Raw genomic sequence first — 223416 nt, forward strand, 5'->3', positions numbered from 1 at the left:
GCTACGGCGGCCACCACCCGGCGCTGGAAGGCGTTGGACCGCTCGACGTCTTCCGCCGGCAGGCCCGCCGCCGTGGCGATGCGCCGCTGTTGTGCCTGGATGATCTCGCCGCCCGAGACGACCGGCCCGGCCAGAGTCACCAGCCAGGCCGGGTGCGCGCCGTCCTGCATGGCTCGGAACGCAAATGTGGCACCTTCGCTGTGCCCAATCAGGCCGATGCGTGCGCGGTCTATGTTCGGCCGGGTCGACAACCAGTCGAAAGCCGCCGTCACGTCCGACGCGAAATCCGCTTGGGTCGCAGTTCCAAAGGTTCCGGTCGAAGAGGCGACGCCGCGGTCGTCATAGCGCAGCACCGCGACCCCGCGACGGGTCAGGGCGTCCGCCCAGATGGCGAAGGACTTGTGCCCCTCGATGGTTTCGTCGCGATCCTGCGGGCCTGTGCCCGTGATCAGGATGGCTGCCGGGAAGGGGCCCGCCCCCTCTGGAAGGGTCAGGGTTCCCGAGAGCTGAACGCCTGGAGCGGCGGGATTGTCGTAGGCGACCTGTTCGCTGCGATAGGGGAAGGGCGGAACCGGCGTCTGGGGTCGGCTCGGCGGCGCGGACGCGGCGACTTCGGCCGTCGCGGCGGCTCGGGTCAGGATCAGGGGCAGGGTGGCCGGCCCCTGCGACCAGCTCCCGGTCCAGGTCGAACCGTCCGCCGAGCGCGCGCCCTCGAACCGGCCGCCCGCGATGGGAACGGCAAAACGCACGACGCCCGAAGCCTCGGTCAGGCCCGATACGGGTATGTCACGCGCGCCCTGGGCCGGGCTGTCCATCATGGCGACGAGGCCGTCGGGGCCTTCGGCGACGCGGATCACGAGGGGCAGGGACGTCCCCCCGACGTTCAGCGCGCCCTCCCACCGACCCACCAGATCAGGGGCCTCCGCCTGGGCCGGAGCCGCTGGCGTCGCAATCGCCTCGATCATCACGTCACCCCGTGGTCGTCAGGGGACTAAATCCCTCGGGGTTGTGAGAAGCAAGCCCTCGTCAGGCCGCGCGTGCGCTGCGGGTATCGCTTGCCGCAGCATGGATCAGGTCGGTGATCTGGCCCGGCTCCATCGGCCGCCCGATCAGATAGCCCTGGGCCTGGTTGCAGCCCTCGGCCCGCAGGATGTCCAGCTGCGACCGGGTTTCGACACCTTCGGCCAGAACCTTGACGCCGATGGCCTCCGACAGGTCGCTGATGGCGCGAATGATCGACGCGGCGTCGCTGCGCAGACCCAGCGGTGTCACGAAGGCCCGGTCGATCTTGATCTTGTCGATCGGAAAACGACCCAGATAGCTGAGGCTGGAATAGCCCGTGCCGAAGTCGTCGAGCGCGATCTGGAAACCCATCCTCCGCAGTTGTTCGAGGTTCCCCAGGACGGTGGCGTCGGCCTCCAGCAGTACGCCCTCGGTGATCTCGAACTCGAAACCGTTCGCCTTGACCCCGTGCCGGGCGAGCAGGGTCTTCACCGTGGCGATGAAGGTCGCGGAGCGCAGCTGGACCGGCGAGACGTTGATGGCGATCCTCAGCCCCGGCCACAGGGCGGAGTCGGCGAAGGACCGGTCGATGGCAAAGCGGCCCAGAGCCTCGCCCAGGCCCGCCGCCTCGGCCATCGGCACGAAGACGGCCGGAGAAATCTGGCCGCGCGTCGGGTGGGGCCAGCGCATCAGCGCCTCGACCCCGATCGTCACCCCGGTCTCGTTGATCTGGGGCTGATAGACCATCTGCAGCTCGCCGGCCTGGAGCGCCTGTCTCAGCTCGATCTCCAGTTCCAGCTGGAGGCGCTGGGCGTGGTCCAGCGAGGCCTCGAAAAAGGCCAGACCGTTGCCGCTTGTGCGCGCGGCTGAGTTGGCCAGGCGTGCCTGACGGATGGCGTCGCGCGGTGCCGTGACGGGCATGTCGACGAAATTCACGCCGATGGTGGACGGCAGGATCACATCGCCACCGGGCGTCGCGACCGGCAGGTCCATCAGCCGGTTGATCTGGCCCCCGACCAGGGCGAGCTTGATGCCGCTGGAGGCGGGATGGAAGACGGCGAGCATGTCCTCGCCGACACGTCCGACCGGAGCCTCGTCCCCGAAAGCCGAGACCAGTCGCGCGCCCAGTTCGCGCAGGACCTCGTCGCCGCAGGATTCTCCGAGCCGGTCATAGATGTCCTTCAGCCGGCCCAGGCTGACGCAGAGGATGGCCAGGGAGTCTTCAGGGTCGCTATCCTGCCGCGCGTGGCGGGCGAGGGCGTCGGCGAACCCTTCGGCGTTCAACAGCTGGGTGACGGGGTCGCGCAAGGCCCTGTGGGCGGCACCGGCCTGGCCCGCGCGCCGGGCGTTCCAGGCCTGTTTCCACTGGCGGACCAGGACAAGGCTGGAACCGATCAGTCCCGCGTAGATCGCCGGCATCGCCGAAGCGAAGGTCGGGCTCGAGGCCGCGTGTGTGACCAGGAAGCCGACAATGAAGACCAGGGTCAGCAGGGCGACGGCCGTCAGCGCGCTTGTGGTGTGCTCCGCCAGCGAACGGGCCGTGGTGCGATCGGACTGGGGGAGCGCGCCGGACGATGCGGGGCGTTTCATGAGGCGTGGCCTTTGGCGGCGACTTGCAAATCACGGTAGCCGACCTAGTGCTAATGAACGGCTAAGCGGCCTGGCGGCTGTTCTCTAGAGACTTTTCAGGAACCCGATCAGCGCCGCATTCACCTCGTCCGGCCGCTCCTGCTGCAGCCAGTGGCCGGCGCCGGGCAGGACAGTCCGGGACCGCAGGTCGGTGAGCCAGTCCTTCAAGCCCGCCTCGTGCTGACCGGCGTAGTGGCGAACGGGATCGCGTTCGCCGACCATGAACATCGAGGGCTGGCGGATCTGCTTGCCGTGCAGGAAGGCGGTCAGGGCCCAGTTGCGGTCGATGTTCTGGTACCAGGCCAGAGGCCCCCGGAACCCGCCTGCCGAGAAGGCGGCGACATATTCCGCGTGGTGCGCCTCGCTCATCCACGGCGGCAGGGTCGCATCGTCGGGGACCTGGGACAGGAAATTCAGGCCCGGCGGAATGAAGCCGGTCGACTGGCGATCCGATGGTGTCGCCCCGTCGTAGGCGTAGAAACCCTTGCGCAGCCCGCCGGCCACATCGGCCTCGAAGATCCGGTGACACTCCAGATCCTGGAACTGGACGATGTAGAGTTCACTCAGGCCCGCGCGTCTGGCGATCGCCGACATGGCGGCGACTGGCGGGCCCTTGGCGCGGCGCGGTTGGAACGGCACGGACAGGCCCGCAACGGCCGTGAACATGTCCGGCCGTGTCAGGGCGCAATGCCAGGCGACCGGCGCACCCCAGTCGTGACCGACGACGGTGCAGGTCTCCTGTCCCAGGGCCCGGACCAGATCGACCATGTCGCCGACCAGACTGAGGACCGAATAGTCTTCAACCCGTTCCGGCTTGTCGGTGCCGCCGTAGCCTCGCATGTCCGGCGCGACGGCGTGATAGCCGGCTTCGGCCAGGGCCTGAACCTGGGCGCGCCAGCTGATGCCCAATTCGGGGAAGCCGTGGATCAGGAGGACGAGAGGGCCCTCACCGGCTTCCACAATCTGCTGTTTCAGGCCGTCGGTCTGGACACTGCGGGTTTGCATGGGGCGGGTTCTCCGAGGAGGCCTTTGAAGCCGAACGCGACGTCGTGCATTGATGTCACCATGACGCGCATGACCAGCTTTTCCGACGGTACGATCGTTCCGGTCCTGGGCCAAGGGACGTGGATGATTGGCGACGATCCAAAGACTCGCGACGCCGAACAGGCGGCCCTGTCGCGTGGAATCGACCTGGGCCTGACCCTGATTGACACAGCAGAACTGTACGGCGACGGCCGTGCCGAAAGACTGGTCGGAGAGGTCATCAAGGATCGTCGCGACGAGGTCTTTCTGGTGTCCAAGATCCGGCCCGAGAACGCCGGCGAGATGACCATGATGCTCCACTGCGAAAAGTCTCTGGAGCGGCTCGGCGTCGACCGGCTCGACCTCTATCTGCTGCACTGGGAGAGTCGGCATCCGCTGGAGGAGATCGTGGCCGGGTTCGAGGAGCTGATCGACGAGGGAATGATCGCCCGCTGGGGCGTGTCAAACCTCGACATCCGCACCATGAACCGGCTGGACGAGGTCGACGGGGGGGAACGCTGCGCCACCAACCAGCTGCTCTACAATCCCGGTTCGCGCGGGATCGAGTTCGACCTCCTGCCCTGGCAGCAGGAGCGGCTCATGCCGGTGATGGCCTATTCGCCGCTGGGACGCGGCGACCTGCTGAACCATCCGGTGTTGCAGGCCGTGGCCGATCGCCACGATGCGACTCCGGCCCAGATCGCCCTCGCGGCGGTCCTGCGTCAGGACGGTGTCATCGCTATTCCGAAGGCCTCGACCGTCGCCCATGTCGAGGCCAATGCAGCAGCGCTCGAGATCGAACTGGACCAGGAGGATGTCGAGGCGCTCGACCGGGCCTTCCCGCCACCGACGACCAGCCAGCCTCTCGACATCATCTAGAGACCCTCTCCCGACGGGAGAGGGCTTGAGCCCCCGATCAAGTCGGGGGGTAGCGATGCGCCAGCCGAAAGGGTGAGGGTCGGTGCGCGACAGGTGGCAGGGTGCCCCTCACCCTTGAGCACAAGGACGACGGCTTCGCCGCCGTGTGCTCAAGCCCTCTCCCGCCGGGAGTGGGGAGGGGCCTTAAGCCGCCGCCTTCTGATGGCTCGTGAACCTGCCGTAGAAGGTCTCGTCCTTCGCAGCCATGTCGCGCAGCAGTTGCGGGACCTTGAAGCGGTCGCCGTAGCGGGCGGCGTAGTCGTCCGCCTGGGCCACGAAGGCCTTCAGGCCGATCTGGTCGATGTAGGTGATCGGGCCGCCGGTCCAGGGCGCGAAGCCCCAGGCCAGGATGGCGCCGACATCGGCCTCGCGCGGGTCGTCGATGACGCCCTCTTCCCAGCATTTCGCGACCTCGACCGCCTGGCGATAGAGCAGGCGCCGCTTCTGGTCCTCGATCATCTCCGGATCGCTGTCGTTGATCCGGACCGGGGCCAGCTCCGACAGGCCGGACCAGAGCCTCTTGGGCTTGACGTCATAGTCGTAGAAGCCCTTGCCGTTCTTGCGCCCGTAACGACCCAGATCCTCGACCATCTTCCTGACGATCTCGTGGCCCTCGATCGGCACATAGGCGTCGCCGAGGTCCTCTGCCGTCTGTTTGGCGATCTTGACCGACAGATCCAGCGCGACGTCGTCGTGCATTTCCAGCGGACCGCGCGGCATGCCGGTCATCCGGCCCAGGTTGTCGATCAGGGCGGGGGCGTAACCCTCTTCCAGCATCGCCAGCCCCTCGGCCACATAGGTGCCGAAGCAGCGCGAGGTGTAGAAGCCGCGCCCGTCGTTGACGACGATCGGCGTCTTCTTGATCTTGATGATGTAGTCCAGCGCCTTGGCGATCGCCGCCGGGCCGGTCTTTTCGCCCAGGATGATCTCGACCAGCATCATCTTGTCGACGGGCGAGAAGAAGTGGATGCCAATGAAGTCTTCGGGACGCACCGAGGCCTCGGCCAGGCCGGTGATCGGCAGGGTAGAGGTGTTCGATCCGAACACGGCGCCGGGGGCCAGCTGGGCTTCAGCCCGTCTGGTCACGTCGGCCTTGATCTCGCGGTTTTCGAACACGGCCTCGATGACGAGGTCCGAACCCTTGATCTGCTCGTAGTCGGTGGTGGCGACGACCGAGGCCAGCAGGGCGTCATACTTGTCCTGGGTCAGCTGACCACGCGACAGACGCTTCTTCAGCAGTTCCTCGACGTGGGCCTTGCCCTTGTCGGCGTCTTCCTGGGTGCGGTCGATCAGGATGGTCTGGATACCGGCGAGGGCCTGAACATAGGCGATGCCCGCGCCCATCATGCCGGCACCAATAACTGTAACCTTGCGCGCGTCCGAAGCCGGGATACCGGCCGGACGCACGGCACCTTTGTCCAGTTCCTGTTTCGACAGGAACAGCGACCGGATCATGCCCTGGGCCTGGGGCGTCATCAGGGTCTTGATGAAATAGCGGGTCTCGATCCGCAGGGCCGCGTCCATCGGCACCTGGATGCCTTCATAGACCGCCTTCATCAGGTTCACGACGGCCGGATAGTTGCCATAGGACTGTTTGCGCAGCATGGCGTTGCCGACGAGGAAGTTCTGGATGCCGGCCGGATGGTAGGGGCCACCGCCGGGCTGTTTGAAGGACTTGTCGTCCCACGGCTGGACGGCCTTGCCGCCGCCCGCAATCCACGCCTTGGCAGCCTCGACCTCGGTGCCCTTGGTCACGACCTCGTGGACCACGCCGGCGCCTTTTGCGTCGTTCGGACGCCACGACGAGCCGGTGCTCATCGCCGTCAGAGCGGCCTGCACGCCGATCAGCCGCGTGAGCCGCTGGGTGGCGCCGCCGCCGGGGAAGAGGCCGACCTTGATCTCGGGCAGGCCCAGCTGGATCTTCGAATCGTCGCCGACCACGCGGTAGTGGCAAGCCAGCGTCACCTCGAGCCCGCCGCCCAGCGCCAGACCGTTGATGGCCGCCGCGATCGGCTTGCCGCAGGTCTCCAGCGCACGCAGCGAGCCGTTCATCTTCCAGCCCGCGTCAAACGCGGCCTGAAGGTCGCCGCCGCCGGCCAGCGATCCGCCGGCCATGTCGCCGAGGTCCGCCCCAGCGCAGAAGCCTGAAGCCTTGCCCGAGGTGAGGACCGCGCCCTTGATGGCGTCGTCGGTCTTGATGCGTTCGACCAGGGCGGGGAGCTCGGCCATCACGCTGGACGTCAGAGTGTTCATCGAACGGCCCGGCACGTCGAAGGTGACCAGGGCGATGCCGTCGGCGTCGACGTCGATCTTGAAGTTTTCCATACCTAGACCTTGTCTGTGAGTGGACTCATCCACTCCTGATTGATGATCATGATGCTGTTTCCAGTATCGATGATCTGTGCCTTCTTGGGGTTTTCACCCGCATCGACGATGCGAGAAGAAATGTCCCGCCAAACTTCTTCGCGAATTCGCTTGGCGTTGTAGGCGGCGTAGAGAAACCACTTGTCGATCGTGACGCTCCCTGTCCGGGCGTACTGTTCGATCGCGATCTTCAGATGAGCGTCCATTTCAGGTGCCATGTCCTTCTCCCGCCCCAGAAGCGGGGCAAGAAGGGTTGTGACACAGGAAATAGCATATAGCAAATAGCATTTGCTATTTCTTAGACTCGCTCGATCACAGTGGCGGTGCCCATGCCGCCGCCGATGCACAGGGTGATCAGGGCGGTTTCCTTGCCGGAGCGTTCCAGCTCGTCCAGGGCGATGCCGGTGATCATGGCGCCGGTGGCTCCGAGCGGGTGGCCCATGGAGATGCCGCCGCCGTTCACGTTCATCTTGTCGTGCGGGATATCCAGCGCCTGCATGTAGCGCAGCACGACGGCGGCGAAGGCCTCGTTCAGCTCCCATACGTCGATGTCGGCGACCGTCATGCCCAGTTTGCCGAGCAGCTTCTTCGTCACGAACTCGGGACCCGTCAGCATGATCGAGGGCTCCGACCCGATCGAGGCAGCGCCCTTGATGCGGGCGCGGGGCGTCAGGCCCAGGGCCTTGCCGGCCTCCAGCGTGCCGATCAGGACGCCGGCCGACCCGTCGACGATTCCGGACGAGTTGCCCGGCGTGTGGACGTGGTTGACTCGCTCGACCTCGGGGTAGCGCTGGTTGATCACGGCGTCGAAGGCCATCTCGCCCATCATGGCGAAGGACGGGTTCAACCCGCCCAGCGACTGCATGTCGGTGTTGGGACGGATGGTCTCGTCGCGATCGAGCTGGACCAGGCCGAGCTGGTTCTTCACCGGCACCACCGACTTCGAGAACCGGCCGTCGGCCCAGGCGGCGGCGGCGCGCTTGTGGCTCTCCATCGAATAGGCGTCCACGTCGTCGCGGCTGAAGCCGTATTTCGACGCGATCATGTCGGCCGAGACGCCCTGGGGCACGAAATAGGTCGGGAAGGCCGATGATGGGTCCACGGGCCAGGCGCCGCCGTCCGAGCCCATCGGCACGCGGCTCATCGCCTCGACGCCGCCGCCGACGGCGAAATCAGCCTCGCCGGACTTCACCTTGGCCGCCGCCATGTTCACGGCTTCCAGGCCCGAGGCGCAGAAGCGGTTGATCTGGACGCCGGCCACCGTCTGGGCCCAGCCCGCCGACAGCACGGCGGTGCGGGCGATGTCCGCGCCCTGTTCGCCCACCGGCGACACGCAGCCCAGGATGACGTCGTCCACCTTCGAGGTGTCCAGCCCGTTGCGGTCGCGCAGCGCTTCCAGCACCTGGGTCGCCAGGCTCAGCCCGGTGATCTCGTGCAGGGATCCGTCCTTCTTGCCCTTGCCGCGCGGCGTGCGCACGGCGTCGTAGATATAGGCCTCGGTCATGGGGTCAGTCTCCATTGAGGACGGATTGGAAGGTGAAGCGTCTAAAGCCGACGCTTACGTCAACGTCAAGATAAGAGTTGTCACGCCTTGGAACAGCCCCCATCGCGGGGGATTTATGCGCGATGAACACCGGATGCCTGCTCGCTGCAATCGTCGCCGTTCTGGCCCCGGCCGTGAGTGCCTGCGCTCAGGCCGGCCCGGCGGGGGAACCGGTCTGGATCGAACCGGCCTCGGAACAGGCGAGGGCCCTGCGGTCCATCGCCCTCGCTGACGACGCCCGGCCTTCCGACGAGGTCGAGGCGCGCCTGCTGGCGGCCCATAACCGCGAGCGTGCGCAGGCCAACGCCCGCCCCCTGATCTGGAGCGAGTCTCTGGAGATCGAGGCGCGCGACTGGGCCGTCGAGCTGGTCGAAAGCGGTCGTTTCGCCCACGACCCGCGCCCGCACGGCCATGGCGAGAACCTCTGGATGGGCTGGGGCGACCGGGTCTTCACGCCTGAGGATATGGTCGGCGACTGGATCGCGGAACGACGGGACTACCGGCCCGGCGTGTTTCCGAACGTCAGCCGCACCGGCGACTGGGTCGTGGTCGGCCACTACACCCAGCTGATCTGGCGCGACACGACCCACGTCGGCTGCGCGGTCGCGAGCCGGGGCGATCGGGCGGTGCTGGCCTGCCGCTACTCCCCGCCGGGCAATGTCGACGGCCAGAGGCCCTGAAGCGGTTCATCCCCAAGGGTGGAAAGACCGCCTTCGCTCCCGTGTCAGCGAGCCGACCCTAGCCGGCTTTCAGCCGCTTCAGATCCGGAGGCGTGGCTTCGTCGGTCAGCAGGCGGATCGCTTCCTCGACGGTCACGACCGTCTGGTCCTGCGAACCCAGACGGCGAATGGCGACCTCGCCCTTCTCGGCCTCGTTGCGACCGACGACGGCGATGACCGGCACCTTGCCGACCGAGTGTTCGCGCACCTTGTAGCCGACCTTCTCGTTGCGCAGATCGGTCTCGACGCGCAGGCCCGCCGCCTTGAACTTCGCGGCGACCTCTTCGGCATAGCCGTCAGCGTCGGAGGTGATGGTCGCCACCACCGCCTGCACGGGCGCAAGCCACAGCGGGAAGGCCCCGGCGTAGTTCTCGATCATGATGCCGATGAAGCGCTCGAACGAGCCCAGGATCGCCCGGTGCAGCATGACCGGGCGATGCTTCTGGCCGTCCTCGGCGATGTAGGTCGCATCGAGCCGTTCCGGCAGGACATAGTCCAGCTGGATCGTGCCGCAGGTCCATTCGCGGCCGATGGCGTCCTTGACGATGAAGTCCAGCTTGGGCGCATAGAAGGCCCCGTCGCCCTCGGTGACGACCGGCTCGGTCCCCGCCGCGCGGGCGGCCTCGGCCATCAGGGCCTCGGCCTTGTCCCAGAATTCGTCCGAACCGGCGCGGTTCTCGGGCCGCGTGCCCAGGCTTATGTAAGCTGTTTGCATGCCCAGGTCGGCGTGAACGCTGCGGGCCAGATTGATGAACTCCTTGGTCTCCTCGACGATCTGGTCCTCTCGGCAGAAGATGTGGGCATCGTCCTGGGTGAAGCCGCGCACCCGCATCAGGCCGTGCAGCGACCCGGACGGCTCATAGCGGTGGCAGGCCCCGAACTCGGCCATGCGCAGGGGTAGTTCGCGGTAGGACCGCTGGCCCTGGTCGAAGATCTGCACGTGGCCCGGGCAGTTCATCGGCTTCAGGCTCAGCTCCTCGCCCTCGACTGTCTCGCAGACGAACATGTTGGGGCGGTACTTGTCCCAGTGTCCGCTCTGTTCCCAGAATTTGCGGTCCAGGACCTGGGGCGTCTTGACCTCGACATAGCCGGCGGCGTCCAGGCGGCGGCGCATATAGGCCTCCAGCACGCGCCACAGGACCCAGCCCTTGGGATGCCAGAAGACCATGCCCCGGCCCTCTTCCTGCATGTGGAAGAGTTCCATCGCCTTGCCGATCTTGCGGTGGTCGCGCTTCTCGGCTTCCTCCAGACGCAGCAGATAGGCGTCGAGATCTTCCTTCGTCGCCCAGGCCGTGCCGTAGATGCGCTGCAGTTGTTCGCGGTTCGAGTCCCCGCGCCAGTAGGCTCCGGCCAGCTTGGTCAGTTTGAAGGCCTTGCCCACCGATTTCGTGGACGGGAAGTGCGGGCCCCTGCACAGGTCGATCCAGTCGCCCTGTTTGTACAGGGTGATGGTGTCGGTGCCCGGCAGGTCGCGGATCAGCTCGGCCTTGAACTTCTCGCCGCGCGCTTCGAAGAAGGTGATCGCCTCGTCGCGATCCCAGACCTCACGCTCGAACTTCGCGTCACGATCGACGATGCGCGACATCTCCTTTTCGATGGCGGCGAAGTCGTCGGTCGAGAAGGGCTGCTCGCGGAAGAAGTCGTAGTAGAATCCGTCCTCGATCGCCGGACCGATCGTGACCTGGGTGCCGGGGAACAGCTTCTGCACGGCCTCGGCCAGCACGTGGGCCGTGTCGTGGCGGATTGTGTAAAGTGCGTCCGGATCGTCGCGCATGATCAGGCGGAAATCGCCGCTGGCCTCCAGCACGCGGTTCAGGTCGCGCTGCTCGCCGTTCAGCTCGGCCAGCACGGCCTTCTTGGCCAGGGACGGCGAGATGGCGTGGGCCACGTCGCGGGCTGTGGAGCCGGCCGGATACTCGCGCGTGGCACCGTCGGGGAATTTCAGTTCGATCATGAGGTCTTGGTCTCGACTGGCGGAACCGGGTCATATCCCGAACCGCCGAAGGGGTGGCATTTACAGAGCCGACGCAGGGTGAGCCATCCCCCCTTGCGCAGACCGTGCCGGATCAGGGCGTCGCGGCCATAGTCCGAACAGGTGGGCAGGAACCGGCACGACTGGCCGAAGAAGGGGCTGAGCGTCACCTTGTAGCCCCGATGGGCCGCGCGGACGCCGCGTTCGTAGAGAGTGCCTGGTGCCATCAGATTTTGCCGCTCATCCCGCGAGGGCGAGACGAGTTCGTGCATCCAATGCCTGTGAAACCGCGTCCAGCGTCGCCTCAACGGCGACCATCGTCGAGGCGTGGCGGGCCGGATAGGCGGCGACCTGTTTCAGGGCGCGCAGACCCTCGAACCGGCCGTCAGGGCCTTCGCCGCCGGATTTCAGCATGGCCAGCATAGCGTCGCGGGCCGACTGCAGTTCCTCGGTGGTGGAGCCGATGACGACCTCGCCGACCACGCCCGCCGCCGCCTGGCCCAGGGCGCAGGCCTTCACATCCTGGGCGAAGTCGGCGATGCGGCCATCCGCATCCAGTACGACATCGACCGTCGCCCTCGACCCGCACAGTTTGGCGACCCGCTCGCCCGTGCCTTCCGGCGCAGACAGCCGTCCGGCGTGCGGCAGGTTGGCCGCCAGCGTCAGGATGCGTGCGCTGTAGAGGTCGTCGATCATGTCCGTCGATATAGGCGCTGCGGCCAGTGCGGAGAAGACAGGGCGATGACTCGCGCGTCAGGTTCGGTGAATTGTCACCGGTCCGATTGCCGGTTAGCGTTCTCCCGTTCCCGACACGAATGTCTTCATACCGCCAAGGATTTTCCATGCGCCTGACCCTGATCGCCGCCGTTTCCGCCATCGCCCTGCTGGGCGGAGCTGTCCAGGCCTCCGCTGCCTCGCCGCTGACGACCGCAACCCAGGCGACCGATTATTCCGACACCCAGCTTCAGGCCTTCGGGACGGCCATGGCCGCCGTCCGCGCCGCGTCGCCGACCGACGGTTCGGCCCCGACCGCCGAGCAGCAGGCCACCATGGCCGCCGCCATCCAGGCCGCTGGCATGGACATCGCCGCCTTCAACGCCCTGGCCACCGCGGTCTCGACCGACGCGGTGCTCCAGGCGCGCCTCACCGTCGTCTCGACGCCGGAATCTCCGGCCGGTTCGGTCGCCGCCTCGGTGACAGACGCCGAGGTCGCCCAGTTCGGGGCCGCTATGACCGCCGTTCGTGCGGCCATGCCCGCCGACGGCGCCGCTCCGACCACGGAACAGCAGGCTGCCATGGCCGCCGGCGTCTCGTCCTCGGGTCTGGCTCTGGATCGTTTCAATGCGATCGCCGGCGCGGTGGGCTCCGACGAACGCCTGCGCGCCCGGCTCGAGCTCGCAGCCGTTCGGGGCGGCTGAGGCCTATTGTAGCGAGGACCAGGTCCGGACGAGAGCCGGAGAGGCGGCGTCGGTTTCGACCCCCGCCGTCGCCGGCCGGACCTGGTTCCTCAGCCATTCCAGATTGCGTTCGGCCGCATCCGGCGGCAGGTCGCGGCGGATGATCTGTTCGGCCTCGGGCATCTTGCCCTGAAGCCCGAGCGCCATGGCCAGGTTCAGCCGCATCTGCATCGAGGCGTTCGGCTGGGCCACGGCGCGGCGCAACAGGGTCTCGGCGCCCGTCGGATCGCCACCGGTCATCTGTGCCATGGCGGCGTTGTTCATCACCTCGGCATTGTCCGGCGACAGGCGCAGGGCCTCGTTCCAGGCGATCCGCGCGTCCTCGGCCCGGCGCACCTGCTGATAGGCCACGCCCAGCAGCGACAGCGGCCGCCAGTCGGTCGGGGCGAGGGCCTTGGCCTGTTCCAGGGCGCTGATGCCGTAGAAGGCCTGGCCGCGCGCGATATGGGCCCGCCCGATCTCCAGCATGGCGTCCACGTTTTGCGGCTGGGTCACCAGAACCTGCTGGGCGGCGATCACGGCCTGGTCGTTCTGGCCCAGCTGACGCAGGGCCTCGGCCAGCTTCACCCCGGCGACCGGATCGGCCGGATTGACCTCGACCTCGCGCGACCAGAACACCGACCGCGCCAGCGGATCGAGACGGCTGTAGGCGGCGCGCTGCTCCGCCGTCGCGGGGACGCGAGGCGCGGCCTGTTCGGTCTGCGCGGACGCAGGGCCGGTCAGGGCCAGGCCGCCGACGAGGGTCAGGGCGATCAGTGCGATTGAGCTTGAGGCCCGGGTGCGCGACATGGGACGGTCCGATCGGATTTCTGCCCCTCAAGAATCGGCGCTTCGCGTCAAGCATTGGTTAATACCCGCCCCATGTCCGTGATCTCGCCCGCCGCCCTCGTTCCCGCCGACGCCGCTGAGGCGGCGACCGCCACGCCCGTCCGTTTCGTCGGCCCGAAAGCCGCGCTCTCCCCGTCGGCGCAGGCCTGGGCCGGGCGGCTGGGCTTCAAGGGCAAGCCGGGCGAGGTGATAGTGGTGCCTGACACCTCGGGCGGCATCGATCATGTGCTGGTCGGGACCGGGAAGACCTTCAATCCGATGAGCGCCCGCGCCCTGTCGGCGAAACTGCCCGCCGGCCTCTATCGACTGGAAGCAGAGCCGGAGGAGGCCTGCGTCGCGGCCCTGGCCTTCCTGCTCGGTCGCTATGTCTTCGATCGCTACAGGTCGAAGGATCGGCCTGACGTCCGGCTGGTCGCGCCCGACGGTCTCGATGTCGCCGAGGCCCTGCGCATCGCCGCCGCCTGCACCCTGGCCCGGGAGATGGTCGACACGCCGCCCGCCGACATGGGCCCTCTGCAGATGGAGACCGTCGCCCGCGAGATCGCCGAGGCCCACGGTGCCTCGATCTCGATCATCACGGGCGATGACCTGCTGGAGGAGAACTACCCCGCCATCCACGCCGTTGGTCGCGCCGCCGCCCCGCATCGTGCGCCCCGGATCATCGAGATCGGCTGGAATCTGGACCGGACCGACCGACCCCTGATCGCCCTGGTCGGCAAGGGCGTGGCCTTCGACACCGGCGGGCTGGACATCAAGTCCGCCAGCGGCATGCGCAATATGAAAAAGGACATGGGCGGCGCCGCCCATGCCCTCGCCCTCGCCCGGCTGGTCATGCAGGCCGACCTTCCCATCCGGCTGGTGGTTCTGGTCGCGGCGGTCGAGAACGCCATTTCCGGCGACGCTTTCCGGCCGGGCGACGTCCTGCAAAGCCGCAAGGGCCTGACCATCGAGATCGGCAATACGGATGCCGAGGGCCGGCTGATCCTCGCCGACGCCCTTGCGCGGGCGGGCGAGCACGAACCCGACCTGACGCTGGATTTCGCCACCCTGACCGGGGCGGCGCGGGTCGCCCTGGGGCCGGAGCTGCCGCCCCTCTACACCGACGACGAGGCGCTGGCGGCCGACTTCCTGGCGGCGGCGGACGCCGTGCGCGATCCCCTGTGGCGGATGCCGCTGTGGCCCGGCTATCGCGCCGCGATCGACTCGGACATCGCCGATGTCCGCAACGACTCGGCCGCCTGGGCCCAGGGCGGGTCGATCACGGCCGCCCTGTTCCTGCAGAAATTCGCCCCGACCACCGGTGCCTGGGCCCATCTGGACGTCTTCGCCTGGAACAGCCGGGGTCGCCCCGGCCACCCCGAAGGCGGCGAGGCGCAGAGCCTGCGCGCCGCCTACGCCATGCTGAAGGCGCGCTACGCGGGCTGAACCGCCCATCCCGGGCCATCGTCGTCGGTGGTCTTTCCGGTCGGTCGTGATGGCGGCCTGATCGCCCGGCGGGCTCGGGCCGCGCTCTTGCGCAGGAGCGCCAAAACCTGTCGGGGCCCGGCGGTCACCTGCGCCCGGATCGCCCTGAGCCCGTTCGTGGCCAGAATCGCGCTCGTGATCAGCAGGGCGTCGATGAAGACCCCCACGTCGAACATCGCGAACCAGACCAAGGTCTCCGGCAGCATAAAGCCGAACAGCCGCAGGCCCTCCGCCTCGAACAGGAGAACCATCACGAGTCCCAAGGCCGCCAACAGGGCGTAGAAGGCCGTCTTGCCGGGTCGGACGCGGTTAAGGGCGAGAGCAGGTGCCTCGACCAGCCAGCGGTTCAGGCCCCGCCCGACACTGGTGTCCGGGAACGCCAACAGCACGGCGACGACCGCCGACATCAATCCCAGAACCAACAGCATCCGCCCCTCCGCAATCACGCCCGACTGAACTGGCGTTCCCCGACGGTGATTCAAGGTGTCCACGAATCGGGCTCAAGCAGCGAGCCGGAGCCTGTCGTCCGGCCGATCGGAGATCGGACCGGGGCGCGGCGAGCGGTCGCGCAAAAAAAAGCTCGCCATTAACGGGACTTTCGCCTTCGTCTGGCAGACGTATGGGCCAACCGTCAGGGCCTTCGCTTGAACGACATCCCGACCGACCTCGACGCCCGCACCACCCTCGCCCGGCCCGATCTGGCTGCGCAGGCGTTGGAAGGCCGCGTCCGGGCCGAGATCTTCCGCGCGACCGAGCCGATGCGCGGCGCCGTTCCGGTCGCGGATATCCACGCCGAGCCTGACCCCGCCTCTGAACGGATTGACCAGCTTCTGCACGGTGAAATCTTCGACGTCCTTGACCGGCGCGGCGGACGCGTCTGGGGCCAGGCGCGTCGCGACGGGACGGTGGGCTGGATGGACGCCTCGGCGCTGGTTCCGCATGTCGGCCTTCCGACGCGCCGGATCGCTTCGGCCAGGGCCGGCCTGCCGCTCAATGCCCTCGTCGACGAGGCCTCGGCCGACAGCGCGCCCATCGGCGAGTTCGAGAGCGATCCCGTCGCCGTCGCCGAACGGCTGCTCGGCGTTCCCCACAGCCTGGGCGCCCGCTCGTCCCTGGCCACCGACTGCTCCGGTATGGTGCAGCAGGCGCTACATGCCTGTGGCCTCGCCGGTCCGCGCCATTCCGACGGTCAGGCCGGTCTGGGCGTCGCCGTCTCCCGCGATCGGGCCCGGCGGGGCGACATGGTCGTCTGGCTGAACCACTCCGGCGACCACAGCTGGACCGGCCATTCGGCCTTCATGCTGGATGAGACCCGTGTCATCCACGCCACCGGCTTTCACGGCGCGGTGAATGTCGAGGATTTCGCCGTGGCCGACGCACGCTATCTGGCGGCCGGCTTCGAGCCCGCCGTCTTCCGCCGCCTCTGACGCCTGAAACGAAACAGGCGGCCCGAAGGCCGCCTGCTCGAACTCAAAACACTCGAACCGATCAGCCCGCCGGGGCCGGCGGAGCGACCGGAGCGGTCTGGGGCGTGGCGGCACCTGTGGCCGCCTCGGCCGGGGCGGCGCCCGGTTCGGTCGCGGCCGTTTCGGCGACGACGCCCTCTGCGGGCACCCCGCCCTCGGCCGGCGCTGCGCCCGGCTGACGCGCGGGATCCGGTGCCGGGATCGCATAGGCGGCCGAACCCTGGCTGCGCAGATAGGCGATCAGGTTGATCCGGGTCGGGGTGTCGCGCAGGCCTGCGAACGACATCTTGGTGCCCGGAACGTAACGGTTCGGCGCGGTGATGAACTTGTCCAGCTCGTCATAGCCCCAGATCGGTGCCTCGGCCTTGTGCGCGGCCATGGCGTCCGAATAGGCGAAGCCCGCGCGGTGCATGACCGGACCGCCCACGACGCCGAACATATTCGGACCGATTCCGTCGGCACCGCCTGCGGCGATGTTGTGGCAGGCCTGGCAGCGCGCGAAGGCGGCCTCACCGGCGGCCAGATCGGCGACCGGCAGAACCGTGCCCCAATCCGGGGCCAGCTCGACCTCGGCGGCGCCCGCGTCGGCCTCGTCAGGGACATTGACCAGATAGCCCATCTTTTCCGGGGCATGTGGCGCGTAGATCGCGCCCGAGACCTGCTGGACCACAAGGATGGCGAACACCGTCCCCAGGCCCGCGCCGAAAATCTTGTTCCACTTCAGATCGCCGCTCATCGCGTCGTCGCATCCCGCTTCTAGAGGCCCGGCCGGCACGGCAAACCGGGCGAAATCTTGATTGGCGGTCTCTTACACGCTAGCGCCGCCTTCGCAACCGGCCCCGGACCTCAGTTTGAGCGTCGGGGCGTCGCATGACCGAGGGGCCCGCCGTGACGCCTTTGATACTGATACCCACTCGCATGTCGGCGACCCGCCTTCCGGGCAAGCCACTGGCCGATATCGGCGGAAAACCCATGGTGATCCGGGCCTGGGAACAGGCCGTCCTGTCGGGCCTGCCGGTCGCCGTGGCGGCGGGGGATCAGGAGATCGTCGATGTGATCGAGGCCGCGGGCGGTCGCGCCGTCCTGACCGATCCCGACCTGCCGAGCGGTTCCGATCGGGTGCTGGCGGCGCTGGAGACGCTCGACCCCGACGGCGAATATGATTCGGTCATCAACCTCCAGGGCGACATGCCCCTGGCCGATCCGGGCATCGCGACCGCCTGCGCCGCTCTGCTGCACGGCGAGCCGACCTGCGACATCGCCACCCTCGTCGCGCTCGAGGCCCATGTCTCGGACCGGTCCAACGTCGATGTGGTCAAGGCGGTCCTGGCCATCGCGGACGGGCACAGGCACGGCCGCGCCCTCTATTTCACCCGCTCGACCCTGTATGGCGACGCGCCCGTCTGGCGTCACATCGGCGTCTACGGCTACCGCCGCGAGGCCCTGAAACGCTTCTGCGCCGCCCCTCCCTCGCCCCTCGAGAAACGCGAGAAGCTGGAACAGCTGCGGGCTCTGGAACTCGGCCTGTCGATCTGGGCCGCCGTCATCGATGAGGCACCGATCTCTGTGGACAACCCGGCGGATCTCGAGGCGGCCAGAAAGTTGGTCTGAGACGCAGCTTTCTCCCTCCCCCTCGGGGGAGGGTGGTCGAAGCGCAGCGGAGACCGGGTGGGGGCGGCAAGGCAAGACCACACAGGTCTTCACCCGTATCACCGGCCCTTCCCACCCCGTCGCTTCGCGACGATCCTCCCCTAGGGGGAGGGAGAACACGGCGCGCTATTCCACCGCGAACCCGTCCACCCAGGCCTGGATCAGCGTCCGGGCGATGGCGAATCTCGGCGGTGCCTTGATCTCGTGAGCGCCGGCGAGCACCGCGCGCGCCTCGTCCTTCGTCAGCCAGCGGACCTCTTCCAATTCGGTCTGGTCCGGCGTCGCATTGTCGTCCGACACCTCGGCGATCAAGCCGATCATCAGCTGCGACGGGAAGGGCCAGGGCTGGCTGGAGTGGTACCGCACGGCGGTCACCGTCAGCCCCGCCTCCTCCTTGATCTCGCGGGCGCAGGCCTCCTCGATCGTCTCGCCGGGCTCCAGGAAGCCCGCCAGAGCCGACATCCGGCCTGAGGGCCAGGCCGCCTGTCGTCCCAGCAAACAGCGCCCCTCGAACACCGGCAGCATGATGGTCACCGGATCGACGCGCGGGAAATGTTCGGCCGTGCAGGCCGGACAGACCCGCCGCCAGCCGCCGGCCGTCGATTTCGTTTCATGCCCGCAGTTGGCGCAGAACCCGTGCTTCCGCCGCCAGTCGAACAGGGACTTGGCTCCCCCGGCCATGGCCGCGTCGGCGCCCGACAGCACCGCCGCCGCCTCGCGCAGCCCGGTGAAGGCACCCAGCCCCTTGACCGGACCCTCGGCCGGATCCGACGGCCCCTCGAACTCCACGGCGAACACCGGTGCCGATTTCCACAGCCCTAGGAACACCTCCCGATCGGCGTCGCGGATCAGGTCGCGAGCATGGGTCAGGGACAGCCAGGCCAGACGCGGACCGTCGGCGTGATCCTCCAGCAGGGGCTGGCCGTCCCACAGGACCATGGCCATGGCGTCCGGGCTCTCGCCCTGTTCGACCAGCCACTCGGGCGTGTTGCGGAAGTCTCCGGCGCGATCCAGCGGATTGCCGGCGAAGGTATTGAGGACGGGGAGGGCCATGGCGGCTTCCTACCCGGGTTCTTTGCCGTCGGGGAGAGGTGCCTTGATCTCGCCGTCGCGATTCGCGATATGGACCTCGGAGATCGCGGGCGAAGGCTTCGCCAACCTGGTCAGGGCCGGAAGGCAGCAGCCACAACGAATTCCCCTTCGGGTCGCGGTCTCCACCTCCTCCCCTTTAGTGCGCTGACGCTCGCGACGCGGTCGCTCGCGGCTTGAGCGCGATTGGTGTGGGCGATGCGCGTTGGGAGTCGCCTCTGCCGCCCCTCCCGCGCTAACCTCCAGCCATGACCGACGTCGACCTTGATTCCGGCGATCCGCCCTGGGCGGAAGACGACGACGCGCCCGAGCGCGACGAGAACACCGACGATATGTTCGGCGCGCCCGCCCCTGCACCCGAATCGAAGCCCGCCGTCGAAGCGAAACCGGTCGAACCCATCCCTGTCTCCACCCCCGCCCCGGTCGAGGGAGACGGCGAAGCCTATACCGTCCTGGCCCGCAAATACCGGCCCCGGACCTTCGAGGACCTGATCGGTCAGGAGGCCATGGTCCGGACCCTGACCAACGCCTTCGCCACCGGCCGCATCGCCCACGCCTTCATGCTCACGGGCGTCCGGGGCGTCGGCAAGACCACGACCGCCCGCCTGCTGGCCCGCGCCCTGAACAACGAGACCGACGTCATCGACAAGCCGTCGCTGACCCTGACCGCCTTCGGCCGCCACGACGCGGCGATCATGGCCGGCCAGCATATGGACGTCATGGAGATGGACGCGGCGTCCCACACCGGCGTCAACGACATCCGCGACATCCTCGAGAGCGTCCGCTACGCCCCCGTCGAGGCCCGCTACAAGGTCTACGTCCTCGACGAAGTCCACATGCTGTCGAACCAGGCCTTCAACGCCCTGCTCAAGACGCTGGAAGAGCCGCCGCCCCACGCCAAATTCATCTTCGCGACCACCGAGATCCGCAAGGTCCCGGTGACCATCCTCTCTCGCTGCCAGCGCTTCGACCTGCGCCGGGTCGAGCCGGAGATCCTCGTCGAACACCTGTCGCGCATCGCCGGCAAGGAGGGGATGAAGGTCGAGGACGACGCCCTCGCACTGATCGCCCGCGCCGCCGAGGGCTCGGTCCGCGACGGTCTGTCCCTGCTCGATCAGGCCCTGGTTCAGGGCGAGAAGGGCGAGCCGGTCGCCACCGACACGGTCCGAGACATGCTGGGCCTGGCCGACCGCAGCCAGACCATCGCCCTGTTCGAACAGATCATGGCCGGCCGCACGCCCGAGGCCATCGAGACCTTCCGCACCCTCTACGGCTACGGTGCCGATCCGGTTCAGGTGACCAACGACCTGCTGGAACACTGCCACGCCGCCTCGGTGGCCAAGATGCTGGGCCCCAACGCCACCCGACTGCCCAACGATCAGGCCCAGCGTCTGGCCGCCATGGGTGCGGCGGTCTCGGCCGGGACCCTGTCGCGCACCTGGTCTATGCTGCTGAAGGCCCTGGACGAGGTGCGCCGCGCCCCGTCGCCCGCCGACGCGGTCGAGATGGCCATCGTCCGCCTCGCCTACGCCGCCGACCTGCCCGGTCCGGAAGAGGCGCTGAAGAAGCTGCAGAACGGCGAGGCCCCGGGCGGCTCGGGCGCGCCCCGGGGCGGCGGCGGGGGAGGCGGCGGCGGCGCTTCAGCTCTTGGGGCCCAGCTCGCCATGCGCCCGGCGGTGCAACCGAGCCTGCCCGACCCCCAGACCTTCGAGGCCGTCGTCGCCCTGATCGGCGAAAAGCGCGAGATCGCCCTGCAGATGGACGTGCAGCGCTACGTCCGTCCCGTGTCGTTCAAACCCGGGACCCTGACCTACGAGCCGGTCGACGGCGCCCCGGCCAACCTCGCCACCCGCCTGTCCTCGCGGCTCAAGGACTGGACCGGCCGCCAGTGGTTCGTGGTCGCCAACGGCCAGGGCGGCGGCGAGACCCTGATCGAGGTCGAGAAACGCGGCCGCGCCGAGGAGCGCGCCGAGGTCGAGGCCGACCCCTTCGTGAAGGCCGTGCTGGCCGCCTTCCCCGGCGCCGTCGTCGGCGAGATCAGGACCCTGGCACCCTCGGTCGAGATGCCCGCCATCCCGGATGAGGCGGACGAGGATCCGGACTGACCCCTGTCTCTTTCCGTCATCCTCGGGCTTGACCCGAGGACCCAGCATTCTGAGCGCTGACGCGAGCCCTTCATGAACATCCCGCTGCTGGGTCCTCGGGTTCGCTTCGCGCCCCAAGGATGACGGAGGTGATAAAGGTCGGGGTGAAATAGCGAGCGAAAGGTCCTATCTAGAGCCCATGAAAGATCTCAACGCCCTGATGCAACAGGCCCAGGCAATGCAGCAGAAACTGCAGGACGCCCAGGCGAAAATGGCCGAAACCACCGCCGAGGGCAGCTCCGGCGGCGGCCTCGTCTCGATCGGCCTGAAAGGCCCCGGCGAGGTGACCTCGGTGAAGATCGACGACAGCCTGATGGTCCCCGGCGACACCGAGATCCTGTCGGACCTGATCGTCGCCGCCCACGCCGACGCCAAGCGCAGGCTGGACGCCGTCAACGCCGAACTGATGCGTGAGGCCGCCGGCCCGATGGCGGGGATGAACATCCCGGGCATGCCGAAACTGTTCTAGGTGGCCGCCTCCGCCGGACCCGAGATCGAACGGCTGATCAGCCTGCTGGCCAAGCTGCCGGGGCTCGGTCCCCGCTCGGCCAGGCGGGCGGCTCTGGCCCTGCTGAAGAAGCGTGAACAGCTGCTGGAGCCGTTGGCGGCCTCGCTGGCCGAAACGGCCGCCAAGGTCGTGTCCTGCTCGGTCTGCGGGGCGCCCGACACCCGCGATCCCTGTTCCATCTGCTCTGATCCTGCCCGCGACAACGCCCTGATCTGCGTCGTCGAGGAGGCGGGCTCGCTGTGGGCCATGGAGCGATCCGGCGCCTTCCGCGGCAAATACCATGTGCTGGGCGGGCTTCTGTCGGCCCTCGACGGCGTCGGCCCCGATGCGCTGCGGGTCTCCGAACTGGTCGGGCGTGTGAAGGGCGGAGAGGTGCGCGAGGTCGTGCTGGCCCTGCCCGCCACCGTCGACGGCCAGACCACCGCCCATTATCTCGCCGACCGCATTTCAGCGACAGGGGCCGGGAACGACGTCGAGATCACCTCTCTGGCCCGGGGCGTTCCGGTCGGAGGCGACCTCGACTGGCTCGACGACGGCACCATCGTCCAGGCGCTGCGGGCGCGGCGACCGGCGTGACGAAACGCCGGGGTTGAACCGCCCCGCCAAACACGCTCTGATCCCGTCGATGGAGGGCGATGCGATGGGACGTGAGATCAGGGTGGCGCTCGGTGCCTCCGCCGGCATCGCTGCCCTCGTGATCGGCTTCATCTTCCTGGTGCGCTACGCCGTGCCGGCGATCCTGGAGGCGCATTTCGCCGGCAGTCTGATCACTGCGTCTGTCGTCGGCATCGCCGGTGTTCTGGCCCTCGTCTGGGCCGCGTGGAAATTATTCGCCTGGGCGTCGCGTGCGCTCGGCGCTGGAGGAAGCGACCAATGACATTCGGCGCCGACGTGACCCGTTTGAAGCCCTCTCTCCCCGGCGGATCTGCGGGGCGGACCATCGCCCTGATCGTCCTGATCCTCGTACTGATCACCGGTGGCTCCATCGGCGTCTCGTCTTGCAGCGTCACGGTCGAGAGCGGCTATATGGGCATCAAGACCACCAAGTTCGGCCCCAATCCCGGCGTCCAGCCCGACGAACTCGGCCCCGGCTTCCACTGGGAAGGCATCGGCGAAAAGATCCGGACCTACCAGACGCTCCAGCGTACCTATTCCTACACGCGAGAGGCCAATGCCGACGGCCACGAGAACGAGGAGATCATGTTCTCCGATGTGCTCGGCCTGCCGATGACGGCCGACGTCGCCCTGACCTTCAGGGTGCGCGAGGACAAGGCCGCTGACCTGTATGCGACCTGGCGTCAGGAGTTCGACGCCTTCATCGACGGACCCCTGCGCACGTCGGTGCGCGCCGCCATCGCCCGCGAGACCGAGAAACTGCCCGTCGCCTGCAACGCCGAGATGGGGGCACCGGGCCGTGCGCCCATCGTCGCCGTCGCCCCGGTCGAGGGCGCGCCCCTGCCTGTCGGCACCCAGGACGCCGAGGACTGCCCCGGCCAGCTGATCGGCCCCGGCCGCCAGATCGTGTTGCAGCGGGCGATGGATGCGCTGCAACGTGAATGGCAGCCCCAGGGCCTCGATATCATCCGCATGGAATGGGTCGGCTCGATCCGCTACCCGGAGAGCGTCGTCGCCGCGATCCAGTCGCGCACCACGGCCGAACAGAATACGCGCGCTGCCCTGGAACGGGTGAACCTCGAACGCGCCAACGCCGAGGCCCGGATCGCCCAGGCGCGCGGGCAGGCCGAGGCCAACCGTCTGCTGGCCGAATCCATCCGCTCCAATCCGGAGGTGGTCCGTCTGCGGGAGGTGGAGCGCACGCTCGGCATCTGCCCGCTCAGCGCCGACACCTGCGTGGTCGGCTCGGACGTCAACATCTCGGCCCTGATCGCCTCGCGGGATGGAGCGGCGGCGGCGCAATAGGAACTATTGTTCCTGAGAAAACCGGCGTCCGATTTTGACGCAGGCACATGTTAGCGGCTGACCATGGTCGACCGCGCCCCGCCTTGGATCCGGACTCCCCGGACTCTCCGGACTGTTTTTTCCGTGCCCGCCATCCGGACTCGCCGGACCCGGCGGACTCTGTTTTCAGAGTTCGGATCGCCCGTGGCCTGCCTCTGCGACTCTCGCTAAGGAACGGAGCATGAACACGCTCTCGATCGCTCTCGCCGTCGTCTCACTGGTCCTCGCGGCCGGTTTCCTGTGGGCCTTTCTGGGCTGGCAGAAGGCGATGGGCGCCCTGGTTTCGGCTCAAGAGAAGGTCGCCCTGATCGAGGAGAGCCGCGCCACCATGGGCGATCTGCTGCGCGCCCAGGCGGCCCAGTCGGCCCAGGTCATCGCCGACCAGATGGTCACCCGCGCCACCGAAACCTTCCAGGCCCAGGACCGCGTCGCCCGCGAGCGGATGGAGGCCCAGCTGAAGCCCGTCGCCGAGACCCTGGCCAAGTTCGAGACCCAGGTCGCCGCGCTCGAGAAGGCGCGGGCGGAGGAGACCGGCACGCTGAAGGAACAGCTCTCGGCCCTGATGCTCGCCTCGACCGCCACCCGCGACGAGGCCAAACGTCTGACCGAGGTCCTGCGCGGCAACACCGGCCGACGCGGCCGCTGGGGCGAACAGACCTGCCGAAACGTGCTGGAGGCCGCCGGCATGGCGGGCCGGTTCGACTTCACCGAACAGTCGTCCAGCGCCAATGACGAAGGTCGCCAGATGCGGCCGGACTTCCTGGTCAAACTGCCCGGCGGCGGCCTGTTCGTCATCGACGCCAAGGTCCCGCTGGCCTTCCCGGATGCCGCAGAGCCCGACGACGAGGTGCGTGACTCCGCCATGGCCGCCCGCAACGCCGCCAGCATCAAGACCCACGTCCGCGATCTCGCGGCCAAGGCCTATCAGGACCAGTTCAAGCCCAGCCCCGACTTCGTTGCCCTGTTCGTGCCCAGCGACGCCTTCCTGTCGGCGGCCCTGGATCGCGAGCCGGACCTGATGACCGATGCAATGGCGCGGCGTGTCATCATCGTGACGCCGTCGACCCTGTTCGCCCTGTGCAAGGCCGTAGCCTACGGCTGGCGCGCCGAGGAACAGTCGAGGAACGCCGAAGAGGTCGCGAAACTGGGCAAGGAGCTCTACAAACGCCTGTCGGTCATGGGCGGCCATCTGACCGGCGTCGGCCGGGCGCTGGAACAGGCGGTCGGCAAATACAACCAGTTCGTGGGCTCCATGGAGAGCCAGGTCATGGTCTCCGCCCGCCGCTTCGAGGACCTGCAGGTCGATCACGAGGGCAAGGACCTGCCCGGTCTGACCGCGATCGATCAGTCGCCGCGCGGCCTGACCCGCCCGGAACTGGTCGTGGCCGAAGGCGCGACCGCCGCCTTGACCAAGGCGTGACCCGTCAATGGACAAGGGTGCTTGACACGTCGGTTGCGTAATGTAAAAGATCCTTGTCTTCGCGACAAGGAAAGTTGTCATGTCCAAACGCCTCTGGCCGGTCATCGGCAAGTCCATTCTTGGCCTGCTCGCCATCCTTGCCCTGTTATTCGTCGTCGTCGTCGCGATAGGCTTCCTCAGCGCCCACGGAACCGTGTCGGCTGACCGGGCCATAGTGACGGCGATGATCATTTTCGCCGTCGTCATCATGATCGGCTCGCTGGCAGCAGGCGTCGCCTGGATGCGCTCGATCGATGAAGCCGCACGCGAGGCCCATAAGGCCGCTTGGTACTGGGGCGGTTGCGCGGGCATGGCCGTGGGCGGGGTCGGTATCATTCTGGCCGGTCTGCCGCAGGCGGCGAGCGTCAAGATCATTGCCTACGACGGCCGCACGGATCCCGCAGCCTACATGGCGGCCGGAGCCTTCGGCATGATGTTGCTCATGCTGCTGGGCTACGCTGTGGTCTGGGCTTGGTGGTGGTTCGCCCGGACACGGAGCTGAGCATGAACAACCATCTCAGAACGCTGCGCGCTGACCGGGGGTGGAGCCAGGCCGACCTGGCCGCTGCCCTGAGTGTCTCGCGCCAGACCGTCAATGCGCTGGAGACCGGTCGTTATGACCCGTCCCTTCCGCTCGCCTTCAAGATCGCGCGGGTTTTCGAACAGCCCATTGAATCCATCTTCTCCGATGAAGGAGCCTGACATGATGTCCCGGTCCGAACTCACGACCCAGCCGCTCATCGTCAAGATCATTGGCGGCCTCGCCCTGGCCGCAGTCGGGGCCCTGACCGGCTACGGTCTGGCAAACGCCCTTGAAGGCAACCGGGACGCGCCCTGGGCCGACAGCCTGGCCCTCGCCATGGCGGTGGCCCTGCTGACCATCGCCGGGCTCAGCGCCATCACCATGGCCCTGCGCCCCTCGACCGTCCCCAGGGGCTGCGGGGTCCTGCAGATCATCGTCTTCCTGCTCGCCGGCCTCATGTTGCTGGCCCCCATGTATGCTCCGGCCCTTGCCTCGCCGGACACGGTCTTCGGCGGCATAGTCGTGCTGCTGATCATCCAGACAGTCGCCAACGTCATGCTCTGGCGCGCCGCCGACGAAATGCTGCGCCAGGTCATGGCGGAAACCAGCGCCATGGCCTTCTGGGCCCTGCAGGGGTCGCTGTTCCTCTATGCCGCCGCCGAGCGCCTAGGCCTCGTCGACACCGTCAGCGGCTGGGGCCTGACCGGCATCCTGATGGCCGTCTATCTGGTCGCCTCCATCGTCGCCGCCGCCCGTCGCGGTATCGCCTGAGCGTTCGTCGCTCCCTCTTCCCCGAAAGCCTGATCGAAAGGATCTGAGCCATGACCTTCGCCGCCTGCCTGAAGTCCACCACAGCCGCCGCCGGCCGCGCCGCGCTCGGCGTCGCCCTTGGCCTTGGCCTGACCGGCGCCCTGCTGGGAGCCGCGCCAGCGGTCGCCTTCGCCCAGGACGCTGCCGCAGCCCCGGCCGCCGCCCGCGCGGTCATGCCCGCCCAGGGCCAGGGCCCGGCCTTGTGGGTCCTCCGCGACTCGGATTCCACCCTCTATCTGTTCGGCACGGTCCACGTCCTGCGCCCCGAGACGGCCTGGGGCACGCCCCGGGTCGACGCCGCCTTCGACAGCGCCGACCGGGTCATCCTCGAGATCTCCAACCCCGATGACCAGGCGGCGATCATGCCTCTGGTCCAGCAGTTCGGCATTTCACCGGACAGACCCCTCTCGAGCCTGCTGACGCCTGCCGAGCTGGCCCAGCTCGACACCGCCGCGCAGACCATCGGCGCCACGGCGGCCCAGCTGGATCCCCTGCGCCCCTGGCTCGTCGCCCTGTCGCTGTCTGTCGCCCCGCTGGTCAAGGCCGGCTACGATCCCCAGTCCGGGGTGGAGCTGATCTTCAAGGCGCGGGCCGAGGCGGCCGGGAAGCCGGTCGCCGGCTTCGAGACCATCGACAAACAGGTCTCCATGCTGGCGGGCCTGTCCGAGGACACCCAGCTGGCCTTCCTGCGCGCGACGCTCGAGGAGGTCGAGAATGCAACGGCCGAACTCGACGCCCTTGTCGGTGCCTGGGCGACAGGCGACGTCGCCTCGATCGAACGGCTGGGCGTGGCCGAGATGCGCGCTCAGTCCGAAGAGATCTACCAGGCCCTGCTGGTGAGCCGGAACACCGACTGGGCCGACCAGATCCAGACCTTGCTGGCCGGTTCGGGGACCGTCTTCATCGCCGTGGGTGCCGCCCACCTTGCCGGCGACGACAGCGTTCAGGAAATCCTCGAGGATCGGGGCGTGGACGTCGAGGTCGCCCGGTGACGGACGGCCCTTAACGCGCTCCGGTGCCGACCAACCCGCGCTGGGTCAGGATCACAGTGATCGGCCTGATCGCCCTGGTCTGGATCAACGCCATTATTGCGATCGTCGGCGGCCAGCCCTGGATCGAGGCCGGGGTCGGGGCGCTGCTCGCCACCTTCCTGCTGTCGGCGGTCGACCTTGGTCTGGATTTCAGCCGAAAGCAGGGAGAACGCGCATGAAACGGTCGGCCGCCGTGGTCTTCGTTATCGTTGTCCTCGGCTGGGTCTGGCTGGAGGTCTTCTCTGACCAGCCCGTCGAGGGGCTCAAGGACGTTCTGTTCTGGATCGGTATGGGGGCCGTGCTGGTCAGCGGCTGGGGGACCGGAGCCGCGCCTCGCGCTGACGGGTGCGGCTTGGAGCGGGCGGCGGGAATCGAACCCGCACGAAAAGCTTGGGAAGCTTTCAGGCTACCACTACATCACGCCCGCGGAAGCTGGCAGCACCCTAGCGAAAAGCGCCCGGCGCTCAAGTGCGGACGGCGCGGTCGCTGAATTATCCAGTCTCGTGAAAATCCGTCCGGACAAGGAATCATTGTCTCGTCGTTGTTGTAAAGTATTCGTCGCGATAAATTGACGAATATCGATCCGACTTCGGATGAACTGTAATAATCGGGAGAATTTCTGTCATTTCAGCTTTGCAATGAACTCTTAAAGGCGGCCCTCGGGAGCGCTGGGATCGTGTCGGAATGACGCGCGGCGCTCCGCACATTTCCAACCCGAGGGGAACTCGATGCTTCGTCTGACCAAGGTTCTGATGGCCGGTGCGGCCGTGATGGCGCTGGCCGCCTGCGGCTCCGCCGAAGTGGCGTCCCCCGGCGAGGGTGATTTCGGCGGCGGCACCGGCACCGGCGGCGGTACGGGCCCGACCCCGCTTCCGCCCGGCACCCCGGCGGCGGATTGCCCGACCGGTCTTAGCAACATCGGTCTGGTCGCCGGTGGCACCCTGCGCGCCTGCCAGCTGCCCCAGGACATCATCGGCAACCTGACCCTGTCGGTCCGCGCCGGCACCATCTATGCCATCGCCGGACGCACGCAGGTCGGTATCGACCGCGGCATTGATCCCGCTGCCCCCACCGGCTCGCAGGGCATCCTGACGATCGATCCGGGCGTGCGCATCTTCGCCTCGGGTGGTTCGGACTATCTGATCGTCAACCGCGGTTCGCAGATCTTCGCCGAGGGCACGGCGTCCAACCCGATCATCTTCACCAGCCGCCAGAACGTCGAAGGCACCACCACCCTGACCTCGCAGGGTCAGTGGGGCGGTCTCGTCCTTGCCGGCCGCGCGCCGCAGGCCAACTGCCAGCTGACCGCCCCGGTGACCTGCACCGGCCAGGTTGAGGGCACCTCGGCCTTCTACGGCGGCAACACCCCGACCGATAACTCGGGCCGCATCCGCTACGTCCAGATCAAGTTCTCGGGCTTCGAGATCTCGACGGGCAATGAACTGCAGGGCCTGACCATGGGCGGCGTCGGCTCGGGCACCACGGTCGAGTTCGTCCATGTCCACAACTCGTCGGATGACGGCATCGAAATCTTCGGCGGCAACGTCAATCTGAGCCGGATCGTCATCACTGGAGCAGACGATGACGGCCTCGACACGGACACCGGCTGGCGCGGTGGTGCCCAGTTCGGCATCGTGACCCAGCGCGCCCCGACCTCGACCAGCCGCTCGGCCGGCTTTGAGTTCTCGGCGGCCCCGGCCGCCACCCCGCTGGCCAGCCGCTACAACTCGCAGCCGCGCATCTCCAACTGGACCCTCGTCGGCCGCAACGCGCCGACCGACGCCCACACTGTGGCCCACTTCGACACCGGGACTGCTGCGACCGTGATCAACTCGGTGTTCACCGCCGCTACCGGTTCGGTCGCCGGCTGCCTGGCCATCGCCGACGCTGACACCCAGACGGCGGGAGCCAACTTCCGCTCGGTGTTCATGTCTTGCCCGATCTCCTACCGTCCGGCGAACGTCACGATCTCGACCGCCGTCTTCACCACGGCCCCGAGCGTCGGCAACACGGCAGCCGGCACCAACACCATGACGGCCCCGGCCTCCGGCACGACCCTGACCAACCAGGTCCTGACGTTCATCAATGGTGCCAACGAGGCCGCAGTGGTCCCGGTGAACGCTCCGGCCGTATACAGCGCCTTCACGGCGACGACCTATATCGGTGCCGTCCAGAATGCTGCCGACACCTGGTACGCCGGCTGGACCTGCGGCCTGTCGGGCAACACGACCTGCTGATGACGGAAGCACGGCGGCGATCCCTTGGGGGACCGCCGCCGCCTTTCCCGCTTTCCGTTTGAACCCCTTCAAGGCGCAGATCATGAAGACGCTCTCTCTGACCCTAACAGGGGTCCTCCTGGCCACCAGCGCACTGATCGCGCCAGGAATGGCCTACGCACAAACCACACCGCCCCCGGTCGAGGCTGACCAGTCCGCCGAACCGCAGGACGAAACCACCGAGGTCGAGGAAATCGTCGTCCTGGGCCGCTATATTCCCGAGCCGAACCGCGAAAGCCCCGAGGTCGCCGCCTTCCTGACGTCCGAGGACCTGGCCCGCACCGGCGATTCAAACGCCGCCGCTGCCCTGACCCGGGTGACCGGTCTGTCGATCGTCGAGGGCCGGTTCATCTATGTCCGTGGCCTCGGTGAGCGTTATTCCTCGGCCCTGCTGAACAACTCGCCGCTTCCGAGCCCCGAGCCGCTGCAGCGGGTCGTGCCGCTCGACCTGTTTCCTTCCAGCATCCTGGACGGTGTGACGGTCCAGAAGACCTATTCGGTCAACTATCCCGGCGAGTTCGGTGGCGGTGTCATCGACCTGCAGACCATCGACGCGCCCGCTGATCCCTTCTTCACCCTGTCGACCGGCATCGGTGCCAACACCGAGACGACCGCCCAGGAAGGCCTCATCTACTTCGGCGGCCGCACCGATTTCCTCGGCTTCGACGACGACACGCGTGACGTCCCGGGCCCGCTGGCGCTGGCGTTCGCGTCGGGCCGGCGCATCCAGGCCGGACCGAACTACACCCCGGTCCAGTTGCGCCAGATCGGCCAATCGCTCAGCAACGCGCCGCTGCGCCTGCTTCAGCGCGAGGAAATTCCGGTTGATTTCAGCCTTTCGGCAGCAGGCGGCTTCTCGAACGAGACCCCGATCGGCGCGCTCGGTGTCATTCTGTCGGCTGGCTATGACAACAGCTCGAAAACGCGCGAGGGTTTGCAGGAAGAGGGCCAGTTCTCGGGCTCCAATCTGATCGTCTCAACCAGCAAGGCCTTCCGGTCGACGCAGAACGATGTCCAGCTGAACCTGCTCGGTGGCCTGTCGTTGTCGAACCTTGATCACGAGGTCCGCTGGACCAACTTCTATGTCCGCAACACCTCAAAGGAAGCGCGGATTCAGGAAGGCCCCGACTTCGATGCCGGCGGCTCGGTCATCCGCGACGACTTCACAGAATGGTACGTGCGCCAGCTGTTCTCGACCCAACTGGCAGGCGAGCACGAGTTCGCCGATGGTGCCCTGGAGATCGACTGGCGGGCGGCCTATTCCACCACTTCGCGGGACGCTCCGTATGAGACGCGTTTCGGCTACGGGCTCAGCGCGACCGGGGCCTACGTCCACGATATCAACCGCAATCTGATCTCGTTCAGCGAACTTAGCGACGACGTGGTGTCGGGCGGAGCGGACTTCCGCTACACCCTGCCGCTATCAGACTATCGCGAAGCGGTGTTCAGCCTGGGTGTCGCCTATTACGACAACACCCGGGACTCCGAGCGTCGCGACCTGCGCTTCATCTCGCCGGGCGGCCTGTCCCAGGACCAGCGGGAGTCGCGCGTCGACTTCCTGTTCTCGGACTTCAATATCAACGGCACGACGCTTCAGCTGGAGGAGATCACCGGCTCCAACGGGGCGGCGGCCTATGACGGGGCGCTGACGGTCAATGCCGTCTATGGCCAGGTTGAGGCGGAGATTATTCCGCTGGTCAATCTCACCGTGGGCGTTCGCTACGAGGACGGCGAACAGTCGATCACGCCGCGGGACCTGTTCGGCGGGGCGGCACCCTTCCGTTCGACCCGGATTGAAGAACAGTATTGGTTGCCCGCTGCGACGGTGACCTGGAACTTCGCCGAGGACATGCAGCTGCGCCTCGCCGCCTCGCAGACCATCGGGCGTCCGCAGTTCCGCGAACTGGCTCCGCAATCCTATACGGATCCGGACAGCGACCGGACCTTTATCGGCAACCCGTTCCTGATCGACACCGAGTTGCTGAACCTGGATGCCCGCTGGGAATGGTATTTCGCCCGCCAGCAGTTCATCACGGCCGGTGTCTTCTACAAGGACCTTGAGAATCCGGTCGAATCGATCATCGTCGACGTCGGAAACCAGCGCCAGCAGTCCTATCTGAACGCGCCCCAGGCCACGATTTTCGGTGCCGAGGTCGAGGCCAAGAAGTTCTTCGAGTTCCCGGACAGCGCCATGTCGTTCATCGCCAACAAGCGCTGGTTGGTGCAAGCCAACTACACTTTCTCGGACTCCGAGGTGAAGGTGGAAGCCGCCGACCGTGTGCTGACACTCGGCGGTGCAGGACGGCCCGAGAGCGCGGCCTTCTTCATTGCCGATGGCAGCCGGATGCAGGGCCAGTCCGAGCACGTCGCCAACCTGCAACTGGGCTGGGAAGACGATACGGCCCGGTCGCAGGCGACCATCATCGTCAACTACGTCTCCGAGCGGATCACGGCCCGCGGTGCCGGCGTAGGCGGTAGCCGCGAGCCTGACTACATCCAGGAGCCGGGCGTGTTCCTCGACTTCGTGTATCGCAAGGACTTCACTGCGATGGACCGGGACCTCGGCTTCGCCCTGGAACTCCGTAATCTGCTCTCGACCGCCTTTGATGAATATCAGGAGAAGGGCAACAAGATCCGGATCAACAACTACGATCTCGGCTCCAGTGCCTCGGTCAGCCTGACCGCCCGCTTCTAAAAGAGCTTACGAGTTCAGAGACCAGGGCCGTCGACCGTGAGGTGGGCGGCCCCTTTTTTTTGTCCTCCCCCGTCGGGGGAGGGGGACCGCGAAGCGGTGGAGGGGGCCCGAACCAAACACCGAGTTCGTGGTCGGCCCCCTTCGTCACGTCGCGAAGGGCTCCGGGCCACCTCCCCCGATGGGGGAGGATGTTAGTCCACCGCCCGATAGACGACCTCGCCATCGACGATGGTCAGAACTGCGTGACCCTTGGGAATGTCCGCCTCCGGAACAGTCATCAGGTCGATGTCGAAGGCGGTGAAATCGGCGCGTTTGCCGACCTCAATGGTGCCCAGTTCGTCTTCGCGGAACGAGGCGAAGGCGGGCCACAGGGTGAACATCTTCAGGGCCGTGGCGCGGTCGACGGCCTCGTTCGGGCGCCAGTCGGGTCCCTGGAAGCCTTCCAGATCGCGGCGGGCGACGGCGGCGTAGAACTCGATCAGGGGATCACCGCGCTCGACGGGTGCGTCGGAGCCTCCGACCACGACGACGCCGAGATCCACCAGACTGTGCCAGGCATAGGCACCGTCCAGCCGGGCATCGCCGAGACGGGCCGGGGCGAAGTGGAAGTCGCCGATGGCGTGGCTGGGCTGCATGGACGCGATGACCTGCAGGTCCCGGAACATCGGCTCATCCGAGGGGAGCAGGATCTGGGCGTGCTCTATCCGCCAGCGGGGATCTGCGATGGCGCGTTCACCCGGCGGCACAGCCGCCATGGCGTCGCGATACCAGTTCAGCACCTCGGTATTGCCCCGGTCGCCGATGGCGTGGGTGGCGGCCTGGATGCCCGCGCGCAGCGCGTTTTCGTACAGCGGGACCATCTCCTCGCGCGTCGTCTGCATCAGGCCCGAGGTATGGGGAGCGTCAGAGTAGGGGGCGTGCAGGGCGGCACCGCGTGAGCCGAGGGCGCCGTCGACGTAGTATTTGATGGCCCGGGTGATGATCCGGCCGTCGGCGACGCTCCGCGGGCCGGAGGCGATCAGGGCCGCGCCGCCCTCTGGCGTGACGCTGTTGTAGATGCGCAGCGGTGCCTCACCGGCCTCGGCCATCTGTTCCAGCAGGGGGATGTCGGACCAGGGCGCGCTCATGAAATGGACGCCGGTCCAGCCGTAGCGGGCCTCAACCCGGAAGCCGGCGCGGTAGGCGTTCCGCTTCGCCTCGGGATCGGCCTGGGGCATCAGGGGGGCGAGAAGGGACATGGCGGCGTCGACAAGGAAGCCGGTCGGTCGCCCGTCAGGGCCTTTGGCGATCTCCCCGCCCGACGGGGCGATGGTCGAGGCGTCGATATCGGCGGCGGCGAGGGCGGCCGAGGAGGCCGTGATGGCGTGGCCGTCGGCGCGTTCCAGCAGGACGATACGGCCGGGTGCGGCGGCATCGAGGTCGGCGGCGGTCAGGAATCGGGCCCCGTTCGCGCTCTCCGGCCAGCGCGTCTCGATCCAGCCGCGGCCGATGATCGGGCCGTCGGGATGGGCCTCGGCCCAGGCCGTCAATCTGGCCATGGCGTCGACCACGGAGATCGAGCCCTCGAGGTTCAGCGTCAGCTCGCGCCAGCCGATCCCGTCGAGATGGGCGTGGCCGTCGGTGAAGCCGGGGAAGAGGGTCGCGCCATCGAGGTCGATGACGGTCAGGCCCTCGGTCGAGGGAGTGTCGGCGGCGGAGCCAACGTATGCGATGCGGCCGGCGCGGGCGATGACGACCTCGGCGGTGGGGGAGGCTTCATTGCCGGTGTGGATGGTCCCTCCCCGGATCAAGAGGTCCTGCGCCTGTGCCGGAAGAGCGAGGGCCGCGAAGGCGGCGGCGGTCAGGAAGGTTCGAAGCATGGGGTCACCGGACTGGCGGAAATCGGACCTGGAGTTGCGGGGATTGGCGCGCGAAGGTCAAGGCCGGGTGGAGCGGCGGTCGGCCCGGACTCCAGAACACCGTCCGAAGCGTTCGAAGCGTTCGAAGCGTCCGGGAAGGCGTCGAGACTCCGGAAATTGGAGTCCAGATAGTCCGTAGAGTCTACTCGGCGGGGGCGCGTGATGGCGATGTCAAAGACCGGGACCAGTGTCTCACGGTTTTCGGGAGCGGTTGGGATAAGGCCTCTGAATCATTCCGACCGTTGATTTCAATGGCGGATTCGGGGGATGTGTTGATGGGTATGGCTTCCCTCTCCCGGCGGGAGAGGGCTTGAGGCTTGCAGAGCGAAGCGATGCGCCAGCCGAAAGGGTGAGGGTCGTGCCTCACCGGTTAGCATCCGACCCTCACCCTTTCGCGCAAGTCCGATCGCCTGACGGCTCCCGGGCGCTCAAGCCCTCTCCCACCGGGAGAGGGAAGATTAACCCGCGACCGGAGACGGAACCCCGACCACGTCGTCGACCGAGCCCGTTGTGACCGGGTGATACCCCGGCCGCGCCGTCGCATAGACGCGCGTCGCGATGGGACGGCCCCAGTCGCCCTGGCCCCACAGGGAGGTGTAGAGCGGCAGGACGAATTTGCGGCGGCCCTGCGAGGTCAGGAAGCGTTCCAGCGTCGGCACGGCCGGCTGGTAGCGATGGGCGACGACGACCTGGAGCCACTGGAACAGAACCTCGGCATTGCCTTCGGCGCGCAGATTCAGGGTGGTTTCCAGATCGGCCAGCTGGGCGTTGGTGAGCCATGGCCGGGTCGCGGCGGCACCCGCAGGACGCCAGGCGAGGAAATGCTGGCGCTCCTGCGTCGACCAGCCGGACCAGGGGATTGCCGAGGCTGGGCCCTTGTCGGCGAAAAAGGCGTCGGCGGCGGTGTCGACGGCCGTCAGGGCGGTCGAGACCGGGGCCTGGGCGTTCGACGGCAGGCCGGGCTGATAGACCCAGTTGTCGAGCTGCAGCTCACGCTCCAGCCCTGAGTCGTCGCGCACCAGATTGGCGCGGATGTCGACCAGGAAGCCGGCCGCGGTCATCGGGCGGAAGGCGTTGCGTTCGAAATAGCCCTTGAGCCAGGCGTCGAACCGTTCGCGGCCGACGATGCGCTCGATGGTGCGCAGGAAGGCGGCCCCCTTCTCGTAGGGGATGTCGTTCAGACCGGCGTCGGGATCGCGGCCTTCGAGATCGACATGCAGGCGGGTGTCGAGCGGCTCCATATCGGCCAGCGACGACTGCAGGTCATTCCAGCCGAGGACCTGGAGCATCATCGCGCGGTCGCGGCCGTAGACCGCCTCCATGATCCGGTTCTCGAAATAGGTGGTCGTGCCCTCGTTGAGCCAGATGTCGGCCCAGGTGGCGTTGGTGACGAGGTTGCCGGACCAGCTATGCGCCAGCTCGTGAGCGACCAGCGAAACCAGCGACTTGTCGCCGGCGACCACGGTCGGGGTGGCGAAGGTCAGGCGCGGGTTCTCCATCCCGCCGAACGGGAAGGAGGGCGGCAGGATCAGCAGGTCATAGCGGCCCCAGCGGTAGGGGCCGTAAAGGGCCTCGGCTGCGTCGACCAGCTGGCGCATCTCGGAGAACTCGTTGCGCGCGGCCTCCAGACGGCTCGGCTCGGTCCAGACGCCGACGCCTTCGCCGACGGAGGCGAACGACAGGTCGCCGACCGCGAGCGCGATCAGATAGGGCGGGACCGGATTGGTCATGCGGAAGCGATAGGCGTGCATGCCGTCAGCGGCGCGTTCGCCGTCGGGCGTCAGCATCTCGGCCGACATGACGGCCTTGAGCGCCTCGGGCACGGTGATCTTGGCGGACCAGGTCTGGCGGATACCGGGGCTGTCCTGGGTCGGGACCCAGGTCCGGGTCAGGATGGCCTGACCCTGGGAGAACAGGAAGGGTTGCTGGCCGCCCGCCGTTTGCGCCGGGGTCAGCCATTGCAGGGCGGCGGCGTCCGGGCGGGTCGAATAGGTCACCACGACCTTCCGGGCCTTGCCGGCCTGGAAGGCGGGAACGGTGACGGTCAGGGCCTGGCCCTTGATGGGGTCCTCGGCACCGAGCGCGAACTGCAGGGCATTGCCCCTGTCGTCGGCGACTGAACGGATCTCCAGGTTCCTGATGTCGAGGATGACCTGGGTCGCGCCGGGCTCACCCGTGACGTCGAGGGTGGCCGTGCCGCTGAGCGTTTTCGTCGCGAAGTCGGCGGTGAGGTCGAGATCGACGTGTTTGACCCGGGCAACGGCGGGTCGGGCATACGAGTGGATATCCGCCTCATAGGTCACGGGCGCGGTCGCCGAGGCCGGCAGGGGCGGCATGTCGGACCTGCTGTCGGACTGGCCGCAGGCGGCGACGGCGGCGAGCAGGGCGGCGGTAGAAACCATGGCGATCAGGCGGGCGCGGGACATCGAGGCGAACTCCGAAACGTTTCGGCGCGGAGGGAGCCCTGAAAGTGCGGCGAGATCAAGGGGCGGTTTACTTCGCCGCGACCGGGACCGGATTGCGGGCGACGAACAGCTTGCCGCGTTCAGCGATCAGCACGAACAGCAGGGCCGTGATCCCGCACAGGGTGATGCCGAGCGTCATGGGCACGACCGTGCCGTTGAACGACTGGCCGATGCCGAAGCCGATCAGCGAGCCGATGATGGTCGAGATGAACCCCTGGGCCGAGGAGGCGGTGCCGGCGATATGGCCCATCGGCTCCATCGCCATGGCGCCGAAATTCCCGGCCAGCAGCCCGAAGCAGAACATGGTGCAGGCCTGCAGGATGCCGAAGGTCCAGATCGTCTCGTGGCCGCTGAGCGTGACCATCAGGTGGATGGCGGCGAAGGTGATGAAGCCCAGCAGCGCCGTGTGGCCGATCATCCGCGAGCCCAGCTTCTCGACCAGCCGGGCGTTGACGACGGAGGCTATGGCGATGCCGCCGGCGATCAGGGCGAAGACGGTAGTGAACAGGGCCGGGGCCTCGAACACGTCGAAGAAGATCTGCTGCGACGAGTTGATGAAGGCGAACAGGGCGCCCGTGATCGCCGTCATGGCCAGGGTGTAGCCGATGGAGATGCGGTGGGTGACGGCCTCCCTGAAGGCCAGGGCGATGCGGCGCGCCTCGATCGGCAGGCGATCCTCGGGGTGCAGGGTCTCGGGCAGGCGGAGACCGGCCCAGATCATCAGGGCGACGCCGGCGAAGGCGAGGACGCCGAAGATCGCTTCCCACGGCGCGACGAGCAGGATGGCCTGGCCCAGCGAGGGGGCGATGACGGGCACGCCGAGGAAGACGAGGAAGCTGAGGCTCATGACCCGCGCCATGGTCCGCCCCGAGAAGCGGTCGCGAACGATGGAGACGGCCAGCACCCGTGTGGCGGCCGAGCCCATGCCCTGGCCGATGCGGGCGAGGATCAGGGTCTCGAAGGTCGGGGCCAGCATGGCGACGATGCTGAAGGCGACATAGATGCCGACGCCGATCATCAGGATCGGCTTGCGCCCGAACCGGTCAGCGAGCGGGCCATAGACGATCTGCATGGCGCCGAAGCCGAGCAGATAGGCGGTGATAACCCACTGGCGGCTGTTCTCGTTGGTGACCCCGAGCGCGTTGCCGATGTCGGGCAGGGCCGGCAACATGGAGTCGATGGCCAGTGCATTGAGCGCCATCATCAGGGCGATCATGCAGACGAACTCGGGGAAGCCGGGGCCTTTGGGCCTGGCGATTTCGTCTGCTGCTGAGGTCATTGCGCCCAGATGAGCCTTGCGGCGCGACGCCGCAACCGCGAGGCCTGTAACTTTTCGCAACTGCGAGATGACGCCGGAGGGGTCGTCGTTACGGCATGAACTGGATGGTGCGGGCGAACTGGTGATCGGCGGACGACCGGTCGGTGGTCGCGTCGCACATCAGGGCGATCGCGGCCTCGCCGAAGCCCATGCCGGGGTGGGTCTCTTCCAGGATCCTGCAATCGCCGACGTGGCCATCGGCGAAGGCGGTGCATTCCAGGGTCACGGCGACGCTCTGGAGCATGGGGGTGGGTGCCGGATCGACGGCCAGGACCGGCGCCGGCTCGACGAGCGACGCGCGGGTGAGCACGGGCTGGCCCAGCGAGGGGTCGACGAACAGGGCGAGGGCGAGGGTCAGGGCGATCATGGGACGGGCCTTTGGACTGCTGCATCAATGATCGACGAACGGGAGCGTTCCAGCTGTGCAGCAGGCGACAACGGACCTATCGCTGTTGTGACCCGTTCGGCACACTGGCGAGACGGACAACAGGGCGACCCATGGCGAAACGACCGGCGACGGCGAAGAAGACCCTGTCGGCGGCGAACCTGAAGGCACTGGGGGACGCGCGGCTGGCCGACCTGCTGATGGAGATGGCCGGCGAGGACGCGGGCTGGAAGCGGCGGCTCCGCATGGAGCTGGCGGCCGAGGTCGGGGCGGCCGATCTGGCGCTGGAGATCGACAAGCGGCTGAACACCCTGGCGGGAAGCCGGACGCGGGTGTCGTGGCGCAAGCGGCCGGAATTGCTGGCCGATCTGGCGACGGTGCGGCGGATCATCGTGGACAGACTGGCGGCCATGGATGCGCGGCTGGGGCTGGACCGGCTGGTGGCCTGGTTCGACCTCTATCCGGGGCTGGCGTCACGGGTGAAGGATCCGAAGGGCGAACTGGCCCTGTTGTTCGACGGGTCATCGACCGAGCTGGCGGCGACGGCGTCGCTGGCCGGACCGGAGGTCGCGGCGCCGATCCTGATCGAGGCGCTGAACACCCGGCTGTCGGAATGGGGATCGTGGATAGGGCGAGGGGCGGCGGGCCTGAGCAAGCCACTGGCGCGGGCGCTGCTGACCGGGATCACCGAGGGCCGGCCGAAGCCCGCCGGGCGGCTGGCCCTGGTGGTGCGGAAACTGGCGGACCGGGCGGGGGATCTGGACGCCTGGATCGCGTCCCTGCCGGAACAGGACCGGATCAAGCCGGAGATCGGGGCCGAGGTCGCGCGGCGGCTGGCCGAGGCGGGGCGGGCGGTCGAGGCGCGGGCGGCGCTGGAGGCCTCGCGGCCGAGGTTGGTAGAAGCGTCGCGCCCGGGGCGGCGCGAGCCCGAGGTTCCGCCGCCGCCGCCCGAGGCCTGGCTGACCGCCGAGATCGCCGTCCTTGAGGCGGAGGGGGATGCGAAGGGGGCCAGCGACGCGCGCTGGATGCTGTTCGAACGAACCCTGGCCGAGGCGCCGTTGCGGGCCGAGATCGCGAAGCTGGCGGACTTTGAGGATGTCGTCGCCCTGGACCGCGCCTTTGCCCATGCGGCGGCCTGGCCGGATGCGACGGCCGGGTTGAGGTTCCTGATGACCTGGCCGGCGCTGCGTGAGGCGGGCGAGATGGTGGTGGCCCGTGCGGGCGAGCTGCGCGGCTCGGCCGACGAGGTGCCGCTGTGGGCGTCACGGCTGGAAGGGCGGCATCCGGCGGCGGCCCTGGCCCTGACCCGGTCGCGGGCGGTGGCCCTGACCCGGCTGGCGCTGGGCAACGGCGGGGAGGAGGTCGAGCACCTGATCCAGCAGGCCGTCGCGCTGGCCGCCCGGATCGGGGATGACGGGCACGACGGGTTCCTGCTGGCGCTGGAAGAGGCGGCCCGGCCGGTAAGGCGCGGCTGGCGGACGTAGTGACAATAGTTATCGCCAAAAAGTTTGGCCGGCGCGTCGTGTTGGCGTCGGACACGATGATATCGGATGCATCTACTGGTCGCGGCGACCCAATCCCAGGGCGCCTGAAAGCGATCTGCCTGAGCCCGACAGTGTCGGTCGCATACGCGGGACATTCGGATCCTGCAGTCCACGCGATCCGCGCCGCAAGACGGACATTGCTCGCTACGGGCTCAGTGCACGCGGCTGCGGACGTTCTTGTCGATGCGAGTGGCGATACCGCTTTTGATGCGGATTTCATCTTCGCGTTCCACGAGGCTGGAGTTCCTTACCTTCACAAGATCAGAGCGGGCGCGATGACGGATGATCTAACCGACTGCTTTGTCGGCGATCCGATGATGGTGGCCGCACTTCATCAAGCCCGTGCGACCTTAGGCACCGAGATGCCGGAGCTTGGCGTCCTGGCCGGCGAGGGGACATTCTGGAACGCTTTCACTCAGCTTTTCATGACGCGCGGCATTGCTCTTGCGGACGGAGTTGGAGGAGTGGCGATCGGTCTGATCGCGTCGCCCTTTGGTCATCATTACATTCGGCAGGTTGTGAGCATGGCTTGGGACACCATCGACCTCGGGCGGGGCATCACTGACGCTCAGCATAGAGCGCAGAGAAGCGGCGAAACTGCTTGGATTGTGGAAACCATACCCGCGAGTTTGCGCGGGGTCGCCGTGGTCGGCTTGGGGTTTCCGCAAGCAGGCGTCGCGTTCCTTCACTCGCCGCTGACAACGGACGTGGTGGAAAGAATAGACTTGGGGCCGCCGACTGGAGCTGGCTTCATTAATTCTAGTTCGCTGCAAATCGCGATTCAAAATCGAGCCAACGAACTGGCGAATCTGCTTGGTTGCGGTGTCGTAGAACTAGAAGGCGACGATGCGTGGCTTGGGCCCTTATGACGGGCAACTTGCACTGCAGTGTACTGCGCTGTTGTGCAGACGTTGGTGCCCCCGGTCGGACTCGAACCGACACTCCTCGCGGAACCGGATTTTGAGTCCGGCGCGTCTACCAATTCCACCACAGGGGCCTGCGGACGGACTTCTTAGTGGGCTATCGCGCGTCGCGCTACTTGAGCCGGGAATTTTCCTCCGCCCCTTGCGTTCCATCGTGGTGTAACGCATTTGCGCCTTCATGACCGAGCCTTTCCCCGACCTCGCCGTCGTCTATGAGCACCCCGAATGGTTCGAGCCGCTGTTCGCGGCGCTGGACCGGCACGGGGTCAGCTATGTGAAGGTCCCGCTGGCGGGGAGCACCTTCGATCCGGCCGGTTCGCCGGCGCCGGGGACGGTGGTGTTCTCGCGGGTGGCGATGTCGTCCTTCCTCCGGGAGCCCGAGCATCCGATCTTCTACGCCCAGAGCCTGTTCGAGCACTGGCAGGGGCAGGGAACGCGGGTGGTCAACGCCTCGGCCCTGAACATCGACACGTCCAAGGCGCGGCAGATGTCGTTGATCGCCCGGCTCGGGCTCAAGGGGCCGGCGACGCGGGTGGCGCATCGTCAGGCGGACATTCCGGCGGCGGCGGAGGGGCTGCGCTATCCGGTGCTGGTCAAGGCCGATATCGGCGGGGCCGGGGCGGGCATCACCCGTTATGACGACGCCGAAAAACTGGCCGAGGCGGCGGGCGAGAAATGGTGCCCGGTCGGGGTCAACGGTCTCTCGTTGATCCAGGAATATGCGCCGCGCCGGGACGGCAGGATCACGCGCGTCGAGACGCTGAACGGCAAATATCTTTACGCCATCGACATCGAGAGCCCGGGCGACGCTTTCGACCTGTGCCCGGCCGACGCCTGTCTGGTGCGGCCGGGAGCGCCGACATTGACGATGACGAAGACGACCCCGCCGCCCGAGATCATCGAGGCGGTCGAACGGCTGGCCGTCGCTGGCGCGCTGGAAGTCGGGGGATCGAATATCTGATCGACGACCGGGATGGATCGGTCCTGTTCTACGACATCAACGGCCTGTCGAACTTCGTGGCGAAGCCGGTCGAGGTGCTGGGCTTCGACCCGCATGACACTCTGGTCGGATGGCTCAAGGGCATTGTGGCGGAAGAGAAGGCGAAACGCGCCAGGGGAGCCGAGGCATGAGGTACGGATACTGGGCGCCGGTGTTCGGCGGGTGGTTGCGGAACATCGCCGACGAGCGCGAGGCGTCGTGGGAGAATGCGTCGCGGCTGGTCAAGCGGTCGGAGGCCCTGGGCTATGACCTGACCCTGATCGCCGAGCTCAACCTGAACGACATCAAGGGGATCGAGGCCCCGGCCCTGGACGCCTGGTCGACGGCGGCGGCCCTGGCGGCCGTGACCTCGACGATCGAACTGATGGTGGCGGTGCGGCCGAACTTCCACCAGCCGGCCCTGTTCGCCAAACAGGCGGCCAATATCGACAGGATCTCGAACGGACGGCTGGCCCTGAACGTCGTCTCGTCGTGGTGGGCGAAGGAGGCAGAGAGCTACGGCCTGCAGTTCGACCAGCACGACGATCGTTATGGCCGGACTGCGGAGTGGCTGACCGTGCTGTCGCGCCTGTGGACCGAGAGGCGCGTCGATTTCGAGGGCCGGTACTACACGCTTCAGGACGCCATCGTGGAGCCGAAGCCGACCTCGACGCCCGAACGGCCGCGCCCTGTCATCTATGCGGGCGGCGAGTCCGAGGCGGCCAAGACCCTGATCGCCAGACACTGCGACGCCTATGTCATGCACGGCGACGAACCGGAGCATATCGCGGCCAAGATCGCCGACATGCGGGCGCGGCGGGAGAGTTTCGGCCTGCCGCCGATGTCCTACGGCATGGCCGGCTATGCGATTGTGCGCGACACCGAGGCCGAGGCCGAACGCGAGCTGGAGCGGATCACGACCATCCCGGGGCTGGCGCAGGGCACGCCGCCGGCGGGGTTCGCCAATTTCGATCAGTGGCTGTCGGGCACCGAGCTGGAGCGCGAGCTGAAGATCCGCGAATACAGCGTCTCAAACCGGGGTCTGCGCCCCGGCTTCGTCGGTACACCGGAGACCGTCCGTGAACGGAGTGAGGAATTCGAAGCCGCCGGGCTGGACCTGGTCCTGCTGCAGATGTCGCCGCAGGAAGAAGAGATGGAGCGGTTTTCGGCCCAGGTGATCCGGGCGAACTGACCACCTGCGGCTCACCCACCCAGTGGTGGGACGGCGGTGGCAGGCGTGTCTCTCTGGATACGGCTGGGGGTCGCCGGCAGGGCCGGATCTGCACTCAGGTTGTAGCGGACGGTAAAGGACAGTCGGCGCCCCTCCATGCCGCGTGTCGATCCATCGGCCATCCGGACCCGACCGGTACGATGGGCCCCGAAGGTCGCCGCGCGTCCGAATCCGCCGCCTTCAGGGAACTCGCTCTCGACAAGGCAATTTCTCAGATGACCGTCGTCGGTCGCCTGGCAGGACAGGGCGGCGATGCCCGCCTCGCTGACCGTTCCCGATGGAAACTGCGGCTGGGGTACTTCGCTCCAGACGAGGCCCGAGAGTTCCACACCTCCCGGGAGGTCGGACGTCGGCCCTGAGGACAGTTCACGGCCGCAGGCGGCAAAGACACGGCCGATAGCCTGTTCTGACTTCGGCAGATTGACCACGATGCGCCGTGTGACCCCGTCAGTCGGGACTCCAAGACTGACCTGTCCTCCCTGGCTCATCTCGGTCGCCATCCGCGCGGGCCAGACGGCGAAGGCGGTCTCTCCCGACTGGCGCGAAACCCAGGTGCTCGGACCCTCGGGCGCATCGCCGATGCGAAGGGTGAAGGTCCGAAGGTTCGGGCCGGGCGGCAGTCCGGACGCGACGACGCCCAGCGTCCCGTCAAGACAGCGGACGGCGAGGCCGAAATTCTCGAATGTGACCGCCGCGATCGTCAGCCTGCGCGCGGGGTCGGTCCCGAAGTCCCAGTCATCGCTGTCCTGGGCCGAGGCCGGGGCGGCGGTCAGGAGGGCGAGGGCGGCCGCGATCAGGGTCCTGGGCATCAAGGTTCCGGTCATTGACTCATCGCATCTGGAAGTTGGTTTGATAGATGATGCGCCGGATCGGCAGAGGCTGGTCCGGCGCGCCGGCGACCTGCAAACGGGCCCGGCTCGCGCCGCGCAGCGCCGCTTCGCCGAAATAGCCACCCATGGGGTGTTCGGCCTCGACCACGCATTGCTCGAGCTCTCCCTCGCGCGTGGTCAGGCAACTGAGGACGACAAAGGCGCGCGTGTACGGACTGCCGATTGGATAGGAGAGGCGCGGAGCCTCCGCCCAGACCAGTCCGGCGGGAAGGCTGCCGGGACCCACATCCTCGATCAGCGCATCGCGTGGATCCTGGAGCGGCCGGTCGCAGGCCGTGAGGGTCTCGTCGATCGCGGTCGTCGAGGGCGGCAGATCCAGCACGTGGCGCATCGCCCGTCCGTCGGGCGTCGCGTTCGGCACGCGGATCTGCATGCGCCCGCCCTGCCGGAGTTGGCGGGCGAACGGCGCGGGAAGACCGCTCACCGCGATGGTGGGATCGACCGAGACATTCCAGGTCTCGGGATGGAGCTCGTTGTCGCCGAAGGCGATGTCGAGCCGGCGCGTGTCGCCCTCCTGCGGCGGGAGGCCCAGGATGAGGGCCTCGTAACTGCCCCGGCTGCACCGAACGACAAGGCCCAGACCCGTGGTCACGGGAATGGCGGCGGTGACCAGTCGACGTCCGGGGTCGCGGGCAATATCCCAGTCGGTCGGCGTCTCCTGGGCCCGGGCGACATTGCCGCCGACGAGGAAGGCGAGAAGCGCAAGAAGTTGAAGACGCATACGCCTGCTCTCGACTGCCAGGGATCAGGCGGAGGCCTCGACATGGCTGTCGGCTCCGCCGGCGAGGCGGCGGACAGCGTGGATGAGGATCTCAGACGTCAGATAAGCACGTTCAGCGTGTGCCTGGAAGTCTCCAAAGCTCGCGTCAGGCGGGTTCTACCACCTGTTCGATGGCCCCGAAGATCGAGCGGCGTTTGTCGTCGAGCATCTCGATGCGGACGGTGTCGCCGTGCTTCAGGAACGGAGTCACGGCCGCACCGCCGATGATGGTCTCGACCGTGCGGATCTCGGCGATGCAGGAATAGCCGAGGCCGCCCTCGGAGACCGGCTTGCCCGGGCCGCCGTCGGTGCCCTTGTTGGAGACCGTGCCCGAACCGATCACCGTGCCGGCGACCAGGCTGCGGGTCTTTGCGAGATGGGCGATCAGGACGCCGAAGTCGAAGGTCATGTCGACGCCAGCGTCGGCCGAGCCGAAGTCCTTGCCGTTGAGCTGGACCTGAAGCGCGCCGGAGAGCTTGCCGTCCTTCCAGCGATCACCGAGCGCGTCGGGCGTGACGAAGACGGGCGACAGGGTCGAGGCCGGCTTGGACTGGACGAAGCCGAAGCCCTTGCCCAGTTCGCCGGGGATCAGGTTCCTGAGGGAGACGTCGTTGACGAGGCCGACCAGGCGGATATGGCCGCGCGCCTCCTCGGGAGTCACGCCCTGGGGCACGTCGCCGGTGACGACGACGATCTCGGCCTCGAGGTCGCAGCCCCAGGATTCGTCGGCGAGAAGGATCGGGTCGCGAGCCCCCATGAATTGGTCGGAGCCGCCCTGGTACATCAGGGGATCGGTCCAGAAGCTGGAGGGCATTTCGGCACCGCGCGCCTTACGCACCAGTTCGACGTGGTTCACATAGGCCGAGCCGTCCGCCCACTGATAGGCGCGGGGCAGGGGAGCGGCGGCGTCGCGCTCGTGGAAGCGGCCGCGGGGCACCGCTTCGTGGTCGAGGCTTTCGGCCAGGGCGCGGAGTTTGGGTTCGCAAATCTCCCAGTCGTCGAGCGCAGCCTGCAGACTGGGGGCGATCAGGAAGGCGTCGGTGAACCAGGCGAGATCCGAGGAGACGACCACGAGGCGACCGTCACGACCGTGTTTGAGCGAGGCGAGTTTCATGCCTCAGGTTTAGTCCGGAACGACGCGGAGGTGAACCGTCTCTGTGGCCTGATCGACGATCACCTGGACCCGGACTGATCTCAGATGCGCCCATGTGGCGCACGCAAGGCGGCGGATGGGCGGCGCGACAGGGCGCGACGGGCCTCGCGCAGTTCGCGGATGCGTTCCGGGCCGCGCGACCAGTGATCGTGGAAGGCGCGGACGGCCTTCGACAGGGCCTCGATCTGCTCGGGGCCGGTCATGGGCCGGGTTTCGGGCCTGGGCTCGGGCTTCGGCTTGTCGGGTTTGTGGCCTTCATCGTGCCCGCCATGGGGCGGATGCGGCGGAGGCGTCGGACCGCCGACGAAGATCTGGTTCACCGTCACCGGCGGGATACCTGCGGGCAGGGCCGGGTGATGGTCGTGGCCGTGGCCATGTCCCTTGTCGTCGGCCCTGGGAGCCTCCTTGATCTCGCCCTTCAAGGCCGCGTCGAGTTCCTTGACGGGCCCGTTGACCCCCTTGCCGACCTCCAGCACCGGGCCGAGGTGGTCGTCGATGGCGGTGCGCAGGGCCTTGGCGCGGGACTTCAACTCGTCCGAGGAGGCGGCCATGGCGGCCATGGAGGCGTTCAGGATCGCCTTGTGAATGTCGTCCGGCGCGCGGTCGGCGTCATTGCCGCCCGCCTGGTTGGCGTGCCAGCGGCCGAGGAAATACATGCCCGCAGCGAGGGCCAGCAACAGCAGGAACAGGATCAGGGCCAGCAGGGGCGGCAGGCCGAGCAACAGGCTGTCGTCCTGGGGCGTGAAGACCGCGTCGGCCGCTTCGAAATCCGATGGATACATGCCACTCCCCGCAATCGCCGACCGTCGTGCGATCATGCCGCACACCCCAACGCCTGACCACGGAAAAGGTTAACGGCCCAATGTGAAGGTTGTGGGTGTCCCCGCCCTGCGTCTCAAGGCGCGTGCAGGATGGCGCGGGTCTCCACGCCTTCGCGGGCGGCGGCGTCGCGGACCTCGACCTCGACGATGATCGCGCCCTCGGGCTCCAGGGCCCAGAGGTAGCGGCGCTCTATTTCGATCGTGCGGCCGGATGGGGCGAAGCCTTCGAAACTGTCGCCCCAGGGGGTGATCCGCCTGAGTTCGGGCCAGGTCAGGGCGCAGGCGGCGTTGAGCTCCTCCTGCGCCATCACGGTCAGTTCGTCGGGCGGGGTCACAGCCATCGGCGCACCCGGCTGCGGTAGGCGGCGTAGTCGGCGCCGAACCTGGCCTGGAGATATCGCTCCTCGCGCTGGATCACGAAGCGATCCACGACGATCAGGCATGGGACCAGCAGGATCATCGCCAGCGGACTGTCCAGCCCGGCGGCCAGCGCCAGGTAGGTTATGGCGAACCCCAGATAGATCGGGTTCCGGCTGATGCCATAGACGCCGGTGGTGACGAGCGCGGTGGACGGCTTCCACGGCTGGACCGCCGTTCGGGCCCGTTGGAACAGGCCGGCCGCCCAGGCCTCCAGTCCCAGACCGACGATGAGGCCGGCGATCGCGATGCCCCGTCGGACGCCCGGATCCAGCCCCAGCGTGGGCTCGCCGATCAGCGTGCCCAGCCCCCAGCCCGCAGCGAGGAAGCCGAGGAAGATCAGCGGGGGCGGGGCGATGACGCCGGGGATTTCGCGATCCGTCACGGTCAGTCGGCCGGGTCAGTGGGCTGCGCGATCGGCCGGATCGCCTCGTCGGCGTAGATGGCCACCGCTGCCGGCGCATGCGCGCTGATGGCTCCGCGATACATGCCTGGCGTCGTCATGGCGAAGGCGGGGAGGCCGTTCGCGTCCATCACGATCACGCCGCCGTCGCCGCCCAGCGACAGGGCATCCTCGACCTCGGACTCGGCTGCCGTCTGGGCTGTTACGCCGCCCGCGATCCGCCCGCAGATGTCCCGGGCAACCGAGGCGCGGATGTAGAATTCGCCGTCGCCGGTGGCGGACACCGCGCAGCCGTCGCGGTTTGAAGCATAGGTGCCTGCCCCGATCACCGGCACGTCGCCGACCCGTCCCCAGCGTTTGGCGGTCATCCCGCCGGTCGAGGTGCCGGCGACCAGAATGCCCTGACGATCCATGGCGACCGCGCCGACCGTACCGAACTTGCGCTCGTTCAGGGGCGGGGCGGGTTCGATCGCGGCCATCCCCCCGGCCGGCGCGGCGGGCGCTCCGGCCGGACGTTCGGGGATAGGCAGGTTCTGCGCCTCGAGCGCCTGAACCAGGCCCTGCCAGCGGCGCTCGGTGAAGAACCAGGACGGCTCGACCTGTTCCAGTCCGACCGAGGCCGCGAAGGTGTCGGCGCCCGAGCCGATCAGCATGACGTGGGAGCTCTGTTCCATCACGGCGCGGGCGGCGGCGATGGGATGGCGCGTGGTGGTCAGGCCTGCGACGGCACCGGCGGTCAGATACTCGCCGCTCATGACGGCGGCGTCGAGTTCGTTGCGCCCCGCGGCGGTGAAGACCGCGCCGCGCCCCGCGTTGAACAGGGGATCGTCCTCCATCAGTTCGATCGCCGCCTGGACCGCGTCGAGCGCCTCGCCGCCGTTCTCGAGCACTGCCGCGCCGGCCTCCAGCGCGCGGGTGAGCGAGGCACGATAGGCGGCGTCCTGTTCAGGCGACAGGCTGTCGCGCTCGATGACGCCCGCCCCGCCATGGATGGCGAAGGACCAGGCGGGGCGGTCCTGCGCGGCGGCAGGGGAGGTTAGGGCCAGGGCGGCGATGAGGGCGGGCAGGAGTTTCATGGGACACACCATATCAATCGGTCTCCTCCCTGTCGCCTTAGGCGATGGGGAGGTGGCTCGAAGCGAAGCGGAGAGACGGAGGGGTTCTGGACGGTGGCGAGAACCCCTCCGTCAGCTCGCATAGAGGCTCGCTGCCACCTCCCCATCGCTTCGCGACAGGGAGGAGACACCAGTCACGGTTCCCGCTTGTGGTGTGACCATTTCCAGACGCGATAGGCCACGATCGGGGCGAAGCCGCCGATCAGGGCGCCGGCCAGCACGGGCCAGAAGCCCATCTGAAGCCACTGTCCGATCAGGCCGCCGACCACGGCCGCGACGAGCGGGCCGAGGAACGGCAGCCAGGAGGGAGGCGCGATCTTAATTGGCGTCGACCTTGATGACCCCGCGCCGGATCTGGTCCAGCTCGATGGAATCGAACAGGGCCTGGAAGTTGCCGTTGCCGAAACCCTCGTTACCCTTGCGCTGGATGACCTCGAAGAAGATCGGACCGAAGGTGTCCTGGGTGAAGATCTGCAGCAGCAGGCCTTCCTCGTCCGAACCGTCGATCAGGATGCGGTTCTTGCGCATGCGTTCGACATCGTGGCCGTGGTTGGGCAGGCGTTTGTCGATCAGTTCGAAATAGGTCTCGATGGTGTCCTGGAACACCACGCCGCGCTCGCGCATGGTCTCGACGGTGGCGAAGATGTCGTCGGTCGCCAGGGCGATATGCTGGATGCCCTCGCCGTTGTAGCGACGCAGGTATTCCTCGATCTGGGAGTTGTCGTCCTGGCTCTCGTTCAGAGGGATGCGGATGGCGCGGTCGGGCGCGATCATGGCCTGGGAGAAGAGGCCGGTCGCCTTGCCCTTGATGTCGAAATATTTCTGCTCTTCGAAGGCGAAGATGTCGCCGTAGAAGCCGGACCAGGTCCGCATCTGGCCGCGCTTGACGTTGTGGGTCAGGTGGTCGAGCAGGTGCAGGCCGACGTTGTTCTTGCGCTCGGCCTCTTCCCAGCCCTCGATCTCGTCCCAGCTGTCATAGAGCGAGCCGGTCTCGCCGTAGGCGTCGATGATGTAGAGCAGGCTCCCGCCGATGCCGCGCAGCACATAGGCCCCGTCGCCGAGCGCGCCGCCGTCACGCGTGTCGGCCGGATGGGCACCGCGGGCGACGGCCTCGTCATAGGCCTTCTTCGCATCGGTGACCCGGAAGGCCATGCCGTTGGCGGAGGGTCCGTGATCCCGGGCGAACTCGCCGGCGTGACCTTCGGGCCTGGCATGCACCAGGAAGGTGATGTCGCCCTGTTTCATCCGGACGACGCCGTTTTCCGGATTCACATGGGTCTGGACGAAGCCCATGACCTCGATCTGCTTGATCATCGACTGCGGGTCGGGGCCGGTGAATTCGACGAACTCGAAGCCGTCGACGCCGAGCGGATTCTCGCAGGCGGGCATCGTGGCGTCAGCCGTGCGGGCGGTCAGGTCGTCCATGGGGCGTCTCCTTGAATGGCGGGATCGGGTGACACGGCCCGACCGGATTGGCGCGGAACCTAGTCGTGGATCGCGCCCGAGCCAAGGCTGAGCCGAACGGAGCCTTGCCACCGGCTGCCATCTGTTCAGCGCAGGCGTTCGAGACGATGCGGTTGGGGGGATGCGATGGTGACGGCGAGGACGAACGAGACGCTGTGGAGCCTGCTGCCTTCGCCCCTCAATACGCTGGGTGCCGGGCCAAAGGGGTGTGGACTTCCGCAGCGGCTTCCGGCGTCAATCCATCGACGGTGAAGGGCTTCGGGCTGCTGGACGGCGTGGACGAGGCGACCTTCGACGCCCTGTCGGCCTTGGCCAGTCTGATCCGCATCGAGCGTGGCCAGTCGCCGTTCACCGCACAGGAACTGCGCGAGGACCAGGGGTCAGCCCAGCGCCAGCCTCCCGGTCCATTCCGCGCCCAGCATCAGGCCGACGGCCAGGACCCCCAGCAGGCTCAACCAGACCGTCGCCACCGCCGCGCCGCCGATGACGAACAGGCCGTCGCGCTGGATCAAACCCACGGACAGCAGGGCCAGGGCGATGGAGGGGATGGTGTTGGTGAGCGGCAGGACGATGGTCAGGGTGGCCAGGATCATGAACACTGCGGCCATCCGCTCCCCTGCGCCGGTCGCGAACATCAAAAGGCGCGGTCGCGACAGGCGGTCAATCCAGCCCAGGCGTGTCTCGGCGAAATCGGCCATGGCCGTCAGCCATCCGCCTTTGGCGCGGAGGTTCAGCACCCAGCGCGGCAGCCACGGCTCCTCGCGCCCGATCAGCAACTGGGCCGCCACCAGGATGATGATGACCCCGACCGCCTGGGGCACGCCGTACAGGCCCGGGACCAGGCAGGGGAGCGACAGGATCAGGATCAGCAGGCCGTAGGCGCGTTCATCCAGTCGGTCGCGGATCTCTTCGAGCGAGAGGCCCGCCTCGCCGCCGTCATCGGCCAGCCGCCGCAGCAGTCGCCCAAGATCGTTGCTGACGTCGTCCTGATGGCGGGAGGGGACCTGGGTCATCGGGGCTCCTTAGCCGGGTGGGTCCGCGCGCCGAGGTGACGCAATGCCGCAGGGATGCTAACGGCGCCCCATGCTGCGCAAACTCTACGACTGGGTCTTCGAACAGGCGCGCAAGCCCTATGCCGAGAAGACGCTGGCGGTGGTGTCCTTCGCCGAGGCGTCGTTCTTCCCGATCCCGCCGGACGTCATGCTGGCACCGATGATCCTGTCGCGACCGGATCGGGCCTATCGCTATGCAGCGGTGTGTTCCCTTGCGTCCCTGCTGGGCGGGCTGCTCGGCTATGCGATCGGCGTCTTTCTGGAGCCCGTAGCCTTGCGGCTGCTGGAGTTCTTCGGTCACGGCATGGACATGAGCGTCTATCAGTCGTGGTTCGCATCGAACGGCTTCCTGGTGATCCTCGGCAAGGGGCTGACCCCGATCCCGTTCAAGCTGGTGACCATCGCGGCCGGTCTGGCGCATTTCCACCTGGGTCTGTTCATCCTGGCCGTGGCTATCACCCGGTCGGGGCGGTTCTTCCTCGAGGCCTGGATCCTCAAGACCTGGGGACCGTCCATGCTGGAGATCGTGGAGAAGCGCCTGGCTCTGTCGTTCGTGGTCGCCCTGGTCCTGCTGGTCGGCGGGTTCCTTGCGCTGAAGCTTCTCTAGGGCGCATCGACGGACGCCTCCGGCACAGCTAAGAACGTCGTCATGAGCGTCTATGGTTTTATAACCCGCTGGTGGACCGCCTTCGCCCTTGCGATCTCGCTGGCGATGCTGGGCGCGGCCCATGCGTTCGAGCGGTTCGCGGGCCTGGACCCCTGCAACCTCTGCCTCAAGCAGCGCGAAGTCTTCTGGGGCGCCGTGGCGATCTCGCTGGTCGCCACGCTCTGGGCGGTCATCAGCCAGGCGCGTCGGGGCACCCCGCGAATCGCCGCCTTCCTGCTGTTCGCCGTCTTCGCCACGGGCGCGGTCACGGCCGGCTTCCATGCCGGAGGCGAGCTCAAGTGGTGGGAGCTGCCGGCGCTTTGCGCCGGTGGCGGCGCGGGCGCGGACCTGGAAGGTCTGACCTCGCTGGCGCTGGGCACCGGTCCGGCCGTCCGGATCGCCATGTGCGACGCGGTGACGTGGAGCTTCCTCGGCCTGTCCATGGCAGGATGGAACGCCCTGATCTCCGCTGCACTTGCAGGGTTCAGCCTGCTCGCCGCCAAGAGGCCCAAGGATGCCAGAGCCCCTAGAAACTGAGCCCCGTCGCGTTCCTCTGCCTCGTCCGGGGCTGGGGGCGATGCGCGCGCGGATGGCCGAGATCCTGCGCGTCGATCACGCGGGGGAGTTCGCGGCGGTCAAGATCTACGAGGCCCAGGCCAGGGTCTTCGAAGGCGTCCGCGGCAAGCAAGCTATCGTCAATGACATGGTCGGGATGAAGGCCGGGGAAGAGGTGCACAAGGCGCGCTTCGACGCCCTGCTGACCGAACACGGCGTGCGACCGACGGTCCTGCTGCCGCTGTGGTCCCTGGCGGCGACGGGGCTGGGCACGGCGACGGCCCTGATGGGCGAGAAGGCTGCACACGCCTGCACGGAAGCCGTCGAGAGCGTGATTGAGGAACACTACGCCGACCAGATCGCCGAACTGGCGGATCGTGAACCGGCGCTGGCGGCGGAGTTGACGAAGTTCCGCGACGAGGAACTGGAACACCACGACCACGCGGTGGCGAACGGCAGCCGCGAGGCACCGGGCTACCGGTTGCTGAGCGCCGTGATCAAGGCGGGGTGCCGGGTGGCGATCAAGGTGTCAGAGCGGGTTTGAAATCCTCCCCCGTCGGGGGAGGGGGACCGCGAAGCGGTGGAGGGGGTCAAACCCACACGCCGAAGTCTGGGGTGAGCCCCCTCCGTCACGGCGCGAAGGAGCGCCGCGCCACCTCCCCCGAGGGGGGAGGAATATCAAACGCCAGCAGCAGCGTCTTTTGCAGTGGGTTGTCGTTGTCGTCGCTGAGCAGATAGAGGCGCGTCCCGGTCGGAGTGACCACAGCGGCGACGCCCTCGAAATTGTCGGTCGAGGCGGGCGGGCGCAGCTGGATCAGGGGTTCTGACAGTATGCCGTCCACTGACAACCGCCGCACCCGGACTCGCATGTCCAGGGGCGGGCTGTAGTAGCGTTCGACCACGAACCAGCCCCCGGCCGGGTCCACGTCGGCGCCGGTGAAGCGGAACCCGTCGGCGGGCATGACCGGCGCGGACGCCAGGGCCGAGCAGGTCGCATGGCAGACCCAGGCCCCGCCGGCTTCGCCCAGCACCAGCCAGCCGCCGTCCGGTGCGTTGGCCAGCCCCTCCATGCCCTCGTTCTCGGCGAAGGCGGCATCGGGCCGCGCCACGGCGACAGGGGTCGCGTCCGCTCGGGTGCCGTAGGACCAGATGCGGTGGTCCCGCTCAAAGCTGATCAGGACGCGGCCGTCGGGCAGCAGGGCCAGCCCTTCCGCGTCCGCATTGGCCTTGGGCGTCAGGACGGCACCGTCCGGGCCGGTCAGGGGGCGGCTGATGGCGCTGTCGGCAGAAGTCAGGCGGCCGGTGCGGTCGAGCCGGATCGTGAAGCGGACGAGGTCGCCGAAGTCACTGACGGCCCAGGCGCGATCACCCTCGATCCTGAGATCGGAAAGCCCATGCAGGTCAGGGCCGCGCAGGATCAGGCCGCCCGCCCAGGTGACGCCGGGCGCCAGGGTGGCGCCACCGATGCCGAGAGGGACGTGCCGGGCCTCCATGCGGACGGAATGGTCGGGGCCGGTGACGGGGCCGGGCGTCGCGGTCGCCATGGCCGCGCAGGCCGCCATGCCCATGAGGGCCAGCGAGATCGCCGCGCGGAAAAGCAGCCGCATCACGCCGCGCGTCTCAGGCGCCGACCGCCCGTTTTCGCCGCCTGTTTCGGGGCCGCGTCAAACAGTTCCGCCAGCTTCTCGATCATGACCCCGCCCAGCTGTTCGACGTCGACGATGGTGACGGCGCGGCGGTACCAGCGGGTCACGTCGTGGCCGATGCCGATGGCGATCAGTTCGACCGGGCTCTGGGTCTCGATCCGCTCGATCACGGCGCGCAGGTGCTTGTCCAGATACAGGGCGGCGTTGGCTGACTGGGTGGAATCATCCACCGGCGAACCGTCGGAAATGACCATCAGGATCTGGCGTGACTCGGGGCGCGCCTTCAGCCGGTCGTGGGCCCAGGACAGGGCCTCGCCGTCGATGTTTTCCTTCAGCAGGCCCTCGCGCATCATCAGGCCGAGGTTCTTCTTCGCCCGGCGCCACGGCGCGTCGGCGGCCTTGTAGATGATGTGTCTGAGGTCGTTCAGGCGGCCGGGCATCGACGGCTTGCCGGCCGTGATCCAGGCCTCGCGTGCCTGTCCGCCCTTCCAGGCCCGGGTGGTGAAGCCGAGGATCTCGACCTTGACGCCGCAGCGCTCCAGCGTGCGCGCCAGGATGTCGGCGCAGACCGCCGCCACCATGATCGGCCGCCCGCGCATCGAGCCGGAGTTGTCGAGCAACAGGGTCACGACGGTGTCCCGGAACGGGCTTTCACTTTCCATCTTGAACGACAGCGGGCTGGTCGGATCGGTGATGACGCGGGTCAGGCGGGCGGTGTCGAGGACGCCCTCTTCGAGATCGAAGGCCCAACTGCGGTTCTGCTGCGCCATCAGGCGGCGCTGCAGCTTGTTGGCCAGACGGGCGACGACGGACGAGAGGATGGTCAGCTGCTGGTCCAGCAGGCTGCGCAGCCGGTCCAGTTCCATGGGATCGCACAGGTCAGACGCGTCCACGACCTCGTCGAAGGCGGTGGTGAAGACGCGATAGGCGTCGATGGCGCGGCCGTCGTCCGGGTTCTCCTGCCGGTTCGGAAGCGCACCCTCGGCCACGTCGGGGCCGTCGTCGGCGGCGTCGCCGTCGCGCTCTGCAGGAGAGCCGTCCGGACGGGCGTCGCGGTCCTGATCGGAGGTGGGGTCCTCGGAGGCGCCGTCCATCGACTGGCCGCCCTCGCCGCCGCTCTCGTCCTCCTCGTCGTCCTGGTCCTCGCTGGCCTCGGGTTCCTGGGGATCGGGTTCCTCGTCGCCCTGATCCTCGGAGGTGTCGTCGCCGCGGCCGTCGCCGGGGTCGAGGTCGAGGGCGCGCAGAACGTCCTTCAACGCCTTGCCGAAGGCGGCCTGGTCGCCGGCGGTCTCGGCCAGTCTGTCGAGCTGGTCGTGGGCCCTGGCCTCGATGTCAGGGCGGACCAGATCGAGCATGGCGCCGGCGCCGTCGGGCGCGCGCTGGCCGGTGACGCGTTCGCGCAGCAGCAGGGCGACGGCCTCGCCGACGGGGACCCGGTCGGCCTGGGTGACGCGCAGCGCGCCCATCTTTTCCAGCCGGGTCAGGAGGGCGGCGTTCATGTTGTTGCGGACGCCGGCGAGGGCCGTGGAGCCGTGGGCCTCGACGCGGGCCTGTTCGACGGCCTCGAACACTTCGGCAGCGCGGCTGTCGGTCGGGCGCAGGATCGAGTGGATCGCCGGGTCGTGGTTGGCGAGACGCAGGGCCAGCCGGTCGGCCTGACCCCGGATGGTGGCGCTGTCGCTGTCCGACGGCGTGCGCGGCGGATGGGGTAGGGTCAGCACGCCGCCGATCAGCTTGGGGCCGTCCGAGCCGAACACGACCTCGAGCTCGGACTGTTCCGCGAGGGCGCGGGCCGCATGGGCGAGCGCGCGCTTGAAGACCTCGGCAGGGGTGTCGGCGGGGGGCATGGGGGCTAGTTAAGCGGTCAGGGCTGGCGAGGCCAGAGCAGACGGGCTCCCTCTCCCGTTGGGAGAGGGATTGTGCGCCGGAGAGCGTAGCGAGCCGCCTTGCGCGAAAGGGTGAGGGTCGTGCGTCACCGGTGAGGCCGAACCCTCATCCGTCTCGCTTCGCGAGCCACCTTCTCCCACCGGGAGAAGGAAGGGAATCAGATCTCCGCGCCCGTCGTCCGCATGATCTCGGCGCGGAGCTCCGGCAGGCCCGCGCCCTTTTCGGCCGAGGTGACGGCGACCGCCGGGAAGGCGGCGGGGCGTTTGGAGATGGCTTTCAGCGTCGCCGCCGCCACCGTGTCGCGCTCGTGAGCCTTGATCTTGTCGGCCTTGGTGAGGACGATCTGATAGCTGACGGCGGCGAGGTCGAGGGCGTCGAGCGCCTCGGTGTCGACCGACTTCAGGCCGTGGCGGGCATCGATCAGCAGATAGACGCGCTTCAGCGTCACCCGGCCGCGCAGATAGTCGCGACCCAGGTTCTGGAACTGGCGTACAGTCGTCTTCGACGCCTTGGCCCAGCCGTATCCGGGCAGATCGACCAGACGCATCTTGCCGTCCAGATCGAAGAAGTTGACCTCGCGTGTCCGGCCGGGCTCGTTGGAGGCCCGCGCCAGTTTGTGCATGCCGACGAGGCCGTTGATCAGGCTGGACTTGCCGACGTTGGACCGTCCGGCGAAGGCGATCTCCGGCAGGTTCGGCTCGGGCAGTTGCTCGATCTTGGCCGCGCCCATGACGAAGGTCGCGGGGCGCTGGAACAGGACCCGCGCAGCCTCGATCTCTTCGTCTGCGTAATCGATCAAGCGGGTTTCTTCTTCAGCCTGGTGATCAGGTCATCGATCGGGTTCTCGGCCCCGAAGCGGTTCATGATGAAATACTGCTGGGCGATCGAGAGCACGTTGTTCCACGCCCAGTAGACCAGCAGGCCCGCCGGGAAGCCCGCCATGATGAAGGTGAAGATGATCGGCATCCAGGCGAAGATCTGGCGCTGGACCGGATCAGGCGCGGGCGGGTTCATCGCCTGCTGCAGCCACATGGTGAAGCCGTAGATGATCGCCAGGACGCTGAGCGCCAGGGTGAAGCCGCCGGCGTGCGAGCCGATCAGGTTTCCGACCAGCGGTACCGAAGACGGATCCCACGGGATCAGGCCGAACAGGTTCCAGATGTTGGTCGGGTCCGGTGCCGACAGGTCGCGGATCCAGCCGAAGAAGGGCGCATGCCGCATCTCGATGGTGACGAACAGCACCTTGTAGAGGGCGTAGAAGACCGGGATCTGGACGAGGATGGGCAGGCAGCCCGCCAGCGGATTGATCTTCTCCTTCTGGTACAGCTCCATCGTGGCCTTCTGCTGGGCCTGGGGATCGTCCTTGTTCTGTTCCTTGATCTTTTCCATCTGCGGCTGGAGTTTCCGCATCTTGGACAGGCTCTCGTAGCTCTTGTTGGCCAGCGGGAACATGATCAGCTTGATCGTCAGGGTCAGCAGCAGGATGGCTACGCCGAAGTTGCCGACCAGGCCGTAGAAGAACTCGACCAGCAGGAAGATCGGCCGCGTCAGGAAGAACAGGAAGCCCCAGTCGATCGCATAGATGAAGCGCGGCAGGTCGTACTGCTTCTCGTAGGCGGACAGGATCTCGTTGCGCTTGGCCCCGGCGAACAGGTGCTGGACCTCGGTGATCTGGCGACCCGGATTGATGGTGCGCGCCTCGCCCAGCATCCGGGCTTCATGGATGTTGTAGCCGCCGGCGTCCGTGACGACGAACTCGGCCTCGACCTTCTCCGTCTGGGGCGGGATCAGGGCCGCCATCCAGTATTTGTCGGTGATGCCCAGCCAGCCGCCGGTCGATTCGAACTGTTCCCGCGGCTTTTTGGCCCAGTCGCCGTATTTCAGCTGGGTGGTGACATAGCCGTCGCCCTTGGAGAAGGTGCCGATGCCGCCCTCATGCAGGATCTGGTTCTTGCCCAGATCAGCCGGCACGCCCTGACGTTCGATGCGGCCATAGGGGGCGATGACGATCGGCGATGTCCCCAGATTGGCCACCGTGTCGGTGACCGTGAACATAAACTGGCTGTCGATCGCGATCACCCGGGTGAAGCGCAGGCCCTGGCCGTTGTCCCAGGTCAGGGTGACCGGGGATGTCTCGGTCAGGGTCGACCCCGCAGTCAGGCGCCAGACCGTGTTGGGGCCCGGCACGCCACCCGCCACATTGGGGCCGGCCCAGCCGAACTGTGCGAAATAGGCGTGCTCCATGCCCTGGGGCCGGAACAGCTCGACCGGGGGCGCGCCCGCGTCGAGGGTCTCGCGATAGCCGGTCAGGAACAGGTCGTCGATGCGGCCGCCCTGGAGCGACAGCGAACCCTGCAGCGTCGGCGTCGTGACCGGAATCCGCGGGACCCGGCCCATGGCCTGGAGGCGGTCGGTCACGAAGGTCAGCGCGCCCGTGGCGGTGGTGCCGGGAACGGCACCCGCCGTGGCTCCGGCCGGGGCCGCAGTCTGTTCGGCGGCGGCGGCGGCTTCCTGGGCGGCCTGCCGAGCCTCCATCTGCGGGCCCATCACGAAGACCTGGTAGAGGATCAGGATCGCCGCCGTCAGCACGGCGAAGATCACCATGTTGCGCGTGTTCTCGTTCTTCATTCGGATCAGCGGTCCAGGTCGTCGGAAAGGGGGGCGGGCGTGTCGGGAGAAGGTGTGGCCGGCCGGGCCGGTCCGGGGCCGGCGGCAGGGGTCGCGAGCCTTGTAAGCGCCGATTTCACATCGTCAAGCAAACGCTCCCAGGGGCGGTCCGCCGTGCCCTGCCGGGCGATGAAGACATAGTCGCTTCCGGGCACGCCATGCTGTCCAACCATGGCCCGCGCGGCCTCGCGCAGGCGTCGTTTGCAGCGATTGCGGGCGACGGATCCGCCGACCTTGCGCGTGGCGGTGAAGCCGATGCGCATCGTCGCGTCTCCGTCGGCGCGATCCAGCCGCTGCACGACCACCGCGCCACGGGCCTGAGAAACGCCTTTCGCGGCCGCCAGAAACTGGGGCCGCGAGGTCAGGCGATGGATTGTGATGGCAATCGTCATCGGTCCCCTCGGTCCGAGGGGGCAGGCCGCTTAAGCCGTAAGCTTCTTGCGGCCCTTGGCGCGACGCCGCGCAACGATCTTCTGTCCGTTCTTGGTGGCCATCCGCGAACGGAAGCCGTGACGGCGCTTGCGCACGAGTCGCGACGGCTGATAGGTCCGCTTCACGGTCGGCTCCAGGGGTTATGAGTGGCGCGGGGGACGAACGTGTCCTCTGCGGGAAGGGCGGGCGTATAAGCGGAGGGGCTGCGGCTGTCAACGCCGACGACGACGTCCTATAGCCGGGAAACGCCCCGATCCGTTGAAGGTGCCACCGTTGGAAATGCCATGGATCGCCTGAAACGGTTTCTTCCTCTCGTCGTGCTGGCCTGCGTCATAGCCCTGATCTTCGGCATGGGCTGGAACCGCTATCTGTCTCTGGACACCCTGCGGGACCACGGTGTTCAGCTGCGGGCCTTCGCGAGCGAGAACTATATTCTGGCTCTGCTGGTGCTGATGGCGGTGTTCGCGATCGCGACCGCCAGCGTGGTGCCCGGCGTCTTCTTCGTCACCATCACGGCGGGGTACCTGTTCGGGCCGTGGGTCGGCGGGGTCTCGACCTCGATCGCCGCCACCGTCGGCGCCCTGATCGTCTATGCTGTCGCGCGTTCGGCCCTCGGCCAGGACCTGCGCAACAAGGCCGAACGCGATCAGGGAATGCTCAAGAAGGTCTGCGCCGCCATCGACAAGGATACATTCTGGTATGTGCTGGCGTCGCGGCTGGCCGTCGTGGTGCCCTTCCACATGATCAATATCGCCGCCGGCATCATGTCGGTGCGCCTCATGCCCTATACCGTCGCGACGGTGATCGGCCTGTTGCCTGCCCACATCATCTATTGCTGGATCGGCGCGCGTTTGAACCAGCTTCTGGCCGAGAACCCCAACCCGGACATCCAGGCCCTGTTCGGTCAGTTCTGGGCGCCGATGGCGGGCGTGTTCGTTCTGGCCGTCGTCCTGCCTCTGATCCTCAAATCCATTCAGGCACGTCTGCCGGGAGGGGCGGCGACGTGAGCGGAGCTGGCGACCCGCTGGATCGGTTGCGTCTGCCCGCCGACTGGCGCGAGTGGCTGACGCCCCATGCGCCCGACGGCCTGTCGTCGCGCCTGCTGCTGCTGACCGTGCTGTTCACCCTGGCGGTGCAGGCCCTGATCCTCGGGCCCAATGCCGCAAGCTTCCATGAACGCTGGCTGATGGACCGGCTGCAGGCGGCCGAGCTGGCCTCGGTCGGCGTCGAGGCCCTGCCCTACAGTGCCGTGGACGACCAGACGGCCGAACAGCTTCTGCGCATCGGCGGGGTGTCGGCGGTGGCGATCAGCGACCAGGGCGTGATGCGCCAGCTGCTGCAGGCTCCCAATCTGGTTCGGGCACCCGACTTCATCGACCTGCGCCACCGCAGCCTGGGCGCGCGACTGCTCGATCCGGTGCGGACCCTGTTCGGCGATCCCGAGCGGTCGATCCGGGCCCGCGCAGCGCCCCGCTACCGCTCTGGCGACTTCATCGACGTGGTTGCGCCGGCCGAGCCGCTGAAGGTCGAGCTGCGAGCTTTCCTGCTGAACAGTCTGCTGGTCTCGATCCTGATTTCGGTGGTGGCGGGCGGGCTTCTGTACGCCGGCCTGTCCTTCCTGGTGCTGCAGCCGCTGCGCCGGGTGACCCGCTCCATCGAAGGCTTCGCCGCCGACCCCCAGACCGTCGCCCCGACGCCGTCGGACCGTCATGACGAGATCGGCCGCGTCGAGCGGGAACTGGCCAGCATGCAGGAAGAAGTGCGCCAGGCCCTGCGTTCCCGTTCGCGCCTGGTGGCGCTGGGCGAGGCGGTGGCCAAGATCAACCACGATCTGAGGAACATGCTGACGTCGGCCCAGATCGCGTCGGAGCGGCTGGCCGATTCCGCCGACCCCCAGGTCGCCAAGGCCCTGCCGCGGCTGGAGCGGGCCCTGGGGCGCGCCGCGGCCCTGACCCGCAATGTCCTCGACTATGGCAAGTCCGAGGAGCCTGCGCCGGTTCTGGACCGCATCGTGCTGGCCGCCGCCGCGAGCTCCGCTGCCGAGGACGCGGGGCTGGAAGGCCACGGCGTGCGACTGGTGAAATCCATCCCGTCGCGCTTCGTCGTCGCGGCCGACGCCGACCAGCTGCATCGCATCCTCGTCAATCTGATGCGCAACGCCCGCCAGGCCATCGAAGGCGACGCCACACGCGCGACACCCAAGAAGGGCCCTCTCGGCTCTGTCCTGATCGAGGGCTCGGGCGAGCCCGGCTGGTGCATCATCCGTATCATCGACGACGGACCCGGCATTCCGCCGCGCCTGTCGGAACGGCTGTTCGAACCCTTTGTCAGCGGCGGCTCCGCGGACCGCACGGGTCTGGGTCTGACCATTTCGCGCGAACTGGCGGCCAATCACGGCGGGGAGCTCAGGCTGGTCGAGACGGGCCCGACCGGGACGACGTTCGAGGTCCGCCTGCCGGGCTGAACCCTATTCGGTGCGGGCCACGCCCTCGCGGCGGTCGTCGGCTCCGCCGTCCCAGTGATCCCCGCGCCAGATTGCGCCATGCAGGCCCGAGGTCTCGGACGAATTGGGCTGGAGCACGATGCCGTTCCGCGCCAGGCCCTCGGTCAGGGTCGGCCCGAAGCGCGCTGTGTCCGCCCCGATACCCGGTCCCCTGGCGACCAGGTTGGGCAGGTCGAATGCGGCCTGGACCGGCAGGCCCCAGATCAGGGTCCCGATCAGGCCCTTGGCGTTGTAGGCCAGGATCGCCGAGCCCCCCGGCGATCCCATGGCTCCCACAAGGCGACCCTGCCGATCCAGGATGATGATCGGCGACATCGACGATCGGGGCCGCTTTCCCGCCGCCACGGCATTGGCGACCGGCGCGCCCTCCGCCGTCACCGGCGACAAGGAGAAGTCGGTCAGCTGGTTGTTGAGGAAGAAGCCCGCCGCCATCCGGCCCGAACCGAAGATGCTTTCGACCGTCGTGGTCATCGAGACCGCGTTTCCTTCAGCATCCACGACGACCAGATGCGACGTGCCCGCGGGCTCGGCCGTGGCGTCCGGGGCGCGGAACACGCCTCCGGGCGGTGCCCCGGCCGTGGCGGCACCGGTCAGGCCGGGTGCCAGGGCCGCGCGCCCGGCGACATAGTCGGCGTCCAGCAGCCCCGCGACGGGCACGCCGACGAAGGCCGGGTCGGCGACATAGCGGTCGCGGTCGGCGTACATCAGCCGCTGCAGCTGGGCGAACAGGGTCCAGGCGCCGGCGCTGGTCTCGCCCTCTGCCAGCACAGGGGCGGCGGTCGGGGTCTCGGCCATGGCAAGGAGCTGCAGCAGGGCCACGCCGCTGGACGGCGGCGGCGGAACGCAGATCACATAGACCCGGAACGGACGACACAGGGCGTCGCGCGCGAGCGGGCGATAGGCTGCGAGGTCGGCAAGGCTGAGCGAGCCCGGGCGCGGCTCGGCATGGACGGTGTCGACGATGGCCTGGGCAATCGGTCCGCTGCGCAGGGCCTGGATCCCGTCGCGGGCGATGGTCGCCACTGTCCGGGCATAGGCCGGGTTCTGCAGGGTGTCGCCCGCCACGTATCGGGTCCCGTCGGGCTTGGTGAAATACTCGGTTGCCCAGCGCGTGCGGGCCTGACCCTGACCGCCGATGAAGCCTGCCAGGCGCGGACTCACCGTGAAGCCGTCGCGGGCCAGCCGCTCGGCATCGCCGAACAGGGTGGACCAGTCCAGGTTCCCGTGGGTCTCCTGCGCCATGGCCAGGGCCGCCACGGCACCGGGCGCCCCGGTCGACCGGCCGCTCAGCACCGCGTCAAAGAAAGAGAGGGGCCGGCCGTTCTCGTAGAACAGTTCGGGCGTCGCATCGGCCGGTGCGGTCTCGCGCCCGTCGTAGGTGGTGACCTCCCCGGTGTCGGCGTCATAGACCATGATGAAGGCCCCGCCGCCCAGGCCCGACGACTGGGGCTCGACGAGGCCGAGCACGGCCTGGACCGCGACCGCCGCGTCGACCGCCGACCCGCCGCGCCGCAGCACTGCCATCCCGGCCTCGACCGCCAGCGGGTTGGCCGCCGCTACGAACGGTCCCCGCGCCGGCGACGCAACCGGTGTCTCGACGACCTGGGCCGTCCGGGCCGGGGCGGGGGCGTGGCCGACCGTCACGGTCTGGCACCCGGTCAGCGACAAGGCCATGGCCGCGACGAGCAGGGAACGGAGCGGCGACTTCGACATGATCATCTGCGGGGCGGCCCGAAAAACACTGACGCGGAGAGGCGTTCCCCCCGACCTAGGCCCCGCTGTCCGCCTCGCCAAGCACCGGTTTTACAAAGCCCTCGAAAACCGGGTTGCGCCCGCGAAGACGACCCGCTAGATACCCGCCCTCGCCGTAAAGGCCTGTGCGCGCCCGTAGCTCAGCTGGATAGAGCATCAGACTACGAATCTGAGGGTCGGACGTTCGAATCGTTCCGGGCGCGCCATTTCTTCCCCCACACCTGTAAACACTGCGGTTTTACCGTCTGGGGGACCGTCTTCGGACGATTGCTACACTACCCTGCTACACAATTCCCACGACGATCTGGGATCAAGCTCCGGTAAATCCTCGGGAAAACAGCCGGGCGACTGCTACACAAATTATCTACACAAACGGCCTCGGATCATGTGGCGGAGCGGTAGGCTCTACTTCCGGCAGCGAGTGCCAACCTCTTTGCTTTCGATTGTCGGCAAGAGGGAAATCTGGCGGTCGTTAGGGACGGACAGCCTAACGGTCGCCCTGCGCCGGTCCCATGAAATCGCTGCCTCGATTGAGCGATATTTTGAGGCTGCTCGTTCGAAAGCCGGGCTACCGGTCGATCACAAAATTCTGTCGGCCGCCGATGCGAAACTGGCGATCCGCGCCGAAGCTTCTTCTACCGAGGTGGTCGCCAGCCTGACGCTCCGAGAGGTCTACGATATCTACATGACTGACCCCACTCGGGACTGGTCGCCACGAACGAGGATGGCTTACGAGACCACCCGGAGACAGGCTCTATCCCTCTTGGGCGGCGATACTCCGATCCGGTCGATCACCCGCGCGCACTGCCGGGAAATGATCGAACTTTTGCGCTGGCTTCCGCGCAACTCGTCCAAGATTTACCCGAAACTGTCGCCCGTCGAGATCGCCGCGAAATCTCGCGAGACGGGTCGCAAGGACCTGATCAGTCCAGCGAACATCAACACCTATCTCAACAAGCTGTGCGGCGTGTTCAACTGGGCGATGAAGGAGCAGTTCATCGACCGTAACCCCGCCGTGGGTCTGAAGGTGCCTGATCCGGTCCTTCGCCGTGAGAAGCGGTTTCCGTTCTCCATGACACAGCTTCAAGCGATCTTCGCGGCGCCGCTCTATGTCGGTTGCCAAGACGATGGCCACGGCTACGCAAGGCCCGGCGACCAGAGACCCAAGACCGCCCGCTTCTGGATTCCGCTGATCGGCCTATTCTGCGGCCTCCGACTGAACGAGATTTGCCAACTCGATGTGGCGGACATCAAAGTCATTGAGAACGCCCCCTGCTTCTGGGTCACCGCATCGAGCGAGGCCGATGAAACGGACAAGCGGCTCAAGACCTCATCGAGCGAGAGACTCGTTCCGGTCCACCCATATCTTCTTGATCTCGGCTTCATGAAGTTTGTTGATGGGCGGCGAACGTCGCGAGACGCCAAGCTCTTCGGCGAGATCGAAGTGGGGTGCTTGGGCTATCGGTCCTCGACGTTTTCGCAGTGGTTCAGGCGGTTTGTTAGAAAGGCCGGAGCGGATGCGCCAAAGACCTGCTTCCACAGCCTTCGACATAACTTTCGAGACGCCATGCGTGAGGCGCGCGTGGATCGAGATATAGCCCTCTCGTTGGGTGGCTGGTCTCGATCAGGCGGCTCCGGTGGATCGGCCTCTGTGTCTGACGCCTATGGCAGCGGGTATCGGGTTGGAACGCTGGTCGAAGCGTTGAACCTCGTGCGCTATCCTGATCTCGATCTCTCACATTTGATGAATAGCTGAGCTTTCTAAAGCGGCGATTGTTCCTACTATGTTCCGCATAAATCCGTGATACCGTCACGCTGATTCGAATTGCATTGGCGGGATGGGGGCACAATACAACGCGATGGCTGCGCCCCCTGATCCGCTTCGCGTATTTCACATCACAGCGATTCCGAATCTTAGTCGGATTGCCGCCAGCGGGGCTTTATTGTCCAAAAATCGGCTGATCGCCGGAGGCTTGGCGCACGAGAACATCGCTTACGAAAACATCCAAGATCGTCGGTCGAGGACGCCTGTTCCGGTTGGAGTTCGGGGCGTGCTGCATGACTACGTTCCGTTTCACTTTGCGCCACGCCAGCCAATGTTGATGGCCATTCATTACGGCAAAGTGCCGGGATGCACAGTCAAGCAGGACGACATCGTGCACCTCGTTTTCCGTGCAGATAAAATCGTGGAGGCGGGCCTGCCTTTCGCATTCGCAACGCACCATCCCGTCACGGCCCTTGCGGATTTTTATGACACTCTCGACGAGATTGGGCAGATCGACTGGGACATGTTTTTTGATGAACCGCTGATCGGCGGATTCGCAAAATATTTCCATAATCCGGTCGATAAGCCGCAATACGCTACCCGAAGAGAGACGAGACAAGCTGAATTTCTCGTCCATGATCAGCTTCCTGTTGCTCACATCCGGGGCGTTGGAGTGTTCAGCGACCGTAAGAAAGCAGAGGTTGAAGCTTTGCTAAGTCAGATCGGGCTGGACGTCCAAGTTAAGACCAAGCGCGAATGGTATATATAGGTTCAAAATGACAAATATCATTCCTACGAACGGCGACCTTCTAGAGCAAAATGTTGACGCTATCGTCAATACCGTGAACACGGTCGGAATTATGGGCAAGGGCATCGCCCTTCAGTTCAAGCGACGGTGGCCGGATAACTTCCGGGCTTATGAGCGTGCATGCAAAGCCGGTGAAGTTGAAGTTGGGAAGATGTTCATCTTCGACTGCGGCGGTCTCGTTATGCCGAAATACATCATCAATTTCCCTACCAAAAAGCATTGGAAGGGAAACTCAAAGATCGAGTTCATCAAAGAAGGTCTCACGGATTTGGTGACGCAGATTCGAAATCTTAGAATCAAATCTATAGCCATGCCGCCGCTCGGATGCGGGAACGGAGGTTTGGAATGGGCCGACGTAAAGCCGCTGATCGCGGAGGCATTTTCTGCAATTCCTGACGTGGAACTACGCTTGTTTGCTCCTAGCAATGAGCGTCGCCAACTTGCTGCTGAGGCAACACCGCCTCGAATGACGGCAGGGAGAGCAGCGGTCGTTTCCGTTCTTTCGATGTATCAACGCCTCCAATACTCGCTCACTCAGATCGAGGTTCAGAAGCTAATGTATTTTCTGACGATCTCAGGCGAACCTCTCAGCTTGAAATTTGCTCAGCACAAATTCGGTCCATATGCGCCCGAACTGAACCATGTCCTGCTAAAGATGGAGGGCGCATACATCACTGGTTTAGGTGATTTGGACAGTCCTTCAGAAATCCAAGTTCAGCCTGATGCGGTTAAGTCGGCGCACGAATTTCTTGGGGAGTTGGGCAGTGAAACCGCGCAGCGCGTTGAGCGGATATCTTCGCTGATCGAAGGATACGAAACCCCATTTGGTATGGAGCTTCTCGCGACCGTGCATTGGGCAGCGGCCAAAATCGGCCCGTCAGCAAATGAGCACACGGTTCTCGCCTACGTCCAATCTTGGAACGAGAGGAAGCGCAAGCTCATGACTGAGCATCTGGTAGGCAGGGCCTACGCTCGCCTCACTGCCGAAGGCTGGATGGCTCACTAGTCGCCCGGCTGTTTTCCCGAGGATTTACCGGAGCTTGATCCCAGATCGTCGTGGGAATTGTGTAGCAGGGTAGTGTAGCAATCGTCCGAAGACGGTCCCCCAGACGGTAAAACCGCAGTGTTTACAGGTGTGGGGGAAGAAGTGGCGCGCCCGGAACGAATCCGGCTGGGTGCCTCAAGACGGTCCTCGGACGATCCCTTCTGATCGTTGGGTTCTACCGTTTCCTCGTGGTTCATTTCGCCCTCTCTCGATTGGTCAGTCTCGTGCAGTTGGGTCGAACTCCGAGGAGTTCAACGGCGGAAGATATGGACGGGGAGAAGCCGATTCCGGGATGATCCGGATATGCCCCACTCCTCCGATATCGCCCTAGGCGACTGCCGTGCTTTTCGATCCGTCGCCTTCGGCTCGATTGCCTTCCAACACTTCTACAGCATCCCCGGATACCAGACCGCTGAGGACTGCCGCGCCTTTCATGCGGGCGAACGCACGCTATTCGACGAACTCGCCGACTGGCTCGACGATGATGGCTTTGACGGTCACATCGTCGGCCGTCGCGACGATCATCGGGGCCTCTTCTGGCTCGCGATCGAATCCTCCATCGACGCCGTGACGTTCAAGCTCAAGTGGAGCGATCGTCTTCCCCCCAGCGTCTGGGATGGGGGCGTCACCCACTAGGCGGCCTCAGAGGCGATCCTGTAGACGCTGGATCGACTGACGCCTGTCTGGCGCACGATGTCGGCCACAGTGGCTCCCTGCTCGCTCAGGCGGCGGATATCGGCGGCCTTGGCTTGGGCGGTCGGCGCCCTTCCCCGGTATTTGCCCTCTGCCTTCGCCTTGGCGATTCCCGCCCGCTGTCTTTCCAGCATGACGGTCCGTTCGAACTCCGCCACGGCGCCGAGGATTTGAAGGATGAGGGTGCCGGTCGCTGTGCTGGTATCGACCCCCATGGAGAGGATGCGGATCGCCATGCCTCGGGCCTTCAGCGTCTCCACGATGGCGAGCAGATCGGTGACGGATCGCGCCAGTCGATCGGGTCGAGTGCAGACGAAGGTGTCTCCCTCCCTGCACCAGTTCAACGCCGCTTCGAGTTCGGGTCTCTTCGCATCCACACTTGAGACATGCTCGGCGAAGACGCGGGTGCAGCCCAAGGCGTGCAGTTCAGCCTTCTGTGCTTCGAGACCGGCCAACTGCTCGGCCGATGAAGTCCTTGCGTATCCGACGAGGGCGCCTGCGATCATGGATTCTCCCCACTGAGTTCCAAGACGATGTGGGACGCCCGTCCCAAAAAGCGAACTTCATGTCTGTGGGGCAGTAGGTCGAACTACCGGCATCGTCCCGCTAGGGCGTGGCGGTGTGGGACAGGATTCAGTGTGCTTCTACGACGTCGCATTCCGCGTTCAAACTCCCAACGCCATCGACAAACATTGCTGTAGCCATCGCTTGCGTGGGGGACAGGCCAGCCACATCAACGGGGCTCTGGCTCATTTGGGTGTCGCCATTAATATCCAGAACCCCACAGACCAGCAGGTAGGTTCCGGTGATTGTGCGAGGGCCAACGTTTCGTATCCTGACAATGATCTGGGCCTCACCAGCGGGCGTCATGTCGATGTATTGGCTTTCCAGTTGTAAGGGTGCGCCCCTACGGGGACTGGTCGCCCGATAGTTTATGACTTGGTCTGGAAACGCGGCTGCGAGGCGACCCGATAGGGCCAGATCAAGCACTCGGTTGTCCCAGTTAGCCGCCGCATCCGAGCCCCCTTGTGCCATTTGTTGAGCGACCGACGGCGCACCTTCGGCGGGGGCCGGGTCGTCGGCCTCACGCTCTTCGTTTGGCAGATCGATAGTAGGTGTTGACGCAATAGAAACAGCCACCGCCGGTTGCGGGGCTGTTTCTCCGACATCATCCAATGGAGCACCACACGCCGCCAGCAGCATCACGAAGATTAGAAAACGCATGAACCACCCCGTTGCTCCTACCGTGGGAGCATAAACGAAGCGCGGCAATGACGCCAACATCCTCCGGATGTTCGCGCCATGCCCGCTTGGGTCTCCTCTCCCGTTCATCGAGCTTTGATTTCCGCGCTCGTGCAGGCTCGCCACGCGGCCAAGCTTACTCAGCGCGACCTCGCCGTCCGGCTGACGAAGCCTCCGTCCTTTGTCGGCAAGGTGGAGGCCATTGAACGGAACCTGAGCGCACTGGAACTGATCGATTGGTGTCAAGCCTTGGGCGTTGAGCCCGGCAAGGTGCTGGCGGGTCTGCATCTCGACGAAGCCGCTCCGCCCAGAGACTAGCTCGTTGTCATTCGAAGTCTTCGTCAAAGTCGTGCCATCTCATCAAAGAGAACCCGTTAAGCTGCGGTGCGGGCGGAACAGGCGTGAAGGCATGCACACCGACTGAACGAAGTTTGTCTTCGACCCGCGCTTTCGCCTCCCACTCGACCGGCAGATTTCCTCGTCCGTGGACCCCGGTGAGAAGCCAGCCATCCCGCACCTTGGTCAGAGTGGCGATCACGTCGAACGGCTTGATCACCCACGCCGACCAAACGCCGGAGGCCAGACGAGCGCATTTGGTATGGATGCAGTTGCTGAACTCCCGGCCGATGGACGCCGCGTTCTCGGGGGTGATCCTCACCAACTCCGGGTCGTCGTCGATAGGGCCGCCGATGGTGGGCAACCGGTCGGCTTTCTCCAACCAGTTCTCCGCCCACCTCGTCAGGCGCAGCCCTCCGGTCTGGCCGGTCAGGCTTTGGGCGATCGCGTCATCGGAAGCTGTGCTGCAAAGGCTCCGGATCAAACCGAGGAGTTCGTTGAACCGCGCCACGGTTTCCGGCGTCCGAAGTCGAAGAAGAACCTCTGGCATCAGGCCAACTGAGTCCACAGTCCGAACACCGTGCAGGATGTCGGTGTCGAGCACGTTCATTTGGCGGAGGGCTTTCGCTCGCGCACGGTCTTGCCGATTATCGCTGCCCAAGAGTTCAACGAGATCGCGATAATCCGGCGGCGCCATCAAGCGATAGCCGAGCTTGGCCATCGCGCCCTTGAGGCCTTCTGGCAGATAGGGAACCGCCGTCTCGATGATGGCGTCGGCGTCCATCGATCGGACTGACATCGCAACCTCGGCCAAAGCGGTTTCCCACGAGGCCTCGGCGCCTCCATCGCCGTTTGCGTTGGTCAGGAACGACGTCGGGTTTTCGAGAAGGCCATGGGCTGCGGCGAGAGCGACAGCCTGTCGCCAACGAGGACCAGCTTTCGTCGCATGAAGAAGGGTGCCGGGTGACACCACGTCGAGATCGGCCACTACCTCCAACAGCCACCCATGCAGAGGGGAGACTCGGCCGTGATGCGCGGTTTCGTAGACCTGCAAATGGGATGGAACGTCTGATGAAATCATGGAGCCTCCAAGGGAGGCTGGGCACCTGCTCAGCCTCGTAAGAGGCGGTCGATTTTTGAAGTGGTGATCATCGGGCGGAGTGTCTCACGGGTCGCGAATCCGTCAACGAAATATCTTGGAAGCCAACGGCTGGTAGCCATCAACAGCAGAATCACGGGCCGCTCAAAGTGGCTTGTTCAGACGCGCCACCAAATCTGGGGCTCCGGTCGCGAGAAGCTCATCAAAATGTGCAGACTGAGCCCAACAACGAATGAGGAGGATACCGATCTGGTCGCCGAACCAATTATCGGGGAGTTCTCCGTTTCTCCATCGTTCGAGGTTGGTGTCGCTAAAGAGCAGATCATCATCATCGATCATCGACGGGCCTCCGGCTTTAGCCAAAGGACCGTCCACGCGACCCTAAGTGCCAACCCGAGGCGACCTGCTCGCCAGAGGCTCTGGAATAGCTCGATGAGGGCATCAGCCGATGGTCCCCGGTTGCCACGCAGGCAGAGGTAGTTCTCGGCCCGGCCCAGCCATGTGCTGCTGAAGTGCCGGTGAGAGTCGGTGAGGCCGCGCCGTTCGAAGTGGTAGTAGATGTCCATATCGGAGCCTTTCGTTTCCGATATTTATCTCGATCGCCGCGCTTGGTGCCCGGTCGCCTATCGCGTCTACCTTGCTGATGTGGACACGCCTCAGATCGCGGCTGATCCATCGGCGGACGGCTTTGGAGCAGGCCAAAGCGCGATCGCTGCGGCGGCCATAGCGTCACCACGACGCTTGATCGCTGGTTCATCCCATGCGGCTTCGGCCGCTATTGCTAGATTGATCTTCAGGAGAGACTCATGAAGGCGAACGCGTTTGGCCTCGAAGTCAAAGTTGCTGGCTGACGAGTTTGCAGGCGGCGTCAGGAGCGTCAGATTTGGCAGGGTCTGCACTACGCCTTCACGGGCTTCGATCTCTGCACGCATCGCATCATCGACACCGCTGATAAAGTCGGCGGGTGCCACGGCACCACTCGGCAATGGCCAATGCGTGGTCCATTTTTGGGGCAAGACGTGTTCGATCGTCAGTCCTTCCTGAAGCGTCCCTTGGATGTTGAACTTGTCCCGCATGGCAAACTCTAGCTCCTCTAGAATCAGCTTCAGGCGATGCTGGGGAATCCAACCGTATTGGGGGCGATTTCGGATGGCTGCGCTGAACTCGGCGTCGGTCGGGAATCGAGAGGTGTCGGCATTCTTTTTCGACTCCATGACCGAGAAGAAGGCATCCTCAGTCACGCCATTTTTCTTCAGGTAGGCGGCCACTTCCACAAACTGATTGTTGTAGTTTTTCGGGGTGAGGTAGCAAATCGCACGCCGAATTACGTAGCTGCCGATCAGGTCGTAGAGCCTCGCCTTGATCTCTTCGTCGGCGTCCGATTGGGCGATCACGAGCACCAGCGGATAGGCCGTCGAGAGGTCGAACGTGTTCAGGCGTCGCGAAATCTTCGATAGCTCGCCGCTAGCGGAGGGTTCGGCGAGTTGACGATAGGCGGGGGCGTATTTGGTCAGCGCGCGTAGTTCGGCGGAGGTGCTTTCGAACTCACTGGCGGTCACGAACGCTTTGTATTCAGAGAACAGTTCTCCGAGCGAAATCACTGCGCCCCGTTCGGCTGCGAGGACGTGACCCAAGAAAAAGTCGATCCTCGGCTTTTTGATGCGGCCCTGCGTCTGCTCCTGCTTCCAGAACGGCTGCTCGAATTCCGACCAGTGCTCTTCGAGCAATGCCTCTTGGTCTTCGTTGCGACGATTGGCACGGTGGAAGACATCGTTGCGGACAAGGTCCATGGCCGCCAGCGGTTTGCCGCCGCTGTTCAGCGTTTCGAAAATGACCTGAGCGTCGTCGTCGGCCGCGAGGGTGATGACGATCAGACGGAAATGCTCGAACAAGACCGTCGAAAGCGCGAGAAGCCGCTTCTGAAGGCTGGCTTGATCATAGTTGGCCCGGTCCGACAACCACTGACCCTCGCGGATGTAGTCGTCAGCTTCCTCCCAGAAATACCAGTATGCCCAGAGGGGACCCGGAGCGGTGTTTTTGATCTTGCCGTTCTTGAAGAAGTGATCTGGGTATTTTTTCCTGAGCGCGGGCCGGTCAAGATCAATGATCTGCCGGAAGAGGACTCTGTCGTAGGTGGTCGGCTCTAGTTTGTAGCGTTCGGTCGATCGGTCCTGCATGGGCGTGTCATCGCTATGGACGATCAGGTCGGAAATCTGGCGAGCCACGGACTCGAAGCCGTAGGTTCTCGCGACATCCCTTAGAGCCGCAAAACAGAGGTGGAACGTGGTGAGCCGCTGCTGCCCGTCCACGACGTTAAAGGCTTGGATTCGCCCGAACACGGGGTCGCTGTCCGGTATCAGCAGGAGTGCGCCCATGTAGTGCGAAAAGGCGACCTTGCCCGTTTTCAGCAGTTCGTCTGCCTTGCCCTCGATCTGTTCGACCAAGGGTTCCAGTTCACGCTGGTTCCAAGCGTAGGTGCGTTGATAAATCGGGACGATGAAGCGTTGCCGCTCGCTGAGAATCTTTCCGATAGAAAGCGGTTTCGCGTCCAAGTTAGCCCCCTCGTTGCGGCACCACTTAGGGGAAATCTTCGTGGGCTGTCACTAGCCGTGCTGCCGAAGGCCGAGATCATTCTGACTTGGATGCTTGACCGCGAACTCATCGCCAGATTCAACGATCCGGTGCGCTCCACGCACTGGGGGCTTCAGTGGCTACGCTTACGCAATCCGAACTCGAAACCCACCTCTGGAAGGCGGCGGATATCCTGCGCGGCCACGTCGATGCGGGGAAGTTCAAGGACTACATCTTCGCCCTGCTGTTCTACCGCCGCCTCTGCGACGTCTGGGACGAGGAGTTCGAGGTTCTGCTGGCCGAGACCGGCGACCGCGAGGAAGCGGCTGATCCTGAGGAGCACCGCTTCCACGTCCCGCCCCAGCACAACTGGAATGCGGTCAGGAAGAACGCCACCCAGATCGGCCAGCATCTGAACAATGCCTTCGCCGCGATCGAAGACGCCAATCTGCGTCTGCGGGGCGTGTTCGGCGACGTGGACTTCGCCAATCAAGAACGCTTCCCGGACGCGCGGTTGGAGCGGCTACTCGCCCACTTCGAAAAGCACAGGCTGCGGAACAGCGACGTGCCGCCCGACATGCTGGGCGACGCCTACATGTATCTGATCGAGCAGTTCGCCGAGGGGGCGGGCAAGAAGGGTGGTGAGTTCTACACGCCCCGGCAGGTCGTGAAGCTGATCGTCGAATGTCTCGATCCCCAGCCGGGCATGTCCGTTTACGACCCAACATGTGGATCGGGTGGCATGTTGCTGGAAGCGGTCGAGCACCTGAAGGCCAAGGGCCAAGACCCGCGCAGCCTCTCTCTCTACGGGCAGGAGAAGGAACTGGACACTTGGGCCATCGCCCAGATCAACCTGTTCCTCCACGACATCAACGACGCCTTCATCGCCAAGGGCGACACGGTCCTCGATCCGAAGCGATACGACCCACGTGCGGGTGAATTCCTGCCCGGCATTGGGGCCTACGACCGGGTGCTGGCCAACCCGCCCTTCTCGGTGAAGGAGTGGGGTCACGAAGTGTGGACCAACGGAGATCAATACGGGCGCGATGTCTACGGCGTGCCGCCCAAGGGCTACGGTGATCTGGCTTTCGTTCAGCACATGGTCGCCTCACTGAAGGACGATGGCATGCTGGGCGTGGTCGTGCCTCACGGTGTGTTGTTCCGGGGTGGTGCCGAGGGTCGCATCCGCGAGGCCATGCTGAAGGCCGACGTGATCGAAGCGGTGATCGGACTGGCACCCAACCTGTTCTACGGCGCGGGCATCCCGGCGGCGATCCTGATCATCCGCAAGACGAAGCCAGCCGACCGGAAGGGCAAGGTGTTGGTCGTCAACGGAGACGCGACGTTCACACCCGGCAAGGCCCAGAACCATCTCACCGACGCCAATGTGCGGACGATGGCCGACGCCTTCCACGGCTTCGCAGACATCGGGAAGCTGGCGCGCGTCGTGCCTGTCGAGGAGATCGCAGCCAACGAGTCGAATCTGAACATCAGCCGCTACGTCCAGACCGGAGCGGACGCAGATGCTATGGATGTCGCCGAAGAGGTGGCCAAGCTCCAAGACCTCATCGAGAAACGAAACGAGGCCGAAGCTGTGATGTTCGGGCACCTGAAGAGGCTCGGATATGTCCCGTGATCCAGTAGCCGGGTGGGCGTCCGGCCGAATCTCCGATTTGGTCATGGAGATTTCGGAGCGGGTCGATCCGCAAGCTATCGCCGACCTCGATTTTCCCTATCTGGGATTGGAAGATATCGGACAAGGCACAGGCACAATCGTTTCAATTGGCCGGGCCAGTGCGGCAACCAGTCAAAAATCTGGATTTGTCGCGGGCGACACCCTGTTTGGAAAACTGCGTCCCAACCTGAAAAAGGTGGCTCGCCCTGACTTCGATGGCATCTGCTCGACCGATATCGTCGTGTTTCGCGCGAAGCCGCAGGTTGATCCCGATTTCGCATTCAGGGTCCTGTCATCTGACCCCGTGATCGAGCATGCTGTTTCCCAAGCCGCTGGAACCAAGATGCCGAGAGCGCATGCTCGTTCGCTGCTCGCTTTCCACACACTGCTCCCCCCTATCGAAGAGCAACGGCGAATAGCTGAGGTGCTCCGGTCGGTTGATGATGTTCATCGACTGAATGACCTGTCGGTCACCCATCTGCGGCTCCTACGCAAACTTGCGCTTCGAGACTTGTTTACTGCGGCTGACGGTGAGGAGTTCGAGGACACCATTCTCGGCCCGCTTCCCAATGGGTGGGCAGCAGTCCCGGCGGAAGCCATCTGTGGAGCCGTGATTGATTGTAAAAATCGAACGCCCCCTATCACTGAGACCGGATTCGCCGTGGTCCGAACGCCTAATGTCCGACGCGGGCGGTTTGTGCGCCACAACCTCGTGCGAACCGATCCTGCGTCCTTTGACGAGTGGACTCGTCGGGGCCGTCCCAGAGTAGGAGACGTATTGATCACGCGCGAGGCCCCGATTGGTGAGGTCTGCGCTGTGCCGCAGGACGAGCCTATCTGCTTGGGTCAGAGGATGATGCTCTATCGTCCAGAGCCTACAAAACTTGATAGCTCATTCCTGCTCTACGCACTTCAAAGTGAGCCAGTTCAGGACCACCTTCGAAATCTTGGAGGCGGTTCGACAGTTGGCCATGTCCGTGTGGGCGATATCCGTCAACTTCCGATCCCGTGCCCCCCGCTAACCACGCAGATCACAGTGGCAAGGGTGCTCGAAGAGATTGATGTCGCACTCGACCGCGCGGTTGAGTCGCTCATCCAATCGGGCGGCTTAAAGAGAAGTCTCGCCTCCGACCTCCTCTCCGGCAGTGTCAGGGTGCCCGCATGAGCGAATACCGCCTCGCCGAGAAGCCCGCGCTCGATGCTCTGACAGCCATGGGCTACGTCGCGCTTCATCCCGAGGCGGCGATGTTGATGCGGCAGGAGGCGAACCGCGTCCTGCTGAAGCCGGTGCTGATCGAGGGCCTTCAGGCTTTGAACGAGGGGCTGGGCGCCGAGGACGCCGAGGCGATCTACAGCGACCTGTCCACCCTGTCGGACAACGAGGAATGGCAGCGGCGTTTGCGAGGCGCATATTCCCGGCGACTGAAGGGCGAGGCCAAGGACAGGCCAGTCGCTCTGATCGACTTCAAACGACCCGATAGGAACCGCTACCACGTCGTGCGTCAGTTCAAGGTCGAGGCGCAGCGGTCGCGGATCGCCGACCTTGTGGTGTTCGTCAACGGCATCCCGCTGGTCGTCGTCGAGGCCAAATGCCCGCTGAAGGCAGCGGACCGATCCGGTCAGGCGTTCGAGCAGATCAAGCAGTATGAGCGCGATATCCCGCGCCTCTTCTATCCCAACGCCTTCAGCATCGTCACGGACGGCATGGCGACCTTGTATGGCGCAACTCGCGCTCCGGCGAAGTTCTACGCGCCGTGGCCAGACCCGTGGCCGCGCACGCGCGATGAGTTCGCCGACGACCTGTCGAAAGACTTGTGGTGCCTGTTGGAGCCGTCGCGGCTGCTGGACCTGCTGGCCCACTTTATCGTCTTCGAGACGGACCCCGACGACGGCCAGCGGATAAAGAAGGTCTGCCGCTATCAGCAGTTCCGGGCCGTCAACAAGGCGGTGAACCGCGTCGCCGAGGGGACGAAGAAGAAGGGCTTGATCTGGCACACGCAGGGGTCGGGCAAGAGCCTGACGATGGTGTTCCTCGCCCTGAAGCTGAAGACGCATCTGACGCTGGACGCGCCGACGCTTCAGAATCCCAACATTCTCGTCCTGACAGACCGGATTGATCTGGACGACCAGATCGCCAAGACGTTCGTCGCCTGTGGCCTTCCCAACCCGAAGCAGGCAGCTTCGGTCGGGGAGTTGCGCGAGGCGGTAGCGCGCGGCGGCTCGGGCCAAATCCTGATGTCCACGATCTTCAAGTTCCAAGGCTCCAAGGAGCCGATTCCGAACTCTGAGGACTGGATCGTGCTGGTGGACGAGTGCCACCGCACGCAAGAAAAAGACCTCGGGGCCTTCCTGTCCGCGACCCTGCCAAACGCGCGCTTCTTCGGCTTCACCGGCACGCCGATCAAGAAGGCCGACAAGGACACCTACGCCCGCTTCAGCGAGCCGGGCGAGACCTACCTCGACAAATACGGGATCGACGATGCCGTGCGTGACGGCGCCACCGTGCCGATCCTCTACGAAGGCAGGAAGACCGACTGGTCGATCAACGAGAGCGAGATCGACATCCTGTTCGACCGCTGGTTCGTCGATCTTCCCGATGAGAAGCGTGAGAAGTTGAAGCAGAAGGGCGTCAGCCTCGCCCTGATCGCCAAGCACCCGGAGCGCATCCGGCTCATCGCCCGCGACATCTGGGAGCACTTCAAACAGACCTGCCGCCCGGACGGCTTCAAGGCTCAGATCGTCGCCATCGACCGCGAGTCGGTCGTGCTCTACCGCGCGGCCTTGGCCGAGGTGATCACCACCGACCTGATCAAGGATGGGATCGCTGAGACCGACGCGGCGGCGAAGGCCCATCGGATGATTAGCTGCGTCTTCTCCAAGGCCCAGACGGACGGCTACCCGTCCGACGACCCGGTCATTGAAAGCGTGCGCCAGCAGTTGAATGCCTACTTCCTCGACGACGACGGGGAGAAGGTGGCCAAAAAGGCGTTCAAGGCCAATACCGACGAACCCAGCTTCCTGATCGTCTGTGACAAGCTGCTGACCGGCTTCGACGCGCCGAACGAGCACGTCATGTATCTCGACAAGCCCCTTCGCGAGCACGGTCTGCTTCAGGCCATCGCCCGGACCAACCGCACTTGCTCGGTCAAGCGACCGGATGGCACTTCGGTCGATAAGCCCCACGGCCGGATCGTGGACTACATCGGGGTGACCCAGAACCTCGAAGACGCACTGTCGTCCTATCGCGCTGACGATGTTCAGAATGCGCTGATCGACCTCGACCTGCTGCGACGCGATCTGCGGAAGACCCACGCCGAGTTCATGCGCCTGAAGCGTCTGATGGGTCTCAACGGCATGGATGAAAAGGCCGCCGCCTACGCTGTTGAGAAGCTCGTCTCGGATGGCCGCGAGGACGACTGGTTCGAGCTTCAGCGGCTCGGCCGCCACTTCGTGCGGACCTATGGCGACCTGTCGCCCGACCCGGCCATCCTCGACTTCACCGAGGACATGAAGTGGACCGCCGCGTTCCTGAGGTTGGCCCAACAGGCGATCACCAAGGACGAAAGCCTCGACCACCTGACCTACTCCGGCAAGATCAGGGACATGCTGGAAGAGCACGTTCGCGCCACCGGCCTGAGCACGACCGTCCGCCTCCGCAACATCACCGATCCCGACTTCAAGGACGACTTCCAGACCGATGGACGGACGGAGGAGGAGCAGAAGGAATCCTTCATCCGCAAGGCCGCCGAACTGAAGCGAGTGACCCGCGAACTCGTTGATAAGAACCCGGCCCAATACGGCCGCTTCTCCGAGCGGGTGATTGAGATCATCCGCAGGTTCGAGGAAGGGCAAATCGCTGCTGGCGAGGGTCTCAAGGCGTTCGAAGACCTGACCGGCAGGATCGAGGCCGAGGCTGGCGCCCACACCGAACTGGGCATGGACGAGCGCGCTTTCGCCATCCTGCGGATCATGGAGCCGCATGCTCCGGATGCCGAGCACAGTGCCCTTCAGGCCGTCGCAGTCGAGGTCGGCGATCTCTACGCCGCCGCACAGGCCAGCCAGCCGTCTTGGTTCTTTATGGACAGCTACAAGAAAGAGCTTCGCCGGGACGTTCGGAAGGTGCTGCGTCCGCTCGAACTAGGCGACGCCAACGCCGTCAGGGACGAGATCGAGAACTACGCCATCCACGCCTACGCCGGATCGCACTGATGGGCATGGTTCGCATCGGCCAGACCGAGGTGGCCTACGAGCTTCGGCGCACAGCGACGATCTCTGAGCGTCGGATCACGGTCACGCCCGGCCATGTCGAGGTGCTGGCCCTCACCACGGATGACGATGCGGAGATCGACGCCTTCCTGAACCGCAAGCGGCAATGGCTCTTCAACACCCTGCGCGAGCTTGAAACCGCGACGGCCAAGCGCGCCGTGGTCCCGCGCTTCATGACCGGTTCGAAGATTCCCTTCCGGGGCCGGAATGCGCGTCTCACCGTCCGCCGTCATGACGGCCCGCGCGTCGAGATAGACTACCGCAACGGCTTCCTTGTGGACCTGCCATCATGGGTCCGCGACGAGGATCAGGACGACATCGTCGCCACCGAGATCAAGCTCTGGCTAAAGCGGCGAGTTCGACGCGACGTGATGGAGATTGCGGCCGCCTATCGCAGACGGTTCGGTCTGAAGCCACGCACGATCCGGGTCGCGGACATGAAGACCGGCTGGGGCGCCTGCGGTCTGACTGGCTCTATCCTGATCAACTGGACGCTAGTGTTCGCGCCGAAAGCGGTGCTGGAATACGTCGTGGTCCACGAGTTGGCACACCTGAGGGTGCGGTCGCACGGGCCGGAATTCTGGGCCTATCTGGCGACGCTGTTGCCGGGCTACGAACGGCCGAAGGGGTGGCTCGATATGCATCAGGGAGCGTTGGACGCTGGATTCCTAAGTCGGCTTTCCGCGACCCCATAGAAGGTCGGATCGCGTTCGATCCCGACAAATCTCCGCCCCTCCTGAATCGCGGCCAAGCCGGTCGTCCCTGATCCCATGCAGCAGTCGAGCACGGTGTCGCCTTCGTTGGTGTAGGTTCGGACGAGATAGCGCATGAGTTCAAGCGGCTTCTGAGAGGGATGGACCGGCTGCGCTTCGGAGGGGAACCGTAAGATGGACGTTGGGTAGTCGGTCAGGGTTTGGTGGCTTCCACGCCCGGTGATCGGCTTGTTCCGATACATCGATCGCTCACCCCGGAGCACAGTCGCCGGAGCGTCCACCGGCGCCGATGGCGACCGATCTCGAACTCCCTGCGGATTATAGGTCATCGGTCGCTTTGATTTGCCCGCCTGCACAGCCGTCGCAGGAGAGAAAACGAGAATGTCCTCATGCTTCTTCATCGGTTTGCGCTTGGCGTGGAGGAAGCCAGTCGCGCGGCTCTTCTCCCAGACAAGGGAGTATTTCAGCCAAGCCAAGTTCGACGCTGCGAGGTGGGTCGTGAAGGGCTGACTGGCTGTCAGCACCACCACACCGTTCGGCTTGAGAAGCCTTCTGAACTCATCCCACATCGCGTCTAGCGGTAAGGCTTGGTCCCATTCGTGGACGGTCAGATTGTAGGGAAGATCGGCGATGATGGCATGGATCGAGGCGTCGGCCAGCCCAGCCATCTCGATCATGCAGTCACCAAGAATTAGAGTGCAGTCCCGGACCGATTGCTCGTGATCGACGAGCATGGTTTGGAGATTGAGACCCGCCATCACTCGCAGCAGACTGCGGATGTTTCCACGTCCCCTCTCCACCTGAATCACGGTCGGCTTGGCGATTCCAACAAGGGCGGCGAGTTGCGATTGAGGGAGACCAGCCGATCGACGAACTCGTGCAATCGCCGATCCGAGGGATTCGGCCGGTGCCTGAAAGGCGAAGCGAAGTTTCAACGCCGCAAGCACAGCGAGAAGAGATCGCACTGATCCGTCGCCTCGCTCGATGTTTCGAGCGGTAGCGAGATCGATCAAGGCCGCTAGGCGTAGTTCGTCCTGCGTCATCCGCTTCGCCCTGCGGACTTCGCGGATGGCTAAACCGATACGAACCGCCGTCTCGGATATGGTAGAATCGTGGACCAAAAGGCCGATCTCGCTAGCCGCTAGTGGGCTCAATTCAGTGAGAAACGTTTACCGATCGATTCGCCAGTTCGTTCGAGTTGGTTGGCGTTCCTGCACTGCGAATTTGAAATCGGGCTATGACTACCCGTAGTTCTACCTCCATCTCTCAGGGCCATCCGCGCAAGCGCGTCCGGCCACTCCTCTCGGTCATCGACCTCTGGCTACGCCATCGATCGACTGACCTGTTTCCGCCCGCCCTGCGACAGAGGGACGGCAGCGCCCCGGTCTATTTCGAAGCGGCGGCGGTCATCACGGTGCTGGTGCTGCTGGGGCAGATTCTGGAACTGCGGGCGCGCGAGCAGACCTCGGGCGCGATCCGCACGCTGCTGAACCTGACGCCAAAGTCGGCCCGACGTGTTCGCGACGATGGGGCCGACGAAGATGTTGACCTGGTCCTTGTTGCCATCGGTGACCGGCTTCGCGTCCGGCCTGGAGAGCAGGTTCCGGTCGATGGCGAAATCCTCGAAGGCCGGGTCGCCATCGACGAGTCCCTCATCACTGGAGAGTCCATGCCGGCGACGAAGGATGTCGGGGCCTCCGTAGTGGCGGGATCGTTGAACATGACCGGTTCCTTCATCATGCGCGCGGACCATGTCGGCGCGGATACGCTACTGTCCCGGATCGTCCAGATGGTCGCCCAGGCCCAGCGAAGCCGGGCGCCGATCCAGAGGCTGGCGGACACAGTCTCTGGCTGGTTCGTGCCTGCGGTCATTCTGATCGCAGGCGTCGCGGCTCTCGTCTGGGCCTGGATCGGGCCGGATCCGCGCCTGTCCTACGCCCTGCTGGCGGCGGTCTCGGTGCTGATTATCGCCTGCCCCTGCGCGCTTGGGCTCGCCACGCCCATTTCGATCATGGTGGGGGTCGGACGCGGCGCGCGGGCAGGCATCCTGATCCGCGACGCCGAGGCCCTCGAACGGTTCGAGAAGGTCGATACCTTGATCCTCGACAAGACCGGCACCCTCACCGAGGGGCGACCTTCGGTGACGACGATCCTGCCTGCGAAGGGATTCGACGAGACAGAGCTGCTGCGGCTCTGCGCCAGCCTCGAACGGGGCAGCGAACATCCGCTGGCCGAAGCGATCATCCGCGCGGCGTTGGACCGGAAGCTCGACCTTGCCGAGGCGAAAGATTTCGATAGTCCGGTCGGTCGGGGCGTCTCGGGCGTCGTCGAGGGGAAGGCGGTCGCGCTGGGCAATGCGAGCTTCCTCAATGACCTCCCGGTCGATATCTCCGGTATGGCGAAGCAGGCGGATGACCTGAGGGCGAAGGGCGCAACGGCGATCTTCGTCGCGGTTGACGGACAGGTGGCTGGCGTTCTCGGCATCTCCGACCCCGTGAAGGTGACCACTCCGGATGCGATCAAGGCTCTGAAGGCGGCAGGCCTGAAGCTTGTCATGATCACCGGCGACAACCGGACGACCGCCGAAGTCGTCGCCCGGGGGCTGGGCATCGATGAGGTTCAGGCCGAGGTGCTGCCGCAAGACAAGGCCGCCGTCGTCGCCCGCCTGCGCGGCCAGGGTCGTATCGTCGCCATGGTAGGGGATGGGGTCAATGACGCCCCGGCGCTCGCGGCGGCCGACGTGGGCGTCGCCATGGGCACGGGATCGGATGTCGCTATCGAGAGCGCAGGAGTCACCCTTCTGGGCGGCGATCTGGACGGACTGGTGCGGGCCAGACGCCTGTCGAAGGCCGTTATGAGCAACATCCGGCAAAATCTTCTGTTCGCCTTCGGCTACAACGCGATCGGCATACCGGTCGCCGCGGGCGTCCTCTATCCGGCGTTCGGATGGATGCTGTCCCCGGCCCTGGCGGCGCTCGCCATGGCGCTGTCGTCGGTCAGCGTGATCGCCAATGCGCTCAGGCTCAGGTCCGTCAGACTTTAGCGATGCTCCGTTATGATCGCCGCATACGGGGCCTCGCGGCCTGTTTCTCGGGGGTCGCAGGTTACGTCGATGCGATCGGCTTTCTGATGACGGGCGGGTTCTTCGTGTCCTTCATGAGCGGGAACTCGACCCGTCTCGGGATCGGGTTGGCGGAGGGGGCACCCAACACGGCGTTCGCCGCCGCCTTGCTGGTGACCTTCGTCGTCGGCGTGATGGCTGGAGCCGTCGTGGGCCGGATCTCGAAGACGCATCGACGTCCGGCGGTACTGGGCCTGGTCACCGGGTCGCTGGCGTCGGCCGTGGTCCTGCATTGGATCGGCGCCGGCGTTTTCGTGGCGATCCCGATGGTTCTCGCGATGGGCGCGGAGAACACGGTCTTTGCGGAAGACGGCGAGGTCAGGATCGGCCTGACCTACATGACCGGCACCCTGGTCAAGCTGGGCAAGCGGCTGACGGCTGCCCTGCTCGGGGGGGACCGCTTCGGATGGGTGCCGTTCCTGCTGCTCTGGTCCGGATTGCTGGCCGGCGCTGTTGCGGGTGCTCTGGCCTACAATGCGTTCGGTGTGAACGCCCTGGTGGGGGCCGTCATTGTCATGGCGACGCTGACGATCGTCACGATCATTATCGGACCCGACCCCAGGCCTCAGCCCTGAGGCGGGCGGCGCTGTCCCGGCCCACGGCCGTCGGACAAAGGCGCTGACTCGAGGGTCCCCAGATAGGCGATCAGGTCGTCGATCTCGCTGGCCCTGAAGACGTAGGGCGGCATGGCCGGGTGGGTCGTCACGAGGCCTGTCGCAAAGGCCGTCTCCAGGTCGTCGAGAGACCGACGACGAACGACGTCACGAAACGGAGGCGCGGCCGGGAAGGGGCTGGCACCGGTCGGGTCGATCGCATGGCAACTCGCGCAACCGATGACCATGATCGCCCGACCCCGCGATGCGGCCTCGAGCTCCAGCGCGACCGAAAGAGAGGGCGGTGCCGTTGTCGCCTGCGCGGCGACGGGCACCGGGTCGGCCGTGCTGCAAGACACAAGCAGCAGGAGCGCTCCGGATATGACGGCTCTGGTGGTCGGGCGTTGCGTGGCCATGGCGACGATATGGCCTGCGATCCGGCGGAGCGTCCTTGATACAGGTCAAAGGCGAATCAGCGATCCGGCACGGCTCCCGCGATGGCGGCGAAGGCCGTCATCAATACCCTGCCCGAAGCCGCCAGGGCGACTGCTTCGTCCGGATCGAGGTCGGGAGCGAGAACCCGCTCGACCCCGCCCGCGCCCAGGACGCAGGGCAGGCTGAGGCAAAGGTCGGACAGGCCGTATTGTCCGGTCAGCAGGGTCGACACCGGAACGACCGCCCGCTCGTCACGGATAACGGCCTCGCAGATGCGCACGATGGCGGTCGCCACCCCGTATGAGGTGTATCCCTTGCCCTTGACGATGTCATAGCCGGCGTCGCGGACCTGACGCGCGATCGCGGCCTGGTCCAGCTCTACGGAGCCAGCGCAGAACTGTTCCAGAGCCTGTCCGCCGATCCGGACGGTGGAGAAGGCCGCGACCTCGCTGTCGCCGTGCTCGCCCAGCACGAAGGCTTCGACGGAGGCCGGCGACACCTTCAGCGTCTCCGACAGGGTTTGTTTCAGGCGGCTGGTGTCCAGAAGCGTACCGGTTCCGATCACCCGCGCGGGCGAAAGACCGGATCGGCGCAGGGCGACGAGGGTCATCAGGTCGACGGGGTTGGCTGCAACGACGAGGACGCCCTGAAAGCCTGCGTCCATCAGCGAGCCCACACAGTCTGTCACGATCGCAGCGCTTTCGGCGGCCACCGACAGGCGGGTCTGCGCGCCATGGGTGACGCTGCCGGCGGTGATGACGGCGATGCCCGCACAGGCGGCGTCGGCGTAGTCGCCCGCCCGGACGCGGGCGGGCCGTGCCAGGGCGTTGGCGTCAGCGATGTCGGCGGCCTCCGTCTCGGCCAGGGCCTGATTGCTGTCGATCAGGACGATTTCGCGGACCAGCGCGCGGAGCATCAAGGCATAGGCAGCCGTCGCCCCGACGTGGCCGGCCCCGATGATCGCGATCCTGCCGGGATCAGCCGTGGGCTGTGCCTCCGTCATGTCGCGGCGGGTCATACGACGGCTCCGAACAACCTGCCGATACCCGCCGTGATCGCCATGGCCAGAACGCCCCACAGCGTCACCCGAACCACCGGCTTCAGCATCGACGCGCCCCCGGCCTTCGCACCGATGCCGCCAAGCAGCGCGAGGCTGACCACAGCCGCCGCCGTGACCGTCGCGATCATGGTCGAGACGGGGGCGACAGCGGCAGCGATCAGGGGAACGGCCGCGCCGATCGAGAAGGCCATCGCGGAGGCGAAGGCGGCCTGGATCGGGCGCGCTGTCGTGATCTCGGAGATGCCCAGTTCATCGCGCACGTGAGCCGCAAGCGCGTCGGTCGCCGTCAGCTGCCTGGCGACCTCGTCCGCCAGCTCCGTCGTCAATCCCCGCGCAGCGTAGAAGCCCGACAACTCGCGCAGTTCAGCCTCGGGCGACGCGGCAAGCTCCCCGCGCTCCCGGTCGATGTCCGCCTTCTCCGTGTCGGACTGGGAGCTGACGGAGACATATTCCCCGGCCGCCATCGACATGGCGCCGGCGACAAGGCCGGCGACCCCGGCGACGAGGATGCCGCTTCGGCCGGCCTCGGCTGCCGCGACCCCGACGATCAGACTGGCCGTCGAGACGATCCCGTCATTGGCCCCGAGCACCGAAGCCCGGAGCCAGCCGACCCGCCCGAAGAGATGGCGTTCCCGGTGCATGCGTTCAGACCCCTTGTCTGGGTGGACGCGCGCAGACGATCGACACGCGGACACCCGGCCTGGCGTCGGCGATGTCGATCACCGCGCCGAGTTGATTGGCGAGGGCCTGGATGATGCCCGTGCCCAGGCCCTTCCTGGCATTCCCGCGATCGCGCGGCATGCCGACGCCATCGTCGCGCACGGTCAGGCTCCAGCCCTCGCCCCGGGCACGGTAGTCGACTTCGATCCGCCCGTCCCGGTCGTCAGGAAAGGCGTGCTTGAGTGCATTGATCACCAGTTCAGTGACGATCAGGCCCAGGCTGACGGCCTCGCCCGACGAGCCGATGCTTTCGTCGACGGTGACATTCAGACTGATCTGGTTGTGATCGCGGATCATCGAGTCGCCGATGCCGCGGCACAGGTCGGTGAAATAGCCGCGGAGTTCGACATCGCCGAGCGTGGACCCGGCGAGGTGGCGCTGGACGGTAGCGACCGACAGAATCCGCTGGTGGGCGTCGCGGAGATGAGCACGGCTCTCGTCGGAGCAGGTCTTTCGGATCCCCTGCATCAGGACGCTGGCGATGATCTGCAAGCTGTTGGCGGTGCGGTGCTGGACCTCCTGGAAAAGGACCGTCTTTTCCCGGATCAGGTCGTCCTTCCTTCGCTCCCTCGCGCGCGCTTCGGTGACGTCCTCGATGGACAGAAGCAGCCGGATGCCGTCTGCATTTCCGTACGCGAGACGCTGGACATGCAGGATCAGACGTCGCACGCCGTCCCTGGCCTTCAGGTCCATCTCACAGGCGCGAACCGAGGCCTGGCCATGGGCCGTCGCCGTCAGCAGCGACCAGAGTTGCGGCACATTCCATTCGCCCCCGCCGAGGTCGGCGAGGCGCGCTCCCGGAATGTCCTCCGGCCCCACATCGAAGGCCTCGAGAAAACTCTGGCTGGCGGCCACGATCGACAGGTCGTCGTCCAGCAGAAGCGCCGGCGCGACCGAGGCGGAAATGAGCGACAGCGCCAGGTTCAAGGCGATCTCGGAGGGAGGCTCGAGCGATGTCATCAGCATGGATGGTCCACCCCGGGGGACTGCATCACCGGACCCTAGGGTGTTCATCTCGCTCCAGCCTTGATCCAGATCACCGATTTTGGTCTGCCGATCCGCCGGGATGGCGCGTCATCCAAAGTCGCCTCCTCATGACCCTCGCCACCCCGAAAACCCTGAGCCGCCACCTTCGCCCAGGTTCGCCTCTCACAGTCCTGATCAGAACAGGCGGGCCTCGGGGCTGACCGCGCCGGGGCCTGGGCTGACATCGGATCCGGCATCGCCCAATGAGAAGCATTCGGTCTTGCTGCGTCCGGCCGAGGCGCTGATCGCGCAGATCAGTTCGGGCTTGAGCCGAATGATCGCGATCGAGCTGGTCGCCGGGCAATAGACGCTGACCATGGGCCAACGTGCGAACATCAGGCGGTTCAGGCGCTCGACCTCGGCCGGGTCGATGACCTCCAGTCCCCGCGCCGCCATGGAGACGCCGACCGCGCCACCGACCTCGATGCTGGAGTGGATGGCGATCGAGACACGGGGGTCGGCCTCGAGGTTGGCCAGTTTCTGGCTTTCGCGCCCGGTGACGAAATACAGGTTCAGGCCTTCGTTGATGTAGCCGACCGTGGTGACCTGGGGCCAGCCGTCCGCCCGGAGGGTGGCGACGCTCATCAGCCGCTCATGCTCCAGCAGCTGTACGATGGTTTCCACAGCGGCACCGTGAATGGGCGGATATGGGGCCGGGGTGGTCATGGGCTGGTGCTCCGTCGATGACGGCAATTACCCCGCCCGAGCCACGCAAACCTTGATCTGGCGCAAGGCCCGCCGCTCAGATCTCGCCTGAGGCGTGCTGGCGAAGTCGTTCCGACCGCTCGACGATGAGTTCATTCTGCGACGGGATCGAGATCAGGCCCATGACCTTCATCCGGGTCAGAACGCGGCTGACCGTCTCGATCGTTAAACCCAGATAGTCTGCGATCTCGCCGCGCCTCATGGGCAGGCGCACGTGACCGGGCGCGCTCGGGCGCGCGGGGTCGTGACCGGGCAGGTCGAGCAGGAAGGACGCCATACGCTCGATCGCGGTCTTGCGGCCCAGCAGCAGCATCTGGTTCTCCGCAGCCGCCAGTTCGTGGGAGGTGCGGTGAAGCAGCATGTGCTCCAGAGGCGGCGAGTTCGCGACCAGGGCGCGGAACGGACCCTTTCGAAAGCGGCAGACGGAGGAGGCTTCCATCGCCTCGGCAGAGAACGGAGAGGTCTCGCCGATCGCCAGACCGAGAAAGTCGCCCGCGAACAGGAAGCCGGTGATCTGTCGACGCCCGTCGGGCAGGAGCTTGTAGACCCTCAGCGATCCCGCCGTGATGTTGAAGACGTGGGGCGCAGGCTCGCCCTCGCGGATGAGGGCGGCGCCGGATTTGAGACTGATGACCTCGGCCAGGTCGCTGAGGCGCTGCAGGTCCGCGTCGTCAGCGGCCCCGCAGAGGCTCAGCACGCGGGCACCGCAGCTGGTGCAGTCGCTGTCTTCCGGCCGATCGGCGCAACCCGGCGGGGACGGTGGTCGCGGCGCAAGCGAAGGCTTCAGGACAACGACCATGTCCCAGTGTGCGCCTGAAACGGGTGATTACCGAGTCGGTTTATTGATCTGGATCAACTCAATGCCTCCAATGGTGAAGCTGGAAACTTGATGGTGGACGGGATCAGTGAGTTGATTGACCCTGAATGCTCTTCAGATAGGCGATCAGATCTGAGTTTTCCTCCGTCGACATCACGAACTCGGGCATGGACGGGTGGGCGGTGTCGATGCCCTCGGCGAACGCTTCGGCCAGGTCGTCGACAGGGTAGCGCAGGCCGAGCTCCCTGAAACGGGGCGCGGCGGGCAGCGGACTTTCGCCCGCCACGCCCACGGCATGGCAGCCGGCGCAGTTCGCCTCGGCATAGGCCGCTCCGCGCTGCTGCGCGACGACGTTCTGAGTGGAGAGGTCAACCCGTGGGACTCGTCTCACCGGCACGAGGGAATGAACCGCACAGCCCGTGAGCCCGAGCAGCACGGCGACGGCAACAAGATGTCTCACAGGCGTCCTCCTGACCGGTAGCGAATCTCCCATGCCGGTCCGTCGAGATCATTGATCCTGATCAAGGCGTATGACGCGGCAAACGGCTCTGATTTCAGCGAACGGGATACGATGACATGCCTCTCGCCAGCCTCCTGGTCTATGTCGACGAAGGTCCGGAGGCGACAGCGCGCGTCGCCCTGGCCTGCGCGATTGCGGGCCTGTCCAAAGCCCATGTGATCGGTCTGGCCGCCAGCATGCCGGACGTTCCCCAGGTCGATCCCTTTGCCGGCGGTGCCATGCTGGGCGAGATGCTGGGTCTGTTCCGTGATGTCGCAGAGGCGGACGTCAGTCGGGCCCGGACCCTGTTCTGGGACGCGGTAGGCGACTATTCCGACCACGCGGAGTGGCGGGGCGAGGTGGGCTATCCTTCCGACCTGGTCGTGCAGGCGCTCCGGGCCTCCGACATCGCTGTCCTCGGACGCTGTGATCCCGTGCGCTCGCCGGCGCGCTCGCCTGACCCCGCCGACGTGCTGTTGGCCGCGGGCCGCGCCGTGCTCATTGTTCCGCCGGAGGTTGCGAAGGGGCCGATCGGCACCCCGGCCGTCGTCGCCTGGAAAGACTGTCGCGAGGCCCAGCGGGCGGTCGCCTCGGCCCTGCCGATCCTCGCCGCCTCGTCGATCGTCCATGTCATCGAGGTCTGCGCCGCCGAGCAGGTCGATGAGGCAAGGCTTCGCGCGGAGGACGTGGCGGTGTTCCTGGGTCGGCACGGCATCGTCGCCAGCGCCCAGATCGTGAAGGGCGACGGCCGGGCGAGGTCCGATCAGATCATCGCGTTCGCCGGGGACTACGGCGCGGGCCTGATCGTGGCGGGTGGATATGGCCATGCGCGGTTGCGTGAATGGGTGATGGGTGGCGTGACCCGCGGACTGTTGAACCACTCGCCGGTCTGCCTGCTGCTCAGCCATTGACCCGCCCCGCGGGTTTGGTGGGGCGTCGCGCTCTCCTGGCCGGATCGGTATGGCTGTGCGGGCCGACGATCGGCAGGGTGTTGATCCCGGCTTGGAGCCGACCCGCCACCGCCCGGGTCCCGGGTCCCGGGATCCGCCAGGAAGAGGCGATCGACGTGGAGACGGCGCGGATGGGTCGCGCGAACCGCAAGCGCTGAAACCGGTGTCAGACGCGGTGATCGCGGGCGGTCTTCGGCCTGGTCCGGTTCGGTTTCGGAATCACAGCTTCGTTCGAAGCGCCCACAGCTCGGGGAAGCAACGTCGCTCCAGCGTCGAGGACAGATAGCCGACCCCATCGGTGCCGCCGGTGCCGCGGCGCCGACCGATGATCCGCTCCACCGTCACCACATGTTTGTGGCGCCAGGTCAGAAGGGCGTCGTCCAGATCGACCAGTTTCTCGGCCAGCTGATAGAAGGGCCACCAGCGTTCGGTGTCGCGATAGACCTCCAGCCAGGCGGCCTCGACGGCCTCGGACGGCTGATAGGGCTGGCTCACATCGCGGTTCAGGACGACGTCCGGGACAGGCAGACCGGCCTTCGCCATCTGGGCGAGGGCGTCGTCATAGAGGCTGGGCGCAGCCAGGGCTTCGGCCAGGGCGGCATGGGCCTCGGGCCGGTCCTGCTGGAACGACAGAAACTTCGCGTCCTTCAGGCCCAGCATGGTCTCGAACCGACGGAATTGATCGCTCTGGAAGCCGGAGCTGGAGCCCAGTACGCCCCTGAAGCGCAGGTAGTCGGCCGGCGTCATGGTGGCCAGGATGTCCCAGCTCTGGGTCATCACGGCCTGGATGCGGCTGACCCGCGCCAGGCTCTTGTAGGCCGGGACCAGATCTCCGGCGCGGACCAGCGACTGGGCCAGCGCCACCTCGTGCAGGATCTGTTTGAGCCAAAGCTCCTTGGTCTGATGGATGACCACGAACAGCATCTCGTCATGTTCGTCGCTGACCGGGTTCTGGGCGGCCAGCAGCCTGTCCAGGTCCAGATAGCGGGCATAGGTCATGTCGGCGGCGGGCGTGTCGGTCATGCCGTTGTATCGAATGGTTTTCGACCGGCCTCAAGGTCAGCCGAACAAAAAGGGGCACGTATCTTGCGCGCCGGTCCAGGACCGGCCGTGGACCCCGACGTCCATCCACAATCGAGCGGAAGACGTCTTCAACGCTTCGAATGTCTTGGGTGAGAGAATGGTGGACGCGACAGGGATTGAACCTGTGACCCCCTCGATGTCAACGAGGTGCTCTCCCGCTGAGCTACGCATCCGCCAAGACGGTTCCGAACGGGTCCGGAACGGGAAGGAGCGGTCTATAGCCAGCCCATGCGACGGCCGCAAGGGCGAAACGGGGGTGATGTTGGGGCATGCCCTTAAGGGCGCTACCGCTCGGCTCGCGGAGCCTCGCTGCTTGAGCGCCATGTCGAGGCAGAACGAAGCCGACGCTGGGGTTGTCGACGCCCAGCGCTTCCACGGAACTCTGGCGCTGGATGAAAGCGACGTTGGCCGCTGGTCGCGCCGTCGAGCGAAGCAGCCGCTCTACCCTCATGAACAGCTGATTGTCTTTGAAGGGCTTCGCCAAGACGTCTTTCGCGCCCAGCTTGATCGCTTCCTGACCGTCGCGGGCCTGATAGCGAGTTGTCAGCACCATCACGGGCAAGGTCAGGATACGTCCTTTGGACTTGAGGTGCTGGAGGACGCCGAACCCATCAAGGCGAGGCTATTCACATCAAGGATCATGGCGTGGGGGCGAATGTCGGGGATGCGCCTGGCCGCATCGTCAAATCTGCGCGCCCGCAGGTTTGTTGTGATCCGGTCCGACGTCTCTCCGTTTCCGCGCGATGCGCCACGCAAAGAAGATGATGCCGCAGACAAGGAACAGGGTGCAGAAGATACTTCCCTCCGGGCCCTGCGCGCCACCGGTCAGCAAGTCCGGTCCGGCCGGGGCCAGCGAGACGGTGAGCGCAGGAACGCCCGCGTCGAGGCCGGTGACCGGCACGTCAAAGCCGGTGGCCAATATCCAGTTCCATCCTGCGTGCCATCCCATCGCGCCCCAGATGTTGTTGGATGAGATTGACCACGCGCTCGCGAAGAGAGCAAAAAGCAGAGTATTGCCCATGATGAGCCAGGACGTATCCGGGGAGAAATGAACCAGCGTAAAGGTAAGCGATGATATCAGGACGCCATAGATGAGGTTCGTGCGGCGTGTGATGACTGAAGTGAGCCATCCACGGAAGATGATCTCTTCGATGCCGGCTTGAACGAAGAAGCATACAAGGAGTCCAGCGATCGCGACGAGCGCCCCAGTTGACTGAACGGCCGGAAACAGTGCGCCAGGTTCGTAGGCACCAGCCCACCAGATACAAGCGACCACTGCCGACGGCATGACGACACCAGCCACCAGGCCGCCATAGAGTCCGGCCGCCGCACCTGCTTTCGTAAGACCGATTGTGCCGGCATTCCGCCGCTCGACGAATGCTATCCACGCTGCAACGGCGAGCACCCAGGTGATGAAGGACACAAGCAGCAGCGCCATAAGGCCCTGGGTGCCGACATATTCGCCCTGTGCATCCTGAAAGCCGAACCGCTCAAGAAAAAGTGCGGACGGAATCTCGGTGACGATCGCGAAGACGATGCAGAGGACGGGAGCGAGAAGTGCCCATGGAAGCCAGCCGCGCGCCGGTGAGGTGCTGTAAATGGTTTTGAGGTTCATACCCGGAGACTGAAGCGGGTCGCGGGCCAGTTATAGAACGATCGTGTGCGTTCACACGAACTGACGCGGGGCGGCGGTTTCGGGGTCGCCGCTGTTGGGCGTGCCCGAAGGCTCGATGAGCAAAAGCTCCACTTCGCGTCTCGCGTGCGGGCGGTGTTCCTCGCCCCTCGGCACGACGAAGAGGTCTCCGGGGCCAAGCGTGACGCTGCGGTCGCGCAGCTCTATTTCAAGTTCACCATGCAGAACAAAGAAAAATTCGTCCGTGTCGGCGTGTCTGTGCCAGGTGTACTGGCCCAGGAGTTTGACGATCATGATGTCGTAGTCGTTGAGTGTCGCGACCGTTCGCGGCGCCCAATGGTCCGAGAACATGGCGAATTTCTGCGTGAGGCTGATCTTGTTCTTCATCTTGTGGAGACTGACGGCGCGCCTGATCCAGGTCTTGAACGATTGAGCCGTTGCCATTGCGCCGGCGTCAGGCCGTAGGCGCTCCGAAAGTGTCGCGTCAGGTGGCTCTGGTCCGAGAATCCGCTGGCAGCGGCGATTTCTGCAAGTGGGGTTCTGCCGTTCATCATGGCTCGCGCTGTGTCCAGGCGGCGGAAGATCAGGTAGCGATATGGACTGACGCCCAGCAGCGCCCGAAATCCGCGCGAGAGCTGCCAACGATCCTGCCCGCTGACGCGTTCGAGATCATCAAGTCGGACATTGTTGTCCGCGTGGGCGTCAATGAACGCGCGCGCCAGCGCCACCGCCTGGAGGTCGACGCGCCGGTGATGCTTCTGTTCACCCCCAAGCTCTGACAGTGCCTCCGCAAGGTCGAGCATGGCCTGATCATACTCAAGGCCACAGAGGGCCTGGTTGAGATCACCGATAAGGGACGTGGCGGCCGCGTGCAGCCGCGCGTCGTCAGATACGCCCTCGGCAAGGAAAGGAAGAGCGCGTCCGCCGAGAGCCTCCTGAAGCGCGGAGGGTGCGACACTGGCGCTCCGGTACCGGAAGTGTCGCCCGTCCCCGGCGTGACCGTCATGAAGCTCATCCGGATGGAGAACGACGATCTGACCGGGCAGCGAATGACGCCGCGATCCGCGGTAGGAGAAGCTCTGCACCCCCGCGACGGTTATGGCGATGGCGTATGTGTCGTGCCGGTGCGGTCCGTAGGCTGCCCCGTCGAGGCACGCTTCAAACCGTTCGAAATCGCCCGGCGCCCGGACAATCCAGCCAGTCTCGTCACACGACATGCCGCTCTCCCGACCTTCCTGACGATAGGCGGAGTTCGGAAGGTCGCCAATGGGTAGAGGCTGTGTAAAAACTCCTGGGCGTCGGCCAGTTTTGCGAAGCTAGACGAGTTATGCCTCGTATTTTGGGCTCTGTGGTGCTCCGAGAAGTCTCTGCCGGAGGATAATCCAGCCAACTGAAAGTCCGGCCAGAGTTTTTACACAGCCTCGGTAGAGAACTGACAATCGCACCGAGGCAGATAGCGCATGTGCCGGATGGCAGTCAGGGGTGGAGACCCTTGCGCTCAAGCAGTGAGCGACCGCAAAGCCTGTCCTCCGGCTGATCGAAGATCGGACCGGGGGGCGAGCGATAGCGCCCCTTTCGCGCTCAAGCAGCGAGCCGCCGCGCGGCGAGCGATAGCGCGCTTTAATGTCTCAAGCCGCCGCGCACATCTTTTCGACTTCGCTGACGAGGTCGCGCAGGTGGACTGGCTTGGACAGGACCTTCGCCTGCGGGCTGGCCTGGGCGGCGCTGAGGGCGACGGCGGCGAAACCGGTGATGAACATGATGCGCAGCCCCGGCTGGCGGGCCGCGGCGACACGCGCAACCTCGATCCCGTCGGCGCCGGGCATCACGATATCAGTCAGAAGCAGGTCGTAGGGGCCGTGCTCGAGGGCGTCGATCGCGTCGTCGCCGTTCTCGCAGTCGATGACCTGGTGGCCCGCCCGTTCGAGCGCGCGGGTCAGAAAGCCCCGCAGCGATGAGTCGTCTTCGGCCAGCAGAATGCGCGCCATGCGTGGAAGTCCCCTGTTCAGAGCCCCTACGCTAGTCCGGCAACGGTAAACCGGCGATGAAATTCCCGCTACGGGATTGTTCGGTCCATCGCCAGGTCGGTGGAAAACCTCGCCGATCGCATCGAAAATCCGCGTCGCACTTTTCCGGATCAGGCCCTATTCGGGAAGCATGACGCCGCCGTTCGACGCCAGCACGCCTGTTTCCGATCCCCGGACCGCCTTTGTCGTGACGCCGGCGTTGGGGGAGGCGAGAGCGATGGTCTTCGCTTCTCCGCACTCCGGCAGGGAGCGGCCCGCCGACATGGGGGAGGCGGCCGGCCTGACCCTGTCGACCCTGCGCAGCGCCGAGGACGTCGGCGTCGATGGCCTGATCGCCGATGGGCCGCTGCGAGGCGTCCCGGTAATCGCCGGACGGGTCTCGCGCGCCTATGTCGATCTGAACCGGTCGCCGACGGAGCTGGACCCCGCCCTCGTGGACGGCGGGATCGAAGTGCCGCCGACGGCCAGGGTCTCGGCCGGGTTCGGCGTCATTCCCCGCCGGGCCGGGGACGGAACGCCGCTCTACGACCGGCGGCTGACCCGGGCGGAGGCGGCGGAGCGGCTGGAGCGCGTGCATGTGCCGTATCACGATGCGCTCGGTGCCCTCATGCGGGCTGCACAGGATCGGCACGGCGTCGCCCTGCTGATCGACTGGCATTCCATGCCGTCCCGGGCGGCGGGTGTGACCGGTCGGAACCGGCGTGGCGTCGATGTGGTGTTGGGGGACCGGCATGGGTCCTCCTGTCGCGGGGTGACGATGCGGCGGATCCGCGCCCTGTTCGAGACCCAGGGATGGCGGGTCGGACTGAACGCACCCTATGCGGGCGGCTATTCGACGGAACGTTGGGGGCGGCCCGACCAAGGGTTTCAGGCCGTGCAGGTCGAGCTGAACCGGGCCCTTTACCTGGACGAATCCACGCTGGAACCGTCCGAAGACTACGGGCGGTTCACCCAGGCCCTGGACCGCGTCATCACCGCTCTGGCCGTCGAGACCTGGCCGCGCTGAACCGGGGGTCAGGGCGAAAAAAAGCCGCGCCCGAGGGCGCGGCATAAAGTCTATAGGGAGGAAACGCCCAGGAAGGGCAAGACGCCCGGAGGCGTCGAAGGTCAATCTAGGTTGCGGTGCACAACGCGTCAAGCTGGCTTTTTGTGATCAATGATCACGCCATGTTACCAGTGACAGCAGCGGTCTGCCTTGATCCAGGCCCGTTCGGGACACGTTTCGTGAACGATCAGTCTTTCGCTTAAATGCTGCACTGCGAAGCCGTCAGGTGCCGCGCTCGCGACTAACCTCCAGAAGCTGTCTGGCGGTCCGGATGGCGCGGGCGGCGGGGGATCGGGACTGACGCCAGACCATCAAGGAGAAGGCTGACATCACGCCCGCGCACAGCCAGATCGGCCCGAAAAGCCAGGCGGCTGCGGCGAGGGCAAAATAATAGCCGCGCACACCCTGGCTGAAGCAGGACAGGGCCGGGTTCAGGACCTCGGCCGTCGCCTCGCCGAACGCGACCTTGTCGGCCTCGGAGTGGACCTCCGGCGCAGCCCCGATCAGGGCGAGGGCGTAGTTCATCTGGCGGATCGACCAGATGAAATCGAGCAGGCCGCGGGCGAGGCACAAAAGGACCAGACCGAGCTTGGCCTCCAGCAGTTTGACCGGCACAGGCTCGGCCCCGACGGCGGAGAAACCCTGAAGGGCCTGGTCGCCGCCGAACAGGATGCCGGCGACGCCTGCGATGAGCAGCAGGTTCGACGAGGCGAAGAAGGATCCCGAATTGATGGAATGGCCCAGCAGCTGGCTGTCCAGCAGCCGCATCTCCCGGTGCGTCATCGCCGTCATCCAGGCGTGACGAACGGTCAGCATGTCGGTGTTGAGTGTGCCGCTGCGGTGCGCCAGCAGCCTCAGGAGCGGGTCGTAGCCCAGCCAGCACAGGAAGAAGAGGGCCAGACCCAGCCAGTCGATCGTGGTCATTCCCGTCGGACTCCCTTGCCTGCCGTCATCGTTCGGCCCAGCCGCGCTTGCCGTTCGCCGCCGGGAGGCTTATCACGCCCGCCTCCCTTCGCAGACGCACAAACCGAGCCCGCCATGAACATCGACGCCATTCCCGTCGGTCCAAACCCGCCCTGGGACCTGAACGTGATCATCGAGATCCCGCAAGGGGGCCTGCCGGTGAAATACGAGATGGACAAGGCGTCCGGTGCCCTGTTTGTCGACCGGTTCCTGCATACGGCGATGTATTATCCGGGCAATTACGGCTTCGTGCCCCACACCCTGGCGGACGACGGCGATCCCTGTGACGTGATCGTCCTGAACCCGACGCCGGTGGTGCCGGGTTGTGTCATCCGGTCGCGCCCGATCGGCGTGCTGATGATGGAAGACGAGGCCGGCGGCGACGACAAGATCCTGGCCGTGCCGGTCGACGCCCTGCACCCCTACTACACCGACATCGCCAGCTATCGGCAGCTGCCGACGATCATGGTCGAGCAGATCGAGCACTTCTTCACCCGCTACAAGGACCTGGAGAAGAACAAGTCGGTCCGCGTGAAGCGCTGGGGCGACGCCGGCGAAGCCGCCGAGCTGATCGTCGAAGGCATGCGCGCCTATGAGGCTGCCGAGAAGGCGAAGACCGGCAAGGCGGCCAACGCCGCCTGATCCCGGATTGCGGGGCGAGGCGACGTCCCCATATGGCGGTGATGGCAACACTCTCGGTTCTCGATCTCGCGCCGGTGCCCGAGGGTTCCGACGTGTCCCGGGCGCTGGCGAATACGCTGGACCTGGCCCGGCACGCCGAGCGGCTCGGCTATAATCGCTACTGGCTGGCCGAGCACCACAACATGGCCGGGATCGCCTCGGCGGCGACCTCGGTCGTCATCGGTGCCGTGGCCGCGGCGACCAGGACGATCCGCGTCGGCGCGGGCGGGGTCATGCTGCCCAACCATGCGCCGCTGGTGATCGCCGAACAGTTCGGCACCTTGAACGCCCTCTATCCCGGCCGCATCGACCTGGGCCTGGGCCGCGCGCCGGGTTCGGATCAGGCGACGGCCCGTGCCCTGAGGCGGACCCTGCAGAGCGATGCCGACGGCTTCCCGCAGGACGTGACGGAGCTGATGCACTGGTTCGAGCCGGCGGGGGATGACCAACGCATCCGGGCGAATCCCGGCGAGGGCCAGGACATTCCGGTCTGGATCCTCGGCTCATCGACCTATGGTGCCCGGCTGGCCGCCCATCTGGGTCTGCCCTACGCCTTCGCCAGCCATTTCGCGCCGTCCGATCTTGCTTCCGCCGCACGCATCTATCGTGAGAGCTTCCGGCCTTCGGCGCGGCTGGAGAAGCCGTATCTGATGCTGGGCTACAACGTCTTTGCAGCCGGGACGGACGAGGCGGCGCGGCTGTTGTTCAGCTCGGTGCAGCAGGCGTTCGTCAACCTGAGGAGCGGCCGTCCCGGCAAGCTGCCGCCGCCGAAGGCCGGGTACGCAGAGACCCTGAACGAAGGCGAGCGCGCCATGATCGCCCAGGCCCTGTCCTGTTCGGCCGTGGGCTCGCCCGCGACGGTCCGGGCCGCGATCGACGCCTTCGTGGCGGCCACCGGTGCGGACGAGTTGATGATCACCAGCCAGATCTGGGACCATGACGCGCGGGTCCGATCGCTGGAACTGCTGGCCGGGGCGATGGCGGATAGCTGGGCTGCGGCCTGATCAGTCGGTTTTCGGTTTTCGGGGCTTCCGCGGTTTGCGCGGGGCCTTGGCAGGCGTCGGCGCGATTCCGGGATCCAGTTCCTGTTGACCCTCAGGCTTCGGCTTCGGCTTAGGCCTAGGCCTAGGCCTAGGCCTAGGCCTAGGCTTGGGCTTGGGCTGAGGGGGCGCTGCCGGCGTGACCTCGGGCTCCGGTTCGGGGCCGGGCAGGGCGTCGGACGGCGTCGTCAGCTTCAGCCGCGCCTTCTCCTTCCACGCCATGGCGTCTTTGAGAACGTGCCATTCGAAGCCAAGGCGGATGGCGGCCTGGATGTCGTCGCCGGGTTCGCCTGGCTCGCGCCCGGCCAACCGGTCCTTCAGATGGCGGCATTCGCCTAGCAGGTTCGCCGCCGCCAGAAGCTCGTCCGGGGCACCGGGGAAGCGGCCGATGTCTTCAAGCGTGGCGTATCGCCAGCCGTGCTCCGGCGGTCGTTCCAGCACCATGGCCCAGCGCAGTTCGGCCGGCAGCTCCTCCGCCAGCCAGGTCCATTCGGCGCTGCCCGGTGCGCGCTGGTAGTGGCCGTGCTGCGTCGGAAGGCCGTGGACGGCGTAAACCTCGAGGGCGCTCGACTCGATCTCGGCAATGGCCGGCAGGGTGGGCGGTGCGCGTCGTCCAGCCCGCTCCCACATGTCGCCGGTCGCAACGGCCAGCGCTGTGTTGCGCTTGCCGCGCTGGCGATTGCCCAGAAGCCACTCTCTCCAGGCGGGCATCGCGATCAGTTCGTGTTCAGGGCGCTCGTGACCGAGATGTCGTAGACGACGCGCGACACCGACTGGATCAGCTCGAAGAATTTGCGGATCTCGGCCGACAGGGCGCGCGGAGCGTAAACGATGTCTTCGGGCTGAATTGCGAAGCTGCTGGCGATGAAGAAGCCGGACGCCTCCTCCAGATTCAGGCGATAGATCACCGGCACGCCCTTGGGGGTCGGCGGCTGGGACAGGCCCAGGGCCCGGGCCACTTCGGGGCGCTCGAAGCGGAAGACCAGGACCGAGCGGGCGTTGGCCGCACCGTCGTTGAGGCCGCCGGCCATGCTGAGAGCGCCGGCAAGGGTCAGCTCGCCCGCAGGCATGTCCTGACGCGTCACCGCGCCCAGGGCCCCAAAGGTCGAGAAACGACGCGGCGTATAGACGAGGTTGATCTGGTCGGCACGTTGCAGCCGGACGTTCTCGGCGAACTCGGTGGTCACGGCGGTCATCGGCGCGGACCAGGTCTGGCCGTCCCTCCGGATCTGGACCTGGATGTCCTGAACCGCGCGGCTGGCACCGCCCGCGGCGGCGATCACGTCCAGAAGGGTGTCGGCATTGACCGACAGGGGCGCGCGGCCGGGCTGTTTGACCTCGCCCAGGACGGTCACGGTGTTGGAGGCGTTCTCGGCCAGGGTGACCGAGACCTGCGGATTGCCGACGCGGCCGATCAGGGCGCGGCGGATGGCACCGCCGGCTTCGGTCGTGGTCAGGCCCGCGACACGCACGAGGCCGGCGAAGGGCACCGCGACATTGCCGCCGCGATCGACAATCACGGCCGGCAGGGCCTGATTGCCGGAGCGGATGCGGTCGGCGCTGCCGCTGCCGAACAGGGCGCCGCTGGGCTCGAAGATGGCGATCGACAGCTGGTCACCTTCGCCGATGACATCGACAGGAGCGGTGCTTGAGGCGGCCGCGAGCGAGCCCAGATACTGGGCCGGCAGGGACTTGATCCGCTCCGCCGCAGCATAGTCCAGGTCCACGATCGAGTAGTCCGCCCCGTCGGCATCGGCCTCGGCGCCCCGCTCCACGGCGCGGCCCGAGGGCCCGTCGCGCGGCAAGGTCGAGCAGCCACCAAGGATGGCGACGATCAGAAGGGCGAGGATGGATCTCGTCATGGTGTCCGAACTCAGCAGTACAGCGCCGTGATTACCGGCCTTTGACCTGCCGCGCCAGCGCAAGTCGTCGTCGTACAACGCGCCACGGAGTCAATCCGTCAAACCGACCCGCCGGCCCACCTCGGCGAAATGGCCGTCCCATCTCGGAGCCTTGAACGGCGAGGCTTTCGGAGGATGGCGGGTGGCCTTTTCCAGCGCGTCGAGCCATCCGAGCCCGTCCAGCGGATCAATCAGCTGGGCGTCAGGAACCAGTTCACGGTGCACGGGGATGTCGGAGGCGATCAGGGGCACGCCGAGGGCGGAGGCCTCCACGGCCGGTAGATCGAAACCCTCGACCGACGACGGGGCGACCAGCGCCCGCGCGCTGGCCATCAGGGTCGCAAGCGCCGAGTCGGGCAGGTCGGCGGCCTGATGCACCAGACCCCGCAAGGCGGGAGAGCGTTCCAGATGATCCAGAACCGCCTCGTTCTCCCAGCCGTAGCGGCCGACCAGAACCAACTGGGGTGCCGCATCACCCATCCGTTCGTGCAGCCGCCGCCAGATGGTCAGCAGGAAGGCCAGGTTCTTGCGCGCCTCGATCGTGCCGATGTGGACGAAATAGGGTCGGGGGGTCGCCGCGGTCAGAGGAGTCAGGAAGGTCGGCTCCAGCCCCAGATGAACGGCGTGAATGGGCGGCGGCGTCACGCCTTCGCGCGCGGCAAAGGCGGCCAGCTCATCGGCCGTGTATCGGGAGTTAACGATGATCCGTGAGGCGGCGGTCAGGGTGTTGAGGACCCGCTCGCGGTGTTTGTCCCGGTCGCCCGGACGGCAGAACTCGGGGTGGGTGATCGGGATCAGATCGTGCAGGAACACGATCCGCTCGATGCCCCGGTCACGCAGTTCCGTCAGGATGCGACCGTCGCCCAGCCCTGTGTGACCTACGTTGAAATAGAGGGTGCTGTCCGGGAGGTTCTGGATCCACTGCGAGCGGAAGAACTGTTTCCACACGCGCCGACGCCGTCCCGGCGTCCGTCCCGGATCGGTCGGCGGGGTTCCGATCACTGAGTCTGACGACTTCGTGTCGCTGCTGAGCGCGGTCATCAACCGCATCTCGTCCTCGGTCAGCGAGCGTTCGAAGAAGGCGCCGGTCCAGCGGGATCGCATGGCGGAGACGCACTTCCGGAACCATACCTCGTCGACGACGACAAGCTGGTCGTTGCGGCTCCGGACCGGGGTAACCTGGACGTCGGGGAGGGACAGCAGCCACTCGGCATAGGCCAGGCAGACGCGGTCCACACCCGTCGGCGCGGTCCGTTCGACGCGGCTCAACAGCCGGCTTGCGTCAAAGAGAACCGATCGCGTCACGACAGGCCGAGGCGACCGTACATATCGGACAGCCGTCCCTGGTAGGCCTCGACCGAGAATTTTGCGGACTGGGTCAAGCCCCGCCGAACAAGATCGTCCCGCATCGCGTCGTCGGCATCCAGGGCGCGGAGACCGCGCGTCATGGCCTGGACATCATAGGGATCGACCATGACGGCCGCGTCGCCGGCGACTTCCGGCAGGGAGCCGCCGGTGGAGGTCAGGACGGCGGTGGACAGGGCCATCGACTCCAGCACCGGCAGGCCGAAGCCTTCGTAAAGCGACGGGAACAGGGTCGCCTTGGCACCGCGGATCAGGCTGATCAGCAGCGAGAACGGCATGTATTCATAGCGTCGGATGCGCTGGGCGCTGGGCCCACCGTCACGCATGACCTGATTCAGAAGGGCGGTCTCGCCCTCGTCCAGCCATGCACGGCCGCCGACGATGACCAGCGGCGTTTCCACACCCGAGGCCAGATAGGCCTCGACGATACGCCCGAGATTCTTCTTGGGCTCGATGGCACCGAAATGGAGGAAATACTCCTTCCAGCCGAGGTTGAAGACGCCTTCCAGTTCGATGGTCACATCGGCCTGGGTGCGGCTGGTCAGCGCCTTGGGCAGGTTGACCGCCTGATAGGTGTTGGTGACCCGGTCCTCGGAGACGTCCAGCAGGCGGATCACGTCCTGGCGTGTCGTTTCCGAAACCACCGCGATGTGGTCGGCGCGCCGGACGATCATCTTGCAAAGCGCCAGATAGGTGGCCTTGTCGTCCATCGTCGTGTGCGGCAGGCGCAGGGGGATCAGGTCGTGGATCGTGTAGATGTTCGGCACGCCCCGCGCATACAGCGGCAGGGTGGCGGTCCATTGCATGGCGTCTGGTCGCTTGATCTCGCCCGAGGCTTCGAAATCGACCGGCGTCTCCTTGCCGTAGGCGTTGAAGCAGCGGTTGGAGACATGAAACAGGTCACGGGCCGCCCAGTAGGCGTTCGCTTCCGGTCGGCCGCCGCCACGCGACGGCCAGACGACTTCGCCGCTGGGCTTGATCGGCCAGGCCGACCGGCCGAGCCGGCTCGTGTAGGTTCGCAGAAATCGCTCGAACTTCTTTACCTTCGGATCCGGGCGGTCCGGATCGACCAGGGCGGCTTCGTTGACGACATTGCTGGAAGAACGATTCGTAACGGGACCGTACAGCACTTGCCCGTCCATCCCGAGCCGGCCAAGGGTCGACAGCAGGTTGCGGCCATAGGTGGCGATGCCGGACCCCTTGGCCATGGCGATGTTGAACCCGTCGACGCAGATCGTGGACCGCGACTTCGCAGGCGAGGCGACACCTGACGTGCCTGCCGTCCTCGCGGGCATATCGCTCACGAAAACGCTGGAAAGATCAGAGCGAAGGGATCGCTCCGCGACATCAGGCGACGTATCCAAATCCAGCCTTCGGCGTGGTTTTTCCGGACCGGCGGAAACGTCGCGCGGCTGCCGTGCGGGGTAGACCCTTGCCCGGCAGGGGTCAACCGCAACCGGAGTGCTGTCAGGAGACGTAACCCGCCTGCATCAGTTCGGCGAGATGGACGATGGCGACCGGCCTGTCGTCCACGACCACGAACAGGTTCGTGATCTTGTTGGCGGTCAGTAGGTCGACGACGTCGCTCATCCGCTGGTCGGGCGTGACGGTTATCGGCGACTTGCTCATGATGTCGGCGGCGGTGATACGGCCGATATCCTGGGCGAAGGCGCGGCGGATGTCGCCGTCGGTGATCATCCCGGCGAGGGCGCCGTCACCGTCCAGTACGGCGACCGCGCCCTTTCGTCCCTCGGTGATGCGGGCGACCAGGTCGGCGAAGACGGCGTCCAGCGGCACGGTCGGCGGCGGCGCGTGATTGTCGCCCATCCATTCGCGCACGCTCTGCAGGCTCATGCCCAGGGACCCGCCCGGATGGTGCAGGCCGAAATCGGTGGCTGAAAAGCCGCGCCGGTCCATCAACACCATGGCCAGGGCGTCGCCGAGCGCGAGGGTCATCAGGGTCGAGGTGGTGGGTGCCAGGCCGTTGGCGCAGGCCTCGGCCACGCTGGGCATGACCAGCGGTACCGCGGACATGCGGGCGAGGAACGACGACCCGCGCTGGGTCATGCCGATAACGGGAATGTCGTTGCGCTGGCAGAACAGCAGGGGATCGCGCAGTTCGCGGCTCTCGCCCGAGCTTGAGATAGCCAGCAGGGTGGTGTCGCCGCGCAGCATGCCCAGGTCGCCATGACTCATCTCGGCGGGGTGGACGAAGAAGGCGTTGGTGCCGGTGGAGGCGAGGGTGGCCGCGATCTTTCCGCCGATGTGACCCGACTTGCCCATGCCGGTCACTACGACATAGCCGGATCGCGACAGGATCACGTCGCAGGCGCGCGCGATGCTGGCGTCCACCGTCCGTTCGAGCGCCTGCAGGGCCTCGATGTTCAGCCGGATCACCTCGCGCGCACGGAGAGTCATGGTGCCGACGGCTTCGGGCAGGGAGGCGGGGGCGTCGAGGGGCATGAGCCGTCTTTCTGATGCGGCGCCCTTCCAGCCAGCGCGGGCGCGCGGCGGGCGTCTGTCGTTGTCGTGGCGTGAAATTGCCCCATCCAGCCGCGTTTCACAATGGATCGGCCGAGGCGGGCATGAACCGCCGCAACGCAAGTTCGACCGAAACCGGTCAACCTTTGCCGGACGGGCGCGTTGAGCATGCGGGGACCGTCAACTCATCTGGACTTTCATGCTGTCAGACACCGGAACGCTCGCCGAAACCCTGTCCGCGCCCCCGGTCGCGCTGGCCCACTCCCTGGCGCTGTTTCTCGATCTCGACGGGGTTCTGGCCCCGATGGCGCCGACGCCGGACGCTGTGCTGGCCGACCCCAGGCGAACCGCAGTCCTGACCCGGCTGGATGAGGCGCTCGACGGTCGTCTGGCGATTGTCAGTGGGCGGACGCTGGTTGACATCGACCGGATCGCCGGCGGGGCCGCTCCCTCCGCCGCCGGTGTGCACGGGCTGGAACGGCGACGACGGGACGGCACCGTGGATCGCCCCCCGGCCTCGCCCGGCGTCGCACAGGCCCTGGTGGCCTTCCGGCGCTTCGCCGCTGACCGGCCCGGCGTCCTCATCGAGGACAAGGGTGTCTCAACCGGCCTCCACTATCGCCAGTCGCCGGCCAGTGCGGACGAAGCCCTGCTCCTGGCGCGCGATCTCGCCAGGACCACCGGCCTGACGCTCCAGCCCGGTCACATGGTGCTGGAACTCCGAACCCCCGGCGCCGACAAGGGCGGAGCGGTCACGGCCTTCATGGCTGAACCGCCTTTCGTGGGGGCGGTGCCCGTCATGGTCGGCGACGACCTGACCGACGAAGCGGGCTTCCGCGCCGCCGAGACGCTTGGCGGGTTCGGGGTTCTGGTCGGTCCGTATCGGGCGACCGCCGCGCGCTATGGCCTGCGCGACGTGGCGGCCGTGATGGACTGGCTTGAGGCCGTCGCAGCGGAGGCGGGACAATGACCATGGCCTCGCCCCTGCCTCCCTCGCTCGACCTCGCCCCCATCGGCAACTGCGCCCTTTCGGCCCTGATCGACCGCAACGGTCGGTTCGTCTGGGCCTGTGCCCCACGCGTGGACGGCGATCCCGTTTTTTCGGCCCTGATGAACGGTGAGGCCCCCGAGCACGGCTTCTGGGACATCGAGCTGGAGGGACTGAAGCATGTCAGCCAGGCCTATCTCGACAACACCCCGGTCCTGCGCACCGTCCTGACGGCTGAGGACGGCGCGGCGGTCGAGATCATCGACTTCGCGCCCCGGCATCTGAAGCATTCGCGGACCTATCGGCCGCTGGCCTTCGCGCGGATCGTCCGGCCGCTCGGCGGGGCTCCGCGCATCCGCGTCCGGCTGAGGCCTTCCGCCGACTGGGGTGCCCGCCGGGCAGATCTGAGCTCTGGCTCCAACCACATCCGCTATCTGTGCAGCGACGTCACGCTGCGCCTGACCACGGACTGCCCGGTCTCGCACGTGCTGGAGGAGCGGGTGTTCCGGCTGGAACGGTCCCTGGCCTTCTTCCTTGGCCCCGACGAGGGCTACGATCAGGAGGTCGGGTCGGGCGTCTCGGCCACCCTGGATCGTACCGTCGCCTACTGGAAGGACTGGGTCCGCACCCTCTACATCCCGCTGGACTATCAGGAGGCGGTGATCCGGGCGGCGATCACGCTGAAGCTCTGCGTCTATGAGGAGACGGGGGCCATCGTCGCGGCCATGACCACCTCGGTGCCGGAGTTCCCCGAGAGCGGGCGCAACTGGGACTATCGCTACTGCTGGATCCGCGACGCCTACTACACGGTGCGGGCGCTGAACCGGCTCGGCGCGGTCGACATGCTGGAGAACTACCTCGTCTATCTGAGGAACCTGGTCGATTCCTCGGCCGGAGGCCATGTCCAGCCCGTCTATGGCGTCGGACTTGAGGAAGACATCGACGAGCGGATCGTCACCTCGGTAGCGGGCTATCGCGGGATGAAGCCCGTGCGCGTCGGCAACCAGGCGCGCGAGCACCTGCAACATGACGTCTACGGACAGATCGTCCTGCCTCTGGTCCAATCCTTCTACGACCGGCGCCTGCTGCGGCCGGGCACGGTGGGTGACTTTCACGCCCTGGAGAAGGTCGGGGAGCGGGCCTTCGCCATGCACGATCAGACCGATGCCGGCCTGTGGGAGTTCCGGACCATCGCCCGGGTGCACACCTATTCGTCGGTCATGTGCTGGGCCGCCTGCGACCGCCTGTCGAAGGCGGCGCACCAGCTGGGCCTCGAACTGCGCGCCGGGGTCTGGCGGGACCGCGCCCGGATCATCCGTGAGCGGATAGAGAAGGAGGCCTTCGTCCCGGAGGAGGGCCGCTTCGGCGCCAGCTTCGGCGGGAAGGAGCTGGACGCCTCACTGCTACAACTCGTCGACCTCGGTTTCCTTGATCCCGGCGACCCCCGTCAGGTCGCCACGTTTGACGCGATCGAGCGAGACCTGAAGAAGGGCCCCTACCTGTTCCGCTATGTCGAGCCGGACGATTTCGGCAAGCCGGAGACTGCGTTCAACTTCTGCACCTTCTGGTTCATCGAAGCCCTGCACCTGAATGGTCGGAGCGAAGAGGCGCGGGAAATCTTCGACCAGATGCTGAGCCGCCGGACCCATGCGGGTCTGCTCTCGGAGGACATCTCGCTCGGCGACAACGAACTGTGGGGCAATTATCCGCAGACCTATTCGCTGGTCGGGATCATCAACTGCGCTGTCCTGCTCAGCCGATCGTGGACGGACGTCCGATGAGCGGGGCAACCGACCGCCCGGTCACGACTTTGCCTTTGATCCTCTTGCTGCGCTCCGAGGTTATCGATCGCCATGAGTAGATTGATTGTCGTCTCGAACCGGGTTTCCGCCCCTGTCGATCCCGCTGCCGGGTCCACAGGCGGATTGGCCATGGCCCTGTCGGCGGCGCTGCGGAAGTACGATGGGCTGTGGTTCGGCTGGTCGGGTAAGACGACTGAACAATTCACCGGCGACCTCAAATACGAGGACCGCGCCGGCGTCACGGTCGCCCTGGTCGATCTGGAGGCCCAGGATGTCGAGGAGTATTACAACGGCTATGCCAACAAGACCCTGTGGCCCCTGTTCCACCACCGGGTCGACCTGACCGCCTACGAACGATCCTACGGCGAGGGCTACGAGCGGGTGAACCGGCGGTTCGCCGAGGTGCTCGCGCCCCTGATCGAGCCGGACGACGTGATCTGGATCCACGACTATCACCTGATCCCGATCGCATGGGATCTGAGGCGGTTGGGGATCAGGAACCGGATCGGCTTTTTCCTGCACACACCCTGGCCGGCGCGACAGCTTCTGGTGACCCTGCCTCACCATCGGCGGTTGGTGGAGAGCCTGTTCGCCTACGATCTGCTCGGCTTCCAGACCCGGGAATGGCTCGACCTGTTTCGTGACTATGTGATCTCCGAGGCGCGGGGAGAACTGTCCGGCTACGGAGGGCTCGAAGCGTTCGGGCGCAAGGTCGAGATCGGCGTCTTCCCTATCGGCATCGACGTTCAGGGTTTCATCGATGCCCGAAACTCACGCGAAGGCACCAGCACCTACGACCGGATGGCGGCCTCGGCGGCCTTCCGGTCGATGATGGTGGGTGTCGATCGGCTCGACTATTCCAAAGGGCTGGAGGAGCGGATGCTCGGCTACGAGCAGTTCCTGCACGACACCCCCGACATGCACGGCGACGTCTTCCTGGTGCAGGTCACGCCGATCAGTCGAGACGACGTCGACGCCTATCAGGATATCCGCGCCCGGCTGGATTCGCTGGCTGGACGGATCAATGGCGAATACGCCGACATGGACTGGCAGCCGATCCGATATCTGAACCGCAGCTATCGTCGCGACCAGCTGGCCGGCATCTACCGGGCGGCGCGGGTCTGTCTGGTCACCCCGCTCCGTGACGGCATGAACCTTGTGGCCAAGGAATTCGTGGCCGCCCAGAACCCGGATGATCCAGGTGTGCTGATCCTCTCCCGCTTTGCCGGCGCGGCCGAACAGATGGGCGAGGCCCTGCTGGTCAATCCGTTCAGCCGCGAGGAGGTGGCCGATGCCATCCACCGCGCCCTGACCATGCCGCTGGCCGAGCGGGTCCGCAAATGGCAGGCCCTGATGCAGGTGGTGCGCGACACGGACGTGGGCATCTGGCGCGACAGTTTCGTGGGGGCCCTGAAGGCGGTGGAGATCGCCGACGACGGCGACCCGCCCTTCCATCAGGGACATGCCGATGCCGCCTGAGGGGCTATGCAGCCTCGGCCCCAACGGGTGCCGCGTCACGGAGCGTGGCGCGATGGTGGGCCGGCCGGGCCGCGAGTCGCGCGATGTAGTCGTCCAGAAGCGGGCTTTCCGGCAGATACTGGCGACACCAGCCCAGCGAACCGCCGATCAGGATGTCGGCGAGGGTGAACTGATCCCCCATCAGCCACGGGCCCTCCCACAGGGCCTCGAGGATCCGGGTCACAGCCGCCTCGTATCGGGCGAGGGCCGTGGGATCGGTGTCGACCGCCCCGGTGAACCTGTCCATGAAGGCCGGCTCCATCTCGCCGGTCGTCCAGCAGATCCAGGTCAACAGGGGACCGCGTTGGGGCGAACCCTGTTCGAAGCCGAGGCCAGCGTCGGGATGGAGACCATTCAGATACAGGGCGACAGCCGCCGACTCTGTGATCAGGGCTCCGCCGTGGACCAGGGCCGGGACCTTGCCGTCGGGATGCGGGTTCTTCGGATCCGGTGCCCCTGTTCCATCCTTGCGGCGGATGTCGCAGTATTCCACCCGGCAGTCGGCCCCCAGTTCCTCAATCAGCCACAGCAGGCGCGAGGACCGGGATTGCGGGGCGTGGAACAGTGTCAGCATCATCTTCTCTCCGATCCAATGAGCCTCGGCGGACCGCCTTGGCCGGTAAGGATTGACTACCGCCATCCTGCTGCCAGCATGCTGTCAGCAGTCGTACGGTAGGTGACGCTCAAGCGGCGACGCTGCGCTCAAGCAGCGAGCGACCGCGTCGTTCACGATAGCGCACCAAGGAAGCTGATGAGACGCGCAGACCGCCTGTTCCAGATCGTCCAGCTGCTGCGCCGCAGCTCTCAGCCGGTGACGGCGGAGGCGATCGCGGTCGAGCTGGAGACTTCGAAACGGAGCGTCTATCGCGACATCGCCGCCCTGATGGGCCAGCGCGTGCCGATCCGGGGCGAGGCAGGTATCGGCTATGTGCTCGACAGCGGCTTCGACATGCCGCCCCTGATGCTGACCTCGGACGAGGTCGAGGCGGCGGTGCTCGGTGCCCAGTGGGTGGCGGGCAGGGGAGACCCCGCGCTCGCCCGCGCCGCCCGCGACCTGATGGCAAAGATTGCGGCCACCGTGCCCGAGCGACTGCGCCCGATGATCATGGAGCCTGCGGTGACATCGGCCGTGTGGACGACGCACGAGGCCGAGGTTCTCGATATGGGACAGTTGCGGGCCTGGATCCATGCCGGGCGCAAGGTCACGCTAGACTATCGCGATCAGGAGGATCGCGCCTCACGGAGGACTGTCTGGCCACTGCTGATCGGCTATCGCGAGACGACGCGCCTGCTGGTCGCCTGGTGCGAAAGTCGCGACGATTTCCGGACCTTCCGGACGGACCGTGTCGTGGAGGCGACCTTCCTTGACGACCGGTTCCCCGGCCGGCCCGCGCAGATGCGAGCGCGCTGGCAGGCGAAGATGGACGCGGACAAGGCAGCATGGATCGCGTCAGGCAAGCCGGACCTGCATTGAGGCTGGAGCCTGACCTCAGGCCCGGAGGATCGATCGCCCTGCAACGCCTGCCGACAGCAGGGCGAACACCAGTCCTCCAACGATCACCTGTGGTTCCTTGAGGACCAGCCAGGCGAGTCCGAAGAAGCCTGTCAGGACGAGATTGGCGACAAGCCAGACGGCGCTCTGAACGCGGTCGATCTGTCTTGCGCGGATCATGATGACATTGATCAGGGCAGCGACAAGGATGGCCAACCCGGACCCCGCAAACCAGAGTGTATCCAGACTGAAGGCCCGCCAGCTCATCAGGCCGGACAATCCCAGATGGACAAGGCCCAGCGCCATCGCGAGCCCTGTCAGGATCGGAAGCAGGTATCGCATCAGCCGGCCCACCCGTTGCGTTGGGCAAAACGGGCCAGCCGCCTGGAGCGGCCGCATCCGTGAAGCATCAGGCCGGCCAGCAACAGAAGCGACCAGAGCAGATATCCCTCAAGAGCGAGGGCTCGAAGCACGACCGCATGAACCGTGGCCGAGACGCCGTTGGCCACCAGGCCGATCGTGTTCAGGACCAGCATGATCGCCGCGACGGCGGCGAGGGCGAAGGGGCCCCGGCTGAGCAACGCGAGCCCGGCGACCGCGAAGGCCAGACCGATCCCGGCCGCAACCGGAGGCAGGATATCGGGGGTTGTCAGCCCCATGAAGGCACGAGCTGTCGCCAGTACCTGGACCGCGAACATCAGGATGGTGGCCGCCGCGGCTATCCGGACGGCGATCAACGCGCCTTCGAGGGTGCGCAGCCAGCGCAGACAGGCAGCGCCCAGACAGCCCCATGCGAATGCCAGCGCGGCGCCGGGATTCTCGATGGCCTCGATCTCCGCTTGCATTGCGGCGGCCCATTCGGATCGGGACGGGGGAAGAATCCGGCCGAGATGGTCGGCCAGGCCGAGGGCGATCTGGCCCCTGATGTCCCGCGTCATGTGGCTGCTCCGGGTGCGATCTCGACGGCCGGGACCGCCCCGGCGGGAAACTCGGTCGCCTGTGCGGCGGCGAGTGCCACCCCGCTGTCAGTCAGACGGTAGGCGTGGCGGGGCGGCCGTCCGGGTTCCAGCGGCTGTCGCCACTCCGAGTCCAGCAGTCCCTGATCGGTCAGCCTCATCAGAAGCGGGTACAGGGTGCCGGCCTTGACGCCGGTCTCCCGGGACAGATCGTAGCCGTGCCGCCACGCCTGTGGCTGCTGCGCGAGTGCAGCAAGGACCCTTCGGGTCTGCGGAGAGATGTTCGATCGACGAGCCATAGCACATATCGACATATATAGAGTTTGTTGGCAAGCCCGACTCGGAGACGGAACCGCCGCCCCACAGAGTCCCTGCGTGGCGGCGGCTTGATCGTCGACGCTGCCGGGTCTCAGTAGATTTCGAACAGACCCGCGGCCCCTTGGCCGCCGCCGATGCACATGGTCACGACGCCGTATTTGGCGCCACGACGCTTGCCTTCGATCAGCACGTGACCCGTCATCCGGGCACCCGACATGCCGTAGGGGTGGCCGATCGAGATGGCACCGCCCGAGACGTTGAGGCGATCCATCGGGATGCCCAGGGTGTCGGCGCAGTACAGAACCTGCACGGCGAAGGCCTCGTTCAGCTCCCAGATGCCGATGTCGTCGACTGTCAGGCCGTGCCGCTTCAGCAGCTTGGGCACGGCGTAGATCGGACCGATGCCCATTTCGTCCGGCTCGCAGCCGGCCACGACCATGCCGCGATAGGCGCCCAGCGGCTGGAGGCCATGACGAACGGCCTCACCGGCTTCCATGATCACGGAGGCCGAGGCGCCGTCGGACAGCTGGGACGCATTGCCGGCGGTGATGAACTCGCCCTGCTGGATCTCCTCGCCGCCGCCGAAGACCGGCTTGAGCGACTTCAGGCCTTCCAGTGTCGTGTCGGCTCTGTTCCCCTCGTCCTTCGACAGGGTCACTTCCCTGGCCGAGGTCTGACCGGTCGCCTTGTCGACGACCTGCATGGTCGTGGTCATCGGCACGATCTCTGCATCGAAGCGGCCGGCCTCCTGGGCGGCGGCCGTGCGCTGCTGTGACTGCAGGGCGTATTCATCCTGGCGATCACGGGAGATGCCGTAACGGCGCGAAACGACCTCGGCCGTCTCCAGCATCGACATATAGACATGGGGCGACAGCTTCAGCAGCGCCTCGTCCTTCATTCGATAGAGGTTCATGTGCTGGTTCTGGACCAGGGAAATGGATTCCAGACCACCGCCGACGGCGACCTTTTGCTGGTCGAACACCACCTGTTTGGCGGCCGTGGCGATCCCCATCAGGCCCGAGGCGCACTGGCGGTCGATGGTCATTCCGGCGACGGTCGAGGGCAGGCCCGCGGCCAGCGCGATCTGGCGCGCGACATTGGTGCCGGTCGAACCCTGTTGCAGGGCCGCGCCGAGGACCACGTCCTCGACCTCGGCCGGGTCGATCCCGGCACGGGCGACGGCGTGCCTGACCGCGTGAGCGCCGAGCGCCTGGGCCTGGGTGTCGTTGAAGGCGCCCCGATAGGCGCGTCCGATGGGGGTCCGTGCCGTCGACACGATTACCGCTTCACGCATTCTTCTCTCCCTGTCGGTCGACTTTGGCGACCTTGACGATTTTGTTGGTCGGATTGACCAGATTCTTGGTCAGTTTGACCGACCGTTTATTGACCAGATTATTGACCGGTTTGGCGTGTCAGGAATGAGCCTTCTGGGCCTTGGACAGTTCGATCATGCCCTGGGCGGCACCCATCTCCGGCACGATCTCGCCGGTGCGGTCCGAAATGGCGTCGAACCGGGCCGCGACCTGTTCCGGGGCGTCGTCGCCGACGATCCGGACGCCTTGCGTCAGGGTGACGTAGGCGCGCTCGAACCCGCCGGCGCCGGCACCGAGGATGCAGCGCGTCGGTGCATCCTGGCTGACCAGATACAGCAGGCCCGGGGACACCAGTTCCGGCCCCAGCGCCTCCAGCGGCAGGCGGCCGGCGAGATCCTCTGTCATGCGCGTATGGGCCGTCGGGGCCAGACAGTTGACCCGGATGTCGTTCTTGGCTCCCTCGATGGCCAGGGTCTGCATGAAGCCGACGAGCGCCATCTTGGCCGCACCGTAGTTGGCCTGGCCGAAATTGCCGTACAGGCCCGACGACGAGGTGGTCATGACGATGCGGCCATAGTTCCGCTCGCGCATCCCGTCCCACACCGCCTTCGTGCAGTTCACGGCTCCCATCAGGTGAACATCGACGACGAAGCGAAAATCCTCGATCTCCATCTTGGCGAACGACCTGTCCCGCAGCACGCCCGCATTGTTTACAAGAATGTCGACCGAGCCCCAACGCGCGGTCGCCTCGGCCACCATCGCCTTCACGGCCTCATAGTCGGTCACCGACGCGCCGTTGGCCATGGCCTCGCCCCCGGCCGCCTCGATCTCGGCGACGACGGCCTGGGCCGGGCTGGTCGAGGATCCGGCGCCGTCCCGCGCTACGCCCAGGTCGTTGACCACGACCTTCGCCCCCCGCGCCGCCAGAGCCAGGGCATGCTCGCGCCCAAGACCCCCGCCCGCACCGGTCACGATCGCCACCTTGCCGTCGAATCGCATTGCCATCTGTGGCCTCCCTTATCTCTGATCACCCCCATAACAGGCCGGGACTGCTCGCCAAGGGGGGGATATGTGTTGAAACGGCGCCACAGTCGCCGTGCTACGAACCGAAATAAGGAACCTCGAGCCAACTATGCCGTTCGGCCCGGTGAGCGTCACGTGTAAGCGTGACCTTCGGGCATTCAACGATATGAGGACTGACATGAAGCTGAAACTTCTCGCCAGCGTCGCAGCCGCGGGGCTTTTCGCCGCTGGTGCTGCTTCGGCTGAGCCGGACGGCTGGTACGGCGCGATCGACGCCGGTTACCACAAGATCGACGACATCAACGTGCAGGCGTCCGGCAACGGCGTGAACTGGAACGCCGAAGTGAACGACGGCTGGGCCGCGTTCGCTCGTCTGGGCTACCGGTTCAACCCGAACTGGCGCGTCGAGCTCGAAGGCGGTTACCGCTCGGGCGATATCGGCCGCATCCGCCACTCGACGGGTTCGGTTCCGTCGGGCGTGTGTAACTTCACCCCTGCCACGGGCCCCTGCTTCTCGCCCGAAGGCGACATCGAATCCACCACGCTCATGGCCAATGTCATCTATGACATCGGCGGCGAGTATTGGGGCGTTCGTCCGTTCGTCGGCGTGGGCATCGGCCTCAACCGCGTCAACACCGAGTTCGTGGGCACCATCCGCGGCCAGCGCACGGTCTCGATCGCGGCTGACGACAGCTCGACCAAGTTCGCGGCTCAAGCCCTGGCTGGCCTGAGCTACGCTGTCGGCGACCGCGCCAACATCGACCTGACGTACCGTTATCTGACGGGCGACATGGAGTTCAGCAGCTTCACGAACTCCACGGCGGCCGTGAACAACTACGGCACGTTCGAAGGCGACTACGACGAGAGCCACACGGTGTCCCTGGGCCTGCGTTACGCCTTCGGCGCCGCTGACGCCCCGCCGCCCCCGCCGCCTCCTCCGCCTCCTCCGCCCCCGCCGCCTCCCCCGCCCCCGCCGCCTCCTCCGCCGCCGCCGCCTCCGCCGGCTCCGGTCGCGCGTGAGTTCGTGGTCTACTTCGACTGGGATCGCTCGGACCTGACGGCCGAAGCCCGTTCGGTGGTGACGCAGGCCGCCAACTACGCCAAGTCGGGTCGTCCGACGCGCGTGCTGGTCGTCGGCTACGCCGACACCTCCGGCTCGGCCGCCTACAACGTGGGCCTGTCGAACCGTCGCTCGCGCACCGTAGCTGACGCCCTGGTCGCCCAAGGCGTCGCCGGCGGCGTGATCGCTCTCGACGGCAAGGGTGAAACCAGCCTGGCCCGTCCGACCGCCGACGGCGTTCGCGAGCCTCTGAACCGTCGCGCCACCATCGGCATCAACTTCTAGGACGCCTGACAAGGGTTCCGGTCCCGAAAGGGATCGGAACCCCGTCAGACTGACATGGAAGACGCCGGGGGGCGTCGGTGCGACGGAAAGGGCGACCTTTCGGAAGACGACCTCCCTCGCTGATGATCCTATGATGGGCCGCCGGTTCTCCCGTTCAGGAGACCGGCGGTTTCGCGTTTCCGGGCGGCGTTGCTCGAAAGTCTCGCTTCAAGCGTTATGGCCCGCACCACGGCCTTTCGAGCCCCTTCGTCGGGATCGGAATGCGTGGAATTCGTCCGATGTCGCTGGAAGGTTTCGTGAAATTTCGAATACACCACTCGCTTTTTTGGACAAGTCGGTTGATCCGCGTGACGAGGCCAGCGACAAAGGTGTCCATGTCAGAGTTCCGACCCTCTCGTCCGGTCTTCGACGGAGCCGCGCCGCCCTTGGGCCACGGCGGGTTTTTTTCGGGGTGCCGGATGGTTGGCAGAGTTTCCCGCGTTTCATGCCGTCCCCAAGACTTCGCGTGAGCTGGTCCTGACCATGGTGGACGTTCGTATCACTCCCAGACACGCCTCGGGCGACAGCCGCCGTGCCGCGCCGGAGCGGGTCGTCGCGGCCACTCCTGTCGCGGCCGTCGCAGCCGTCGTGCAAACGCCGTCCGTGCCCGGTGCACGCCAGCGCCCCGGCCAGTCACTTGCCGGACGCCGCTTCCTCATCGTCACAGCGCCGTTCGGCCCGTTTGGCCGGGCCCTGGCCGAGCAGTTGACGTCCGAGGGTGCCTCGGTGGCCCGGATGCTGTTCAACGCCGGGGACGCGGCCTACTGGCGGCGTTCCGGGGCCCAGCCCTATACCGGCGACGCTCGTCGTTGGCCCGCCCGGCTGGCCAGGCTGGTGCAGGAACAGGGCCTGACCGATCTGATCGTGTTCGGCGAGGGTGGCCCCTACAATCAGGGTGTGCTGTCTCAGGCCAGGAAGCTCAAGGCCGCAACCGCGCTGGAGCCGGACCGGATCCATCCGCTGCGCGTCTGGGTGCTGGAGAACGGCTATTTCCGCCCCGACTGGATCACGGTCGAGGAGAATGGCGTCAACGCCTCGTCGGGCCTGCCACGGGACCGCAAGGCCTACGACCCGCCGATCCCTGAGATGCTGCCGACGCGCCCGGTTGGCAAGATCCTGCCGCACCACGTCATCAACATCAGCCTGTATCACGCCGCCCAGCCGCTGGGCCGGCTTGTGTTCCGTCGCTACGTCTATCCCTATACCCAGTCGCCCTGGCTGCAGTTCGTGGGCCATGTGCGGCGCTATCTATCGCTGACCTTCCGCTCCAAGGCCGAGTCGGACGCGAAGGTGATCCACGCGCGGGGCCCCTTCTTCCTGGCCTGCCTGCAGCGCGAGGGCGACGCCCAGTTGCTGCGCTACTCCCACTACGCGGACAACACGGCCTTCCTGGCGGAGGTGCTGTCTTCGTTCGCCAGGCACGCGGACGCCGAGACGCGGCTGGTGATCAAGAACCACCCGCTGGATCCCGGCCTCGTGGACCTGGCGCGCATGACCCACGTGCTTGCGGTCGAGCGCGGTATCGCCGACCGGGTCGATTTCATCGACGGCGGCAACCTGGCGGCCCTGTGCCGGGCCTCGTCGGGGATGGTGGTCAACAATTCCTCGGCGGCCCTGTCGGCCCTGGGCTTCTCCACCCCGGTCAAGGTGCTGGGCGAGGCCTTCTTCGACATCGGGGGTCTGACTGACCAGCAGCCCATTGACGGCTTCTGGACCAACCCCTTGCCTCCCGAGGACGATCTGTACAAGCGGTTCAAGGCCCACGTGATCAACCGGACCCAGGTCAACGGCAACTATCACGAGCCCAAGGCGCTGAAGCCCACGGCCAAGGCCCTCGCACGCCGGTTCGCGGCGGCGCGCTGATCCGGCAGTTCGGAGCTGCAAAAATCCTGCAGTCCCGAACCGCCGGCACCGCAGACCTCGCAGTCAAAGCCTCAGACCCTGCAATCGCGGGGTGATCGACGGGCGCCTTGTATCCGGATCCGCTTTTCCAACGTAGCTGGGGGTGGTCGCCTGATCGGTAGGCGATGTCCGGAGGTTTCCATGTCCCTTCTGTCCCGGTTGGCCGTCATCGCCGCGCTCAGCATCGCCGCCTGTTCCCCGGGGCAGCCCGCCGTGAGCGCCCCGACTGTGCAGAGCGGTCCCGACAGCGGCCGGCGCGAGGTCGCGCTTTTCGCCGGGGGCTGTTTCTGGTCGGTGGAGGCCAATTTCGAGGCCATGCCCGGCGTGGTCTCGGCGGTCTCGGGGTTCGCCGGCGGGACGGTAGCCAGTCCATCCTATGATCAGGTCGTGCGCGGCGGGACCGGGCATCTGGAGGCTGTCCAGGTCACCTATGACCCGGCGCGGATCAGCTATCGCCAGCTGGTCGATCGATTCTGGCGCACCATCGACCCAACAGATCCCGACGGCCAGTTCTGCGACCAGGGGGCTCCCTACGCCACCGCCGTGTTCGCGACAGTGGCGCAGCGGCCCGTCGCCGAGGCCTCGCGGGCGGCGGCCGTGGCGGTCATCGGCGAACGCCGATTCGTGACGCCGGTCCGAACTGCAGCCCGTTTCTGGCCGGCGGAAAGCTATCATCAGGACTTTGCCCGCCTGAATCCCGTGCGGTATGGAGGTTACAGCCGCTTCTGCGGCCGTGAAGCGCGGCTGCGGGCCGTCTGGGGCCGTTGAGCCTTCCGTGAGTCGGGGTGTGGCGCCGCAGTCACCCCCGGACGGTGTCATACCAACGTCACACAAATGTCGTCGATGGTTCCGAGACCCACCGTAGAGGGGTCAGGATTTCGATATTTGCGGCTCTCTCCGGCCGCCTTCTGACGCGCGCCGGGCGCTGACCCGCACCATCTGGGAATACAAAATGAACTCTCGCACTCGCGTGCTCTGGGCGACCACCGCCCTCGTCAGCGGCATGCTGCTCGCCGGCACCGCCTCGGCCCAATCCACCGGCACTGACGCCGCCGAGGCCACCACTGTCGACGAGGTCGTCGTGACCGGCCAGCGCGGTCCGCGCTCGATCTCGGGCGCCGTCGTTGCCCAGACGGTCGACAAGACCCGGTCGACGATCACGCAGGAGTATATCTCCCGCCAGCAGCCGGGTCAGTCGATTGTCCAAACGCTGAACAATGTCCCGGGCCTGAACTTCACCAACAGCGACCCCTACGGCAACTCGGGCGGCAACATCCGCCTGCGCGGCTTCGACGGTAACCGCGTCTCCCTGACCTTTGACGGTATCCCGCTGAACGACACCGGCAACTATGCGGTGTTCACCAACCAGCAGCTGGACTCCGAGCTGATCGAGCGCGCCTCGGTCAACCAGGGCACGACCGACGTCGACAGCCCGACCGCCTCGGCCACCGGCGGCACCATCTCCTACACCACGGCCCGCCCGCTTGAAGAGCGCGGCGCCCAGATCGTCTCCTCGATCGGCAGCTTCAACTATGGCCGGGTGTTCGGCCGCATCGACACCGGCGCGTTCGGCCCCTGGGGCACGACGGCCTATCTGGCCGGCTCCTACACCGACTATGACAAGTTCAAGGGACCTGGCTCGCTCGAGAAGCAGCAATATAACGGCCGCGTCTTCCAGGACCTCGGCGACGGCGACTTCGCCAGCCTGTCGTTCAACTGGAACGTCAACCGCAATAACTTCTACAACAACTTCAACACCCTGCCGACGTTCAACGCCGGCCTGTCGCCCGAGAACGACATCGCCTGCTTCCGTCCTGCGGGCGTCAGCGGCACGGTGCAGAACGAAGCGACCGGCTCCAGCATCATCAACTATTTCGGCGGCATCGCCTCGGGCAGCTGCACAAATGATCACCGTACCCGGATCAACCCTTCCAACACGGGCAACATCCGCGGCCAGTTCAGCTACGGCCTGACCGACAACCTGCGCCTGACCGTCGACCCCTCGTTCCAGTACGTCATCGCCAACGGCGGCGGATACACCCTGACCAGCGAGCGCGACGACCGCCTCGACCAGAATGGCCTGAACAACGCCGCCGTCACTACGGCAGCCCAGTGCACGGTCGCCACCATCCTCAACACCGGCGTGGACCTGAACCGCGACGGCGACAGCTGCGACAACGTGGGCCTCTACACGCCGTCGAACACCAACACCCGCCGTTACGGCGTGCTCAGCTCGCTGATCTGGGACGCCAACGACGATCACCGCGTCCGGGTCACCTACACCAATGATTACGGCCGTCACCGCCAGACCGGCGAGGCGACCCGCTACAATGCAGACGGCTCGGTGCCGGAAGTGTTCGGCGGCGAAAACACCTGGGGCGACGAAAACCTGCGCGTCCTTGGTCGCGACGGATCCCACCTGCGCAGCCGCGACCGCTACTCGGTCGCCCTGTTGAACCAGGTCTCGGCCGAATACCGTGGCCAGTTCTTCGACGACGCCCTGACCCTGACCCTCGGCGTCCGCGCTCCCTTCTTCACCCGCGACCTGAACCAGTTCTGCTTCTCGCAGAACGGCTCCACGAACGTTCGCTGCACCACCGAAGCCGTGGCCTCGACCCTGGCCAACGGCAATGTGACCTTCGCCTCGACCGGCACGACCCAGTTCATCCGGCCCTACAGCACCGAGATCAAATACGACGCCGTCCTGCCGAACCTCAGCCTCAGCTACGGCTTCCTTGACAACCACAAGATCTACGGCAGCTATGCCGAGGGCTTCTCGGCACCGCGGACGGACAACCTGTACCAGCCGGTCCGGAACCTGGCCGGTGGCCTGGACTTCAACACTGTCGAGCCGGAAACCACCAAGTCCTACGACCTGGGCTATCGCTACACCTCCTCGCGCCTGATCGCGACGGCGGCGGCCTGGTACACCACCTACGACAACCGGATCGTCTCCTCGTTCGACAACGATCCGGCCTCGCCGACCTTCAACCTGTCGGTCGACCGGAACCTGGGCGAAGTGAAGCAGCAGGGCTTCGACGCCTCGGCCGAATGGCTGGTGATGGACACCCTCTCGATCTCGGGTTCGGCCTCGTACAACGACAGCGAAGTTCAGACCAACGTGCCGCTCTCGACCACCACCTTCCTGCCGACCGCCGGCAAGAAACTGGTTGAGACCCCGGAATGGACCTACAGCCTGCGCGCCGCCTGGGACATCACGCCCAACTGGTCTGTCGGCCTGCAGGGCAAATATGTCGACGAGCGCTTCACCACCGACGTCAATGACGAAGTGGTTCCGTCCTACACGGTCGTCGATTTCGACAGCCGCTACGACCTGACCGACACCTTCGGCATTCGCAACGCCTTCGTGCAGTTCAACGTGACCAACCTGTTCGACGAGGAATATCCGGCCTCGATCTCCTCGGGTAACAACGCCACCACCATCGACGTGGATCCGACCGCCGCGGTTGTGCTCCGCACCGGCCAGCTGCGCACCTTCTCGCTCGGCTCGCCGCGCGCCATGGTGCTGACGCTCGGCACGACCTTCTAGGCCACGCCGGACACCAACCGACAGATCAGGGCGGCCCTTCGCGGGGCCGCCCTTTTTCTTTGTCCTGAACCGGCTTTCAGGCCCCGGCATTGAAGTGGGGGGAGGGGGTCGCTATCTGGCGCGGTCCTGCTTCTGTTCCGTCCGCTTGTTCCAAAGGAAGTCTTCCGCCCATGGCCGTCTCGCCGATCCCCGCCGAATGGTCGCCGCACCGGGCCCTGTGGGTCGGCTGGCCCAGCCATGAAGCGCTGTGGGTCGACAATCTCGATCAGGCCCGGGCCGAGGTGGAGGCCCTGGTCCTCGCCCTGGCGGGTCCGGGGCGCGAGCAGGTCAAGCTGATGATCGGCAGCGATGAGGCGCTGGCGGACGCCCGGGCGCGGTTCGACGGCGTGGCGGGCGTCACCGTCGTGCCGGGCCGGTTCGGCGACATCTGGCTGAGAGACACGGGCCCGATCTTCGGTGCGGGCTCCAAGACGGCCGCGGCATTCCGCTTCAACGGCTGGGGCGGCCAGTTCGAGATGGAGTTCGACGACACGGTCGCGGACCAGATCGGCGAACAGTCGGGCACGCCGCTGAGGCGGAACGATTTTATTCTGGAGGGCGGTGCCCTGGATCATGATGGACAGGGGACGATCCTGACCACGCGCCAGTGCCTGTTGAACCCGAACCGCAACACCGGCTGGACCGAGGCCAGGGCCGAGGCCCTTCTGGGCGAGGCCCTGGGTGCCACCCGTGTCATCTGGCTGGGCGACGGCCTGATGAACGACCACACCGACGGCCATGTCGACAACCTGGCCCGCTTCGTCGCGCCGGGGGTCGTGGCCTGTCCGATCGCATTCGGAACTGATGATCCGAATGCGGACGTTTACGACGCCTGCGCCCGTGACCTGTCAGACGCCGGCTTCAGGGTCGTCCGCATCCCGTCGCCGGGTCGGCTGGAAAACGAGGACGGCGAGCCGATCCCGGCCAGCCATATGAATTTCCTGATCGCCAACGGCGCGGTCGTCATACCGACCTATGGCGATGAGACCGCTGCCCGGCTCGCTGGAGAGGCCCTCGCCCCGGTCTTCCCCGATCGCGAGATCATCCTGTCGCCGTCAATCAACGTCCTGACCGGTGGCGGATCCTTCCACTGTATCTCCCAGCAGGAGCCCGCCTGATGGCCCGCACGATTTCCGTAGCCGCCCTCCAGACCTCCTACGGCGAGGATATGGAGACGAACATTGCGAAGACCGCCGATCTCGTGCGCGAGGCGGCGTCGAAGGGGGCGCAGGTGATCCTGCCGTCGGAGCTGTTTCAGGGCCCGTATTTCTGCGTCTCGCAGGAAGAGAAATGGTTCGGCACGGCATATCCGTGGCGCGAGCATCCAGCGGTGATCGCCATGGCCGATGTGGCCAAGGATCTGGGCGTCGCCATCCCGGTCTCGATCTTCGAGCGCGAGGGGCCGCACTATTTCAACTCGATGGTCATGCTGGACGCCGACGGCTCGCCGCTGGGCGTCTATCGCAAGAGCCACATTCCCGACGGTCCCGGCTATCAGGAGAAATACTATTTCCGCCCGGGGGATACGGGCTTCAAGGTCTGGGACACCCGCTTCGGCCGGGTCGGGGTCGGCATCTGCTGGGACCAGTGGTACCCGGAAGCGGCGCGGGCGATGATGTTGCAGGGGGCCGAGGTGCTGTTCTATCCGACCGCGATCGGGTCGGAGCCGCATGACGCCGAGCTCCACACCGCCGAGCCTTGGCGCCGGGCCATGCAGGGCCATGCGGTGTCCAATGTCGTGCCGGTCGTCGGCGCGAACCGGATCGGCCACGAGCAGGTGACCGAAACCGGCCAGAGCTTCTACGGCCACTCCTTCATTGCCGATCACCGGGGCGACCTCGTCGAGAGCTTCGGGGCTGACGAGGAGGGCGTGCTGGTTCACAGCTTCGACCTCGACTACCTCGACCGGCACCGGGCGGCCTGGGGCTTCTTCCGCGACCGGCGGACGGACCTCTACGGCACCCTGACAACGCCGCGTCCGGCCTGACCCGGGGACGGCAGCCAGAGGAAGCCCGTGCTGTTGCCGCTGACGACATTGCCGGTCGCCCGGTCGCGGTCATCGGTGCTCGAGCCGAACGGATAGCCGGCGTCATCGCCGCAGTAGCGCCGGCGGCCCTCCCGTGAGCCGACGACGACGGGTCGGGGGGCCAGCCAGGCCGCGCCCTCGAAGCGGTTGCCGGTGATGACATTGTCCGACGGCGTCTGGTGACGGACCACGCCGTCCTCTCCGCAGTTCCGGTACAGGAAGACGCCGCCGCGCCCGTCGAGCTGGAAGCGATTGCCCTCGATACGATTGCGGGCCGAGCCGTCGACGGCGATCTGTTCGCGCCCGGTGCGGATGTCGAAGGCGACGTTCCGGATCACGGCACCGGCGCTTTCGGCATCCAGATAGACGGCTGTGGAAACTGACCGGCCGCGAAAACCGCCGCCGGTCATGCGGACGCCGGTGACGCCGGGGCCGATGTAGAGGGGGATCGATCCTGTGGCGACGAAGGATACGGCCTCCAGCGACAGGCCTGTCGGAGCTGCAGCCTGAACCGCCGCTGTGTGGCCTGGCGTGCGGGACGAGGTGCGTAAGGCTTCGATGTCGTCGCGGCCGAGGCCCCAGACGCGCAGGTTGCCGTGGATCGTGCAACGGGTGATGCGGACGTCTCGCGGGACGCTCCAGTCGCGGCCATCGCGTCGGGACCAGACGGCGACGGTCGGGTCGCGGGTGGTGCTGGCCCGGCCTGCCAAGCCTACAGAGCCGCCGTTGCAGTCGAGACCCGCGCCCGAGGCCTCGGCACCTTCGAACACGACGTGTCGCCGGATGGAGGCACCCGGCGGCAGGGTGGCGAAACAGGTCAGGCGAATTGCGGACGTATCGGCGTGATCCGGTGCTGTGAGAGCCCCGATCTCGGCTGGCGAGCAGGGACGGGCGACGGCCGGGCCAGGCGCCAAAAGGGCGAGCAGGACCAGGGCCGACATCGATCGCCCTAGGGCAGGGGCGTCGCGAGGGCGGCGCGCTCGGCGGCGCAGGCGGGGCTGGTCAGGCCGGCGGCCCGGGCGCGGGCGATCTCCTCGCGGGCGACGACGGCATCGGCCTGATAGGCCGGCGTGGCGGCGATCCGCTGGAACGTGGCCTCGCCCAGTGTCTCGCCCTGGGCGACATCCGAAGGATAATGCATGGCGCAGACCATGCGGCTGATGCCGATCTCATGGCCGATGCGGGTCGCCTCGGCGGCGCGAGCGGGATCGAGGGCGGCGATGGCTTCGCCATAGGCCGAGCCGACGGTGGCGCTTCCGGACGGATAGGAGGGGCTGGCGCGTCCGGCGGGCGAGACGACCGTGCAGGCTGCGCGCTCCAGATCGGCGCCGACAGGGCGGGGGCGGAAGGCGCGGGCCTTGGCCAATTCCGCAGCCTCGTTGGCGTCATGCAGGATGCGTTCGAGGATCGACGCCAGCCGGGGCGAATCCTCTGCGGTCAGACGAAAGCCCAGGGCGCAGTCGAAATGGGCGAGGGCCAGGGCGGGGCGCAGCTCAGCGTGGCGGGTCGCCAGCATCCAGCGGTCGGTGTTCTCCAGCGCGCGCAGGCGGTCCGAGGCGGCGATGTCGGTCAGATCCTGTGGGGAACCTGCGACGGGTGCCGGCGGCACAGCGTCCGCGAGGGCCTGGAGCGCCGAATGATCCAGATAGCTCGCCGACGGCGTCGCCTGTCGAGCGGAAGCAGGGGCCGCGATGGCGCAGACAGCTGCGAGCATCAGCGCGCCGTGTCTCATTGTCCGGCGCTCCAGGTGAGCTGGACCGAGGTCGGGCCTTCTTCGGTGGCCGAGGCGACGACCTGGAAGCTGGCTTCGGTGTCGGTTCTGGCGGCGCCGTAGGCTCTGGCCTCGCCCTGGTTCATGGCCATGGCGGTGGTGAGCCCGGCGGCTTCCGCGTTGGCGCGGTGGAAGGCGATGACGGCGTCAGGGTCCGCGTCGGTCGTGTAGGTGGCGACCCCGCCCGGACCGGCGGGTCCGGAGGCCGTGACAGCGGGGGCATCGAGGACGCCGCCGGGATACAGGACGGTGAAGGCAGGCGCGCCGGGTGCCGCAGCAGAGCCCCCGGCCGGAGCTGGCGGCGCGACGGTCGTGGTCGGACCGGCGGCGACCGGCGGGGCCGCTTCCACCGGTACAGCCGGTTCGGGGACCTCGGCGGAGGCGGGGCTCTCGGCCTTCGGGCTGCAGGCCGCAGGAAGCGCGGCTGCGCACGAGAGCGCGATAACCGCCAGAAAACGCTTCATTCCGTGTCGTCCCTGAGACCTGTTCTTTCCCTACCGTGGCCTATCGTTGGGGCGGCAGCAAGGCAGTCAGCCGGTCGCGGCGTCTGCATCCGTCGGGGGCCTGCCCTCGCCAGGATCGTCGTCCGCCTCGCCCGGCGCGGGTCCGGTCTTGGCGACGCCGCGCGGGTCGACGTCGGAGGGGGAGGAGGGATCGGCGCTTGCACGGCCCTGATCGGCCATGATCCGGTCCACGGCGGCCTGATCGGGATCGTCGTCGGAGCCCGTGGCGGCACCGCCCTGAAGCGAACCCGCACGGGTGTCTGATCCCACGCCTGAGCCGGTCAGGGCCTCGCCCAGGGCGTCAGGCGTACGACCGAGATCGGGGCGTTCGCCCATGTCCTCGGCTTCGACGGCTTCGGGAGACTCGGGCTTGGGGTCGGTCATTGAGGACTCCTTCGTTCGATCACGGATGAAGGCCCCGCGGCTCCCGCGGTTCCTGAGACTGCACCAAAAGATATATCGTCCACTTGCCAAATCGTAATTAAGATATATCTTTGCGACATGACGAATGACAAGGGAACACATATGTTCGGACATCACGGAATGAAGCACGGCTGGCGCGACCACCGTTGCGGGCCAGAAGGCACAGGTCGCGGCCGCGAAGGCCGGGGGCATGGACGGGGTCGCTTCGGCGGACCCGGCCTGTTTGGCGGACGCGGCGGCCCCGGCCGGCGCATGTTCGGCCCGGGCGATCTGAGGATCGTGGCCCTGGCCCTGATCGAGAAGGAGCCGCGCCACGGTTACGACCTGATCAAGGCGATCGAGGCCATGTTCGGCGGCGCCTATTCGCCGTCGCCGGGCGTGGTCTATCCAACCCTGTCGATGCTGGCCGACGAAGGCCTGATCGCGGGGGTCGAGGACGCCGCCGGCAAGCGCATCTTCACCCTGACGGAGGCCGGACAGGCCTGGCTCGACGAGAACCGCCCGGCCGTCGACGGCGTCATGCAGCGCATGGCCCTGGCGGCGCGGCTGATCTCGGGCGAACAGACGCCGGACGTGGTCAAGGAGGCGCTGCACACGCTGCGTCAGGCCGTGATCATGAAGCCGGGCGACTGGTCGGATCCAGAGACAACGAAGGTCGTCGAGGCGCTGATGAAGGCGGTACGCGAGATCAGCGGGCAGTGAATCCTCCCCCATTGGGGGAGGTGGCGGACCGCGCCTTCGCGGCGTGACGGAGGGGGCTCAACGCAGGCGGCGACATGTGCGGCTGGCCCCCTCCACCACTTCGTGGTCCCCCTCCCCCAACGGGGGAGGATTGAGCGCGGCCCTACTTGCCGAAAAGCTTGGCCCAGCGGCGCTTGTCGCGGTTCTTCCAGGCTCCGCGGTGCCAGGCGTCGGAGGCGATCAGCGGCACGACTGTGGTGGCCTCGGCGAAGACCATCTGTTCGTGGGTCGTCTGGACCTTGCCCCAGGAAGCGGCCTCCTTGAGCGTCGAGGACGAGCAGGCGCCGTCGCGAACGTCGGCGACGGTGATCTGGACCGCATAGCGGTGCATCTCGGCCTCGATGCCGAGGATTTCGGCACAGACGACCGTATCCTGGGCGAAGTTCTTGGGCACGCCGCCGCCGACCATGAACAGGCCGGTGACGCCCGCCGCGATCTTGATGTCGGTCAGTTCACGGAAGTCGGCGACCGCATCGATCATCAGATAGGGTTTGCCCTCTGCGATCCGCTCCTTCTGGTGCTTGACCAGACCGAAGCCGGCCGAGGAGTCGACGAAGGCCGGGCAGAAGATCGGCACACCTTCTTCATAGGCGGTCTGGATCAGGCTGCCGGGCTTCTTCGCATTGCCTTCCGACAGCCATTTGCCCATTTCCCAGATGAACTCGCGGCTGGAATAGGCGCGCGGCTCCAGCGCGTTGCAGATCTCCAGGATGGTGTGATCGCAGTTCTGGAGCTCTTCCTCGTCGATGTAGGTGTCGTAGATCCGGTCGATGTAGTTGTCGCGCAGGACGTTGTCGTCCACCTCGCCGGCGGCCTGGTAGTGTTTGAAGCCCAGGGCCTCGAAGAAATCCATGTCGACGATCGAGGCACCGGTGGCGACGATCGCGTCGATCATGCCGAACTTCACCATGTCGCGGTACACATGCATGCAGCCGCCGGCGGAGGTCGACCCGGCCAGGATCAGCCACGGCGAGCAGTCCTTGTCCTCGATGGCCATCGAGAAGATGTCGGCGGCGCGGGCGGTGTCGCGCGACGAGAAGCTCATCTTGCGCATGGCATCGACGATCGGACGGGCGTCGAAGGAGGTGATGTCGATGTGTTCGACGACGTTCTGGAGCAGCTCGGCCTTGGTGTTTTTCTGAACGGGAGCGTTCATTGCAAGGGTTTCCCTTTGGTTTGAGCGCCCGTCGTCAAAATCAACAGCGGCCCGGACGGAGCGACGGGCTGTTGTGTGTCGTCTAGTCAGAAAACGTGACGAAGGTCAGACGGTTTCGAAGGTCGGCGTTTTCATCGCATTGGCCTCGTTCGCTTGCCGGATCCAGCCAGGAATCAGGACGGCGTCGACGATCCACCAGATCGTCATGGGGATCCCCAGGTAAGGACCGAGCATCCCGGTCATGATCCAGGTCACAAACCCCGCCGCCGCCATGCCGAGCGCCGATTTCCAGCGGCCGACGTAGAAGCGGTGGCCGCCGATCCAGCCCAGGAACAGCCACAGGACATAGCCGATCAGGACCGTACGGCGTCCGTCCCACGGCTTGACCGAGGGATCCGAAGCCATGAACTCAGCATGAGCCATGTCATGCATCATCTGCTGATGGCTGGGCCCCGCCGCGCCGTAGTCGACATTGGGGCCCGGATCGGACGGACCGGACGAGTCGGACATCACATGCTTCCCAAGCTTCAGCTTTCGGGAAGGTGTGGCGCCGACCCGCGCCGTTCACAAGCCAATGCTATTTGCGGCTCTTCCTCCGTTGGCCCGCCTTGCCCTTCGGGCGCGACAGGCGAACGACCTTACGGGCCTGCTCTTCCGCCGTGGTGCGCACGGTCGGGATGGAGCGGGGCGCGAGGCCGTACAGCGAAGCCATGGGGGCGTCCTCGACCATGGCGACGTCATGCTCGCCATAGCCGTTGAATCCGGTCGACATGGCCACGCCATAGGCTCCCAGCATGCCGATCTCGATGAAGTCGCCTTCACGGATATCGGCCGGCAGCCAGAACGGACCAGGCATGTGGTCGATCGAATCGCAGGTCGGTCCGTAGAACTGGAACGGCTTGAGATCGTCCGAGCTTTCGCCGTCCCGGACCAGCTTGGTCGGGAAGGGCCAGCGCGAGTGGGTCGCGTCGAACAGGGCACCGTAGGAGCCGTCGTTCAGATAGAGGGCGTCACCCTTGCGCAGGTCCACGCGGGCCAGGACCGACGAGGATTCGGCGACCAGGGCCCGGCCGGGCTCGCACCACAGCTCGGTCGTCTCCGACACGGGCATGTCGTTGAAGCCGCGATGGATGGCGTCAGCGTATTCGCTCATGTCCGGCGGGACCATGCCCGGGTAGACCGAGGGGAAGCCGCCGCCGATGTCGACGATGTCCACGATGACGCCGGCGCGCGAGATGGCGCGACTGACCTGGGCCATCGCGGCCTGATAGGCGGTCGGGCGCATGCACTGCGACCCCACGTGGAAGCAGACGCCCATCAGCCCCTCCTTGACCGCCTGGCGTGTGGCCAGCAGCAGGGCCGGGGCCTGATCGGCCGAGACGCCGAACTTTCCCGAGAGGGAGTAGGCCGCGCCGTCGGCGGAGACCGCCATGCGCACGAGCAGGTTCAGATCGTCCGCGCCGCCGGTGGCGTCGAGGATCTTCTGCAACTCGTCCTCGCAGTCCAATGAGAAGGTGCGGACACCGTGATCGAAATACGCCCTGGTGATCGCCGAACGGCTTTTCACAGGGTGCATGAAGGCGATACGCGCGTCGGGATCGACGGAGCGCACGAGTTCGATCTCGGCGATCGAAGCCGCGTCATAGCCCTTTATGCCGGCGTCCTTCAGGGCCTCGATGACCCAGCGTGAAGGGTTGGCCTTCACAGCATAGAAGACGTCAGCCTTTAGATTATCCTGGAACCAGCGCGCCGCTACGGAAACCGAACGCGGCCGCACGAGTGCGACTGGACGTTCAGGGGACCGCTCGCGGACCAGGTCCAGGGGAAATGAATACGTGCGCAATTCACGTAAACCCCTGTAATTGTTAAACCCAGCCGGCGTTAGCAGCGCAAACGTGTAGACCTACGGGGTCCGCCGGAAGCGGCCATATGCGGTCACGAGCCTGTCATGTAAAGCGGTTTTTTTGTGGCCATGCGCGACACCTTGTCCGGCCATCTCGCGCCCACGGAACCTGATTTTTCACCTGACGGCCTCGCCGTTTTCAAGGAGTCGCGATATGTCGATCAAGCTTGGCCGTTAAACGGGTCGAGGGCGGCTGGAAGGGCAGTGCTGTGATGAAGATGCGTTTGTTGACTGTCGCGGCCGTGACCGGCCTGCTGATGATCGCGGGTTGCGGCAAGAAGGACGAGGCGGCCGCGCCGAAGCTCAACGAGACCCAGCAGGCGGCCGTCGAGCACGCGCCGCCGCCCGGTCAGGCTCTGTCGCCCGGCGGGGTCAACAGGGTCGTCACCGAGCGCGGTTTCCGCCCCGAAAGCGTCAAGCGCCGCGGTTCAACCTATGTGGTGGATGCGGTCGGCAAGAGCGGCAACAAGGTTCGCATGGTGATCGACGGCAAGGCCGGCCAGATCAAGGGGCTGGACGTCATCCGCTGGGCCCCCGGAGCCAAGCGGATCGCCAAGGGCAGCCGGGGCACCACCTTCGTCAACGACACCTACGAGTTCGGCTACACCCTGCCGGACAGCTATTTCGTCGACTGGATCGTCTATCAGCCGGCCCAGTGGCAGGTGTGGGAGCCCTGGATCGATTACGGCGACGAATATGTCATCGATGACTGGAACGACGTCTACTACGAAGATTACATCGAGGATGTCACCTACGAGGAGTGGGTCGAGTACTACGGCCCGATCGACGATTGGTCAGCCGAAAGCTTCTACGACGACGGCTACTGGGACACGGCAGTCGAGGAATATTACGCCGAAAACACCGACGCCTTCGCCGAAGACTACGGCTACGAATATGCCGCCGAGGTCTTCGAGGAAGACTACTACGCGGCGGCTTCAGAGGCCGAGTATCAGCAGCAGGTCGAGGCGGAGCGAGATGTCGCCAACTACGAGGCTGGGGCCGAGGCCGAGTATCAGCAGCAGGTCGAGGCGGAGCGAGATGTCGCCAACTACGAGGCTGGGGCCGAGGCCGACTACCAGCAGCAGGTTGAGGCGGAGCGAGATGTCGCCAACTACGAGGCGGCGTCAGAGGCCGAGTATCAACAGCAGGTCGAGGCCGAGCGCGACGTGGCCGCCTATGAAGAGACTGTCGAGGACAACTCGGACTACTAGGACGCCTCCAGCCTTCAGGAGACGGGCGACAGCGGCCGGAACGACGGACGCGCAGGCGTGCTGGACGGCGGCGCGGACGTCGTGGCAATAGGGAGGGCCGGAGCGCGCACATCGCGTGATCCGGCGCCTGTCCTCCCAGCTGCCGTCAGCGAGTTCATGAGTTCACCAGCCGCCAGCCCTGCGCCCGGCCTCGTTCTGGCCCGCGACGTGTCCAAGACCTTCGGATCCCGAAAGGCGCTGGACGGCGTCTCGGTGTCGGTCGCGGCTGGAGAAATGGTCGCCCTGATCGGGCCGTCCGGTTCAGGCAAGTCCACCCTTCTGCGTTCGATCACCGGTTTGCAGACCATCGACGCCGGGGCCGGGACGATCAGCGTCTTCGGCGAGACGGTGCAGAAGAACGGCCGGACCACCGGTGCCGTCCGCGCCGCGCGCCAGAAGCTGGGCATGATTTTCCAGCAGTTCAATCTGGTCGGACGGCTGAGCCTGTTTTCCAATGTCATGCTGGGTGCCCTGGGCCGTCTGCCGGGCTGGCAGGGTGTGCTCGGTGCCTGGCCGCGAGCCGATAAGGCGCGGGCCATGGCCGCCCTGCACCGGGTCGGCGTCTCCGACTACGCCGCCCAGCGCGCCAACACCCTTTCCGGCGGCCAGCAGCAGCGCGGCGCCATCGCCCGGGTCCTGGTTCAGGGTGCCAGCGGGATCCTGGCCGACGAGCCGGTCGCCTCGCTGGACCCGGTCTCCGCCCGAAAGGTGATGGAGCTGCTGGTCGAGCTGAACAAGCGCGACGGCCTGGGGATCATCGTCACCCTGCACCAGGTCGACTACGCCATCCGCTACTGCGACCGGGTGATCGCCCTGAAGGCCGGCAAGGTCGTCTATGACGGCCCGTCGTCCAGTCTCGACACCAGGCAATTGATCGACATCTACGGTCCCGAATTCGAGGACGCGTTCTGGGAAACCAAGGCATGACCTTCGCCTCCTTCACTCGCAGGACCGGTCTGGTCGGCGCCGCGATCGTTCTGCTCGGCCTTTCGGCCTGCGGCGGCGGTGACGAAACCAAGGTCGGCGCGCCGACCAGGATCACCTTCTCCATCCTGTCGGCGGAAGGCCAGGCCTCTGCCGGCCCGCTGTGGCAGCCGCTGCTGGACGACATGTCCGAGGCGATCGGCGTTGAGGTCGAGCCCTTCTTCGGGTCGAACTACACGGTGCTGGTCGAGGCCATGCGCGGCAACCAGACCCAGGTCGCCTGGTTCTCGGCCAACTCGGCCGTCCATGCCATTGATCGCGCTGACGCCGAGGTCATCGCCCGCACAGTCAACAAGGAAGGGCTGGACAGCTATCGCTCGACCCTGATCGTCAAGACGGGTTCGGGCATCACGCTCGATCAGGTCCTGGCCTGCGACAAGCGGTTCGACTTCGGCATGGGCGACGCCCTGTCGACCTCGGGCACGCTGGCCCCGATGGCCTTCCTGTTCAATCCACGCAACATCGTTCCGGCCGAGTGCTTCGCCACCGTGCGTTCGGCCAACCATCAGGCCAACGCCTTCGCGGTAGCCACAGGCGTGGTCGACGTGGCGACTTCGAACACGGTCAACACCGTCTTCCTGAACCGCCAGAACCCGGCCATCGCGGCCCAGATCACCGAAATCTGGCAGTCCCCGCCGATCCCGGAATCGGGCATTCTGGTCCGCGGCGACCTCGACCCCGCCACCAAGGAAAAGATCCGCAGCTTCTTCCTGACCTACGGCCAGGGCGAGGGCGTGGAGGCCGAGCGTCAGCGCCGCGTGCTGGCCGGGCTGGAGTATTCCCAGTTCCGCGCGGCCGACGACAACTATTTGAATCCGATCCGCGAGATGCTCGCTGACCAGAAGCTGCAGGAAGCGCGCGCCAAGAACGATGCCGCGGGCGTGGCCGCCGCCGAGGCCGAACTGCAGCGCCTGCGCGCCCTGCGTGAGGTCCAGCCTTGACCGACGGCGGGCATACCGCCGGTTCGATCCCGAAGGCACCGACCAAGTCGATGGGCGCGTGGGCGCTCGACGTCCTGATCTGGGGCGGGGTCCTGGTGCTGCTGATCTACAGCGTCGGCGACGTCGACCTGGGCAACATCGGCAAGCTGTTCAGCAACGCGGAAAGCACGCAAACCTTTGCCAAGGAGCTGCTGAGTCCCGATTTCACCGATTGGCGCATCTTCGTCGAGAAGATGTGGGAAACGATCCAGATCGCGCTTTGGGGCACGTTCATTGCGGTGTTTGCGGCCGTCCCGATGGGACTGGCGGCGGCCCGGAACGTCTCTCCGGTCTGGGTGGTCACACCGGTCCGCTGGCTGATGAACCTGCTGCGTTCGATCCCTGACCTGGTCATCGGCCTGCTGTTCGTGGTCGCCGTCGGCCTCGGCCCGCTGCCGGGCGTACTCGCGATCGCGCTGAACACCGCCGGCGTGCTCGCCAAGCTGTTCTCCGAGGCCGTGGAGTCGATCGACAAGGGACCGGTCGAGGGCGTCCGCGCCACCGGCGCCACCAAACTCCACGAGATCGTCTGGGGCGTGATCCCGCAGGTCGCGCCGCTGTGGACGTCCTTCGCCCTGTACCGGTTCGAATCCAACAGCCGTTCGGCGACGGTCCTCGGGCTGATCGGCGCGGGCGGCATCGGCCAGGTCCTGTTCGACCGGATGAACGCCTTCGACTTCCGCGATGTGTCCGCGATCGTCGTGGTCGTCGTCATCGCCGTGACCCTGATCGACATGCTGTCACAGGCCATGCGCAAACGTCTGCTTTAAGCGTCGCAGATTCGCCTTCGTCGAGAGACCACCTGATGTCGTCCAACCTGCCCCGCCGGCTGTTCGTCGCCGGAACCACCGTCATGGCCCTGACTGTCGCCGCCTGCGGTGAGGGCGGCGGACAGCGCAATGGCATCTGGGCGGCCGGGTCCTCGACCGTCTTCCCGTTCGCGACCCGGGTGGCCGAGAATTTCGGACGCAACAATCCCGAGGGCGCCCCGCCGCGTGTCGAGGCCCTGGGCACCGGCGGCGGCATCCAGGCCTTCTGTCAGGGCGTCGGACCCTCGACCCCGGACATCGCCAACGCTTCGCGGCAGATGAAGCAGTCCGAATTCGACAAATGCGCCGAAAACGGCGTCACCGAGATCGTCGAGCTGAAGATCGGTTATGACGGCATCGTCGTCGCCACGGCGCGCAACGGCAACAGCTTCAACTTCCAGCTCAATGACCTGTACGAAGGTCTGGCCAAGGAAGTGCCCGGTCCGAACGGGACCTTTGTGCTGAATCCCGCCCGGACCTGGGCCGATATCAATCCGGCCCTGCCGACCCAGCGGATCCAGGTCTATGGCCCGCCGCCGACCTCGGGCACGCGCGACGCCTTCCTGGAGCTGGGCATGACCCCGGGTGCCAGGCTGATCCCGGCCGTCGCTGCGGTCGAGGACCAGGACAAGGACCGGTTCGAGGCCCTGGCCCATACGGTGCGCGAGGACGGCACCTGGGTCGACTCGGGCGAGAATGACAACGCCATCCTGCAGACCCTGACCCGGACGCCGGGTTCGCTGGGCGTGTTCGGCTTCTCGTTCCTGGAGCAGAACCTCGACACCGTGAAGGCCGAGACCATCGACGGCATCGCGCCCAGCCCCCGGACCATCGCCGACGGCACCTATCCGCTGGCTCGCAGCCTCTTCATCTATGTGAAGAAGGCCCATATCGGCGTGACGCCGGGCCTGCAGGAATTCCTGATCGAGTTCACCTCCGAGGCGGCTGTGGGTCAGGGCGGCTATCTGCAGGACCGCGGTCTGGTGCCCCTGCCGGAGGCCGAACTGGTGCAGCAGCGCGCCATCGCCACGGCGCTGACGCCCATGGCGCGGCCCGAGTAGTCTAACTCGCGGGACTCCGGGCAACGGAGTCCAGATAGTCCATAGAGTCCCAGGCGGCGTTCCGTCCGCGACGATGTCAAAGACCGGCCCACAGGATACCACGGCCCGGAACCGTGGTGGGTATAGAGCCCTGGCGGCGTGGAATAGTCTTTGAAAACCGTCGTGTGCGCGATCGCACGATGATGGGTCAGCGGGCGATCAGGCCGCGGCGCGACGCCGGACGCGGGCGATGCGACGAAGGCGGCGCCAGAAGCGTCCGCGCTCCGGCTCCGGATAGGGCTCCAGATTCTGGACGAACTGCTCGGCCGAGGCGCGCCAGCTGAATTTTTCGGCATAGGCGCGGGTGGCGGCGCGGTCGCACTTGAGCGCCTCGAGACAGGCGGTGCGCAGATCCTCGTCGATCGCGCCGGCGTTGGAGCCGGGGACGAGGTCGATGGGGCCGTGGGCCGGATAGGCGGCGACCGGCGTACCGGTGGCCATGGCCTCCAGGATCACCAGGCCGAAGGTGTCGGTCCAGCTGGGGAAGACGAAGACGTCGGCGTCGCGGAAACAGCGCGCCAGCTCCTCTCCGAAGCGGGCGCCGAGGAATTTCGCCTCGGGATATTTGGCTTCGAGCTCGGCGCGGGCGGGCCCGTCGCCGACGACGATCCTGGTGCCCGGCAGGTCCGTCTCAAGGAAGGCCTCGATATTCTTCTCGACCGCCACGCGGCCGACGTTCAGCCAGTAGGGGCGGGGCCACTCCTTGCCGCCGAGCTCATCGAAGATGCGCTCCAGATCGGGGCGGAACTGGTCGGTGTCGACGCCGCGCGTCCAGGGCGAGATGTTCTTGAAGCCGTGGTCCTCCAGCTCCTTCTTCAGCGTCGGGGTGGCGACCATCAGCCGGCCCGACGGCTTGTGGAACCATTTCATATAGGCGTAGCCGACCTGGACCGGGACCGGGAAGCGTGCCGAAATATATTCAGGGAATTTCGTGTGATAGCTGGTCGTGAAGGGCAGTTTCCACTCGACGCAGATGCGGCGGGTGGCAATGCCGATGGGGCCTTCGGTGGCGATGTGGACGGCGTCCGGCTCGATCGCGCGCAGGCGCTCGCGGATCTCCTCCTCGGCGCCCAGGGCCAGCCTGATCTCGGGATAGGTCGGTGCCGCGATGGTGCGGAACTGGCTGGGCTCGATGACCTCGACCTCATGACCCATGGCCCGGCATTCGGCCACGGTGCGGGTCAGGGTGCGGACGACGCCGTTGACCTGGGGCTCCCAGGCGTCAGTGGCCAGAACGATGCGCATGTGGGCCGAACGGCTCCGCCTTCTTGTCAGGCAGGCAGCTTTAGCGGGTCACGTCGACGAAGGCGAGACAGTCCTACAAGGGGAGAGCCGTCGTGGACTTCACCTCTTCGAGAACGGCATAGGTTCGTGTTTCGCGCACGCCGGGCATGCGGGTCAGGACATCGCCGAGGAAGGCGCGATAGGCGTCCATGTCGCCGACCCGGGCCTTCAGCAGATAGTCGAAGCCGCCCGCCACCATATGGCATTCCAGAACCTCGGGCTGACGGCGGACCATCCCGGCGAAGGCTTCGAACTGATCGCCGGTGGTCCGGTCCAGCAGCACCTCCACGAAGATCATGAGGCCGCGCCCGACCTTGGCGGGGTCGATCAAGGCCGCGTAACCCGTGATGACCCGTCGATCCCGCAGGCGCCGCACCCGCTCGAAACAGGCGGCGGGCGACAGATTGCACCGTCGGGCCAGTTCCGCGTTGGAGACACGTCCGTCCTCCTGGAGCACATTCAGGATACGGCGATCGACGGCGTCCAGATTTTCAACGGCCATGGGGCATAAATTCCGAAGGATCGTCGTCTGAAGCGTCGATCATACGATGCACATTCGGGTGCGTCCGACATATAGGCAAGTTCATACAGGACAGGATGCACGCTGACGCCATGACGACCCTCACCGCTTCGCCCGTCCCTTCGTGGCTGACCCAGGACTGGGACACGCTGGATCACGGCAAGTTCGCCGATGAACCCTCGACCGTCCGGGCCCTGCTGGCCGCCTCGCCGCTGGACGCCGGGGCGCGTCAGGCCGTGGTGGACGAGGCCGTCCGCCTGGTCGAACACGCCCGCAAGAGCCAGAAGAAACAGGGGGTGGTTGAAAGCTTCCTGCAGGAATTCTCGCTCGGTACCCGCGAGGGTCTGGCCCTGATGTGTCTGGCCGAGGCCCTGCTGCGCACGCCGGACGCGGACACGCGCGACCGTCTGATCGCCGAGAAGATCGGTTCGGCCGACTGGGCGTCGCACCTCGGCCAGTCCGACAGTCTGTTCGTCAACGCCTCGACCTGGGGGCTTATGCTGACGGGCAAGCTGGTCGACGCCGACGAACAGGCCAAGACCGATCTGCCGGGTTTCCTGACCCGGGTCGCGGGGCGTCTGGGGGAACCCGTCATTCGTCAGGCTGTGGCCGCGGCCGTCCGCATCATGGGCGAGCAGTTCGTGGTCGGCCGGACCATCGAGGCGGCGCTGAAGCGGTCGAACCGCGAGGGCTGGCTGTGCAGCTTCGACATGCTGGGCGAGGGCGCCCGCACCGCTGCCGACGCCGAGCGGTATGAAAAGATCTATGCCGATGCGATCACGGCCGTCGGCAAGACCGCGAAGGGTCAGGGACCCGAGGTCGGGCACGGCGTCTCGGTCAAGCTGTCGGCCCTGTCGCCCCGCTATGAGGCCACGCATGAAGGCCGGGTCTGGGACGAGCTCTATCCGCGCATCAAGCGGCTGGCCCTGATCGCGGCCAGGGCCGACATCAACTTCACCATGGACGCAGAAGAGGCGGACCGGCTGGCCCTGTCGCTGAAGCTGCTGGACCGGCTGGCGAACGAGCCGGAACTGGGCGACTGGACGGGGCTGGGCCTCGCCGTGCAGGCCTATCAGAAGCGCGGACCGGAGGCGATCGCACGGATCGCCGAGCTGGCGCGGACGTCGAAGCGCCGGCTGATGGTGCGTCTGGTCAAGGGCGCCTACTGGGACACCGAGATCAAGCGGGCCCAGGTCATGGGGCGAACCGACTATCCGGTGTTCACGACCAAGGCGGCGACGGACCTGAACTATCTGGTCTGTGCACAGGCGATGATCGACGCGGCGCCGAATCTTTACGCCCAGTTCGCCACCCACAATGCCCACTCCCTGGCGGCCGTGCACGACATGGCCAGGGAGGCCGGGGTCAAGATCGAGTTCCAGCGCCTGCACGGGATGGGCGAGGCCCTGTATGACGCCGCCGCCGAGACCTTCGGGCCGATGACGGTGCGCGCCTATGCCCCCGTCGGCGGGCATGAGGACCTGCTGCCCTATCTGGTCCGCCGCCTGCTGGAGAACGGGGCCAACTCGTCCTTCGTCCACGCCCTGCTGGACGAGCGGGTGCCCGCCTCCGCCGTCGCCGCCGACCCCATCGCCTCGGTCGAGGCCCACCCTGACCGCCACGCCAAGATCCCCACACCCAAGGACATGTATATGGACCGCCAGAACTCGCTCGGCCGCGACTATTCGCAGAAGGCCGACCGCGAGCGTCACGCAGCCGCCCTGCAGAAGGTCGATGCGGAAAAGCTGACCTCAGGCCCCATCGTCAGCGGCAGGCTGATGGCCGGGACGAACGCCCAGAACGTGACCAACCCCTATGACCGCTCGCAGGTGCTGGGCCATGTGTCCGAGGCCTCGTCGCAGGACATCGACAATGCGGCCCATGCGGCGGCTAAGGCCCAGATCGCCTGGGACAGGTCGGGCGGCTCCCGCCGGGCACCGGTGCTGCGGGCCATGGCCGATGCGCTGGAAGCCGACATGGACCGTCTGGTGGCCTTGCTGTCGCGGGAAGCGGGCAAGACGCTGAACGACGGCGTGGCCGAGGTGCGCGAGGCCGCCGACTTCTGCCGCTACTACGCCATGCTGGCCGAGAAGGATTTCGGCGGGCCGCAGATCCTGAACGGGCCGGTCGGCGAGACCAACCGGCTGGTCCTGCACGGACGCGGCGTGTTCGCCTGTATCAGCCCGTGGAACTTCCCGCTGGCCATCTTCACCGGCCAGATCGCGGCGGCGCTGGCGGCCGGCAATGCCGTTCTGGCCAAGCCGGCGGAACAGACGCCCCTGATCGCGGCCGAGGCGGTGCGCCTGTTCCATAAGGCGGGGCTGAACCCCGACCTGCTGGCGCTTGTCCCCGGTCGCGGGGAGACGGTCGGTGCGGCCCTCGTGTCGCATCCGGGCGTCGACGGCGTCGCCTTCACCGGCGGCACGGATACGGCGGCGGCGATCAACCGCTCCATCGCCGCGCGACCCGGCCCAATCCTGCCCTTCATCGCCGAGACGGGCGGGCTGAACGGCATGTTCGTGGACACGACGGCCCTGCGCGAACAGGTCATCGACGACGTGATCTCGTCGGCCTTTGGATCGGCCGGCCAGCGGTGTTCGGCGCTGCGGGTGCTGTATGCGCCCCGGGATTCAGCCGACAGCCTGATCGAAGGCCTCAAGGGCGCCCTGGCGGCCCAGGTCCTGGGCGATCCGTCCGATCCGGCTTCGGACATCGGTCCGGTGATCGATTCGGAGAGCCGGACGGCGCTTGAGGCTCATGTCGAACGGCTGGGCAGGGACGCGAAGATCATCGCGCGCGCCATGATGCCGGACGGGTCCGAGCGCGGCGACCTGTTCGCCCCGACCATCGCCGAGATTCCGACCCCGGACTATCTGGAACGCGAGGTCTTCGGTCCGATCCTGCACGTCTATCGTTACGACCCGGCCGACCTGGAGTCGGTGGCAAACAAGCTGGCGGCGCGCGGCTATGGCCTGACGCTGGGGGTGCACAGCCGGATCGAGGCCTTCGCCGCGGAGGTCATCGAACTGGTCCCGGCGGGGAATGTCTATATCAACCGGGGCGTCACCGGTGCGGTGGTCGGGGTCCAGCCGTTCGGCGGCGAGGGTCTGTCTGGCACCGGTCCCAAGGCCGGCGGGCCCAACAGTCTGATCCGCTATGCGTCGGAGAAGGCCATCTCGAACAACATTTCGGCCCAGGGCGGAGACCCGGCGCTGTTGAATCTCTAGTCTCGTCGCCTCCCCGTCGCGCAGCGATGGGGAGGCGGACCGGCTATTTGGGCCACCCGCCCGCGCGGCTCAGAGCGCTCGGCGCCGGGCGGCCGATCTTCTCGCCGATCCAGCGGGCGGTCCCGATCAGGGCGTCGAGGTCGTAGCCGGTCGCATAGCCGGCCCGCTCCAGCATGTAGACGAGGTCCTCGGTGGCGACGTTGCCGGTGGCTCCTGGCGCGAAGGGGCAGCCGCCGATCCCGCCGACGGAGGCGTCCAGCACATCGACGCCCGCCTCGACGCCGGCAAAGGCGTTGGCGACGCCGGTGTTGCGGGTGTCGTGGAAATGCAGGCGCAGGACCGCGTCGGGGGCGACAGCCTTTACGGCCTCGACCTTTTTCGTGACGCTCCACGGATCGCCGACGCCGATGGTGTCGGCCAGGCCGATCTCGGCGACGCCCATGGCCGCGAGCTCGCCCACCAGATCCGTGACCTGGTCGACGGAGACCTCACCGTCGAACGGGCAGCCCCAGGCGCAGCTGAGCACGGCCGAAAGTCTGGGAACCGGGGTTTCGGCCCCTGCGGAATTGCGTCGTCCAGCCAGGATGTCGGCCAGCATGGCGACCTGATCCCGAACAGCCAGCCCCTGATTCCTGATCCCGAAGCCGTCGGTGACCGACAGGGAGACGTTGACCTCGTCCACTCCGGTTCCGAGCGCGCGGTCATAGCCCTTGCCGTTGAGGACAAGACCGATACGGCTGCGGCCCTGAGCCGGGGGCAGGGCGGCCATGACGTCTTCGGCGCCGGCCATCTGGGGCACCAGTTTCGGATGGACGAAACTGACCGCCTCGATGCGACGGGCACCGGCGGCCTCGAGGCGCAGGACGAGGTCGGCGCGGGTCGCCGGGTCGAGAATGGCCTTTTCGTTCTGCAGGCCGTCGCGGGGGCCGACCTCGACGATCTGGATCGGGCGGGGGCTCAACGGCGCGGCTCCGGCACCTCGACGACCCGGGCGTCCGGCGGGGCGTAGACGGTCAGGCGCACGTCGTCGCCGCTGGAATAGTTGTGGCCGGTGACAACCCCGACCGCGCGACCGGGGACGCCGGTCTGGGCCGTCGCCTGACGGAAGGCCTGGTCGTCGCCGGCCTCGACAATGGCGGGACGGCCTTCGACGAGGGCGCGGGCGGCACCGGCGGCGTCGGTCAGTTCGGTGTCGCGGCCGGTGACGAAGACGACGCTGGGCTCATGGAAGGTGGTGATGGCGACGGGGCCGGGGGTCAGGCCCTGACGCGGCGACAGGCCGTTGAGTTCCAGCATCTTCTCCAGCCGGGGCGCGATCGACAGGGGGCGCAGCTGGCGGAGGGTTCCGGCCAGGGCCGCGTGGGCGAAGACGCCGAAGCCGAGGGCGATCAGGACGCCGGTGACGGCGGCACGGTTCAGCAGGAGGAAACTTCCGATCAGGGCGGCCATGGCCGCGCAGACCACGGTGATCGTGGCCCAGGTCTGGGCCGTCGAGGTGCCGAAGGCGGTCAGGCCGTAGACGGTGATGCCGCTGATCACCACCGCAGCGAAGACAGAGAGGCCGGCACCGGTCCAGCGCGAGATCTTGCCGATCGGCTGGGTCAGGGCCGCAGCCATGAGGAGGGCGAGCGCGCCGAAGGTGGGCAGGGTGTAGTGGGCCAGTTTGGTCGGGGCGATCTCGAAGATCAGCCAGCAGGGAACCAGCCAGCAGACGAGGAAGCGGATTGCCGGCTCGGCGCGACGGTTCCAGCCCGTCGACAGGGCGGCCGGCAGCATCAGGGTGGCAGGGAAGAGGAGCAAGGGCGCGATGACGGCGTACATTCCGATGAAGCCGCCATGGCTTTCGGCCGCGCCGGTGACCTTGGAGCCCAGGTCATGGCCGATGGCCTCGCGCCAGAAGCCGCCGTCGGTGGCAATGGTGACGGCAATGGCCCAGGGGCCCACGATCAGCACGAGCAGCGGCAGGCCCCAGCCCCAGCCGAGGCGCTTCAGCCAGGCCCATTGACGGTCCCAAAGGCACAGCATCAGGACGGCCGGAATGACCACCAGCAGGCCGATCGGGCCCTTGACCAGGATAGCCAGGCCCAGACCGCCCCAGATCATCAGCTTCCACAGCCGTTGGGTCGGGTCGCCCTTGACCAGGGGGGCGACACGGGAGGCCATGTAGAGCCGCGCGAGACCGGCCATGGCGAGGGTCACGGACCCGCAGAGCATGGCGTCGGTCTTGGCGATCCCCGCCTCGGACGACAGCAGGAAGGTGGCGCCGAGCATGGCACCGGCGAGGAAGCCCGCCCTGGCGCCGAACAGGGCGGATCCGGCCCAGGCCGCGGCCCAGGCGGCGAGCATGGCCCCGAGCAGGGACGGAATCCGGTAGGGGGCGATGTCGCGGTTCTCGACCTTCGACGTCAGGCCCACGGCCACGGCCTGCATCCAGTAGATGCCGATCGGCTTCTTCCAGCGCGGATCGTCCTGGAAGCGGATGTCGACATAGTCGCCGGTCTCCAGCATCTGCGACGTCGCCTGGGCGTAGCGGCTTTCGTCGCGGTCCAGTGGCGGCAGGAGCAGCAGGCTGGGCAGCCCTGCGATCAGGGCGACGAGCGCCGCCAGAAGGGGGCCGCGCCAGCCGGCGATGTGGCGATCCAGGTTCGGGCGCGTCATGAGACGGTTCCTAACACGGGGATTGGTCGAGCGTCAGCGGCTCAAGAGCGCCCACCGTGGCGCGGAGAGCGGTTTTGCGTCTAGAGAGCGAGGATGCAAAGCGCCGAACACCCTTCGATCTCCATCGTCGTGCCGGTCCACAACGAGTCCGGCGCGGCCGGGCCGCTGGCGCGCGAGATCGCTGCGGCCTTCGGCGGACGGACCCACGAGATCATCTTCGTCGACGACGCCAGCCGGGATACGACCCTGGCCGAGCTGAAGGCCCTGATGGCCGAACTGCCGACGCTGCGGGTCCTCGCCCACACGACCAACGCGGGTCAGAGCCGGGCCGTCAGGACAGGCGTGCTCGCGGCGCGCGGTGCGATCGTGGTGACCCTGGACGGCGACGGCCAGAACCCGCCGGAGGACGCGCCCAGACTGGCCGATGCTCTCATCGCCGCCCCGCCGCAGGTCGCCCTGGTCGGCGGCGTGCGTCAGAAACGGCAGGATTCCGAGGCCAAGCTGTGGGCCTCGCGCTGGGCCAACCGGATCCGCAGGCGGTTGCTGGGCGACGACGCCGACGACACGGGGTGCGGGCTGAAGGCCTTCCGCCGCGACGTCTTCCTGCGGCTCCCCTATTTCGATCACGTGCATCGCTACCTGCCGGCGCTGGTGATCCGCGAGGGCTACGAGAATCGCTATCTGCCGATCGGACACCGTCACCGGGAGACGGGCCAGTCGAAATACACGAACTGGGGGCGGCTCAAGAACTCGTTCTCGGACCTGCTGGGCGTCATGTGGCTGAAGACCCGGTCGCGCCGGCCGGGAGCCATCAGCGAGTTCTAGCGCTTCGCGCTCCAGCAGTGAGGCTCCGCGAGCCGAGCGGTAGCGCCCCAAAGAGGCGACAGCCGTAGCCGTATGGAGCGAACGGGAGTATTCGTCGTTAACAAGCTGCGCCGTTCCAAAGCGAGAGACAGACCATGCTGATCGCCCTGCCCCTGCTGGTCATTCCGGTGATCCTGTACAACATCGTGGTGCTGTCCGGACTGGGTGGTGGCGGTCTGGCGGCGGCGGACGAGGCGTTGCGCCAGTCGCTGTTTTCGATCCCGATGGCCTCAGGCGCGAGCTGGAATGTCGGCATCGGCGACCTGATCCTGTTCCTGTCGCTGATCCTTCTGTTCTTCGAACTGCTGAAGTCGACGTCGAGCCAGAAGGTGGCGATCGTCAATCACGCCCTGTCGATGATCCTGTTCGTCATCTGCCTGGTCGAGTTCCTGCTGGTGCGCGGGTTCGCGACCTCGACCTTCTTCCTGATCGTGACGATGGTCATGCTGGACGTGCTCGCCGGGTTCATCGTGACCATCATCTCGGCCCGCAAGGACCTGGATTTCGGCGCCGGAGCCTAGGCTCCCGGCCCTAGATCAGGGCGGCGAAGATCAGCGAGACGACGATCACGTCGAAGGTCTTTGCGGCGAAGGCGAGGGTCATGGCGGCGTCCGAAGGCGAGAGTTCGCCCCGGTCGCTGCAAGCCTCGGGCCAGCTCAGAGTTCGGTCTTTTTGATCAGTCCGGCCGGCGGGCGGCGGTCCTTTTCGCCCGAGTATTCGGCCCCGAGATAGCTGGCGCGGGCCGCATCCATCACTGGCGGGCCGCCCTTCAGGCCTTTGCGCTGGCCGGTCTGGCCCATCATCTGGGCGGCGAAGGCGGCGGCCGGATCGGCAGGGGTGGTCGACACGGCAGGGCTTGCCGGGTCGGGGATTTCATCGACGACCTTGCCGACCGGCACCAGTTCGCGGCTTGCGGAGCCGGCGCGGCGTTCGGCCTCGCGCCGTTGGGCCGCGCGACGGTCGCGGGCCTCGACCGGTCCGACGGGGCGGACGCCGTCGGTCACGGCTTGCCGGAGCCTTGTGCAGAACCCGCGATACGGTCGATCTGGGCGCGCATTTCGTCCATCTGGCGGCGCATCTCGTCGATGGCCGGGTCCGCCGCCGGTTGCGCGGCGGCCCCCGGGGCCGAAGCCTCGCCGTCCGTGCGGCCATAGGCGAAGGCCGGGAACATCTTCATGGCGTTCTGGAACATGGCCATGTTCTGCTTGGCCGCCGCTTCCAGGAGGCCGCCGCCCATCAGGCCTGTCGCCGGATTCGAGCCCATGACCTTGGTCATCTGGTCGCGGAACTGCTCCTGCTGGCGGGAGAAATTCTCGAGCGACATTTCCAGATAGGAGGGCAGGACGCCTTCCATCTGGCCGCCGTAAAAGCCGATCAGCTGGCGCAGGAACTGGACCGGCAGCAGGGCCTGACCCCGGCTCTCTTCCTCGAAGATGATCTGGGTCAGGATCTGACGGGTCAGCTCCTCGTTGGTCTTGGCGTCGAAGACGACGAAATCGACGCCTTCGCGGACCATCTTGGCCAGGTCCTCCAGCGTGACGTAGGTCGAGGTGGAGGTGTTGTAGAGCCTGCGGTTGGCGTATTTCTTGATGACCACCGGCTCGCCGTTTCGGGCGCTGTCCCTGGTCTTTCCGCCCTGTGTAGTACTGTCGGCCACTGCAGTGTCCTTGTTGCTATGCGGCCGTTATCCCGCACTGCGAAGCCACGCGCCAGTAGGCATGTGACTGATCTGTGTCAGGTGAGGTTGGGAGCCAACACCACCCCGACCAGAACCGCCGCCCAGTGAACGCCCGCGCCCGCCACCACGAACCCGTGCCATATGGCCCTGCGGTATTTCAGCCTGGGCGAGATGAAGAAGAAGACCCCCGCCGTGTAGATCAGCCCGCCGAGCACCAGCAGGCCGAGCGCGACCGGGTGGACGGTGTCCATCATCGGCTTCAGCGCGACGACCGCCAGCCAGCCGAACAGGGCATAGACCCCGCTCCAGAAGGCGTCGGAGATACGCGGCGCGACCAGTTTGGCCGCCACGCCCGCGAAGGCGATCGTCCAGATCACCAGGGTAAAGCCGATGGCCCACCCGCCTTCAAACCGCTGGGTCGTGAAAGGGGTGTAGGAGCCCGCGATCATCAGGAAGATGGCCGCCTCGTCCAGCCGACGCAGGACGGGGCGCGCCGCGCAGGGGCGGGTCAGGTTGTAGATGGTCGAACAGGTCAGCATGGCGATCAGGCACAGGGCGTAGACCGCTGTGGCGAACACCGCGCCGAAGCCGGCATAGAAGGCCGACAGGATCGCCAGGACGATGCCGCCGACGGCGGCCAGTGTCAGGCCGACGACGTGGACGACCAGATCGGCGATGTGTTCGGACGGCGACTGGTAGTGCTCTTCCAGATCAATCTGATCGGGAGTGCATATCCGTCGGACGTGGCGCTTCAGCGTGTTCAGCATGGTCCCACCAAACTCGGCAATTCTGCCTGTCGTTCCGTGGATAGTGGGGCGACGTGGTGACTTTCAGCTGAACGGGACGAGCGGACGTGACGAAACCGCACGGATGCGGCAGAAACACCACGCAAAGTTTCCAGCGGCCTAACGGAGCGCTCCTCCGGAAAGGCCCGATAAAGGATAGTCCCATGACCGACGTCGTCATCGTCTCCGCCGCCCGCACCCCGGTCGGGTCGTTCCTGGGCGCACTGTCCAGCCTGCCCGCGTCCAAACTGGGTGAGATCGCCATCAAGGCGGCGCTGGAGCGGGCGGGCGTGGCACCGGCCGACGTCGACGAAGTGATCCTGGGCCATGTGCTGCAGGCTGCGACGGGGCAGGGCCCGGCGCGTCAGGCCGCGATGGGGGCGGGCATCCCGAAAGAGACCCCGGCCTGGAGCCTGAACCAGATCTGCGGCTCGGGCCTTCGCGCGGTCGCGCTCGGCTACCAGCAGATCGCCCTGGGCGACGCGAAGGTGATCGTCGCCGGCGGTCAGGAGAGCATGAGCCAGGCACCGCACGCCCAGCATCTGAGGACCGGCCACAAGATGGGTGACATCGCCCTCACCGACACCATGATCAAGGACGGCCTGTGGGACGCCTTCAACGGCTATCACATGGGCCAGACGGCCGAGAATATTGCCGAGAAATTCCAGATCAGCCGCGCCGCCCAGGACGAATTCGCACTGGCCAGCCAGCACAAGGCGGAAGCCGCCCAGAGCGCGGGACATTTCGACGAAGAGATCGTCCCGGTCGTGATCCCGGGCCGCAAGGGCGACGTCACCGTCGACAAGGACGAATACATCCGTCACGGCGCGACGCTGGAATCGATGGAAAAGCTGAAGCCCGCCTTCAGCAAGGAGGGGTCGGTGACGGCGGCCAACGCGTCCGGCCTCAACGACGGCGCCGCGGCCCTGGTCCTGATGTCGGCCGATGAGGCGAAGGCGCGCGGGCTGGAGCCGCTGGCGACGATCCGGTCGTGGGCCTCGGCGGGCGTGGATCCGGCGATCATGGGCACCGGCCCGATCCCGGCGTCGAGAAAGGCCCTGGAAAAGGCCGGCTGGACCGTCGCCGATCTGGACCGGGTCGAGTCGAACGAGGCCTTCGCCGCCCAGAGCCTGTGCGTGCTGAAGGAACTGGGCCTCGATCCGGCCAGGGTGAACGTCAACGGCGGCGCCATCGCCATCGGCCACCCGATCGGGGCGTCCGGCGCGCGCATCCTGACGACCCTGTTGCACGAGCTGAAGCGTTCAGGCGGCAAGAAGGGTCTGGCGACTCTCTGCATCGGCGGCGGCATGGGCGTGGCCATGTGCGTGGAGCGGGTTTGAGTGCGACGGTGATTTCCCTCTCCCGGGGGGAGAGGGCTTGAGCGTCCAAGAGCGAAGCGATTGGCGACGCGAAAGGGTGAGGGGTTCGGTCGCTAACCGGTGAGGGCATGACCCCTCACCCTTTCGGCTGAAGACGCATCGCTGACGCTCTGCGAGCCTCAAACCCTCTCCCTCTGGGAGAGGGAGGTTATTGGCGCTATGGACCCGCGATGACGACTTCCATCCTCTATGGCCGCCCCCCCTTGGTGTTCGATCCGCCGGGCGCGGCGACCCAGACCTCTCCGCAGATCGTCGGTTCGACTGCGATGGAGAGCCTCGCTGACGGCTCGGTCGAGACGGCCATGGTCTATGCGCCGCCAGGCGTGCTGGAGCGGCGCTATACGCTGGCGCAGACGCTGCGGGCGCTGAAGGTCGGCGGGCGGCTGGACGTCATGGCGGCCAAGGACAAGGGCGGCTCGAGGCTGAAGAAGGAGCTGGAGGCGTTCGGGCTGGAGGTCGGTGAAACGGCCAAGGCGCACCATCGGCGTTGTGTCGTGATCAAGGCCGGTGAGGAGACCGGGCTGGACGCGGCGATCGCGGCGGGCGCGATGCAGCGGGTCGAGGGGCTGGAAGCGTGGTCGCAGCCGGGCGTCTTCGCCTGGGACCGGATTGACGCGGGGTCGGCGCAGCTGGCTGCCTCGATGCCGGCGCTGAAGGGCGCGGGGGTCGACCTGGGCTGCGGCTACGGCGCGCTGGCGACGGTGGTTCTGAGGTCGCCGGCGGTGACCTCGTTGCGGCTGATCGATCTGGACCGGCGGGCGGTCGAGGCCGCCAGGAGGAATGTCGAGGACCCGCGGGCATCGTTCGAATGGGCCGATGTGCGGACGCTGGACGCTGCAGGCGATCTGGACTTCATCGTCTCCAACCCGCCCTTCCATGACGGCGGGGCCGAGGACCGGCGGCTGGGCCAGGCCTTTATCCGCAAGGCCGCCGAGATGCTGAAGAAGGGCGGGACCCTGTGGCTCGTCGCCAACCGGCACCTGCCCTATGAGTCCGAGCTGAAAGAGGCCTTCAAACGGGTCACGCCGATCTCTGACGGCGGTGGATACAAGCTGTTCGAGGCGGTGAAGTGAAGACACCCACGGCCCGGGTCGACAAGCTTCTCGGCTCAATGGGCTATGGCTCGCGGTCCGAGATCGCGCGGCTGGGCAAGGTCGGGGGGATCGTGCTGGACGGCGTCGATCTGACCGATGTGTCGAAGCGGATCGCGGTGACGCCGGACCTGCCCGGGCGCATGCAGATCGACGGACGGCCGCTGGACCCGCCGGCGGGGCTGGTGCTGATCCTTAACAAGCCGCTGGGCATGACCTGTTCGCACAAGGAGGACGGGGCCCTGGTCTATGACGTCCTGCCGGAGCGGTGGCGTCGGCGGGACCCGGCGATCTCGACCATCGGGCGGCTGGACAAGGAAACCACCGGCCTGCTGCTGCTGACCGACGACGGCGACCTGCTGCATCGGGTGATTTCGCCCAAACGCCATGTGGCCAAGGTCTATCGCGCGACCCTGGCCCGACCGCTGGCGGGGACGGAGGCGGCGCTGTTCGAGGCCGGCGGTCTGGTGCTGGAGGGCGAGGACAAGCCGCTGGCGCCCGCGTCTCTGGAGGTCATTTCGCCGACGCCCGATGGACGCGCGGTGGCGCGGCTGTCGGTGACCGAGGGCCGCTATCACATGGTGCGCCGGATGTTCGCTGCCGTGGGCAACCACGTCGAGGCCCTGCACCGCGAACGGATGGGGCGGCTGGAGTTGCCGGAGGACCTGGCACCGGGCGAATGGCGGGCGGCGACGCAGGCCGAGATCGACAGCCTGTTCGCCTGACCTCGACAATGGCCATCTAGATGGCTATCTTCCGGGCATGAGCGAATATTCGATCGCCACCGCCAAAGACCAGCTGCCGCGTCTGATCGATCGGATGCTGGATGGCGAGCCCGTCGTGATCACGCGCCGTGGTCGCCCGGTGGCGCGGGTAGTGCCGATCGAGCCGACTCGGAATCCGCAGCCGAAGATCGATCTGGAATGGCTGCGTAGCGTTCGGGCGGCGGCCTCGACTGGCGTCGAACCGACCGTAGATGTCGTCAGGGCCATGCGGGACGACTATCGCTACTGATGGTTCTTCTGGATACCAGCGTCATCGTCGCCGCCTTCACGCCGGACATCCATTCCGAGATCGCAGAACTCTGGCTGGACGCACCCGAGCACTTTCTGGTGAGCGACTGGGCGGCGGCCGAATTCAGCGCTGCGATCCGTAACAAGGTGCGACGGGGTATCGTCAGGGAAGAGACTCTCGGCGATCTAGAGGCGGCGTTCGATGCCTGGACTGAAAGATTGGGCGGTCGCCAGCAGCTGCTTTCGCAGGACGTGCCACAGGCGAGAGCGATGATTGCGCGACGACCTCTTTTGCGAGCGCCTGACGCAATGCACATCGTGATCGCCGCCCGTCTGTCTGCGAGGCTCGCGACGTTCGACGATGCGCAGGCGGCCGCCGCCGCTTTGGAAGCCGTGCCGGGATTCGTTCCATGACCGGTGTGAAGATCTGCGGCCTGACGACGCCCGAGACGCTGGACGTCGCGCTCGACCACGGGGCGGCATTCGTGGGGGCGGTGATGTTCGCCCGTAGCCCCCGCAACATCGCGCCGGAGGATGCGCGGCCGCTGTTCGAGCGGGCGCGCGGCCGGGCCGGGATCGTCGCGGTGACGGTCGATGCCGACGACGATCTGCTGAGCCGGATCGGGGCGCATCTGAGACCGGACTTCGTGCAGTTGCATGGGCGCGAGACGGTCGCGCGGGCGCATCAGGTGCGGACCCTGACCGGGGCGGGGATCATCAAGGTGCTGTCGGTCTCGACGGCCGAGGACCTTGAAGCGGCGGCGGACTGGGAGGCTCACGTCGAGCATCTGATGTTCGATGCGAAGCCGCCGGAGGGGTCGGTCCTGCCCGGAGGGGTGGGGGCCTCATTCGACTGGTCCATGCTGGCCGGGCGGACGTTCCGGAAGCCGTGGTTCCTCGCCGGGGGGCTCACGCCCGGGAATGCGGCAGAGGCTGCGGCGATCAGCAGCGCACCCTTGCTCGACGTGTCCTCTGGTGTCGAAAGCGCCCCGGGTGTTAAGGACGCGGCCCGGATCGCGGCCTTCGTGAAGGCCGTAGTCTGAACCCTCCGCCCGGCCGTATTTCGGGCGCACGCCTGCGTGAAAGCTGATCCGTGAACGCCATCATCCCCAACGAATATGCCATGCCCGACGCGGAGGGTCGTTTCGGCCCCTATGGCGGACGGTTCGTGGCCGAGACCCTGATGCCGCTCGTTCTGGAGCTGAACCAGGCCTATGAGGCCTGCAAGGCCGATCCGACCTACCAGGCCGAGCTGGACGATTTCCTGACCCACTATGTGGGCCGGCCCAGCCCGCTCTATTTCGCCGAGCGGCTAACGGCGCATCACGGCGGGGCCGACATCTGGTTCAAACGCGACGAGCTGAACCACACGGGGGCGCACAAGATCAACAACTGCATGGGCCAGATCCTGCTGGCCATGCGGATGGGCAAGAAGCGGATCATCGCCGAGACCGGCGCCGGCCAGCACGGGGTGGCGACGGCGACCGTCTGCGCCCGCTTCGGCCTGCAGTGCGTCGTCTATATGGGCGCGACTGACGTGGAGCGTCAGTCGCCGAACGTGTTCCGCATGAAGCTGTTGGGCGCCGAGGTGGTGCCTGTGACCTCGGGGCGCGGCACGCTGAAAGACGCGATGAACGAGGCGATGCGCGACTGGGTCACCAATGTCGCGGACACCTATTATCTGATCGGCACGGCAGCGGGGCCGCATCCCTATCCGGCCATGGTGCGGGACTTCCAGTCTGTGATCGGCAAGGAAACCCGCATCCAGATGCAGGACCGCAGGGGAAAACTGCCCGACGCGGTGGTCGCGGCGATCGGCGGTGGATCGAACGCCATCGGCCTGTTCCACCCCTTCATCGCGGACGCCGGCGTGCGGATGATCGGGGTCGAGGCGGCCGGGCGCGGGCTGGACGGCCCCGACCATGCGGCCTCGATCCAGGGCGGACGGCCCGGCGTGCTGCACGGCAACCGTACCTATCTGCTGCAGGACGCCGACGGCCAGATCGTGGAAGGCCATTCGATCTCGGCGGGTCTCGACTATCCGGGCATCGGGCCGGAGCACGCCTGGCTGAACGACATCGGCCGGGCCGAGTACCGGACGGCGACCGACGTCGAGGCTCTGGAGGCGTTCCAGCTCTGCTCCAGGCTCGAAGGCATCATCCCGGCGCTGGAGCCCAGCCATGCCCTGGCGCGTATCGGCGAGATCGCCAACGAGGTCGGCAAGAGCGGCGACGTGGTGCTGAACATGTGCGGGCGGGGCGACAAGGATATCTTCGCGGTGGCGAAGCATCTGGGCGTGGAGTTGTGACGATGAGATCGATGATGATGATGGCGGCTGCGCTGGGTCCCGTGCTGGCGATGACGCCGGTCGCGGCGATGGCCCAGACTGCGACCGGGGCGACCGGCGTGGGTCAGCCGATCGAGGTGCCGCTGCTGCTCGGTGCGGTGGCCGATGCGACTTGCGGCAACCTGTATGACCTGGCCGGCAAGGCCTTCTGCGTCACGGCCCCCCTGGCCTCCATCGGCGGGATCGCCGAAGCCTACATCGCCCATTTCGAGGGCGAGGGCTGGATCGCGGCGGGCGGCGACGACAACCGCGTGGTCTTCATCAAGCGCCGCGAGGGTGGCGGCTGCGACGGTATGCAGCTTCAGGCCTTCTACGATCCCAACCGACCAGCCGGCCCGGAAGTGTCTGGCTATATCGGCATGGCGACCATCCCCGGCGACGTCTGCGCCGCCGCGCCCGCCGCGCCCGTGACGCCGCCGGTTCAATGACGACGGCGCGCATCGACGCCCGGTTCGCGGCGCTGAAGGCCGAGGGACGGGCCGGGTTCGTGGCCTATGTCATGGCCGGCGATCCCACGCGCGATCAGGCGCTGGAGATTCTGCGCGGCCTGCCCGCCGCCGGGGCCGACATCATCGAACTGGGTTTCCCGTTCTCGGACCCGATGGCCGAGGGGCCGCCGATCCAGCGGGCGGCGCTGCGTGGTCTGAAGGCCGGGCTGACGCTGAAGGGAACGCTCGATCTCGCCGCCGCCTTCCGTGAGGGCGATGCCGACACGCCCCTGATCCTGATGGGCTATCTCAATCCGATCGAGAGCTATGGCTACGAGGCCTTTGCGCGCGATGCGGCGGCATCGGGGGTGGACGGCTGTATCGTCGTCGACTGCCCGCCGGAAGAGGCCGACCCGCTGACCGACGCACTCGATGCGGCGTCCCTGTCGCTGATCCGTCTGGCCACCCCGACCTCGGACGACGCCCGTCTGGAGGTCATCGCGCGGCGGACCTCGGGCTTCGTTTACTATGTCTCGGTCGCGGGCGTGACGGGGGTGAAGGAGGCGCAATCCGCCTCGGTCGCCCCGGCGGTCGAGCGGGTGCGCAAGGCCTCCGGCCTGCCGGTTGCGGTCGGGTTCGGGGTCAAGACGCCGGAACGGGCCGCCGAGATCGCGCGGGTCGCCGACGCCGTCGTCGCCGGCTCAGTCCTCGTCGACGAGGTCGCGGCGGCGCTGGACGCGAACGAGCCGGCGGCGGACCGGGTTCTGGCCAAGGTGAAGGCACTCGCCGATGCCGTACGCGGTGCGCGCGTGAAGGAAAGCGTCCTCGGGTCAGGCCCGAGGATGACGACGAGGGTATAGAATGGCCGACAAGACCCCTCCCAAACCTCCCCAGGAAAAGCGCGGCGGCTGGCTCAGCCGGTTCGCGCCGGGCGTTCGCAAGATCGTCAGCCGGCGCGAGACGCCGGACAATCTGTGGGTCAAGGACCCGGACTCGGGCGAGATGCTCTACCGCTCCGACCTGGAGGCCGCCCTGTGGGTGACGCCGTCCGGCCGGCACATGCGCATCAATGCGACCCAGCGGTTGGGTTACACCTTCGACGACGGAGAATACGAAGCGATCTCTTCGCCCGACGTGGTCGAGGACCCGCTGAAATTCTCGGACGGCAAACCCTACCGCGAGCGTCTCATCGCAGCGCGTAAGGCGACCGGATCGAAGGACGCGATGTCCATCGGCTTCGGCGACATCTGCGGGACGCCTGCCGTGGCCGTTGTCCAGGACTTCGCCTTCATGGGCGGCTCGCTGGGGATGGCCGCAGGCGAGGGCTTCATCGCCGCCGCCCGGGCCGCGATCGAACGCAACGTTCCGCTGGTCTGCTTCACCGCCGCCGGCGGGGCGCGGATGCAGGAGGGCGCGCTGAGCCTGATGCAGATGGCCCGCACCACCCTCGCGGTGCAGGAACTGAAGGAGGCCCAGTTGCCCTACGTCGTGGTCCTGACCGATCCGACGACGGGCGGGGTGACGGCCAGCTATGCGATGCTGGGCGACATCCACCTGGCAGAGCCGGGCGCGTTGATCGGTTTCGCCGGGCCGCGCGTCATCGAGACGACCATCCGCGAGAAGCTGCCGCCCGGGTTCCAGCGATCCGAATATCTGCAGGAAAAAGGCATGGTCGACCGCGTCGTCGCCCGCGCCGACCTGCCGGAGACGCTCGGCAAGCTGCTGTCGATGCTGATGGGCGGTCGGCGTCAGGCGGCCTGAGGTCTATTCGCGGCGGGCTTCGGCGACGCGGTCGCGGGTCATGAGATTGACGACCTCGGCGGCCTGGGACGAGGGGGCGCGGAAGCCGTCGCGGGCATTGTAGAGGGCGCGTAGGTAGGATCGGTCCCAGTGGGTCATCCCCTCTCCGGCGCCACTGTCGAACAGGTTGAGCACGGTGTCGAAACCGGCGGTGTCGGCCTCCGGGTCTATCTGGGCCAGGCTGACGAAGGCCAGGTAATCGCCGAGCCGAACCGCATCCATCTCGCCGAGCTCGTCCACATCGACGATGACGATGGTCTTGTAGAGGGCGTCCGAGACGATCGAGCGCAGGCGCGAGGCCGAGGGGGTCTGGATGATCGGCGCGCCGAGCGGGCAATCGTCCGTCTGACAGCCGAGGGCACGGGCGACGTCTCGCGGCAAGGAGCGGCTGGGGTTCTCGCCCGGGATGCGGACGGCGCGTTCGCCGGTTTCGGAGTTGACGGGAATGCTCATCGGCCACCAGCGGACGGGGGCGTCTGACGACTGGAACTCACGCAGGGCGGCGGGTCCCCGGTTCAGCCCGCCGACGCCGACGTAGAAGAGCGACCGATCCATCTCGACCATGGCGTTGGCCAGGCCGGAACCGTCGGTGGTGAAGATGAAGACGAGATTGGGGTCGCAGCCCGGCTCGCCGATCTCGAGGTCGATGTCCTGTGCGGCGAGGGCGATGCGATCGAGGATCGGCTGGGCCGCCTCCCGGTCCAGATTCACCGTGCCGGGGCAGATCGGCATCTCCCAGCGGGCGAGACCCCGATACCGGGGCGGGGCGGCGATCTGAGTGACGAAGGCGCGGACCCGTTCCGGCGTGGGAACGCCGGTGATCTGGACATCGGGAACGCGGGTCGCCTGAGTCTGCTGGCGCAGGGTCAGGTCCGGCGCGGCCGTCAGCAGCATCACGGCGGAGGCGAGGGCGGCGATCGGCATTGGAAAGCTCTCCTTGTTCAACCGGAGGCTATCTGAAGGAACGCTGATCGCCTAGGGGGGGTGAAGTCACCGCATTTTCTCGGCTCATCCGGGGGCGTATGGACGGGAGATGGATCCTGTCTCCGAACGCCTGCGCGCCCGACACCCCCAGAAGATCGACCTGTCGCTGGACCGGATGCGGACCCTGTGCGCCGTGCTCGGCAATCCCCAGGATCGGCTGCCACCCGTGATCCACGTGGCCGGCACCAACGGCAAGGGCTCGACCATCGCCTTCATCCGCGCGATGGCGGAGGCGGCGGGGCTGAAGGTCCACGTCTACACCTCGCCGCATCTGGTGCGGTTCAACGAGCGGATCCGGCTGGCGGGGGAGCTGATTTCCGACGAACGCCTGTCGGCGATCCTCGACCGGATCGAGGCGGTGCGGGGCGTCCAGACCACGGTGTTCGAGAGCACCACGGCCGCCGCCTTCGTGGCCATGGCCGAGACGCCGGCGGACCTCTGCATCGTCGAGGTCGGTCTGGGCGGTAGGCTGGACGCGACCAATGTCATCGCGCGGCCGCTGTTGAGCGTGATCACGCCGGTGGACCTGGACCACGCGGAATTTCTGGGGACCCGGATCGAGGGGATCGCCGGGGAGAAGGCGGGCATCCTGAAAGCCGGAGCGCGCGGGCTCGTCGCGCGCCAGTCGGAGGCGGCGATGGCGGTGATCGAGGCGCGGGCGGCGGCCGCCCAGGCACCGCTGACGGTCATGGGCGTGGACTTCGACGCCTGGGACGAGCGCGGCGGCATGGTGTTCCAGGATCAGGCGCAGTTTTTCGACCTGCCGGCACCGGGTCTGAAGGGGCCGCACCAGGTGGCCAATGCCGGACTGGCGGTGGCGGTGGCGCTCGAGCTGGACCTGCCGGCGGACGCTATCGCCCGGGGCGTTGCCGAGGCGCGGTGGCCTGCGCGCATGCAGCGGGTGTCGGCCGGTCCCTATGGCGAAATGGCGCGGGCGGCGGACGCGGAACTGTGGCTGGACGGGGGGCATAATCCGCACGCCGGGAGGGCGCTGGCCGAGGCCCTGGCGGAGCGCCAGAGGAAGGCGCCGCAGCCGCTGGCCCTGGTCGTCGGCATGCTGGCCAACAAGGACCACGGCGGTTTCTTCGAGGCCCTGAAGGACACGGGTGCCCACGTCTTCACCGTCGGCTTCGAGGGGACGGCGGCGGATCCGGCGGCTCTGGCGGCGGTCGCGCGCGGGCATGGGCTGGGCGCGCAGAGTTCGGCCTCGGCCGAGGCGGCGTTGAGCCGGGCGCTGCGGCTCGGCGCCGGGCGGGTGGTGATCTGCGGCTCGTTGTATCTGGCCGGTGAGGTGTTGGGGGCGAGTGAAGTGACCTGGCCGGTGTGAGGACCCTTCTCCCCTTGCGGGAGAAGGTGGCAGCCGAAGGCTGACGGATGAGGGGTCGCACCGGCGGCTGGAGTGAGTGGATCGAGCGCTGACCGTCGACGTCAGCGTGACCCCTCATCCGACCTCGCTCCGCTCGGCCACCTTCTCCCGCAAGGGGAGAAGGGAAGTTACTTCGCCCTCAACCCCGTGATCGTGCGGTTGGGGGCGATGTCCTCGGCCGAGGTGATCAGATGCACCAGCGCCGGGCGGTCCTTCGCGGCGTCGCGGGCGGCCTGCAGCGCGGCCGGGAAATCGGCGGTGGTCTCGCAGCGGACGGCGAAGGCCCCGAAGGCTTCGGCGTATTTGACGAAATCGGGGTTCTTCAGGTCGGTGGCCATGACCCGGCGGGGATAGTGGCCTTCCTGATGCATGCGGATGGTGCCGAAGGTCCCGTTGTCGACGACGATGACGACGACGTTGATGCCGAACTGGACGGCGGTGGCCATCTCCTGGCCGGTCATCAGGAATTCGCCGTCGCCGGCGACGCAGATGACCTCGCGCCCGGGATACAGGGACTTGGCGGCGATGGCGGCCGGATAGCCATAACCCATGGCACCCGAGGTCGGGCCCAGCTGGGTGCGGCAGGCACGGTGACGATAGAAGCGGTGCAGCCAGGCGGCGAAATTGCCGGCCCCGTTGGTGACCACAGCGCTCGGCGGCAGGACCTCACCGAGGTGGGCCATACACTCCGACATGTTCACCGCGCCGGTGACCGGCACGGGGGTCGAGAAGGCCTGGTAGTGGTCGTGGGCGGCCCGGGCGGCCTCATGCCAGGTGCGGCCGGGCTCGAGCGTGGCGAGGGCATGGGCGGCCAGCGCGTTGTCGGCTGCGGCGCTGAGCAGGGGCGTCCAGACGCGGCCGAGCTCCTCCGGGCCGGGATGGATATGGACCAGCCGGTCGGCCGTGTGGTCGCGGGTGAACAGGGTGTAGCCCTGGGTCGGGTTCTCGCCGAGCCGGGCGCCGAGGGCGATCAGCAGGTCGGCGTCCTTGGCCCGCTTCATCAGCTCGGGATTGCAGCCGAGGCCGAGGTCTCCGGCGTAGTTCGACCGGTCATTCGACAGGATGTCCTTTCTGCGGAACGACAGGGCGACGGGCAGGCCCAGCCGTTCGGACCAGTCGCCGATGGCGGCGGCGGCCTCTTCGGTCCAGCCGGAGCCACCGAGGACCAGCAGCGGACGCTCGGCCTTCGACAGACGGTCGCCGAGGTCGGCGAGGAAGGCCGGGTCGAGACCGGCGCGCGCGGGCTTCACAGCGCGGATCGGCGCGGGGCCGCCGGGCTCGTGCAGGATGTCTTCCGGCAGGGCGATGACCACCGGCCCCATCCGGCCCTGCTGGGCCGTGGCGAAGGCGCGTTCGACGATCTCGACGGTGCGCTCCGGGCTCTCCAGTTCGGTGGCCCATTTGGCCAGGCCGCCGAAGACCTCGCGGTAGTCGACCTCCTGGAAGGCGCCGCGGCCGCGGTCGGTCAGGGCGATCTGGCCGACGAACAGGATCATCGGGGTCGAGTCCTGATGCGCGGTGTGCACGCCGATGGAGGCGTGGGTCGCGCCCGGACCGCGCGTGACCATGCAGATCCCCGGCCTGCCCGTCAGCTTGCCATAGGCCTCGGCCATGTTGGCGGCTCCCGCCTCGTGGCGGCAGGTGATGACCTCGATCTCCGGGTGGTCGACGAGAGCGTCGAGCACAGCGAGGTAGCTTTCGCCCGGCACGCAGAAGACGCGGGTCACGCCGTTGAGCGCGAGGGTTTCGACAAGACGGCGGGCGGCGGTTCCGGCGGGCTGGCTCATGCCGAACGCCCTAGCAGATCGGCAGCGGGCTTGGCCATGCACGCCACGGCCAGGATCGGCGTTACCGGAGCTTCACCATGGGCAGCTCGCCGTGACCCGACAGGCTCTTTTGTTTTCGCGCCGCACATGAAAGCTTCGCCGTCGGTGGGCAGGATGCCCGTCATTTCAGCGGAGAGCGATGATGGGACTTCTCGACAGCGTCATGAACGGTCTGGGCGATCAGGCGGCCGGCGGGCTGGGCGACCTGCTGAAGGGGCAGGGCGGCGTGGCCGGTCTCGCCGAGAAGTTTGGCGGCGCGGGCATGGCCGATATGGTTCAGTCCTGGATCGGCACGGGTGCGAACCTCAATATCTCGCCCGAGCAGATCAAACAGGTCCTGGGGTCAGGGCCAATCGCCGAGTTCGCGACGAAGTTGGGGATCTCGCCCGAGCAGGCGTCCGAAACGCTGGCCGGCCTGCTGCCCGAAGCGGTCGACCGCATGACGCCGAACGGTGATGTGGCCGACGCAGGTGGCCTGCTGGACCAGTTGCCGGGCGGTCTGGGCGACATGCTGGGCGGCCTTCTCAAGCGATAGTCGGGTTCTTCAGTAGGCGAAGTCGCGGTAGATGCGGTCGACGTCACCCTTCCACTCGCCGTGGTACAGGTCGAGCATCCGCTCGGCCGGGGTGACGCCGGTGTCGGCGATGTCTTCCAGCTCGGACAGATAGCCACGCTCGTCGACCATGCCGCCGGAGAATCTGGCGCGGTTCTTCAGGCCTTCGCGGGCGATGGCGACCATGTCGACGGCGATGTCGCGCACGGACCGGCCGGCGACCTCAGCGCGCAGGCCCAGACGGGTCACGTCGCGACGCAGCCGCTCGTGGTCCTCGATGTCCCAGTCCTTGCAGAGGTCCCAGGCGGCGGCCAGCGAGGGCGCGTCATAGAAGATGCCGGTCCACAGGGCGGGCAGGCCGCAGATGCGGCTCCAGGGGCCGCCGTCCGAGCCGCGCATCTCCAGATACTGTTTCAGCCGGACCTCGGGGAACAGGGTGGTCAGGTGATCGGCCCAGTCCTTCAGGGTCGGGCGCTCGCCGGGCAGGGCGGGAAGCTTGGCGTCCATGAAGTCGCGGAACGACTGGCCCGAGGCGTCGATATAGCGGTCGCCGCGCTTGGCGAAATACATCGGCACATCGAGCGCATAGTTGGCATAGGTCTCGAAGCCGAAGCCGTCCGCGAACACGAAGTTCAGCATGCCGGTGCGGTCGGGATCGGTGTCGGTCCAGACGTTGGCGCGGGCGGACAGGAAGCCGTTCGGACGACCTTCCGTGAACGGACTGCAGGCGAACAGGGCGGTGCCGATGGGCTGGAGCGCCAGCGAGGTGCGGAACTTCGCCACCATGTCTGCCTCTGACCCGAAGTCGAGATTGGCCTGGATGGTGCAGGTGCGCAGCATCATGTCGAGGCCGAGATTGCCCTTCTTCGGCATATAGGCGCGCATGATGTCGTAGCGGCCCTTGGGCATCACCGGCACGTCCTCGCGTCGCCACTTCGGATCGAAGCCGGCGCCGAGGAAGCCGAGGTTCAGCTCGTCGGCGACCATCTTCACCTCCATCAGATGCTGGCCGGTCTCGGAGCAGATGTCGTGGATGGTCTGGAGCGGGGCGCCCGACAGTTCGAACTGGCCGCCTGGCTCGAGCGAGATCGAGGCGGTGTAACCCTCATCGTTCTTCCGCTCGAGGGCGATGATATGGCCGGCTTCCTCGACCGGGGCCCAGCCGAACCGCTGCAGGCCGGTCAGCATGGCCAGGATTCCGTTCGGACCCTCATAGGTCGGGCGGCGCAGGGTCGACTTGTCGAAGCCGAATTTCTCGTGCTCGGTGCCCACGCGCCATTCGGATTTGGGCTTCATGCCCTTCGACATGACGCCGACCAGGTCGTCGAAAGTCAGTGGCGCGGTGTCGGTCATGGGAACCCCAGCGGGCGACTGGCCCGTTGCGGCTAAATGGGTGAGATTGCGGCCGGTCTCAAGGGGTGGGACGGAGGATGACATGGGACGCGAGGCGTTCGTGGAGGCGGCCTATGCCGGGCGCTCCGGAAAGGCCCGGGCCCTGCTGGAGGCCGAAGGGATCATCCTGCGCCGTCCGCTGGGGCTGATGATCGCGCGCGGCTCGATCCGGGCCTTGGCCGTCGACGGCGGCGATCTGGTCGGACAGGCGGAGCAGGGACCGTTCCGGCTGGGTCTGGGGGCCGGCGAGGCGTTGAAATGGAAGGCGATGCTGGAAAAACCGCTGCCGACGCTCGCCGAGAAGATGGGCCTGTCGCCGGGGCTGGCGATGTGGACCTTCGGGACGCTGGACGCGGCGGAGCTTGCGGAGGCGCTGGCTGGCGTCGAGCGCGTGGAGCCGGACCTGGCGGCTCAGGGGATCGCACGGGTCGCAGATCCGGAGGCGATGGAGGTCGTTGCGGCCCTGGCTCCCTCGCCGGTCTGGATCATCCACGGCAAGGGCAAGACGACAGCGTTCGGCGACAACGCGGTGCGCGCCGCCATGCGGGCGGGCGGCTGGATCGATGTGAAGTCCTGCGCGGTGTCGGAAACCCTGTCGGCGACCCGCTACCGAAGGCGCTGATCAGCCGTTGTGCCTGCGCGCGGGCAGAAAGCGGGTCATCAGCGTCACGAAGAAGGCGACAGACCAGCCGAGTAGAAGCGCGCCGTTGATGCCTTCCAGCGCGCCCAGCAGTTTCCACTCCGGAGCCATGGCGGCGTCCGAGAAGCCGATCGAGGCATAGGCGATGGTCGAGAAATAGACGGCGTCCCGGATCGTCTCGACCGCCCCGATCGCGCGATAGAGGAAGGCATAGAGCCAGATCTCCACGCCGTGAAGGACCAGCAGGCCGAGGGCAGAGAGCACGGCGACCAGGGCACCCTCGACCGAGACGGGGCTGACGCGGGTCTGGCCCCGAGCCCGCTCAAGCCATTCCATGAGGTGGCCGAGGATGAGCAGGCCGGCCCCGTGGATGATGACGGTGAGCAGGACCATGACCGTGGCGAGCGCCAGTTCCATCAGCATGGCCGGCAGCCTTCCCAGTCGCCGACCGCCGCCTGCCACAGGGTCATGGCGGAGATGGCGGCGGTGTCGGCGCGCAGGATGCGGGGACCGAGCGACACGGCGGTGGTGAAGGGCTGGGACCGCAGGCGGTCGCGCTCTTCGGGCGAGAAGCCACCCTCGGGGCCGATCAGAATGGCCCACGGGCCGGACTCGGTGACCGCGCCGATCACCGGCGCACCGCCGGTCTCGTCGCAGAACATCAGGCGTCGTGCGGGATCCCAGCCGTCCAGGATCGAGGCCAGCTTCACCGGATCGTCGACGGTCGGCACGTCGAGGCGACCGGTCTGTTCGGCGGCCTCGATGGCGATGGCGTCGAGGCGGTCGAGGCGGACATGTTCGACATTGGTACGCTGGGTCACGGTCAGCCGGACCCGGCGGGCCCCCAGTTCGGCGGCCTTCTCGACGATGGTCTCGACCCGGGACTTCTTGACGACGGCGACAATCAGGTCGAGGTCGGGGCCGAGGGTCTGGGGCCGGACCTGTTCCCCGGCGCGCAGGACGACGCCCTTCCTGAGCACCTCGGCGATGGTCGCGCGCCATTCACCGTCACGGCCATTGAAGATCAGCAGGTCGTCGCCGAGCTTCAGCCGCATGACCTGGGTCAGGTAGCGGGACTGGTCGAGCGTCGGGGCGACGCCGGTACCGGCGGACAGGTCGGGGGTGACGTGGAGACGGATCATCGGATGATCCTAGCCGCCGGGCGGCGTGTCCGGGAGTCGGACGCCGAAGGTTCGCGCGATGACCGGGAAGATGGCGTCGGCCTCGACCTCGGTGGTTCCGAACGGCGCGCGCAGGTCGAGCCAGTATTCGCGGAACTCCGCGCCGTCGGAGGCGACGAGGACGGTCAAAGCGGCCTTGATACGGGTCTGTGTTTCGCGTGTGAGTTCTGCGAAGGGGCCGGTGATGTCGGCTTTGAGCGCGCGCGAGACGTCGGCGGCGTTTAGCGGGTCGACCGGGCCGAGGCGGGCCAGGGTCGCCTCATTGTTCGCCTGACCTATCCAGACGTCGAACAGGCTGTCGAGCAGCTCCGATCGGGCCCGGGTCTCACGTTCGGCCAGTCTCTGCGGGGCGGTCTTGCGCATGGGGCTTCATAGCTGTTGCACCGCGCCTGTGCGACCTTGTCATCCTCGACGCAGCGAAGCGGAGATCGGGGATGACAAGGTGGCGGGTCTCCGGGGGTTTTCAGGGTCCGCATCGCCCGCAACCTCGAGGACCTTCTCCTCGCGGGCCTCGATCAGATGCTCCGTCGACGGGGCGATGAAGGCCTGCATTTCCAGGAACGCCCCGCCCATGCCGCCCGCGCCGGACTTGCGGCGGCTGTTCCGCATCGATCGGACAGCCCAAGGCATGACGAAGACGAAGCCGGCCAGCAGCCCCGCCATCACGATCCATTCCCACATGCGCCCGTCCCCGTCCGGCAGAGGACCGAAGGTGGCTACAGCGAGCGCCCGATCAAGACCTTCATGATCTCGTTGGTGCCGCCGTAGATCCGCTGGACGCGGGCGTCCTTGTAGAGCTGGGCGATCGGGTATTCGTTCATGTAGCCGTAGCCGCCGTGCAGCTGGAGCATCTCGTCCAGGACCTCGCCCTGGATGTCGGTGACCCAGTATTTGGCCATGGAGGCCGTCACGGCGTCGAGCTGGCCCTTGAGGTGCAGGCCGATGCAGTGGTCGACGAAGACGCGGGCCACGGTCAGTTTGGTCTTGACCTCGGCCAGTTTGAACTGGGTGTTCTGGAACTCCAGGATCGACTTGCCGAAGGCCTTGCGGCCCTTGACGTATTCCAGTGTCTCCTTGAGCCCGCGCTCGGCGGCAGCGACGCCCTGGACGGCGATATTCAGCCGTTCCTGCGGCAGCTGCTGCATGAGCTGGATGAAGCCCAGCCCTTCGGCACCGCCGATGATGTTCTCGCCCGGCACCTTCACGTCGTTGAAGAACAGTTCGGAGGTGTCGTTGCCCTCCATGCCGATCTTGTGGAGGTTGCGGCCGCGCTCGAAGCCTTCAGCGCCGTCGGTCTCGACGACGATCAGGCTGGTGCCCTTGGACCCCTGCGTCGGATCGGTCTTGGCCACGACGATGATGAAGTTGGCCAGCTGGCCGTTGGTGATAAAGGTCTTGGAGCCGTTCACGACATAGCCGTTGCCGGACTTGATGGCGGTGGTCTTGATGCCCTGCAGGTCGCTGCCGGCGCCCGGTTCGGTCATGGCGATGGCCCCGACCAGTTCGCCGGTCAGCAGACGCGGGAGCCAGCGCTTCTTCTGCTCCTCGGTGCCGTAGTGCCAGATGTAGGGGGCGACGATGGCGTTGTGCAGCGAGATGCCGAAATGGTCCGCGCCCTTCCAGCCGAGCTGACGCATCAGCACGACTTCGTGGCGATAGTCGCCGCCCATGCCGCCGTCTTCCTCGGGCATCGACAGGCCCAGCAGGCCCGCCTCGCCGGCGTCGTTCCACAGCTGGCGAGGGACGCTGGAGTTGGCGATCCAGGACTGGACGGCCTCCGGCGGTGCGTGTTCGTCGATCCATTTGCCGACGCTGTCGGAGAACATGACGATGTCCTCTTCCAGCATGAAGTCGGGGGAGGGCGTGTCGATGACGTTCATGGCGTTTCCAGTCTCCTCCCCGTCGCCGAAGGGCGATGGGGAGGTGGCTCGGCGCGCTCAGCGCCGAGACGGTGGGGGCGAGGCAGTGTCGAAGGTGACGGCGTACTTACTCAAGCTCTGGTTTTCTGGCGGGCGCCCTCATCGGTCAGACCGGGTCGCCCCCTCCGTCTCATCGCTGATCGCGATGAGCCACCTCCCCATTCGCCTTCGCGAATGGGGAGGAGACGAATGGTTCAGAACGCCTCGGCCGGCATCTGCATCAGCACGTCCGAGCCGGTCTTCATCTTGACCAGGTGACCGTGCGCGTCGGGCAGGATGCGTTCGACGAAGTAGCGGCCGGTCTGCATCTTGGTGACGTAGAAGGGATCGTCCGAGCCCGCGTCGATCTTCGCCTGGGCGGCCTTGGCCATCTGGGCCCACAGGTAGGCCAGGGCGGTCAGGCCGAAGATGTGCAGATAGTCGGTGGAGGCGGCACCGGCATTGTCCGGGTTCTGCATGCCGTTCTGCATCAGCCACATGGTGCCGTCCTGCAGCTTCTTCTTCGCGTCGGCGAGGCCGTCGACGAAGGGCTTGATCGGGCCCTCGGCGCCGTTCTCGGCGATGAAGGCGTCGATGTCGGCGAACCAGCTCATGATCGCACGACCTCCGTGGGCCGGAAGCTTGCGGCCCACCAGATCCAGCGCCTGAATGCCGTTGGCACCCTCGTAGATCATGGTGATGCGGGCATCGCGCAGGTACTGGGACGCCGGGAAATGTTCGGTGTAGCCCGAGCCGCCGTGGACTTGCATGGCCAGGGAGGCGACGTGGAAGCCCTTGTCGGTCAGATAGGCTTTCAGCACGGGCGTGATCAGACCCATATAGTCGTGGGCCTTTTGCGCCGTCGCCACATCGTCCGAGTGCTGAAGGTCAGCCTGGAGTGCGGTCCACAGGGTGAAGGCCTGGCCGCCTTCGACGAAGGCCTTGGCCTCCAGCAGCATGCGGCGCACGTCGGGGTGGACCATGATGGAATCGGCCGGCAGTTCCGGGCTCTTGGGGCCGGTCAGCGAACGACCCTGCAGGCGGTCATGGGCGAACTCGACGGCGGCCTGATAGGCGGCCGTGCCGATGGCCAGGCCCTGAAGGCCGGTGCCAAGGCGGGCCTCGTTCATCATCACGAACATGCCCGCCATGCCCTTGTTTTCGGACCCGACCAGCCAGCCTTTGGCATTCTCATAGGCCATGACACAGGTGGCGTTGCCGTGGATGCCCATCTTGTGCTCGAGGCCGGCGCAGGCGGCACCCACGTTGCGTTCGCCCAGCGAGCCGTCGTCATTGACGAACACCTTGGGTACGACAAACAGGCTGATGCCCTTGATCCCCTCCGGCGCGCCCTCAATGCGGGCCAGCACCAGATGGATGATGTTGTCGGTGAAGTCGTGCTCGCCCGAGCTGATCCAGATCTTCTGGCCGGTGATGTTGAAGCTGCCGTCGCCGTTCGGGATGGCTTTCGTGCGGATCAGGCCCAGGTCCGTGCCGCACTGGGGCTCCGTCAGGTTCATGGTGCCGCCCCATTCGCCGGACGCCATCTTCGGCAGATACATCGCCTTCTGCTCAGGCGAACCGTTGGCGTTCAGCCCCCAGTAGGCGCCCGCCGTCAGGCCCGGATACATCGAGAAGGCGGGCGAAGCGGCGGCCGTGAACTGGCCGAACGCCATGGCCACGACCGAGGGCATGCCCTGGCCGCCATGCTCGGGCAGGGCCGAGAGGGCGGGCCAGCCCGCGGCGACCATCTGGTGATAGGCTTCTTTCCAGCCGTCGGGGCCGGTGACCACACCGTTGTCCCACTTGCAGCCCTGCTGGTCGCCGATCTTGTTGATCGGGGCGATGACTTCCTCGGCGAACTTGGCACCCTCCTCGAGGATCTGCTGGACGAGGTCGGACGACACGTCCTGGAACCCGGGCGAGTTCGAATAGCGGTCGATCTCCAGAACTTCGTTCAGAATGAAGGTCAGGTCGCGGACAGGCGCCTTGTAGGCCATGGGGTCAGGCTCTCAGCTTGAACGGATGATGTTGGTGGTGGTCAAGGCGTTCGCGCAGCACCGAGGCATATTCCTCGGCGCCGGGAAGAAGGTCGGGCCGCTGCTCGGTCAGACGGGATTCCATGGCGGCGCAGGCCTCTTCGGCCATCTCGATCGCGGCGTCGAGATCCTCGCGCTGCTGCTTCAGAGCCTCGATCTGGGCGCGGTGACGGCGCAGGGCGATGGCCATCTGATGGGTATTGCCGTCGTTGCGGTCATACAGATCCAGCATCTCCTGGATCTCGGTCAGGGTGAAGCCGATGCGGCGGCCCCGCAGGATCAACTTCAGCCGGGCGCGGTCCCGTGTGTCATAGACCCGGGTCTGGCCTTTGCGGGCCGGGGTCAGGAGGCCCTTGTCCTCATAGAAGCGCAGGGCGCGCGCGGTTGCGCCGAACTCCCGGCAGAGCTGGCGGATCGAATAGTTGCGATGATCGTCGGCGGTCGCCATGACGACGACATAGCTCAAACTTGACGCGCACGTAAAGGGAAGCTTTCAGGACCGATGGCTCGCAAACACGTCAACAAGGGCGCTGCGCCTGACAAGCGCGATTTGCCGCAGAAGACGTGTGTCTCCTGCGGCAGGTCGTTCGTGTGGCGCGCCAAATGGGCCCGCGACTGGGATCAGGTGAAGTTCTGTTCTGAACGCTGTCGACGTGCGGGCGTCAGCGACGGCCGAGCAGGACCGGGATCGTGATGGCAAGCAGGGCGAGGTTGGTCAGGGCCAGGCCGATGTCGAAGCTGAAGGCGTGCACCGACAGCATGATGACTTCCAGCGCGGTCAGGCCGGCGGCCGAAATGAGGAGCGGCCAGCGGCCGAGCTTCCACGACACCAGCGGAGCCAGCATGCCGAGCGCCAGGACGACCTCGACGATGCCGACGCCGCGGACCAGATTTTCACCGACCAGTGCCGGCCAGTTCATCAGGGCGACCAGATTATCCAGCGGCTCGGTCAGCTTGGCGTAGCCGGCCGCGAAGAAGAACATCGCGGCCCAACCCTGGAGGGTCCAGAGGGCCATGTTGCGGTAACCGGCCACGGCGCGAGCGCGGGCGGTGGAGACGGGCGCGCGGCCAGAAGCCGGAGTCGCGGGGGTGAAGGTCGTGGACATCTGTGTTTTCGTTTCGTCGGGGAGGACGGGTGAATTCGTAACAGTGGTTAGATCAGATCGAACTTCGGGTTCTGCAAGAGGTCGCTGGCCTCACCGTAACCGAAGGTGATGAAGAAGCTGTGCCGCAACTACGGGGCCGTAGCGTGGCCGTATTCATACAAGTCGGTAATCCGGCAGGATCCCCGCCTTGATGAGAGATATGGCAGAGCTGACCCGAAATGTCATCGACCGTAGACATCAATCGATGACATCAGCTGGTGACTTATTGTTGCGCGTGGCGGAAATGCCGCTATGACGGGGTTCTGACGCCTCTGAAACAGATCGCCCCGGCGCGAGGGCCGGGGCGATTTTCCTCACTCCTCGCCGCCGTCTCCGGGCGGCTGCGGTCCCGGCGTGTTGGCCAGCAACTGACCCGGCTGACACCCCAGTTCGCGGCACAGGGCGTCCAGGGTAGAGAAGCGGATGGCGCGCGCCTTGCCCGTCTTCAGGATGGAGAGGTTGGCGATGGTGACCCCGACCCGGTCGCTGAGTTCCGTCAGCGACATGCGGCGTTCGACGAGCATCTGATCCAGCTGCACAATGATGGCCATGGGGCGCCTCAGACCGTCATCTGCTGGTCGTCGCGCATGGCCGCGCCCTGGCGGAAGACCTCGGCGAGCATGAAGACGATCAGGATGCCGAGCCAGGCGCCGAGATCGACCGAATAGTCGAGGTTGTCGATGACCCCTTCCGGCACGGTCCAGGCCAGGATGAAGGCGCTGATCTGAATCCCGATCAGACCGAGGCCGATCCCTTGCAGGCGTCCGACATTGGCGCGTTCGAACGCGTCGCCCTGGTTCACGGCGAGGAACATCCGGCGCAGGCGGTTGAGGACCCACCAGGTGGTCAGGTTGGCGACGAAGGCGGCGAGGAAGGTGGCGGGTTGGTTGAGCAGCAAGGCGCGCCAGCCGGGCTCGTCCTCCGCCAGGGCATCGATGAAGCCGGCGCCGAAGTCGGGGGCGACCAGCGACGCCAACAGCAACAGCCCTGTCGCGACGACCGCGACGGTCACGAAGATGTTCACGAACCCGAGCACCCAGCGCAGGGCGCTGGCGATGGAACGACGACCTATGAGTTTCATTTGGCTACCTCCCTGCCGCGATGGGCGGCCATGTCGATAGTCGATATGGGTTCATTGATTATCGATCAAGAATTTTCTCGATAAACGATATGAAACTTTCGTAAGGTTCAGGCGCGGGCGGCCCTGGTCGCTTCCAGCCGCGCCAGTTTTTCGTGCAGGGGCGACCACTCGTCGTCCGCGTCGATCGCGGCCCAGATCGCCTCGACCTCCTCGCTCAGCATTTCCTCAGGGTCGGGGCGGTCGAAGACCGGATGCTCCAGCCGCTCTGGACGGTCGGGCTCATGTTCGAACAGGGCGAAGCGGAAGGCGTCGAAGGCCTCGCCCTGCCATGCGCCCGCGCGAGGACCGGCGAGGGCGCGGGCCGAGGACGAGAAGCCGGCGAACCAGTCGTGGAACAGCGGCTCCCAACGGATGGCCTCTCCCTTCTCGCGCAGCAGGGCCAGGGTCGTGTCCAGCAACCGCTGGTCGGCGGCCTCGCCGAGGCTCTTGACGCCCAGCCGGTTGAGGAAGGCGGTCCGAAGCTCGCGGATATAGGCGGGGCCAAAGCCGTTCAGCGCCTCGGTCAATGCCAGAACCTGGGGCTCGGCGTCGGCGACCAGTTTCAGACAGCCGGCCAGCTGGGTCAGGTTCCAGAACACGGCCTCCGGCTGGCGGGCGAAGGCATACAGGCCGGTGGAGTCGAAATAGGCGGCGGTGAAGCCGGGCTCGTAGGACGGCAGGAACCGCCACGGGCCGTAGTCGAAGCTCTCGCCTGTGACGTTCAGATTGTCGGTGTTGAGCACGCCGTGAACGAAGCCTGCGGCGATCCAGCCCGCGGTCAGGCGGGCCGAGGCCGCGACAATGGCGGCGAGCAGGCCGGGAGCGTCTCCCTGCACCACGTCCGGATGGTAGAGGGCGCGGACATGCTCGACGAGCGTTTCGATCTGGTCGGTGCGGCCGAAGAAGGCGGCGCGCTGGAATGTGCCGAAGCGGACGTGGCTGTGCTGCAGCCGGACGAGGACGGCGGAGCGGGTCGGTGAGGGCTCGTCGCCGCGCTCCAGCGGCTCGCCCGTCTCGATCAACGACAGGGCGCGGCTGGTCGGGACGCCCTGAGCCTCCAGCATGGCGGCAGCCAGCACCTCGCGGACCCCGCCCTTGAGCGTCAGACGGCCGTCGCCTGAGCGGGACCAGGGCGTGGTGCCGGAGCCTTTGGTTCCCAGGTCGAGGAGTCTGCCGACATTCTGGTCCGCTACCGCCTCGCGCGCGGCGCTCGTCTGCTTGAGCGGGAGCTCTCGCATCTGCGCCGCCAGGAACCCGCGACCGTCGCCGAGGTCGGGATTGTAGGTGCGGAACTGATGTCCGTGATAGCGCATGGCGATCGGCCCGGGCTGGCCCGGAAGAGGCTGGAACCGGCCGAAATGAGCGATCCACTCGGCATCGGTCAGGCTGTCGAGACCCACGGTCGCGGCGGCGCGGTCGTTGCGGACCCTCAGGATCGTTTCAGGGAATTCGGCCGGCCGGACGGCGTCGCCATACGCCTCGCCCAGATCGAAGAAGCGGGGTTCGGGGCGATAGGCAGGACCGACGGGCATGGTCGGCAGATGCGGCCTGAATCGTTCAGACGCAACCGCGTCCGGGCCGGAAAAGGTTGAAGCCTTGGGCCCACATGCTATTCTGGGCCTCAGAGATCAGGCCCTTGCGGCCAGGCTGGCGTCGACCAATCCTGCGAAGGCGGGGCGACGAACCCGGTCCGGCGTCCGTCGATAACCGGACGCCACGGAACAGACCTTTCCAGACCGGAGGACGCCGTGGCGCACAAACTGACTCTCGATTTCCTGAAAACCGAGGCCGCCTCGGGCGCCGTGCTGGGGCTGGCGGCCATCGCCGCCCTGGTCGTCGCCAACTCGCCGCTGTCCGAGGCCTATTTCTACTGGCTCAAGAGCGAGCATCTGTTCCAGGCGGGGCCGCTGCAACTGGAACTGTCCGTCTCGGAGTGGATCAAGGAAGGCCTGATGGCCGTCTTCTTCCTGGTGGTTGGTCTGGAGATCAAATACGAGATCCTTAAAGGCGAACTGAGCGATCCGAAGAAGCTGGTGACCCCCATCGTCGCCGCGCTGGGGGGGATGCTGGTGCCCGCGGGCCTGTATCTGCTCGTTTCCGGCGTCCTAGGGGGGCCGCAGGAGGGCTGGCCCATTCCATTGGCCACCGATATCGCCTTCGCACTCGCCGTCTTCGCTCTGGTGGGCAAGGGACTGCCGTCGTCGTTGAGGGTTTTCCTGTTGACCCTGGCCATCGTCGACGATCTCGGCGCGATCGCCCTGATTGCCGTTCTGTTCAGCACCGGCGTGGACTGGATGCTGGTGGGCGTGGCCGGTTTGCTGCTGCTCGTCGGTTCGGTGATGTCGTTGCGCCGGATCCCTGCGCCGGTCTGGGTGCTGGGCTTCGCCCTGGTCTGGTGGCTGAGTGTCAAGGCGGGGCTGAGCACGTCACTGGCCGCCGTCGCCTTCGCCGCCATCGTGCCGGTGTCCCCGCGACCCGGAGACAAGCAGAGTCCCCTGAAGGAAGCGATGCACGACCTGCATCCCTTTGTTGCCTATCTGGTTCTGCCGCTGTTCGCCTTCGCCAAGGCCGGGGTGTCGTTCGCGGGCCTGTCGATCGACCAGATGTTCGCGCCACTGGTTCTCGGCGTCGCCGCCGGCCTGTTCATCGGCAAGCAGATCGGCGTCATGGGCGCCGCCTGGCTGGTTTCGGCCCTGAAACTCGGAGCCCGCCCCAGTGGTGCCAGTTGGCTTCAAGTCTATGGCGTCAGTCTTCTTTGCGGAGTCGGTTTCACCATGAGCCTGTTCATCGGCGCACTGGCGTTTCCGGGGGCGGTGGACTCCCCGGAGCAGGTAGAGGTCAAGCTGGGCGTGATCCTCGGCTCGGTGCTGTCCGCAACATTGGGCGGGGTGGTCCTGTCGATCGCGTCGAGGCCAACGCGAGGTTCAGCGGCGTCTTCCGGGTCGATTACTGAATCCTGAGCCGTGAATATTGACCTAGGGTCATCTCATTCTGTCGCTTTCGCGTCACACAGGGCGCTGTCGCAAGGCTGAAACATAGCGTGAGCCCTGGCTCCGCCTTGTCCCACCGTGCGGCTTGCCCTACGCAAACGTATCGAGAATCCGACGCTCCGAAAGAAGGGCGCGGGTTGGGAATCAGGAACCGCCGCGACTCGCTCCGAGAGGAGGTGTCGGGCCATGAGCCGGGAGCCGTCCATGCGTCTTACTCAACTTCTTCGGAACACCGCGTCTGCCGCCGTCGTCGGGGCTGTGGCCTTCGGCTTCGCCGGTGCCGCCGCCGCCCAGGATCAGGCGTCCTCGGTCGACGACATCATCGTCACCGCGCAGAAGCGCGAGCAGAACCTGCAGGACGTGCCGATCGTCGTCACCAGCCTGTCGGCAGAGACCCTGGCCGATGCCGGTGTCCGCGACATCAAGGACCTGCAGATCCTGACCCCCGGCCTGACCGTGACCTCGACCTCGTCCGAGGCCTCGACCACCGCCCGGATCCGCGGCGTCGGCACGGTCGGCGACAACCCCGGCCTGGAAAGCTCGGTCGGCATCGTCATCGACGGCGTCTATCGCTCGCGCAACTCGGTCGGCTTCGGCGACCTGGGTGAACTGTCCCGCATCGAGGTGCTGAAAGGTCCGCAGGGCACCCTGTTCGGCAAGAACACCTCGGCGGGCGTGATCAACATCATCACCGAGGCACCGTCCTTCACCCCGGGCTATGACGCCGAGTTCACGTTCGGCAATTTCGAGTCGATGGGCGCTGCGGGATCGGTCACCGGTCCGATCTCCGACACCCTGGCCATGCGCCTCTACGCCGGCCGTCGCGTCCGGGGCGGCTTCTACAACGTGGATCTCGGCGACGGTCCCCGGACGGACCGGGACGACCAGAACCAGGACTATTTCACCACCCGCGGCCAGCTGTTGTGGCTGCCCAACGACACCACGTCGTTCCGCCTGATCGTCGACTACACCAAGCGCGACGAATATTGCTGCGTCGCCGTGCAGACCCGTACGGGTCCCACGGCACCCTTCGTCGACGCCCTGTCGAACGGAACCGGGGTGCGTCCGCCGGCCGCCGGCTTCGCCACCCTGCCGTTCTCGCGTACCGCCTTCTCCAACCGGGCGACCGGTCAGGAGATTGAGGACAAGGGCATCTCGCTGGAGGCCAATTTCGACCTGTCGGCCTTCGGCGGCTCGACCCTGACCTCGGTCACCTCGGCACGGCGCTGGACCACAGCGAACGGCCAGGACACGGACTTCTCGGGTGCGGACTTCGCCTATCGGGTCGAGGACGGCGACTTCGGCTACGGAGTCGACAACCTCACCCAGGAATTCCGTCTGGCCGGTGCGACCGACCGGCTGGACTGGCTGGTCGGCTTCTTCGCCACCAAGGAAGACATCGAGCGCGGCGACAGCTTCTATCTGGGTGCCGACTACAACCCGCTGCTGTCCCTGCTGCTGACCTCGGGCGCGAGCCCCGGTGTCCTCGGCTGCTTCACCCGTCCGGGCCAGATTTCGGGACTGGCACCCCTGTCCCCCCCCGGCCTGGCCCAGTGCCTCGGTACCGGCGGTGCAGTGGGCGGCGGTGGCCCCCAGTTCACCGTCGGTCAGACCTTCGAGGACAATTACCAGCAGGAATCGACCTCCTTCGCGGTCTTCACCAACAACACCTTCAGCGTCACCGATGCGCTCGATCTGACGCTGGGCCTGCGCTACACGATCGACGACAAGAGCGTCACCGGCCAGCAACGCAATGTGAACGGCAACGGCGGGGCCTGTAGTGCTGCCCTCGGCAACGCTGGTGCCATCGGCGCAGTGCTCGGTGCCGGGGCCTCGACGATCCTCGGCCGCTTCTGCCTGCCCTGGGTCAACTCGGCCTACAACAACCGCAATGTCTCGGAGTCCTTCGACGACGGCGAGCTGAGCGGAACGGTCAAGGCCGCCTACCGCTTCAGCCCTGAAGTCCTGACCTATGTGTCGTATGCTCGCGGTTACAAGAGCTTCGGCTACAACCTCGACCGGGTGCAGACGGGCATCACCCCGAACGCCTCGCTGCTGTTCCCGTCGGAAGTCGTGGACAGCTACGAAGCCGGGATCAAGACGACCCTGTTCGGTCGTTCGGTGCTCCTGAATGCCACCTATTTCGATCAGACCTTCACCGACTTCCAGCTCAACACCTTCCTGGGCACCGCCTTTGTGGTGGAATCGATCCCCGAGCTGACCTCCCGCGGTATCGATGCCGACTTCCTGTGGTTCACCCCGGTTGAGGGCCTGAGCTTCCAGGGCGGTGTCACCTACACCAAGGCCGAGTACGGCAGGTTCAACGCAGCCGACATGAGCTCGCCGGGCAATTTCCCGCAACTGTCGCTGCTGCCGGGTGCGACGGCCTCGTTCGCTCCGGAATGGTCCGCCACTGGGGCGATCAATTTCGATCGCTCCATCGGCAACAACCTGCGCTTCGGGGCCAGCCTGCAAGGCAAGTTCACGACCGAATACAACACCGGTTCGGACCTGCTGCCGGCCAAGGTGCAGGATGACCTGCTGCTGGTGAACGGTCGTCTGTCGCTGGGCACGGAGGACGAGCGCTATACGCTGGAAGTCTTCGCCCAGAACCTGACCGACGAAGAATACAGCCAGGTGGTGTTCAACGCCTTCCTGCAGGGCTCAGCCTTCGCCTCGGCCGTTCAACCGAACGGGACCTTCTACAACCCGGCGGCGGATACCCAGACCTACAACGCCTTCCTCGGCGCGCCCCGCACCTACGGCGCGACCCTGCGCATCAAATACTGATCCGGGCTGTAAAGCCCGGACGACTGGACCGGCCCGGGGCAACCCGGGCCGGTTTTTTATTGTGTGGACCCAGGAGTTCGATGCCCATGACCCATCGCGGCCCCTCGCACCGGGCAGGCGGTTGGATCTCTCCGGGTCAGCCTGTCCGGCGACATGAGTGGCCGTCGAACGCCTGTCGCCCGACGCGGCGCAGACCAGGCTGAGCCGCCGGCTCCTGTTCCCCGGATCGACCGGCGTGAGCCCGAGGTTCACCACGCCTGAAGGCGTGATTCCGTCATGGTCGCCGACTGACAACTGAACGCGATGCTTACCCTTCTGACGCAGCCCCTTGCGACAGGATCCTGCGGATCCCCGAGCGGGTCTGGTCCCGGGACGGCCCGGCGCCGCCGGCTACTCGGCCGGCTCGGCCGCAGCGGCTTGCGTCTGGTGCTGGCTCGCGAACATTCCGCCCATCCGTCGGCGAACCCAGCCCGAGACGTCATCCACGATGGTGAAGATCGGCGGGATGAACAGCAGGGACAGGAAGGTCGAGGAGATCAGGCCGCCGACGACGGCAATGGCCATCGGCTGACGGAACTCCACGTCGGCACCCCAGCCCACGGCGACCGGGATCATGCCGGCACCCATGGCGAAGGTGGTCATCAGGATGGGGCGGGCGCGCTTGTGGGCCGCGTCCATGATGGCGTCGATCCGCTTCATGCCTTCCTGCTCGGCAATGACGATGTAGTCGACCAGCAGGATGGAGTTCTTGGCCGCGATCCCCATCAGCATCAGCACCCCGATCAGGGACGAGATGGAGAAGCTGGACCCGCCGATCATCAGCGCCACGAAGGCACCGCCGATCGCCAGTGGCAGGGAGGCCATGATGGTGATCGGATAGGCGAAGCTGCGGAACAGCAGCACCAGAACCGCATACATGAGCAGGATGCCGGTCAGGAAGGCGATGGCGAAGCCGTTGATCATCTCGGTGATGAATTCCTCGTCACCCGCCGGCACCTGGCGGACGCCTTCGGGCAGGTTCTGCACCGAGGGCAGCTGCTGGACCAGGACGCCGGCTTCGCCGGAACGAATGCCGTCGAGTTCGGCCGTGATCGAAGCGATCCGCGAGCGATCCTGACGCAGCACCTGTGAAGGACCGGCTCCGAACTGGATGTCGGCCACGGCGCTCAACGGCACTGCGCCGCCGGTGGCCGTCGGAACACGCAGGTTCTCGATCACCGACAGGTCCTCGCGAGCGTCGCGCGTCAGGCGCAGACGGATCGGCACCTGGCGGTCGCCGAGATTGTATTTCGGCAGGTTCTGATCGACGTCGCCGATGGTGGCGACGCGGACAGCCTGGGAGATGGCGCTGGTCGAGACGCCCATCATTGCGGCCTGGTCCGGGCGCGGGGTGACGAGGATCTCGGGCCGGGCGATGGAGGCGGTGTTGACCACATTGGCCAGGCCCGGAACCGTGCGCATCTCGGCCTCGACCTGACGCGCCGCAGCCTGCAGGGCCTCGCCGCTGTCACTCAGGATCGCGAACGTATAGCTGGTGCCGTCGCTGGGCCCGCCACCCTGCTGGGCGATGCCGGCCCCGATGCGGGCACCCGGGATGTCTTTCCAGCTGTCGACCATGGCACGGGCGAATTCCTGCTGGCTCAGGTCGCGATCACCCTTGGGCAGAAGATCGGCATAGAGGTTGGCCTGGTTGACCTCCTGGCCGCCGACCGCGGCGTAGACGGAGGTCACTTCCGGCCGCGCGCGCAGGTCGCGGGTCAGGCGCTGAACGATGGCGTCGGTCTGCTGCAGGGTCGCGCCGGGCGGCAGCTCGACGGAGAAACCGGCCCGGGCGACGTCGCCCGAGGGCTGGAACTCGAACGGCACCCGGGGAGCGACCAACAGGGCCGTAGCAAGGAACAAGGCCGTGCCAATGCCGAAGACTTTCCAGCGATTCTTCAGGCTCCAGCTCAGCGACTTCAGGTAACCGGCCATCCAGAACGGATCGCGGTCCTCATGCTTCTGATGCTTCAACAGATAGGCGGCCATCAGCGGCGTCAACGTCCGGGCCACGACGAGAGAGAAGGCCACCGATACACAGGCGGCCAGGGCGAAGGCCTTGAAGAACTGGCCGATGATGCCCGGCATGAAGCCGACCGGCGCGAAGACAGCGAGGATGGTCGCGGTCGTGGCCACGACCGCGAGGCCGATCTCGTCGGCGGCCTCCATCGAGGCATTGTAGGGAGATTTTCCGTCCCGCATATGCCGGACGATGTTTTCGATTTCCACGATGGCGTCATCCACGAGGATGCCGATGGTCAGCGACAGGGCCAGCAGGCTGACGACGTTCAGCGACTGGTTGAGCGGGCCCAGAATGGCGAAGGCCGGGATCAGCGACAAAGGCATGGCCATGGCGGTGATGAAGGTGGCCCGCCAGTCGCGCAGGAAGATGAAGACCACGATGACCGCCAGGACGGCGCCCAGCAGCAGGGCCTCCAGCGAGGCGATGTAGCTTTCCTCGATCTGCTCCACGTTGGCGCTGACCTGCTGGATGTCCAACTCGGGATGAGCTTCGTCGATCTCGGCGACGGCTTCGCGGACCTTCTCGGCGAGCCTCACTTCCGACGCCGTGCGTGAGCGCAGGAAGTTGAAGGTGATAGCCTCCTGGCCGTTGTAGCGCGCAAGGCGGCGCGGCTCGGACCAGTGGTCCTCCACCGCGCCGAGATCGCCCAGACGGACGGTACGACCGCCGCCGAGCGGGATCAGGGTCTCGCGCAGGCCCTCGATCGAGGTCGCTGCGCCCAGGGTGCGAATCGAGCGCTCCGAGCCGGAGATGGTGACCCGCCCGCCGGGCTGGTCGGAGTTCACGCCGGTCAGGGACTGGCTGACCGCCGCCGCCGTCAGACCGTAGGAGGCCAGACGATCGGGATCCAGTTCTACGGCGATCTCGCGATCCACCCCGCCCGAGCGGTTGACCTCGCCGACGCCCTTGATGGCCAGCAGGGTGCGGCTGACGTTGTTATCGACGAACCAGCTGATCTCTTCCGGTGTCATGGTCGACGAGCGGACGACCCAGGTGATCAGGGCGTCGCCGGTGATGTCGATGCGCTGGACCGCCGGTTCCTGCATGTCCTGAGGCAGGTCGGCGCGCAGGCCACTCATGGCGTTGCGCACATCGTTGGTGGCGCGCTCGGTATTGGTACCCAGCTCGAACTCGATCGTCGTGGAGGAGACGCCGTCCGTGACCTGGGAGTTGATATGCCGCACGCCCGACAGGCCGGCGAGCGAGTCCTCGATCAGCCGAGTGACCTGGACCTCCATCTCGCTGGGTGCCGCGCCCGGCCGCACGGCCGTGACCGCCACCAGCGGGAAGTCGATGTCCGGATTGTTGTTGATCCGCATGTTGTTGAAGCTGAGCAGACCGGCGATGGTCAGCAGCGTGAACAGCAGGATGATCGGGATCGGATTTTTGATCGACCAGGAGGAGATGTTCTTCATGGTCAGGCTCTAGCGCGCGGCCGGAGCAGCGGCGGCCGGCGCAGCAGGGGCAGGAGCGCGCGCGGCGACGACGTTGACCCGATCCCCGTCGCCGAGGAAGCCGGCGCCTTCAACCACGACCTGGGCTCCGGCGTTCAGCCCGGTGACCGAAGTGCGTTCGGCCGAGCGGGACAGCACCGTCACCTGCTGGAAGCGGACGTGGTTGTTGGTCATCAGGACGTACACGCCCGAGCGGTTCTCGCGGTACAGGACGGCGGCCGTCGGCACGGTGATGGTCGGCTGGGCACCGACGTCGATCTCGGCCTTGGCGAACATGCCGGGGCGGAAGCCGCCGCTGCCTGAAAGGGCGATGCGGGCCGTGCCGAGCCGGTTCGCGGCATCGACCTCGGGCGTCACGATGCGGACGCGCCCGGTCGTCTGGCCGACCTGGTCGGAAGAGATGGTCGCCGACTGGCCGGCGCGGATCAGGGCCAGTTCCGTCTCCGGCACCTGGGCGTCGAGCTCGAGGCGGCCGTCACGGACCATGCGGAACATCTCGGTCCCGGCCTGGACGATCTGACCGCGGGTCACGCTCCGGCTGATGATGAGGCCGGCGACCGGTGCCCGCAGCGTCGCCTGCGCGAGGCGGGTCTGGGTTTCGGACAGCGAGGCGCGCGCCGATGCAAGGTTGGCGGTCGAGGCGCTCTGGTTGGCCAGGGCCGTGTCCAGCGACGCCTGGCTGAGGAAGCCGCGCTCCTTCAGCTCCTGCGAGCGGGCAAGGGCGGCTTCATCGCGGGCCAGATTGGCCTCGGCGGTCTGGACTCCCGCCTGTTGCTGGCGCAGCTGGGCGCGCAGCAAGGCGTCGTTCAGCTGGACCAGGGGTTGGCCCTGACGGACGTAGGTTCCTTCATCGACATAGACTGCCGTCGCGACCAGGCCGCCGGTCTCGGCGCCGACCGGCACCTCTTCCCAGGCCGAGACGCTGCCCGAGGCCGTGATGATGCGCGGAAGACTGGTCAGGGCGGCGGGGGCGACCGTGACGGTCGGTCCGGAGGCGGCGGGCGCGTCGGACTTCTTCTCTTCCCCTCCACCTCCGCAGGCAGCGACGGTCAGGCCAAGCCCGAGCACGAGAGCGAGTGTGGAGGCGCGGAGAAGGCGGGTCGAGGACGTGGCGGCCACGGAGCGATCCTGTTGTCTGGGCGGGCAAGGGGAGCCGCCGGGGGGCGTCGACCGGCGCTACGAGGCGTCCGGCAGGCGCGGCCTCATACCGCGTTCGAGCCTCGCCTCCAAACCTCAACCGTCGCCATTACTGCGATGTAATCCGTGCCGAATGCGGTTGCTGCAGGGCGTTGGAGGCCTGCCACGTTGGCGCTGACGCGCCACCCATGCTAACCGCGCCGCACCATGACGACGCCCCCTATCGAACGCATACGAAATTTCAGTGTGGTCGCCCACATTGACCACGGCAAATCGACCCTGTCGGACCGGTTGATTCAATTCACCGGAGGCCTGACGGCGCGGGAAATGAGCGCCCAGGTTCTGGACTCGATGGACATCGAGAAGGAGCGGGGGATCACCATCAAGGCGCAGACGGTGCGTCTGAACTACACGGCTCGGGATGGGCTGGAGTATGTCCTGAACCTGATGGACACGCCGGGGCATGTGGACTTCGCCTACGAGGTCTCGCGCTCATTGGCCGCATGCGAGGGATCGTTGCTGGTGGTCGATGCGTCGCAGGGGGTCGAGGCCCAGACCCTGGCCAACGTCTATCAGGCCATCGATAACAATCATGAGATCGTTCCCGTCCTCAACAAGATCGACCTGCCGGCGGCGGAGCCGGAGCGGGTCCGCCAGCAGATCGAGGACGTCATCGGCATCGACGCCTCCGACGCCGTCCTGTGCAGCGCCAAGTCCGGCATCGGCATCGAGGAGGTGCTGGAGGCCATCGTCACACGCCTGCCGGCCCCCAAGGGCGACCCGGATGCGCCGCTGAAGGCCCTGCTGGTCGACGCCTGGTACGACCCCTACCTCGGCGTCGTCGTGCTGGTCAGGGTGTTCGACGGCGTCCTGAAGGCCGGGATGCGCGTCAAGATGATGCAGAACGGCTCGACCCACCTGATCGACCGGGTCGGCGTCTTCCTGCCCAAGAACACCCCCGTGGACCAGCTCGGCCCCGGCGAGGTCGGCTTCATCACCGCCCAGATCAAGGAGGTCGCCCACGCCGCCGTCGGCGACACCATCACCGACGAACGCAAGCCCACGGCCGAGCCGCTGAAGGGGTTCAAGGACGTCCAGTCGGTGGTCTTCTGCGGCCTGTTCCCGGTCGACGCCGCCGATTTCGAGGACCTGCGCGCCGCCATCGGCCGGCTGCGGCTGAACGACGCCTCCTTCACCTTCGAGATGGAATCCAGCGCCGCCCTCGGCTTCGGCTTCCGCTGCGGCTTCCTCGGCCTGCTCCACCTCGAGATCATCCAGGAGCGCCTCAGCCGCGAGTTTAACCTCGACCTGATCGCGACGGCCCCCTCGGTGGTCTACAAGATCGGCCTGCGCGACGGGCGCGAGATCGACCTGCACAACCCGGCCGACCTGCCCGACGTGATGCAGATCGAGACGATCAGTGAGCCTTGGATCAAGGCCACCATCCTGACGCCGGACGAATACCTCGGCAGCGTCATCAAGCTGTGTCAGGACCGGCGCGGCTCACAGGTCGAACTGTCCTATGTCGGCAACCGCGCCCTGGTGATCTATGAGCTGCCGCTGAACGAGGTGGTGTTCGACTTCTACGACCGGCTGAAGTCGATCTCGAAGGGCTATGCCTCGTTCGACTACGAGATCACCGACTACAAGGTCGGCGACCTGGTCAAGATGAGCATCCTGGTCAACGCCGAGCCGGTCGACGCCCTGTCGATGCTGGTGCATCGCGGCCGGGCCGAGACGCGCGGCCGGGGCATGGTCGAGAAGATGAAGGAACTGATCCCGCCCCATATGTTCGTCATCCCGATCCAGGCCGCGATCGGCGGCAAGATCATCGCCCGCGAGACGGTGCGGGCGCTGCGCAAGGACGTGACGTCGAAATGCTACGGCGGCGATGCGACGCGCAAGAAGAAGCTGCTGGAGAAGCAGAAGGCAGGCAAGAAGCGCATGCGCCAGTTCGGCAAGGTCGAGATCCCGCAGGAGGCCTTCATCGCCGCGCTGAAGATGGATGAAGATTGATCAGGCTCAGATAATTTCGGGTTTGATTCCAATCGATTGTGCGGCCCGTGAGATATGAAGCCTCCAATTTTCCCGATCGGCGCGTGAGAGGTGCCGCTCTTCACGGTTTGAGCCGTCGATGTCTTCCAGCTCACGCGCCACCCACGACCTTTCGCCAGTGCTGATCTGACGTTCCACGAACGTCACGCAAACCTCGCTCAGGCACTCGTTCGAATGAAAGACATGTGCTGGAAGTTCGTAGGTTTCGCCCACCCCGAATTCGTCCGTGCCGCTGGGCCGCAAGCCATAGCGTCCGACGACTCGGTATTCGGGACCATAGTTATCTCTCTTGTGCACAGCGACGATCGGCGTCGATTCAAGGTGGTTAGGGTCAATCGTCCAAAGAGAATTACGAAGTCGGCCAGACAATATGATCGAGCGCATTTGGCCGCTGTGGGTGTGGGGTATCTCCCGGACCATGTTGCTTCGGGACCAGATATGAAAACGTGTGTAGCCACCTGCACCGTCGGAGGTTTGTCGCAAGATGATAAAGCCTAGCGGGTGGACAGAGCCTGTCGTTGCGTTCGCAAGCGCCTGCAAAGCATGGCCGTAAACTCGCGCAAGATTTCGCCGATGATCGGCGGATGAGCGCGGCTTATGCATAGATCGAGCTTTCGTCCGCCATTGTCAGGGCGGTGGAGAACAAGGGCTCGAGAGTAGTCCACTCCTGACCAAACAAGCCCTGGAGTGCCGATCGGAGCCTCGTCTCCTCAGATTCATCCTCAGTGGCGGGACAATCATCGATGTCCAATTGGCGTGCCTGACGCCATGCCTCTTCACATTCCTGACGGTGATAGCTGAAGAAGCGAGACCCGCGGTCGTAGCGGTAAGCTGGTTGTTGAGGGTCCTCTTGAGTGACGATAACAACATCGTTCGAACGGTCGAACCGCCAAAGCCCGAAAGCGGGGGCAAGCCCGAGCAGGATGCGCAACTGTGGAGATCGGGATTTTGCCCTGACCAGGCAAATTATCGTGGCAATCAGGTCGGCTTGAACAGACGCCGTTGTCCACATTCGAGGCGAGATGGATGAACTGCGGGAACGAGAGCGATAGCTGGCGTAGGCACCGCAAAGAGCCGCATTGGCGGGGTTGACGATAGTGAAGCGGACCGGGATGGTGATCCCTCGAGCCTTCGAGGTCCGCTCTAGAACGGGCAGAATCCGTGTGCGGACGAACCGGCCGGTGTGACCGAAGTATTCCCATTCATCCGCCACTTCGGCAGCTTCCTGGAGGTTGCGAGATATCAGGTCGGGGTAGAGCTCTCCACCCAGCGGCGTGCGTGAGAGCGGCGTTCTAATCCACCAGAAAAAAACTCCCAGCACACTTGAGACTGTAACTGTTGAGAGCAGGCCGTCGATCAGGTTTCGAACAAAGCCAGCATACTGGAATTGTTGTTTATCGTTCCACTCCCCCACCAAATAGATTCGGATGGCCAGTATCCCGACAAGAAGGACAGCGACGCACAATGTCACGGCACGCCGATGCGCGGCTACCCACTCGCCGACTGTCGTCTGTTCCATCCGGTCACCAACCCAAAGGTCGAACGGCCTCCGTCACGCGCCGCCCTTGAGTTGAATATTGGCTTATTGCTCGCGTAGCCCGTCAAGTGGAAATAGCGGAAATGGGGACACACACCCTGGCCCTACCGACCGATCTGGGTATCCAGCCGGTGTGCAAGGTCGATCGCGCGGTCATCCTCGCCGCGTGAGGATCAGAAGGCCGGCAAGACGCGGATGCGCCGGTTCGGCAAGGTCGAGATCCCGCAGGAGGCGTTTATCGCCGCGCTGAAGATGGATGAGGATTGAGGGCCGTTACGCCAGAAGCAATCGTATGGACCTGCCGAAGATTGCATCGAGGCGATCCTCAAATCCTCCCGGTCGGTAGCTGATATGCCGGACAATTCGCCCCATCTGGGCATCCGTGAGGTCGATAGTTCCGCTCGGCTGGACGCGCGCCTGCAATGCGCGAAACAGCGTCTGAAAGCCGCCCTGACCGTTTACGGTTCGGTTCAGGACCGCGATTTCGGCGGGGAGCAGGGTAAGGGTAATGGTCATGTGTGAACGGTAGCGCTGTTCACGCAGATTAGAAGCGGGGTCTTTCGAGAGCCTCAATCCGATGCCGTAGGCGAGGTCGAATGCCACACAAGTTATTGTTCGAATGGGATCTCGACGCCCTGTCGGCGTCCATGGGCATCCCTGCGGCTGATGTAGAGCTCTATTTCCGGGACGGACGGCGGGTGTCCTTTCTGCTGGAACGGCGAATTCGTGACGCATTCCCGGGCTGGAAGCTGGCAGCGTCTGAAGGGGCCGGATACGACCTGCTCGACGACATCGACGGCAAGTGGGAAGTGCGCTCCATCAGCAAGAGCATCTATTTTTGCCCCAGCTATATGGTGGGCAGCGGTCGCAAGTTCGCCGAGGACGGCTTCTTCGCCAAGCTGGATGCGATCGGCGGCTATATCTGCTCCGACATCACGACCTTCCCGAAGGTGCCGGTCTACATCGTGCCGGCCGACCTGATCCGGGCTTTGTATCTGGACGGCCAATTGGGACCGTCGACGCTGATCAGCCGTGCGAACTTCTACAGCAAGGTCGTCCCCGAACTGGACTCCCTACCCGGCTAAATCCGTCGCGCGACCACGATCCGGTTCGTGTTCGTTCCTGCGACATTGTTGCCCACGCCCCAGCAGTTGGCGGTCTTGGTGAACTCCTGCACGTTCACGACGACGGCGAGCGGTTCGAAGGGCAGGCCGGCAATTGCGTCGAGGACGACCTTTTCAAGCTGCACCTTGCCGTTGCGGACCTCTCCGACCTCGAAGGCCACATGGCCGCCGGGACGGACGACGCGGGCCAGCTCGGTAAAGGTCGAGCGCACGAATGCCTGCCAGTCCTCGACCTTCTTGTGCATGGCGATGGCGACGTTGGACATGTCGAGGTCTGCGAACCAGCAACGCAGCCAATTGTCCTGGGCATACTGGACCACGTCCAGGAAGGGCGGCGAGGTGACCACCAGATCGACGGAGGCGGTGCCGATGTCCGGCGTCGCATCGCTGGGGCCGGTGCAGAGCTGGCTGTCCGCAGCCCGGAACGGTGCGTCGCCCAGCAGAGAGCGTGACTTCTTCAAAATGATGGCTGGAACGGATCGGACCGGCGGCGTCTGATTCCGCTTTGCGTTGATCTTCGTTTGCGCGTCGATCGAGACGGCCTGGTTCGGGGGCAGGGTGTAGACCGAGAAAAATCCGGGGGAATGGCCTGTCAGGCGGTTGATCGCCACCATCCGGATCCAGTCGTCCACAGGGTCGAAGGTTCCTGCCGCCTGCCGGTCGGCGAACCATTGGCGCAGGGCGTGAATCTGGCCCAGGGTGTCGGGGTGGTAAAAGACCAGCAGGTCCCCGCGCATCGGGCCGTCCCAGGCCCAGTCAATCTCTCTCAGTCGGCTTTCGACATCGACGTCAGACGGAGCGTGAAGCCGGGGCCGGACCAGCAGGGCGCTGAGGGGATTGACGTCGTTGCCGACAGGGCGGCGTCCCAGGATCGCCGCTTCGATCGGCGTCGTGCCCCGCCCCATGAAGGGGTCATAGACGCGATCGCCGTGCCCGGTCAGACGGTCGATGAAGAACGCAGGCAGCTGGGGCTTGAAACAGGCCCGATAGCTGACCTCATGGATTCGGTGCGCCTGCCGCTGCCGGGCCGTCCAGAATTCGTTGTAGAGGAACGGCACCCCGTTCCAGTCTTCGACGATTGTCGGTGCACCGTTGAAGGTAAAGGCCTTCAGCTGTGCGACCAAACCCCGACCTGATGCATCTTCTCGCTCAGCCGTCGGCCAAAGATCTGTCTGAAGGGCGAGGGCTGTTTGCATGGCACTCTTCCTAGCGCGAGTCTGGTAGGGGCGACAGCGACACCATGAAGAACAAAACAGAAACATGCAATGGTTGTGAAACGATTTTATTTCTACCGAAGGCCCGCTCACCAAGTCTCCGCTTCCAGCGTGACCGAAGGCTGTAGCCGCTGCAGAAGGACGGCAAGACGCGGATGCGCCGGTTCGGCAAGTCGAGATCCCGCAGGAGGCCTTCACCGCCGGGCTGAAGATGGACGACGACTGACCATCGGAGCCCGGCACCGGAACGGCCATGATCCGCGCACGTTGTCATCGTCTGGACGAGGAGTCTGACGATGAGACGATCAATCACCCTGACGAGCGCGCTGGCGCTGACCCTGGCCATCTCAGGTGCCGCGATGGCCCAGAACGGCAACGGTAATGGCCGGGGCAACGGCAATGGCGGGGGCGACAACGCCCGGCAGGAACGCGGCAACGGCAACGACAACCGGGGCGGCGATAACGGCCGCGGCAACGACCGCATGGAGCGGCAGGTCGAGGGCCGTATGCCCGACGTCGCCCGCGATATGGCGCGCAGTCAGGACCGGATGGAACGGGACGTCCGCCGCGAGGTCGAACAACGGGTCACGGTCGACAACGGCGTGGTCGTGCTGCGTCGCGAGGCCAATCGTGGGATGATGAACGGGTGCCCGCCGGGGTTGGCGACGCGCGACAACGGCTGTCTGCCGCCGGGACAGGCGCGTCAGATCGAGCGGGCCCAGGATCCCTATAACCGCTACAACTATGTCTGGCGCACGCTGGGCGGCGACGGCGACTACCGGTACCGCGACGGCTATGTGTACCGCACGACGGCGCAGGGCGGCCTGCTGGGCTATCTGCCCGTGCTGGGCGGCATCCTGTCGCCGGGCAACACCTGGCCCAGCCAGTACGCCTATCAGCAGCCGCCGCAGTCGCTGTCGCAATATTTCGGCCTGACCGACGGGGCGCAGTATCGCTATGCCGACGGCGTGCTGTACCGCGTCGATCCGCAGACCTCGTCGATCGGCCAGGTCGCGGCCCTGTTGACCGGCCAGCAGGTCAACGTCGGCCAGCGGCTGCCCGCCGGCTACGACGTCTATAACGTGCCCTATGCCTATCGGAACCAGTACGCCGACAGCGCACAGAGCCAGTACCGGTACAACGACGGCTCCCTGTACCAGGTCGACCCCACCACACAGCTGGTGCAGGCCGTCATCCAGCTTTTGACCTGAGGGACCGATGAACACTCAAAGACTGTGGGCGCTCGCGCCCCTGATGGTCCTGTGCCTGTCCGGGTGCGGCCGGGACGCCGACACGGCCGGCCCCGACGGCGTCGCGGCACCCTCGACCCGGACGCTGGCGGCGGCTATCGCCGACGCGGGCGATCTCGACTCGCTGGAGGGGGTCGTCAGGAACGCCGGCCTGTCCGAAGTGCTGGACGGCAAGGGGCCCTATACCGTCTTCGCCCCCGTCAACGCGGCGCTCGGAACCGCCGGGTCCGAGCTCGCGGGCGAGGCCATGAAGGCCCAGGGCGCGGCCCTGTTGCGCGCCCACATCGTGCCCGGCGCCCTGACGCGGGCCGACATCGAGGCCGCCCTGGCGCGCGGCGGTGCCGACGGCGTCCAGATGCGGACCATGTCCGACGCACTGCTGACCTTCTCGAAGGACGGCGACGTCGTTGTGGTCACCGCCGCCGACGGCGCGACCGCCCGCCTGACCGGGGCGGAGACGGTGGTGTCGAACGGGGTGGTGCAGCCGGTGGACGGGGTGCTGGTGCGGGCGGAGTAGGGGGCGCCAAACTCGGGCTTCGAGCGACTTTCGCAGGCCCGAACGTTCCTGACTTGTTCTCCTGGCATTAGCCTGGCAGTCTGCGATCCTTGTGAACGCGGAGAATCAGCCGTGTCGGAGTACGCCAGCATGGTGAAACAAGCGGGCCAGGCAGCGGCCGACAAGGCAGTGCAACTTGGCTATATCGACGGACCGGCGAAACCGGTCGCCGCCCAGCCGAAGCTGAAGCTCGTTCGCGGAGACAAGGGCGAAGCTCCGGCCGACTTCACCTTCATCGACCTGTTCGCCGGGATCGGTGGACTGCGGCGCGGCTTCGAGTCCATCGGTGGTCAGTGCGTCTTCACGTCCGAGTGGGACAAGTACAGTCAGAAGACCTACGCCGCGAACTTCCCGGACGACGATCACGAGATCAACGGCGACATCACCAAGGTCGATGTCGAGGACATCCCGCCGCATGACGTGCTGCTGGCCGGGTTCCCGTGCCAGCCGTTTTCGATCGCGGGCGTGTCCAAGAAGAACGCCTTGGGGCGCGCCCACGGGTTTGAGGACAAGACCCAGGGCACGCTGTTTTTCGATGTGGCGCGGATCATCGCCCATCATCGGCCTGCGGCCTTCCTGCTGGAGAATGTCCGCAACCTGATCGGTCACGACAAGGGCAAGACCTTCCAGACGATCAAGGACGTCCTGACCGAGGAGCTCGGCTACACCATCGACTGGCGCGTCATCGACGGCCGGTCCTGGACGCCGCAGCATCGCGAGCGGATATTCATCATCGGTTTCCGTGAGGATCAGGGGTTCCGGTTCGCCGACCTGAAGGCCCCGGACGCCGCACCGAAGCTGAGAGACATCCTGCATCCCGGCGACGGGTCGGAAGCGCCGGACCAGAGGTTCACCGTGGGGAATTCCGGGCGCGTGTCGGAGAAGTACACGCTGACCGATCACCTCTGGAACTATCTGCAGCGGTACAAGGAGAAGCACCAGGCGGCGGGGAACGGCTTCGGCTTCGGTCTGGTCGGGCCTGACGATGTCGCCCGCACCCTGTCCGCCCGCTACTACAAGGACGGGTCCGAAATCCTGATCAAACAGGAGGATGGCAAGGCGCCGAGGCGGCTGACGCCGAGAGAGTGCGCCCGGCTGATGGGGTTCGATGAGGCGCAGGGGAATGAGTTCATCATCCCGGTGTCGGACACCCAGGCCTATCGCCAGTTCGGAAACTCGGTCGTCGTTCCGGCGGTGAAGGCCGTGGCCGAACATATGAAGCCGCACCTGTTCAAGGCCCTGGCTGCGCAGCGCAAGGTGGCGGTTGGCTGACGTCGTCGATGCGGCGACGCGAAGCCGGATGATGTCCGGCATCCGGGGCAAGAATACCAAACCCGAACTGACGATCCGCAAGGCGCTGCATGCGCGCGGGTTTCGCTACCGGATCCACTGCAAGGACCTGCCGGGGAAGCCGGATCTTTGTCTGCCGAAATACCGGGCGGTGATCTTCGTGCACGGATGCTTCTGGCACGGGCACGACTGTCATCTGTTCAAATGGCCGAAGACGCGGCCGGAATTCTGGAAACAGAAAATCGAGCGCAATCAGGCCGTCGATGCGGCGGCGCGGGCGCAGTTGTTGGCCGAGGGCTGGCGTGTGATGCAGATTTGGGAGTGCTCAATCAAAGGGCACCAAGCGACAGGAATTGACGCGGTAGTTTCACGTGTGCACCTTTGGTTGAAATCTGGCGATCCGGAAGCGAATATCACATTGAAAGCAGGGTCTGAGTGCTGATCTCTGAAGTCGTCGATTTGATGAAACGGCATGGCGCGCGACAGATTATCTGCAAGGCCTTGGCACCCAACGACAACTCCAAGAATCAGATCTACGTGGCTGGCAGCCTCGACATTCTGAACGTCCTTCCGATGGAAGATGTGCGAGAAGAAGTCAGCGAAAGCGGAACCGCCGTGCTGAAAGCCAAGCTCAATTTCTATTGGGTGAAGCCGGAGGCTGCGCCTCAGAACGCACCGCACGCTCAGTTGATACTTTACCCGCAGTACCCTGAGGTACGCCTGTCTGGATTCCTTCGGGGTACGAGGGATGCGCCGAACAGCGTGATGACATCTCGAGACCCTTACAGAACGTTGTTTCTTAGTGTCGGAAGCGCCGGAGAAATCTATGCGTTTGCGAGCCTCGACCCACAGTTGGCCGCGGCTGTAGAGGCCTTGTCGTCAGACACACAATACGGGGCATTCAAATCCGCCTTGGGCGGGAAGGCCCGTGGCGCACGGGAGTTCCTTATCGATAAACTCAAAGCCATTTCAGATTTGGGTTGGGTAAGGGCGCAAAAACTATCTGCTGACGGAACTGTCGGCGTTTGCCGGGGGCCAAACTGCGGTGGCCTGACGCTTGAGGCGCAGTTCGGAATCTCACCGAACGGACGCAGCGAACCGGACTACGAGGGCTGGGAGCTAAAGACACATACTGTGGTGGGCTTCGATCGGACGCCGACCGGCAATCTGACCCTGATGACGCCCGAACCGACCACCGGCATTTACCGCGACGACGGTGCGGCGCAGTTCGTTCGTAGGTTTGGGTACAGTGATGCTGGCATTCCAGATCGGCTGAATTTTTCGAGCCCGCACCGGATCAATGAGCGCAACTCGCGCACCGGGCTAACGCTACGCCTGGACGGATACAACGACTGCAGGATCGACAATCCGTTGGGATCACTGGTCCTGCTCCAAGATAACGACACGGTTGCCGCAGGATGGCCTTTCGCTGGCCTCTTGTCCCATTGGAACCGGAAACACGCACAGGCGGCGTATGTCGCCAACATGTGCCGAGGAAAACCGGACGCCGAGTATCTCTACAGTGACAGTTGGCGTTTCGGAGAAGGGACAGATTTCAACCGCTTCCTTCACGCGGTTTCTGTTGGCCAAGTCATTTATGACCCCGGCATCAAGCTGGAAGGTGCATCCGGTGACCGACCGCAACTAAAGCGTCGAAACCAGTTCCGTATCAGGTCGAAAGACCTTGGCAGCCTGTACGCCAGCTTTACCAACGTGCTGTCACCCGAATAGCCAAGGCAATCCAACAACGACACGGCAGAAGTTAGGGCGATGCCTGAGCAATTTCGGGCGTGAGGGTTGGAATGGGCCAAGGCGATGGCGGAACAGTGGGGCTCCGTCGGCTGACGGCGAGGCTGCGGCCGGCCCCCTACACCGCTTCGCGGTCCCCCTCCCCCGATGGGGGAGGATTGGCGGCGGTCCCGTCGTCGGATCGCATGCGATCCTTCCTCCACCCCCAAGGGGGGAGGATCCTTATACCCATCAACACATCCCCCGATTTCGCCTTGCCGATCAAAGGCCGGGATTATTCAGGGGCTTTATCCGCGCACAGGGTCGCGGTGCCCGCACACTGTCGGCATGGCCAGAGCGACACCCGAAGCCGCCGCGACCTATTTCCGTCTCCCGGACGAGACCTGGGCCCTGATCGTCGAGGAATATGCCAATGGCGCGACGGCGAAACAGCTCGGCGCCAAGCGGAAGGTGGCGCCCAACTCCGTCTATCGTCACGTCAACGCGGCGAAGATGACCGCACGCGACTGCGGCGACCAGCGGGCGCGGGCGCTCGCCAGGGCGGTGACGCTGGCGACCAAGGCGCGGGACGCGAAGCTGGGGCCCCGGGGGGAGACGGTCGAGCCGACCCTGACCGCCCTGTTCGCTCCGCCGCCGGTGGAGGACCCGGATGCCGGCGATCCCGGCGCTCTGGCCAAGGCGGCGATCCTGGCCTCCGGCCGGGCCATGAAGGGGCGGCTGTGGGCCGAGGCCAGGGCTCTGGCCGGGCTGGCGGAGGCCTATGCGCGGCTGAGCGAGCGGACGATCGAGGAGGTCTACAGACCCTCGCCGCAGGATATGGCGGCGCAGGCCTTCCTGCTGGAGAAGCTGGGGTATCGCGACCCGTACGACGAGGACGGGGTCGAGAACGAGGACGGAGTCGAGGACGAGGACCGGGGCGACCGCCGGGCCTGACCATGTCGGCAAGCCGCTTGCCCCGGAGCGCGGCCAGGGCCTAGTCTGGATTGAGGCCGAAATGTGCGGCGCGGGAGTGGTGTGGCGTGCGCGGTGAGTTCGGTCTTCTTCTGGCACTGGTGACGTCGCTGGCGACGGGTCCGGCCTCCGCACTGATTGCGGCCGGCCAGTCTCCTGCCCTCCAGTCCGTGCCGATCTTCCAGCCCGGTGCGCCGGGACAGCCGTCGCGGATCGTGACGCCGGAGCAGGCGATGGCCCTGGGGCGGACGAGCTTCACCGCGGCGGACGTCGGCTTCATGCAGCATATGATCGTCCACCACGCCCAGGCGGTGGAGATGGTCGCCCTGCTGGACACGCGCGGGTCGGACCGGCGGGTGAAGCTTCTGGGGCGTCGCATCGCCCTGAGCCAGGACGCCGAGATCGCCCTGATGCGCGGCTGGCTGGCCGAGCGGGGTCAGCCCGGGACGATGCCGGGCATGGACCATGATGCGGGGCATGCCGGGATGGATCACGCCGCGATGGGGCACGGGAGCATGGGCCACGGACCTGATCCCGACGACACCCCGTTGATGGCCGGGATGCTGACGCCGCGCCAGATGCGGACCCTGGCGGCGGCGAGCGGGCCCGATTTCGACCGGTTGTTCCTGTCCGGGATGATCCAGCATCATCAGGGGGCGATCGACATGGTCGGCGCCCTGATGGAGACGCCCGACGCCGCACAGGACACGCTGTTGTCCGACTTCACCACTGCGGTCGTTGCCGATCAGGCGACCGAGATCCTGCGCATGCAGTCCCTGTCCGCTGAACTCTGAACCTTCGCATTTCACTCCTTCGAACGAGGCCCGCCATGACCGTCCGTCGCACCCTGCTTTCCTCCGTCGCCGCCCTCTCTTCCGTTGCAGTATTGGGCCTGTTGCTGGGGGCGACCGCCGCGGCGGCACAGCAGTCGTCAGCGGGCGGGTCGGTTCAGGTCATCGGGACCGACGCCCGCTCGAGCCTGTCGGCCGGATATGACGACGCCGGGCAGGCGGCCGTGGGGCTGGCCCTCCTCAGCCATACGCCGCACGCGCCGGGCTTCGGCACCAGCGAGACGATGTTCTCGCCGCCGAAGACCGACGAGGAGCGCGCCGCCATGATGGCCTCGGCTGAAGGCAACCCCGCCTTCAGCGTCCTGGGCATGGCGAACACCGACCTGGCGATGTCGAACGGCCGGTTGTTCGTCGGCAATTTCAACGGCTTCAACGCCTACGACGTCACGGGTGACGCGCCCCGGCTGGTCATGTCGGTGGTCTGCCCCGGCGGGCAGGGCGACGTCTCGGTGCACGGAAACCTGCTGTTCATGTCGGTCGAGGAGAACCGCGGGCGGCTGGACTGCAGCGGCGCCGGCAACGAAGGCGATGTCAGTGCAGAACGCTTCCGCGGGGTGCGGATCTTCGACATCTCGGACCTGAACGATCCGCGCCAGATCGCGGCGGTCCAGACCTGCCGCGGGTCTCACACCCACACCCTGGTGCCGCATCCCACCGACGCCAATCTGCTCTACGTTTACGGCCAGGGGACTTCAGGCGTGCGCAAGTCCGAGGAACTGGACATCTGCACCGACGGCCAGCCGGGCGAAAACCCGGAGACGGCCCTGTTCTCGATCGACGTGATCAAGGTGCCGCTGGACCATCCCGAGACCGCGGAACTGGTCAACCGGCCGCGCATCTTCGCCGATGCGACGACGGGTCTGGTCGCGGGCCTGTGGCGCGGCGGACGGGCGGGCATCGCCACCCAGAACACGGCCCAGACCAACCAGTGCCATGACATCACCGTCTATCCGGAGATCGGACTGGCGGGCGGCGCCTGCAGCGGCAACGGCATCCTGCTGGACATCACCGACCCGGTGAACCCGCGCCGGACCTCGGACATCTTCGATCCCGACATGGCCTACTGGCACTCCGCGACCTTCAACAACGCCGGCGACAAGGTGGTCTTCACCGACGAGTGGGGCGGCGGCATCGGCGCACGCTGCCGGGCCGAGGATCCCGCGACCTGGGGCGCCAATATGATCGCCACGATCGCCGACCGCACCCTGACCGGCCGCAGCTTCCACAAACTGCCGACGACGCAAGGCGCGACCGAGAACTGCGTGGCCCACAACGGCAACATCATCCCGGTCCCGGGCCGCGACCTGATGGTCCAGTCCTGGTACCAGGGCGGCATCTCGATCATGGACTTTACCGACGCGGCGAAGCCCGTGGAGATCGCCTGGTTCGACCGCGGTCCGATCAGCGCCGAGCGGCTGTATGTCGGCGGAACCTGGTCGGCCTACTGGATGAACGGCCGGATCTACTCCAGCGAGATCGCGCGCGGGCTGGACGTGCTCAAGCTGCTGCCGTCGGACCAGCTGTCGGCGGCGGAGATCGCGGCGGCCGAGGCCATCATGGCCGCAGAGATCAATCCGCAGACCCAGACGAAGATCGAATGGGCCGACAGCCCGGACGTGGCGGCCGCCTATGTCGATCAACTGGCCCGCACCGACGCGATCGAGGACGGCGTCGAGACGCGCGTCCGCTCGGTGATCGCCGGCTGGCGTTCGGGATCTGCCGACAAGGCGTCGGCGGGCGCGCTGGCGACGGCTCTGGCGACCGCTCCGGACGACGCGACCGATGCGACCAAGGCGCGGATGGCCTCCCTGTCGGCCCTGCTGGGAAGGCTGGCGGGCTAGATCTGGTCAGGGTTCGGACAATCGGGCGGCGGGAGCAATCCCGCCGCCTTTTTGTCGAGCCCGATCATAACCGCAGTTGATCCTCAGCATCAGTTTAATCGACTTAATCTCTCGGCCCTGCTCTGTTACCCCTTGCACATCCAACCCGGACCCTGATCGGAGAAGACCCATGCCCATGGACGGAAACGACCTCGTCGAACCCACCACCCAGTGCCCGCTGGGCCACGGCGTGCGGTTTCACACCAGCTTCGGCGGACGCTCGAACCGCGACTGGTGGCCGAACCAGCTGAACCTGAAAATCCTGTCGCAGCATTCGTCGCTGGTCAGCCCGTTCGCCCCGACGTTCAAATACCGGGATGAGGTCGCGAAACTGGACATCGAGGCGCTGAAGGCTGACCTGCGGGCGCTCCAGACCGACAGCCAGGACTGGTGGCCCGCCGACTATGGCCACTATGGTCCGTTCTTCGTGCGCATGGCCTGGCACTCGGCCGGGACCTATCGGACCGGCGACGGGCGTGGCGGCTCGGGCTCGGGCACCCAGAGGTTCGCGCCGCTGAACTCCTGGCCCGACAACGGCAACCTCGACAAGGCGCGCCGCCTGCTGTGGCCGATCAAGCAGAAATACGGCAACCAGGTCAGCTGGGCCGACCTGATGATCCTGTCCGCCGACGTCGGCATGGAGACGATGGGCTTCGAGACCTTCGGCTTCGGCTTCGGCCGCGAGGACGTCTGGGAGCCGTCGGAGGACGTCCACTGGGGCGCCGAGGACACCTGGCTGGCCGACGACCGCTACGAGGGCGAACGCCAGCTGGATAAGCCGCTCGCCGCCGTCCAGATGGGGCTGATCTACGTCAATCCGGAAGGGCCGAACGGCAAGGCTGACCCGATGGCCTCGGCCAGGGATATCCGCGAGACCTTCGCCCGGATGGCCATGAACGACGAGGAGACCGTCGCCCTGATCGCCGGCGGCCACACCTTCGGCAAGGCCCACGGCGCGGGCGATGTGAAACATGTCGGCGTCGAGCCGGAAGGCGCGGGCATCGTGGAACAGGGCTTCGGCTGGAAGAACAGCTGGGAAAGCGGCAAGGGCGTTCACACCATCACCTCGGGTCTGGAAGGGGCCTGGACGCCCAATCCGATCCAGTGGGACAACGGCTATTTCGACACCCTGTTCGGCCACGAGTGGGAGCTGACGAAGAGCCCCGCCGGCGCCCAGCAATGGCGGCCGGTGGACCGCGCCGCCGACACCCTGGTGCCCGACGCCCACGACCCGTCGCGGCGTCATGCGCCGATGATGGCGACCACCGACATCGCCCTGCGCACCGACCCCGCCTATCTGGAAATTTCGAAGCGGTTCCATGCCGACCCCGAACAGTTCCGCGACGCCTTCGCCCGCGCCTGGTTCAAGCTGACCCACCGCGACATGGGGCCGAAAGAGCGCTACCTCGGCCCGCTCGTGCCGCAGGAGGAGCTGCTGTGGCAGGATCCGATCCCGGCGGTCGATCACCCCCTGATCGACGCGGCGGACGTCGGCGCGCTGAAGGATAAGATCCTGGCGTCCGGACTGTCGGTCACCGAGCTGGTGGCCACGGCCTGGGCCTCGGCCTCGACCTTCCGCGGGTCGGACAAGCGCGGCGGCGCCAACGGTGCACGCATCCGGCTGGAGCCGCAGCGCAGCTGGCCGGTCAACCAGCCGGCGCAGCTGTCGAAGGTGCTGGGCGTGCTGGAGGCCATCCGGTCCGACTTCAACGCGGGCGGCAAGACGGTGTCCCTGGCCGACCTGATCGTGCTGGCCGGCACGCTCGCGGTGCAGGCGGCGGCCAAGGCGGCCGGCCATGATGTCGCGGCGCCCTTCACCCCGGGCCGGGCCGACGCCTCCCAGGAACAGACCGACATCGAGTCCTTCTCGGTGCTGGAGCCCGAGGCCGACGCCTTCCGCAACTATCAGCGGGGCCCGTTCAGCCTGACGGCCGAGGAGATGATGATCGACCGGGCCCAGCTGCTGACCCTGACGGCGCCCGAGATGACGGTGCTGTGGGGCGGGCTGCGCGCGCTGAACGCCAACACCGACGGCGTCCGGCACGGGGTCTTTACGAAGCGCCCCGGCCAGCTGACCAACGACGTCTTCGTCAACCTGCTCGACATGGGCACGGTCTGGACCGCGACCTCCGACGAGGAGGTCCAGTTCGAGGGCCGCGACCGGGCGACCGGCGACCTGAAGTGGACGGCGACCCGCGTCGACCTGGTGTTCGGCTCCAACTCTCAGCTGCGGGCCCTGGCCGAGGTCTATGGCCAGTCCGACAATGCCGGGAAGTTCGTCACGGACTTCGTGGCGGCGTGGGCGAAGGTGATGAACGCGGACCGGTTCGACCTGGCCTGACGGGGGACCCTACCCCCGTCTGAAGGCGGCGACGGCGTCGACGGCGCCACGGACCGAGGTCTCGATCCCGGCCCAGTCGCCCGCCTTCACCGCCGCGTCGGTGACCAGTTTGGAGCCCATGCCCGCCGCCACGATCCCGGCGCCGAACCATTTCGCGATGGAGGCGGCGTCGGGGTCGACGCCGCCGGTCGGCATGATCCTGGTCCAGGGCATGGGCCCCATGACGGCCTTGACGAAGTCCGGCCCGCCGACGCTGGCGCCCGGGAAGAGTTTGATGATGTCGCAGCCGAGCGCATGGGCCTCGGTGATGTCGCGCACCGAGCCGCAGCCCGGGAAATAGGCCACCATCCGCCGGTTACAGACCGTCGCCACCTCGGGCACCAGGGCCGGCGAGACCACGAACCGCGCCGCCCGGTTCAGATACATGGCCGCCGTCCCGGCATCGAGCACCGAGCCGATGCCGAGGATGATGTCCGGATCCGTCCGGCCCAGCTCCTTCGCAATCTCGGCGAACAGGTCGACGGCGAAGTCGCCCCGGTTGGTGAACTCGATCACCGGCGCCCCGCCGCGCGCACAGGCCCGGATCACATTCATCGCGACCTCGGGGTCGGGATTGTAGAAGACCGGGCAGACGCCCTGGGCTTCGAGGGCTTTCAGCACGGAAACGCGGTCGATCGGCATGGGTCTGGCTCCGGGGATGCCGCACCGGGATCGCGGATCGATGGGCGGTCCGTCAAGTCAGTTCGGGTTTCAGAGGTCGGCGGCGGGCCCCCTCCGTCTCTCCGCTCCGCTCCGAGCCACCCCCCCCCCCCCCCCCCCCCCCCCCCAGGGGGGAGGATTTTGGACCCGGTCTTTGAGGCGGGTCAGGACGCCGTCCGGATGTTCCAGCACGTCCCGCGCCGCGATCCGATACACCGAGATCCCACGCAGGTTCAGCCACTCCGTTCGTCGCGCGTCATGCCGCGCCTGATCGGGGTGCTCATGCCTCGACCCATCCACCTCGACCGCCAGTTTTGCGTCCTCGCAATAGAAGTCGAGGATGTACGGCCCGACCGGATGCTGTCGCCGGAAGCGGATGCCGTCGAGGCGTCGCCCACGCAGCGCCTGCCACAGGAGCACCTCCGGCAGGGTGAGCGTCCGGCGGAGGTCTCGGGCACGCTGTATGGTGATCCGCGGCGCATCCATGGCGCGAATGTATCAAATCCTCCCCCATCGGGGGAGGGGGACCGCGTCTTCGCGGTGGAGGGGGCCGGCCGCGCACCGGGTCTATGACGTCAGGCACCACCCAGGATTCGCCGTGGCGCGGTGTCCGCGTCGGGCCCCCTCCGTCACGGCGCTGAAGGAGCGCCGCGCCACCTCCCCCAACGGGGGAGGATTTACGCCGCACCATTCCTCCCCCATCGGGGGAGGGGGACCCCGAAGGGGTGGAGGGGGCCGACCGCGCATCGGGTCTCCAAGGTCAGGTACGACCGAAGCTTCGCCGTGGCACCGTGTCCGCGTCGGGCCCCATCCGTCACGGCGCTTCGCTCCGAGCCACCTCCCCCAATGGGGGAGGATTTACGCCGCCCCATTCCTCCCCCATCGGGGGAGGGGGACCCCGAAGGGGTGGAGGGGGCCGACCGCGCATCGGGTCTATGAAGATCAGGCACGACCGAAGCTTCGCCGAGGCACCGTGTCCGCGTCGGGCCCCCTCCGTCACGGCGCTGAAGGCGCGCCGCGCCACCTCCCCCAACGGGGGAGGAATGGTGAGACCGCGTCCGGGGTCACGAACCGGAACGCCTCCGCCCGCTGACGCAGGATGCGGTGGATGAAGGGGGTCTTCCCGCGCATTCCTCCCCCATCGGGGGAGGGGGACCCCGAAGGGGTGGAGGGGGCCGACCGCGCATCGGGTCTATGAAGATCAGGCGCAACCCAGGCTTCGCCCAGGCACCGTGTCCGCGTCGGGCCCCCTCCGTCACGGCGCTGAAGGAGCGCCGCGCCACCTCCCCCGACGGGGGAGGAATGGTGAGATCGCGTCCGGGGTCACGAACCGCAACGCCTCCGCCCGCTGACGCAGGACGCGGTGGATGAAGGGGGTCTTCCCGCGCATTCCTCCCCCATCGGGGGAGGGGGACCCCGAAGGGGTGGAGGGGGCCGACCGCGCATCGGGTCTTCAAGGTCAGGCCCGACCGAAGCTTCGGCCCGACGCCGGTGTCCGCGACAGGGTCCTGCTGACGCAGGCCGCTGGGTCCCCCGGTCTGCGCCGCGAAGACGCGGCTTGCCGGAGGATGACGAAAGAGAGGGGAGAGGGAGACCGCGTCCGGGGTCACGAACCGGAACGCCTCCGCTCGCTGACGCAGGACGCGGTGGAGGAAGGGGGTCTTCCCGCGCATTCCTCCCCCATCGGGGGAGGGGGACCCCGAAGGGGTGGAGGGGGCCGACCGCGCATCGGGTCTATGAAGATCAGGCACGACCGAAGCTTCGCCGAGGCACCGTGTCCGCGTCGGGCCCCCTCCGTCACGGCGCTGAAGAAGCGCCGCGCCACCTCCCCCAACGGGGGAGGAATGGTGAGACCGCGTCCGGATTGACGAACTGGAACGCCTCCGCGCGCTCGCGCAGGAAGCGGTTGATGAAGGTGGTCTTCCCGGCGCCGTTGGGTCCGGCGAGGAGGACCGCCAAACGTGGGCATTATTCCTCCCCCATCGGGGGTGGAGGAAGGATCGCATGCGATCCGACGACGGGACCCCGAAAGGGTGGAGGGGGCTCACCGCACACCCGCTGTTTCAGGCCGACCAATACGCCCTCCAGATTTCCCAGCACGTCCCGCGCCGCGATCCGATACACCGCGATCCCACGCAGGTTCAGCCACTCCGTCCGCCGCGCGTCATGCCGCGCCTGAACCGGATGCTCATGCCCCGACCCATCCACCTCGACCGCCAGCTGCGCCGCTTCGCACCAGAAGTCGAGGATGTAAGGACCGACCGGGTGCTGTCGCCGGAAGCGTATGCCGGCGAGTTTGCGCCCCCGGATCGCCTGCCACAGCAGGACCTCCGGCAGAGACATCGTCCGTCGCAGTTCCCTTGCACGCGCGATGGTGGTTTTCGGCGGATACATTGCGCGACGATAGCGTGTGCGGTCGCCCCTGCAAATCCTCCCCCATCGGGGGAGGGGGACCGCCGCGCGCTTGCGCGGGGGTGGAGGGGGCCGACCGCGCATCGGGTCTTCAAGGTCATGCCCGACCTAAGCTTCGCCCCGGTGCCGTGTCCGCGGCCAACCCCCTCCGTCACGGCGCTGAAGGAGCGCCGCGCCGCCTCCCCCGACGGGGGAGGATTTATGACGCACCATTCCTCCCCCATCGGGGGTGGAGGAAGGATCGCATGCGATCCGACGACGGTACCCCGAAGGGGTGGAGGGGGCCGACCGCGCATCGGGTCTTCAAGGTCTGGCGTCACCCAGGCTTCGCCCAGGCACCGTGTCCGCGTCTGGCCCCCTCCGTCTCTCCGCTTCGCTCCGAGCCACCTCCCCCGACGGGGGAGGATTTAGCGCGCCACCGCGTCCGGGGTCTCGAACCGGAACGCCTCCGCCCGCTGACGCAGGACGCGGTTGATGAAGGGGGGCTTCCCGGCCCCGTTCGGACCGGCGAAGAGGACGAGGGTGGGCTCACTCAGCGGTTAGCTGTCGTCCCAGAGGCATAAAGTCGAGCAAGCGTGCTTCAGTTGACCTCCCTGTAGCGAAGCCTTTCTTCATCTGATCTCGAGACCAGAAATCTTTGACGGTTTCGAGTAGGTTGGCCTTGTAGGGGCTACCATTAGCCACGTGGTATCCGATGCCGAGTGCGAATACTTCGAAAGCCGTATTCAAAAATGATCCCTTGAATTCCTGCTTCTCGGTATCCCATTTTCTGAAGACATTTTCTCCACCACCGGCGCCGATGATGTCAAATGTGGTTTTAAATGTCTGCGCGAGGACGTCGGCGGACAGAGGGTAACTTGAGGCAAGCCTCACCGCCTCATCGTCCAGCACTCCTGGTAGGTCGCGAAGAGCTGTCAGCGTCAAGCGGTCGGCTGGTCGATTATGTAACACAAGGAATCTCGTTACGAGCTCCAGGTCGTAGCGTTCCTCAAGAAGGCGCTCGCTGAGTTGAGTAGACTCAAGGAAGCTGGGATGCCGTGCTAGCTCTTCCAACCAAGCGAAAAAGTCAGACGAGACGGCGACCAGCAGCGCTGAGCGCATTTCAGCCGAAGTGAGTGGCGTACCGTAGTTGTTCAGGCGCTGGAATAGATCGTACTTCGTCTCTGGAGATGACTCTCGCTTGATAATTTTGATGTCGAGTTTCGAACGTTTGACGTCCAATCGTTGCGCACTCGAAAGCCCCTCCGCAGGGTTCTCAGATTCCCAAATACGGCCTTCGAGCGCCTTAAGATATTTGGTTCCTTCGAGCTTCAACGGTTTCAGTTTAGCCCCGCCTACGCCAAGCAATTCACCTTGAAGCTCCAATATTGTCGAAACCCGTTGTAGTCCATCGACGAGTTCCCATTTTCCATCTTCAGTCTGCGCCACGAAAACAGATGGCAGTGGAATCCCCAGAAGAAGGCTTTCGACCAATTTTGACTTTTGGGATGTTGACCACCGATAAAAGCGCTGAAATTCAGGTCGGATACGAAGCTCTCCGTCCTTGTACATGTTTGTTATTTCGCCGATACTCATCGGGTATCCGTCAGACGAAATGGATCGGCGCGCTTCAGCGATTTGTTCTTCTAGTGGATCTAGCTTGGACATCTTATCTCCACCCTTCAATTCGAGTAAGCTCCGCAGCTAGGGAACTCAGTTCCGGGAACACCATTGTTTCTCCGAAACCCAACGTGCTCAGTTCACGAGCCAAGGCTGCCCTATCGCCGCGAATCCGGATTTTCCAAACCGGAGCGGGAGTTTCATCTGTGAAGGTTTCGAGGGTGGTATTGTCATTGCCCCAGACCATGAATGTCCCCCTCTGAGAGACGATGCGGTCAGAGTTGTGGCTTCCAAATATCGCTAGAGGAAAGCGTAGCCTGCGTTTCGTGGTGTCGGGACGGTAAGCGTCGATCTCATCGTCGGACGTCGTGAGAACGTGGATCGATTCGCCATAGTCGCGCAGCTGTGGAGCCGACCGGTTCCAAACGACAGGATTCAAGCACCAAACGGCGGGCAGATCATCCTCACCGGGCGGGTTCGATAAGGGCGTTAGCGCGAAGTGCGCAGCAACAAAAAGGTTCTCGCTCCAGTCGAGCAGCCTAGTTGGCATCCCATAATGCTGCATGGCGAACTGGTGCTCCCAATCGCTCTGAGGATAGCCTGCGGGCCAATACGCCATGCTTCGTTGGCGAAACCGAGTGAGAAGACGGCGCTCTCGCTCAAAAATCGCGTCCGCCTGATGACCTTCCCGCATGATCTTTGGCAGCATCGAGTGGCTGCTTAACCCAAGTCCACGAAACCAGAGAAATTGCCCCTCTGGCACGCCTGCTCCAATATCAAGGGCAGCTGTTACCAGCCCTGTAATTCCCTCTACGTCACGCGTCTCTATAGCCATCACTTGCCCCCGCCAGAGTTGTATCTCTCTCACAGACACCAGTCGATGGACAGAGCCTAAACCTTCACCTCCACCACGCTCCCCCCGGCCCGGAACTTCGCCGACATCTCCGCCATCCCGGCTTCGGCCGCAGCGGCATCCACCAGCGAACCCCCCGCGTCGTTCTGCGCCGCCGCATCCCGGCGGATGTCCTGGCTGATCTTCATCGAGCAGAATTTCGGGCCGCACATGGAGCAGAAGTGGGCGGTCTTGTGGGCCTCCTTGGGCAGGGTGGCGTCGTGGTATTTGCGGGCGGTCTCGGGGTCGAGGCCGAGGTTGAACTGGTCTTCCCAGCGGAACTCGAACCGGGCGCGGCTCAGGGCGTCGTCGTGCAGGCGGGCGGCCGGGTGGCCCTTGGCCAGGTCGGCGGCGTGGGCGGCGATCTTGTAGGTGATGACGCCGTCCTTGACGTCCTGACGGTCGGGCAGGCCGAGGTGCTCCTTGGGCGTGACGTAGCAGAGCATGGCCGTGCCGAACCAGCCGATCATGGCCGCGCCGATGGCTGATGTGATGTGGTCGTAACCGGGGGCGATGTCGGTGGTCAGCGGCCCGAGCGTATAGAAGGGCGCCTCGTGGCAGTGTTTCAGCTGCTCATCCATGTTCGCCTTGATCTTGTGCATCGGCACATGGCCGGGGCCCTCGATCATGACCTGGCAGCCCCTGGCCCAGGCGATTTTGGTCAGCTCGCCGAGGGTCCGCAGCTCGGCGAACTGGGCCTCGTCATTGGCATCGGCGATGGAGCCGGGGCGCAGGCCGTCGCCGAGGCTGAACGACACATCATAGGCCCGCATGATGTCGCAGATGTCCTCGAAATGCTCGTAGAGGAAGGACTCGCGGTGATGCGACAGGCACCATTTGGCCATGATGGAGCCGCCGCGTGAGACGATGCCGGTGACCCGCTTGGCGGTCATCGGCACGAAGGGCAGGCGGACGCCGGCGTGGATGGTGAAATAGTCGACGCCCTGTTCGGCCTGTTCGATCAAGGTGTCGCGATAGACCTCCCAGGTCAGGTCCTCGGCGACGCCGTTCACCTTTTCCAGCGCCTGGTAGATGGGGACGGTGCCGATGGGGACGCTGGAGTTGCGGATGATCCAGTCGCGGATGTTGTGGATGTTGCGGCCGGTCGACAGGTCCATGACGTTGTCGGCACCCCAGCGGGTGGCCCAGACCAACTTATCTACTTCATCGTCTACCGACGACAGGACGGCGCTGTTGCCGATGTTGGCGTTGATCTTCACCAGGAAGTTGCGGCCGATGATCATCGGCTCGACTTCGGGGTGGTTGATGTTGTGCGGGATGATGGCCCGGCCGCGGGCGATCTCCTGACGCACGAACTCGGGGGTGACGAAGTCGGGGATGCTGGCGCCGAAGTCCTCGCCGTCGCGGATGCAGGGTGCGTTCTGCTCGCGGCGCAGGTTCTCGCGGATGGCGACATATTCCATCTCGGGCGTGATGATGCCGGCGTTGGCGTATTCGTACTGGGTTGTCGGGCGGCCCTCGACGCCCTTGAAGACCTTGTGGTGCGAGGTGTCGAAACGGGGGGCGAGGTGTTTGCCCTCGGCGTGGCCGTTGTCCTCGGGCCTGACCTCGCGGGGGTTGAGGACGGGGGCGATGTCGCCGCGGTCGAGCTGCCAGCTGGACTTGACCAGGGGCAGGCCGCGCTTGATGTCGATGGTCACGGTCGGGTCGGTATAGGGGCCCGAGGAGTCATAGATGGTCAGCGGCGGCTCATTGGCCGAGGGGTGCAGGGCCACCTCGCGGAAGGGCACGCGGAGGTCGGGGTAGAGCTCGCCCGAGGCATAGACCTTGTGCGACCCGGCGCGCTCGCCGGTCGGGATGGTGCCGGTCTCGCGCATGACTTCTTTTCTCGCTTCCGCGAGGGGGAGGCTATCGCTCGCGACGCGGTCGCTCGCTGCTTGAGCCTCATCGGCATTCGCTTCTGGCGTGACGTGGATGTTCATGGCGGCCTCTGCGTTTGAGGGTCCGCCGACGTCGGGGTCGGAAGGGTCCTGTCGCCCCCGAAACGAGGCGGTGACCGAGTGTTTCCCATCCCTTCGCCGGCATGACCCGGATCAGGTTCGACGGGTCAGGCGAATACGCCAATCTCAGCCGCTGAGGCGGCTCCCCGGAGAACGGAGCGACGATAGGCCGATCGTGCGCGGTTGGAAACCTTTCGCGGGCGGGCGACGAACAGTCGGGATAGGCTGGCGTCTCAGCCGGGAGGAGCCGCCATGCAGACCGAACCCTTCGACTTTGCCACGCCGGACGGACGAACGGTGCGGGCGCGGCTGGACCGGCCGGACGGACAGGTGCGGGCCTGGGCCCTGTTCGCCCACTGTTTCACCTGCGGGAAGGACAATCTGGCGGCGACGCGGATCTCGAGGGCGCTGGCGGCCGAGGGGGTGGCGACGCTGCGGCTGGACTTCGCCGGGATCGGCGAGAAGGGGGTGGCCGCCATGCCCCAAGGGTTCACCGTAGATGTCGCCGATCTGGTGGCGGCGGGGGCCTGTATGACCGAGCGGGGCTGCGCGCCGGGCCTGCTGGTCGGCCACAGCCTGGGCGGGGCGGCGGCGATCGCGGCGGCGGGCGACATCCCCAGTGTCAAGGCGGTGGCCACCATCGGCGCGCCCTTCGACGTCGCCCATGTGCTGCACCTGCTGGGTCCGGGGGCCGAGACCGTGAAACCCGGCGAGCGCCATGAGGTCAGCGTGGGCGGCCGGCCGGTCTCGGTCGGCGCAGGCTTCGCCGACGACCTGAAGATGCAGGACCAGAAGACGCGGCTGGCGAACCTGAAGCGGGCCCTGCTGGTGCTGCACTCGCCGGTGGACCAGATCGTCGGCATCGAGGAGTCGGCGGGGATCTTCCTGGCCGCGAAACATCCCAAGAGCTTCGTCTCGCTGGATAACGCCGACCACCTGTTGTCGAACCCGAAGGATGCCGCCTATGCGGCCAATGTCATCGCCGCCTGGGCCAGCCGATATCTGGACGTGATGGAGGCCGAGGTCACGACGCCGCCCGCCGACGGGGTGGTGCGGGTGGCCGAGACGGGGGCCGGCAGGTTCCAGGTCAGGGTCGAGGCCGGCGGGGCCATGTTGCTGGCCGACGAGCCGGTCTCGGTGGGCGGCCTGGCCTCGGGGCCAACACCGTATGAGCTGGTCGCGGCCGGACTGGGGGCCTGCACGGTCATGACGCTGCGGCTCTATGCCGAGCGGAAAGGTCTGCCGCTGGAGCGGGCCTCGGTCGAGGTGCGACATGACCGGCAGGCGGGCCAGACGCCGGCGGACGTGTTCGAACGCACCCTGACGCTGGACGGTGCGCTGGACGACGGGCAACGCGCCCGCCTGTTCGAGATCGCCGACAAATGCCCGGTCCACCGCACGCTGGAGGCGGGAGCCCGGGTCGCGACGCGGGCCGACGCCCCGGCCATGCCCGCGCCCTGCGAGGAGGAGCATTTCCGGGAGATGGAAACGGCCTGCGAGGCTCAGCCCGGATAGGCCTCGAGCATCCGGTCGATGGCGGCCTCGATCCGGGTCCAGCCTGCGTCGTCCAGGGTGACGCCCGCGAACCGGTCGCGGGTGGCAGCGGCGAGGGCCAGGTGCTGGATCGCCGCCAGTAAAACGACGTTCAGGGCCACGACGTCGACGCCGGTGGGCAAGGGAATGTCCGGCCGGCGCGAGGCGGTCCAGCGCTGCATCACCGCCGAGCGGGCCGCCTCCAGACGTCTCAGGAGAGGCGTGTCCTGCGACAGTTCCCAGGCGACCAGCCGCAGGATCAACGGGCTCGAGCGCAGGGCAGTCAGATAGGCCATCAGCATCTCGCGCGCGAACAGGCGATAGCTGGTGGCGCGGGTCGGGGGCTGGGCGGCGAGCGTCTCGCCCAGCCACATATCCAGCCGGCCGGCCAGGCGTTCGACCACCCCCTCCACGCCCTCGAAATAGCGATAGATCAATTTGCGATCGACCCCGGCCTCGGCCGCCAGGGTGTTGACGTTCAGACTGGTCCAGCCGTCGCGGAGCAACAACGTTTCGGCGGCCGTGACGATGGCGGCTTCGGTTCCGGAGCGGTCGCGGGAGCGAATCACAGGTGCGCTTGACATGTCTCACATATGAGACATATACCGATGTCACACAACTGGGACAAAACGACATGCTCGATGTGAAACGAAAGGCCGGGGCGGCGATGATCGCGTTCGCCGTGGCGGCGAACATCCCCTTCGCCCTGCTGGTCGACCGGTTCGGCTATGACGACGTGCTGCGCGGGCCGCCGCTCGACGTGCTGCGGGCGTTCGAGGCGGGCGGGCCGGAGTTGATCCTGATCTGGCTCGCCTTCGCCTTCTGCGCCCTTGCCTTCCTCTGGGTCTCGGCCTGGACGGGCGACGCGGTCAGGACGGGCGGCGGGCGGTGGCCGGCCTGGGCCGCGACGGCCGGAGCGGCCTCTGCGGTGGTCCAGGCGGCGGGGTTGTCGCGCTGGGTGTTCGTCGTGCCGGGGCTGGCCGATCGGGGGCTGCACGGTGATGCGCTGTCATCGGCCGGAGCAGTCGCGGTCTATGAGGCGCTCAACCAGTTCGCAGGCGTGGCCATCGGCGAATGGCTGGGCCAGACTCTGCTGGCCGCCTGGACCCTGGCGATGGGGCTGGCTCTGGTGCGCGGGCCGCTGGCGCGAGGACTCTGGACCCGCCTTCTGGGTACCGCCGCCCTGATCCTCGCCCCGCTCTGGATCGTCGGACACATCGAACTGCTGGCCACGGCCAGTCCCGCCTTCCCCGATTTTCAGATCGCGCAATGGGTCTTCACGGGCTGGCTGATCTGGCTTTTGACGCTCGGGATCACCTGGACCGTTCAGGGAGAGACAAAATGACGACCCCCATCCCGCAAAGCAGCGGCGGCGTTCGCGGCTGGCCGATGCTGCTTCTGAGGCTGGAAGGCCTCGGCACCCTGGCCCTGTGCGCCTTCCTGTACCACCAGACCGGCCTGTCCTGGTGGTGGTTCGCCGGACTGTTCCTGGCCCCCGACCTGTCGTTCCTGGCCTATCTGTTCGGGCGCGGCGTCGGGACGGTGGCCTATAATGCGACACACACACAGATTGGACCGCTGGCGCTGGCAGGCGTGGGGTTGACGGTCCTGCCCGCGGCCCTGCCGTTCGCACTGATCTGGGGCGCGCATGTCGGCTTCGACCGGCTGGTCGGCTACGGGCTGAAATACGGCTCCAGCTTCAACCACACCCATATGGGGCCGGTCGGCATGGTGGCGAAAGCCGGCCCCGTCAGATAGCGGTGCCGCAGGGATGCAACTGAATGAGGCTGCCAGTCATTCTCCGGGGGTGGGGCCTTTGCGACCGCCACACTGTTTGATTGCGGAAGAGGCGGCGTTGAATGTCCAGGCTGGAACGGCTGATCTATGGGAGCACGGCCACGGGCCGGACCGACAACCTGATGAACCTGGTCGCCATCCTGGCGGAGTCGCAGAGGAACAATGACCGCGACGGCCTGACCGGGGCCCTGGCCGCGCATGAGGGTCGCTACATCCAGGTGATCGAGGGGCCGTCCGACGCGCTCGATGGCCTCCTTCGGCGGCTGGCGAGCGACAACCGCCATCGCGATATCGTCGTCTTCGGCCGCGAAGCGGCGGAGGCGCGGGTGTTCAGCGGCTGGGGCATGGCCAGCGCCCGGATCACGCCGGCCGTGAAAGGCCTGCTGGATGATCTGATGGCCGACCAGACGCCGTCTCCAGCCCGGACTCTGGCGGTCATGCACGAGGCTGTCGCGGCCGCCTGAGGCCGTCTCGCACCCATCCGGCGACGGTGTTAGGGAGGGCGGGAACCCGAAAGGCCGACCCCATGCATCTCGCCCGTTTTCCCCGTGTGCGCCTCGCCCATCTGCCGACCCCGCTGGAGCCCGCGCCGGGCCTGTCGCAGGCGCTGGGCATCGACCTGTGGATCAAGCGCGACGACTGCACCGGTCTGGCGGGCGGGGGCAACAAGACGCGCAAGCTCGAATTCCTGCTGGGCGACGCCTTCGAACAGGACGCCGACACCCTGGTGACCCAGGGCGCGGTGCAGTCGAACCATGTGCGCCAGACGGCGGCGGCCGCGGCGACCATGGGGCTGAAGTGCGAGGTGATCCTGGAGGAGCGGACCGGGTCGAAGGCGATCGACTATGTCCACAACGGCAATGTCCTGATGGACCGGCTGTTCGGTGCGGTGATCCGCACCGTGCCCGGAGGTTCGGACATGCCGGCCGAGCTGGAGAAGACCGCAGCGGAGATCCGGGCGCGCGGCGGTAAGCCCTATGTCATCCCCGGCGGCGGCTCGAACCCGATCGGGGCCCTGGGCTATGTCGACTGCGCGCGCGAGATCGTGATCCAGGCCGATGAGCTGGACCTCGCCATCGACCGGATCGTGACAGCGACGGGCAGCGCGGGGACGCATGCCGGTCTGGTCGCCGGGCTGGCGGTGATGGGCGCGGACATCCCGGTGCTGGGCATCGGGGTGCGGGCCCCGAAGGACAGGCAGGAAGCCAATGTCCTGAAGCTTGCAAAGGAAACCGCCGCCCTGCTGGGTCATCCGGACCGGGTGACGGACGGGATGGTGGTAGCCGACTGCGACTATGTCGGTGCCGGCTACGGTCTGATCGACCAGGGTGTGGCCGACGCCCTGATGCTGGCGGCCCGGACCGACGGGATCGTGCTGGACCCTGTCTACAGCGCCAAGGCGATGAAGGGGCTGATCGCGCTGGCGAAGGCCGGCCGGTTCGAGGGCGAACGGGTCGTGTTCCTGCACACCGGCGGGGCCCAGGGCCTGTTCGGCTATCAGGGCGAGCTGGACGCGATGCTGGCCTAACCGGCCGGAGGCGGCGGGCCGGGCGGCGGCGGGAAGTCCAGCGGGGCGACGGCGGCACCGGGTGAGCCGGCGACGACCGCGTCATAGAAGGCAGTGCCGAGCGGCGAGAAGGTGATGGCTTCGATCGCGATGATCATCGCCACCTGGACACCGAAGCCCCAGACCCAGGCCGGGTGAATCCGGCCGGTCTTTCGCAGATCGATGATCATGCCGATGACCGGAAACAGCAGGGTGACGGCGGCGGTCGCCTCCCACGCCCAGGGGACCAGCAGCGGGACCGGCAGAAGCCTGCCGACGCCCGGTCCCATCAGGATGGCCATGGCGGAATAGTGCAGGCGGCGGTGCCAGTCGGTCGATCGGCGAAGCGCAACCGCCGCTATGGTCAGTCCGACGAAGGCGACGAGCGAAAGGGGATCGAAGACCAGGAACTGCAGGGGACGGAAGAAGAAGGGCACAGTCCCCTGGCGGACCATGGCCTCGGTGACCAGCCAGCCCAGGACCAGCATGGGGACCAGCCAGACGGTGGCCAGCCACCCGAGCGGCCGGTGCCAGCGCACCTGACCCGTGGCGATCAGAAGATTCTGGAGAAGGAAGATGACCAGCCAGCCCATGAAGACGACGGCATGGGCGTGGACCATCAGCGGGGCGTCGAAGCTGGAGCGCCCGGTCGCCAGCTGGACCACAAACCCGGCCACCACGATCAGCACCATGGCGATGGCCAGGCCGGGGAAGACGCGGTCTCCGCTCCGTGCACGCCCGGTATTTGCTGTTGTCATGACCACCCCCCGATGTTCGAGACCGACCTTATCGCTCGCGACGGGGATTTCAATGTCGGATAGCGACGGGATGCGAAGATCGGCCGGGCCCTCGCCGTTCCCGAGGTGTGACAGCCGGCCGTGTCGACGGGCTGTGACCGCCCGCGCTGGCGCTTTCCCGGTTTGGCGCTAACAGACGTAAGACCGGCTTCGGGCCGGGACTGGCCCGGCGAACCCGGGCACGCAGGCTCCGGCTCCGGACATCGGGACCGGCAGGATCAGGGAGACGACGGCGCGATGAAGACTCTGGGGGTTCTCGGCGGCATGGGGCCCGCCGCGACGGTGGCGTTCCTGGCGCGGGTGCAGGCGCTGACGCCGGCTGAGGGCGACGCGGATCATATCCGGGTCGTCATGGACATGAACCCGCAGGTGCCGGACCGGAACACCCGGCCGGGCGAGGCCGAGGCCGAACTGGGCCGGATGGCGGAACGGCTGAAGGCGGCAGGGGCGCAGGTTCTGGCCATGCCCTGCAACACGGCCCACGCGCAGAAGCCGGGGATCGTGGCGGCGGGCCTGCCCTTCATCGACATGATCGCCGCGACCGTCGCAGCGGCCAAGGGGTATGACGCGCGCAGCATCGGCATCCTGGCCACGCCGGGCGGGGAGGCGCTGTACGTCTCGGCCCTGACGGCGGCCGGGGTGAAGCCGGTGGTTCTGCAGGGCGAGGATCGGGCCGCCTTCATGGCCTGCGTCTACGGGGTGAAGCGCGGTGACGTCGGTGTGGACAATCGCGCCGAGATGGCGCGGCTGGCCGAGGCGCTCAACGTCGCGGGTGCCGATGCCGTGATTGCGGGGTGTACGGAGGTTCCCCTGCTGCTCGACGCAGCCGATGTGTCTGTTCCGCTTGTCGATTCAGCAGAGGTCCTGGCCAAAGCCTGCGTCAGGGCCTGCATCGACTGATCAGTTGCATGATCCGGTCGCGGATAGGCTGTAATCGTTCTGTGTTGTGCGACTTGATCGCAATATAAAACGGCAATATTTCGGACACGAACTTCACAAGCACGGCCGTTACCGCTGCGCTCCAACACTTTTGGGGAGCACCACCATGTCCGAGATCCATCTGACCGGCAGTCACGACGACGGCGACTTCGAGCTGAACACCTCGTCCAACCCGACCTTCGGGTCGATCCTCGAGGAGCGCCAGTCGCGCCGCACGATCATGGGCGGCATGGCCTCGGTCGCCGCCCTGTTTGGTCTCGCCGGCTGCAAGGACGACAGCGAACAGCCGAAGTCGGACGCCACCGTTTCGGCCGGCTCCTCGGGTGCCACGACCTCGGGCAAGACCGTGAGCCTGACGGGCACGGCGACCGGTTCGACCGGTGTGCTCTGGACCCAGGTCTCGGGGCCGACGGTTGTCCTGACGGGTGCCAACAGCAATACCGCAAGCTTCACCGCGCCCAGCGTGACCGCCGCCACGCCGCTGGTGTTCGCGTTCAACGCTCCGGGTTCGAACAACATCATCGCTACGGCGCAGACGACGGTGACCGTCAGCCCGGCGGTCCTGGGCTTCAACGCCGTGGCCAAGAACCTGCTGGACGTCGTCACGGTTCCGGCCGGCTATTCGGTTTCGGTCCTGTACCGGCTCGGCGACCCGATCAACGCGGCGACGCCCGCCTATGCCAACAACGGCACGGACACCAACTTCGCCGGCCGCGCGGGCGACCACCACGACGCCCTGTATTTCTTCGGCCTCGGCGCCACGACCGGCCTGCGTGACGACAACTCCTCGGCGCGCGGCCTTCTGGCCATGAACCACGAGAACATCACGGCCGCCTATCTGCACCCGAACGGCCCGACCTCGGTCGGCGGCGTCCGTCCGGAAGCCGAGGCCATCAAGGAGATCGAAGCCCACGGCGTGGCCGTGATCGAGGTTCTGAAGGGAACGTCGGGCTGGAACTACGTCCAGAACTCGACCTTCAACCGCCGTATCACCCCGAACACGCCGATGGACATTCGCGGCCCGGCCCGCGGCGACGCGCAGATGCACACCGTCTTCTCGCCGACGGGCGTGGCCGGTCGCGGCACCGTCAACAACTGCGCCAATGGCTATACGCCCTGGGGCTCCTACCTGACCTGCGAAGAGAACTGGGCCGGCTATTTCCGTCGTTCGTCGACGGACAATGCCGCCCGCCCGGCCAAACAGGTCGTCGCCCTGAACCGCTACGGCATGGCGCAGGGTGCCGGCGGCGCGAACAACTGGGCCTCGGTGGTTCCGGCCGTCGCCGGTTCGACCGTGTTCGCCAAGTGGAACGCCTCGGTCCTGTCCGCCGATGCGACCGGCGACTTCCGCAATGAAGCCAACCAGTACGGCTGGGTCGTCGAGATCGATCCCTATGACGCCGCCTCGACGCCGAGGAAGCGCACGGCGCTCGGTCGCATGGGCCACGAGGGCGCCTGGCCCGCCAACTTCGTCGCCGGCCGCCGTCCGGTCTTCTACATGGGCGACGATTCGCGGGGCGAGTATTTCTACAAGTTCGTCTCGGCCACGGCCTGGGTCGCTGCCGACGCGCAGAGCGCCGACCGCCTGTCGATCGGCGACAAATATCTGGACAACGGCACCCTCTATGTCGCGCGCTACGACGCGACCGGAAACGGCGTGTGGCTGCCTCTGGTGTTCGGTACCGGTGCCGTCACAGCCGCCAACCCGGCCTATGCCTTCGCCAACCAGGCCGATGTGCTGATCAATGCCCGTCTGGCCGCCGACGCCGTCGGTGCGACCAAGATGGACCGTCCGGAATGGGCCGCGGTCAACCCGGTGAACGGCGAGGTCTATCTGACCCTGACCAACACCAATGCCGCCAACCGCCCGCTGGCCGGCACGGACGCCGCCAACCCGCGCCACTACAATGACCCGCGCGGCGCCACGAACACGGCCCAGTTCGGCAACCCGAACGGCCACATCATCCGTCTGCGCGAGACGGGCGACAATCCGGAGGCGACCACCTTCCAGTGGGACATCTACGCCTTCGGCGCCGACTCGGACCTGAACGCGGCCAACATCAACCTGTCGGGCCTGGACGCGACCAACGACTTCTCGTCGCCGGACGGCCTGTGGTTCGGCCGCCCGCAGAACGCCTCGGGCCTGGTCAATCCGCTGCTGTGGATCCAGACCGATGACGGTGCCTTCGTCGACAAGAGCAACTGCATGATGCTGGTGGCTCAACCGGGCAACGTCGGCGACGGCGGTGCCCGGACGATCACCAACACCGACGCCTCGGGCGCCACCCGGACCCAGTCGACCTTCGTCGGCAAGGCGCCGGGCATGAGCCTGCGTCGCTTCCTGGTCGGGCCGAAGGAATGCGAACTGACCGGCATCGACTCGACGCCGGACGGCAAGACCATCTTCGTCAACATCCAGCACCCGGGCGAGAATGGTTCGGCGGCGACGCCGTCGTCGTTCTGGCCCGCCAGCCAGACCGGCGGCACGGGCTCGCGCCCGCGCTCGGCGACGATCGTGATCACCAAGGACGACGGCGGCGTGGTCGGCCTGTAGGTCCTGCCTTCATCGCCCGAGACAGGGGGCGCGCCGGCGACGGCGCGCCCTTTTTCGTTGCGGGGATGCGCGACCCGCCGCATTCAGGGCGGGTGAAAAGACAGAATTTGATCATCGACTGCGACCCGGGCGTGGACGACGCGGTGGGGCTGTTGCTGGCCTTCGCCTCGCCGGAGCTGGACCTTCTGGCCATTACGACGGTCGGCGGAAACGTACCGGTCGAGAAGACGACGCGGAACGCGCGGATCATCCGGCAGGTCGCGGGGCGTGAGGATGTGCCGGTATTTGCCGGCGCGGCGCGGCCGCTCAAGCGCGAACCGGCCGGTGCCGGGGAGTTCCACGGGGCCGAGGGTCTGGGCGATCTGGAAGCGGTCGAACCCCATGCTCCGGCGGCGGAGGGTTCGGCGGTCGAGGCCATGGTGCGGATCGTGATGGCGGCACCCGAAAAGACGGTGGCCCTGGCCGTCATGGGGCCGATGACCAATCTCGCCCTGGCGCTGCGGGCCGAGCCCCGGCTGGCCGAGCGGCTCGGGCCGGTGGTGGTCATGGGCGGGGCGCGGTCGGAGGGGGGCAATATCACCCCGTCGGCCGAGTTCAACATCTGGGCCGATCCGGACGCGGCGGCGGAGGTGTTCGCCAGTGGCTGCGAGATGGTCGTGTTCGGGCTGGACGCGACGCATCAGGTTCGGGCGACCGAGGAGCGGATCCGGGCGCTGGAGGCGATCGACATCGGGTCGGCGCTGACCGCGGCGGCGATGGTGCGGTTCTCGCAGCGGATCGAGCGCGACATCGTCGGCTGGGAGGCTGCGCCCCTGCATGATCCGTGTACGGTAGCCTGGCTGCTGAAGCCCGAACTGTTCCGGCTGACGCCCTGCCGGATCGAGGTGGAGACCGACAGCGCCCTGACGCGCGGCCATACGGCGGTCGAGTTCCGGGTCGACCCGGCGAGCGCCCGGCATCTGTGGGCGGTCGAGGCGGACGGGCAGGGGGTGTTCGATCTGATCGCCGGGCGGCTGGGGGGCACCGGCCAATGACCATCACCGTGGTCGGATCGATCAACCTGGACCTGGTGGCCTCGGCGCCGTCGCTGCCGGCGGCGGGAGAGACGGTGACAGGGGCGACCCTGGCGCGGCATCCGGGCGGCAAGGGCGCGAACCAGGCGCTGGCGGCCCGGAAACTGGGGGCCGGGGTCACTCTGATCGGACGGGTCGGCGACGACGCCATGGCGCAGGAGGCGCTGGCCCTGATGGGGGCGTTCGGGGTCGATCTGTCGGGGGTCGAGGTCGATATCGCGGCCCCGACGGGGGTGGCCCTGATCGCGGTCGATCCGTCGGGCGAGAACCAGATCGTGGTGGCGGCGGGGGCGAACCATCGGGTCACGCCGGAACAGCTGCCCGTCCGGATCGAAAGCCCGCTGATCGTGCAGCTGGAGCTGCCGATCGAGACGGTGGAGGCGGCAGTGGGCCGGGCGGTCGGGTTCGTCTGCGCCAACCTGGCCCCCGCCGCGCCGGTGTCGGAGGCCCTGCTGGGGCGCTGCGACCTGATCGTCGTCAACGAGGGGGAGGCGGCCTTCTACGGCGACCTGCTGCACCGGGGCAGGGGTCGGGTGGTGATCACCCGGGGCGCGCGCGGGGCCGAGATGTATCACCGGGGCGTCCAGATGGCCCGGGCTACGCCGCCGGCGGTGGTCGCCATCGACGCGACCGGGGCGGGCGACGCCTTCGTCGGCGCAATCGTGGTCGCCCTGCTGGAGGGGATGGAGCCCGAGGATGCGCTGACCTTCGCCTGCGCCGCCGGGGCGCTGGCAGCGACGCGGGCCGGGGCCCAGACGTCGCTGCCGACCCGCGAAGAGGTCGAGGCGCTGTCAGCTCAGGCCGGAGCGCCCATATAGTCGCGCTTGCCGATCGGCACGCCGGCCCCGCGCAGCAGGTCGTAGGCGGTGGTCAGGTGGAAGTAGAAATTCGGCATGGCGAAGCCGGTGACATAGGGCTGGCCGAGAAACTTCATCTCGCCGCCGGGGAAGGTCAGCGTCACCTCCTTGTCCTCCTGGCCGTCGATCTTGTCGCGCGGCACCGAGGCCAGATAGGCCAGGGTGTCGGCGATCCGCTGCTGCAGTTCGGCGATGGTCGTCTCACTGTCGTCGTTGACCGGGGCGGCGACGCCGGACAGGCGGGCGACGCACAGTTTCGGGCTGTCGCAGGCGGTCTGAACCTGTTTCACCAGGGGGTTCATGTCGTCGATGATGCGCAGCGACAGCCAGGAGTCCGGATCGACACCTGTTTCCGTCCCATGGGCGACGGCCTTGTCGAGCAGGCCGGACAGGGCGCGCAGGCCACGCGAGAAGGGCGTGACGGTCAGGTCGTAGAGTTCAGTCGCCATGTGTCAGTTTCCTTTGAGTACTTTGTGTGCATCTAGCCTTGCCCCGGACGTTTGTCACGCCTTGGCGAAGCGGTGTCCCAAGGCCTAGGGTCGGACGGCCGTCGGGGGGACGGTGAGTGAGAGACGACCTTATGATCCGCACCCTGTCTGTCGTCACCCTCGCGCTGACGCTCGCCGCCTGTCAGCCCTCGGGTCAGGGCGAAGCCGCGCCGGCGGGGCAGGCGACCCTGCCCTCGGGCGATGCCATGCCGGCGACCTATGACTGGCATTTCGTGGCGCACGGCGGGTCGGGCGAACTGGACTTCGGTGATGGCGACTGGGCCGAGGGGGTCAGCGTCTTCACCCTGTCCTGCCTGCCGGATTCGAAGACGGTGCAGATGACCTGGGGCTATGAGAAAGAAGCCGTGCTGACCTCGGGCACGGCGACCGGGACCTTCCAGCCCGCAACGTCCGTACCGACCGACCATCCCGTGATCACCGCCCTGAAGGCCAGCGGCGCCATCGACGTGGGTCTGGGCGGCACCGACATGCGGCTGGTCGCCAGGGATTCGGGCAAGGGTGCGATCGCCGCCTTCTTCGACTATTGCGACACGGGCAAGGACCCGAACCATTCCGTCGAGGCGGCCGAGGCCGAGGACGCGGCCATCGCGGCGGCGGCTGCCGCGCCCGCTGCGGAAGCGACCCCGGCGGTCGAGGGTCCCGCGGTTCCAGCGGTCGAAGTGCCCAAAACCTAGAAGGTCACCACCAGCCGGACGACCTCGCCGGCGTGGAGCCGGTCGAAGCCCGCGTTGATGTCCTCGAGCGCAATGGTCCCGCTCATCAACCGGTCCACGGGCAGGCGGCCCTGACGGTAGAGGGCGACATAGCGGGGGAGGTCGCGGCCAGGCACGCAGGTTCCGATGTAGGAGCCCTTCAGCGTGCGCTCCTCCCCGACGAGTGAGACGACATTGACCGGCAGGGCGGCGTCGGGCGGCGGCAGGCCGGCGGTAATGGTCGTGCCGCCGCGACGGGTCATCTTCCACGCGGCCTCGAGCGCGCGGACCGAGCCGGCCATTTCGAAGACGAAGTCGCCGCCGCCGTGGGTCAGGGCGCGGACCTGATCGACGGCGTCGGAGTCGGCGGCGTTGACGGTCTGGACAGGACCGAGGGTACGGGCCAGGGCCAGCTTGTCTTCGGACAGGTCCACGGCGATCACCGGCGAGGCACCGGAGGCCAGGGCACCGAGCACGCTGGCGAGACCGACGCCGCCCAGACCCACGATGACCGCGCTCTGGCCCGCCTTGATCCGGGCCGTGTTCACCACGGCACCGACGCCCGTCAGGACCGCACAGCCGAACAGGGCGGCCTCGGCGAAGCTGAGGGCCGGATCGATCTTCACCAGCGAGCGGCGTGAGACCACGGCGCGCTCGGCGAAGGCGGAGCAGCCGAGGTGGTGGTTGAGGGCTTGGTCGTGGTGATGAATGCGTCTGCCGCCGGTCAGGAGCTCGCCCTTGCCATTGGCGGCGGCCCCGGGTTCGCACAGGGCCGGACGACCCTCCGCGCACGGATTGCAGTGGCCGCAGGAGGGCATGAAGACCATGACGACGTGGTCGCCGACGGCCAGGTCGGTGACGCCCTGGCCCAGTTCCTCGACCACGCCGGCGGCCTCATGACCCAGGGCCATCGGCATCGGCCGGGGCCGGTCGCCGTTGATGACGCTGAGGTCCGAGTGGCACAGGCCCGCGGCCTTGATGGCGACCCGGACTTCTCCGGGACCGGGCGGGTCCAGGCTCACGGTCTCGATCGAGAGGGGACGGCTGTCGGCGTAGGGGCGGGCGGCACCCATGGCGCGCAGGACGGCAGCGCGGGTGGTGGTCCGGGTCATGAGCAGCCTCGTCGGAAACGCGCGGGTGAACTTCGATAGGCGCTTGACGCGGCGGAGGCCAAGCCCGAGCGTCACGTCAGGATCGGCGATCAAGCCGGCGCTTCGAGGGACGAAAACAGAATGCCGAAACGCGACGAGGGGCCGCTGGCCGACCGGGCGACCTACAAGGCCTACCATACGGTCTCGACGCGCTGGGCGGACAACGACCAGTACGGTCATATCAACAACGCCAAATTCTACGAGTTCGTCGATTCGGCTGTGAACGCCCACCTGATCATCGGCGGGGCGCTGAAGGAATCGATCGGCCTCGTGGTCGATTCAGGCTGCCGCTACACCTCTTCGCTGGCTTTCCCGGACGTCATCGAGGTGGGAATCAAGGTCGATCACATCGGCACGTCGAGCGTGAAATACGGCTTTGCCGTCTTCCGCCGGGGCATGGCCGAGCCGGCCGCCATCGGCCATTTCGTGCACGTCTACGTCGACACCGAGACGCGCCGGCCCAAGCCGTTGCCGGCGGTGCTGCGCGGCGTGGTGGAGAACCTCAGGGCGGGCTAGTTTTCGTCCATGTAGCCCAGCAGGGCCAGGGCGCCGACGGCGGTCAGGACGCCCAGGGCGAAGGCGGCGACGATGGAGCCGGTGGCGACGGCCGTGGAGACGGTCACCGGCCGGCTCTCGTACCATTCGACGATGTCGGCCTCGTCCTCGGTCTGTTCGTCGAAATAGACGTCTTCGGCTTGCATGGAAGGCTCCGGGAGGTTCGATCCCTCAACCCGTCCCGAGCGTTGCGGTTCCCGCCCCTAGCCGTGACAGGCGCGCGACCATGGGCTAGACGCCCGATCACCCAACACCGAACGCGCTCAAGCCGCAAGCGACCGCATCGCTCGCGTCAGCGCCCTTCAAGAGACCAAGATGGCCGGCCATTCCAAGTTCAAGAACATCATGCACCGCAAGGGACGCGCCGACGCGTCCCGCTCCAAACTGTTCTCCAAGCTGTCGCGCGACATCACCGTGGCGGCCAAGTCGGGCATGCCCGACGTCGCCCTGAACCCGCGCCTGCGTCTGGCGGTCAACAACGCCAAGGCCGAAAGCCTGCCCAAGGACGTGATCCAGCGCGCCATCAACAAGGCCGCCGGCGGCGACGTCGATACGATGGAAGAGGTCCGCTATGAGGGCCGGGGTCCCGGCGGCGTCGGCATCATCGTCGAGGCCCTGACCGATAACCGCAACCGCGCCAACTCCAACATCGGCACGGCGTTCAAGAAGAACGGCGGGGCGCTGGGCGAGATGAACTCGGTCGCCTTCATGTGGGACAAGGTCGGCAAGATCACCTACCCCGCCGAGGCCGGGACCGAGGACGCCGTGATGGAGGCCGCCATCGAGGCGGGCGCCCAGGACGTCGAGAGCGATCTGGTCAAGCCGGACATCTACGAGGACGCGCCGGGTCACACGATCTGGACCGCCTTCGAGGACCTGAACGAGGTGGCCGAGGCCATGTCCAGGATCCTGGGCGACGCAAAGTCCACCGCCATCGTCTGGAAGCCCCAGACTGAGGTGCCTGTGACCGGCGAGCATGTCGGGACGCTGATGCGGCTGCTCGACGCTCTGGACGCCGAGGACGACGTCTCGATGGTCTATTCGAACGAGGACATCTCCGACGAAGAGATGGCGAAGTTCGCGGGCTGACCGACGTCCGCCTTCGGGCGACGGACGCCCCGGCTGATCGAGGACGCCCTCTCCGGGTCGCGGTCAGCTGCGGGCATTCGCTTCACAGCGGGTGGATCGCCCCACAGGGAAGGGAACCGCACAGGAATCCCGGTATCGACTCGTTCGGCGACGGCCATTAATCTTTCTGAACGGGAAGGGGTGGGCGGTTCGATTCGAGCCCGCCGCCATCAGGCTCCAGCCGCCCGTCAGCGGGGAATGACATGACGGTATTGTCGAGGATCGATCGGGTTCTGTCGCGGAACAGCAAGGCTCAAGGCCTCGCATCGTCGGTCGAGGCGCGCGAGAGCGGTGACGCCGCCGGCGTCATCGGCGAACGCTTTGAAACCATTCAGGACAGCCTCGACCAGCTGTCGGACATGGCGCGCCGGTTCGGGACCTTCGAGAGCCTGCTGGGCCAGTTGCGCGAGCCGCTGGAAGCCGAGTTCAAGTCGCGCCGGGACGGCCATGTCGAACTGATCAACCTGCGCGCCGCGAACATCGATTCGGTCGGACGTCTGGACGATCTGAGCGCTGAGGCGCGCCGCCTCGGAGACGCCCTGGCCGAGAGCGAGGCCCGCGCCGACGAACTGTCCGCACGGCTGGGCGAACAGACCGCGACCTCCCAGGAAGCGCGCGTCGAGGCCGACCGTCTGCGCAGCGAATTGTCGGTGGCGACCGGAAAGATCGAGGCGCTGGAGACCGCCGATCGCGCATCCGGCCAGCGCATCAAGGAACTGGAGCAGGACCAGGACGCCCTGCGCACCCAGCTGAAACAGGCCGAGACCCTGAGGGCCGAGTCCGAGAACGGCCGCGCCCAGATCCAGCGTGACCACGCCCTGGCGTCCGAAGAAAACACCGTCCTTCGTCGCCGCGTCGACGAGGTATCGGCCGAGATCGCCGCCCTTGCCCGCGTCTCGGCAGCCAGCGAAGGCCAGCTGGCGACCGAACGCGCCCGCGCAGCCTCGGAACAGAGCGAGGCGTCCCGGTCCCTGAGGGCGTTCGAGAACCAGACCGAAACCGCGCGCGCCGAGATCGCCTCCCTGACCTCGCGGCTCGACACGGCCACGGCCCGCGCCAACGGGCTGGAGGTGCTGAACACCGAACAGGCCTCGCGTCTGAGCGAGCTGCAGGCCGGGTCGCATGGAGCGGAGCGCAAGGGGGAACAGCTGCAGATCAGCCTGGACCGCGCCATGGAGCGGATCCGGGGTCTGGAGGCCGAGACCGAGGATACGCGCCAGCGGCTGGCCGGGATGGAAGTGGCCCGTCTGGCCGCCGTCGACCGCGCCGAGACCCTGGCCAAGGCGGCCTCCACCCACGAGAAGGCCATCGCCCGCGCCGAGGACCGGATGCTGAAGATCCAGGCCAAGCTGACCGCCGTTCAGGACGAGCATCAGGCCAGGGCCCAGATTATGAGCCAGCAGACCACGGCCCTGCGCGCCGAGCTGGAAGGCGTCCGCGCCGAAGCCGCGATGTCGGCGGCGGCTCTCGAAGCGGCCCGTCGCGAGCGCGGCGGTCGGCCGATGTCCTCCGAAGGCGGATCGGTCCAGCCTATCATCGGCTGAGGCCCCAGGCGGAACCGTGGGCCAAGCCCGGGTCAGACCGTGCCCGGCCTGAAGGACCTCCGTCCCATGGAGATCGCCCGGCTGATTCTCGACGATCACGCCGCCGCTATGAGCCGGTCGCGGCCGCCGAGGCCGATCACATCAAGGGTGTGAAGCCGGTGAACATGGACCCTGAAGCCTGTATCGAGGCCAACGGCTGAGCCCCTATTCGCCCTGCCTGGCGTAGAGTTTGACGATCTCGAACAGGAAGTCGCGGCCTTCGTAGAGGGAGCGGACGCGGATTCGTTCGTTGAGGCCGTGGACGCCGCCGCCGTCCGGGTCGCCGAACATGCCGGTGACGCCATAGGTCGGGATGCCCGCCGCATTGGTGAAACGGCCGTCCGTGGCCCCCGTCGCCATGGTCGGCAGGATCGGCACATTCGGCCACATCCGGCCCGCGACCTCGCGGATCGGGCCCATGACGGCGTCCGACAGTTCCGGTGGCGGGGCGGTCGGGCTGGGGCGGCCGACGGGGATGATCGAGATCGCCGCATTGTCCATCAGGCGCGTCAGTTCGGCCTGGGTCTCCGCCACCGTGTGGCCGGGCAGGATGCGGCAATTTATGTTGGCGGTGACCTTTTGGGGCTGGGCGTTCGGCGCGTGGCCGCCGTTGATCAGGGTCGGAATACAGGTCGTGCGCAGGGTCGCGTTCCAGGACGGATTGGCGGCCGAGACGCGGGCTGCCGCCGCTGCATCGGGACCTGAGGCGGCGCTGATCGCGCGCATGTCGGCCGCGTGCTGCGGCTGGGTCTCGGCGAGGGCCGCGAAATAGGCGCGGGTGACCGGGTTCAGCTCCAGCGGAAAATCATAGGCGCCGACACGGGCGAGACCCGCCGCCATGGCGACGATGGCGTTGTCCTTCCTCGGGCGGGAGGAGTGGCCGCCGGGATTGGTCAGCTCCAGCGTATAGTCCTGGTAGATCTTCTCGCCCGCCTGGACGGCCAGGGCGACGCGGTTGCCCTCGGCGTCGAGCAGGCCGCCGGCGCCTTCGTTAAGGGCGAAGCCGGCCTGGAGGGTCTGCGGGTGATTGGCGAGCAGCCACTCGACGCCGTTGTGGACGTCGGCGGTCTCCTCGCCGCAGGTCAGGGCGATCCTGATGTCGCGGGTCGGGGTGAAGCCGTCCTGTTTCAGGCGGATCAGGGTGTCGACCCAGACGGCGGCCTGGGCTTTGTCGTCCGAGGCGCCGCGCGCGTAGAAATAGCCGCCCTCCTCGATCAGGGTGAAGGGATCGCGGGTCCAGTCGGCGGCCCTGGCCTCGACCACGTCGATGTGGGCCAGCAGCAGGAGGGCGGGTGCCGAGGCGTCGGAGCCGTGCAGGGTGGCGACCAGATTGCCGTCTTTCGGCCGGTCGGCCGGGGCGAGGACCCGGACGTCGGCTGCCGGATAGCCGGCGGCGGTCAGGTGCGCGCCCATCCGCTCGGCGGCGAGGGTGCAACTGCCTTCCGACAGGGTCGTGTTGGTCTCGACCAGTTCCTCATAGAGGGCCCGGAAGGCCAGCTGGTCGGTGCGAGGCGCCGGAGTGGTCTGCGCGCGGCTGGAGGTGGCGATGGCCATGGCCACGCCGAAGACGACCACGATGACGGCGACGCCGGTCAGCAGTCGCTGGCGGGACTTGCGGACCGCCGCATAGACCGGCTCGTCGAGGTAGTAGACGCCGGCCTGGGCCTGACGGATCGCGTTCTGGCGCAGCAGGCCGCGCAGGGCGAGGCGGGCCAGGTTCCTGTCAGGGGCGAGGGGGATGGCCTTTTCGGGCGAATAGGCCTCGGCGGCCTTGAGCGCCTCGATCATCCGACGCTCGGCCTGCATTCTCTGGGCCGCGATGACGGCGCCTGCGCTGTTGCTCATAGTCCGCTCCCTGTGCGGGAGGGACGCTATGCCCAAGCCGGCGGAAGGGGAAGCGGTCGCAGACGCGAGCGACGGACGCCTTGGTCATTGTCCGGTAACCCTGATTGCGGCATGACTGGAACGAATGACGAACAGCATGATTCACCAAAGCGGGGGGACCCGGATCCTGGGACTGGATCCCGGCCTGCGCCGCACCGGATGGGGCGTGGTGGTGGCCGAAGGGTCGCGGCTGCGCTGGGTCGCGCACGGGGTGGTGACGCCGCCGGAGACCGCGCCGCTGTCCGAACGCCTGCTGTGGCTGCTGGAAAAGGTCGGCGAGGTCTGTGCCGCCCATGATTGCGACGAGGCGGCGATCGAGGAGGTCTTCGTCAATGTGAACCCGTCGTCGACCCTGAAGCTGGGCCATGCCCGGGCGGCGGTGATGCTGGCTCCGGCGCAGGCCGGGCTGTCGGTGGCGGAGTATTCGCCCAATCTCATCAAGAAGGCGGTGGTGGGGGCCGGGCATGCCGACAAGGGGCAGATCGCCTTCATGGTGAAACGGCTGCTGCCGGCCTCCTGTCAAGGACAGGCCGGGGACGTGAAGGCGGATGCGGCGGATGCCCTCGCGGTGGCCATCACCCATGCGCAACTGAGGAAGCGGACCCTGCTTGTTCCTCCCCCGTTGGGGGAGGGGGACCGCGTCGCGGTGGAGGGGGCCAACCCCAGACACCTTCTTCGCGGTGAGCCCCCTCCACCCCAGCGCAAGCGCGCTGCGGTCCCCCTCCCCCGATGGGGGAGGAATACATGATCGGTCGCTTGAGGGGCGTGCTGGCCGAGGTCGAGGAAGGGCACTGCCTGATCGACTGCGCGGGGGTGGGCTATGTCGTCGCCTGTGGCGCGCGGACCCTGACGCGGCTGCCGGCACCGGGCGACGAAGCGACCCTGCATGTCCATTCGCAGTGGAGCGAGGACGGGGGGCCGCGGCTTTACGGTTTCCTGACGCGCGACGAGCGACGGGCGTTCACGACCCTGCTGGCCATCCAGGGGGTGGGGCCCAAGGCGGCGCTGTCGGTTCTGGACGTGCTGCCGCCGGGCGAACTGGCGAGCGCCGTGGCGCGGGACGACAAGGCCGCGATCGGCCGGGCCAACGGCGTGGGGCCGAAACTGGCGCTGCGGATCGTCACCGAGCTGAAGGGCAAGTCGCTGGGCGATGTGTCGTTCACGCCGTCTGTGGCGGGCGTGCACGCCGAGATCGCGCCGCCGGTCCCGAGCGTGACGGGCGAGGCGGTCTCGGCCCTGCTGGGGCTGGGCGTGGCCGAGGTCAATGCGCGCCGGGCCGTGGATCAGGCCCTGATCCGGCTGGGCGACGAGGCCGAACTGTCGGCCGTAATCCGGGCGGCCCTGCAGGAGCTGGGGCGGTGAGAGGTCTTCACTTCCCTTCTCCCCTTGCGGGAGAAGGTGGCAGCCGAAGGCTGACGGATGAGGGGTCACGCCGACTGCTGGGGTGGGTGGATCAGGCGCGGATGGTTGAGGTTAGCGAGACCCCTCATCCGACCTCGCTTCGCTCGGCCACCTTCTCCCGCAAGGGGAGAAGGACGTTATGACCGACGACCGCATCATCTCGCCCGAGCCCGCCCCCGGCGAGGCCTACGACCGCGCGCTGCGGCCGCAGACCCTGTCGGAGTTCGTCGGTCAGGAAGCGGCCAAGGGCAATCTGAAGATTTTCATCGACGCGGCACGGAAACGCGGCGAGGCGCTGGACCATGTGCTGCTGTTCGGACCGCCGGGGCTGGGCAAGACGACGCTGGCGCAGATCGTGTCGAGGGAACTGGGCGTGGGCTTCCGGGCGACCTCGGGGCCGATTCTGGCCAAGGCGGGGGACCTGGCGGCGATCCTGACCAATCTGGAACCGCGCGACGTCCTGTTCATCGACGAGATCCACCGGCTGGCTCCGACGGTCGAGGAGATCCTCTATCCCGCCATGGAGGACCATGTGCTGGACCTGATTATCGGCGAGGGACCGTCGGCGCGGTCGGTGCGGATCGATCTCGCGCCCTTCACCCTCGTCGGGGCGACGACGCGGGCGGGGCTGCTGGCGACGCCACTGAGGGACCGGTTCGGGATTCCGTTGCGGCTTGAGTTCTACACGCCGGAGGAACTGGTGCGGGTTATCACCGGTGCGGCACGCAAGATGGGGACGCCGATCAACGACGAGGGCGCGCGGGAGATCGCGTCGCGGGCCCGGGGCACGCCGCGCGTGGCCGGACGATTACTGCGCCGGGTACGGGACTTCGCCGAGGCCGAGGGCGCGGCAGTGATCGACAGGCTGGTGGCGGCGCGGGCCCTGTCGCGGCTGGAGATCGACGAGGTCGGGCTGGATTCCAACGACCGCCGCTTCCTGAAGGCCCTGATCGAGAACTACGGTGGCGGGCCGGTCGGGATGGACACCCTGGCGGCGGCGATCGCCGAGGCGCGCGATGCGGTCGAGGATGTGATCGAACCTTATCTGCTGCAGCAGGGCTTTATCCAGCGGACCCCGCGCGGGCGGATGGCCTGTGCGAAGGCCTATGCGCACCTGGGCCTGAGCGAACCGCCGAAGCCGATGGTCCCGCCGCAGGGCGGTCTGTTCGAATAGATCAGGGCGCGTCCGGGATCAGACGATAGTTGAGCGCCTGGATCGACCAGGGCGTGGTTGGAGCCAGCAGGACCCGGCCCAAGATATGGCCGTTCTCACAGGTCCAGTCGAAGACGCCGGACAGGGCGCCTGTGCCGACGACGGGCGTGTCGGTGAGGCAGTCGCCGGCGTCGGTCTTCGCCGCCGTCAGGACGGTGCGCCAGTTCCCGACCGAGCGGTCCATCAGGAAATTCATCGCCAGCCGATCCTGCTCCACGGACACGTCCCCGGCGGCCCAGATGGAGCCGGCTGCGGCATAGGCCGAGGCCAGGTCAGCGCTGACGGGAGTCTCGCGAACCGGAGCGGCGCCCGAGCGGACGATCAGGCTGGCGGCCTCCAGCAGGGGCGCGGACGGGCCGGCGTAGGTTCGGTTGGCGAAGGCGAACAGGCCCAGCCCCCGCTCCGGCAGCAGGATCATATAGGACCCGTAGCCGGGGTAGCCGCCGCCATGGGCCAGGACCGGGCCGA

Annotated in this window: 214 protein-coding genes, 4 tRNA genes, 1 other RNA gene, 4 pseudogenes and 1 riboswitch (2 of these 224 running past the window's edge); of the genes and pseudogenes, 108 read left to right on the forward strand and 115 right to left on the reverse strand. The window is 66.6% G+C overall.

Annotated features, from left to right (window positions below; translation table 11 throughout):
* From ACW18A_RS00295 to ACW18A_RS00305, 3 genes are all read right to left on the reverse strand, one after another.
* Positions 1-965, reverse strand: partial view of an alpha/beta hydrolase family protein gene (locus ACW18A_RS00295; RefSeq protein WP_492022833.1) — the 5' portion only. It extends 403 nt beyond the left edge of the window; the window shows 965 of its 1368 coding nt (coding positions 1-965); its start codon is at positions 963-965; its stop codon lies off the left edge, out of view.
* Positions 966-1026: 61 nt separating this feature from the next.
* The gene (locus ACW18A_RS00300) at positions 1027-2592 is read right to left on the reverse strand and encodes a putative bifunctional diguanylate cyclase/phosphodiesterase (RefSeq protein ID WP_492022834.1); all 1566 of its coding nucleotides are present in this window, start codon (positions 2590-2592) and stop codon (positions 1027-1029) included.
* An 84-nt stretch (positions 2593-2676) separates the two neighbouring features.
* Positions 2677-3636, reverse strand: a complete 960-nt coding sequence (locus tag ACW18A_RS00305; protein ID WP_492022835.1) for an alpha/beta fold hydrolase — start codon at positions 3634-3636, stop codon at positions 2677-2679.
* A gap of 60 nt (positions 3637-3696) precedes the next feature.
* On the opposite strand from ACW18A_RS00305, the gene ACW18A_RS00310 reads away from it, so the two are divergent.
* The gene (locus tag ACW18A_RS00310) at positions 3697-4533 is read left to right on the forward strand and encodes an aldo/keto reductase (RefSeq protein ID WP_492022836.1); all 837 of its coding nucleotides are present in this window, start codon (positions 3697-3699) and stop codon (positions 4531-4533) included.
* Positions 4534-4716: 183 nt separating this feature from the next.
* Here the strand turns inward: ACW18A_RS00310 and ACW18A_RS00315 are convergent, their stop codons facing one another.
* From ACW18A_RS00315 to ACW18A_RS00325, 3 genes are all read right to left on the reverse strand, one after another.
* A complete protein-coding gene (locus ACW18A_RS00315; RefSeq protein WP_492022837.1) occupies positions 4717-6897 on the reverse strand; it encodes a 3-hydroxyacyl-CoA dehydrogenase NAD-binding domain-containing protein in 2181 nt (726 codons plus the stop codon).
* A 2-nt stretch (positions 6898-6899) separates the two neighbouring features.
* A complete protein-coding gene (locus ACW18A_RS00320) occupies positions 6900-7154 on the reverse strand; it encodes a hypothetical protein (protein ID WP_492022838.1) in 255 nt (84 codons plus the stop codon).
* A gap of 80 nt (positions 7155-7234) precedes the next feature.
* Positions 7235-8440 carry an acetyl-CoA C-acetyltransferase gene (locus ACW18A_RS00325; protein ID WP_492022839.1) on the reverse strand — a complete coding sequence of 402 codons (1206 nt, stop codon included), beginning with the start codon at positions 8438-8440 and terminating at the stop codon, positions 7235-7237.
* 122 nt (positions 8441-8562) lie between these two features.
* Here ACW18A_RS00325 and ACW18A_RS00330 point away from each other — a divergent pair, with 122 nt between their 5' ends.
* The gene (locus ACW18A_RS00330; RefSeq protein ID WP_492022840.1) at positions 8563-9159 is read left to right on the forward strand and encodes a CAP family protein; all 597 of its coding nucleotides are present in this window, start codon (positions 8563-8565) and stop codon (positions 9157-9159) included.
* 58 nt (positions 9160-9217) lie between these two features.
* Here the strand turns inward: ACW18A_RS00330 and thrS are convergent, their stop codons facing one another.
* Genes thrS through ACW18A_RS00345 form a run of 3 tightly spaced genes read right to left on the reverse strand, consistent with a single transcriptional unit; the run spans position 9218 to position 11866 of the window.
* The gene (thrS, locus tag ACW18A_RS00335; RefSeq protein ID WP_492022841.1) at positions 9218-11152 is read right to left on the reverse strand and encodes a threonine--tRNA ligase; all 1935 of its coding nucleotides are present in this window, start codon (positions 11150-11152) and stop codon (positions 9218-9220) included.
* Positions 11149-11397 carry a membrane protein insertion efficiency factor YidD gene (yidD, locus tag ACW18A_RS00340; RefSeq protein WP_492022842.1) on the reverse strand — a complete coding sequence of 83 codons (249 nt, stop codon included), beginning with the start codon at positions 11395-11397 and terminating at the stop codon, positions 11149-11151. Before yidD ends, thrS begins: the two co-directional genes overlap by 4 nt.
* A gap of 13 nt (positions 11398-11410) precedes the next feature.
* Complete coding sequence (locus ACW18A_RS00345; RefSeq protein WP_492022843.1) at positions 11411-11866, reverse strand: iron-sulfur cluster assembly scaffold protein; 456 nt, start codon at positions 11864-11866, stop codon at positions 11411-11413.
* Between the two features lie 146 nt (positions 11867-12012).
* On the opposite strand from ACW18A_RS00345, the gene ACW18A_RS00350 reads away from it, so the two are divergent.
* The gene (locus ACW18A_RS00350; RefSeq protein WP_492022844.1) at positions 12013-12588 is read left to right on the forward strand and encodes a DUF4168 domain-containing protein; all 576 of its coding nucleotides are present in this window, start codon (positions 12013-12015) and stop codon (positions 12586-12588) included.
* 3 nt (positions 12589-12591) lie between these two features.
* Here the strand turns inward: ACW18A_RS00350 and ACW18A_RS00355 are convergent, their stop codons facing one another.
* Entirely contained in the window at positions 12592-13416 is an 825-nt protein-coding gene (locus ACW18A_RS00355) for a tetratricopeptide repeat protein (protein ID WP_492022845.1), read from the reverse strand.
* A gap of 72 nt (positions 13417-13488) precedes the next feature.
* Between ACW18A_RS00355 and ACW18A_RS00360 the strand changes: the two genes are divergently transcribed.
* Positions 13489-14880, forward strand: a complete 1392-nt coding sequence (locus tag ACW18A_RS00360) for a leucyl aminopeptidase family protein (RefSeq protein WP_492022846.1) — start codon at positions 13489-13491, stop codon at positions 14878-14880.
* Here the strand turns inward: ACW18A_RS00360 and ACW18A_RS00365 are convergent.
* A complete protein-coding gene (locus ACW18A_RS00365) occupies positions 14868-15347 on the reverse strand; it encodes a hypothetical protein (RefSeq protein ID WP_492022847.1) in 480 nt (159 codons plus the stop codon). The two genes, ACW18A_RS00360 and ACW18A_RS00365, sit on opposite strands and share 13 nt — an antisense overlap.
* Before the next feature lie 216 nt (positions 15348-15563).
* On the opposite strand from ACW18A_RS00365, the gene ACW18A_RS00370 reads away from it, so the two are divergent.
* Complete coding sequence (locus ACW18A_RS00370; protein WP_492022848.1) at positions 15564-16346, forward strand: C40 family peptidase; 783 nt, start codon at positions 15564-15566, stop codon at positions 16344-16346.
* Between the two features lie 61 nt (positions 16347-16407).
* Here ACW18A_RS00370 and ACW18A_RS00375 read toward each other — a convergent pair whose 3' ends face one another.
* A complete protein-coding gene (locus tag ACW18A_RS00375; RefSeq protein ID WP_492022849.1) occupies positions 16408-17121 on the reverse strand; it encodes a c-type cytochrome in 714 nt (237 codons plus the stop codon).
* A gap of 182 nt (positions 17122-17303) precedes the next feature.
* Here ACW18A_RS00375 and ACW18A_RS00380 point away from each other — a divergent pair, with 182 nt between their 5' ends.
* Positions 17304-17996 carry a 3-deoxy-manno-octulosonate cytidylyltransferase gene (locus tag ACW18A_RS00380; protein WP_492022850.1) on the forward strand — a complete coding sequence of 231 codons (693 nt, stop codon included), beginning with the start codon at positions 17304-17306 and terminating at the stop codon, positions 17994-17996.
* Between the two features lie 165 nt (positions 17997-18161).
* Here ACW18A_RS00380 and nudC read toward each other — a convergent pair whose 3' ends face one another.
* On the reverse strand, positions 18162-19088 hold the full coding sequence (gene nudC / locus ACW18A_RS00385) for an NAD(+) diphosphatase (RefSeq protein ID WP_492022851.1): 927 nt from the start codon (positions 19086-19088) through the stop codon (positions 18162-18164).
* A gap of 75 nt (positions 19089-19163) precedes the next feature.
* Between nudC and ffs the strand changes: the two genes are divergently transcribed.
* From ffs to ACW18A_RS00445, 12 genes are all read left to right on the forward strand, one after another.
* Positions 19164-19257, forward strand: an RNA gene (ffs, locus tag ACW18A_RS00390) — signal recognition particle sRNA small type.
* A gap of 115 nt (positions 19258-19372) precedes the next feature.
* A complete protein-coding gene (locus ACW18A_RS00395; protein WP_492022852.1) occupies positions 19373-21229 on the forward strand; it encodes a DNA polymerase III subunit gamma/tau in 1857 nt (618 codons plus the stop codon).
* 178 nt (positions 21230-21407) lie between these two features.
* The gene (locus tag ACW18A_RS00400; protein WP_492022853.1) at positions 21408-21737 is read left to right on the forward strand and encodes a YbaB/EbfC family nucleoid-associated protein; all 330 of its coding nucleotides are present in this window, start codon (positions 21408-21410) and stop codon (positions 21735-21737) included.
* Positions 21738-22352: a recombination mediator RecR gene (recR, locus tag ACW18A_RS00405; protein WP_492022854.1), complete on the forward strand. Its 615-nt coding sequence runs from the start codon at positions 21738-21740 to the stop codon at positions 22350-22352.
* 13 nt (positions 22353-22365) lie between these two features.
* Complete coding sequence (locus tag ACW18A_RS00410; protein WP_492022855.1) at positions 22366-22653, forward strand: hypothetical protein; 288 nt, start codon at positions 22366-22368, stop codon at positions 22651-22653.
* Positions 22650-23696, forward strand: coding sequence for an SPFH domain-containing protein (locus ACW18A_RS00415; protein WP_492022856.1), 1047 nt, complete (start codon positions 22650-22652; stop codon positions 23694-23696). The genes ACW18A_RS00410 and ACW18A_RS00415 overlap by 4 nt, the downstream gene beginning before the upstream one ends.
* Before the next feature lie 220 nt (positions 23697-23916).
* Positions 23917-25155, forward strand: a complete 1239-nt coding sequence (locus ACW18A_RS00420) for a DNA recombination protein RmuC (RefSeq protein ID WP_492022857.1) — start codon at positions 23917-23919, stop codon at positions 25153-25155.
* A 79-nt stretch (positions 25156-25234) separates the two neighbouring features.
* The gene (locus ACW18A_RS00425; protein WP_492022858.1) at positions 25235-25696 is read left to right on the forward strand and encodes a hypothetical protein; all 462 of its coding nucleotides are present in this window, start codon (positions 25235-25237) and stop codon (positions 25694-25696) included.
* Positions 25697-25698: 2 nt separating this feature from the next.
* Positions 25699-25896 (forward strand): helix-turn-helix transcriptional regulator, encoded by a 198-nt coding sequence (locus ACW18A_RS00430; RefSeq protein WP_492022859.1) that lies wholly within the window; start codon positions 25699-25701, stop codon positions 25894-25896.
* Between the two features lies 1 nt (position 25897).
* Entirely contained in the window at positions 25898-26488 is a 591-nt protein-coding gene (locus tag ACW18A_RS00435) for a hypothetical protein (protein ID WP_492022860.1), read from the forward strand.
* Positions 26489-26538: 50 nt separating this feature from the next.
* On the forward strand, positions 26539-27519 hold the full coding sequence (locus tag ACW18A_RS00440) for a TraB/GumN family protein (RefSeq protein WP_492022861.1): 981 nt from the start codon (positions 26539-26541) through the stop codon (positions 27517-27519).
* A gap of 56 nt (positions 27520-27575) precedes the next feature.
* Positions 27576-27737, forward strand: a complete 162-nt coding sequence (locus ACW18A_RS00445; protein ID WP_492022862.1) for a hypothetical protein — start codon at positions 27576-27578, stop codon at positions 27735-27737.
* A 174-nt stretch (positions 27738-27911) separates the two neighbouring features.
* Here ACW18A_RS00445 and ACW18A_RS00450 read toward each other — a convergent pair.
* A tRNA-Gly gene (locus ACW18A_RS00450) sits at positions 27912-27985 on the reverse strand.
* A gap of 301 nt (positions 27986-28286) precedes the next feature.
* On the opposite strand from ACW18A_RS00450, the gene ACW18A_RS00455 reads away from it, so the two are divergent.
* Positions 28287-29795: a beta-helix domain-containing protein gene (locus ACW18A_RS00455; RefSeq protein ID WP_492022863.1), complete on the forward strand. Its 1509-nt coding sequence runs from the start codon at positions 28287-28289 to the stop codon at positions 29793-29795.
* Between the two features lie 82 nt (positions 29796-29877).
* Entirely contained in the window at positions 29878-32529 is a 2652-nt protein-coding gene (locus ACW18A_RS00460) for a TonB-dependent receptor domain-containing protein (protein WP_492022864.1), read from the forward strand.
* A gap of 191 nt (positions 32530-32720) precedes the next feature.
* On the opposite strand, the gene ACW18A_RS00465 is transcribed toward ACW18A_RS00460, so the two are convergent.
* From ACW18A_RS00465 to ACW18A_RS00480, 4 genes are all read right to left on the reverse strand, one after another.
* On the reverse strand, positions 32721-34388 hold the full coding sequence (locus ACW18A_RS00465; protein ID WP_492022865.1) for an amidohydrolase: 1668 nt from the start codon (positions 34386-34388) through the stop codon (positions 32721-32723).
* 497 nt (positions 34389-34885) lie between these two features.
* Positions 34886-36853 carry a M1 family metallopeptidase gene (locus ACW18A_RS00470; protein WP_492022866.1) on the reverse strand — a complete coding sequence of 656 codons (1968 nt, stop codon included), beginning with the start codon at positions 36851-36853 and terminating at the stop codon, positions 34886-34888.
* A gap of 67 nt (positions 36854-36920) precedes the next feature.
* A complete protein-coding gene (locus ACW18A_RS00475) occupies positions 36921-38171 on the reverse strand; it encodes a multidrug effflux MFS transporter (RefSeq protein ID WP_492022867.1) in 1251 nt (416 codons plus the stop codon).
* Positions 38172-38259: 88 nt separating this feature from the next.
* Positions 38260-38577, reverse strand: coding sequence for a hypothetical protein (locus ACW18A_RS00480; protein ID WP_492022868.1), 318 nt, complete (start codon positions 38575-38577; stop codon positions 38260-38262).
* Positions 38578-38708: 131 nt separating this feature from the next.
* Here ACW18A_RS00480 and ACW18A_RS00485 point away from each other — a divergent pair, with 131 nt between their 5' ends.
* Positions 38709-40079, forward strand: a complete 1371-nt coding sequence (locus tag ACW18A_RS00485; RefSeq protein ID WP_492022869.1) for a DUF6880 family protein — start codon at positions 38709-38711, stop codon at positions 40077-40079.
* 197 nt (positions 40080-40276) lie between these two features.
* Positions 40277-41008: a hypothetical protein gene (locus tag ACW18A_RS00490; protein ID WP_492022870.1), complete on the forward strand. Its 732-nt coding sequence runs from the start codon at positions 40277-40279 to the stop codon at positions 41006-41008.
* Positions 41009-41051: 43 nt separating this feature from the next.
* Here the strand turns inward: ACW18A_RS00490 and ACW18A_RS00495 are convergent.
* A tRNA-Leu gene (locus ACW18A_RS00495) sits at positions 41052-41136 on the reverse strand.
* 104 nt (positions 41137-41240) lie between these two features.
* Here ACW18A_RS00495 and ACW18A_RS00500 point away from each other — a divergent pair.
* Positions 41241-42023 carry an ATP-grasp domain-containing protein gene (locus ACW18A_RS00500; protein ID WP_492022871.1) on the forward strand — a complete coding sequence of 261 codons (783 nt, stop codon included), beginning with the start codon at positions 41241-41243 and terminating at the stop codon, positions 42021-42023.
* Between the two features lie 166 nt (positions 42024-42189).
* Positions 42190-43233, forward strand: a complete 1044-nt coding sequence (locus ACW18A_RS00505; protein ID WP_492022872.1) for an LLM class flavin-dependent oxidoreductase — start codon at positions 42190-42192, stop codon at positions 43231-43233.
* 11 nt (positions 43234-43244) lie between these two features.
* Here ACW18A_RS00505 and ACW18A_RS00510 read toward each other — a convergent pair whose 3' ends face one another.
* From ACW18A_RS00510 to ACW18A_RS00550, 9 genes are all read right to left on the reverse strand, one after another.
* Entirely contained in the window at positions 43245-44081 is an 837-nt protein-coding gene (locus ACW18A_RS00510) for a hypothetical protein (RefSeq protein ID WP_492022873.1), read from the reverse strand.
* A gap of 19 nt (positions 44082-44100) precedes the next feature.
* On the reverse strand, positions 44101-44883 hold the full coding sequence (locus ACW18A_RS00515; protein ID WP_492022874.1) for a hypothetical protein: 783 nt from the start codon (positions 44881-44883) through the stop codon (positions 44101-44103).
* A 145-nt stretch (positions 44884-45028) separates the two neighbouring features.
* Positions 45029-46036, reverse strand: a complete 1008-nt coding sequence (locus ACW18A_RS00520; protein ID WP_492022875.1) for a fumarylacetoacetate hydrolase family protein — start codon at positions 46034-46036, stop codon at positions 45029-45031.
* Between the two features lie 80 nt (positions 46037-46116).
* Positions 46117-46857 (reverse strand): hypothetical protein, encoded by a 741-nt coding sequence (locus tag ACW18A_RS00525; protein ID WP_492022876.1) that lies wholly within the window; start codon positions 46855-46857, stop codon positions 46117-46119.
* A gap of 113 nt (positions 46858-46970) precedes the next feature.
* Positions 46971-47237 carry a hypothetical protein gene (locus tag ACW18A_RS00530; protein ID WP_492022877.1) on the reverse strand — a complete coding sequence of 89 codons (267 nt, stop codon included), beginning with the start codon at positions 47235-47237 and terminating at the stop codon, positions 46971-46973.
* Complete coding sequence (locus tag ACW18A_RS00535; protein WP_492022878.1) at positions 47228-47698, reverse strand: methyltransferase family protein; 471 nt, start codon at positions 47696-47698, stop codon at positions 47228-47230. The genes ACW18A_RS00530 and ACW18A_RS00535 overlap by 10 nt, the downstream gene beginning before the upstream one ends.
* A gap of 2 nt (positions 47699-47700) precedes the next feature.
* On the reverse strand, positions 47701-48792 hold the full coding sequence (locus ACW18A_RS00540; protein WP_492022879.1) for an isoaspartyl peptidase/L-asparaginase family protein: 1092 nt from the start codon (positions 48790-48792) through the stop codon (positions 47701-47703).
* A 357-nt stretch (positions 48793-49149) separates the two neighbouring features.
* The gene (hppD, locus tag ACW18A_RS00545; protein ID WP_492022880.1) at positions 49150-50256 is read right to left on the reverse strand and encodes a 4-hydroxyphenylpyruvate dioxygenase; all 1107 of its coding nucleotides are present in this window, start codon (positions 50254-50256) and stop codon (positions 49150-49152) included.
* Between the two features lie 419 nt (positions 50257-50675).
* The gene (locus ACW18A_RS00550) at positions 50676-51308 is read right to left on the reverse strand and encodes an exopolysaccharide biosynthesis protein (protein ID WP_492022881.1); all 633 of its coding nucleotides are present in this window, start codon (positions 51306-51308) and stop codon (positions 50676-50678) included.
* 70 nt (positions 51309-51378) lie between these two features.
* Between ACW18A_RS00550 and ACW18A_RS00555 the strand changes: the two genes are divergently transcribed.
* From ACW18A_RS00555 to ACW18A_RS00565, 3 genes are read left to right on the forward strand one after another with little or no spacing between them, the layout of a single operon-like run.
* The gene (locus ACW18A_RS00555) at positions 51379-51954 is read left to right on the forward strand and encodes a YqaA family protein (protein WP_492022882.1); all 576 of its coding nucleotides are present in this window, start codon (positions 51379-51381) and stop codon (positions 51952-51954) included.
* Positions 51955-51996: 42 nt separating this feature from the next.
* Positions 51997-52530, forward strand: a complete 534-nt coding sequence (locus tag ACW18A_RS00560; RefSeq protein WP_492022883.1) for a disulfide bond formation protein B — start codon at positions 51997-51999, stop codon at positions 52528-52530.
* Positions 52508-53092: a demethoxyubiquinone hydroxylase family protein gene (locus tag ACW18A_RS00565; protein WP_492022884.1), complete on the forward strand. Its 585-nt coding sequence runs from the start codon at positions 52508-52510 to the stop codon at positions 53090-53092. The genes ACW18A_RS00560 and ACW18A_RS00565 overlap by 23 nt, the downstream gene beginning before the upstream one ends.
* 85 nt (positions 53093-53177) lie before the next feature.
* Here the strand turns inward: ACW18A_RS00565 and ACW18A_RS00570 are convergent, their stop codons facing one another.
* The 6 genes from ACW18A_RS00570 to rpmH all read right to left on the reverse strand — a co-directional run bounded on the left by ACW18A_RS00570 (position 53178) and on the right by rpmH (position 59305).
* The gene (locus tag ACW18A_RS00570) at positions 53178-54155 is read right to left on the reverse strand and encodes an esterase-like activity of phytase family protein (protein WP_492022885.1); all 978 of its coding nucleotides are present in this window, start codon (positions 54153-54155) and stop codon (positions 53178-53180) included.
* The gene (gene cobT, locus ACW18A_RS00575) at positions 54155-56041 is read right to left on the reverse strand and encodes a cobaltochelatase subunit CobT (protein ID WP_492022886.1); all 1887 of its coding nucleotides are present in this window, start codon (positions 56039-56041) and stop codon (positions 54155-54157) included. Before cobT ends, ACW18A_RS00570 begins: the two co-directional genes overlap by 1 nt.
* 197 nt (positions 56042-56238) lie before the next feature.
* Positions 56239-56880 (reverse strand): ribosome biogenesis GTP-binding protein YihA/YsxC, encoded by a 642-nt coding sequence (gene yihA, locus ACW18A_RS00580; RefSeq protein ID WP_492022887.1) that lies wholly within the window; start codon positions 56878-56880, stop codon positions 56239-56241.
* Entirely contained in the window at positions 56877-58709 is a 1833-nt protein-coding gene (gene yidC / locus ACW18A_RS00585) for a membrane protein insertase YidC (protein WP_492022888.1), read from the reverse strand. Before yidC ends, yihA begins: the two co-directional genes overlap by 4 nt.
* Before the next feature lie 5 nt (positions 58710-58714).
* Positions 58715-59140 carry a ribonuclease P protein component gene (gene rnpA, locus ACW18A_RS00590; RefSeq protein WP_492022889.1) on the reverse strand — a complete coding sequence of 142 codons (426 nt, stop codon included), beginning with the start codon at positions 59138-59140 and terminating at the stop codon, positions 58715-58717.
* 30 nt (positions 59141-59170) lie between these two features.
* Positions 59171-59305 (reverse strand): 50S ribosomal protein L34, encoded by a 135-nt coding sequence (rpmH, locus tag ACW18A_RS00595; protein WP_013268133.1) that lies wholly within the window; start codon positions 59303-59305, stop codon positions 59171-59173.
* Between the two features lie 159 nt (positions 59306-59464).
* On the opposite strand from rpmH, the gene ACW18A_RS00600 reads away from it, so the two are divergent.
* Both ACW18A_RS00600 and ACW18A_RS00605 read left to right on the forward strand, forming a co-directional pair.
* Positions 59465-60187: a TVP38/TMEM64 family protein gene (locus ACW18A_RS00600; protein WP_492022890.1), complete on the forward strand. Its 723-nt coding sequence runs from the start codon at positions 59465-59467 to the stop codon at positions 60185-60187.
* Positions 60184-61644: a sensor histidine kinase gene (locus tag ACW18A_RS00605; RefSeq protein ID WP_492022891.1), complete on the forward strand. Its 1461-nt coding sequence runs from the start codon at positions 60184-60186 to the stop codon at positions 61642-61644. The genes ACW18A_RS00600 and ACW18A_RS00605 overlap by 4 nt, the downstream gene beginning before the upstream one ends.
* 3 nt (positions 61645-61647) lie before the next feature.
* Here ACW18A_RS00605 and ACW18A_RS00610 read toward each other — a convergent pair whose 3' ends face one another.
* Positions 61648-63396 carry a gamma-glutamyltransferase family protein gene (locus ACW18A_RS00610; protein ID WP_492022892.1) on the reverse strand — a complete coding sequence of 583 codons (1749 nt, stop codon included), beginning with the start codon at positions 63394-63396 and terminating at the stop codon, positions 61648-61650.
* Between the two features lie 168 nt (positions 63397-63564).
* On the opposite strand from ACW18A_RS00610, the gene ACW18A_RS00615 reads away from it, so the two are divergent.
* The 5 genes from ACW18A_RS00615 to ACW18A_RS00635 all read left to right on the forward strand — a co-directional run bounded on the left by ACW18A_RS00615 (position 63565) and on the right by ACW18A_RS00635 (position 67689).
* Positions 63565-63641: transfer RNA gene (locus ACW18A_RS00615), tRNA-Arg, on the forward strand.
* Positions 63642-63868: 227 nt separating this feature from the next.
* The gene (locus tag ACW18A_RS00620; protein ID WP_492022893.1) at positions 63869-65191 is read left to right on the forward strand and encodes a DUF6538 domain-containing protein; all 1323 of its coding nucleotides are present in this window, start codon (positions 63869-63871) and stop codon (positions 65189-65191) included.
* Between the two features lie 103 nt (positions 65192-65294).
* A complete protein-coding gene (gene darT / locus ACW18A_RS00625; protein WP_492022894.1) occupies positions 65295-65969 on the forward strand; it encodes a type II toxin-antitoxin system toxin DNA ADP-ribosyl transferase DarT in 675 nt (224 codons plus the stop codon).
* A gap of 7 nt (positions 65970-65976) precedes the next feature.
* Positions 65977-67014 carry a type II toxin-antitoxin system antitoxin DNA ADP-ribosyl glycohydrolase DarG gene (darG, locus tag ACW18A_RS00630; protein WP_492022895.1) on the forward strand — a complete coding sequence of 346 codons (1038 nt, stop codon included), beginning with the start codon at positions 65977-65979 and terminating at the stop codon, positions 67012-67014.
* A gap of 342 nt (positions 67015-67356) precedes the next feature.
* Positions 67357-67689 carry a hypothetical protein gene (locus ACW18A_RS00635; protein ID WP_492022896.1) on the forward strand — a complete coding sequence of 111 codons (333 nt, stop codon included), beginning with the start codon at positions 67357-67359 and terminating at the stop codon, positions 67687-67689.
* On the opposite strand, the gene ACW18A_RS00640 is transcribed toward ACW18A_RS00635, so the two are convergent.
* From ACW18A_RS00640 to ACW18A_RS00665, 6 genes are all read right to left on the reverse strand, one after another.
* Positions 67686-68252, reverse strand: a complete 567-nt coding sequence (locus tag ACW18A_RS00640) for a recombinase family protein (RefSeq protein ID WP_492022897.1) — start codon at positions 68250-68252, stop codon at positions 67686-67688. The two genes, ACW18A_RS00635 and ACW18A_RS00640, sit on opposite strands and share 4 nt — an antisense overlap.
* Before the next feature lie 127 nt (positions 68253-68379).
* Positions 68380-69333, reverse strand: a complete 954-nt coding sequence (locus ACW18A_RS00645) for a hypothetical protein (protein ID WP_492022898.1) — start codon at positions 69331-69333, stop codon at positions 68380-68382.
* On the reverse strand, positions 69314-70312 hold the full coding sequence (locus tag ACW18A_RS00650; RefSeq protein WP_492022899.1) for a hypothetical protein: 999 nt from the start codon (positions 70310-70312) through the stop codon (positions 69314-69316). Before ACW18A_RS00650 ends, ACW18A_RS00645 begins: the two co-directional genes overlap by 20 nt.
* Positions 70313-70567: 255 nt before the next feature.
* The gene (locus ACW18A_RS00655; RefSeq protein WP_492022900.1) at positions 70568-70762 is read right to left on the reverse strand and encodes a hypothetical protein; all 195 of its coding nucleotides are present in this window, start codon (positions 70760-70762) and stop codon (positions 70568-70570) included.
* Entirely contained in the window at positions 70759-70989 is a 231-nt protein-coding gene (locus ACW18A_RS00660; protein WP_492022901.1) for a DUF6626 family protein, read from the reverse strand. Before ACW18A_RS00660 ends, ACW18A_RS00655 begins: the two co-directional genes overlap by 4 nt.
* A 90-nt stretch (positions 70990-71079) precedes the next feature.
* Positions 71080-72975, reverse strand: a complete 1896-nt coding sequence (locus tag ACW18A_RS00665) for a DUF262 domain-containing protein (protein WP_492022902.1) — start codon at positions 72973-72975, stop codon at positions 71080-71082.
* Between the two features lie 155 nt (positions 72976-73130).
* On the opposite strand from ACW18A_RS00665, the gene ACW18A_RS00670 reads away from it, so the two are divergent.
* The 4 genes from ACW18A_RS00670 to ACW18A_RS00685 are packed head-to-tail and all read left to right on the forward strand — an operon-like array spanning position 73131 to position 79630.
* A complete protein-coding gene (locus ACW18A_RS00670) occupies positions 73131-74630 on the forward strand; it encodes a type I restriction-modification system subunit M (RefSeq protein ID WP_492022903.1) in 1500 nt (499 codons plus the stop codon).
* A complete protein-coding gene (locus ACW18A_RS00675) occupies positions 74620-75834 on the forward strand; it encodes a restriction endonuclease subunit S (protein WP_492022904.1) in 1215 nt (404 codons plus the stop codon). Before ACW18A_RS00670 ends, ACW18A_RS00675 begins: the two co-directional genes overlap by 11 nt.
* On the forward strand, positions 75831-78878 hold the full coding sequence (locus ACW18A_RS00680; RefSeq protein ID WP_492022905.1) for a type I restriction endonuclease subunit R: 3048 nt from the start codon (positions 75831-75833) through the stop codon (positions 78876-78878). The genes ACW18A_RS00675 and ACW18A_RS00680 overlap by 4 nt, the downstream gene beginning before the upstream one ends.
* Positions 78878-79630, forward strand: a complete 753-nt coding sequence (locus tag ACW18A_RS00685) for a M48 family metallopeptidase (RefSeq protein ID WP_492022906.1) — start codon at positions 78878-78880, stop codon at positions 79628-79630. Before ACW18A_RS00680 ends, ACW18A_RS00685 begins: the two co-directional genes overlap by 1 nt.
* Here ACW18A_RS00685 and ACW18A_RS00690 read toward each other — a convergent pair.
* The gene (locus ACW18A_RS00690; protein ID WP_492022907.1) at positions 79579-80691 is read right to left on the reverse strand and encodes a DNA methyltransferase; all 1113 of its coding nucleotides are present in this window, start codon (positions 80689-80691) and stop codon (positions 79579-79581) included. The two genes, ACW18A_RS00685 and ACW18A_RS00690, sit on opposite strands and share 52 nt — an antisense overlap.
* A gap of 299 nt (positions 80692-80990) precedes the next feature.
* On the opposite strand from ACW18A_RS00690, the pseudogene ACW18A_RS00695 reads away from it, so the two are divergent.
* Positions 80991-82691 (forward strand): annotated as a pseudogene (locus tag ACW18A_RS00695) (copper-translocating P-type ATPase); the annotation flags it as partial.
* Positions 82692-82693: 2 nt separating this feature from the next.
* Positions 82694-83344, forward strand: coding sequence for a YoaK family protein (locus tag ACW18A_RS00700; protein WP_492022908.1), 651 nt, complete (start codon positions 82694-82696; stop codon positions 83342-83344).
* Here the strand turns inward: ACW18A_RS00700 and ACW18A_RS00705 are convergent.
* The 7 genes from ACW18A_RS00705 to ACW18A_RS00735 form a co-directional block, all read right to left on the reverse strand.
* Complete coding sequence (locus tag ACW18A_RS00705; protein WP_492022909.1) at positions 83335-83778, reverse strand: c-type cytochrome; 444 nt, start codon at positions 83776-83778, stop codon at positions 83335-83337. The genes ACW18A_RS00700 and ACW18A_RS00705 overlap by 10 nt on opposite strands.
* Before the next feature lie 56 nt (positions 83779-83834).
* Positions 83835-84815 (reverse strand): L-lactate dehydrogenase, encoded by a 981-nt coding sequence (locus ACW18A_RS00710; RefSeq protein ID WP_492022910.1) that lies wholly within the window; start codon positions 84813-84815, stop codon positions 83835-83837.
* Positions 84812-85498, reverse strand: a complete 687-nt coding sequence (locus ACW18A_RS00715) for a VIT1/CCC1 transporter family protein (RefSeq protein ID WP_492022911.1) — start codon at positions 85496-85498, stop codon at positions 84812-84814. The genes ACW18A_RS00710 and ACW18A_RS00715 overlap by 4 nt, the downstream gene beginning before the upstream one ends.
* Positions 85499-85502: 4 nt before the next feature.
* Entirely contained in the window at positions 85503-86543 is a 1041-nt protein-coding gene (locus ACW18A_RS00720; protein ID WP_492022912.1) for a sensor histidine kinase, read from the reverse strand.
* Between the two features lie 195 nt (positions 86544-86738).
* Positions 86739-87269, reverse strand: coding sequence for a pyridoxamine 5'-phosphate oxidase family protein (locus ACW18A_RS00725; RefSeq protein WP_492022913.1), 531 nt, complete (start codon positions 87267-87269; stop codon positions 86739-86741).
* Positions 87270-87345: 76 nt separating this feature from the next.
* Positions 87346-88107 (reverse strand): Crp/Fnr family transcriptional regulator, encoded by a 762-nt coding sequence (locus ACW18A_RS00730; protein ID WP_492022914.1) that lies wholly within the window; start codon positions 88105-88107, stop codon positions 87346-87348.
* Between the two features lie 103 nt (positions 88108-88210).
* Entirely contained in the window at positions 88211-88585 is a 375-nt protein-coding gene (locus ACW18A_RS00735; protein ID WP_492022915.1) for a c-type cytochrome, read from the reverse strand.
* 116 nt (positions 88586-88701) lie between these two features.
* On the opposite strand from ACW18A_RS00735, the gene ACW18A_RS00740 reads away from it, so the two are divergent.
* Positions 88702-89535 carry a universal stress protein gene (locus ACW18A_RS00740; RefSeq protein WP_492022916.1) on the forward strand — a complete coding sequence of 278 codons (834 nt, stop codon included), beginning with the start codon at positions 88702-88704 and terminating at the stop codon, positions 89533-89535.
* A 258-nt stretch (positions 89536-89793) separates the two neighbouring features.
* Here ACW18A_RS00740 and ACW18A_RS00745 read toward each other — a convergent pair whose 3' ends face one another.
* The 7 genes and pseudogenes from ACW18A_RS00745 to cpdR form a co-directional block, all read right to left on the reverse strand.
* Complete coding sequence (locus ACW18A_RS00745; protein ID WP_492022917.1) at positions 89794-90597, reverse strand: tryptophan 2,3-dioxygenase; 804 nt, start codon at positions 90595-90597, stop codon at positions 89794-89796.
* Between the two features lie 158 nt (positions 90598-90755).
* Positions 90756-90830 (reverse strand) — tRNA-Val (locus ACW18A_RS00750).
* Positions 90821-91267, reverse strand: a pseudogene (locus tag ACW18A_RS00755) (response regulator); the annotation flags it as partial. The gene ACW18A_RS00750 and the pseudogene ACW18A_RS00755, both read right to left, overlap by 10 nt.
* A 72-nt stretch (positions 91268-91339) precedes the next feature.
* On the reverse strand, positions 91340-92272 hold the full coding sequence (locus ACW18A_RS00760) for a CPBP family intramembrane glutamic endopeptidase (protein WP_492022918.1): 933 nt from the start codon (positions 92270-92272) through the stop codon (positions 91340-91342).
* Between the two features lie 51 nt (positions 92273-92323).
* Entirely contained in the window at positions 92324-92677 is a 354-nt protein-coding gene (locus ACW18A_RS00765) for a cupin domain-containing protein (protein ID WP_492022919.1), read from the reverse strand.
* Complete coding sequence (locus ACW18A_RS00770) at positions 92674-93507, reverse strand: AraC family transcriptional regulator (protein ID WP_492022920.1); 834 nt, start codon at positions 93505-93507, stop codon at positions 92674-92676. Before ACW18A_RS00770 ends, ACW18A_RS00765 begins: the two co-directional genes overlap by 4 nt.
* Before the next feature lie 411 nt (positions 93508-93918).
* Entirely contained in the window at positions 93919-94278 is a 360-nt protein-coding gene (gene cpdR, locus ACW18A_RS00775) for a cell cycle two-component system response regulator CpdR (RefSeq protein ID WP_492022921.1), read from the reverse strand.
* Positions 94279-94534: 256 nt separating this feature from the next.
* On the opposite strand from cpdR, the gene ACW18A_RS00780 reads away from it, so the two are divergent.
* A complete protein-coding gene (locus ACW18A_RS00780) occupies positions 94535-95323 on the forward strand; it encodes an N-formylglutamate amidohydrolase (protein WP_492022922.1) in 789 nt (262 codons plus the stop codon).
* 261 nt (positions 95324-95584) lie between these two features.
* Here the strand turns inward: ACW18A_RS00780 and ACW18A_RS00785 are convergent, their stop codons facing one another.
* The gene (locus tag ACW18A_RS00785) at positions 95585-96286 is read right to left on the reverse strand and encodes a DUF599 domain-containing protein (RefSeq protein ID WP_492022923.1); all 702 of its coding nucleotides are present in this window, start codon (positions 96284-96286) and stop codon (positions 95585-95587) included.
* 114 nt (positions 96287-96400) lie between these two features.
* On the opposite strand from ACW18A_RS00785, the gene ppa reads away from it, so the two are divergent.
* A complete protein-coding gene (gene ppa / locus ACW18A_RS00790; RefSeq protein WP_492022924.1) occupies positions 96401-96967 on the forward strand; it encodes an inorganic diphosphatase in 567 nt (188 codons plus the stop codon).
* Between the two features lie 41 nt (positions 96968-97008).
* On the forward strand, positions 97009-98010 hold the full coding sequence (locus tag ACW18A_RS00795) for an LLM class flavin-dependent oxidoreductase (RefSeq protein ID WP_492024306.1): 1002 nt from the start codon (positions 97009-97011) through the stop codon (positions 98008-98010).
* Here the strand turns inward: ACW18A_RS00795 and ACW18A_RS00800 are convergent, their stop codons facing one another.
* The 5 genes from ACW18A_RS00800 to ACW18A_RS00820 form a co-directional block, all read right to left on the reverse strand.
* Positions 98011-98757, reverse strand: coding sequence for a hypothetical protein (locus ACW18A_RS00800; protein WP_492022925.1), 747 nt, complete (start codon positions 98755-98757; stop codon positions 98011-98013). It lies immediately after the preceding gene.
* A 5-nt stretch (positions 98758-98762) separates the two neighbouring features.
* Positions 98763-99908, reverse strand: a complete 1146-nt coding sequence (locus tag ACW18A_RS00805) for a polysaccharide biosynthesis/export family protein (protein ID WP_492022926.1) — start codon at positions 99906-99908, stop codon at positions 98763-98765.
* A gap of 90 nt (positions 99909-99998) precedes the next feature.
* Positions 99999-101216, reverse strand: a complete 1218-nt coding sequence (locus ACW18A_RS00810) for a glycosyltransferase family 4 protein (protein WP_492022927.1) — start codon at positions 101214-101216, stop codon at positions 99999-100001.
* A gap of 32 nt (positions 101217-101248) precedes the next feature.
* Positions 101249-102607 (reverse strand): glycosyltransferase family 4 protein, encoded by a 1359-nt coding sequence (locus ACW18A_RS00815; protein ID WP_492024307.1) that lies wholly within the window; start codon positions 102605-102607, stop codon positions 101249-101251.
* A 172-nt stretch (positions 102608-102779) separates the two neighbouring features.
* Entirely contained in the window at positions 102780-103775 is a 996-nt protein-coding gene (locus tag ACW18A_RS00820; protein ID WP_492022928.1) for a KpsF/GutQ family sugar-phosphate isomerase, read from the reverse strand.
* Positions 103776-103992: 217 nt separating this feature from the next.
* Here ACW18A_RS00820 and otsB point away from each other — a divergent pair, with 217 nt between their 5' ends.
* The 3 genes from otsB (at position 103993) to ACW18A_RS00835 (ending at position 108062) form a co-directional block, all read left to right on the forward strand.
* Positions 103993-104763, forward strand: a complete 771-nt coding sequence (gene otsB, locus ACW18A_RS00825; protein ID WP_492022929.1) for a trehalose-phosphatase — start codon at positions 103993-103995, stop codon at positions 104761-104763.
* Positions 104760-106562: a glycoside hydrolase family 15 protein gene (locus tag ACW18A_RS00830; protein WP_492022930.1), complete on the forward strand. Its 1803-nt coding sequence runs from the start codon at positions 104760-104762 to the stop codon at positions 106560-106562. The genes otsB and ACW18A_RS00830 overlap by 4 nt, the downstream gene beginning before the upstream one ends.
* 72 nt (positions 106563-106634) lie before the next feature.
* Complete coding sequence (locus ACW18A_RS00835; RefSeq protein ID WP_492022931.1) at positions 106635-108062, forward strand: alpha,alpha-trehalose-phosphate synthase (UDP-forming); 1428 nt, start codon at positions 106635-106637, stop codon at positions 108060-108062.
* 4 nt (positions 108063-108066) lie between these two features.
* On the opposite strand, the gene ACW18A_RS00840 is transcribed toward ACW18A_RS00835, so the two are convergent.
* On the reverse strand, positions 108067-108678 hold the full coding sequence (locus ACW18A_RS00840) for a glutathione S-transferase family protein (protein ID WP_492022932.1): 612 nt from the start codon (positions 108676-108678) through the stop codon (positions 108067-108069).
* 174 nt (positions 108679-108852) lie between these two features.
* On the opposite strand from ACW18A_RS00840, the gene ACW18A_RS00845 reads away from it, so the two are divergent.
* Positions 108853-109575 carry a helix-turn-helix transcriptional regulator gene (locus ACW18A_RS00845; protein WP_492022933.1) on the forward strand — a complete coding sequence of 241 codons (723 nt, stop codon included), beginning with the start codon at positions 108853-108855 and terminating at the stop codon, positions 109573-109575.
* A 15-nt stretch (positions 109576-109590) separates the two neighbouring features.
* Here the strand turns inward: ACW18A_RS00845 and ACW18A_RS00850 are convergent, their stop codons facing one another.
* The 5 genes from ACW18A_RS00850 to ACW18A_RS00870 form a co-directional block, all read right to left on the reverse strand.
* Positions 109591-109935: a hypothetical protein gene (locus ACW18A_RS00850; RefSeq protein WP_492022934.1), complete on the reverse strand. Its 345-nt coding sequence runs from the start codon at positions 109933-109935 to the stop codon at positions 109591-109593.
* Positions 109935-110531 (reverse strand): hypothetical protein, encoded by a 597-nt coding sequence (locus tag ACW18A_RS00855; protein ID WP_492022935.1) that lies wholly within the window; start codon positions 110529-110531, stop codon positions 109935-109937. Before ACW18A_RS00855 ends, ACW18A_RS00850 begins: the two co-directional genes overlap by 1 nt.
* A complete protein-coding gene (locus ACW18A_RS00860; RefSeq protein WP_492022936.1) occupies positions 110528-110848 on the reverse strand; it encodes a PadR family transcriptional regulator in 321 nt (106 codons plus the stop codon). Before ACW18A_RS00860 ends, ACW18A_RS00855 begins: the two co-directional genes overlap by 4 nt.
* Before the next feature lie 110 nt (positions 110849-110958).
* A complete protein-coding gene (locus ACW18A_RS00865; protein ID WP_492022937.1) occupies positions 110959-112161 on the reverse strand; it encodes an acetyl-CoA C-acyltransferase in 1203 nt (400 codons plus the stop codon).
* A 118-nt stretch (positions 112162-112279) separates the two neighbouring features.
* Entirely contained in the window at positions 112280-113185 is a 906-nt protein-coding gene (locus ACW18A_RS00870; RefSeq protein ID WP_492022938.1) for an SDR family NAD(P)-dependent oxidoreductase, read from the reverse strand.
* A 196-nt stretch (positions 113186-113381) separates the two neighbouring features.
* Here ACW18A_RS00870 and ACW18A_RS00875 point away from each other — a divergent pair, with 196 nt between their 5' ends.
* From ACW18A_RS00875 to aguB, 6 genes are all read left to right on the forward strand, one after another.
* The gene (locus tag ACW18A_RS00875) at positions 113382-114548 is read left to right on the forward strand and encodes an outer membrane beta-barrel protein (RefSeq protein ID WP_492022939.1); all 1167 of its coding nucleotides are present in this window, start codon (positions 113382-113384) and stop codon (positions 114546-114548) included.
* Positions 114549-115070: 522 nt separating this feature from the next.
* Complete coding sequence (locus ACW18A_RS00880; RefSeq protein ID WP_492022940.1) at positions 115071-116450, forward strand: capsular polysaccharide export protein, LipB/KpsS family; 1380 nt, start codon at positions 115071-115073, stop codon at positions 116448-116450.
* A gap of 180 nt (positions 116451-116630) precedes the next feature.
* Positions 116631-117257, forward strand: coding sequence for a peptide-methionine (S)-S-oxide reductase MsrA (gene msrA, locus ACW18A_RS00885; protein WP_492022941.1), 627 nt, complete (start codon positions 116631-116633; stop codon positions 117255-117257).
* 184 nt (positions 117258-117441) lie between these two features.
* Positions 117442-120039: a TonB-dependent receptor gene (locus ACW18A_RS00890; protein WP_492022942.1), complete on the forward strand. Its 2598-nt coding sequence runs from the start codon at positions 117442-117444 to the stop codon at positions 120037-120039.
* Positions 120040-120209: 170 nt separating this feature from the next.
* Complete coding sequence (locus tag ACW18A_RS00895; RefSeq protein ID WP_492022943.1) at positions 120210-121196, forward strand: agmatine deiminase family protein; 987 nt, start codon at positions 120210-120212, stop codon at positions 121194-121196.
* Positions 121196-122065, forward strand: a complete 870-nt coding sequence (aguB, locus tag ACW18A_RS00900; RefSeq protein WP_492022944.1) for an N-carbamoylputrescine amidase — start codon at positions 121196-121198, stop codon at positions 122063-122065. Before ACW18A_RS00895 ends, aguB begins: the two co-directional genes overlap by 1 nt.
* Here aguB and ACW18A_RS00905 read toward each other — a convergent pair.
* From ACW18A_RS00905 to ACW18A_RS00920, 4 genes are all read right to left on the reverse strand, one after another.
* Complete coding sequence (locus ACW18A_RS00905; protein ID WP_492022945.1) at positions 122032-123045, reverse strand: right-handed parallel beta-helix repeat-containing protein; 1014 nt, start codon at positions 123043-123045, stop codon at positions 122032-122034. The two genes, aguB and ACW18A_RS00905, sit on opposite strands and share 34 nt — an antisense overlap.
* Before the next feature lie 8 nt (positions 123046-123053).
* Entirely contained in the window at positions 123054-123818 is a 765-nt protein-coding gene (locus tag ACW18A_RS00910) for a phosphatase PAP2 family protein (protein ID WP_492022946.1), read from the reverse strand.
* A 14-nt stretch (positions 123819-123832) separates the two neighbouring features.
* Positions 123833-124339: a hypothetical protein gene (locus tag ACW18A_RS00915; protein ID WP_492022947.1), complete on the reverse strand. Its 507-nt coding sequence runs from the start codon at positions 124337-124339 to the stop codon at positions 123833-123835.
* Positions 124340-124405: 66 nt separating this feature from the next.
* A complete protein-coding gene (locus ACW18A_RS00920) occupies positions 124406-124762 on the reverse strand; it encodes a ribonuclease (RefSeq protein WP_492022948.1) in 357 nt (118 codons plus the stop codon).
* A 141-nt stretch (positions 124763-124903) separates the two neighbouring features.
* Between ACW18A_RS00920 and ACW18A_RS00925 the strand changes: the two genes are divergently transcribed.
* On the forward strand, positions 124904-125503 hold the full coding sequence (locus ACW18A_RS00925; RefSeq protein WP_492022949.1) for a PadR family transcriptional regulator: 600 nt from the start codon (positions 124904-124906) through the stop codon (positions 125501-125503).
* Between the two features lie 142 nt (positions 125504-125645).
* Here the strand turns inward: ACW18A_RS00925 and ACW18A_RS00930 are convergent, their stop codons facing one another.
* The 3 genes from ACW18A_RS00930 to ACW18A_RS00940 form a co-directional block, all read right to left on the reverse strand.
* Positions 125646-126698, reverse strand: a complete 1053-nt coding sequence (locus tag ACW18A_RS00930) for a 1,9-bis(guanidino)-5-aza-nonane synthase (RefSeq protein WP_492022950.1) — start codon at positions 126696-126698, stop codon at positions 125646-125648.
* A 105-nt stretch (positions 126699-126803) separates the two neighbouring features.
* Positions 126804-127208, reverse strand: coding sequence for a TM2 domain-containing protein (locus tag ACW18A_RS00935; RefSeq protein ID WP_492022951.1), 405 nt, complete (start codon positions 127206-127208; stop codon positions 126804-126806).
* Between the two features lie 67 nt (positions 127209-127275).
* Positions 127276-128541, reverse strand: a complete 1266-nt coding sequence (locus ACW18A_RS00940) for a type III PLP-dependent enzyme (protein WP_492022952.1) — start codon at positions 128539-128541, stop codon at positions 127276-127278.
* Between the two features lie 278 nt (positions 128542-128819).
* On the opposite strand from ACW18A_RS00940, the gene ACW18A_RS00945 reads away from it, so the two are divergent.
* The 5 genes from ACW18A_RS00945 to ACW18A_RS00965 all read left to right on the forward strand — a co-directional run bounded on the left by ACW18A_RS00945 (position 128820) and on the right by ACW18A_RS00965 (position 133685).
* Positions 128820-129812, forward strand: a complete 993-nt coding sequence (locus ACW18A_RS00945) for a hypothetical protein (RefSeq protein ID WP_492022953.1) — start codon at positions 128820-128822, stop codon at positions 129810-129812.
* A 156-nt stretch (positions 129813-129968) separates the two neighbouring features.
* Entirely contained in the window at positions 129969-130778 is an 810-nt protein-coding gene (gene phnC / locus ACW18A_RS00950) for a phosphonate ABC transporter ATP-binding protein (protein ID WP_492022954.1), read from the forward strand.
* A complete protein-coding gene (phnD, locus tag ACW18A_RS00955; RefSeq protein WP_492022955.1) occupies positions 130775-131776 on the forward strand; it encodes a phosphate/phosphite/phosphonate ABC transporter substrate-binding protein in 1002 nt (333 codons plus the stop codon). The genes phnC and phnD overlap by 4 nt, the downstream gene beginning before the upstream one ends.
* Positions 131777-131826: 50 nt before the next feature.
* On the forward strand, positions 131827-132585 hold the full coding sequence (gene phnE / locus ACW18A_RS00960) for a phosphonate ABC transporter, permease protein PhnE (protein WP_492024308.1): 759 nt from the start codon (positions 131827-131829) through the stop codon (positions 132583-132585).
* Between the two features lie 35 nt (positions 132586-132620).
* Positions 132621-133685, forward strand: coding sequence for a substrate-binding domain-containing protein (locus ACW18A_RS00965; protein ID WP_492022956.1), 1065 nt, complete (start codon positions 132621-132623; stop codon positions 133683-133685).
* Between the two features lie 198 nt (positions 133686-133883).
* Here ACW18A_RS00965 and ACW18A_RS00970 read toward each other — a convergent pair whose 3' ends face one another.
* Entirely contained in the window at positions 133884-134969 is a 1086-nt protein-coding gene (locus ACW18A_RS00970; RefSeq protein WP_492022957.1) for a glycosyltransferase family 4 protein, read from the reverse strand.
* Positions 134970-135042: 73 nt separating this feature from the next.
* Positions 135043-135510: an Lrp/AsnC ligand binding domain-containing protein gene (locus tag ACW18A_RS00975; protein ID WP_492022958.1), complete on the reverse strand. Its 468-nt coding sequence runs from the start codon at positions 135508-135510 to the stop codon at positions 135043-135045.
* A 110-nt stretch (positions 135511-135620) separates the two neighbouring features.
* On the opposite strand from ACW18A_RS00975, the gene putA reads away from it, so the two are divergent.
* Positions 135621-138755, forward strand: a complete 3135-nt coding sequence (putA, locus tag ACW18A_RS00980; RefSeq protein WP_492022959.1) for a bifunctional proline dehydrogenase/L-glutamate gamma-semialdehyde dehydrogenase PutA — start codon at positions 135621-135623, stop codon at positions 138753-138755.
* A 43-nt stretch (positions 138756-138798) separates the two neighbouring features.
* Here the strand turns inward: putA and ACW18A_RS00985 are convergent, their stop codons facing one another.
* Positions 138799-139716, reverse strand: coding sequence for a hydroxymethylglutaryl-CoA lyase (locus ACW18A_RS00985; protein WP_492022960.1), 918 nt, complete (start codon positions 139714-139716; stop codon positions 138799-138801).
* Positions 139713-141413 (reverse strand): ArnT family glycosyltransferase, encoded by a 1701-nt coding sequence (locus tag ACW18A_RS00990; protein ID WP_492022961.1) that lies wholly within the window; start codon positions 141411-141413, stop codon positions 139713-139715. The genes ACW18A_RS00985 and ACW18A_RS00990 overlap by 4 nt, the downstream gene beginning before the upstream one ends.
* Positions 141414-141506: 93 nt before the next feature.
* Between ACW18A_RS00990 and ACW18A_RS00995 the strand changes: the two genes are divergently transcribed.
* Together ACW18A_RS00995 and ACW18A_RS01000 are read left to right on the forward strand one after the other, a co-directional pair.
* Positions 141507-142238: a glycosyltransferase family 2 protein gene (locus ACW18A_RS00995; protein ID WP_492022962.1), complete on the forward strand. Its 732-nt coding sequence runs from the start codon at positions 141507-141509 to the stop codon at positions 142236-142238.
* Positions 142239-142372: 134 nt separating this feature from the next.
* On the forward strand, positions 142373-142798 hold the full coding sequence (locus tag ACW18A_RS01000) for a hypothetical protein (protein WP_303696781.1): 426 nt from the start codon (positions 142373-142375) through the stop codon (positions 142796-142798).
* Positions 142799-142933: 135 nt separating this feature from the next.
* Here ACW18A_RS01000 and ACW18A_RS01005 read toward each other — a convergent pair whose 3' ends face one another.
* The 3 genes from ACW18A_RS01005 to trhA form a co-directional block, all read right to left on the reverse strand.
* Positions 142934-143281: a hypothetical protein gene (locus tag ACW18A_RS01005; protein WP_492022963.1), complete on the reverse strand. Its 348-nt coding sequence runs from the start codon at positions 143279-143281 to the stop codon at positions 142934-142936.
* Positions 143278-143934: a polyhydroxyalkanoate synthesis repressor PhaR gene (phaR, locus tag ACW18A_RS01010; protein ID WP_492022964.1), complete on the reverse strand. Its 657-nt coding sequence runs from the start codon at positions 143932-143934 to the stop codon at positions 143278-143280. The genes ACW18A_RS01005 and phaR overlap by 4 nt, the downstream gene beginning before the upstream one ends.
* Positions 143935-144011: 77 nt before the next feature.
* On the reverse strand, positions 144012-144722 hold the full coding sequence (gene trhA, locus ACW18A_RS01015) for a PAQR family membrane homeostasis protein TrhA (RefSeq protein WP_492022965.1): 711 nt from the start codon (positions 144720-144722) through the stop codon (positions 144012-144014).
* 182 nt (positions 144723-144904) lie between these two features.
* On the opposite strand from trhA, the gene ACW18A_RS01020 reads away from it, so the two are divergent.
* From ACW18A_RS01020 to accD, 10 genes are all read left to right on the forward strand, one after another.
* Complete coding sequence (locus tag ACW18A_RS01020; RefSeq protein WP_492022966.1) at positions 144905-146080, forward strand: acetyl-CoA C-acetyltransferase; 1176 nt, start codon at positions 144905-144907, stop codon at positions 146078-146080.
* A gap of 209 nt (positions 146081-146289) precedes the next feature.
* Complete coding sequence (locus tag ACW18A_RS01025; protein WP_492022967.1) at positions 146290-147192, forward strand: class I SAM-dependent methyltransferase; 903 nt, start codon at positions 146290-146292, stop codon at positions 147190-147192.
* 38 nt (positions 147193-147230) lie between these two features.
* On the forward strand, positions 147231-147935 hold the full coding sequence (locus tag ACW18A_RS01030) for a pseudouridine synthase (protein ID WP_492024309.1): 705 nt from the start codon (positions 147231-147233) through the stop codon (positions 147933-147935).
* Positions 147936-147972: 37 nt separating this feature from the next.
* Positions 147973-148224 carry a type II toxin-antitoxin system Phd/YefM family antitoxin gene (locus tag ACW18A_RS01035; protein ID WP_492022968.1) on the forward strand — a complete coding sequence of 84 codons (252 nt, stop codon included), beginning with the start codon at positions 147973-147975 and terminating at the stop codon, positions 148222-148224.
* Entirely contained in the window at positions 148224-148637 is a 414-nt protein-coding gene (locus ACW18A_RS01040) for a type II toxin-antitoxin system VapC family toxin (RefSeq protein ID WP_492022969.1), read from the forward strand. Before ACW18A_RS01035 ends, ACW18A_RS01040 begins: the two co-directional genes overlap by 1 nt.
* Entirely contained in the window at positions 148634-149266 is a 633-nt protein-coding gene (locus ACW18A_RS01045) for a phosphoribosylanthranilate isomerase (RefSeq protein ID WP_492022970.1), read from the forward strand. Before ACW18A_RS01040 ends, ACW18A_RS01045 begins: the two co-directional genes overlap by 4 nt.
* A gap of 80 nt (positions 149267-149346) precedes the next feature.
* The gene (trpB, locus tag ACW18A_RS01050) at positions 149347-150531 is read left to right on the forward strand and encodes a tryptophan synthase subunit beta (protein WP_492024310.1); all 1185 of its coding nucleotides are present in this window, start codon (positions 149347-149349) and stop codon (positions 150529-150531) included.
* Positions 150532-150533: 2 nt separating this feature from the next.
* A complete protein-coding gene (locus ACW18A_RS01055) occupies positions 150534-150998 on the forward strand; it encodes a hypothetical protein (RefSeq protein WP_492022971.1) in 465 nt (154 codons plus the stop codon).
* Complete coding sequence (trpA, locus tag ACW18A_RS01060; protein WP_492022972.1) at positions 150995-151858, forward strand: tryptophan synthase subunit alpha; 864 nt, start codon at positions 150995-150997, stop codon at positions 151856-151858. The genes ACW18A_RS01055 and trpA overlap by 4 nt, the downstream gene beginning before the upstream one ends.
* A 1-nt stretch (position 151859) precedes the next feature.
* Entirely contained in the window at positions 151860-152759 is a 900-nt protein-coding gene (accD, locus tag ACW18A_RS01065; RefSeq protein WP_492022973.1) for an acetyl-CoA carboxylase, carboxyltransferase subunit beta, read from the forward strand.
* Between the two features lie 3 nt (positions 152760-152762).
* Here the strand turns inward: accD and ACW18A_RS01070 are convergent, their stop codons facing one another.
* Entirely contained in the window at positions 152763-153722 is a 960-nt protein-coding gene (locus ACW18A_RS01070; protein WP_492022974.1) for a hypothetical protein, read from the reverse strand.
* Between the two features lie 109 nt (positions 153723-153831).
* On the opposite strand from ACW18A_RS01070, the gene ACW18A_RS01075 reads away from it, so the two are divergent.
* Entirely contained in the window at positions 153832-155109 is a 1278-nt protein-coding gene (locus ACW18A_RS01075; protein WP_492022975.1) for a bifunctional folylpolyglutamate synthase/dihydrofolate synthase, read from the forward strand.
* A gap of 167 nt (positions 155110-155276) precedes the next feature.
* On the opposite strand, the gene ACW18A_RS01080 is transcribed toward ACW18A_RS01075, so the two are convergent.
* Positions 155277-156935, reverse strand: a complete 1659-nt coding sequence (locus ACW18A_RS01080; RefSeq protein ID WP_492022976.1) for a thiamine pyrophosphate-dependent enzyme — start codon at positions 156933-156935, stop codon at positions 155277-155279.
* A gap of 178 nt (positions 156936-157113) precedes the next feature.
* On the opposite strand from ACW18A_RS01080, the gene ACW18A_RS01085 reads away from it, so the two are divergent.
* Positions 157114-157509 carry a YidB family protein gene (locus ACW18A_RS01085; protein ID WP_492022977.1) on the forward strand — a complete coding sequence of 132 codons (396 nt, stop codon included), beginning with the start codon at positions 157114-157116 and terminating at the stop codon, positions 157507-157509.
* 9 nt (positions 157510-157518) lie between these two features.
* On the opposite strand, the gene ACW18A_RS01090 is transcribed toward ACW18A_RS01085, so the two are convergent.
* Complete coding sequence (locus ACW18A_RS01090) at positions 157519-158880, reverse strand: glutamate--cysteine ligase (protein ID WP_492022978.1); 1362 nt, start codon at positions 158878-158880, stop codon at positions 157519-157521.
* A gap of 82 nt (positions 158881-158962) precedes the next feature.
* On the opposite strand from ACW18A_RS01090, the gene ACW18A_RS01095 reads away from it, so the two are divergent.
* Complete coding sequence (locus ACW18A_RS01095; RefSeq protein ID WP_492022979.1) at positions 158963-159541, forward strand: hypothetical protein; 579 nt, start codon at positions 158963-158965, stop codon at positions 159539-159541.
* On the opposite strand, the gene ACW18A_RS01100 is transcribed toward ACW18A_RS01095, so the two are convergent.
* The 7 genes from ACW18A_RS01100 to ACW18A_RS01130 form a co-directional block, all read right to left on the reverse strand.
* The gene (locus tag ACW18A_RS01100) at positions 159542-159982 is read right to left on the reverse strand and encodes an ion channel (protein ID WP_492022980.1); all 441 of its coding nucleotides are present in this window, start codon (positions 159980-159982) and stop codon (positions 159542-159544) included.
* Positions 159976-160701 (reverse strand): 16S rRNA (uracil(1498)-N(3))-methyltransferase, encoded by a 726-nt coding sequence (locus ACW18A_RS01105; protein ID WP_492022981.1) that lies wholly within the window; start codon positions 160699-160701, stop codon positions 159976-159978. Before ACW18A_RS01105 ends, ACW18A_RS01100 begins: the two co-directional genes overlap by 7 nt.
* Before the next feature lie 9 nt (positions 160702-160710).
* Positions 160711-161103: a hypothetical protein gene (locus ACW18A_RS01110; protein WP_492022982.1), complete on the reverse strand. Its 393-nt coding sequence runs from the start codon at positions 161101-161103 to the stop codon at positions 160711-160713.
* A gap of 39 nt (positions 161104-161142) precedes the next feature.
* Positions 161143-161421, reverse strand: coding sequence for a hypothetical protein (locus ACW18A_RS01115; protein ID WP_492022983.1), 279 nt, complete (start codon positions 161419-161421; stop codon positions 161143-161145).
* Between the two features lie 35 nt (positions 161422-161456).
* On the reverse strand, positions 161457-162620 hold the full coding sequence (locus ACW18A_RS01120) for an acyl-CoA dehydrogenase family protein (RefSeq protein WP_492022984.1): 1164 nt from the start codon (positions 162618-162620) through the stop codon (positions 161457-161459).
* A 233-nt stretch (positions 162621-162853) separates the two neighbouring features.
* Positions 162854-164638 (reverse strand): acyl-CoA dehydrogenase C-terminal domain-containing protein, encoded by a 1785-nt coding sequence (locus ACW18A_RS01125; RefSeq protein WP_492022985.1) that lies wholly within the window; start codon positions 164636-164638, stop codon positions 162854-162856.
* Between the two features lie 4 nt (positions 164639-164642).
* Positions 164643-165125 (reverse strand): MerR family transcriptional regulator, encoded by a 483-nt coding sequence (locus tag ACW18A_RS01130; protein ID WP_492024311.1) that lies wholly within the window; start codon positions 165123-165125, stop codon positions 164643-164645.
* Between the two features lie 54 nt (positions 165126-165179).
* On the opposite strand from ACW18A_RS01130, the gene ACW18A_RS01135 reads away from it, so the two are divergent.
* Positions 165180-165371: a DUF2256 domain-containing protein gene (locus ACW18A_RS01135; RefSeq protein ID WP_492022986.1), complete on the forward strand. Its 192-nt coding sequence runs from the start codon at positions 165180-165182 to the stop codon at positions 165369-165371.
* Here the strand turns inward: ACW18A_RS01135 and ACW18A_RS01140 are convergent.
* The 4 genes from ACW18A_RS01140 to ACW18A_RS01155 all read right to left on the reverse strand — a co-directional run bounded on the left by ACW18A_RS01140 (position 165340) and on the right by ACW18A_RS01155 (position 168474).
* Positions 165340-165783 carry a DoxX family protein gene (locus ACW18A_RS01140; RefSeq protein WP_492022987.1) on the reverse strand — a complete coding sequence of 148 codons (444 nt, stop codon included), beginning with the start codon at positions 165781-165783 and terminating at the stop codon, positions 165340-165342. The two genes, ACW18A_RS01135 and ACW18A_RS01140, sit on opposite strands and share 32 nt — an antisense overlap.
* Positions 165784-166136: 353 nt before the next feature.
* Positions 166137-166373, reverse strand: coding sequence for a helix-turn-helix domain-containing protein (locus ACW18A_RS01145; RefSeq protein ID WP_492022988.1), 237 nt, complete (start codon positions 166371-166373; stop codon positions 166137-166139).
* An 8-nt stretch (positions 166374-166381) separates the two neighbouring features.
* Positions 166382-166903, reverse strand: a complete 522-nt coding sequence (locus ACW18A_RS01150; RefSeq protein ID WP_492022989.1) for a DUF2975 domain-containing protein — start codon at positions 166901-166903, stop codon at positions 166382-166384.
* 107 nt (positions 166904-167010) lie between these two features.
* Positions 167011-168474 carry a protein adenylyltransferase SelO gene (locus ACW18A_RS01155; RefSeq protein WP_492022990.1) on the reverse strand — a complete coding sequence of 488 codons (1464 nt, stop codon included), beginning with the start codon at positions 168472-168474 and terminating at the stop codon, positions 167011-167013.
* Between the two features lie 216 nt (positions 168475-168690).
* Here ACW18A_RS01155 and nhaA point away from each other — a divergent pair, with 216 nt between their 5' ends.
* The 3 genes from nhaA (at position 168691) to ACW18A_RS01170 (ending at position 173020) form a co-directional block, all read left to right on the forward strand.
* Positions 168691-169902: a Na+/H+ antiporter NhaA gene (gene nhaA, locus ACW18A_RS01160; RefSeq protein ID WP_492022991.1), complete on the forward strand. Its 1212-nt coding sequence runs from the start codon at positions 168691-168693 to the stop codon at positions 169900-169902.
* 234 nt (positions 169903-170136) lie between these two features.
* Complete coding sequence (locus tag ACW18A_RS01165) at positions 170137-172722, forward strand: TonB-dependent receptor (RefSeq protein ID WP_492022992.1); 2586 nt, start codon at positions 170137-170139, stop codon at positions 172720-172722.
* Between the two features lie 157 nt (positions 172723-172879).
* A complete protein-coding gene (locus ACW18A_RS01170; protein WP_492022993.1) occupies positions 172880-173020 on the forward strand; it encodes a hypothetical protein in 141 nt (46 codons plus the stop codon).
* Between the two features lie 92 nt (positions 173021-173112).
* Here ACW18A_RS01170 and ACW18A_RS01175 read toward each other — a convergent pair whose 3' ends face one another.
* Both ACW18A_RS01175 and ACW18A_RS01180 read right to left on the reverse strand, forming a co-directional pair.
* Entirely contained in the window at positions 173113-176199 is a 3087-nt protein-coding gene (locus ACW18A_RS01175) for an efflux RND transporter permease subunit (RefSeq protein WP_492022994.1), read from the reverse strand.
* A gap of 9 nt (positions 176200-176208) precedes the next feature.
* Positions 176209-177357, reverse strand: coding sequence for an efflux RND transporter periplasmic adaptor subunit (locus tag ACW18A_RS01180; RefSeq protein WP_492022995.1), 1149 nt, complete (start codon positions 177355-177357; stop codon positions 176209-176211).
* A 225-nt stretch (positions 177358-177582) separates the two neighbouring features.
* On the opposite strand from ACW18A_RS01180, the gene lepA reads away from it, so the two are divergent.
* Positions 177583-179391 (forward strand): translation elongation factor 4, encoded by a 1809-nt coding sequence (gene lepA / locus ACW18A_RS01185; protein ID WP_492022996.1) that lies wholly within the window; start codon positions 177583-177585, stop codon positions 179389-179391.
* 6 nt (positions 179392-179397) lie between these two features.
* On the opposite strand, the gene ACW18A_RS01190 is transcribed toward lepA, so the two are convergent.
* Together ACW18A_RS01190 and ACW18A_RS01195 are read right to left on the reverse strand one after the other, a co-directional pair.
* Positions 179398-179814, reverse strand: a complete 417-nt coding sequence (locus ACW18A_RS01190; RefSeq protein WP_492022997.1) for a hypothetical protein — start codon at positions 179812-179814, stop codon at positions 179398-179400.
* Positions 179815-180025: 211 nt separating this feature from the next.
* Positions 180026-180949, reverse strand: a complete 924-nt coding sequence (locus tag ACW18A_RS01195) for a hypothetical protein (RefSeq protein WP_492022998.1) — start codon at positions 180947-180949, stop codon at positions 180026-180028.
* A gap of 186 nt (positions 180950-181135) precedes the next feature.
* Between ACW18A_RS01195 and ACW18A_RS01200 the strand changes: the two are divergent.
* A pseudogene (locus tag ACW18A_RS01200) lies at positions 181136-181234 on the forward strand (hypothetical protein); the annotation flags it as partial.
* Positions 181235-181240: 6 nt separating this feature from the next.
* Here ACW18A_RS01200 and ACW18A_RS01205 read toward each other — a convergent pair.
* Positions 181241-181570 carry a hypothetical protein gene (locus ACW18A_RS01205; protein WP_492022999.1) on the reverse strand — a complete coding sequence of 110 codons (330 nt, stop codon included), beginning with the start codon at positions 181568-181570 and terminating at the stop codon, positions 181241-181243.
* On the opposite strand from ACW18A_RS01205, the gene ACW18A_RS01210 reads away from it, so the two are divergent.
* Positions 181564-182052 (forward strand): hypothetical protein, encoded by a 489-nt coding sequence (locus ACW18A_RS01210; protein WP_492023000.1) that lies wholly within the window; start codon positions 181564-181566, stop codon positions 182050-182052. The genes ACW18A_RS01205 and ACW18A_RS01210 overlap by 7 nt on opposite strands.
* On the opposite strand, the gene ACW18A_RS01215 is transcribed toward ACW18A_RS01210, so the two are convergent.
* A complete protein-coding gene (locus ACW18A_RS01215; RefSeq protein WP_492023001.1) occupies positions 182049-183215 on the reverse strand; it encodes a DNA methyltransferase in 1167 nt (388 codons plus the stop codon). The genes ACW18A_RS01210 and ACW18A_RS01215 overlap by 4 nt on opposite strands.
* Before the next feature lie 386 nt (positions 183216-183601).
* On the opposite strand from ACW18A_RS01215, the gene ACW18A_RS01220 reads away from it, so the two are divergent.
* From ACW18A_RS01220 to katG, 9 genes are all read left to right on the forward strand, one after another.
* Positions 183602-184516 carry a hypothetical protein gene (locus ACW18A_RS01220; RefSeq protein WP_492023002.1) on the forward strand — a complete coding sequence of 305 codons (915 nt, stop codon included), beginning with the start codon at positions 183602-183604 and terminating at the stop codon, positions 184514-184516.
* A 7-nt stretch (positions 184517-184523) separates the two neighbouring features.
* Positions 184524-185072, forward strand: a complete 549-nt coding sequence (locus ACW18A_RS01225) for a fasciclin domain-containing protein (protein ID WP_492023003.1) — start codon at positions 184524-184526, stop codon at positions 185070-185072.
* 129 nt (positions 185073-185201) lie between these two features.
* Positions 185202-186383: a DNA (cytosine-5-)-methyltransferase gene (gene dcm, locus ACW18A_RS01230; RefSeq protein WP_492023004.1), complete on the forward strand. Its 1182-nt coding sequence runs from the start codon at positions 185202-185204 to the stop codon at positions 186381-186383.
* Entirely contained in the window at positions 186376-186843 is a 468-nt protein-coding gene (locus ACW18A_RS01235; RefSeq protein WP_492023005.1) for a very short patch repair endonuclease, read from the forward strand. The genes dcm and ACW18A_RS01235 overlap by 8 nt, the downstream gene beginning before the upstream one ends.
* Positions 186837-188132, forward strand: coding sequence for an MvaI/BcnI family restriction endonuclease (locus ACW18A_RS01240; RefSeq protein ID WP_492023006.1), 1296 nt, complete (start codon positions 186837-186839; stop codon positions 188130-188132). The genes ACW18A_RS01235 and ACW18A_RS01240 overlap by 7 nt, the downstream gene beginning before the upstream one ends.
* Before the next feature lie 345 nt (positions 188133-188477).
* A complete protein-coding gene (locus ACW18A_RS01245; protein WP_492023007.1) occupies positions 188478-189083 on the forward strand; it encodes a hypothetical protein in 606 nt (201 codons plus the stop codon).
* 86 nt (positions 189084-189169) lie between these two features.
* Positions 189170-189895, forward strand: a complete 726-nt coding sequence (locus tag ACW18A_RS01250; protein ID WP_492023008.1) for a DUF305 domain-containing protein — start codon at positions 189170-189172, stop codon at positions 189893-189895.
* A 35-nt stretch (positions 189896-189930) separates the two neighbouring features.
* Positions 189931-191793 carry an LVIVD repeat-containing protein gene (locus ACW18A_RS01255; RefSeq protein WP_492023009.1) on the forward strand — a complete coding sequence of 621 codons (1863 nt, stop codon included), beginning with the start codon at positions 189931-189933 and terminating at the stop codon, positions 191791-191793.
* Between the two features lie 175 nt (positions 191794-191968).
* Positions 191969-194173 carry a catalase/peroxidase HPI gene (gene katG / locus ACW18A_RS01260; RefSeq protein WP_492024312.1) on the forward strand — a complete coding sequence of 735 codons (2205 nt, stop codon included), beginning with the start codon at positions 191969-191971 and terminating at the stop codon, positions 194171-194173.
* A gap of 9 nt (positions 194174-194182) precedes the next feature.
* On the opposite strand, the gene ACW18A_RS01265 is transcribed toward katG, so the two are convergent.
* From ACW18A_RS01265 to thiC, 6 genes are all read right to left on the reverse strand, one after another.
* Positions 194183-194854, reverse strand: a complete 672-nt coding sequence (locus tag ACW18A_RS01265; RefSeq protein WP_492023010.1) for a bifunctional 4-hydroxy-2-oxoglutarate aldolase/2-dehydro-3-deoxy-phosphogluconate aldolase — start codon at positions 194852-194854, stop codon at positions 194183-194185.
* Positions 194855-194923: 69 nt separating this feature from the next.
* On the reverse strand, positions 194924-195358 hold the full coding sequence (locus tag ACW18A_RS01270; protein ID WP_492023011.1) for an endonuclease domain-containing protein: 435 nt from the start codon (positions 195356-195358) through the stop codon (positions 194924-194926).
* A gap of 1482 nt (positions 195359-196840) precedes the next feature.
* Positions 196841-197266, reverse strand: a complete 426-nt coding sequence (locus tag ACW18A_RS01275; protein WP_492023012.1) for an endonuclease domain-containing protein — start codon at positions 197264-197266, stop codon at positions 196841-196843.
* 546 nt (positions 197267-197812) lie between these two features.
* Positions 197813-198931 (reverse strand): GmrSD restriction endonuclease domain-containing protein, encoded by a 1119-nt coding sequence (locus ACW18A_RS01280; protein WP_492023013.1) that lies wholly within the window; start codon positions 198929-198931, stop codon positions 197813-197815.
* A 1-nt stretch (position 198932) separates the two neighbouring features.
* Entirely contained in the window at positions 198933-199718 is a 786-nt protein-coding gene (locus ACW18A_RS01285; protein ID WP_492023014.1) for an FRG domain-containing protein, read from the reverse strand.
* A gap of 56 nt (positions 199719-199774) precedes the next feature.
* Positions 199775-201613 carry a phosphomethylpyrimidine synthase ThiC gene (gene thiC, locus ACW18A_RS01290; protein WP_492023015.1) on the reverse strand — a complete coding sequence of 613 codons (1839 nt, stop codon included), beginning with the start codon at positions 201611-201613 and terminating at the stop codon, positions 199775-199777.
* 176 nt (positions 201614-201789) lie between these two features.
* Positions 201790-201895, reverse strand: a riboswitch (TPP riboswitch).
* Between the two features lie 93 nt (positions 201896-201988).
* On the opposite strand from thiC, the gene ACW18A_RS01295 reads away from it, so the two are divergent.
* Entirely contained in the window at positions 201989-203251 is a 1263-nt protein-coding gene (locus ACW18A_RS01295) for a bifunctional alpha/beta hydrolase/OsmC family protein (protein ID WP_492023016.1), read from the forward strand.
* Here the strand turns inward: ACW18A_RS01295 and ACW18A_RS01300 are convergent.
* Positions 203239-203838: a TetR/AcrR family transcriptional regulator gene (locus tag ACW18A_RS01300; RefSeq protein ID WP_492023017.1), complete on the reverse strand. Its 600-nt coding sequence runs from the start codon at positions 203836-203838 to the stop codon at positions 203239-203241. The two genes, ACW18A_RS01295 and ACW18A_RS01300, sit on opposite strands and share 13 nt — an antisense overlap.
* A 65-nt stretch (positions 203839-203903) precedes the next feature.
* Between ACW18A_RS01300 and ACW18A_RS01305 the strand changes: the two genes are divergently transcribed.
* The 4 genes from ACW18A_RS01305 to cuyA all read left to right on the forward strand — a co-directional run bounded on the left by ACW18A_RS01305 (position 203904) and on the right by cuyA (position 206594).
* A complete protein-coding gene (locus ACW18A_RS01305; protein ID WP_492023018.1) occupies positions 203904-204614 on the forward strand; it encodes a DUF4386 family protein in 711 nt (236 codons plus the stop codon).
* The gene (locus ACW18A_RS01310) at positions 204611-205027 is read left to right on the forward strand and encodes a DUF4260 domain-containing protein (RefSeq protein ID WP_492023019.1); all 417 of its coding nucleotides are present in this window, start codon (positions 204611-204613) and stop codon (positions 205025-205027) included. Before ACW18A_RS01305 ends, ACW18A_RS01310 begins: the two co-directional genes overlap by 4 nt.
* Positions 205028-205128: 101 nt before the next feature.
* Positions 205129-205530 (forward strand): BLUF domain-containing protein, encoded by a 402-nt coding sequence (locus ACW18A_RS01315; RefSeq protein ID WP_492023020.1) that lies wholly within the window; start codon positions 205129-205131, stop codon positions 205528-205530.
* A gap of 62 nt (positions 205531-205592) precedes the next feature.
* Positions 205593-206594, forward strand: a complete 1002-nt coding sequence (gene cuyA / locus ACW18A_RS01320; protein ID WP_492023021.1) for a D-cysteate sulfo-lyase — start codon at positions 205593-205595, stop codon at positions 206592-206594.
* On the opposite strand, the gene ACW18A_RS01325 is transcribed toward cuyA, so the two are convergent.
* Positions 206591-207370, reverse strand: coding sequence for a hypothetical protein (locus tag ACW18A_RS01325; RefSeq protein ID WP_492023022.1), 780 nt, complete (start codon positions 207368-207370; stop codon positions 206591-206593). The genes cuyA and ACW18A_RS01325 overlap by 4 nt on opposite strands.
* 276 nt (positions 207371-207646) lie before the next feature.
* On the opposite strand from ACW18A_RS01325, the gene cuyB reads away from it, so the two are divergent.
* From cuyB to ACW18A_RS01345, 4 genes are all read left to right on the forward strand, one after another.
* Positions 207647-208309, forward strand: a complete 663-nt coding sequence (gene cuyB, locus ACW18A_RS01330) for a cysteate racemase (protein ID WP_492023023.1) — start codon at positions 207647-207649, stop codon at positions 208307-208309.
* Between the two features lie 145 nt (positions 208310-208454).
* A complete protein-coding gene (locus ACW18A_RS01335; RefSeq protein WP_492023024.1) occupies positions 208455-210902 on the forward strand; it encodes a PhoX family protein in 2448 nt (815 codons plus the stop codon).
* A gap of 107 nt (positions 210903-211009) precedes the next feature.
* Positions 211010-211936: a nucleoside hydrolase gene (locus tag ACW18A_RS01340; RefSeq protein ID WP_492023025.1), complete on the forward strand. Its 927-nt coding sequence runs from the start codon at positions 211010-211012 to the stop codon at positions 211934-211936.
* Positions 211933-212793, forward strand: a complete 861-nt coding sequence (locus ACW18A_RS01345) for a ribokinase (protein WP_492023026.1) — start codon at positions 211933-211935, stop codon at positions 212791-212793. The genes ACW18A_RS01340 and ACW18A_RS01345 overlap by 4 nt, the downstream gene beginning before the upstream one ends.
* Here ACW18A_RS01345 and ACW18A_RS01350 read toward each other — a convergent pair.
* Positions 212772-213281 (reverse strand): DUF1993 domain-containing protein, encoded by a 510-nt coding sequence (locus ACW18A_RS01350; protein WP_492023027.1) that lies wholly within the window; start codon positions 213279-213281, stop codon positions 212772-212774. The two genes, ACW18A_RS01345 and ACW18A_RS01350, sit on opposite strands and share 22 nt — an antisense overlap.
* 116 nt (positions 213282-213397) lie before the next feature.
* Here ACW18A_RS01350 and ACW18A_RS01355 point away from each other — a divergent pair, with 116 nt between their 5' ends.
* Positions 213398-214015 (forward strand): hypothetical protein, encoded by a 618-nt coding sequence (locus ACW18A_RS01355; protein ID WP_492023028.1) that lies wholly within the window; start codon positions 213398-213400, stop codon positions 214013-214015.
* Here the strand turns inward: ACW18A_RS01355 and ACW18A_RS01360 are convergent.
* Positions 214012-215145, reverse strand: coding sequence for a zinc-dependent alcohol dehydrogenase family protein (locus ACW18A_RS01360; RefSeq protein ID WP_492023029.1), 1134 nt, complete (start codon positions 215143-215145; stop codon positions 214012-214014). The genes ACW18A_RS01355 and ACW18A_RS01360 overlap by 4 nt on opposite strands.
* A gap of 120 nt (positions 215146-215265) precedes the next feature.
* On the opposite strand from ACW18A_RS01360, the gene ACW18A_RS01365 reads away from it, so the two are divergent.
* On the forward strand, positions 215266-215700 hold the full coding sequence (locus ACW18A_RS01365; protein WP_492023030.1) for an acyl-CoA thioesterase: 435 nt from the start codon (positions 215266-215268) through the stop codon (positions 215698-215700).
* On the opposite strand, the gene ACW18A_RS01370 is transcribed toward ACW18A_RS01365, so the two are convergent.
* A complete protein-coding gene (locus ACW18A_RS01370) occupies positions 215697-215885 on the reverse strand; it encodes a hypothetical protein (RefSeq protein ID WP_492023031.1) in 189 nt (62 codons plus the stop codon). The genes ACW18A_RS01365 and ACW18A_RS01370 overlap by 4 nt on opposite strands.
* 169 nt (positions 215886-216054) lie before the next feature.
* On the opposite strand from ACW18A_RS01370, the gene ACW18A_RS01375 reads away from it, so the two are divergent.
* Positions 216055-216828, forward strand: coding sequence for a YebC/PmpR family DNA-binding transcriptional regulator (locus ACW18A_RS01375; protein WP_492023032.1), 774 nt, complete (start codon positions 216055-216057; stop codon positions 216826-216828).
* A 242-nt stretch (positions 216829-217070) separates the two neighbouring features.
* Positions 217071-218411 carry a hypothetical protein gene (locus tag ACW18A_RS01380; protein ID WP_492023033.1) on the forward strand — a complete coding sequence of 447 codons (1341 nt, stop codon included), beginning with the start codon at positions 217071-217073 and terminating at the stop codon, positions 218409-218411.
* 204 nt (positions 218412-218615) lie between these two features.
* Here the strand turns inward: ACW18A_RS01380 and ACW18A_RS01385 are convergent, their stop codons facing one another.
* Positions 218616-220295, reverse strand: a complete 1680-nt coding sequence (locus tag ACW18A_RS01385; protein WP_492023034.1) for a M20/M25/M40 family metallo-hydrolase — start codon at positions 220293-220295, stop codon at positions 218616-218618.
* A 124-nt stretch (positions 220296-220419) separates the two neighbouring features.
* Here ACW18A_RS01385 and ruvC point away from each other — a divergent pair.
* The 3 genes and pseudogenes from ruvC to ruvB all read left to right on the forward strand — a co-directional run.
* A pseudogene (ruvC, locus tag ACW18A_RS01390) lies at positions 220420-220932 on the forward strand (crossover junction endodeoxyribonuclease RuvC); the annotation flags it as partial.
* Positions 220933-221078: 146 nt separating this feature from the next.
* Complete coding sequence (ruvA, locus tag ACW18A_RS01395) at positions 221079-221696, forward strand: Holliday junction branch migration protein RuvA (RefSeq protein ID WP_492023035.1); 618 nt, start codon at positions 221079-221081, stop codon at positions 221694-221696.
* Positions 221697-221874: 178 nt separating this feature from the next.
* Positions 221875-222909: a Holliday junction branch migration DNA helicase RuvB gene (gene ruvB, locus ACW18A_RS01400; RefSeq protein ID WP_492023036.1), complete on the forward strand. Its 1035-nt coding sequence runs from the start codon at positions 221875-221877 to the stop codon at positions 222907-222909.
* A 1-nt stretch (position 222910) separates the two neighbouring features.
* On the opposite strand, the gene ACW18A_RS01405 is transcribed toward ruvB, so the two are convergent.
* Positions 222911-223416, reverse strand: the final stretch of a protein-coding gene (locus ACW18A_RS01405) for a serine hydrolase domain-containing protein (protein ID WP_492023037.1). It continues 1021 nt past the right edge of the window; the window shows 506 of its 1527 coding nt (coding positions 1022-1527); its start codon lies off the right edge, out of view; it ends in the stop codon at positions 222911-222913.

It is taken from the genome of Brevundimonas sp. AVps5, from assembly GCF_058681515.1.

Excerpts from the sequence above, each read along its gene's own strand:
- ACW18A_RS00300 (WP_492022834.1), bottom strand. The coding sequence starts at position 2,592 with ATGAAACGCCCCGCATCGTCCGGCGCGCTCCCCCAGTCCGATCGCACC.
- ACW18A_RS00305 (WP_492022835.1), bottom strand. The coding sequence starts at position 3,636 with ATGCAAACCCGCAGTGTCCAGACCGACGGCCTGAAACAGCAGATTGTG.
- ACW18A_RS00310 (WP_492022836.1), top strand. The coding sequence starts at position 3,697 with ATGACGCGCATGACCAGCTTTTCCGACGGTACGATCGTTCCGGTCCTG.
- ACW18A_RS00315 (WP_492022837.1), bottom strand. The coding sequence starts at position 6,897 with ATGGAAAACTTCAAGATCGACGTCGACGCCGACGGCATCGCCCTGGTC.
- ACW18A_RS00320 (WP_492022838.1), bottom strand. The coding sequence starts at position 7,154 with ATGGCACCTGAAATGGACGCTCATCTGAAGATCGCGATCGAACAGTAC.
- ACW18A_RS00325 (WP_492022839.1), bottom strand. The coding sequence starts at position 8,440 with ATGACCGAGGCCTATATCTACGACGCCGTGCGCACGCCGCGCGGCAAG.
- ACW18A_RS00330 (WP_492022840.1), top strand. The coding sequence starts at position 8,563 with ATGAACACCGGATGCCTGCTCGCTGCAATCGTCGCCGTTCTGGCCCCG.
- thrS (WP_492022841.1), bottom strand. The coding sequence starts at position 11,152 with ATGATCGAACTGAAATTCCCCGACGGTGCCACGCGCGAGTATCCGGCC.
- yidD (WP_492022842.1), bottom strand. The coding sequence starts at position 11,397 with ATGGCACCAGGCACTCTCTACGAACGCGGCGTCCGCGCGGCCCATCGG.
- ACW18A_RS00345 (WP_492022843.1), bottom strand. The coding sequence starts at position 11,866 with ATGATCGACGACCTCTACAGCGCACGCATCCTGACGCTGGCGGCCAAC.
- ACW18A_RS00350 (WP_492022844.1), top strand. The coding sequence starts at position 12,013 with ATGCGCCTGACCCTGATCGCCGCCGTTTCCGCCATCGCCCTGCTGGGC.
- ACW18A_RS00355 (WP_492022845.1), bottom strand. The coding sequence starts at position 13,416 with ATGTCGCGCACCCGGGCCTCAAGCTCAATCGCACTGATCGCCCTGACC.
- ACW18A_RS00360 (WP_492022846.1), top strand. The coding sequence starts at position 13,489 with ATGTCCGTGATCTCGCCCGCCGCCCTCGTTCCCGCCGACGCCGCTGAG.
- ACW18A_RS00365 (WP_492022847.1), bottom strand. The coding sequence starts at position 15,347 with ATGCTGTTGGTTCTGGGATTGATGTCGGCGGTCGTCGCCGTGCTGTTG.
- ACW18A_RS00375 (WP_492022849.1), bottom strand. The coding sequence starts at position 17,121 with ATGAGCGGCGATCTGAAGTGGAACAAGATTTTCGGCGCGGGCCTGGGG.
- ACW18A_RS00380 (WP_492022850.1), top strand. The coding sequence starts at position 17,304 with ATGTCGGCGACCCGCCTTCCGGGCAAGCCACTGGCCGATATCGGCGGA.
- nudC (WP_492022851.1), bottom strand. The coding sequence starts at position 19,088 with ATGGCCCTCCCCGTCCTCAATACCTTCGCCGGCAATCCGCTGGATCGC.
- ACW18A_RS00395 (WP_492022852.1), top strand. The coding sequence starts at position 19,373 with ATGACCGACGTCGACCTTGATTCCGGCGATCCGCCCTGGGCGGAAGAC.
- ACW18A_RS00400 (WP_492022853.1), top strand. The coding sequence starts at position 21,408 with ATGAAAGATCTCAACGCCCTGATGCAACAGGCCCAGGCAATGCAGCAG.
- ACW18A_RS00415 (WP_492022856.1), top strand. The coding sequence starts at position 22,650 with ATGACATTCGGCGCCGACGTGACCCGTTTGAAGCCCTCTCTCCCCGGC.
- ACW18A_RS00420 (WP_492022857.1), top strand. The coding sequence starts at position 23,917 with ATGAACACGCTCTCGATCGCTCTCGCCGTCGTCTCACTGGTCCTCGCG.
- ACW18A_RS00425 (WP_492022858.1), top strand. The coding sequence starts at position 25,235 with ATGTCCAAACGCCTCTGGCCGGTCATCGGCAAGTCCATTCTTGGCCTG.
- ACW18A_RS00430 (WP_492022859.1), top strand. The coding sequence starts at position 25,699 with ATGAACAACCATCTCAGAACGCTGCGCGCTGACCGGGGGTGGAGCCAG.
- ACW18A_RS00435 (WP_492022860.1), top strand. The coding sequence starts at position 25,898 with ATGATGTCCCGGTCCGAACTCACGACCCAGCCGCTCATCGTCAAGATC.
- ACW18A_RS00440 (WP_492022861.1), top strand. The coding sequence starts at position 26,539 with ATGACCTTCGCCGCCTGCCTGAAGTCCACCACAGCCGCCGCCGGCCGC.
- ACW18A_RS00455 (WP_492022863.1), top strand. The coding sequence starts at position 28,287 with ATGCTTCGTCTGACCAAGGTTCTGATGGCCGGTGCGGCCGTGATGGCG.
- ACW18A_RS00460 (WP_492022864.1), top strand. The coding sequence starts at position 29,878 with ATGAAGACGCTCTCTCTGACCCTAACAGGGGTCCTCCTGGCCACCAGC.
- ACW18A_RS00465 (WP_492022865.1), bottom strand. The coding sequence starts at position 34,388 with ATGCTTCGAACCTTCCTGACCGCCGCCGCCTTCGCGGCCCTCGCTCTT.
- ACW18A_RS00470 (WP_492022866.1), bottom strand. The coding sequence starts at position 36,853 with ATGTCCCGCGCCCGCCTGATCGCCATGGTTTCTACCGCCGCCCTGCTC.
- ACW18A_RS00475 (WP_492022867.1), bottom strand. The coding sequence starts at position 38,171 with ATGACCTCAGCAGCAGACGAAATCGCCAGGCCCAAAGGCCCCGGCTTC.
- ACW18A_RS00480 (WP_492022868.1), bottom strand. The coding sequence starts at position 38,577 with ATGATCGCCCTGACCCTCGCCCTCGCCCTGTTCGTCGACCCCTCGCTG.
- ACW18A_RS00485 (WP_492022869.1), top strand. The coding sequence starts at position 38,709 with ATGGCGAAACGACCGGCGACGGCGAAGAAGACCCTGTCGGCGGCGAAC.
- ACW18A_RS00500 (WP_492022871.1), top strand. The coding sequence starts at position 41,241 with ATGACCGAGCCTTTCCCCGACCTCGCCGTCGTCTATGAGCACCCCGAA.
- ACW18A_RS00505 (WP_492022872.1), top strand. The coding sequence starts at position 42,190 with ATGAGGTACGGATACTGGGCGCCGGTGTTCGGCGGGTGGTTGCGGAAC.
- ACW18A_RS00510 (WP_492022873.1), bottom strand. The coding sequence starts at position 44,081 with ATGCCCAGGACCCTGATCGCGGCCGCCCTCGCCCTCCTGACCGCCGCC.
- ACW18A_RS00515 (WP_492022874.1), bottom strand. The coding sequence starts at position 44,883 with ATGCGTCTTCAACTTCTTGCGCTTCTCGCCTTCCTCGTCGGCGGCAAT.
- ACW18A_RS00520 (WP_492022875.1), bottom strand. The coding sequence starts at position 46,036 with ATGAAACTCGCCTCGCTCAAACACGGTCGTGACGGTCGCCTCGTGGTC.
- ACW18A_RS00525 (WP_492022876.1), bottom strand. The coding sequence starts at position 46,857 with ATGTATCCATCGGATTTCGAAGCGGCCGACGCGGTCTTCACGCCCCAG.
- ACW18A_RS00530 (WP_492022877.1), bottom strand. The coding sequence starts at position 47,237 with ATGGCTGTGACCCCGCCCGACGAACTGACCGTGATGGCGCAGGAGGAG.
- ACW18A_RS00540 (WP_492022879.1), bottom strand. The coding sequence starts at position 48,792 with ATGAAACTCCTGCCCGCCCTCATCGCCGCCCTGGCCCTAACCTCCCCT.
- hppD (WP_492022880.1), bottom strand. The coding sequence starts at position 50,256 with ATGGACGACCTGACCGCCCGCACGGCTGACGCCACGATGCCCGCCTGC.
- ACW18A_RS00550 (WP_492022881.1), bottom strand. The coding sequence starts at position 51,308 with ATGACCCAGGTCCCCTCCCGCCATCAGGACGACGTCAGCAACGATCTT.
- ACW18A_RS00555 (WP_492022882.1), top strand. The coding sequence starts at position 51,379 with ATGCTGCGCAAACTCTACGACTGGGTCTTCGAACAGGCGCGCAAGCCC.
- ACW18A_RS00560 (WP_492022883.1), top strand. The coding sequence starts at position 51,997 with ATGAGCGTCTATGGTTTTATAACCCGCTGGTGGACCGCCTTCGCCCTT.
- ACW18A_RS00565 (WP_492022884.1), top strand. The coding sequence starts at position 52,508 with ATGCCAGAGCCCCTAGAAACTGAGCCCCGTCGCGTTCCTCTGCCTCGT.
- ACW18A_RS00570 (WP_492022885.1), bottom strand. The coding sequence starts at position 54,155 with ATGCGGCTGCTTTTCCGCGCGGCGATCTCGCTGGCCCTCATGGGCATG.
- cobT (WP_492022886.1), bottom strand. The coding sequence starts at position 56,041 with ATGCCCCCCGCCGACACCCCTGCCGAGGTCTTCAAGCGCGCGCTCGCC.
- yidC (WP_492022888.1), bottom strand. The coding sequence starts at position 58,709 with ATGAAGAACGAGAACACGCGCAACATGGTGATCTTCGCCGTGCTGACG.
- rnpA (WP_492022889.1), bottom strand. The coding sequence starts at position 59,140 with ATGACGATTGCCATCACAATCCATCGCCTGACCTCGCGGCCCCAGTTT.
- ACW18A_RS00600 (WP_492022890.1), top strand. The coding sequence starts at position 59,465 with ATGGATCGCCTGAAACGGTTTCTTCCTCTCGTCGTGCTGGCCTGCGTC.
- ACW18A_RS00610 (WP_492022892.1), bottom strand. The coding sequence starts at position 63,396 with ATGTCGAAGTCGCCGCTCCGTTCCCTGCTCGTCGCGGCCATGGCCTTG.
- darT (WP_492022894.1), top strand. The coding sequence starts at position 65,295 with ATGGCTGCGCCCCCTGATCCGCTTCGCGTATTTCACATCACAGCGATT.
- darG (WP_492022895.1), top strand. The coding sequence starts at position 65,977 with ATGACAAATATCATTCCTACGAACGGCGACCTTCTAGAGCAAAATGTT.
- ACW18A_RS00635 (WP_492022896.1), top strand. The coding sequence starts at position 67,357 with ATGCCCCACTCCTCCGATATCGCCCTAGGCGACTGCCGTGCTTTTCGA.
- ACW18A_RS00640 (WP_492022897.1), bottom strand. The coding sequence starts at position 68,252 with ATGATCGCAGGCGCCCTCGTCGGATACGCAAGGACTTCATCGGCCGAG.
- ACW18A_RS00655 (WP_492022900.1), bottom strand. The coding sequence starts at position 70,762 with ATGATCGATGATGATGATCTGCTCTTTAGCGACACCAACCTCGAACGA.
- ACW18A_RS00660 (WP_492022901.1), bottom strand. The coding sequence starts at position 70,989 with ATGGACATCTACTACCACTTCGAACGGCGCGGCCTCACCGACTCTCAC.
- ACW18A_RS00675 (WP_492022904.1), top strand. The coding sequence starts at position 74,620 with ATGTCCCGTGATCCAGTAGCCGGGTGGGCGTCCGGCCGAATCTCCGAT.
- ACW18A_RS00680 (WP_492022905.1), top strand. The coding sequence starts at position 75,831 with ATGAGCGAATACCGCCTCGCCGAGAAGCCCGCGCTCGATGCTCTGACA.
- ACW18A_RS00685 (WP_492022906.1), top strand. The coding sequence starts at position 78,878 with ATGGGCATGGTTCGCATCGGCCAGACCGAGGTGGCCTACGAGCTTCGG.
- ACW18A_RS00690 (WP_492022907.1), bottom strand. The coding sequence starts at position 80,691 with ATGACGCAGGACGAACTACGCCTAGCGGCCTTGATCGATCTCGCTACC.
- ACW18A_RS00700 (WP_492022908.1), top strand. The coding sequence starts at position 82,694 with ATGCTCCGTTATGATCGCCGCATACGGGGCCTCGCGGCCTGTTTCTCG.
- ACW18A_RS00705 (WP_492022909.1), bottom strand. The coding sequence starts at position 83,778 with ATGGCCACGCAACGCCCGACCACCAGAGCCGTCATATCCGGAGCGCTC.
- ACW18A_RS00710 (WP_492022910.1), bottom strand. The coding sequence starts at position 84,815 with ATGACCCGCCGCGACATGACGGAGGCACAGCCCACGGCTGATCCCGGC.
- ACW18A_RS00715 (WP_492022911.1), bottom strand. The coding sequence starts at position 85,498 with ATGCACCGGGAACGCCATCTCTTCGGGCGGGTCGGCTGGCTCCGGGCT.
- ACW18A_RS00720 (WP_492022912.1), bottom strand. The coding sequence starts at position 86,543 with ATGCTGATGACATCGCTCGAGCCTCCCTCCGAGATCGCCTTGAACCTG.
- ACW18A_RS00725 (WP_492022913.1), bottom strand. The coding sequence starts at position 87,269 with ATGACCACCCCGGCCCCATATCCGCCCATTCACGGTGCCGCTGTGGAA.
- ACW18A_RS00730 (WP_492022914.1), bottom strand. The coding sequence starts at position 88,107 with ATGGTCGTTGTCCTGAAGCCTTCGCTTGCGCCGCGACCACCGTCCCCG.
- ACW18A_RS00740 (WP_492022916.1), top strand. The coding sequence starts at position 88,702 with ATGCCTCTCGCCAGCCTCCTGGTCTATGTCGACGAAGGTCCGGAGGCG.
- ACW18A_RS00745 (WP_492022917.1), bottom strand. The coding sequence starts at position 90,597 with ATGACCGACACGCCCGCCGCCGACATGACCTATGCCCGCTATCTGGAC.
- ACW18A_RS00760 (WP_492022918.1), bottom strand. The coding sequence starts at position 92,272 with ATGAACCTCAAAACCATTTACAGCACCTCACCGGCGCGCGGCTGGCTT.
- ACW18A_RS00765 (WP_492022919.1), bottom strand. The coding sequence starts at position 92,677 with ATGAAGAACAAGATCAGCCTCACGCAGAAATTCGCCATGTTCTCGGAC.
- ACW18A_RS00770 (WP_492022920.1), bottom strand. The coding sequence starts at position 93,507 with ATGTCGTGTGACGAGACTGGCTGGATTGTCCGGGCGCCGGGCGATTTC.
- cpdR (WP_492022921.1), bottom strand. The coding sequence starts at position 94,278 with ATGGCGCGCATTCTGCTGGCCGAAGACGACTCATCGCTGCGGGGCTTT.
- ACW18A_RS00780 (WP_492022922.1), top strand. The coding sequence starts at position 94,535 with ATGGTCTTCGCTTCTCCGCACTCCGGCAGGGAGCGGCCCGCCGACATG.
- ACW18A_RS00785 (WP_492022923.1), bottom strand. The coding sequence starts at position 96,286 with ATGACCACGATCGACTGGCTGGGTCTGGCCCTCTTCTTCCTGTGCTGG.
- ppa (WP_492022924.1), top strand. The coding sequence starts at position 96,401 with ATGAACATCGACGCCATTCCCGTCGGTCCAAACCCGCCCTGGGACCTG.
- ACW18A_RS00795 (WP_492024306.1), top strand. The coding sequence starts at position 97,009 with ATGGCAACACTCTCGGTTCTCGATCTCGCGCCGGTGCCCGAGGGTTCC.
- ACW18A_RS00800 (WP_492022925.1), bottom strand. The coding sequence starts at position 98,757 with ATGCCCGCCTGGAGAGAGTGGCTTCTGGGCAATCGCCAGCGCGGCAAG.
- ACW18A_RS00805 (WP_492022926.1), bottom strand. The coding sequence starts at position 99,908 with ATGACGAGATCCATCCTCGCCCTTCTGATCGTCGCCATCCTTGGTGGC.
- ACW18A_RS00815 (WP_492024307.1), bottom strand. The coding sequence starts at position 102,607 with ATGCCCGCGAGGACGGCAGGCACGTCAGGTGTCGCCTCGCCTGCGAAG.
- ACW18A_RS00820 (WP_492022928.1), bottom strand. The coding sequence starts at position 103,775 with ATGCCCCTCGACGCCCCCGCCTCCCTGCCCGAAGCCGTCGGCACCATG.
- otsB (WP_492022929.1), top strand. The coding sequence starts at position 103,993 with ATGCTGTCAGACACCGGAACGCTCGCCGAAACCCTGTCCGCGCCCCCG.
- ACW18A_RS00830 (WP_492022930.1), top strand. The coding sequence starts at position 104,760 with ATGACCATGGCCTCGCCCCTGCCTCCCTCGCTCGACCTCGCCCCCATC.
- ACW18A_RS00835 (WP_492022931.1), top strand. The coding sequence starts at position 106,635 with ATGAGTAGATTGATTGTCGTCTCGAACCGGGTTTCCGCCCCTGTCGAT.
- ACW18A_RS00840 (WP_492022932.1), bottom strand. The coding sequence starts at position 108,678 with ATGATGCTGACACTGTTCCACGCCCCGCAATCCCGGTCCTCGCGCCTG.
- ACW18A_RS00845 (WP_492022933.1), top strand. The coding sequence starts at position 108,853 with ATGAGACGCGCAGACCGCCTGTTCCAGATCGTCCAGCTGCTGCGCCGC.
- ACW18A_RS00850 (WP_492022934.1), bottom strand. The coding sequence starts at position 109,935 with ATGCGATACCTGCTTCCGATCCTGACAGGGCTCGCGATGGCGCTGGGC.
- ACW18A_RS00855 (WP_492022935.1), bottom strand. The coding sequence starts at position 110,531 with ATGACGCGGGACATCAGGGGCCAGATCGCCCTCGGCCTGGCCGACCAT.
- ACW18A_RS00860 (WP_492022936.1), bottom strand. The coding sequence starts at position 110,848 with ATGGCTCGTCGATCGAACATCTCTCCGCAGACCCGAAGGGTCCTTGCT.
- ACW18A_RS00865 (WP_492022937.1), bottom strand. The coding sequence starts at position 112,161 with ATGCGTGAAGCGGTAATCGTGTCGACGGCACGGACCCCCATCGGACGC.
- ACW18A_RS00870 (WP_492022938.1), bottom strand. The coding sequence starts at position 113,185 with ATGGCAATGCGATTCGACGGCAAGGTGGCGATCGTGACCGGTGCGGGC.
- ACW18A_RS00875 (WP_492022939.1), top strand. The coding sequence starts at position 113,382 with ATGAAGCTGAAACTTCTCGCCAGCGTCGCAGCCGCGGGGCTTTTCGCC.
- ACW18A_RS00880 (WP_492022940.1), top strand. The coding sequence starts at position 115,071 with ATGGTGGACGTTCGTATCACTCCCAGACACGCCTCGGGCGACAGCCGC.
- msrA (WP_492022941.1), top strand. The coding sequence starts at position 116,631 with ATGTCCCTTCTGTCCCGGTTGGCCGTCATCGCCGCGCTCAGCATCGCC.
- ACW18A_RS00890 (WP_492022942.1), top strand. The coding sequence starts at position 117,442 with ATGAACTCTCGCACTCGCGTGCTCTGGGCGACCACCGCCCTCGTCAGC.
- ACW18A_RS00895 (WP_492022943.1), top strand. The coding sequence starts at position 120,210 with ATGGCCGTCTCGCCGATCCCCGCCGAATGGTCGCCGCACCGGGCCCTG.
- aguB (WP_492022944.1), top strand. The coding sequence starts at position 121,196 with ATGGCCCGCACGATTTCCGTAGCCGCCCTCCAGACCTCCTACGGCGAG.
- ACW18A_RS00905 (WP_492022945.1), bottom strand. The coding sequence starts at position 123,045 with ATGTCGGCCCTGGTCCTGCTCGCCCTTTTGGCGCCTGGCCCGGCCGTC.
- ACW18A_RS00910 (WP_492022946.1), bottom strand. The coding sequence starts at position 123,818 with ATGCTCGCAGCTGTCTGCGCCATCGCGGCCCCTGCTTCCGCTCGACAG.
- ACW18A_RS00915 (WP_492022947.1), bottom strand. The coding sequence starts at position 124,339 with ATGAAGCGTTTTCTGGCGGTTATCGCGCTCTCGTGCGCAGCCGCGCTT.
- ACW18A_RS00920 (WP_492022948.1), bottom strand. The coding sequence starts at position 124,762 with ATGACCGACCCCAAGCCCGAGTCTCCCGAAGCCGTCGAAGCCGAGGAC.
- ACW18A_RS00925 (WP_492022949.1), top strand. The coding sequence starts at position 124,904 with ATGTTCGGACATCACGGAATGAAGCACGGCTGGCGCGACCACCGTTGC.
- ACW18A_RS00930 (WP_492022950.1), bottom strand. The coding sequence starts at position 126,698 with ATGAACGCTCCCGTTCAGAAAAACACCAAGGCCGAGCTGCTCCAGAAC.
- ACW18A_RS00935 (WP_492022951.1), bottom strand. The coding sequence starts at position 127,208 with ATGTCCGACTCGTCCGGTCCGTCCGATCCGGGCCCCAATGTCGACTAC.
- ACW18A_RS00945 (WP_492022953.1), top strand. The coding sequence starts at position 128,820 with ATGCGTTTGTTGACTGTCGCGGCCGTGACCGGCCTGCTGATGATCGCG.
- phnC (WP_492022954.1), top strand. The coding sequence starts at position 129,969 with ATGAGTTCACCAGCCGCCAGCCCTGCGCCCGGCCTCGTTCTGGCCCGC.
- phnD (WP_492022955.1), top strand. The coding sequence starts at position 130,775 with ATGACCTTCGCCTCCTTCACTCGCAGGACCGGTCTGGTCGGCGCCGCG.
- phnE (WP_492024308.1), top strand. The coding sequence starts at position 131,827 with ATGGGCGCGTGGGCGCTCGACGTCCTGATCTGGGGCGGGGTCCTGGTG.
- ACW18A_RS00965 (WP_492022956.1), top strand. The coding sequence starts at position 132,621 with ATGTCGTCCAACCTGCCCCGCCGGCTGTTCGTCGCCGGAACCACCGTC.
- ACW18A_RS00970 (WP_492022957.1), bottom strand. The coding sequence starts at position 134,969 with ATGCGCATCGTTCTGGCCACTGACGCCTGGGAGCCCCAGGTCAACGGC.
- ACW18A_RS00975 (WP_492022958.1), bottom strand. The coding sequence starts at position 135,510 with ATGGCCGTTGAAAATCTGGACGCCGTCGATCGCCGTATCCTGAATGTG.
- putA (WP_492022959.1), top strand. The coding sequence starts at position 135,621 with ATGACGACCCTCACCGCTTCGCCCGTCCCTTCGTGGCTGACCCAGGAC.
- ACW18A_RS00990 (WP_492022961.1), bottom strand. The coding sequence starts at position 141,413 with ATGACGCGCCCGAACCTGGATCGCCACATCGCCGGCTGGCGCGGCCCC.
- ACW18A_RS00995 (WP_492022962.1), top strand. The coding sequence starts at position 141,507 with ATGCAAAGCGCCGAACACCCTTCGATCTCCATCGTCGTGCCGGTCCAC.
- ACW18A_RS01000 (WP_303696781.1), top strand. The coding sequence starts at position 142,373 with ATGCTGATCGCCCTGCCCCTGCTGGTCATTCCGGTGATCCTGTACAAC.
- trhA (WP_492022965.1), bottom strand. The coding sequence starts at position 144,722 with ATGCTGAACACGCTGAAGCGCCACGTCCGACGGATATGCACTCCCGAT.
- ACW18A_RS01020 (WP_492022966.1), top strand. The coding sequence starts at position 144,905 with ATGACCGACGTCGTCATCGTCTCCGCCGCCCGCACCCCGGTCGGGTCG.
- ACW18A_RS01025 (WP_492022967.1), top strand. The coding sequence starts at position 146,290 with ATGACGACTTCCATCCTCTATGGCCGCCCCCCCTTGGTGTTCGATCCG.
- ACW18A_RS01030 (WP_492024309.1), top strand. The coding sequence starts at position 147,231 with ATGGGCTATGGCTCGCGGTCCGAGATCGCGCGGCTGGGCAAGGTCGGG.
- ACW18A_RS01035 (WP_492022968.1), top strand. The coding sequence starts at position 147,973 with ATGAGCGAATATTCGATCGCCACCGCCAAAGACCAGCTGCCGCGTCTG.
- ACW18A_RS01040 (WP_492022969.1), top strand. The coding sequence starts at position 148,224 with ATGGTTCTTCTGGATACCAGCGTCATCGTCGCCGCCTTCACGCCGGAC.
- ACW18A_RS01045 (WP_492022970.1), top strand. The coding sequence starts at position 148,634 with ATGACCGGTGTGAAGATCTGCGGCCTGACGACGCCCGAGACGCTGGAC.
- trpB (WP_492024310.1), top strand. The coding sequence starts at position 149,347 with ATGCCCGACGCGGAGGGTCGTTTCGGCCCCTATGGCGGACGGTTCGTG.
- ACW18A_RS01055 (WP_492022971.1), top strand. The coding sequence starts at position 150,534 with ATGAGATCGATGATGATGATGGCGGCTGCGCTGGGTCCCGTGCTGGCG.
- trpA (WP_492022972.1), top strand. The coding sequence starts at position 150,995 with ATGACGACGGCGCGCATCGACGCCCGGTTCGCGGCGCTGAAGGCCGAG.
- accD (WP_492022973.1), top strand. The coding sequence starts at position 151,860 with ATGGCCGACAAGACCCCTCCCAAACCTCCCCAGGAAAAGCGCGGCGGC.
- ACW18A_RS01070 (WP_492022974.1), bottom strand. The coding sequence starts at position 153,722 with ATGCCGATCGCCGCCCTCGCCTCCGCCGTGATGCTGCTGACGGCCGCG.
- ACW18A_RS01075 (WP_492022975.1), top strand. The coding sequence starts at position 153,832 with ATGGATCCTGTCTCCGAACGCCTGCGCGCCCGACACCCCCAGAAGATC.
- ACW18A_RS01080 (WP_492022976.1), bottom strand. The coding sequence starts at position 156,935 with ATGAGCCAGCCCGCCGGAACCGCCGCCCGCCGTCTTGTCGAAACCCTC.
- ACW18A_RS01085 (WP_492022977.1), top strand. The coding sequence starts at position 157,114 with ATGATGGGACTTCTCGACAGCGTCATGAACGGTCTGGGCGATCAGGCG.
- ACW18A_RS01090 (WP_492022978.1), bottom strand. The coding sequence starts at position 158,880 with ATGACCGACACCGCGCCACTGACTTTCGACGACCTGGTCGGCGTCATG.
- ACW18A_RS01095 (WP_492022979.1), top strand. The coding sequence starts at position 158,963 with ATGGGACGCGAGGCGTTCGTGGAGGCGGCCTATGCCGGGCGCTCCGGA.
- ACW18A_RS01100 (WP_492022980.1), bottom strand. The coding sequence starts at position 159,982 with ATGCTGATGGAACTGGCGCTCGCCACGGTCATGGTCCTGCTCACCGTC.
- ACW18A_RS01105 (WP_492022981.1), bottom strand. The coding sequence starts at position 160,701 with ATGATCCGTCTCCACGTCACCCCCGACCTGTCCGCCGGTACCGGCGTC.
- ACW18A_RS01110 (WP_492022982.1), bottom strand. The coding sequence starts at position 161,103 with ATGCGCAAGACCGCCCCGCAGAGACTGGCCGAACGTGAGACCCGGGCC.
- ACW18A_RS01115 (WP_492022983.1), bottom strand. The coding sequence starts at position 161,421 with ATGTGGGAATGGATCGTGATGGCGGGGCTGCTGGCCGGCTTCGTCTTC.
- ACW18A_RS01120 (WP_492022984.1), bottom strand. The coding sequence starts at position 162,620 with ATGAACGTCATCGACACGCCCTCCCCCGACTTCATGCTGGAAGAGGAC.
- ACW18A_RS01125 (WP_492022985.1), bottom strand. The coding sequence starts at position 164,638 with ATGGCCTACAAGGCGCCTGTCCGCGACCTGACCTTCATTCTGAACGAA.
- ACW18A_RS01130 (WP_492024311.1), bottom strand. The coding sequence starts at position 165,125 with ATGGCGACCGCCGACGATCATCGCAACTATTCGATCCGCCAGCTCTGC.
- ACW18A_RS01135 (WP_492022986.1), top strand. The coding sequence starts at position 165,180 with ATGGCTCGCAAACACGTCAACAAGGGCGCTGCGCCTGACAAGCGCGAT.
- ACW18A_RS01140 (WP_492022987.1), bottom strand. The coding sequence starts at position 165,783 with ATGTCCACGACCTTCACCCCCGCGACTCCGGCTTCTGGCCGCGCGCCC.
- ACW18A_RS01145 (WP_492022988.1), bottom strand. The coding sequence starts at position 166,373 with ATGGCCATCATTGTGCAGCTGGATCAGATGCTCGTCGAACGCCGCATG.
- ACW18A_RS01150 (WP_492022989.1), bottom strand. The coding sequence starts at position 166,903 with ATGAAACTCATAGGTCGTCGTTCCATCGCCAGCGCCCTGCGCTGGGTG.
- ACW18A_RS01155 (WP_492022990.1), bottom strand. The coding sequence starts at position 168,474 with ATGCCCGTCGGTCCTGCCTATCGCCCCGAACCCCGCTTCTTCGATCTG.
- ACW18A_RS01165 (WP_492022992.1), top strand. The coding sequence starts at position 170,137 with ATGCGTCTTACTCAACTTCTTCGGAACACCGCGTCTGCCGCCGTCGTC.
- ACW18A_RS01175 (WP_492022994.1), bottom strand. The coding sequence starts at position 176,199 with ATGAAGAACATCTCCTCCTGGTCGATCAAAAATCCGATCCCGATCATC.
- lepA (WP_492022996.1), top strand. The coding sequence starts at position 177,583 with ATGACGACGCCCCCTATCGAACGCATACGAAATTTCAGTGTGGTCGCC.
- ACW18A_RS01190 (WP_492022997.1), bottom strand. The coding sequence starts at position 179,814 with ATGCGCTCGATCATATTGTCTGGCCGACTTCGTAATTCTCTTTGGACG.
- ACW18A_RS01195 (WP_492022998.1), bottom strand. The coding sequence starts at position 180,949 with ATGGAACAGACGACAGTCGGCGAGTGGGTAGCCGCGCATCGGCGTGCC.
- ACW18A_RS01210 (WP_492023000.1), top strand. The coding sequence starts at position 181,564 with ATGCCACACAAGTTATTGTTCGAATGGGATCTCGACGCCCTGTCGGCG.
- ACW18A_RS01220 (WP_492023002.1), top strand. The coding sequence starts at position 183,602 with ATGAGACGATCAATCACCCTGACGAGCGCGCTGGCGCTGACCCTGGCC.
- ACW18A_RS01225 (WP_492023003.1), top strand. The coding sequence starts at position 184,524 with ATGAACACTCAAAGACTGTGGGCGCTCGCGCCCCTGATGGTCCTGTGC.
- dcm (WP_492023004.1), top strand. The coding sequence starts at position 185,202 with ATGGTGAAACAAGCGGGCCAGGCAGCGGCCGACAAGGCAGTGCAACTT.
- ACW18A_RS01245 (WP_492023007.1), top strand. The coding sequence starts at position 188,478 with ATGGCCAGAGCGACACCCGAAGCCGCCGCGACCTATTTCCGTCTCCCG.
- ACW18A_RS01255 (WP_492023009.1), top strand. The coding sequence starts at position 189,931 with ATGACCGTCCGTCGCACCCTGCTTTCCTCCGTCGCCGCCCTCTCTTCC.
- katG (WP_492024312.1), top strand. The coding sequence starts at position 191,969 with ATGGACGGAAACGACCTCGTCGAACCCACCACCCAGTGCCCGCTGGGC.
- ACW18A_RS01265 (WP_492023010.1), bottom strand. The coding sequence starts at position 194,854 with ATGCCGATCGACCGCGTTTCCGTGCTGAAAGCCCTCGAAGCCCAGGGC.
- ACW18A_RS01270 (WP_492023011.1), bottom strand. The coding sequence starts at position 195,358 with ATGGATGCGCCGCGGATCACCATACAGCGTGCCCGAGACCTCCGCCGG.
- ACW18A_RS01275 (WP_492023012.1), bottom strand. The coding sequence starts at position 197,266 with ATGTATCCGCCGAAAACCACCATCGCGCGTGCAAGGGAACTGCGACGG.
- ACW18A_RS01280 (WP_492023013.1), bottom strand. The coding sequence starts at position 198,931 with ATGTCCAAGCTAGATCCACTAGAAGAACAAATCGCTGAAGCGCGCCGA.
- ACW18A_RS01285 (WP_492023014.1), bottom strand. The coding sequence starts at position 199,718 with ATGGCTATAGAGACGCGTGACGTAGAGGGAATTACAGGGCTGGTAACA.
- thiC (WP_492023015.1), bottom strand. The coding sequence starts at position 201,613 with ATGCGCGAGACCGGCACCATCCCGACCGGCGAGCGCGCCGGGTCGCAC.
- ACW18A_RS01295 (WP_492023016.1), top strand. The coding sequence starts at position 201,989 with ATGCAGACCGAACCCTTCGACTTTGCCACGCCGGACGGACGAACGGTG.
- ACW18A_RS01305 (WP_492023018.1), top strand. The coding sequence starts at position 203,904 with ATGCTCGATGTGAAACGAAAGGCCGGGGCGGCGATGATCGCGTTCGCC.
- ACW18A_RS01310 (WP_492023019.1), top strand. The coding sequence starts at position 204,611 with ATGACGACCCCCATCCCGCAAAGCAGCGGCGGCGTTCGCGGCTGGCCG.
- ACW18A_RS01315 (WP_492023020.1), top strand. The coding sequence starts at position 205,129 with ATGTCCAGGCTGGAACGGCTGATCTATGGGAGCACGGCCACGGGCCGG.
- cuyA (WP_492023021.1), top strand. The coding sequence starts at position 205,593 with ATGCATCTCGCCCGTTTTCCCCGTGTGCGCCTCGCCCATCTGCCGACC.
- ACW18A_RS01325 (WP_492023022.1), bottom strand. The coding sequence starts at position 207,370 with ATGACAACAGCAAATACCGGGCGTGCACGGAGCGGAGACCGCGTCTTC.
- cuyB (WP_492023023.1), top strand. The coding sequence starts at position 207,647 with ATGAAGACTCTGGGGGTTCTCGGCGGCATGGGGCCCGCCGCGACGGTG.
- ACW18A_RS01335 (WP_492023024.1), top strand. The coding sequence starts at position 208,455 with ATGTCCGAGATCCATCTGACCGGCAGTCACGACGACGGCGACTTCGAG.
- ACW18A_RS01345 (WP_492023026.1), top strand. The coding sequence starts at position 211,933 with ATGACCATCACCGTGGTCGGATCGATCAACCTGGACCTGGTGGCCTCG.
- ACW18A_RS01350 (WP_492023027.1), bottom strand. The coding sequence starts at position 213,281 with ATGGCGACTGAACTCTACGACCTGACCGTCACGCCCTTCTCGCGTGGC.
- ACW18A_RS01360 (WP_492023029.1), bottom strand. The coding sequence starts at position 215,145 with ATGACCCGGACCACCACCCGCGCTGCCGTCCTGCGCGCCATGGGTGCC.
- ACW18A_RS01365 (WP_492023030.1), top strand. The coding sequence starts at position 215,266 with ATGCCGAAACGCGACGAGGGGCCGCTGGCCGACCGGGCGACCTACAAG.
- ACW18A_RS01370 (WP_492023031.1), bottom strand. The coding sequence starts at position 215,885 with ATGCAAGCCGAAGACGTCTATTTCGACGAACAGACCGAGGACGAGGCC.
- ACW18A_RS01375 (WP_492023032.1), top strand. The coding sequence starts at position 216,055 with ATGGCCGGCCATTCCAAGTTCAAGAACATCATGCACCGCAAGGGACGC.
- ACW18A_RS01380 (WP_492023033.1), top strand. The coding sequence starts at position 217,071 with ATGACGGTATTGTCGAGGATCGATCGGGTTCTGTCGCGGAACAGCAAG.
- ACW18A_RS01385 (WP_492023034.1), bottom strand. The coding sequence starts at position 220,295 with ATGAGCAACAGCGCAGGCGCCGTCATCGCGGCCCAGAGAATGCAGGCC.
- ruvA (WP_492023035.1), top strand. The coding sequence starts at position 221,079 with ATGATCGGTCGCTTGAGGGGCGTGCTGGCCGAGGTCGAGGAAGGGCAC.
- ruvB (WP_492023036.1), top strand. The coding sequence starts at position 221,875 with ATGACCGACGACCGCATCATCTCGCCCGAGCCCGCCCCCGGCGAGGCC.